At 70.5% G+C, this 227,204-nt stretch carries 207 protein-coding genes, 1 tRNA gene, 4 pseudogenes and 1 riboswitch (1 of these 213 running past the window's edge); of the genes and pseudogenes, 114 read left to right on the top strand and 98 right to left on the bottom strand.

Going from position 1 to position 227,204, the window contains the following annotated elements; genetic code table 11:
* Positions 1–1,517, top strand: partial view of a catalase/peroxidase HPI gene (katG, locus tag ABD366_RS22670; RefSeq protein ID WP_324771187.1) — the 3' portion only. 703 nt of this gene lie to the left of the window's left edge; 1,517 of the gene's 2,220 nt are visible here — the last part of the coding sequence; its start codon lies beyond the left edge, outside the window; the stop codon is at positions 1,515–1,517.
* A gap of 116 nt (positions 1,518–1,633) precedes the next feature.
* On the opposite strand, the gene ABD366_RS22665 is transcribed toward katG, so the two are convergent.
* On the bottom strand, positions 1,634–2,035 hold the full coding sequence (locus ABD366_RS22665) for a CBS domain-containing protein (RefSeq protein ID WP_324771188.1): 402 nt from the start codon (positions 2,033–2,035) through the stop codon (positions 1,634–1,636).
* Between the two features lie 152 nt (positions 2,036–2,187).
* Positions 2,188–2,985 (bottom strand): histidinol-phosphatase, encoded by a 798-nt coding sequence (gene hisN / locus ABD366_RS22660; protein WP_324771189.1) that lies wholly within the window; start codon positions 2,983–2,985, stop codon positions 2,188–2,190.
* 176 nt (positions 2,986–3,161) lie between these two features.
* Between hisN and ABD366_RS22655 the strand changes: the two genes are divergently transcribed.
* On the top strand, positions 3,162–3,758 hold the full coding sequence (locus ABD366_RS22655; protein ID WP_324771190.1) for a TetR/AcrR family transcriptional regulator: 597 nt from the start codon (positions 3,162–3,164) through the stop codon (positions 3,756–3,758).
* A gap of 79 nt (positions 3,759–3,837) precedes the next feature.
* Here the strand turns inward: ABD366_RS22655 and ABD366_RS22650 are convergent, their stop codons facing one another.
* From ABD366_RS22650 to ABD366_RS22635, 4 genes and pseudogenes are all read right to left on the bottom strand, one after another.
* Positions 3,838–4,161, bottom strand: coding sequence for a DMT family transporter (locus tag ABD366_RS22650; protein ID WP_324771191.1), 324 nt, complete (start codon positions 4,159–4,161; stop codon positions 3,838–3,840).
* Between the two features lie 107 nt (positions 4,162–4,268).
* Complete coding sequence (gene rsgA / locus ABD366_RS22645; protein WP_324771192.1) at positions 4,269–5,279, bottom strand: ribosome small subunit-dependent GTPase A; 1,011 nt, start codon at positions 5,277–5,279, stop codon at positions 4,269–4,271.
* A gap of 91 nt (positions 5,280–5,370) precedes the next feature.
* Positions 5,371–6,681 (bottom strand): annotated as a pseudogene (gene aroA / locus ABD366_RS22640) (3-phosphoshikimate 1-carboxyvinyltransferase); the annotation flags it as partial.
* Positions 6,682–6,717: 36 nt separating this feature from the next.
* On the bottom strand, positions 6,718–7,419 hold the full coding sequence (locus tag ABD366_RS22635; protein ID WP_324771193.1) for a M50 family metallopeptidase: 702 nt from the start codon (positions 7,417–7,419) through the stop codon (positions 6,718–6,720).
* A 104-nt stretch (positions 7,420–7,523) separates the two neighbouring features.
* Here ABD366_RS22635 and ABD366_RS22630 point away from each other — a divergent pair, with 104 nt between their 5' ends.
* From ABD366_RS22630 to ABD366_RS22585, 10 genes are all read left to right on the top strand, one after another.
* A complete protein-coding gene (locus ABD366_RS22630) occupies positions 7,524–8,339 on the top strand; it encodes an SOS response-associated peptidase (protein WP_324771194.1) in 816 nt (271 codons plus the stop codon).
* Between the two features lie 256 nt (positions 8,340–8,595).
* Positions 8,596–9,225, top strand: a complete 630-nt coding sequence (locus ABD366_RS22625) for an alpha/beta hydrolase family protein (protein ID WP_324771195.1) — start codon at positions 8,596–8,598, stop codon at positions 9,223–9,225.
* A 241-nt stretch (positions 9,226–9,466) separates the two neighbouring features.
* Positions 9,467–10,132: an RNA polymerase sigma factor SigR gene (gene sigR / locus ABD366_RS22620; protein ID WP_324771196.1), complete on the top strand. Its 666-nt coding sequence runs from the start codon at positions 9,467–9,469 to the stop codon at positions 10,130–10,132.
* Positions 10,129–10,419: a mycothiol system anti-sigma-R factor gene (gene rsrA, locus ABD366_RS22615; RefSeq protein ID WP_324771197.1), complete on the top strand. Its 291-nt coding sequence runs from the start codon at positions 10,129–10,131 to the stop codon at positions 10,417–10,419. The genes sigR and rsrA overlap by 4 nt, the downstream gene beginning before the upstream one ends.
* 188 nt (positions 10,420–10,607) lie before the next feature.
* Positions 10,608–11,939, top strand: coding sequence for an HD-GYP domain-containing protein (locus ABD366_RS22610; protein ID WP_344442341.1), 1,332 nt, complete (start codon positions 10,608–10,610; stop codon positions 11,937–11,939).
* A 65-nt stretch (positions 11,940–12,004) separates the two neighbouring features.
* Positions 12,005–13,237 (top strand): HD-GYP domain-containing protein, encoded by a 1,233-nt coding sequence (locus tag ABD366_RS22605; protein WP_411293891.1) that lies wholly within the window; start codon positions 12,005–12,007, stop codon positions 13,235–13,237.
* A gap of 96 nt (positions 13,238–13,333) precedes the next feature.
* Positions 13,334–14,314, top strand: coding sequence for a tetratricopeptide repeat protein (locus ABD366_RS22600; RefSeq protein ID WP_324776174.1), 981 nt, complete (start codon positions 13,334–13,336; stop codon positions 14,312–14,314).
* Positions 14,315–14,478: 164 nt separating this feature from the next.
* Complete coding sequence (def, locus tag ABD366_RS22595; RefSeq protein WP_324776172.1) at positions 14,479–15,129, top strand: peptide deformylase; 651 nt, start codon at positions 14,479–14,481, stop codon at positions 15,127–15,129.
* A gap of 300 nt (positions 15,130–15,429) precedes the next feature.
* Entirely contained in the window at positions 15,430–16,515 is a 1,086-nt protein-coding gene (locus ABD366_RS22590; protein ID WP_411293890.1) for a terpene synthase family protein, read from the top strand.
* Positions 16,512–17,882 (top strand): bifunctional albaflavenone monooxygenase/terpene synthase, encoded by a 1,371-nt coding sequence (locus tag ABD366_RS22585; protein WP_324776168.1) that lies wholly within the window; start codon positions 16,512–16,514, stop codon positions 17,880–17,882. Before ABD366_RS22590 ends, ABD366_RS22585 begins: the two co-directional genes overlap by 4 nt.
* Here the strand turns inward: ABD366_RS22585 and ABD366_RS22580 are convergent.
* Entirely contained in the window at positions 17,879–18,841 is a 963-nt protein-coding gene (locus tag ABD366_RS22580) for a GlxA family transcriptional regulator (protein WP_324776166.1), read from the bottom strand. The genes ABD366_RS22585 and ABD366_RS22580 overlap by 4 nt on opposite strands.
* Before the next feature lie 94 nt (positions 18,842–18,935).
* Between ABD366_RS22580 and ABD366_RS22575 the strand changes: the two genes are divergently transcribed.
* A complete protein-coding gene (locus tag ABD366_RS22575; protein WP_324776164.1) occupies positions 18,936–19,109 on the top strand; it encodes a hypothetical protein in 174 nt (57 codons plus the stop codon).
* A gap of 15 nt (positions 19,110–19,124) precedes the next feature.
* Here ABD366_RS22575 and ABD366_RS22570 read toward each other — a convergent pair whose 3' ends face one another.
* From ABD366_RS22570 to ABD366_RS22550, 5 genes are all read right to left on the bottom strand, one after another.
* Positions 19,125–20,162 (bottom strand): ribonucleotide-diphosphate reductase subunit beta, encoded by a 1,038-nt coding sequence (locus ABD366_RS22570; protein WP_324776162.1) that lies wholly within the window; start codon positions 20,160–20,162, stop codon positions 19,125–19,127.
* Complete coding sequence (locus tag ABD366_RS22565; RefSeq protein WP_324776160.1) at positions 20,162–22,573, bottom strand: ribonucleoside-diphosphate reductase subunit alpha; 2,412 nt, start codon at positions 22,571–22,573, stop codon at positions 20,162–20,164. The genes ABD366_RS22570 and ABD366_RS22565 overlap by 1 nt, the downstream gene beginning before the upstream one ends.
* Before the next feature lie 123 nt (positions 22,574–22,696).
* Positions 22,697–22,824: riboswitch (cobalamin riboswitch) on the bottom strand.
* Between the two features lie 124 nt (positions 22,825–22,948).
* Positions 22,949–24,574: a monocarboxylate uptake permease MctP gene (mctP, locus tag ABD366_RS22560; protein WP_324776157.1), complete on the bottom strand. Its 1,626-nt coding sequence runs from the start codon at positions 24,572–24,574 to the stop codon at positions 22,949–22,951.
* Positions 24,571–24,876 (bottom strand): DUF3311 domain-containing protein, encoded by a 306-nt coding sequence (locus tag ABD366_RS22555; RefSeq protein ID WP_324776155.1) that lies wholly within the window; start codon positions 24,874–24,876, stop codon positions 24,571–24,573. The genes mctP and ABD366_RS22555 overlap by 4 nt, the downstream gene beginning before the upstream one ends.
* A gap of 206 nt (positions 24,877–25,082) precedes the next feature.
* The gene (locus ABD366_RS22550; RefSeq protein ID WP_324776153.1) at positions 25,083–25,847 is read right to left on the bottom strand and encodes a GntR family transcriptional regulator; all 765 of its coding nucleotides are present in this window, start codon (positions 25,845–25,847) and stop codon (positions 25,083–25,085) included.
* A 385-nt stretch (positions 25,848–26,232) separates the two neighbouring features.
* Here ABD366_RS22550 and ABD366_RS22545 point away from each other — a divergent pair, with 385 nt between their 5' ends.
* The 4 genes from ABD366_RS22545 to ABD366_RS22530 all read left to right on the top strand — a co-directional run bounded on the left by ABD366_RS22545 (position 26,233) and on the right by ABD366_RS22530 (position 31,128).
* The gene (locus ABD366_RS22545) at positions 26,233–27,513 is read left to right on the top strand and encodes an extracellular solute-binding protein (protein ID WP_324776151.1); all 1,281 of its coding nucleotides are present in this window, start codon (positions 26,233–26,235) and stop codon (positions 27,511–27,513) included.
* 176 nt (positions 27,514–27,689) lie between these two features.
* Positions 27,690–28,682 (top strand): carbohydrate ABC transporter permease, encoded by a 993-nt coding sequence (locus tag ABD366_RS22540; protein WP_324776149.1) that lies wholly within the window; start codon positions 27,690–27,692, stop codon positions 28,680–28,682.
* A 29-nt stretch (positions 28,683–28,711) separates the two neighbouring features.
* Positions 28,712–29,572, top strand: coding sequence for a carbohydrate ABC transporter permease (locus ABD366_RS22535; RefSeq protein ID WP_324776182.1), 861 nt, complete (start codon positions 28,712–28,714; stop codon positions 29,570–29,572).
* Between the two features lie 8 nt (positions 29,573–29,580).
* Complete coding sequence (locus tag ABD366_RS22530; protein ID WP_324776147.1) at positions 29,581–31,128, top strand: glycoside hydrolase family 3 protein; 1,548 nt, start codon at positions 29,581–29,583, stop codon at positions 31,126–31,128.
* A 245-nt stretch (positions 31,129–31,373) separates the two neighbouring features.
* Here the strand turns inward: ABD366_RS22530 and nagB are convergent, their stop codons facing one another.
* Entirely contained in the window at positions 31,374–32,159 is a 786-nt protein-coding gene (nagB, locus tag ABD366_RS22525; protein WP_324776145.1) for a glucosamine-6-phosphate deaminase, read from the bottom strand.
* Positions 32,160–32,453: 294 nt separating this feature from the next.
* Positions 32,454–33,206, bottom strand: a complete 753-nt coding sequence (locus tag ABD366_RS22520; protein WP_324776143.1) for an SDR family oxidoreductase — start codon at positions 33,204–33,206, stop codon at positions 32,454–32,456.
* A gap of 108 nt (positions 33,207–33,314) precedes the next feature.
* Between ABD366_RS22520 and ABD366_RS22515 the strand changes: the two genes are divergently transcribed.
* Together ABD366_RS22515 and ABD366_RS22510 are read left to right on the top strand one after the other, a co-directional pair.
* Complete coding sequence (locus ABD366_RS22515; protein WP_324776141.1) at positions 33,315–33,938, top strand: TetR/AcrR family transcriptional regulator; 624 nt, start codon at positions 33,315–33,317, stop codon at positions 33,936–33,938.
* A gap of 332 nt (positions 33,939–34,270) precedes the next feature.
* The gene (locus ABD366_RS22510; RefSeq protein ID WP_324776180.1) at positions 34,271–35,737 is read left to right on the top strand and encodes a PAS domain-containing sensor histidine kinase; all 1,467 of its coding nucleotides are present in this window, start codon (positions 34,271–34,273) and stop codon (positions 35,735–35,737) included.
* 213 nt (positions 35,738–35,950) lie between these two features.
* Here the strand turns inward: ABD366_RS22510 and ABD366_RS22505 are convergent, their stop codons facing one another.
* Both ABD366_RS22505 and ABD366_RS22500 read right to left on the bottom strand, forming a co-directional pair.
* Positions 35,951–36,208, bottom strand: coding sequence for a WhiB family transcriptional regulator (locus tag ABD366_RS22505; protein ID WP_016639615.1), 258 nt, complete (start codon positions 36,206–36,208; stop codon positions 35,951–35,953).
* 319 nt (positions 36,209–36,527) lie between these two features.
* Complete coding sequence (locus tag ABD366_RS22500; protein WP_324776133.1) at positions 36,528–37,496, bottom strand: diacylglycerol/lipid kinase family protein; 969 nt, start codon at positions 37,494–37,496, stop codon at positions 36,528–36,530.
* A 126-nt stretch (positions 37,497–37,622) separates the two neighbouring features.
* Between ABD366_RS22500 and ABD366_RS22495 the strand changes: the two genes are divergently transcribed.
* A complete protein-coding gene (locus ABD366_RS22495) occupies positions 37,623–38,075 on the top strand; it encodes a hypothetical protein (protein WP_324776131.1) in 453 nt (150 codons plus the stop codon).
* Between the two features lie 90 nt (positions 38,076–38,165).
* Here ABD366_RS22495 and ABD366_RS22490 read toward each other — a convergent pair whose 3' ends face one another.
* From ABD366_RS22490 to ABD366_RS22480, 3 genes are all read right to left on the bottom strand, one after another.
* Positions 38,166–39,191 (bottom strand): RNA polymerase sigma factor SigF, encoded by a 1,026-nt coding sequence (locus ABD366_RS22490; protein WP_324776129.1) that lies wholly within the window; start codon positions 39,189–39,191, stop codon positions 38,166–38,168.
* Positions 39,188–39,601 (bottom strand): ATP-binding protein, encoded by a 414-nt coding sequence (locus ABD366_RS22485; protein ID WP_324776127.1) that lies wholly within the window; start codon positions 39,599–39,601, stop codon positions 39,188–39,190. The genes ABD366_RS22490 and ABD366_RS22485 overlap by 4 nt, the downstream gene beginning before the upstream one ends.
* Before the next feature lie 263 nt (positions 39,602–39,864).
* Positions 39,865–40,125: a UBP-type zinc finger domain-containing protein gene (locus ABD366_RS22480; RefSeq protein ID WP_324776125.1), complete on the bottom strand. Its 261-nt coding sequence runs from the start codon at positions 40,123–40,125 to the stop codon at positions 39,865–39,867.
* Positions 40,126–40,175: 50 nt separating this feature from the next.
* Here ABD366_RS22480 and ABD366_RS22475 point away from each other — a divergent pair, with 50 nt between their 5' ends.
* On the top strand, positions 40,176–41,774 hold the full coding sequence (locus ABD366_RS22475; RefSeq protein WP_324776123.1) for a Na+/H+ antiporter: 1,599 nt from the start codon (positions 40,176–40,178) through the stop codon (positions 41,772–41,774).
* Here the strand turns inward: ABD366_RS22475 and ABD366_RS22470 are convergent.
* From ABD366_RS22470 to ABD366_RS22460, 3 genes are all read right to left on the bottom strand, one after another.
* Positions 41,753–42,694, bottom strand: a complete 942-nt coding sequence (locus tag ABD366_RS22470) for a 1-aminocyclopropane-1-carboxylate deaminase/D-cysteine desulfhydrase (protein WP_411293888.1) — start codon at positions 42,692–42,694, stop codon at positions 41,753–41,755. The genes ABD366_RS22475 and ABD366_RS22470 overlap by 22 nt on opposite strands.
* Positions 42,695–42,784: 90 nt before the next feature.
* On the bottom strand, positions 42,785–43,375 hold the full coding sequence (locus ABD366_RS22465; protein WP_324776119.1) for an N-acetylmuramoyl-L-alanine amidase: 591 nt from the start codon (positions 43,373–43,375) through the stop codon (positions 42,785–42,787).
* A 141-nt stretch (positions 43,376–43,516) separates the two neighbouring features.
* A complete protein-coding gene (locus ABD366_RS22460) occupies positions 43,517–43,750 on the bottom strand; it encodes a hypothetical protein (RefSeq protein ID WP_324776178.1) in 234 nt (77 codons plus the stop codon).
* 186 nt (positions 43,751–43,936) lie between these two features.
* Between ABD366_RS22460 and ABD366_RS22455 the strand changes: the two genes are divergently transcribed.
* The 3 genes from ABD366_RS22455 to ABD366_RS22445 all read left to right on the top strand — a co-directional run bounded on the left by ABD366_RS22455 (position 43,937) and on the right by ABD366_RS22445 (position 47,924).
* Positions 43,937–45,343 carry a family 2B encapsulin nanocompartment shell protein gene (locus tag ABD366_RS22455; RefSeq protein ID WP_324776116.1) on the top strand — a complete coding sequence of 469 codons (1,407 nt, stop codon included), beginning with the start codon at positions 43,937–43,939 and terminating at the stop codon, positions 45,341–45,343.
* A gap of 346 nt (positions 45,344–45,689) precedes the next feature.
* On the top strand, positions 45,690–46,775 hold the full coding sequence (locus ABD366_RS22450) for a family 2 encapsulin nanocompartment cargo protein polyprenyl transferase (RefSeq protein ID WP_411293889.1): 1,086 nt from the start codon (positions 45,690–45,692) through the stop codon (positions 46,773–46,775).
* A 522-nt stretch (positions 46,776–47,297) separates the two neighbouring features.
* Positions 47,298–47,924, top strand: coding sequence for a GNAT family N-acetyltransferase (locus ABD366_RS22445; RefSeq protein ID WP_324771129.1), 627 nt, complete (start codon positions 47,298–47,300; stop codon positions 47,922–47,924).
* A gap of 217 nt (positions 47,925–48,141) precedes the next feature.
* Here ABD366_RS22445 and ABD366_RS22440 read toward each other — a convergent pair whose 3' ends face one another.
* Positions 48,142–48,732, bottom strand: a complete 591-nt coding sequence (locus ABD366_RS22440) for a TetR/AcrR family transcriptional regulator (RefSeq protein ID WP_324771130.1) — start codon at positions 48,730–48,732, stop codon at positions 48,142–48,144.
* A 310-nt stretch (positions 48,733–49,042) separates the two neighbouring features.
* Here ABD366_RS22440 and ABD366_RS22435 point away from each other — a divergent pair, with 310 nt between their 5' ends.
* The 6 genes and pseudogenes from ABD366_RS22435 to ABD366_RS22410 all read left to right on the top strand — a co-directional run bounded on the left by ABD366_RS22435 (position 49,043) and on the right by ABD366_RS22410 (position 52,731).
* Positions 49,043–49,630: a dihydrofolate reductase family protein gene (locus ABD366_RS22435; RefSeq protein ID WP_324772388.1), complete on the top strand. Its 588-nt coding sequence runs from the start codon at positions 49,043–49,045 to the stop codon at positions 49,628–49,630.
* A 136-nt stretch (positions 49,631–49,766) separates the two neighbouring features.
* On the top strand, positions 49,767–50,069 hold the full coding sequence (locus ABD366_RS22430) for a DUF6596 domain-containing protein (protein WP_425576969.1): 303 nt from the start codon (positions 49,767–49,769) through the stop codon (positions 50,067–50,069).
* Positions 50,070–50,073: 4 nt separating this feature from the next.
* A pseudogene (locus ABD366_RS22425) lies at positions 50,074–50,403 on the top strand (DUF952 domain-containing protein); the annotation flags it as partial.
* Between the two features lie 24 nt (positions 50,404–50,427).
* Positions 50,428–50,976, top strand: coding sequence for a sugar O-acetyltransferase (locus ABD366_RS22420; RefSeq protein ID WP_324772431.1), 549 nt, complete (start codon positions 50,428–50,430; stop codon positions 50,974–50,976).
* 35 nt (positions 50,977–51,011) lie between these two features.
* A complete protein-coding gene (locus tag ABD366_RS22415; protein WP_324772389.1) occupies positions 51,012–51,899 on the top strand; it encodes a hypothetical protein in 888 nt (295 codons plus the stop codon).
* A 43-nt stretch (positions 51,900–51,942) separates the two neighbouring features.
* Positions 51,943–52,731 (top strand): ATP-grasp domain-containing protein, encoded by a 789-nt coding sequence (locus ABD366_RS22410; RefSeq protein ID WP_324772390.1) that lies wholly within the window; start codon positions 51,943–51,945, stop codon positions 52,729–52,731.
* 127 nt (positions 52,732–52,858) lie between these two features.
* Here ABD366_RS22410 and sodN read toward each other — a convergent pair whose 3' ends face one another.
* Complete coding sequence (gene sodN, locus ABD366_RS22405; protein ID WP_324772391.1) at positions 52,859–53,254, bottom strand: superoxide dismutase, Ni; 396 nt, start codon at positions 53,252–53,254, stop codon at positions 52,859–52,861.
* A 158-nt stretch (positions 53,255–53,412) separates the two neighbouring features.
* Between sodN and sodX the strand changes: the two genes are divergently transcribed.
* Complete coding sequence (sodX, locus tag ABD366_RS22400; RefSeq protein ID WP_324772392.1) at positions 53,413–53,865, top strand: nickel-type superoxide dismutase maturation protease; 453 nt, start codon at positions 53,413–53,415, stop codon at positions 53,863–53,865.
* Here the strand turns inward: sodX and ABD366_RS22395 are convergent.
* Entirely contained in the window at positions 53,760–54,398 is a 639-nt protein-coding gene (locus ABD366_RS22395; protein ID WP_324772393.1) for a CGNR zinc finger domain-containing protein, read from the bottom strand. The two genes, sodX and ABD366_RS22395, sit on opposite strands and share 106 nt — an antisense overlap.
* Before the next feature lie 92 nt (positions 54,399–54,490).
* On the opposite strand from ABD366_RS22395, the gene ABD366_RS22390 reads away from it, so the two are divergent.
* Positions 54,491–55,264 (top strand): class I SAM-dependent methyltransferase, encoded by a 774-nt coding sequence (locus ABD366_RS22390; protein ID WP_324772394.1) that lies wholly within the window; start codon positions 54,491–54,493, stop codon positions 55,262–55,264.
* A 224-nt stretch (positions 55,265–55,488) separates the two neighbouring features.
* Here the strand turns inward: ABD366_RS22390 and ABD366_RS22385 are convergent, their stop codons facing one another.
* From ABD366_RS22385 to ABD366_RS22375, 3 genes are read right to left on the bottom strand one after another with little or no spacing between them, the layout of a single operon-like run.
* Positions 55,489–56,241: an amino acid ABC transporter ATP-binding protein gene (locus ABD366_RS22385; protein ID WP_324772432.1), complete on the bottom strand. Its 753-nt coding sequence runs from the start codon at positions 56,239–56,241 to the stop codon at positions 55,489–55,491.
* 18 nt (positions 56,242–56,259) lie between these two features.
* Entirely contained in the window at positions 56,260–57,228 is a 969-nt protein-coding gene (locus ABD366_RS22380; protein ID WP_324772395.1) for an amino acid ABC transporter permease, read from the bottom strand.
* 23 nt (positions 57,229–57,251) lie between these two features.
* Positions 57,252–58,181, bottom strand: coding sequence for an ABC transporter substrate-binding protein (locus ABD366_RS22375; RefSeq protein ID WP_324772396.1), 930 nt, complete (start codon positions 58,179–58,181; stop codon positions 57,252–57,254).
* Positions 58,182–58,746: 565 nt separating this feature from the next.
* Here ABD366_RS22375 and ABD366_RS22370 point away from each other — a divergent pair.
* From ABD366_RS22370 to ABD366_RS22355, 4 genes are all read left to right on the top strand, one after another.
* Entirely contained in the window at positions 58,747–59,961 is a 1,215-nt protein-coding gene (locus ABD366_RS22370; protein ID WP_324772397.1) for an NAD(P)-dependent malic enzyme, read from the top strand.
* 261 nt (positions 59,962–60,222) lie between these two features.
* Positions 60,223–61,185, top strand: a complete 963-nt coding sequence (locus ABD366_RS22365) for a zinc-binding dehydrogenase (RefSeq protein WP_324772398.1) — start codon at positions 60,223–60,225, stop codon at positions 61,183–61,185.
* Between the two features lie 168 nt (positions 61,186–61,353).
* Positions 61,354–61,563: a helix-turn-helix domain-containing protein gene (locus ABD366_RS22360; RefSeq protein ID WP_207827323.1), complete on the top strand. Its 210-nt coding sequence runs from the start codon at positions 61,354–61,356 to the stop codon at positions 61,561–61,563.
* The gene (locus ABD366_RS22355; RefSeq protein WP_324772433.1) at positions 61,563–62,120 is read left to right on the top strand and encodes a Clp protease N-terminal domain-containing protein; all 558 of its coding nucleotides are present in this window, start codon (positions 61,563–61,565) and stop codon (positions 62,118–62,120) included. Before ABD366_RS22360 ends, ABD366_RS22355 begins: the two co-directional genes overlap by 1 nt.
* A 224-nt stretch (positions 62,121–62,344) precedes the next feature.
* Here the strand turns inward: ABD366_RS22355 and ABD366_RS22350 are convergent, their stop codons facing one another.
* Positions 62,345–63,403 carry a PadR family transcriptional regulator gene (locus tag ABD366_RS22350; RefSeq protein ID WP_324772399.1) on the bottom strand — a complete coding sequence of 353 codons (1,059 nt, stop codon included), beginning with the start codon at positions 63,401–63,403 and terminating at the stop codon, positions 62,345–62,347.
* Position 63,404: 1 nt separating this feature from the next.
* A complete protein-coding gene (locus tag ABD366_RS22345) occupies positions 63,405–64,484 on the bottom strand; it encodes a DUF4097 family beta strand repeat-containing protein (RefSeq protein WP_324772400.1) in 1,080 nt (359 codons plus the stop codon).
* Between the two features lie 138 nt (positions 64,485–64,622).
* Here ABD366_RS22345 and ABD366_RS22340 point away from each other — a divergent pair, with 138 nt between their 5' ends.
* Complete coding sequence (locus ABD366_RS22340; RefSeq protein ID WP_324772401.1) at positions 64,623–65,447, top strand: hypothetical protein; 825 nt, start codon at positions 64,623–64,625, stop codon at positions 65,445–65,447.
* Positions 65,448–65,482: 35 nt separating this feature from the next.
* On the opposite strand, the gene ABD366_RS22335 is transcribed toward ABD366_RS22340, so the two are convergent.
* Positions 65,483–65,668: a DUF6104 family protein gene (locus tag ABD366_RS22335; RefSeq protein ID WP_018102711.1), complete on the bottom strand. Its 186-nt coding sequence runs from the start codon at positions 65,666–65,668 to the stop codon at positions 65,483–65,485.
* 198 nt (positions 65,669–65,866) lie between these two features.
* On the opposite strand from ABD366_RS22335, the gene ABD366_RS22330 reads away from it, so the two are divergent.
* From ABD366_RS22330 to ABD366_RS22315, 4 genes are all read left to right on the top strand, one after another.
* Positions 65,867–67,036 (top strand): low temperature requirement protein A, encoded by a 1,170-nt coding sequence (locus ABD366_RS22330; protein WP_324772402.1) that lies wholly within the window; start codon positions 65,867–65,869, stop codon positions 67,034–67,036.
* 182 nt (positions 67,037–67,218) lie between these two features.
* Positions 67,219–68,406: an MFS transporter gene (locus tag ABD366_RS22325; protein ID WP_324772403.1), complete on the top strand. Its 1,188-nt coding sequence runs from the start codon at positions 67,219–67,221 to the stop codon at positions 68,404–68,406.
* A 58-nt stretch (positions 68,407–68,464) separates the two neighbouring features.
* Positions 68,465–68,842: a nuclear transport factor 2 family protein gene (locus ABD366_RS22320; RefSeq protein ID WP_324772404.1), complete on the top strand. Its 378-nt coding sequence runs from the start codon at positions 68,465–68,467 to the stop codon at positions 68,840–68,842.
* 102 nt (positions 68,843–68,944) lie between these two features.
* Positions 68,945–70,576 (top strand): FAD-binding oxidoreductase, encoded by a 1,632-nt coding sequence (locus ABD366_RS22315; protein ID WP_324772405.1) that lies wholly within the window; start codon positions 68,945–68,947, stop codon positions 70,574–70,576.
* Between the two features lie 64 nt (positions 70,577–70,640).
* On the opposite strand, the gene ABD366_RS22310 is transcribed toward ABD366_RS22315, so the two are convergent.
* Genes ABD366_RS22310 through ABD366_RS22285 form a run of 6 tightly spaced genes read right to left on the bottom strand, consistent with a single transcriptional unit; the run spans position 70,641 to position 75,222 of the window.
* Positions 70,641–71,489 carry an SDR family NAD(P)-dependent oxidoreductase gene (locus tag ABD366_RS22310; protein WP_324772406.1) on the bottom strand — a complete coding sequence of 283 codons (849 nt, stop codon included), beginning with the start codon at positions 71,487–71,489 and terminating at the stop codon, positions 70,641–70,643.
* A 37-nt stretch (positions 71,490–71,526) separates the two neighbouring features.
* Positions 71,527–71,970 (bottom strand): VOC family protein, encoded by a 444-nt coding sequence (locus ABD366_RS22305; RefSeq protein ID WP_324772407.1) that lies wholly within the window; start codon positions 71,968–71,970, stop codon positions 71,527–71,529.
* A gap of 5 nt (positions 71,971–71,975) precedes the next feature.
* A complete protein-coding gene (locus ABD366_RS22300; RefSeq protein WP_324772408.1) occupies positions 71,976–72,347 on the bottom strand; it encodes a nuclear transport factor 2 family protein in 372 nt (123 codons plus the stop codon).
* Positions 72,348–72,382: 35 nt separating this feature from the next.
* Positions 72,383–73,186 (bottom strand): ester cyclase, encoded by an 804-nt coding sequence (locus ABD366_RS22295; protein ID WP_324772409.1) that lies wholly within the window; start codon positions 73,184–73,186, stop codon positions 72,383–72,385.
* Positions 73,173–74,771 carry a GMC family oxidoreductase gene (locus ABD366_RS22290; RefSeq protein ID WP_324772410.1) on the bottom strand — a complete coding sequence of 533 codons (1,599 nt, stop codon included), beginning with the start codon at positions 74,769–74,771 and terminating at the stop codon, positions 73,173–73,175. The genes ABD366_RS22295 and ABD366_RS22290 overlap by 14 nt, the downstream gene beginning before the upstream one ends.
* Positions 74,772–74,799: 28 nt before the next feature.
* Entirely contained in the window at positions 74,800–75,222 is a 423-nt protein-coding gene (locus ABD366_RS22285; RefSeq protein WP_324772411.1) for a nuclear transport factor 2 family protein, read from the bottom strand.
* 289 nt (positions 75,223–75,511) lie between these two features.
* Between ABD366_RS22285 and ABD366_RS22280 the strand changes: the two genes are divergently transcribed.
* From ABD366_RS22280 to ABD366_RS22250, 7 genes are all read left to right on the top strand, one after another.
* On the top strand, positions 75,512–76,351 hold the full coding sequence (locus ABD366_RS22280; protein WP_324772412.1) for a type 1 glutamine amidotransferase domain-containing protein: 840 nt from the start codon (positions 75,512–75,514) through the stop codon (positions 76,349–76,351).
* Between the two features lie 41 nt (positions 76,352–76,392).
* Positions 76,393–78,072 (top strand): thiamine pyrophosphate-binding protein, encoded by a 1,680-nt coding sequence (locus ABD366_RS22275; RefSeq protein WP_324772413.1) that lies wholly within the window; start codon positions 76,393–76,395, stop codon positions 78,070–78,072.
* Between the two features lie 2 nt (positions 78,073–78,074).
* The gene (locus ABD366_RS22270; RefSeq protein ID WP_324772414.1) at positions 78,075–78,692 is read left to right on the top strand and encodes a DJ-1/PfpI family protein; all 618 of its coding nucleotides are present in this window, start codon (positions 78,075–78,077) and stop codon (positions 78,690–78,692) included.
* On the top strand, positions 78,689–80,713 hold the full coding sequence (locus ABD366_RS22265) for an alpha-1,4-glucan--maltose-1-phosphate maltosyltransferase (RefSeq protein ID WP_324772415.1): 2,025 nt from the start codon (positions 78,689–78,691) through the stop codon (positions 80,711–80,713). The genes ABD366_RS22270 and ABD366_RS22265 overlap by 4 nt, the downstream gene beginning before the upstream one ends.
* Positions 80,710–82,137, top strand: a complete 1,428-nt coding sequence (locus tag ABD366_RS22260; RefSeq protein WP_324772416.1) for a maltokinase N-terminal cap-like domain-containing protein — start codon at positions 80,710–80,712, stop codon at positions 82,135–82,137. The genes ABD366_RS22265 and ABD366_RS22260 overlap by 4 nt, the downstream gene beginning before the upstream one ends.
* A gap of 71 nt (positions 82,138–82,208) precedes the next feature.
* Positions 82,209–84,425: a 1,4-alpha-glucan branching protein GlgB gene (glgB, locus tag ABD366_RS22255; protein ID WP_324772417.1), complete on the top strand. Its 2,217-nt coding sequence runs from the start codon at positions 82,209–82,211 to the stop codon at positions 84,423–84,425.
* Entirely contained in the window at positions 84,418–85,773 is a 1,356-nt protein-coding gene (locus ABD366_RS22250) for a phosphohexomutase domain-containing protein (RefSeq protein ID WP_324772418.1), read from the top strand. The genes glgB and ABD366_RS22250 overlap by 8 nt, the downstream gene beginning before the upstream one ends.
* Here the strand turns inward: ABD366_RS22250 and ABD366_RS22245 are convergent.
* Positions 85,761–87,113: a helix-turn-helix domain-containing protein gene (locus ABD366_RS22245; protein WP_324772419.1), complete on the bottom strand. Its 1,353-nt coding sequence runs from the start codon at positions 87,111–87,113 to the stop codon at positions 85,761–85,763. The two genes, ABD366_RS22250 and ABD366_RS22245, sit on opposite strands and share 13 nt — an antisense overlap.
* 344 nt (positions 87,114–87,457) lie before the next feature.
* On the opposite strand from ABD366_RS22245, the gene glgA reads away from it, so the two are divergent.
* Entirely contained in the window at positions 87,458–88,678 is a 1,221-nt protein-coding gene (gene glgA / locus ABD366_RS22240) for a glycogen synthase (RefSeq protein WP_324772420.1), read from the top strand.
* A 7-nt stretch (positions 88,679–88,685) separates the two neighbouring features.
* Here the strand turns inward: glgA and ABD366_RS22235 are convergent, their stop codons facing one another.
* Genes ABD366_RS22235 through ABD366_RS22225 form a run of 3 tightly spaced genes read right to left on the bottom strand, consistent with a single transcriptional unit; the run spans position 88,686 to position 92,622 of the window.
* A complete protein-coding gene (locus ABD366_RS22235; protein WP_324772421.1) occupies positions 88,686–90,809 on the bottom strand; it encodes an ABC transporter ATP-binding protein in 2,124 nt (707 codons plus the stop codon).
* Entirely contained in the window at positions 90,806–91,645 is an 840-nt protein-coding gene (locus tag ABD366_RS22230) for an ABC transporter permease (protein ID WP_324772422.1), read from the bottom strand. The genes ABD366_RS22235 and ABD366_RS22230 overlap by 4 nt, the downstream gene beginning before the upstream one ends.
* Complete coding sequence (locus ABD366_RS22225) at positions 91,642–92,622, bottom strand: ABC transporter permease (protein WP_324772423.1); 981 nt, start codon at positions 92,620–92,622, stop codon at positions 91,642–91,644. Before ABD366_RS22225 ends, ABD366_RS22230 begins: the two co-directional genes overlap by 4 nt.
* A gap of 121 nt (positions 92,623–92,743) precedes the next feature.
* Between ABD366_RS22225 and ABD366_RS22220 the strand changes: the two genes are divergently transcribed.
* Complete coding sequence (locus tag ABD366_RS22220; protein WP_324772424.1) at positions 92,744–94,450, top strand: ABC transporter family substrate-binding protein; 1,707 nt, start codon at positions 92,744–92,746, stop codon at positions 94,448–94,450.
* Positions 94,451–94,506: 56 nt separating this feature from the next.
* Here the strand turns inward: ABD366_RS22220 and ABD366_RS22215 are convergent, their stop codons facing one another.
* From ABD366_RS22215 to ABD366_RS22175, 9 genes are all read right to left on the bottom strand, one after another.
* Positions 94,507–95,706, bottom strand: a complete 1,200-nt coding sequence (locus tag ABD366_RS22215) for an IS701 family transposase (RefSeq protein ID WP_425576968.1) — start codon at positions 95,704–95,706, stop codon at positions 94,507–94,509.
* A gap of 43 nt (positions 95,707–95,749) precedes the next feature.
* Positions 95,750–97,909 carry an AGE family epimerase/isomerase gene (locus ABD366_RS22210; RefSeq protein WP_324772426.1) on the bottom strand — a complete coding sequence of 720 codons (2,160 nt, stop codon included), beginning with the start codon at positions 97,907–97,909 and terminating at the stop codon, positions 95,750–95,752.
* Complete coding sequence (glgX, locus tag ABD366_RS22205; RefSeq protein ID WP_324772427.1) at positions 97,906–100,005, bottom strand: glycogen debranching protein GlgX; 2,100 nt, start codon at positions 100,003–100,005, stop codon at positions 97,906–97,908. The genes ABD366_RS22210 and glgX overlap by 4 nt, the downstream gene beginning before the upstream one ends.
* The gene (locus ABD366_RS22200; RefSeq protein ID WP_324772428.1) at positions 100,002–100,715 is read right to left on the bottom strand and encodes an SDR family oxidoreductase; all 714 of its coding nucleotides are present in this window, start codon (positions 100,713–100,715) and stop codon (positions 100,002–100,004) included. The genes glgX and ABD366_RS22200 overlap by 4 nt, the downstream gene beginning before the upstream one ends.
* A 28-nt stretch (positions 100,716–100,743) precedes the next feature.
* Positions 100,744–102,084 carry an NDP-sugar synthase gene (locus ABD366_RS22195; RefSeq protein ID WP_324772429.1) on the bottom strand — a complete coding sequence of 447 codons (1,341 nt, stop codon included), beginning with the start codon at positions 102,082–102,084 and terminating at the stop codon, positions 100,744–100,746.
* Between the two features lie 205 nt (positions 102,085–102,289).
* Positions 102,290–106,093: a multifunctional oxoglutarate decarboxylase/oxoglutarate dehydrogenase thiamine pyrophosphate-binding subunit/dihydrolipoyllysine-residue succinyltransferase subunit gene (locus ABD366_RS22190; protein WP_344442318.1), complete on the bottom strand. Its 3,804-nt coding sequence runs from the start codon at positions 106,091–106,093 to the stop codon at positions 102,290–102,292.
* 240 nt (positions 106,094–106,333) lie between these two features.
* Positions 106,334–107,476, bottom strand: coding sequence for a sensor histidine kinase (locus ABD366_RS22185; RefSeq protein ID WP_324766400.1), 1,143 nt, complete (start codon positions 107,474–107,476; stop codon positions 106,334–106,336).
* Complete coding sequence (locus ABD366_RS22180) at positions 107,473–108,213, bottom strand: response regulator transcription factor (RefSeq protein ID WP_324766399.1); 741 nt, start codon at positions 108,211–108,213, stop codon at positions 107,473–107,475. The genes ABD366_RS22185 and ABD366_RS22180 overlap by 4 nt, the downstream gene beginning before the upstream one ends.
* Before the next feature lie 94 nt (positions 108,214–108,307).
* Positions 108,308–108,994, bottom strand: coding sequence for a spermidine synthase family protein (locus ABD366_RS22175; protein ID WP_324766398.1), 687 nt, complete (start codon positions 108,992–108,994; stop codon positions 108,308–108,310).
* A 197-nt stretch (positions 108,995–109,191) separates the two neighbouring features.
* Between ABD366_RS22175 and ABD366_RS22170 the strand changes: the two genes are divergently transcribed.
* Positions 109,192–109,980 (top strand): rhomboid-like protein, encoded by a 789-nt coding sequence (locus ABD366_RS22170; protein WP_411293618.1) that lies wholly within the window; start codon positions 109,192–109,194, stop codon positions 109,978–109,980.
* Positions 109,981–110,146: 166 nt separating this feature from the next.
* Here ABD366_RS22170 and ABD366_RS22165 read toward each other — a convergent pair whose 3' ends face one another.
* A complete protein-coding gene (locus ABD366_RS22165; protein WP_324766397.1) occupies positions 110,147–110,806 on the bottom strand; it encodes a GNAT family N-acetyltransferase in 660 nt (219 codons plus the stop codon).
* A 190-nt stretch (positions 110,807–110,996) separates the two neighbouring features.
* Between ABD366_RS22165 and lon the strand changes: the two genes are divergently transcribed.
* Positions 110,997–113,414, top strand: coding sequence for an endopeptidase La (gene lon, locus ABD366_RS22160; RefSeq protein ID WP_324766396.1), 2,418 nt, complete (start codon positions 110,997–110,999; stop codon positions 113,412–113,414).
* A gap of 191 nt (positions 113,415–113,605) precedes the next feature.
* Here lon and ABD366_RS22155 read toward each other — a convergent pair whose 3' ends face one another.
* A complete protein-coding gene (locus ABD366_RS22155; RefSeq protein ID WP_324766395.1) occupies positions 113,606–114,427 on the bottom strand; it encodes a lysozyme in 822 nt (273 codons plus the stop codon).
* Between the two features lie 294 nt (positions 114,428–114,721).
* Between ABD366_RS22155 and ABD366_RS22150 the strand changes: the two genes are divergently transcribed.
* Positions 114,722–115,222, top strand: coding sequence for a MarR family winged helix-turn-helix transcriptional regulator (locus tag ABD366_RS22150; protein WP_411293621.1), 501 nt, complete (start codon positions 114,722–114,724; stop codon positions 115,220–115,222).
* A gap of 62 nt (positions 115,223–115,284) precedes the next feature.
* Here the strand turns inward: ABD366_RS22150 and ABD366_RS22145 are convergent, their stop codons facing one another.
* Positions 115,285–116,073, bottom strand: coding sequence for a protein phosphatase 2C domain-containing protein (locus tag ABD366_RS22145; RefSeq protein ID WP_324766393.1), 789 nt, complete (start codon positions 116,071–116,073; stop codon positions 115,285–115,287).
* Between the two features lie 686 nt (positions 116,074–116,759).
* Here ABD366_RS22145 and ABD366_RS22140 point away from each other — a divergent pair.
* From ABD366_RS22140 to ABD366_RS22120, 5 genes are read left to right on the top strand one after another with little or no spacing between them, the layout of a single operon-like run.
* Entirely contained in the window at positions 116,760–119,555 is a 2,796-nt protein-coding gene (locus ABD366_RS22140) for a nitrate- and nitrite sensing domain-containing protein (protein WP_411293617.1), read from the top strand.
* A complete protein-coding gene (locus ABD366_RS22135; protein WP_324766391.1) occupies positions 119,552–120,043 on the top strand; it encodes a roadblock/LC7 domain-containing protein in 492 nt (163 codons plus the stop codon). The genes ABD366_RS22140 and ABD366_RS22135 overlap by 4 nt, the downstream gene beginning before the upstream one ends.
* Positions 120,040–120,444 (top strand): DUF742 domain-containing protein, encoded by a 405-nt coding sequence (locus ABD366_RS22130; protein ID WP_324766390.1) that lies wholly within the window; start codon positions 120,040–120,042, stop codon positions 120,442–120,444. Before ABD366_RS22135 ends, ABD366_RS22130 begins: the two co-directional genes overlap by 4 nt.
* The gene (locus tag ABD366_RS22125; RefSeq protein WP_324766389.1) at positions 120,425–121,054 is read left to right on the top strand and encodes a GTP-binding protein; all 630 of its coding nucleotides are present in this window, start codon (positions 120,425–120,427) and stop codon (positions 121,052–121,054) included. Before ABD366_RS22130 ends, ABD366_RS22125 begins: the two co-directional genes overlap by 20 nt.
* Positions 121,055–121,096: 42 nt before the next feature.
* Positions 121,097–122,347, top strand: coding sequence for a styrene monooxygenase/indole monooxygenase family protein (locus ABD366_RS22120; RefSeq protein WP_324766388.1), 1,251 nt, complete (start codon positions 121,097–121,099; stop codon positions 122,345–122,347).
* Here ABD366_RS22120 and ABD366_RS22115 read toward each other — a convergent pair.
* From ABD366_RS22115 to ABD366_RS22095, 5 genes are all read right to left on the bottom strand, one after another.
* Positions 122,344–123,516, bottom strand: coding sequence for a C40 family peptidase (locus ABD366_RS22115; RefSeq protein WP_344442312.1), 1,173 nt, complete (start codon positions 123,514–123,516; stop codon positions 122,344–122,346). The two genes, ABD366_RS22120 and ABD366_RS22115, sit on opposite strands and share 4 nt — an antisense overlap.
* Before the next feature lie 136 nt (positions 123,517–123,652).
* On the bottom strand, positions 123,653–123,925 hold the full coding sequence (locus tag ABD366_RS22110; protein WP_324766386.1) for a hypothetical protein: 273 nt from the start codon (positions 123,923–123,925) through the stop codon (positions 123,653–123,655).
* A gap of 47 nt (positions 123,926–123,972) precedes the next feature.
* Entirely contained in the window at positions 123,973–124,305 is a 333-nt protein-coding gene (locus tag ABD366_RS22105; RefSeq protein WP_324766385.1) for a hypothetical protein, read from the bottom strand.
* Positions 124,306–124,342: 37 nt separating this feature from the next.
* Complete coding sequence (locus tag ABD366_RS22100; protein WP_324766384.1) at positions 124,343–125,068, bottom strand: TetR/AcrR family transcriptional regulator; 726 nt, start codon at positions 125,066–125,068, stop codon at positions 124,343–124,345.
* 33 nt (positions 125,069–125,101) lie between these two features.
* Positions 125,102–126,040 carry an AurF N-oxygenase family protein gene (locus ABD366_RS22095; protein ID WP_324766383.1) on the bottom strand — a complete coding sequence of 313 codons (939 nt, stop codon included), beginning with the start codon at positions 126,038–126,040 and terminating at the stop codon, positions 125,102–125,104.
* A 156-nt stretch (positions 126,041–126,196) separates the two neighbouring features.
* Here ABD366_RS22095 and ABD366_RS22090 point away from each other — a divergent pair, with 156 nt between their 5' ends.
* A complete protein-coding gene (locus ABD366_RS22090; protein ID WP_324766382.1) occupies positions 126,197–127,303 on the top strand; it encodes a ferritin-like domain-containing protein in 1,107 nt (368 codons plus the stop codon).
* 39 nt (positions 127,304–127,342) lie between these two features.
* Here ABD366_RS22090 and ABD366_RS22085 read toward each other — a convergent pair whose 3' ends face one another.
* From ABD366_RS22085 to ABD366_RS22055, 7 genes are all read right to left on the bottom strand, one after another.
* Positions 127,343–128,815 (bottom strand): penicillin-binding transpeptidase domain-containing protein, encoded by a 1,473-nt coding sequence (locus tag ABD366_RS22085; protein ID WP_324766381.1) that lies wholly within the window; start codon positions 128,813–128,815, stop codon positions 127,343–127,345.
* On the bottom strand, positions 128,812–130,218 hold the full coding sequence (locus ABD366_RS22080; RefSeq protein WP_324766380.1) for an FtsW/RodA/SpoVE family cell cycle protein: 1,407 nt from the start codon (positions 130,216–130,218) through the stop codon (positions 128,812–128,814). The genes ABD366_RS22085 and ABD366_RS22080 overlap by 4 nt, the downstream gene beginning before the upstream one ends.
* A gap of 40 nt (positions 130,219–130,258) precedes the next feature.
* Positions 130,259–130,621, bottom strand: a complete 363-nt coding sequence (locus tag ABD366_RS22075) for an SH3 domain-containing protein (RefSeq protein ID WP_324766379.1) — start codon at positions 130,619–130,621, stop codon at positions 130,259–130,261.
* Positions 130,622–130,780: 159 nt separating this feature from the next.
* Positions 130,781–132,046, bottom strand: a complete 1,266-nt coding sequence (locus ABD366_RS22070; RefSeq protein WP_324766378.1) for an ATP-binding protein — start codon at positions 132,044–132,046, stop codon at positions 130,781–130,783.
* Positions 132,043–132,807, bottom strand: coding sequence for a hypothetical protein (locus ABD366_RS22065; protein ID WP_324766377.1), 765 nt, complete (start codon positions 132,805–132,807; stop codon positions 132,043–132,045). Before ABD366_RS22065 ends, ABD366_RS22070 begins: the two co-directional genes overlap by 4 nt.
* 154 nt (positions 132,808–132,961) lie before the next feature.
* On the bottom strand, positions 132,962–133,282 hold the full coding sequence (locus ABD366_RS22060) for a hypothetical protein (RefSeq protein ID WP_324766376.1): 321 nt from the start codon (positions 133,280–133,282) through the stop codon (positions 132,962–132,964).
* 168 nt (positions 133,283–133,450) lie between these two features.
* Positions 133,451–133,588 carry a hypothetical protein gene (locus tag ABD366_RS22055; RefSeq protein ID WP_344442308.1) on the bottom strand — a complete coding sequence of 46 codons (138 nt, stop codon included), beginning with the start codon at positions 133,586–133,588 and terminating at the stop codon, positions 133,451–133,453.
* A 19-nt stretch (positions 133,589–133,607) separates the two neighbouring features.
* Between ABD366_RS22055 and ABD366_RS22050 the strand changes: the two genes are divergently transcribed.
* Complete coding sequence (locus tag ABD366_RS22050) at positions 133,608–134,411, top strand: NERD domain-containing protein (protein WP_324766374.1); 804 nt, start codon at positions 133,608–133,610, stop codon at positions 134,409–134,411.
* A gap of 80 nt (positions 134,412–134,491) precedes the next feature.
* On the opposite strand, the gene ligD is transcribed toward ABD366_RS22050, so the two are convergent.
* On the bottom strand, positions 134,492–135,394 hold the full coding sequence (ligD, locus tag ABD366_RS22045) for a non-homologous end-joining DNA ligase (protein WP_324766373.1): 903 nt from the start codon (positions 135,392–135,394) through the stop codon (positions 134,492–134,494).
* An 84-nt stretch (positions 135,395–135,478) separates the two neighbouring features.
* On the opposite strand from ligD, the gene ku reads away from it, so the two are divergent.
* The gene (ku, locus tag ABD366_RS22040; RefSeq protein WP_324766372.1) at positions 135,479–136,564 is read left to right on the top strand and encodes a non-homologous end joining protein Ku; all 1,086 of its coding nucleotides are present in this window, start codon (positions 135,479–135,481) and stop codon (positions 136,562–136,564) included.
* 101 nt (positions 136,565–136,665) lie between these two features.
* Here the strand turns inward: ku and ABD366_RS22035 are convergent, their stop codons facing one another.
* Complete coding sequence (locus tag ABD366_RS22035; protein ID WP_324766371.1) at positions 136,666–137,823, bottom strand: acyltransferase family protein; 1,158 nt, start codon at positions 137,821–137,823, stop codon at positions 136,666–136,668.
* A gap of 208 nt (positions 137,824–138,031) precedes the next feature.
* Here ABD366_RS22035 and ABD366_RS22030 point away from each other — a divergent pair.
* The 3 genes and pseudogenes from ABD366_RS22030 to ABD366_RS22020 all read left to right on the top strand — a co-directional run.
* Positions 138,032–138,463: pseudogene (locus tag ABD366_RS22030) on the top strand (BlaI/MecI/CopY family transcriptional regulator); the annotation flags it as partial.
* Between the two features lie 174 nt (positions 138,464–138,637).
* The gene (locus ABD366_RS22025) at positions 138,638–139,570 is read left to right on the top strand and encodes a M56 family metallopeptidase (protein WP_324766370.1); all 933 of its coding nucleotides are present in this window, start codon (positions 138,638–138,640) and stop codon (positions 139,568–139,570) included.
* A 67-nt stretch (positions 139,571–139,637) separates the two neighbouring features.
* Positions 139,638–140,558 carry a nuclease-related domain-containing protein gene (locus tag ABD366_RS22020; protein ID WP_324766369.1) on the top strand — a complete coding sequence of 307 codons (921 nt, stop codon included), beginning with the start codon at positions 139,638–139,640 and terminating at the stop codon, positions 140,556–140,558.
* A 194-nt stretch (positions 140,559–140,752) separates the two neighbouring features.
* On the opposite strand, the gene ABD366_RS22015 is transcribed toward ABD366_RS22020, so the two are convergent.
* Positions 140,753–140,824 (bottom strand) — tRNA-Arg (locus tag ABD366_RS22015).
* Between the two features lie 193 nt (positions 140,825–141,017).
* Between ABD366_RS22015 and ABD366_RS43495 the strand changes: the two genes are divergently transcribed.
* The 25 genes from ABD366_RS43495 (at position 141,018) to ABD366_RS21890 (ending at position 167,570) form a co-directional block, all read left to right on the top strand.
* Complete coding sequence (locus tag ABD366_RS43495; protein ID WP_411293616.1) at positions 141,018–141,638, top strand: response regulator; 621 nt, start codon at positions 141,018–141,020, stop codon at positions 141,636–141,638.
* Positions 141,639–141,832: 194 nt separating this feature from the next.
* A complete protein-coding gene (nrtL, locus tag ABD366_RS22005) occupies positions 141,833–142,981 on the top strand; it encodes an ArgS-related anticodon-binding protein NrtL (RefSeq protein ID WP_324766368.1) in 1,149 nt (382 codons plus the stop codon).
* A 58-nt stretch (positions 142,982–143,039) separates the two neighbouring features.
* Positions 143,040–144,431, top strand: coding sequence for a diaminopimelate decarboxylase (gene lysA / locus ABD366_RS22000; protein ID WP_324766367.1), 1,392 nt, complete (start codon positions 143,040–143,042; stop codon positions 144,429–144,431).
* 160 nt (positions 144,432–144,591) lie between these two features.
* Positions 144,592–145,884 (top strand): homoserine dehydrogenase, encoded by a 1,293-nt coding sequence (locus ABD366_RS21995; RefSeq protein ID WP_324766366.1) that lies wholly within the window; start codon positions 144,592–144,594, stop codon positions 145,882–145,884.
* A 14-nt stretch (positions 145,885–145,898) separates the two neighbouring features.
* A complete protein-coding gene (gene thrC / locus ABD366_RS21990) occupies positions 145,899–146,957 on the top strand; it encodes a threonine synthase (protein WP_324766407.1) in 1,059 nt (352 codons plus the stop codon).
* Between the two features lie 376 nt (positions 146,958–147,333).
* Positions 147,334–148,260 (top strand): homoserine kinase, encoded by a 927-nt coding sequence (gene thrB, locus ABD366_RS21985; RefSeq protein WP_324766365.1) that lies wholly within the window; start codon positions 147,334–147,336, stop codon positions 148,258–148,260.
* Positions 148,261–148,663: 403 nt separating this feature from the next.
* A complete protein-coding gene (gene rho / locus ABD366_RS21980) occupies positions 148,664–150,781 on the top strand; it encodes a transcription termination factor Rho (RefSeq protein ID WP_324766364.1) in 2,118 nt (705 codons plus the stop codon).
* Between the two features lie 310 nt (positions 150,782–151,091).
* The gene (locus tag ABD366_RS21975) at positions 151,092–152,192 is read left to right on the top strand and encodes an LCP family protein (RefSeq protein WP_324766363.1); all 1,101 of its coding nucleotides are present in this window, start codon (positions 151,092–151,094) and stop codon (positions 152,190–152,192) included.
* A gap of 168 nt (positions 152,193–152,360) precedes the next feature.
* A complete protein-coding gene (rpmE, locus tag ABD366_RS21970) occupies positions 152,361–152,582 on the top strand; it encodes a 50S ribosomal protein L31 (RefSeq protein WP_081219441.1) in 222 nt (73 codons plus the stop codon).
* A 119-nt stretch (positions 152,583–152,701) separates the two neighbouring features.
* Positions 152,702–153,778, top strand: a complete 1,077-nt coding sequence (gene prfA / locus ABD366_RS21965) for a peptide chain release factor 1 (RefSeq protein WP_324766362.1) — start codon at positions 152,702–152,704, stop codon at positions 153,776–153,778.
* Positions 153,779–153,806: 28 nt separating this feature from the next.
* Entirely contained in the window at positions 153,807–154,652 is an 846-nt protein-coding gene (gene prmC / locus ABD366_RS21960; protein WP_324766361.1) for a peptide chain release factor N(5)-glutamine methyltransferase, read from the top strand.
* A 47-nt stretch (positions 154,653–154,699) separates the two neighbouring features.
* Complete coding sequence (locus ABD366_RS21955) at positions 154,700–155,347, top strand: L-threonylcarbamoyladenylate synthase (protein WP_324766360.1); 648 nt, start codon at positions 154,700–154,702, stop codon at positions 155,345–155,347.
* Positions 155,344–156,009 (top strand): arsenate reductase/protein-tyrosine-phosphatase family protein, encoded by a 666-nt coding sequence (locus ABD366_RS21950; protein ID WP_411293615.1) that lies wholly within the window; start codon positions 155,344–155,346, stop codon positions 156,007–156,009. The genes ABD366_RS21955 and ABD366_RS21950 overlap by 4 nt, the downstream gene beginning before the upstream one ends.
* 150 nt (positions 156,010–156,159) lie before the next feature.
* On the top strand, positions 156,160–157,404 hold the full coding sequence (locus tag ABD366_RS21945) for a serine hydroxymethyltransferase (protein ID WP_324766359.1): 1,245 nt from the start codon (positions 156,160–156,162) through the stop codon (positions 157,402–157,404).
* Between the two features lie 157 nt (positions 157,405–157,561).
* Positions 157,562–158,908 (top strand): MraY family glycosyltransferase, encoded by a 1,347-nt coding sequence (locus ABD366_RS21940; protein ID WP_324766358.1) that lies wholly within the window; start codon positions 157,562–157,564, stop codon positions 158,906–158,908.
* Between the two features lie 261 nt (positions 158,909–159,169).
* Positions 159,170–159,607, top strand: a complete 438-nt coding sequence (locus tag ABD366_RS21935) for a Cg1360 family ATP-synthase-associated protein (protein WP_324766357.1) — start codon at positions 159,170–159,172, stop codon at positions 159,605–159,607.
* Positions 159,608–159,832: 225 nt separating this feature from the next.
* The gene (gene atpB / locus ABD366_RS21930; RefSeq protein ID WP_324766356.1) at positions 159,833–160,654 is read left to right on the top strand and encodes a F0F1 ATP synthase subunit A; all 822 of its coding nucleotides are present in this window, start codon (positions 159,833–159,835) and stop codon (positions 160,652–160,654) included.
* A 77-nt stretch (positions 160,655–160,731) separates the two neighbouring features.
* The gene (gene atpE / locus ABD366_RS21925) at positions 160,732–160,983 is read left to right on the top strand and encodes an ATP synthase F0 subunit C (RefSeq protein WP_324766355.1); all 252 of its coding nucleotides are present in this window, start codon (positions 160,732–160,734) and stop codon (positions 160,981–160,983) included.
* Between the two features lie 40 nt (positions 160,984–161,023).
* Complete coding sequence (locus ABD366_RS21920; RefSeq protein WP_324766354.1) at positions 161,024–161,578, top strand: F0F1 ATP synthase subunit B; 555 nt, start codon at positions 161,024–161,026, stop codon at positions 161,576–161,578.
* On the top strand, positions 161,575–162,396 hold the full coding sequence (locus tag ABD366_RS21915) for a F0F1 ATP synthase subunit delta (RefSeq protein ID WP_324766353.1): 822 nt from the start codon (positions 161,575–161,577) through the stop codon (positions 162,394–162,396). Before ABD366_RS21920 ends, ABD366_RS21915 begins: the two co-directional genes overlap by 4 nt.
* 115 nt (positions 162,397–162,511) lie before the next feature.
* The gene (gene atpA / locus ABD366_RS21910; protein ID WP_324766352.1) at positions 162,512–164,104 is read left to right on the top strand and encodes a F0F1 ATP synthase subunit alpha; all 1,593 of its coding nucleotides are present in this window, start codon (positions 162,512–162,514) and stop codon (positions 164,102–164,104) included.
* Positions 164,105–164,124: 20 nt separating this feature from the next.
* On the top strand, positions 164,125–165,045 hold the full coding sequence (locus tag ABD366_RS21905) for a F0F1 ATP synthase subunit gamma (protein WP_324766351.1): 921 nt from the start codon (positions 164,125–164,127) through the stop codon (positions 165,043–165,045).
* Complete coding sequence (atpD, locus tag ABD366_RS21900) at positions 165,045–166,481, top strand: F0F1 ATP synthase subunit beta (RefSeq protein ID WP_324766350.1); 1,437 nt, start codon at positions 165,045–165,047, stop codon at positions 166,479–166,481. Before ABD366_RS21905 ends, atpD begins: the two co-directional genes overlap by 1 nt.
* A 109-nt stretch (positions 166,482–166,590) precedes the next feature.
* A complete protein-coding gene (locus ABD366_RS21895; protein ID WP_324766349.1) occupies positions 166,591–166,965 on the top strand; it encodes a F0F1 ATP synthase subunit epsilon in 375 nt (124 codons plus the stop codon).
* 149 nt (positions 166,966–167,114) lie between these two features.
* On the top strand, positions 167,115–167,570 hold the full coding sequence (locus ABD366_RS21890; RefSeq protein ID WP_324766348.1) for a DUF2550 domain-containing protein: 456 nt from the start codon (positions 167,115–167,117) through the stop codon (positions 167,568–167,570).
* 130 nt (positions 167,571–167,700) lie between these two features.
* Here the strand turns inward: ABD366_RS21890 and ABD366_RS21885 are convergent, their stop codons facing one another.
* The 3 genes from ABD366_RS21885 to ABD366_RS21875 form a co-directional block, all read right to left on the bottom strand.
* Positions 167,701–169,563 (bottom strand): glycoside hydrolase family 18 chitinase, encoded by a 1,863-nt coding sequence (locus ABD366_RS21885; RefSeq protein WP_324766347.1) that lies wholly within the window; start codon positions 169,561–169,563, stop codon positions 167,701–167,703.
* A 203-nt stretch (positions 169,564–169,766) separates the two neighbouring features.
* Positions 169,767–170,411 carry a response regulator transcription factor gene (locus tag ABD366_RS21880; protein ID WP_324766346.1) on the bottom strand — a complete coding sequence of 215 codons (645 nt, stop codon included), beginning with the start codon at positions 170,409–170,411 and terminating at the stop codon, positions 169,767–169,769.
* On the bottom strand, positions 170,408–171,616 hold the full coding sequence (locus tag ABD366_RS21875; protein ID WP_324766344.1) for a sensor histidine kinase: 1,209 nt from the start codon (positions 171,614–171,616) through the stop codon (positions 170,408–170,410). The genes ABD366_RS21880 and ABD366_RS21875 overlap by 4 nt, the downstream gene beginning before the upstream one ends.
* Before the next feature lie 182 nt (positions 171,617–171,798).
* On the opposite strand from ABD366_RS21875, the gene ABD366_RS21870 reads away from it, so the two are divergent.
* The gene (locus ABD366_RS21870; RefSeq protein WP_324766343.1) at positions 171,799–172,350 is read left to right on the top strand and encodes a hypothetical protein; all 552 of its coding nucleotides are present in this window, start codon (positions 171,799–171,801) and stop codon (positions 172,348–172,350) included.
* Here ABD366_RS21870 and ABD366_RS21865 read toward each other — a convergent pair.
* The 3 genes from ABD366_RS21865 to ABD366_RS21855 all read right to left on the bottom strand — a co-directional run bounded on the left by ABD366_RS21865 (position 172,347) and on the right by ABD366_RS21855 (position 174,530).
* The gene (locus tag ABD366_RS21865; protein ID WP_324766342.1) at positions 172,347–172,919 is read right to left on the bottom strand and encodes a cob(I)yrinic acid a,c-diamide adenosyltransferase; all 573 of its coding nucleotides are present in this window, start codon (positions 172,917–172,919) and stop codon (positions 172,347–172,349) included. The genes ABD366_RS21870 and ABD366_RS21865 overlap by 4 nt on opposite strands.
* A 67-nt stretch (positions 172,920–172,986) precedes the next feature.
* Positions 172,987–173,742 (bottom strand): ABC transporter permease, encoded by a 756-nt coding sequence (locus ABD366_RS21860; RefSeq protein WP_324766405.1) that lies wholly within the window; start codon positions 173,740–173,742, stop codon positions 172,987–172,989.
* Between the two features lie 5 nt (positions 173,743–173,747).
* On the bottom strand, positions 173,748–174,530 hold the full coding sequence (locus ABD366_RS21855) for an ABC transporter ATP-binding protein (protein ID WP_324766341.1): 783 nt from the start codon (positions 174,528–174,530) through the stop codon (positions 173,748–173,750).
* Between the two features lie 82 nt (positions 174,531–174,612).
* Between ABD366_RS21855 and ABD366_RS21850 the strand changes: the two genes are divergently transcribed.
* The 4 genes from ABD366_RS21850 (at position 174,613) to ABD366_RS21835 (ending at position 179,598) form a co-directional block, all read left to right on the top strand.
* The gene (locus tag ABD366_RS21850) at positions 174,613–175,251 is read left to right on the top strand and encodes a TetR/AcrR family transcriptional regulator (RefSeq protein ID WP_324766340.1); all 639 of its coding nucleotides are present in this window, start codon (positions 174,613–174,615) and stop codon (positions 175,249–175,251) included.
* Positions 175,252–175,410: 159 nt separating this feature from the next.
* Positions 175,411–176,262, top strand: coding sequence for a 3-hydroxyacyl-CoA dehydrogenase family protein (locus ABD366_RS21845; RefSeq protein WP_324766339.1), 852 nt, complete (start codon positions 175,411–175,413; stop codon positions 176,260–176,262).
* A gap of 168 nt (positions 176,263–176,430) precedes the next feature.
* A complete protein-coding gene (locus ABD366_RS21840; RefSeq protein WP_324766338.1) occupies positions 176,431–176,754 on the top strand; it encodes an STAS domain-containing protein in 324 nt (107 codons plus the stop codon).
* Positions 176,755–177,012: 258 nt separating this feature from the next.
* Positions 177,013–179,598: an ATP-binding protein gene (locus ABD366_RS21835; RefSeq protein WP_324766337.1), complete on the top strand. Its 2,586-nt coding sequence runs from the start codon at positions 177,013–177,015 to the stop codon at positions 179,596–179,598.
* Positions 179,599–179,793: 195 nt separating this feature from the next.
* Here ABD366_RS21835 and nucS read toward each other — a convergent pair whose 3' ends face one another.
* Positions 179,794–180,465, bottom strand: a complete 672-nt coding sequence (nucS, locus tag ABD366_RS21830; protein ID WP_324766336.1) for an endonuclease NucS — start codon at positions 180,463–180,465, stop codon at positions 179,794–179,796.
* 295 nt (positions 180,466–180,760) lie between these two features.
* On the opposite strand from nucS, the gene ABD366_RS21825 reads away from it, so the two are divergent.
* Positions 180,761–181,153 carry an SCO5389 family protein gene (locus tag ABD366_RS21825; protein ID WP_324766335.1) on the top strand — a complete coding sequence of 131 codons (393 nt, stop codon included), beginning with the start codon at positions 180,761–180,763 and terminating at the stop codon, positions 181,151–181,153.
* A gap of 106 nt (positions 181,154–181,259) precedes the next feature.
* Here ABD366_RS21825 and ABD366_RS21820 read toward each other — a convergent pair whose 3' ends face one another.
* Positions 181,260–182,294: an LLM class flavin-dependent oxidoreductase gene (locus ABD366_RS21820; RefSeq protein WP_324766334.1), complete on the bottom strand. Its 1,035-nt coding sequence runs from the start codon at positions 182,292–182,294 to the stop codon at positions 181,260–181,262.
* A 215-nt stretch (positions 182,295–182,509) separates the two neighbouring features.
* On the opposite strand from ABD366_RS21820, the gene ABD366_RS21815 reads away from it, so the two are divergent.
* Positions 182,510–182,839 carry an ATP/GTP-binding protein gene (locus tag ABD366_RS21815; RefSeq protein ID WP_324766333.1) on the top strand — a complete coding sequence of 110 codons (330 nt, stop codon included), beginning with the start codon at positions 182,510–182,512 and terminating at the stop codon, positions 182,837–182,839.
* Positions 182,840–182,890: 51 nt separating this feature from the next.
* On the opposite strand, the gene ABD366_RS21810 is transcribed toward ABD366_RS21815, so the two are convergent.
* The 7 genes and pseudogenes from ABD366_RS21810 to mce form a co-directional block, all read right to left on the bottom strand.
* A complete protein-coding gene (locus ABD366_RS21810) occupies positions 182,891–183,685 on the bottom strand; it encodes an ABC transporter permease (RefSeq protein ID WP_411293620.1) in 795 nt (264 codons plus the stop codon).
* Positions 183,665–184,887 (bottom strand): annotated as a pseudogene (locus ABD366_RS21805) (ATP-binding cassette domain-containing protein); the annotation flags it as partial. The gene ABD366_RS21810 and the pseudogene ABD366_RS21805, both read right to left, overlap by 21 nt.
* Before the next feature lie 144 nt (positions 184,888–185,031).
* Positions 185,032–185,802, bottom strand: coding sequence for an ABC transporter permease (locus ABD366_RS21800; protein WP_324766330.1), 771 nt, complete (start codon positions 185,800–185,802; stop codon positions 185,032–185,034).
* A gap of 1 nt (position 185,803) precedes the next feature.
* On the bottom strand, positions 185,804–186,769 hold the full coding sequence (locus tag ABD366_RS21795) for an ABC transporter ATP-binding protein (protein WP_324766329.1): 966 nt from the start codon (positions 186,767–186,769) through the stop codon (positions 185,804–185,806).
* A gap of 133 nt (positions 186,770–186,902) precedes the next feature.
* A complete protein-coding gene (locus ABD366_RS21790; protein ID WP_324766328.1) occupies positions 186,903–187,838 on the bottom strand; it encodes a coiled-coil domain-containing protein in 936 nt (311 codons plus the stop codon).
* 183 nt (positions 187,839–188,021) lie between these two features.
* Entirely contained in the window at positions 188,022–192,008 is a 3,987-nt protein-coding gene (gene scy, locus ABD366_RS21785) for a polarized growth protein Scy (protein ID WP_324766327.1), read from the bottom strand.
* Positions 192,009–192,249: 241 nt separating this feature from the next.
* Positions 192,250–192,690, bottom strand: a complete 441-nt coding sequence (gene mce, locus ABD366_RS21780; RefSeq protein WP_324766326.1) for a methylmalonyl-CoA epimerase — start codon at positions 192,688–192,690, stop codon at positions 192,250–192,252.
* Positions 192,691–192,828: 138 nt separating this feature from the next.
* Here mce and ABD366_RS21775 point away from each other — a divergent pair, with 138 nt between their 5' ends.
* The 3 genes from ABD366_RS21775 to ABD366_RS21765 all read left to right on the top strand — a co-directional run bounded on the left by ABD366_RS21775 (position 192,829) and on the right by ABD366_RS21765 (position 196,441).
* Positions 192,829–194,031 (top strand): acetyl-CoA C-acetyltransferase, encoded by a 1,203-nt coding sequence (locus ABD366_RS21775; protein WP_324766325.1) that lies wholly within the window; start codon positions 192,829–192,831, stop codon positions 194,029–194,031.
* Positions 194,032–194,071: 40 nt separating this feature from the next.
* A complete protein-coding gene (gene meaB, locus ABD366_RS21770; RefSeq protein ID WP_324766324.1) occupies positions 194,072–195,028 on the top strand; it encodes a methylmalonyl Co-A mutase-associated GTPase MeaB in 957 nt (318 codons plus the stop codon).
* A gap of 138 nt (positions 195,029–195,166) precedes the next feature.
* Positions 195,167–196,441 carry an MFS transporter gene (locus ABD366_RS21765; RefSeq protein ID WP_324766323.1) on the top strand — a complete coding sequence of 425 codons (1,275 nt, stop codon included), beginning with the start codon at positions 195,167–195,169 and terminating at the stop codon, positions 196,439–196,441.
* Here ABD366_RS21765 and ABD366_RS21760 read toward each other — a convergent pair.
* On the bottom strand, positions 196,399–197,043 hold the full coding sequence (locus tag ABD366_RS21760; RefSeq protein WP_324766322.1) for a PepSY domain-containing protein: 645 nt from the start codon (positions 197,041–197,043) through the stop codon (positions 196,399–196,401). The genes ABD366_RS21765 and ABD366_RS21760 overlap by 43 nt on opposite strands.
* 136 nt (positions 197,044–197,179) lie before the next feature.
* On the opposite strand from ABD366_RS21760, the gene ABD366_RS21755 reads away from it, so the two are divergent.
* Together ABD366_RS21755 and ABD366_RS21750 are read left to right on the top strand one after the other, a co-directional pair.
* A complete protein-coding gene (locus ABD366_RS21755) occupies positions 197,180–197,905 on the top strand; it encodes a response regulator transcription factor (protein WP_411293614.1) in 726 nt (241 codons plus the stop codon).
* Entirely contained in the window at positions 197,902–199,308 is a 1,407-nt protein-coding gene (locus ABD366_RS21750; RefSeq protein WP_324766320.1) for a sensor histidine kinase, read from the top strand. The genes ABD366_RS21755 and ABD366_RS21750 overlap by 4 nt, the downstream gene beginning before the upstream one ends.
* 76 nt (positions 199,309–199,384) lie before the next feature.
* Here ABD366_RS21750 and ABD366_RS21745 read toward each other — a convergent pair whose 3' ends face one another.
* The 4 genes from ABD366_RS21745 to ABD366_RS21730 form a co-directional block, all read right to left on the bottom strand.
* Positions 199,385–199,861 (bottom strand): MarR family winged helix-turn-helix transcriptional regulator, encoded by a 477-nt coding sequence (locus ABD366_RS21745; protein ID WP_324766319.1) that lies wholly within the window; start codon positions 199,859–199,861, stop codon positions 199,385–199,387.
* Positions 199,862–199,989: 128 nt separating this feature from the next.
* Positions 199,990–200,739, bottom strand: a complete 750-nt coding sequence (locus ABD366_RS21740) for an AIM24 family protein (protein ID WP_324766404.1) — start codon at positions 200,737–200,739, stop codon at positions 199,990–199,992.
* Between the two features lie 23 nt (positions 200,740–200,762).
* Entirely contained in the window at positions 200,763–201,431 is a 669-nt protein-coding gene (locus tag ABD366_RS21735) for an AIM24 family protein (RefSeq protein ID WP_411293613.1), read from the bottom strand.
* Complete coding sequence (locus tag ABD366_RS21730) at positions 201,424–202,062, bottom strand: AIM24 family protein (protein ID WP_324766317.1); 639 nt, start codon at positions 202,060–202,062, stop codon at positions 201,424–201,426. Before ABD366_RS21730 ends, ABD366_RS21735 begins: the two co-directional genes overlap by 8 nt.
* A gap of 187 nt (positions 202,063–202,249) precedes the next feature.
* On the opposite strand from ABD366_RS21730, the gene ABD366_RS21725 reads away from it, so the two are divergent.
* The 6 genes from ABD366_RS21725 (at position 202,250) to ABD366_RS21700 (ending at position 206,039) form a co-directional block, all read left to right on the top strand.
* Positions 202,250–202,603: a DUF3817 domain-containing protein gene (locus ABD366_RS21725; RefSeq protein ID WP_324766316.1), complete on the top strand. Its 354-nt coding sequence runs from the start codon at positions 202,250–202,252 to the stop codon at positions 202,601–202,603.
* Positions 202,600–202,896 (top strand): MTH1187 family thiamine-binding protein, encoded by a 297-nt coding sequence (locus tag ABD366_RS21720; protein ID WP_324766315.1) that lies wholly within the window; start codon positions 202,600–202,602, stop codon positions 202,894–202,896. Before ABD366_RS21725 ends, ABD366_RS21720 begins: the two co-directional genes overlap by 4 nt.
* Positions 202,897–202,976: 80 nt before the next feature.
* Positions 202,977–203,486 carry a MarR family winged helix-turn-helix transcriptional regulator gene (locus ABD366_RS21715; protein WP_324766314.1) on the top strand — a complete coding sequence of 170 codons (510 nt, stop codon included), beginning with the start codon at positions 202,977–202,979 and terminating at the stop codon, positions 203,484–203,486.
* Between the two features lie 67 nt (positions 203,487–203,553).
* Positions 203,554–203,892 (top strand): DUF3817 domain-containing protein, encoded by a 339-nt coding sequence (locus ABD366_RS21710; protein WP_324766313.1) that lies wholly within the window; start codon positions 203,554–203,556, stop codon positions 203,890–203,892.
* Positions 203,893–203,979: 87 nt separating this feature from the next.
* Complete coding sequence (gene icmA, locus ABD366_RS21705; protein ID WP_324766403.1) at positions 203,980–205,680, top strand: coenzyme B12-dependent isobutyryl-CoA mutase large subunit; 1,701 nt, start codon at positions 203,980–203,982, stop codon at positions 205,678–205,680.
* A 155-nt stretch (positions 205,681–205,835) separates the two neighbouring features.
* Positions 205,836–206,039 (top strand): hypothetical protein, encoded by a 204-nt coding sequence (locus ABD366_RS21700; protein ID WP_344442291.1) that lies wholly within the window; start codon positions 205,836–205,838, stop codon positions 206,037–206,039.
* Between the two features lie 52 nt (positions 206,040–206,091).
* Here ABD366_RS21700 and ABD366_RS21695 read toward each other — a convergent pair whose 3' ends face one another.
* Positions 206,092–206,718 carry a TetR/AcrR family transcriptional regulator gene (locus ABD366_RS21695; RefSeq protein ID WP_324766311.1) on the bottom strand — a complete coding sequence of 209 codons (627 nt, stop codon included), beginning with the start codon at positions 206,716–206,718 and terminating at the stop codon, positions 206,092–206,094.
* Positions 206,719–207,047: 329 nt separating this feature from the next.
* On the opposite strand from ABD366_RS21695, the gene ABD366_RS21690 reads away from it, so the two are divergent.
* The 4 genes from ABD366_RS21690 to ABD366_RS21675 all read left to right on the top strand — a co-directional run bounded on the left by ABD366_RS21690 (position 207,048) and on the right by ABD366_RS21675 (position 211,329).
* Positions 207,048–208,028: a tetratricopeptide repeat protein gene (locus ABD366_RS21690; protein WP_324766310.1), complete on the top strand. Its 981-nt coding sequence runs from the start codon at positions 207,048–207,050 to the stop codon at positions 208,026–208,028.
* A 643-nt stretch (positions 208,029–208,671) separates the two neighbouring features.
* Positions 208,672–209,301: a DUF6230 family protein gene (locus tag ABD366_RS21685; protein WP_324766309.1), complete on the top strand. Its 630-nt coding sequence runs from the start codon at positions 208,672–208,674 to the stop codon at positions 209,299–209,301.
* A 146-nt stretch (positions 209,302–209,447) separates the two neighbouring features.
* Entirely contained in the window at positions 209,448–210,008 is a 561-nt protein-coding gene (locus ABD366_RS21680; protein WP_324766308.1) for a DUF6114 domain-containing protein, read from the top strand.
* Positions 210,009–210,102: 94 nt separating this feature from the next.
* Positions 210,103–211,329, top strand: a complete 1,227-nt coding sequence (locus ABD366_RS21675; protein ID WP_324766307.1) for a hypothetical protein — start codon at positions 210,103–210,105, stop codon at positions 211,327–211,329.
* Positions 211,330–211,467: 138 nt separating this feature from the next.
* Here ABD366_RS21675 and pyk read toward each other — a convergent pair whose 3' ends face one another.
* From pyk to pta, 3 genes are all read right to left on the bottom strand, one after another.
* Positions 211,468–212,898 (bottom strand): pyruvate kinase, encoded by a 1,431-nt coding sequence (gene pyk, locus ABD366_RS21670; RefSeq protein ID WP_324766306.1) that lies wholly within the window; start codon positions 212,896–212,898, stop codon positions 211,468–211,470.
* Between the two features lie 74 nt (positions 212,899–212,972).
* Positions 212,973–214,196, bottom strand: a complete 1,224-nt coding sequence (locus tag ABD366_RS21665; protein ID WP_324766305.1) for an acetate kinase — start codon at positions 214,194–214,196, stop codon at positions 212,973–212,975.
* A 32-nt stretch (positions 214,197–214,228) separates the two neighbouring features.
* Positions 214,229–216,304: a phosphate acetyltransferase gene (gene pta, locus ABD366_RS21660; RefSeq protein WP_324766304.1), complete on the bottom strand. Its 2,076-nt coding sequence runs from the start codon at positions 216,302–216,304 to the stop codon at positions 214,229–214,231.
* A 267-nt stretch (positions 216,305–216,571) separates the two neighbouring features.
* On the opposite strand from pta, the gene ABD366_RS21655 reads away from it, so the two are divergent.
* Complete coding sequence (locus tag ABD366_RS21655) at positions 216,572–217,597, top strand: 6-phosphofructokinase (protein ID WP_324766303.1); 1,026 nt, start codon at positions 216,572–216,574, stop codon at positions 217,595–217,597.
* 125 nt (positions 217,598–217,722) lie between these two features.
* On the opposite strand, the gene ABD366_RS21650 is transcribed toward ABD366_RS21655, so the two are convergent.
* From ABD366_RS21650 to ABD366_RS21635, 4 genes are all read right to left on the bottom strand, one after another.
* The gene (locus tag ABD366_RS21650) at positions 217,723–218,343 is read right to left on the bottom strand and encodes a helix-turn-helix domain-containing protein (protein WP_411293619.1); all 621 of its coding nucleotides are present in this window, start codon (positions 218,341–218,343) and stop codon (positions 217,723–217,725) included.
* 201 nt (positions 218,344–218,544) lie between these two features.
* Complete coding sequence (locus ABD366_RS21645) at positions 218,545–219,372, bottom strand: carbohydrate ABC transporter permease (protein WP_324766301.1); 828 nt, start codon at positions 219,370–219,372, stop codon at positions 218,545–218,547.
* On the bottom strand, positions 219,373–220,179 hold the full coding sequence (locus ABD366_RS21640; protein ID WP_324766402.1) for a carbohydrate ABC transporter permease: 807 nt from the start codon (positions 220,177–220,179) through the stop codon (positions 219,373–219,375).
* 96 nt (positions 220,180–220,275) lie between these two features.
* The gene (locus ABD366_RS21635) at positions 220,276–221,643 is read right to left on the bottom strand and encodes an extracellular solute-binding protein (protein ID WP_324766300.1); all 1,368 of its coding nucleotides are present in this window, start codon (positions 221,641–221,643) and stop codon (positions 220,276–220,278) included.
* A gap of 214 nt (positions 221,644–221,857) precedes the next feature.
* On the opposite strand from ABD366_RS21635, the gene ABD366_RS21630 reads away from it, so the two are divergent.
* Complete coding sequence (locus ABD366_RS21630) at positions 221,858–222,901, top strand: YncE family protein (protein ID WP_324766299.1); 1,044 nt, start codon at positions 221,858–221,860, stop codon at positions 222,899–222,901.
* A gap of 10 nt (positions 222,902–222,911) precedes the next feature.
* Here ABD366_RS21630 and ABD366_RS21625 read toward each other — a convergent pair whose 3' ends face one another.
* Together ABD366_RS21625 and ABD366_RS21620 are read right to left on the bottom strand one after the other, a co-directional pair.
* A complete protein-coding gene (locus ABD366_RS21625) occupies positions 222,912–223,589 on the bottom strand; it encodes a response regulator (protein WP_324766298.1) in 678 nt (225 codons plus the stop codon).
* Complete coding sequence (locus ABD366_RS21620) at positions 223,586–225,247, bottom strand: sensor histidine kinase (RefSeq protein WP_324766297.1); 1,662 nt, start codon at positions 225,245–225,247, stop codon at positions 223,586–223,588. Before ABD366_RS21620 ends, ABD366_RS21625 begins: the two co-directional genes overlap by 4 nt.
* A gap of 214 nt (positions 225,248–225,461) precedes the next feature.
* On the opposite strand from ABD366_RS21620, the gene ABD366_RS21615 reads away from it, so the two are divergent.
* Complete coding sequence (locus ABD366_RS21615) at positions 225,462–226,841, top strand: cation:dicarboxylate symporter family transporter (protein ID WP_324766296.1); 1,380 nt, start codon at positions 225,462–225,464, stop codon at positions 226,839–226,841.
* The last annotated feature ends 363 nt before the right edge of the window (positions 226,842–227,204 follow it).

The raw sequence follows: 227,204 nt of genomic DNA, 5'->3' as shown, positions 1-227,204 counted from the left end.
CCGAGGGTCCGAACGGGAACCCGGACCCGATCGCCGCGGCCCGCGACATCCGTGAGACGTTCCGCCGCATGGCGATGAACGACGAGGAGACCGTCGCGCTCATCGCCGGTGGTCACACCTTCGGCAAGACCCACGGCAACGGTCCGGCGGACGCCGTCGGGCCCGACCCCGAGGCCGCCCCGATCGAGGCGCAGGGCCTGGGCTGGGCGAACAGCCACGGCACCGGCAAGGGCGGCGACGCCATCACCAGTGGTCTGGAGGTCACCTGGACCAGCACCCCGACCCAGTGGGGCAACGAGTTCTTCGACAACCTCTTCGGCTACGAGTGGGAGCTCACCCAGAGCCCCGCCGGCGCCAACCAGTGGGTCGCGAAGGACGCCGAGGCGACCATCCCGCTGGCGCACGACGCGTCGCAGAAGCAGCTCCCCACGATGCTGACGACCGACCTGTCGCTGCGCTTCGATCCGATCTACGAGCCGATCTCGCGCCGCTTCCACGAGAACCCGCAGGAGTTCGCGGACGCCTTCGCCCGTGCCTGGTACAAGCTGACGCACCGTGACATGGGTCCGGTCGTCCGCTACCTCGGCCCCGAGGTCCCCGCCGAGGAGCTGCTCTGGCAGGACCCGCTGCCGGCGCGCACCGGTGGGGTCATCGACGCCGCGGACATCGCCGCCCTCAAGGAGCAGGTACTCGGCTCGGACCTGACGGTCGCGCAGCTGGTCTCCGCCGCCTGGGCCTCCGCCTCCTCCTTCCGTGGCAGCGACAAGCGCGGCGGTGCCAACGGCGCCCGCGTCCGCCTGGAGCCGCAGCGCAACTGGGAGGTCAACAACCCGGACGAGCTGGCGCAGGTGCTGCGGACGCTCGAAGGCATCCAGGAGACCTTCAACGCCAAGGGCGGCAAGCAGGTCTCGCTGGCCGACCTGATCGTGCTCGCGGGCTCCGCGGCCGTCGAGAAGGCGGCCAAGGACGGCGGCTTCGACATCGAGGTGCCGTTCTCGGTCGGCCGGGTCGACGCCACGCAGGAGCAGACGGACGTCGAGTCGTTCGCCGCGCTCGAGCCGGCCGCCGACGGCTTCCGCAACTACGTGGGCAAGGGCAACCGCCTCCCCGCCGAGTACCTGCTGCTCGACAAGGCGAACCTGCTGACGCTGAGCGCTCCCGAGCTGACCGTCCTCGTCGGCGGCCTGCGCGTCCTGGGCGCCAACACCGGCAAGTCGAAGCACGGCGTTCTCACCGAGCGGCCGGGCACGCTGAGCAACGACTACTACGTCAACCTGCTCGACATGGGTACGACGTGGAAGTCGACGTCCTCGGCGCAGGACGAGTTCGAGGGCCGCGACGCGAGCGGTGCGGTCAAGTGGACCGGCACCCGTGCCGACCTGGTCTTCGGTTCCAACTCCGAGCTGCGCGCGGTGGCCGAGGTCTACGCGAGCGACGACGCCAAGGAGAAGTTCGTCAAGGACTTCGTCGCGGCCTGGACCAAGGTCATGGACCTGGACCGGTTCGACCTGGTCTGACGCGCGCAGGACGCGTAGAACACGTAGGGCTCCAGAGCTCTAGGAGAGTTCTAGGAGAACTCTAGGAGGGCCGGTTCCCGCTGGGAGCCGGCCCTCCTCGGCATGTGCGGGCGCTTCTAGACCGTCAGGGTCGGCGCCGGCTGCCTCGCCGGTGTCCAGCAGCGGGTGATGTCGCGGACGGAGACGATGCCGACCGGTTCGCGGCCGTCGCACACGATGAGATGGCGGAAACCGCCGTGGGTCATCGCGTCCGCCGCCTTCTCCAGGGTCCAGGTCGGGGCGGCGAAGACGACGTCGGTGGTGGTGTGGGTACCGGCTGTCTCGTGGTCCGGATCCTGGTTCAGCGCGAGGGAGTTGAGGATGTCGCGCTCGGTCAGGATGCCGATGCCGCAGCCGTCGGGATCGAGGACGACGGCCGCTCCGACGCGGCGCGCCGACATCAGCCGGGCCGCTTGGCGCAGGGTGTGGGTGGGGCCGATGGTGAGGACCATCGTGCTCATGGCGTCACGGACGAGCATGGATGGAGCCACCTTCCTGTGTGGGCACCTGCGGAACCGACCCCGGTACGAGAAACGGTTCACAAGTTCACAAGTGGGGGAGCTCTCAGAGTTACAGGTATAGGGAGCGTCAACAAGAGGGCGCGGAGGGCGATTTCAGGGGCGCTCGAGGGTCAGCGGCTCGAGACGTAGCTCAGCAGATCGTCGTGGAGCAGGCCGTTCGACGCCGCCGCGTTGCCGCTGTGCGGGCCGGGGCGCCCGTCGAGGCCGGTGAACGTGCCGCCCGCCTCGGTCACCACGATCGCGGGCGCCGCCATGTCCCACAGCGACAATTCCGGCTCCGCGCACAGGTCGATCGAGCCCTCGGCGACCATCATGTAGGGCCAGAAATCGCCGTAGCCGCGCGTGCGCCACACCGCCCGGCTGAGCTCCAGGAACCCGTCGAGGCGGCCCCGCTCCTCCCAGCCCGTCAGCGAGGAGTACGCGAAGGAGGCGTCGGCGAGCCGGCCCACCTTGGACACGTGCAGCCTGGACGCCGAGGTCAGGCTGCGGCCCGTGAACGCGCCCGCCCCCTTCGCCGCCCACCAGCGCCGGCCGAGCGCGGGCGCGGAGACCACGCCGACGACCGGCTGGTAGCCGCCCTCGCCCGCCTCCATCAGCGAGATGAGCGTCGCCCAGACCGGGACGCCGCGCACGTAGTTCTTGGTGCCGTCGATCGGGTCGATGACCCAGCGGCGCGGGCCCGTGCCCTCGACGCCGTACTCCTCGCCCAGGACCGCGTCCCGCGGCCGCGCCCGCTGGAGATGACCACGGATCAGCTCCTCGGCCGACTTGTCGGCCTCGCTCACCGGCGTCATGTCCGGTTTGGTCTCCACCTTCAGGTCGAGAGCCTTGAACCGGTCCATCGTCGCGGCGTCGGCGGCGTCCGCGAGGACGTGGGCGAGGCGCAGATCATCGTGGTAGTCGGGCATGACTGCACAGTATCGATCGTGGTCGGTCCGAGGCCACACGCCCTCTCTCCGTACGGGGCGCACAGGGTCACTCACGGGGTCGCATACAGGGTCGCGCAAGGGCTATTGACAGGGGGGACGAGCCCGTCAACTCTGGCGAAACAAGCCGTACGGACACGGTGGCCCGGGAGGCGACGATGCCTGCAGCGCGGGAATCCCTACTGGACGCGGCCTACACGGCGCTGGCGCGGCGACCCTGGTCCGGGGTGCGGATGGTCGATGTGGCGGCGGTCGCCGGAGTCTCCCGGCAGACCCTCTACAACGAGTTCGGCAGCAAGGAAGGGCTGGCCCGCGCCTTGGTGCGGCGCGAGGCCGACGCCTATCTCGCGGGCGTCGACCGCGCCCTGAAGGAGGGCGGCCTCGACACGGTCGCCGAGTGGACCGTGGCGAGCGCGCGCCGCAATCCGCTGGTGCGGGCCGCGCTCACCGGCTGCTGGAGCGAGCGCCTGCCCTCGCCGACGCTGTCCGCCGTGCCGTCCTCGTCGGCCGTGCCCGCGCAGCGCCGCGCGGACGGACCGCTGCCCGCCCCCGCCGACCTCGTCGCCCTCGTACGCGACCGGTCCCTGGCCGCGCTGGGCGTGGCGGGCACCGCCAAGACGGAGGCGGAGGCCCTGGCCCGGGACTGCGAACTGGCCGTGCGGATCGCGCTGTCCTGCGTCATGGTGCCGCCGGGGGGTGGCGGCGGGGTCGGGCGGATGGTGCGGGAGGCCATCCGGGCCGGGCGTTCTGGCTGAGGGGGCCGAGGGGCCTGGGGGAGTGGGCCGGCGGACTGTCCGAGGACCGAAGGGCCTCGTGAAGGAGAAGTGCCGCGCGTCAGTGTGCCGAACCCGAGAGTTGCAGGCCGATGACGCCCGCCACCACCAGGCTGATCGAGACGATCTTGAGCGTCGACACCACGTCGCCCAGGAAGATCATTCCGTAGATCGCCGTGCCCGCCGCGCCGATGCCCGTCCACACCGCGTACGCCGGACCCACGTCCAGCTTCTTCAGGGACAGCGTCAGCAGACCGAAGCTGCCCAGCGCGAACGAGGCGAACGCGACCGTCGGCCAGAGCCGGGTGAAGCCGTGCGAGAGCTTCAGACAGACGGCGAAACCCGTCTCCAGCATTCCCGCGACGATGACCAGCAGCCACGCCATGTGATGAGCCTCCCGCGTTCCACTGATCTCGTACGGCTTCGATCTTGCGTCCGGCTTGGTGCGATTATGCCTTTACCGGTGTGCGGGGGCTGCAAACAAGACGGAGGTCAGTCGCCCTCGCGCCGCTCGCGCGTCGCGAGCAGACGGCGCAGCGAGTACAGGCGCGCCGGATCCGCATGACCTTCCGCAACCCACGCGTCCAGGGCGCACTCCGGCTCGTCGTGGCTGCACGCGCGCGGGCAGTTCTCCGTGCCGGGTTCCAGATCCGGGAACGCGTGGATGACCCGCGACGGATCCACATGGTGCAGGCCGAACGAACGTACGCCCGGAGTGTCGACCACCCAGCCCGCCTCGCCCGGCAGCGGCAGGGCCCGCGCCGACGTGGTGGTGTGCCGGCCGCGCCCCGTGACCGCGTTGACATGGCCCGTCGTACGCCGTTGGTCCTGCGCCACCAGCGCGTTCACCAGCGTCGTCTTGCCCACGCCCGAATGACCGACGAACGCCGTGATCTTGCCGTCGAGCTGCTCGCGCACCCGCGCCTGCGCCTCGCCGCTCTCCAGCTCCTGCCGGCTGGTCACGACGTACGGAATGTCCAGGTCCCCGTAGAGCTCGAGGAGTTTGTCCGGGCTTGCCAGGTCCGACTTCGTCAGCACCAGCAGCGGGGTGAGCCCGCCGTCGAACGCCGCCACCAGACAGCGGTCGATCATGCGCGGGCGCGGCTCGGGATCGGCCAGGGCCGTGACGATCGCGAGCTGGTCCGCATTGGCGACGACCACCCGCTCGTAGGGGTCGTCGTCGTCCGCCGTGCGGCGCAGGAGCGAGGAGCGCGGCTCGATGCGGACGATCCGCGCGAGCGTGTCCTTCTTCCCGGACAGATCACCGACCACGGCCACCTGGTCGCCGACGACCGCCGCCTTGCGGCCCAGCTCACGGGCCTTCATCGCATGGATCGGACGGTCGTCGATGAGGACCGTCAGACGGCCCCGGTCGACCGTGAGGACCATGCCCTCCGCCGCGTCCTCGTGCTTCGGCCGGATGTTCGTCCGCGGCCTGTTCCCCTTGCGGTTGGGGCGCTGGCGGATGTCGTCCTCGTCGGTGTGCTTGCCGTAGCGGCGCATCGGTCTACGTTCCCTACGGCCTGTCGGTCCGGTCGGTCTTGGCGGGCTTGCCGGGACCGTCGGTCACGTCGGTTCCGTCGGTTCCGTCGGTTCCGAGCATCGCGGTCCACATGTCCGGGAAGTCCGGGAGCGTCTTCGCCGTCGTCCCCACGTTCTCGATCTGTACGCCCTCCACCGCCAGGCCGATGATCGCGCCCGCCGTCGCCATCCGGTGGTCGTCGTACGTGTGGAAGACCCCGCCGTGCAGAGCGCGCGGGCGGATGTGGAGGCCGTCGGCCGTCTCCGTCACGTCACCGCCCAGCTCGTTGATCTCCTTCGTCAGCGCGGCCAGGCGGTCCGTCTCGTGCAGGCGCAGGTGCGCCACACCGCTGAGGGTGGAGGGGCCGTCGGCAAGCGCCGCCACGGCCGCGATGCCCGGCGTCAGTTCGCCGACCTCGCCGAGGTCCACGTCGATCCCGTGGATCGTTCCCGAACCGGTCAACGTCAGCCCCCGCTCGGTCAGTTCGCAGGTGCCGCCCATCTCCGTGAAGATCTCGCGCAGCGCGTCACCGGGCTGCGTCGTGTGCTCCGGCCAGTCGGGGATCGTCACCGTGCCGCCCGTGATCAGGGCCGCAGCCAGGAACGGCTGCGCGTTGGACAGGTCCGGCTCGATGACGATGTCCCGGCCGAGCAGCGCGCCCGGGGTGACCCGCCACACGTTGGCCTCGCCGCCCGACTCCGGGGTGTCCACCTGCGCGCCCACCGCCCGCAGCATGTCCACCGTCATCCGGATGTGCGGCATCGAGGGAAGGGAAGATCCTGTGTGACGGACCTCGACCCCCTGGTTGAAGCGCGGCGCCGAGAGGAGAAGCGCGCTGACGAACTGGGAGGACGACGACGCGTCGATCTCCACCGGGCCGCCGTCGAGCGCCCCGCCGCCGTGCACCGTCAGGGGCAGGGCACCACGGTTGTCGTCGTCGATCCGCGCGCCCAGCGTCCGCAGCGCGTCGATCACACCGTGCAGCGGCCGCTCGTACGAACGGGGGTCGCCGTCGAACCGGATCGGGCCGTCCGCGAGCGCCGCGACCGGCGGGAGGAAGCGCATGACCGTGCCCGCGTTGCCCACGTCCACCGTCGCCGGGCCCCGGAGGCCGGAAGGAATGACGCGCCACGCCTCGCCCGAACCGTCCGGGCCCACACCCTCCTCGATCCCGACGCCCATCGCCCGCAGCGCGCCCGCCATCAGCAGGGTGTCGCGCGAACGCAGGGGGCGGCGCAGCCAGCCCGGCTCCGCGGCCAGCGCGGCCAGGACCAGCGCCCGGTTGGTGACGGATTTGGACCCCGGCACCGAAACGGTCGCGTCGACGGCTCCGCTCGCGAGGGGGGCGGGCCAAAGGGCGGTGGGCGCGGGGTGCGTGGTCATGCCTTTACTTTAGTGGGCCCGCCCCGGGCCACCCGTTCACAGGCCGAGCAGCCAGCGGCCCCCGCCCAGCAATGAGCACAGTGAGACGGCGTGGAAGAAAAAGAGCCACATTCCCGCGGGGACGTGCGTGAGGCGTGAGAGCTGGTCCGCGTCCGAGTCGCCCGCGCCGCCCCTGCGGCGTTTGCCCTGTAGTTCGAACGCCGGGCGTACCCCGCCCAGGAGCAGGAACCAGACCACCGCGTACGCGAACGCTGCCTGGACCTGGGGGCCTGCCAGCCAGGAGACCAGGAGGAACGCGCCGCCGGTGATCACCACGGTGAGTACCCCGTACGCGTTTCTGATCATCACCAGCATCGCCACCAGCAGCGCCGTCGCCAGCCAGAGCAGCAGCGTGATGTGGCCGTTGCCGAGGAGCGCCGCCGCGCCCAGGCCCAGCAGCGGCGGGGCCGTGTAGCCCGCCGCCGCCGTCAGGATCATGCCCAGGCCCGTCGGTTTGCCCCGGCTCACCGTCAGGCCGCTGGTGTCCGAATGCAGCCGGATGCCGTCCAGCCTGCGGCCCATCAGCAGCGCGATCAGGCCGTGGCCGCCCTCGTGCGCGATCGTGATCGCGTTGCGGGAGAGTCTCCAGACGGCGTGCGGGACGATCGCCGCCAGTGCGACCACGCCTGTGGCGATCACCACCCATTGGTCTGGGTCTGGCTGAGTGCCGAAGAGTCGGTCCCAGAGGCTGGCGTCCATGTGTGCGGGTGCTCCCGGTCGGTGGTCGGTGGGTGGGGGCGGGCGTGGTGGTGTGTGGCTCGGACAGTGGTGGTTTTGGTTTGCGCTCTGGCACTGTGGCACGTATGTGCGGACGGTATGCAGCGAGTCGTGGGCCCGAGGATCTCGCAGGAATCTTTGAGATCGAGAAGTGGGAGCCGGAGGAGGCCTATGAGTCCGACTTCAACGTGGCCCCCACCAAGGAGGTCTACGCCGTACTCGACCGCCCCGTGAAAGACGCCGGGGATCCGCGTCCGGTTCGCCAGCTGCGCAAGCTGAAGTGGGGGCTGGTGCCGTCCTGGGCCAAGACGCCCGAGGGGGCGGCCCGGATGATCAACGCGCGGGCCGAGACCGTGCACGAGAAGCCGTCGTACCGGCGGGCCTTCGCCGCCCGGCGCTGCATTGTGCCTGCCGACGGCTATTACGAGTGGGTGACCGGGGCCGGGGAGCGGGAGCTGGAGGTCGAGGGGAAGAAGAAGCGGCCGCGCAAGCAGCCGTACTTCGTCACGCCGGCGGACGGGGGTGTCTTCGCCATGGCCGGGCTGTACGAGTTCTGGCGTGATCGGACTCTGCCGGACGACCACCCGCAAGGCTGGTGGGTGACCTGCTCGGTCATCACCACGGAGGCGGAGGTCGCTCCGCTCGGGGTCGCGCCCGAGGGTGGGCCCCGGTCGCTCGCCGATATCCATCCCCGGATGCCGCTCATGCTCACCCCGGACCGGTGGGATGCCTGGCTCGATCCCGGTCGTACGGAGGTCGACGACGTGCGGGCGCTGTTGAGTGCGCCGCCGGAAGGGCTGATGCGGGCCTATCCCGTGTCCACTGCCGTCAGCAATGTACGTAACAACGGGCCTGAGCTGCTGAAGGAGCTCGATGGGCCTGAGGATGTCACCTTGTTCTGACGTTGGTTGCTGACGTCACGTTCTACTGACGTTGCGTGGGTTGGGCGGGGCCGGGTCGGTGTACCTCCTCGGCCGGTTCGGTCGCCACGCCTGTTGTCCGCCGTTGGCGAGTGGGCCGGGACTGGGTTCCTGCGGAGTCCTGCGGGGGCACACCGACCCGTCCCCGCCCGTCCGTCTCGTACGCGTCTGCACGCCGGTGTCGCTGCTCCGGGCGTCCGTCGTGCGCGGCTTTCGGGTTGTGGTGCAGCATGATCGCGTGAATGTCATCGTGCCTACCGAACATGGCGATGCCCGCATTACTTGGTACCCCGCCGACGCCGGCCGGATGGTTCTCGCCGTCAGCCACGGTGCGGGCGGTGGTGTCGAAGCCCGCGATCTGCAGGCCCTCGCCCGGGTCCTGCCCAGCCATGGGGTTACCGTCGCCCTCGTCGAACAGCCGTGGCGCGTTGCCGGGAAGAAAGTGGCGCCGGCGCCGAAGACCCTGGACTCGGGGTGGCGTGGCGTCTGGCCCGCGTTGAGCGCTCCCGGGCTGCCCGTTGTCGCCGGAGGGCGGAGCGCCGGGGCCCGCGTCGCCTGTCGGACCGGTGCCGAGCTGGGGGCCGTGGGTGTGCTCGCCCTCAGTTTTCCGTTGCATCCGCCCGGCAAACCGGCGAAGTCCCGCCTCGATGAGCTGGTGGGGGCCGGGGTGCCGGTTCTGGTCGTGCAGGGTGGCAACGATCCGTTCGGGAAGCCGGGAGAGTTCCCTGATGACGGGGTCTTCGAGCTTGTCGAAGTGCCCTTTGCCGACCATGGGTTCGGTGTTCCCAAGCGGGCGGGAGTGGGGGAGCCGGAGACTCTTGCTGTCGTCACCGACGCCGTCGTCTCGTGGACTTCGTCACTCCGTTAGGGAGCGGGAATGTGGAGGGCGGGGCGGCTGTTGTCGCGTACGTCGGTGACACAGCATACGAGAGGAAGTCCGCCGCATGGGTTCGACCATCTGCCCGAGTCGCGCCACCACTCCTGAACTGGAGTGGAGCGTGCTGAGCGCGGCCAAGACCGCTCCTATTCGGGCGGCGGGCGGACCGGATCGTCGTCTATCCTCCGATTCGAGTGGGACCTCTCTGGGTCTCGCGACGTCGTTGGAGGAGGTGGGTCCGGTCACAGGGACCGACGCAGGGACCGAACACGGCCAGGCGGACGAGCGCCCGGAGAGCGCCGCGGAGCGCAGCGCGCGCTTCGAGCGGGACGCTCTGGAGTTCCTCGACCAGATGTACTCCGCCGCGCTGCGTATGACGCGCAATCCGGCGGACGCCGAGGACCTGGTGCAGGAGACGTATGCCAAGGCGTACGCGTCCTTCCACCAGTTCCGCGAGGGCACCAATCTCAAGGCGTGGCTGTACCGCATCCTGACGAACACCTTCATCAACTCGTACCGCAAGAAGCAGCGCGAGCCCCAGCGCAGCGCCGCCGAGGAGATCGAGGACTGGCAGCTCGCACGTGCCGAGTCGCACATGTCGACCGGTCTGCGCTCCGCCGAGTCGCAGGCTCTCGATCATCTGCCGGACTCGGACGTCAAGCGCGCGTTGCAGGCGATCCCCGAGGAATTCCGCATCGCGGTCTATCTCGCCGACGTAGAGGGCTTTGCGTACAAGGAGATCGCGGACATCATGGGAACACCCATCGGTACGGTGATGTCCCGGCTGCACAGGGGGCGTCGCCAGCTGCGCGGCATGCTCGAGGACTACGCCCGTGACCGCGGGCTCGTCCCGGCCGGCGCCGGAGAGTCGAACGAAGCGAAAGGCTCGGGCTCATGAGCTGCGGAGAGCCGCACGAGACGGACTGCAGTGAGGTCCTCGACCATCTCTATGAGTTTCTTGATCATGAGATGCCGGACTCCGACTGCACCAAGTTCGAGGTGCACTTCGAGGAGTGCTCCCCGTGCCTGGAGAAGTACGGCCTGGAGCAGGCCGTGAAGAAGCTGGTCAAGCGGTGCTGCGGGCAGGACGACGTGCCGACCGACCTGCGGGCCAAGGTCATGGGGCGGATCGATCTGATCCGCTCCGGACAGCCCACCCCGGATGAGGGCACGCCCCTCGCCTGAGAGCCCGCCTCTCGCGGGGAGCGGGTAACTGCCCTTGTGCGTCACCGAGTTCGTGCCGTTTCAAGGACTGTTCACCCGATCGTGCTAATCGGCGGGCCCGGGTCCCCGTAATCCCCGCGATGCCGCCCTGGCGGTGTGGATCGCGTCCTATTCTCCGTGAACTGAACGTCACGGGGAGGGAGTCGGGCATGCGGTCCGTTCCGCCGGTGGCCCGTGTCTACGTCCTCCTGGTGGTCGGCGGCGCCCTCGTCTGCGCCGCGCCTGCTGCCTTTTCGGACACCTCGTGGTCGGCCGTCGCGCTGCTCGCTTGCGTGTACGCGGGCTGCGAGCAGGCCGGCCGGTGCCGGCTCGTCGGCCGGCGCGCTCCGAAAGGCATGGGGACCTTCTTTCCCGTGCTCCTTGCAGGAGCGTTCCTGCTGCCGGCCCCGGCCGCCGCTCTCGTCGCCGTGCCCGGCGCCCTCCTCGCCCGTGTCGAACAGCGGCCCGCAGGGCTGCGCCGGTCGTGGCGGGCGGCCCAGCTCGCCCTCGGCATCTGGGCCGCCGCGCAGGCCTTCGGCGCGCTCGGCGGCTCGGGCGCCGTGTCCGGGGCCCGGCTCCCGTACGCGCTCGTGCCCGCTGCCGGCGCCGTGCTCGTCTTCTGTGTCGTACTCACCGTCCTCGACGGCGGCATCCTCGCCGCGGCCGAGCGCGTACCGCTGCGGGCCGCCTGGCGCGGGCTCTTCCTGCGGTCCCTTGCGCCGGTGGCCGTCCACGGGCTCGCGGGCCTTGTGATGGCGGTGCTGTGGGCGAGTCCGTACGGGCCCGTGGCCTCGCTGCTCGTGCTGTTGCCGATGTACATCTCCTGCTGGGTCTTCGCGCAGTACCAGCGCGAGCGGGCCGCCCACCAGGCGACCATCCGGGCCCTCGTCCAGGCCGTCGACATCAAGGACGGCTACACGCGCGGGCACAGCGAGCGGGTCGGGCAGGCGTCCATGATGATCGCCCGGGAGCTGGGGATGGCCGACGAGCGCGTGGAGGTCCTGCGGTTCGCCGGGATCCTGCACGACGTGGGCAAGCTCGGCGTGCCGACACGGTTGCTGAGGAAGGACGGGCCCCTCACGCCCGAGGAGCGGGAGATCATTCAGCTGCACCCCGAGTACGGGCACGAGATGGTCCGCGGCATCGGGTTCCTGGGGGAGGCGCGGGCCGCGATCCTTCATCACCATGAGCGGCTCGACGGGAGCGGGTATCCCTACGGGCTCGCGGGGGCGCAGATTCCGGAGTTCGCGCGGGTGGTCGCGGTGGCGGACGCGTTCGACGCCATGACCTCCACGCGTACGTACTCGCGGGCGCGGCCCGTCGCGGTGGCCCTCGCCGAGCTGGAGCGGTGCGCCGGATCGCAGTTCGACCCGGTGATGGTGCGGGCGCTGGTGCGGGTCCTGGGGCGGGACGGGTGGCATCCCGTGGTGACCGCCGACGAGGGCCGGGTTCCCGGTCCCCGACCGGGCAGTGTGGCCGTGCCAGGGGCGGCCTCCCGGTGACGGAGTGGGCGCCCCCCGGACCGGTGCCCGGCGCGGGCGGCTTCGCCCGCGCCGAACGCCTGCCTGTGGCGGTGGCGGCCGTCTACGTGACGGTCGGCTGCCTCACCTTGGTCGCCCTCGGCTCCACCGCGCGGGACGGGCTCGACGACCCCGGCGTCGCACTCGCCTTCGGACTGCTCGTCGTCGTCGGGGAACTGGCGCGACGGGGCGGGAGCGGCGACCGGGAGTCCGCGCCGCTGGGCTCCGCGGGAGCGCTGGCCTACGCGCTGCTCGGCGGGGACGCCGGGCAGCCCACGCAGCACGGTGCGCTTCAGGTCGTCGCGGTGGCCGTCGCGGGCACGCTCGTCGGCTGCGTCCCGCACGTGGCCCGTGCCAAGGGACCCTCGCCGGACCATGTGGCACGCCGCGTGCTGACCGTCGGCTTCGCCGCTGTCTGCTTCCAACCCCTGTACAACCGGGGCTTGTTGGAGAGATGGGTCGGCCACGGGGCCTACTACGCGCTCCTCGTCGCCGGGCTGCTCGCGCTCACCGCCCTGTGCGACGCCGTGCTCGCCGCCGCCATGGCGCACGCCCGCACCCGCTGGCCGTTCGGACCGCTGCTCCGTGACGAGCTGCGGGCGATGCTCGGCATCGGCTCCGCGGTCTGCGCGACGGGCGCCGTCATGGCGCTCGCCGTCGCCGTGGCCGGGCTGTGGGCGCTGCCCGTCATCAGTCTGCCGCTGCTCCTCACCCAACTGGCCTTCCGGCGCTACGCCGCCGTGCGGGCCACGTACCGGCAGACCATCGCCTCGCTGGCCCGGGCCACGGAGATCGCCGGGTACACCCCCCACGGGCACGCCCACCGGGTGGCCGCGCTGAGCCGGTCCATCGGGCGGGAGCTGGGGATCTCCGAGCCGGATCTGACCGTTCTGGAGTACGCGGCCCTGATGCACGACATCGGGCAGCTCTCCCTCCTCGACCCCGTCGCCCAGGGCGCCACGGCGGGCCTGCACACCGCCCAGCAGCGGCGCATCGCCCTGCTCGGCGGCGCCGTCGTACGGCAGACGGGCGTGGACGCCCAGGTCGCCGTGGTGGTGGAGCGGCAGGCCGATCCGTACCGTGAACAGCCGCTCGCCGCACGGATTGTGCGGACAGCGAACGCGTATGACGAGATGACCAGGGAAGAGGGCCCCCAGGGACCCCTGGCAGCCCTGGAACAGCTGCGTCTGGGCACAGGTCGCGACTACCAGCCCGAGGTCGTGGAGGCACTGGCCAGGGTGGTCGCGCACCCCGGTCTGAGCCTAGGGTCGGCTGGGTAACCCATGGGTAATGAGCGGGCGTCCGACCGTACGTGGTTGGATGCGAAGAAGAGGGTGTCCGGGGGCACGGGCCTCGAGTATCGGCAGGCGGGAATCGTGAGGATCTTCGGCAAGGGACGACACCGGCCCTCCGCCTCGTGGCGGCAGGCCACGGATCGCGCGTTCACGCTGATCGGAGACGGTCGCTACGAGGACGCGGGGGCGCTGCTCACCCGCGCCGCGGACCTGGAACCGTGGCTGTCGGAGTCCTGGTTCAACCTCGCCCTGCTGCACAAGTTCCGGCACGACTGGGAGCAGGCGCGCACCACCGGCCTGCGGGCCGTCGCGCTGCTCGAGCGGGAGAGCGGCGCCCCCGACTGGTGGAACGTGGGGATCGCCGCCACCGCCCTCCAGGACTGGCCGCTGGCCCGGCGGGCCTGGCAGGCGTACGGGCTGAAGGTGCCCGGTGGCGCCACCGCCGCGGGCGAGCCGACCGGCATGGACCTGGGGAGCGCCGCGGTGCGGCTGTCCCCGGAGGGCGAGGCCGAGGTCGTGTGGGGGCGCAGGCTCGACCCCGCGCGCATCGAGGTGCTGTCCATTCCGCTGCCCTCCTCCGGGCGGCGCTGGGGCGAGGTCGTGCTGCACGACGGTGTGCCCCACGGGGAGCGGACCATCGCGGCCGGGCACTCGTACCCGGTCTTCGACGAGATCGAGCTGTGGGCGCCGTCGCCGGTGCCGACCTGGGTGGTGCTCCTCGAGGCCGCCACGGAGTCCGACCGGGACGCCCTGGAGCGGCTCGCGGCCGACGCCGGGTTCGCGGCCGAGGACTGGTCGTCGTCGGTGCGGCTGCTGTGCCGGATGTGCTCGGAGTCGCGGATGCCGTCCGACGAGGGGGACGGCGAGCATCTCGATCCGCACGATCACAGTGAGCCGGGGCACCCCGGGCCGCTGGGGCACCGGACGGACGGGCAGCTGTGGGTGCCGGAGCGGGAGTGCGGGGTGGCTGCGCCGGCTTCGTTGGTTCGGGGGCTGCTGGATGGCTGGGTCGCCGACTCGCCCGATTCCCGGGACTGGCGGGATCTTGAAGAGGTTTGTTAGGCGCGTCGCCGGGTGCGGGTTTCGTTGTGGCTGGTCGCGCCCCGCGGCGGAGCCGCTGATGGACACAGCCCCGCGCCCCTGACGGGCGCTCCTGACAGGCGGCTGTCCCGCCCCCCGTACCCTGTAGGGGTTCTCCGTACATTCCAGGAAGGCTTACCTCGGTCATGGCCCAGCAGGACACCGATCAGCAGCGCGCGGGCGTGCTCCCCGTGGACGACGAGGGCTTCGTCATCGACACCGAGGACTGCGAGGCGCGCGAGGCGGCGTACCGGGAGCGGGGGACGTCGCGGCCGATCACCGTCGTCGGGAACCCCGTCCTGCACAAGGAGTGCAAGGACGTGACCGAGTTCGACGACGAGCTGGCCTCGCTCGTCGACGACATGTTCGCCAGCCAGCGCACCGCCGAGGGTGTCGGCCTCGCCGCCAACCAGATCGGCGTCGACCGCAAGGTCTTCGTCTACGACTGCCCGGATGACGACGGCGTGCGCCACACAGGCGTCGTCTGCAACCCGGTGCTGCGCGAGCTGCCCGCCGACCAGCGCCGCCTCGACGACTCCAACGAGGGCTGCCTGTCGGTGCCGACCGCGTACGCCGAGCTCGCGCGCCCCGACTACGCGGTGGTCACCGGGCAGGACGAGAAGGGCAACGCGATCACCGTGCGCGGCACCGGGTACTTCGCGCGCTGCCTCCAGCACGAGACCGACCACCTGTACGGCTACCTGTACATCGACCGCCTGTCGAAGCGGGAGCGGAAGAACGCCCTCAAGCAGATGGAGGAGGGCACTCCGCGCTACCCGGTGGTCTCCAACGACTGAGCCCTGCGGGGCAGTTGCGCGTCGAGCGGCGCCTGGTACGGATGTTTCCGGCCGGGCGCCGCTCTCGTCTGTTCCCGAGGTCGTCCCACGTAGCCCATGTGTGCGAACAGGACCGGCCGAACGCCACCCATATTCAGTCATGTAAGGGGACGATTCCGGCGACAGGGGGGAGTGAGGGGAGCAAATCCGTTCCCAGAACGGTCAGTTGTAGTGCTGAATAGAAAGCGCGGGGATACGCAACGGCGCGCGCCCGGCACTACGGGAGGCGTACGCCATCAGGCGGCAGAGAGGGGTTTGTACGTGCCTGCATATCCAAAGACAGCGGTCCCACCGGCGCTGGCGCTACCGGTGATCGAGGACGCGTTTCCTCGCAATCTGCACCCCTATTGGCCAAAGCTTCAGGAGGGAACGCGCTCCTGGCTGCTCGAAAAACGTCTGATGTCCGCAGACAAGGTGGAGAAATATGCCGACGGTCTGTGCTACACGGACTTGATGGCGGGCTATTACATTGGCGCGCCCAACGACGTGCTCGCCGCGATCTGTGACTACAGCGCGTGGTTCTTCGTCTGGGACGACCGCCACGACCGCGACGTGATCCACGGCAGGACGGCGAGCTGGCGGCGGCTCGCTGTCCAGCTCCACGCAGCCACAGAGGCCCCACATCTTCACCAGGACCACAAGGACCCCGTGGTCGCGGGCTTCGCGGAGAGCGTCGGCCGGCTCTACGGCTCGCTGAGCCGGACGTGGAACGCCCGGTTCGCCCGCCACTTCCACGTGGTGATCGACGCGTACGACCAGGAGTTCCACAACCGGATCGCCGGAACGGTGCCGTCCGTCGACGAGTACATAGCCCTGCGCAGAAATACGTTCGCGCACTGGATCTGGCTCGACCTGTTGGAACCGACGGCCCAGCATGAACTCCCCGCATGGGTGCGGAAGAACGAGGCATTCAAGCGGGCGGCGCTCGCCTGCCAGGATTTCGCCGCCTGGTACAACGATCTGTGTTCATTGCCCAAGGAACTCGCGGGCGATGAATTGCACAACCTCGGGATAAGCCTCATCAAGCATGAAGGGCTTTCTCTCCGGGAGGCGGTGGCGGAAGTCCGTCGGCGGGTCGAGGGGACCATCGAGGAATTCCTCGACGCGGAGGCGGAGGTGGAGCGGCTCGCCGTTGCTACGGAAAACATCGGCCCGCACGGAAAGGAACTCGCGGAGGCCCTCAGGTCGTGCGTGGGAAATATGCGGAACTGGTTCAGTTCCGTGTACTGGTTCCACCACGAGTCCGGGCGCTACGCGGTGGACAGCTGGGACGACCGGGCGACCCCGCCCTACATCAGCGACGACGAGACGACCGAGCACCAGGACCAGGTAGGTGAGTGCGCATGACCGTCGAATCCACCCTGCCGGCGCCGCCGGCACCCGGTGCGGATCCGGCGCGGCCGCCGCTCGCCCCCGGCGGCGCGCCGCTCCTCGGGCACGCCTGGAACCTGCTGCGCGACCCGCTCGGCTTCCTCACGCGGCTGCGGGACGGCGGCGACGTCGTCCGGCTGAAACTGGGCCCGAAGACGGCCTACGCGGTGTGCGACCCGGAGCTGGTGGCCACGCTGCTCAAGAGCCCGGACTTCCTGGTCGGAGGGCCGCTCTGGGAGACGATGGGCGTCCTGCTCGGCAAGGGCGTGGCGACCAGCAACGGGCCGCTGCACCGGCGTCAGCGCCGGGCCATCCAGCCCGCGTTCAGGATGGACAAGATCCACGAGTACGCGAAGGTGATGGAGGAGGAGGCGCGGGCGATGGCCGGGCGGTGGAGCGACGGGCAGACCGTCGACATCGCGGCCGAGGTGTTCCGCACGGCGACCCGCATCGTGGCCCGCTCCGTGCTCCAGGTCGAGTCCGTCGACGAGCGGGCCGACCGGCTGAGCGCGGCGCTGCACACCGTGTTCGAGGGCCTGTACCGGAGGATGATCCTTTCCTTCGGTCCGCTGTACCGGCTGCCGACACCGGCCAATAGGCGATTCGAGAGCGCACTGGCCGATTTGCATCGGCTGGTCGACGAGATCATCGCCGAGCGAAGGGCGTCGGGAAGCAATCCGGGCGACCTTCTCGCGGCATTGCTCGACGACCGCGACGAGAATGGTGAAACGGTCAACGAGCAGGAGGTGCACGACCAAGTCGTGTCCCTCGTCGTGGCCGGTGCCGAGAATGTCGCGAAGACCCTGACGTGGGTCTTCCAGCTTCTCGCCGAACACCCCGAGCAGGAAAGGCGGTTGTACGCGGAGGTTGAATCCGTGACGGAGGGTCGTCCGGTCGCTTTCGGGGACGTTGGGAAACTCGCATATATGCGGAATCTGCTCACCGAGTCGATGCGGATCCGGCCCGCTGTCTGGATATTGACGCGGCTTGCCGTCGTCGACACGACTCTCGGCGGGTACCGCATTCCGGCCGGGTCCGACATCGTCTACAGCCCGCTGGCCATGCAGCGCGACCCGCGCGCGTTCACCGACCATCTGGCGTTCGACCCCGACCGCTGGCTGCCGGAGCGGGCCGCGGACGTCACGCCCGCGGCGCACGCGCCGTTCAGCGTCGGCAACCGCAAGTGCCCGGGCGACCACTTCAGCATGGCCGAACTGGCCCTGATTTTGGGCACGGTGGTGTCCCGGTGGCGGCTGGTGCCGACCGCGGAGACAGACGGCTCCGCCCGCATCGGGATCACGCTCCAGCCCCGGCGGGCCCTGCTGCGGGTGGAAGGCCGCTAGCTCGCAAGGCGCACCCGGAAGGTCCTTCTGAAGGCGTTGGGCGTCGTGCCCAGCGCCTTCATGAACTGGTGCCGCATCGCCGCCGCGTTGCCGAACCCGGCGCGGTAGGCGATCGCGTCCACCGTCTCGTCCGTACGCTCCAGCAGCTCCTGCGCGAACAGCACCCGCTGACGCAGCAGCCAGCGGTACGGCGTCGTGCCCGTCTCCTGCTGGAAGCGGCGCGCGAAGGTGCGCGGCGACATATGGGCCCGCGCCGAGAGCTCCTCCACGGTCACCGGCGCGTCCAGGTTCCGCTCCATCCAGGCCAGCACCTCGCCGACGGTGTCGCAGCGCGTCGCCGGCAGCGGACGCTCCACGTACTGGGCCTGGCCGCCGTCGCGGTGCGGCGGCACGACCATGCGGCGGGCTATCGCGTTGGCCACCTCGGAGCCGTGCTCGGTGCGCACGATGTGCAGGCACGCGTCGATGCCCGCCGCCGTGCCCGCGGAGGTGATGACCGGGCCCTCGTCGACGTACAGGACGTCGGGGTCGACCCGGGTGCGCGGATACAGGACGGAGAGCTCGCGCGCGTACCGCCAGTGGACCGCGCAGCGGCGGCCGTCGAGCAGTCCGGCCTCGCCGAGCACGAACACGCCCGCGCACAGGCTGAGCACGCGCGCCCCCCGGTCGACCGCCCGCCGCAGCGCGTCGAGCAGTTCCGGCGGGTACTGGTCGAACCGCCGGCCCGCCGAGGGGATCGCGATCAGGTCGGCCTCTTCGAGGCGTTCCAGACCGTACGGGGTGGAGACGGTCATGCCGGGCACATGCGTGGTGAGCGAGGGCCCCTCCGTGGAGGCGACCGCGAAGTCGTACACCGGGAGCCCCGCGTCGCTGCGGTCGAGGCCGAACACCTCGCAGACAACCCCGAGTTCGAAGGGATGCACACCGTCGAGCAGGACTGCGGCCACGTTCTTCAGCATGTCTGCCAGTGTGCCGCAGACCTGGCAGTAATTCGAGGGTCAGTGACAGGACTGCCACTGCCGTGGGGGGCCGGGTGGCGGGAGAGTGGAGGACATGAACACAGCGATGAACTTCCTCACCGTCCTCTTCGTCTTCCTCCTCCTCGCCGCCCCTTCCGTGTACGGGGCTCTCCACGACCGGCGGATCGACCGGCAGATCCGCCGGGCACGGCAGGCGCAGGACGCCGAACTCCACACCCACCGCGCCGAGTTCGCCAAGGTTGCCTGAAAGGCCCGAGGACGCCTAGAAGTCCTCGTCGAAGCCGACCGAACCCTCGACCGCCACCTGGTAAGCCGAGGGCCGGCGCTCGAAGAAGTTGGTCAGCTCCTGGACCCCCTGCAACTCCATGAACGAGAAGGGGTTCTCGGAGCCGTAGACGGGCGCGAAGCCGAGCCGCTGCAAGCGCTGGTCGGCGACGCACTCCAGGTACTGCCGCATCGAGTCGGTGTTCATGCCCGGCAGCCCCTCCCCGCACAGGTCGCGCCCGAACTGCAGCTCGGCCTCGACAGCCTCCCGCAGCATGTCGGTGACCTGCTGCTCCAGCGCGTCGTCGAAGAGTTCCGGCTCCTCCTTGCGCACCGTGTCGACCACGTCGAAGGCGAAGCTCATGTGCATCGTCTCGTCACGGAACACCCAGTTGGTGCCGGTGGCCAGGCCGTGCAGCAGGCCCCGCGAGCGGAACCAGTAGACGTAGGCGAAGGCACCGTAGAAGAACAGGCCCTCGATGCACGCTGCGAAGCAGATCAGGTTGAGCAGGAAGCGGCGGCGGTCCGCCTGGGTCTCGAGGCGGTCGAGCTTCTCGACCCCCTCTGTTCCATCAAATGCAGCCATCCACTTGAAGCAGAACTCGGCCTTCTCGCGGATGGACGCGATGTTCTCGACCGCCGCGAACGCCGCAGTCCGGTCCTCCGGGTCGGGGAGGTAGGTGTCGAGCAGCGTCAGATAGAACTGGACGTGCACGGCCTCCTCGAACAACTGGCGCGAGAGGTACAGGCGCGCCTCGGGGGAGTTGATGTGCTTGTAGAGCGTGAGCACGAGGTTGTTCGAGACGATCGAGTCGCCGGTCGCGAAGAACGCGACCAGCCGGCCGATCATGTGCTGCTCACCCGGCGACAGCTTCGCGAGGTCGGCGACGTCCGAGTGGAGGTCGACCTCCTCGACGGTCCAGGTGTTCTTGATGGCGTCGCGGTAGCGCTCGTAGAAGTCCGGGTAGCGCATGGGGCGCAGGGTCAGTTCGAAGCCCGGGTCGAGCAGGTTCTTCTGACGGTCTTCGGCAGTCATTACTGGCAGGCCTCGCAGGACTCGGGGTTTTCCAGGGAGCAGGCGACCGCGTCGGTCTCGGGCACGGTCTGTACGGGGACGGTGGCGCGGCCCGCGGCGCGGGCGATGCGCGTCGCGGGGCGCGAGCGCAGGTAGTACGTCGTCTTCAGCCCGGACTTCCAGGCGTACGCGTACATCGAGGAGAGCTTGCCGATGGTCGGCGTCTCCAGGAACAGGTTGAGGGACTGGGCCTGGTCGAGGAACGGGGTGCGGGCCGCCGCCATGTCGATGAGGCCGCGCTGCGGGAGCTCCCACGCCGTGCGGTACAGGGCGCGGACCTCCTCGGGCACCCAGGTGAAGCCCTGCACCGAGCCGTTGGACTCGCGCAGCGCCTCCCGGGTCTGCGCGTCCCAGACGCCGAGCCGCTTCAACTCGTCGACCAGGTACGCGTTGACCTGGAGGAACTCGCCGGACAGCGTCTCGCGCTTGAAGAGGTTGGAGACCTGCGGCTCGATGCACTCGTAGACGCCCGCGATCGAGGCGATCGTCGCGGTCGGCGCGATGGCGAGGAGCAGCGAGTTGCGCATGCCGACGGTGGCGATACGTTCCCGCAGCGCGGCCCACCGCTCCGGCCAGGTCACCTGGGCGTCGGGGTAGTGGTCGGGGTGCAGGACGCCGCGGGCGGTGCGGGTCTTCTCCCAGGCGGGCAGGGGGCCGATGGGGGTCCCCCCTGCACCGGAGCTTGTCGAAGGCGCTTGGGGGCGTTCGGCGAGGTCGGCGGAGGCCTCGTACGCGGCGAGCATGATGCGCTCCTGGATCCGCGTGGAGAGGACCTTGGCCTCGGGGGAGTCGAAGGGCAGCCGCAGCTTGAAGAAGACGTCCTGCAAACCCATCGCGCCGAGGCCGACCGGGCGCCAGCGGGCGTTGGAGCGGCCCGCCTGCTCGGTCGGGTAGAAGTTGATGTCGACGACGCGGTCGAGGAAGGTGACGGCGGTGCGGACGGTCTCGTCGAGCCGCTCCCAGTCGAGCTCGCCGTCGGCCACGAACGCGCCGAGGTTCACCGAGCCGAGGTTGCAGACGGCCGTCTCGCCGTCGTCCGTGACCTCCAGGATCTCGGTGCACAGGTTCGAGGAGTGGACGGTGTGGCCGGGCTCCGCGGTCTGGTTGGCGGTGCGGTTGGCGGCGTCCTTGAAGGTCATCCAGCCGTTGCCGGTCTGCGCGAGGGTGCGCATCATGCGGCCGTACAGATCCCGGGCGGGGATGGTATTCTGCGCCTTCCCCTCGGCCTCCGCCCTGCGGTACGCGTCCTCGAACTCCGCGCCGTACAGGTCGACGAGCTCGGGCACGTCCGCCGGGGAGAACAGCGACCAGTCGGCGCCCTCGGCGACCCGGCGCATGAACTCGTCGGGGATCCAGTGCGCGAGGTTGAGGTTGTGGGTGCGGCGCGCGTCCTCGCCGGTGTTGTCGCGCAGCTCCAGGAACTCCTCGATGTCGGAGTGCCACGTCTCCAGGTAGACGGCGGCCGCGCCCTTGCGGCGTCCGCCCTGGTTCACGGCGGCGACCGACGCGTCGAGGGTCTTCAGGAACGGCACGATGCCGTTGGAGTGCCCGTTCGTGCCGCGGATCAGCGAACCGCGGCTGCGGATGCGGGAGTACGAGAGTCCGATGCCGCCGGCGTGCTTGGAGAGGCGGGCCACCTGGTGGTAGCGGTCGTAGATCGAGTCGAGCTCGTCCAGCGGGGAGTCGAGCAGGTAGCAGCTCGACATCTGGGGGTGCCGGGTGCCGGAGTTGAAGAGGGTGGGGGAGGAGGGCAGGTAGTCCAGGCGGCTCATCAGGCCGTAGAGGGCCGCCACTTCGTCCAGGGCGCGGACGGATTCGTCCTCGGCCAGGCCCGCCGCGACGCGCAGCATGAAGTGCTGCGGGGTCTCGATGACGTGCCGGGTGATCGGGTGGCGCAGCAGGTAGCGGCTGTGCAGGGTGCGCAGGCCGAAGTAGCCGAACCGGTCGTCGGCCGCGGTGTCGATGAGCGCGTCGAGCCGTGCCGCGTGGACGCGGACGAACTCGGCGGTGCGGTCGGCGATCAGGCCCTCGCGGTGGCCGACGGCGACGGAGCCGGTGAAGGAGGTCACGCCCTGCGAGGCGGCCTCGGCGGCGATGGAGAGCGTGAGGAGGCGGGCGGCGAGCCGCGAGTAGACGGGGTCCTCGGAGATCAGCCCGGCCGCGGCCTCGGTGGCGAGTTCGCGCAGCTCGGCCGTGTCGGCGCGGGCGCTGCGGCCGCGCAGGGCGGCGGCGGCGACCCGGCCGGGGTCGGTGCCGGGGAGATCGGCGGTCAGCTCGGTCAGGGTGCGCAGCAGCGCAGTGCCCGGAGCGTCGTCCGGTGCGGCGGAGACCGGTGCGGCCGGGGCTGTTTCGGCGGGCGGCGCGATGGTCACGTGGGGGCTCTCCCTCGCTCGGCTCGAGACCTGCGGGGGAGGAGTGGCTCGGGCACGCGCGAAGGGGCGCCGTCGTCACCGGCCCATTCCGCGAGGCCCGGACGTCTCTCCGTCCGGGCCGGGCGGCTCGGACGGGCTGAGGCAGGTCGTCGGACTCACGTGGGCGCCTTTATGTACGCGTACGTTCACCGTTGCGGGACAGTTCCGGATTTGCACCGGATTCCCCTGCGGCTGCAGCGAGAGCGAGCATACATGTTGTGCCGGGTGTTCGTGGCAGGCCCATATCTTGTGTCGACCGGGTCCGGGGGAAAGATCCCACGCACAAAGGGACGGGCCCCTCCACAGGGAGGGGCCCGTCCTTCGATGCGGGGGTGTCTAGTGCCCGGAGTCCGCTCCGACGACGGGCAGGTCCTGCTGGACGCCCTTGTCGCCCGCGTCCGCGGTGTAGTCCTCGGGCGCCGTCTCGTCGACGCCGTCCGGAGCCTTCACGGCCTTCAGGACGAAGGTCAGGACCACGGTCACGACCACGTTCATGACGAACGCCGTCAGACCGATGTAGCCGATCTCCCCGATGCCGGGAATCTCCTTCGAGGAACCGCCGAAGTGCTTCTGCGTCGGCGACGCCACCCCGTACGCGGCGAGCGTGCCGTAGACCATGCCGACAGCCCAGCCGGCGAGCAGCGCCCAGCGGTGGAACCAGCGCGTGAACAGGCCGCCCACCAGGGCCGGCATGGTCTGCAGGATCCAGATGCCGCCGAGCAGCTGGAAGTTGATGGCGACGGTCTTGTCCATGGTCAGGACGAAGGCGAGAGCGCCGACCTTCACGAGCAGCGACACGAGCTTGGAGACCTTGGTCTCCTGCGCCGGGGTCGCGTCGGGCTTGATGAAGTCCTTGTAGATGTTGCGCGTGAAGAGGTTCGCCGCGGCGATGGACATGATCGCCGCCGGGACCAGCGCGCCGATGCCGATGGCGGCGAAGGCGACACCCGTGAACCAGTCGGGGAACATGTCCTCGAAGAGCTGCGGGATCGCCAGCTGGCCGTTCTGCACCTTGATCCCGGCCGCGATCGCCATGAACCCGAGCAGCGCGAGCAGGCCCAGCATGAGCGAGTAGAGCGGCAGGATCGTGGTGTTGCGGCGGATCACGTTGCGGCTCTTGGACGACAGGGTCGCCGTGATCGAGTGCGGGTACATGAACAGCGCGAGGGCCGAGCCGAGCGCGAGTGTCGCGTACGTCCAGTGGCCCGCCTCACCGGGGGCGAGCGCCCCGACGGGTTTGCCGGTCGCCGGATTGAGCTTCTCGAACTTCTCGCCCGCCGCGGCGAAGATGTCGTCGAAGCCGCCCAGCTTGATCGGGATGTAGATGATCGCGACCAGGATGACGAGGTAGATCAGGCCGTCCTTGACGAACGCGATCAGCGCCGGGGCCCGCAGACCCGAGGAGTACGTGTACGCCGCGAGCACGCCGAACGCGATGAGGAGCGGCAGGTCCTTGATGAACCAGTTCGTGTTCTCGCCGCCGCCGACGCCCATCACGTCGAGCACCGCCTGGATGCCGACGAGCTGCAGTGCGATGTACGGCATCGTGGCGAGGATGCCGGTGATCGCGACGGCCAGTGAGAGGCCCTTGGAGCCGAAGCGTCCGCGCACGAAGTCCGACGTGGTCACGTACCCGTGCTTGTGCGAGACCGACCACAGGCGCGGCAGGAACGTGAAGATCAGCGGGTACACCAGGATCGTGTAGGGCACGGCGAAGAAGCCGGACGCGCCCGCCGCGTAGATCGCCGCGGGGACGGCGACGAAGGTGTACGCCGTGTAGAGGTCGCCGCCGAGCAGGAACCAGGTGATCCAGGTGCCGAACGAGCGTCCGCCCAGGCCCCATTCGTCGAGCGACTCGTTCTCGGACCGGCGCCAGCGCGCGGCGAGGAAGCCCATGACCGTGACGGCCAGGAAGAAGAAGATGAAGACGGTGAGCGCGACACCGTTGACGCCGCCGTTCATCGCTGACCCTCCGGAGCCTGGGTGGACGCGGAGGCCGACGCCTTGCGGCCGCGCTGGTCACGCTGCCACAGCTTGTACGCGATCATCGTGAGCCCGGTCGAGATGATGACCCAGAGCATCTGGTACCAGTAGAAGAACGGGATGCCGATGAAGGTCGGGTCGATCTTGGAATAGGAGCTGACCCAGAGCATCGCCACGAACGGCGCGACCAGGCACAGCCCGATGACGACGCGGACCGGTGTCACCACCGGTCTCCCCACTTCTTGCGCGCCTGTTGGCGCGCCCTTTGGCGCATCGGACATTTCGGGCTCCGTCCCCTCGCTGGTCCCACTTATCTCACGTTTAACGTGCGTGAAATTTAGGCGAGAGTCTTGATCTATGGAACCCCTGTCCGGATAACGGACGAGCTTCTTCCGCTACGGCCGCGCGGACGCCCTCGGTCGGTGGCTGTGCGGACGCCCCAGGCGGTGGCTGTGCGGACGCCTCGGTCGGTGGCTGCGCGGGCGCCTCAGTCGAGCGGGCGCTTGAGCCGCGCCACGAACTTGTACCGGTCGCCCCGGTACACCGAACGCACCCACTCCACCGGCTGGGCCGAGCCGTCGATCGAGTGACGGGAGAGCATCAGCATCGGCAGGCCCACGTCGGTACCGAGCAGGCCGGCCTCGCGCGGTGTGGCCAGTGACGTCTCGATGGTCTCCTCGGCCTCGGCGAGGTGCACGTCGTAGACCTCGGCAAGGGCCGTATAGAGGGACGTGTACTTGACGAGCGACCTGCGCAGGGCGGGAAAACGCTTGGCCGAGAGGTGTGTGGTCTCGATGGCCATGGGTTCGCCGCTGGCCAGGCGCAGCCGCTCGATGCGCAGTACGCGTCCGCCGGCGGAGATGTCGAGCAGTCCGGCGAGCGTGTCGTCCGCGGTGACGTACCCGATGTCGAGCAGCTGCGAGGTCGGCTCCAGGCCCTGCGCCCGCATGTCCTCGGTATAAGAGGTGAGTTGCAGCGCCTGCGACACCTTGGGCTTGGCGACGAAGGTGCCCTTGCCCTGGATGCGCTCCAGGCGGCCCTCGACGACCAGCTCCTGGAGCGCCTGGCGGACGGTGGTGCGCGAGGTGTCGAACTCGGCGGCGAGCGTGCGCTCCGGCGGCACCGGCGTGCCCGGCGGCAGGGTCTCCGTCATGTCGAGCAGGTGCTTCTTGAGGCGGTAGTACTTGGGCACGCGTGCGGTACGGACGGGCGCCCCGCTCTCGTTCTCCGCACTGCTGACGTCGGTGCTCATGCTCCGCCTTCCCGGCTTCGGTGCCGATGCGACCGGCGTCCCCGTCGGCCACGGCTCACATCGTGGCACGGCTCGCTCCGGGGGACTCCCCGCACGCTCCGTGATCCCTCCTTATACCGCCCGTGGCCCGTCTGGTCTAGTCCACGCACCGGATGATGGGAGCGGTCCCGCGAACGCCTCAACACCCTTGTCCCGGCGGGTGGGTGTCGTTCCGATAACGGACGCACAGTCCTTTCTCGGCCACCCTTGACACCTCTATTGGTCTGGGCCAAGCTCCCGGTACTGGTCTACACCATTCACGACCAGGTCCCAGCCCCACAGGTCGTACTCGTCTCAAGTCACCGCGGTGGGCAGGGGGGTTGCTGGCATCCCTGAGGAGGGTGGCGTGAAGCGCAAGCTCATAGCGGCTATCGGTATCGCGGGCATGATGTTCTCGGTCGCGGCGTGCGGCGACAGTGACGACAAGTCCGGCAACGCGGGGGCGGATGCCAAGGAGCTGACCGTCTGGCTGACGGTCGACGCCCAGAACAACTGGCCGGAGCTGGTCAAGGCCGCGGACGCCGCGGTCACCAAGAAGCACCCTGGTATCAAGATCAACCACGAGTACTACGGCTGGCCGGACAAGCCCGCCAAGCTCGACGCCGTGCTCGCCACCGACAAGGTGCCGGACGTGGTCGAGATGGGCAACTCCGAGATGCTCAGCTACATGGTCAAGGGCGCCCTGGCCCCCGTCGACCCGTCGAAGTTCGAGAACTCCGACCAGTGGCTCGACGGCCTCAAGACCTCGGTCACGTACGAGGGCAAGACCTACGGCGTGCCGTACTACGCCGGTGGCCGCATCGCGACCTGGCGCAAGGACATCGCGACCGCGTCCGGGGTCAAGACGACGCCGAAGACGTACAAGGAGCTCACCGGCGACCTGGACAAGATCCAGAAGAAGCAGGGCGACAAGTTCAACGCCTGGTTCCAGCCGACGCGCGACTGGTACGCGGCCATGTCCTTCGTCTACGACGCCGGCGGCTCCATCGCCAAGGAGGAGGGCGGCTCGTGGAAGTCCAACCTCTCCTCGCCCGAGTCCCAGAAGGGCCTCACCGAGTTCAAGAACGTCATCGACAAGTACATGCACGGTGACAAGACCAAGGACGAGTCCGACCGCTACATCGTCTATGGCCAGGGCAAGTCGAACATGATCTTCGGCGCGGCCTGGGAGGGTGCGACCTCCGCCGCCCCGGAGAACGACAAGACCGGCAAGCTCAAGGACAACCTCGAGAACTTCGTCATGCCGGGTCCGTCCGGCAAGGCCATGCCCGTCTTCCTCGGCGGCTCCGACCTCGCCATCCCGGTGAAGTCCGACGCGCAGGCCGTCAGCGCCGAGTGGATCAACGCCTTCACCGGCGCCAAGGGCCAGAAGGGCCTGATGGCCAAGGGCAACCTGCCGAACAACAAGACGGACCTCGCGACGATGAAGGCGGACCCCAAGACGGAGGTCCCCGCCACCGCCGCCGAGTCCAACTGGTTCGTCCCGATGGCCCCGGGCTGGGGTCAGGTCGAGAAGGCCCAGGTCCTGCAGACCATGCTGCAGGAGATCGGCACCGGCAAGAAGTCGGTCGCGGACGCCGCGAAGGCAGCGGACGCCAAGATCGACAAGGTCATCAACAACAAGTGACCTGAGCGCGGGACCCCGCCCCCTGGGGCAGGGTCCCGCCGCCCGTTCGGCTTTGCCGCCTCGCTTGCTGCTCTGCCGTGCTGCTTTGGCCTGTTGCTTCGGCCCGTTGCTTTGCCTTGTTGCTTGCTTTGCCTTGTTGCTTTGCACAACCTGAGGGACCGCTGAGGAGTGCGCGGATGAGTGCCGCTGACACGACGACCGCCAAGACGCCGCCAACGCGGCCGGCCCCGTCGTCAGGAGGGGGAGGCGTGCCCCCCGTGAAGACACGCGACAAGAAGAGTGGCTCGGCCGCGACGCCCTGGGCGCTGCTCGCGCCCTGTCTGCTGATCCTCGTCCTGGTCCTCGGCTACCCGCTGGTCAGACTGGTCACGCTCTCCTTCCAGAAGTTCGGGCAGGCCCAGCTGTGGGGCTTCCAGGACGCGGAGTCGGTCGGCTTCGACAACTTCTCGGCGATCCTCGGCGACAGCCAGTTCTGGCAGGTCGTCGCCCGCACCATCGTCTTCGCCGCCGGCGCGGTGATCTTCACGATGGTCATCGGCATGCTGATCGCGCTGCTGCTGCAGAAGGTCTCCGGCTGGGTCAAGATGCTCATCAACATCGCCCTGGTGGCGACGTGGGGCATGCCCATCATCGTGGCGACCACCGTCTTCAAGTGGTTGTTCGACTCCGACTACGGCGTCTTCAACGCGCTGCTCAGCAAGCTCCCCGGCGTCGAGATGGTCGGCCACAACTGGTTCGCCAGCGGCCCCCAGGGCCTCGCCGTGATCATGCTCCTGGTGATCTGGGGCGCGGTGCCGTTCGTCGTCATCACGCTCAGCGCGGGCCTGACCCAGGTGCCCAAGGAGCTGGAGGAGGCCGCCCGCCTCGACGGCTCCGGTGCCTGGAAGGTCTTCCGCTACGTCACCCTGCCGATCCTCAAGCCCATCATCGTGATGCTCGCGACGCTCTCGGTGATCTGGGACATGGGCGTCTTCCCGCAGGTGTTCGTCATGCGCAACGGCCACCCCGAGGACGAGTTCCAGCTGCTCACCACCTACTCGTACGACCGTGCGTTCCAGGTCAACGACTACAGCCAGGGCTCGGCCATCGCGCTGCTCACGGTGCTTCTGCTCCTGGGCGTCGTCGCCGTCTACATGCGCCAGATGCTCAAGATCGGAGAGGTCGAGTGAGCGCCCCCGCCACCACCGCCCCCGCCAAGGTGCCCGCCGCACCCGTCGCTCCGGCCGCGCCCGCGCGGCGGCGCCGGAAGTCCAAGGCCGGCTGGAACATCGTCGGTCTGCTCGTCTTCCTGATCGCCGGCTTCCCCGTCTACTGGATGGTGAACACGGCGTTCAAGCCCGCCAAGGACGCCATCGACCCCGATCCGAGCCTCTTCCCGACCGGGTTCACCCTCGACAACTTCCGGCGTGCGCTGCACATCGCGGACTTCTGGGGCCCGGTCGGCCGCAGCCTCCTCGTCTCGCTGGTCGTCGTCGTGATCGGCATCGCCGTCGGGATGCTGGCGGCGCTCGCGATCTCCCGGTTCGCCTTCCGCGGCCGCAAGGTCGTCATCGTCGCCATCCTCGCCGTGCAGATGGTGCCGCTCGTCGCCATGATCATCCCGGTCTTCCTGCTCCTGAACGACCTCGGTCAGTACGACAAGCTCACCGGCCTGATCATCACGTACCTGACCTTCATCCTCCCCTTCACGGTGTGGACGCTGCGCGGCTTCATCGTCAACATCCCGAAGGAACTGGAGGAGGCCGCCCAGGTCGACGGCTGCACCCGCACCGGCGCCTTCATCCGCGTCGTCTTCCCGCTCCTCGCCCCCGGCATGGTCGCCACCTCGGTCTACGGCTTCATCCAGGCCTGGAACGAGTACCTGTACGCCCTCATGCTGATGAGCCAGAAGCACCAGACGGCCACCGTCTGGCTCGCCAACTTCACGACCAAGCACGGCACCGAGTACGCCCCGATGATGGCGGGCTCGACGATGATGGCCGTGCCGATCGTCATCCTCTTCCTCTTCGTCCAGCGCAAGATGGCCGCGGGTCTGACCGCCGGCGCCGTGAAGGGATAACGCCTCCGATGACCACTGTCACCAGCGGCACCGACACGCTCACCCGTGACGCGCTCGCCGTCCTCCAGCCCGGCTTCGCCGGCACCACCGCGCCGGACTGGGTGCTGCGCCGCCTCGGCGAGGGCCTCGCCTCGGTCGGCCTGTTCGGCCGCAACATCCAGACCCCCGACCAAGTCGCCGCCCTGACCGCTCAGTTGAAGGCGGAACGCGACGACCTCCTCGTCGCCATCGACGAGGAGAGCGGCGACGTCACCCGCCTCGAGGTCCGTACGGGCTCCTCGTTCCCCGGCAACCACGCGCTCGGCGCGGTCGACGACGTGGAACTCACCAAGGGCGTCGCCTTCGCCCTCGGCCGCCGCCTCGCCGAGTGCGGCGTCAACCTCAACTGGGCGCCGTCCGCCGACGTCAACGCCAACCCCGACAACCCCGTCATCGGCGTCCGCTCCTTCGGCGCCGACACCGCGCTCGTCGCCCGGCACACGGCCGCCTACGTGGAAGGCATGCAGGCCGCCGGTGTCGCCGCCTGCACCAAGCACTTCCCCGGCCACGGCGACACCGGGGTCGACTCGCACCACGACATGCCGCTCATCGACGTCGACCTCGATGTGCTGCACGCCCGCGACCTCGCCCCGTTCCGCGCCGCGATCGCGGCCGGCAGCCGCGCCGTGATGAGCGCCCACATCCTGGTCCCGGCCCTCGACCCGGACCGTCCTGCGACCCTGTCCCGCCGCATCCTCACGGGCCTGCTCCGCGAGGAACTCGGCTACGACGGCCTCATCGTCACCGACGGCATCGAGATGCAGGCCATCTCCTCGGCCTACGGCATCGAGCGCGGCAGCGTCCTCGCCATCGCCGCCGGGGCCGACGCCATCTGCGTGGGCGGCGGGCTCAACGACGAGGGAACCGTCACCCGGCTGCGGGACGCCCTGGTCGCCGCAGTCCGCTCCGGCGAACTCCCCGAGGAACGCCTCGCGGACGCCGCCGCCCGAGTCCGCGCCCTGGCGACGTGGACCGCGTCGTCAGGCACGGATGCGACGGGCACGGGCGCGGGGTCAGGCACGGGTACGGGGTTGGCGGGCGCGCCGGGGGGCGCGTCCGCGGGCACGGGCGGTGTTGAGATCGGGCTGGTCGCGGCCCGTCGGGCGCTCAAGGTCACCCGTGGCGAGTACGCCCCGCCGGTGAACGGGCCCGTGCACGTCGCGGCCTTCTCCCCGGTCGCCAACATCGCGGTCGGCGACGAGACCCCCTGGGGCGTCGCCGCCGAACTCGAACGCCTCCTGCCCGGCACCACCACCGGCTCCTACTCGGGCCCCGACGCGGGCGCCGCCGCACTCGCCGCCGCAGGCGAACACCGGATCGTGGCCGTGGTCCGCGACGAACACCGCCACGCCTGGATGTCCGGAGCCCTGGACACCCTCCTCGCCGCACGCCCGGACACGGTCGTCGTCGAGATGGGCGTACCGGGAGCCCCGCCGCGCGGCGCGCTGCACATCGCGACGCACGGTGCGGCACGGGTGTGCGGGATCGCGGCCGCGGAGGTCATCGTCGCGGAGTAGCTGGTGGCTTGAGGCGTGCGTGCGGCATGCGTGAGGCATGCGTGAGGCATGAGTAAAGGTGCCGGCCGGCCCGGGTGGGGCGGCCGGCACCTTTGCGTGCTGTGGGTGGTGCCGGTCGGCCAGGTGGCCGGCACCTTTGCGTGCTCTGTGGTGGTGCACGGCCGGCCCGGGTGGGGCGGCCGGCACGTAACGTGCTCTGGGTGGTGCGCCGCCGGCAGTGCGGCGCTCCGTTCCGAGCGATGGGTCTACAGGCCCTGCCACTCCGGCTTGTTGGCGTACGTGTGCCGGAAGTAGTCCGCGAGCTTCAGCTTGGACGCGGCGGCCTCGTCCACGACGATCGTCGCGTGCGGGTGCAGTTGCAGCGCCGACGCCGGCACGACCGAGGCGATCGGCCCCTCGACGGTCGCCGCCACGGCGTCCGCCTTGCCCTCACCCGTGGCGAGCAGCACCAGGTGCCGGGCCTCCAGGATCGTGCCGATGCCCTGCGTGATGACGTGTCGCGGCACCTGGCTCAGGTCACCGTCGAAGAACCGCGCGTTGTCCGTGATCGTCTGTTCGGTCAGCGTCTTGATCCGGGTGCGCGAGGCGATCGACGAGCACGGCTCGTTGAACCCGATGTGCCCGTCCGTCCCGATCCCGAGCAGCTGCAGGTCGACCCCGCCCGCCTCGGTCAACGCCTTGTCGTACGCCTCGCACGCCGCCTGCACGTCCTCGGCGCTGCCGTCCGGGCCCATGAACGAAGCCTCGTCCAGTCCGAGCGGCTCCACGACCTCGCGCAGCACCGTCGCCCGATAGGACTCGGGGTGCCCGGTCGGCAGCCCCACGTACTCGTCGAGCTGAGCGATACGGGCCTTCGCCGCGTCGACCTCACCGGCGCGCACTTTGGCCGACAGCGCCTGGTAGATGGGCAGCGGGGTCGAGCCGGTGGCCACGCCGAGCAACGCGTCGGGCTTGCGCCGCAGCAGCTGGGCCATGGCCTCGGCGATCAGCTCGCCACCTGCCTTGGCGTCCGGAACGATCACAACTTCCACGCTGGGCCTGCCGTTCTGGTCAGAGGAGACTGAAGGAACATGTGGTATAGACCAATCTAGCAGAGCAGGCCCCGGCCGGGCAGGCCCTCCACCGCCCCCATCACGTCCATGCTCGGCGCTGTGGCGGGTCACGGCATGTTGTGAGGCGGGTGGGTGAGATGGGGCGGGGGTGAGGTGGAGCGGGGGTGAGGTGGAGCGGGGAGCGGTGCGGGAGGGGTATGGGAGTGGCCCGACGGCCCGGGGGTCGGGGTCTGGGATCGCCGGAGTCGAGTCGACGGTCTCCGGGGTGGCGCGTCAGAGCAGTGAGCCGCCCGTCGCGTCCAGCCACTGGCCTGTCACCCACCGCCCGTCCGGCGACGCGAGGAACGCCACCACGTCGGCTATCTCCGCCGTAGTCCCCACCTTTCCCAGGACCGAGAGCGCGGCCGCACCCGCCCACGCCTCGTCGCTCGCGCGGAGCCACTCCGCGTTCACGTCCGTGTCGACGATGCCCGGGGCCACCGTGTTCGCTGTGATGCCGCGCGGTCCGAGCACCTTGGCCAGGTACTGGGTCAGCACATCGAGCGCCCCCTTCGTCATCGCGTACGGCATGAGGTCGGGCAGCATCGTCGTGCGCGCGGCCCCGGAGGAGATGTTGATGATGCGGCCGCCGTCGCGCAGCCTCGGAGCCGCGAGCTGCGCGAGGAAGAACGGTGACTTGGCGTTGACCGTGAAGAGGCGGTCGAACTCCGCTTCCTCGATGTCCGCGAAGGCGCTCGACGTACCGATACCCGCGTTGTTCACCAGGATGTCCACGCCGTCCGCCTGCGCATCGAACTTCTCCCACAGCTCCTGCGCCGCCCCCGGCGAGCCGAGCTCCGCCCCGATGGCGAACGCCGAGCCGCCCGCCGCCTCGATCGCGGTCACCGTCTCCTTCGCGGCCGCGTGGTTCGCCCCGTAATGCACGGCGATCCGCGCGCCGTCCCGGCCCAGCCGCTCGGCGATACCCCGTCCGATACCCCGGCTCGCGCCCGTGACCAGTGCTGTCCTGCCCGTGAGTGCGCCCATGGTGATGCCCCTTCGATCGGTGACGGTCAAATCTGTAGCGGTCGTTATGAAAATGACCGTAGCGCACCCTCGTCCCACTTTTCTAGTGCGCGCTATAGAATTCACCCCATGGCGACCAAGCAGCGTGGGCGGCCCCGTTCCTTCGACCGGGAGACCGCCCTGGAAAAGGCCATGCGGGCCTTCTGGGAGAACGGGTACGAGGGGACGTCGGTCTCGGAGCTGACCCGCGAGATGGGTATCGGCGCCCCCAGCCTGTACGCGGCCTTCGGCGACAAGCGCTCGCTGTTCGAGGAGGTCGTGCGGGTCTACGGCACCACGCACGGCGCGGGGCCGGCCCGCGCTCTCACCGAGGAGCCGACCGCCCGCGGCGCCGTCGAGAGGCTGCTGCGAGAGGCGGCCGACGAGTTCACCGACCCCGGCCACCCGCACGGCTGCCTCGTGATCCACGCCGCGACGAACTGCACGACACCCGAGGTCGAGCAGGCCCTGCGCGATCAGCGCGGCGCCAGTCTCACCGCCATCGAGGACCGGCTGCGACAGGGAATGGCCACGCAAGAGCTGCCGGAGGGTACGGACGCCGCGGCGCTCGCACGCTTCGTGGGCGCCGTCTTCCAAGGCATGTCGCAGCAGTCGCGCGACGGCGCGAGCAGGGGTGAACTGGAGGCGATCGCCGACCTTGCGATGGCTGCCTGGCCCGCGAGTGAACCGGCGGCATCCGGCCACCGTGCATGATGTGAGGGCCGCCGTCGTGAGGCCCGGGACTCGGAGGAAGAGACGACAACAAACCTGTGTCGACGCATAGACATGGGAGAATGGTCTAGTCCACAATGCGTAATGAAGACCTCCGCCCTCCCCGCACAGGAGGACGGACAGAGGAACCGCGCTCTCTGCCCTGACTGCGACGGCTCCTCGATCGGCAGCCGGGAACCGCACACCTGGACGCCGATGCACCTGAAGGGCTGCGGTGCCAGGGAAAGGGTCGAGGGTCCCTCCCCCCGGCGCCGCGGCCCGTCGGTCTTTTCGGGACCCCGCCGACCGGCGGGTACGCTCGGCCCGTGCCCTCCATGAACGATCTCGTACGCCAGCACACCGCTCTCGGTGACTCCGACCTCGAGTGGCTCCACCTGCTGGTCTCGGAGTGGCAGTTGCTCTCCGACCTCTCTTTCGCCGACCTCGTCCTGTGGGTCCCCACCCGCGACGGCACGCGCTATGTCTCCGTCGCACAGATGCGTCCGAACACCGGTCCGACGTCCTATCAGGACGACATGGTGGGGCATCTGGTGCCGCGCGGCCGCCGCCCCATGCTGGACGCCGCGCTCGACGAGGGGCGCATCGTGCGCGAGGGCGACCCCGAGTGGCGGGAGGAGGTCCCGGTGCGGGTCGAGTCCATCCCCGTACGCCGGGAGGGCCGGGTCCTCGGTGTCATCGCGCGCAACACGAACCTGCTGACTGTCCGTACGCCGTCCCGCCTGGAGCTGACCTATCTGCAGTCGGCGTCAGACCTGGCACAGATGATCGCGGCCGGCTCGTTCCCGTTCCCGGGGCAGCAGGTGGACATGGATGCCTCCCCGCGCGTGGGGGACGGGCTGATCCGGCTCGACGCCGACGGAGTCGTCCAGTACGCGTCACCGAACGCACTGTCTGCGTATCACCGGTTGGGCTTCTCCGCCGATCTGGTCGGACACCACCTGGGCAAGACCACGGCCGAACTCGCGCCGTCGCGCGGGCCGGTGGACGAGGCGCTCGCCAAGGTGGCCAGCGGGTGGGCGCCGCGGGAGTTCGAGATCGAGGGCGAGGAGGGGTCGATCCAACTGCGCGCGATCCCGCTCAAGCCCAAGGGCGTACGGATCGGATCTCTGGTCCTCCTGCGGGACGTCACCGAACTGCGGCGTCGTGAGCGGGAATTGATCACCAAGGACGCGACCATCCGGGAGATCCATCACCGGGTGAAGAACAATCTGCAGACCGTGGCCGCGCTGCTCCGTCTTCAGGCCCGGCGCATCGAGTCGGACCGGGGGCGCGAGGCGCTCGAGGAAGCGGTCCGGCGCGTCGGCTCCATCGCCATCGTGCATGAGACGCTCTCTCAGAATCTGGACGAGCGCGTGGAGTTCGACGAGATCGCCGACCGCGTGCTCGCCATGGTCGCGGAGATCTCCCCGGGCCAGGTGACGGGCCGGCGCACCGGCCGCTTCGGGATCCTGGACGCCGAGGTGGCGACCCCGCTGTCGATGGTTCTGACCGAGGTGCTGCAGAACGCGCTGGAACACGGTTACCGGCAGGGCGACACCGGCACGGTCGAGGTCTCCGCCGTACGTGGCGGTACCAGCAAGGACGCTCGGCTGCTGATCACCGTCCAGGACGACGGCGTCGGCCTGCCCGAGAACTTCGACCCGAAGCGGGCCGGCAATCTGGGGCTGCAGATCGTACGCACTTTGGTGGAGGGCGAGTTGGGTGGAACGTTCGACATGGTGCCCGCACCCGAGCGCGGTACGCAGGTCGTCCTCGACATCCCGGTGCGCTCTACCAAGTAGCCACCCTTACACGTACGTAGACGCCGCGCGACGCACAACAGCAGTGAGCCCCGGACCGTTGAACGGTTCGGGGCTCACTGCTCGCGTTGCTCGGGTCATGTCCCGGGCTGAGCCTGGGGGAGCATCGGGGGTACTGCGCGCTGCGGCTCGGGGGCGGGGGGATGCGTACTCGCTGTACGCGCCGCCGGGCTCAGGCTCGAACGGGGTGGGGGATCAGGCGGAGGCCTGACGGGCCCGGTTGCGAGCGGCGCGGCGCTTCATCGCGCGGCGCTCGTCCTCGCTGAGGCCACCCCAGACGCCGGAGTCCTGGCCGGACTCGAGCGCCCACTGCAGGCACTGCTCCATGACGGGGCAGCGACGGCAGACGGCCTTGGCTTCCTCGATCTGCAGCAGCGCAGGACCAGTGTTGCCGATGGGGAAGAAGAGCTCGGGGTCTTCTTCGCGGCAAACGGCGTTGTGACGCCAGTCCATGGCTGCTACCTCTCCTTGGTATTACATGCGGGTTGCTTGTGAATGTGAACGCTTTCACGAATCCCTCAACAAGTGAAGGGACGAACGTCACATCTGCGACGGGTGTCCGTTGCTTTGAGGAGGGGATTCGGGCTCTCTGTGGGGCCGATGTTGCGGGCCGTCCCGAGCGCCATGAAGAGATTCGCAAACCTCGGCGGCGGATACAACCCCTTCTGGAAAGTTTTTTTTGATTCCTCGGTGTCGGCTAGGTCACAGCCGTACTTCCATGGGGTGGATCCTGGCCCAAACGTTCGAGATAAAGGACTTTGGGCCCTTCTACTCACACAATCACACGCAGTGCACGGCGTACGCCTGTGAACGTCACGCTCGTGCGCAGTCCCAGGTGGTCGCCGTCCATCTGAAGGGGCAAGGGCGCCTTCGAATGCAAGGTGAAGTCGGTGAGGTCATGGAGCGTAACTGCGTTCTTACCGTGCGGTCCGCGCTCGGGCGACGAGGTCAGCAACTGGGTGCCGTAGCGGGCCACCGCGGGAGTCGACAGTTTCTTGAGTCCGAGCACGTCAAGGCCGGTGTCGAAGGATGCCTGAGGCGTCGGATAGAGCGGGCGATTGCCCAGGAAGGACCACGGCGAGGTGTTGCTCACTATGGAGACGACCAGATCCGTGACCGGAGCCTCGCCCGGCCGTTCGAGCGTGATCGTGCCGTGCCGGCGGTCGGGTTCGCCGAGAAATTGACGGACGACCTGTCGCACGTACAGGGCATGCGTCGAACGCTTGCCCCTTTCTCTCTGCTGTTCCACTCTGCCGACCACGCCCGCGTCGAAGCCGAGCCCCGAGCTGAACGTGAACCAGCGGGACGGAACCGCCTCGTCCTCCGTGCCCGCCGTGCCCTCGGCGAGGCCCAGGCCCACCGTGCGCTCGCGGCCCTCGCGCAGGGCGTCCAGGAGCTGCCCGGTGGCCTCCACGGGCTCGTTCGGCAGGCCGAGGGCGCGGGCGAAGACGTTCGTGGAGCCGCCGGGGACCACGGCCAGGCCCGGCAGGCGGTCGAGGTCGGGGCCGTGGTGCAGCAGGCCGTTCACGACCTCGTTGACCGTGCCGTCGCCGCCGAGGGCGACCACCAGCTCGATGTCCTTGCTCTCCGCGGCCTGCCGCCCCAGGTCGCGGGCGTGGCCGCGGTACTCCGTGGTGACGGCCTCGAGCTTCATCTCACTCGCCAGCGCGTGGATCAGAACATCGCGCGTGCGCGCACTGGTGGTGGTTGCCGCTGGATTGACCACAAGAAGTGCACGCATGCGATGCAGGGTACCTAGCCCCCTTGATCGGGCCCAGACCGAGGTAGGCGTCGGGTAAGGACGGAGCGGGCCTCGGCCCCGGATGCGCCTTGCCGGGTCGCGAGGTCCGGGCGCTACGCTGCAAAGGTGACCTCAGAGCAGAATCCCGCCCCCGAGACCTCCGAAGAAGACGGCCCGCGCCCCGGCCGGCTGACCGCCGCGGCGGCCCTGGCCGGACTCGAAGGAGCCGCGCTCGTCGTGGGCGGCATCTCCATGCTCGTCGCCGGGATCGCGGGGAACCCCGACAACCCGGAGCAGGCCATCACCGGCGGTGTGACCCTCATCGTGCTCGCTCTGCTGCCCCTGCTGGCAGCGCGCGGACTGCTGGCCCGCAAGGGCTGGAGCCGCGGCCCCGCGATCATCACGCAGATCATGGCGCTGCCGGTCGCCTACACGCTGCTGCAGGCCGACAGCATGGCCATCCCCGGCGGGATCGCGCTCGCCGCGGTGGCGATCGCCGCGCTGGTGCTGCTGGTCAACCCCGCGACCACGCGCGCGCTGGGCATCCGGGGGCCGGGGAGCGCACCGCAGTCCAAGTAGGCGCGAAAAGCAACAAGAAGGCGCCCGGTGCGGTGAACGCACCGGGCGTCTTCTCATGCGTACGCCTTCACAGGCATACGTCCGCGCAGGTCACTCCTCGACCAGGAGCTTCTCCCGCAGCTGGGCCAGGGTGCGGGCGAGCAGACGCGAGACGTGCATCTGGGAGATGCCCACCTCCTGGGCGATCTGCGACTGCGTCATGTTCCCGAAGAAGCGCAGCAGCAGGATGCGCTTCTCGCGCGGCGGCAGATCCTCCAGGAGCGGCTTGAGGGACTCGCGGTACTCGACGCCCTCCAGCGCCTCGTCCTCGGCCCCCAGGGTGTCGGCGACCGCCGGGGACTCGTCGTCCGTGTCCGGGACGTCCAGGGACAGCGTGGAGTACGCGTTGGCCGACTCCAGGCCCTCCAGGACCTCCTCCTCGGAGATGGCCAGCTTCTCGGCCAGCTCGTGGACCGTGGGGGAGCGGCCGTGCAGCTGGGACAGCTCGGCCGTCGCCGTCGTCAGAGCCAGACGCAGCTCCTGGAGGCGACGCGGTACGCGCACCGCCCAGCCCTTGTCGCGGAAGTGCCGCTTGATCTCGCCGACGACCGTCGGGGTCGCGTACGTGGAGAACTCCACACCGCGCTCCGGGTCGAAACGATCCACCGATTTGATCAGGCCGATCGTCGCGACCTGGGTGAGGTCGTCCAACGGCTCCCCGCGGTTGCGGAACCGGCGCGCCAGGTGCTCTACCAGCGGCAGATGCATGCGCACGAGCTGGTTGCGCATCTCCGCGTACTCCCGGCTGCCGTCCGGCAGGGTGCGCAGCTCGATGAACATCGCCCGTGCACCGCTGCGATCCCGCGGGTCGTGCCGGCCCTGCCGCTCACCGTGTCGCTCGTGGTCGCTCATCAATCCCGCCCGTCGCGCGTCCGATCCGCCAGGCCGCCCGCGAAGCTCGGTCCCGGAAGTCGGCGCTGCCTGCTGTGGCGCGTCGGCCGCCGGGTCCTGCGGGTGCGGCCGGGCCTGCTGCTCGGGAATGCCCGCGGTCACCCGCCGCACCCCCGCCGTGCTGTCGGCCGGGAGATCCCGGGTGCCGCGCTTGTCATCCCGCACCGGACCGTCCCCGTTCCTCACGCCGGGCCGGGGCCCGCGCCGCGCTTCTTGTAGAGGCTGATCGAGACGGTGTTGTCATCGGCCACCGAGGAGTCGACCTGGCCCGCGAGGGCCGACAGCACAGTCCAGGCAAAGGTGTCGCGCTCCGGGGCCCGGCCGTCGGTGGTCGGCGCGGAGACCGTCACCTCCAGAGAGTCGTCGACGAGTCGGAACACGCAGCTGAGCACGGAGCCGGCGACGGCCTGCTGGAGCAGGATCGCGCAGGCCTCGTCGACCGCGATGCGCAGGTCCTCGATCTCGTCGAGGGTGAAGTCCAAACGCGCTGCCAGACCGGCCGTGGCCGTCCGCAGCACTGACAGGTAGGCACCCGCAGCCGGCAGCCGGACTTCCACGAAGTCCTGATTCCCGGGCTCGCCTGCGATCTGGGACACCCTCACCTCCAAGGTGGTACAAGCACTTTCGGGCTCCGGAGGTCCTCCCCCGGGCGATGCGCCACATATATCTGCGGTGACGCTACCGCGCGCCTGACTTTCCTGTCCCGGGGACCCCCGGCCCAGTGCTGTCACTCATAGTAAGCCTACGGGTACGGACAGTGGCTAGGGGGTGTGCGCTCCCAATTGGAAAGAACGGGCGCCGGGATGACGTACCCAGGCGTCCGCCGGTCGAACCCCGACACGGGTGCGGATCGTCCGCATCACACCAGAGTCGTGTCCACAAAGCACCAGCGCCAGCTCTCACCAGGCTCGAAGGTGCGCATCACTGGATGGCCGGTCGCCTTGTGGTGCTCCGTCGCGTGCTTGTAGGGCGAGGAGTCGCAGCAGCCGACGTGGCCGCAGGACAGACACAGCCGTAGTTGCACAGGGTGACTGCCGACGGCCAGACACTCCAGACAGGTCTCGCTGAGCGGAGCGGGCTCGGGGTGCGGCAGCGCGTCGACGTGCGGGCACTCGTTCATGATGGCCAGGTTACGACGGGCGGCGCGAGAAGGACGGCGGTAGGCGAGGCATGGACGTATTGCCACTGGTGGGGTTGATCGCGGCGAGCGCCGCGGTGGCGGGGGCGGCCCGTAGGACGCCGGTGCCGGCGCCACTGCTTCTGGTCGCGGTCGGCCTTGCGGCCTCCTATGTGCCGTGGATCCCGCAGTACGCGCTCGATCCGCATGTCGTGCTGCCGCTGATCCTCCCGCCGCTGTTGCACACGGCCGCGCTGGAGAGCTCCTATCTCGATCTGCGGGCCAACATCCGGCCCGTCGCCCTGTTGTCGGTGGGCTATGTCCTGTTCGCCACGGTGGCGGTGGGCTGGCTCGCGTACGAACTGATCCCGGATCTGCCGCTCACCGCCGCGCTCGTCCTGGGTGCGGTGATCGCCCCGCCGGACGCGGTGGCCGCGACCGCGATCGCGCGCCGGGTGGGGCTGCCGTCGAGGATCACCACGATCCTGCAGGGCGAGTCCCTGGTGAACGACGCGACCGCCATCACCGCCTACAAGGTGGCGCTCGCCGCCGCTGTGGGCGAGGGGGCGAGCTGGGCCGGCGGCATCGAGGAGTTCCTGGTGGCGGCCGTCGGCGGGGTCGGAGTGGGGCTGTTGCTGATGGTGCCGCTGCACTGGCTGCGCAAGCACCTCACCGAGGCCATCCTGCAGAACACACTTTCCCTGTTGATCCCCTTCGTCGCGTACGCGGCCGCGGAACAGGTGGGCGCCTCCGGGGTCCTCGCCGTCGTGACCGTGGCCCTGTATCTGGGGCACCGGTCCTGGCAGGTCGACTTCGAGACGCGGCTCCAGGAGGCCGCGGTGTGGAAGGTCGTCTCGTTCATCCTCGAGTCATCGGTGTTCGCGCTCATCGGTCTGCAACTGCGTGTCGTCCTGGAGGACCTCGGCGAGTACAGCGTGGCGCAGGCCGTCTGGTACGCGGTCGCGGTGTTCTTCCTTGTGGTCGTGATCCGCTTCGTGTGGTCGTATCCCGCCACCTACTTGCCGCTGTGCCTCTCGTCGCGCATCAGAGAGCGGGAGGGCGACACCGACTGGAAACGGCCGCTGGTCGTGGGCTGGGCGGGGATGCGCGGGGTGGTGTCGCTTGCCATCGCGTTCTCCATCCCGCTCGTCACGGAGAACGGCGACCCGTTCCCGGCGCGCAACCTGGTGCTCTTCCTGACCTTCACCACCGTCATCGGCACGCTCGTCGTGCAGGGACTCAGCCTGCCGCCGCTGATCAAGGCCCTGAAACTGCCGGGCCGCGACGTACAGGCCGAGACGCTCGCCGAGGCGCAGGCGCAGAACGTCGCCTCCAGCGCCGCGGAGGAACGCGTGGACACCTTGATGCAGGATCAGCGCAACTGCCTGCCTCAGCCGCTCCAGGACCGCCTGCACACCGTTCTGGAGCGGCGCCGCAACTCCGTCTGGGAGCGGCTCGGCCAGCCCAACCCCGTGACCGGGGAGTCCGCCGACGACACGTACCGCAGGCTCGCCCGTGAGGCGATCGCGGCCGAACGTGAGGTCTTCGTACGGATGCGGGACGAGCGGCGGATCGACGACGAGATGATGCGCACCCTGCTGCGCAAACTGGACCTGGAGGAGGCCGCCGCCTACCGGGAGGTCGACGACTGAGCGTCTTCGAAGGGCGCCCCCGAGATCACGGCCGCCAGGGTCGTGTCGGGGGCGAAAGCGCCCGCCTCCGTAAGGGCGACCAGCGCGTACAGCATCTTGGCCACATAGAGGCGCTCCACCGGGAGGCCGTGGCGCTGCTCGAAGTCGTCGGCGAACGCGGCCAGTTCCGCGGGCACGCGCGCGTAGCCGCCGAAATGAAAGCGTTCCTCGACCCGCCAGTCGCCGCGAGGGCCGCCGAATGCCTCCTCCTGGAGGGCACGGACGTCGGCCGTCAGGAAGTCGCCCTTGAGGACGGAGACGCCGATGGCGCGCTGGCCGGGGGAGAGGCCCGCGGCGAGGCCTGCGAGGGTGCCGCCCGTGCCGCAGGCGAGTCCCACGACGTCGGCGTGGTCCTGAAGTTCACGGCCGAGCTCCGCGCAGCCCCGGACCGCCAGAGCGTTGCTGCCGCCTTCCGGGACGACGAACGAGTCAGCGGCGCTGGCGGCGTCGAGGAGCGCGGCCAGGACCGCAGGGTCGCCCTTCTCCCGGTATGTCGATCTGTCGATGAAGTGCAGCCGCATGCCGTCGGCGGTGCAGCGGGTCAAGGACGGATTGAGCGGGCGGTCGGCGAGTTCGTGACCGCGGACGATTCCGAGCGTGGGTACACCCAGGAGACGGCCGGCAGCGGCGGTGGCCCTCAGGTGGTTCGAGTAGGCGCCGCCGAACGTGACGAGAGCGCGGCCCTGTGCCGCCGCGAGGTTCGGGGCGAGTTTGCGCCACTTGTTGCCGATCAGATCCGGGTGGATCAGATCGTCCCGCTTGAGCAGCAGTCGCACGCCGTGGCGCGCAAAGCGGTCGTCGTCCACATCGGCGAGGGGCGACGGCAACCGGGGGCGCAGGGCGGCGGTGGACGAGCGGGACACCCGGCCATTGTCAGACATGTGTCCGGGTGCCCGTCGCCGCACGCGCCGCGTGTGTGACGCGGTGCCTTGCTCGAGGCGCCTCACTCGAGGTGCCTTACCTGAGGTGCCTTACTTGAGCCGGTCGCGGATGCGCCCCCGCATCGACGCCATCGTGAAGCCCTTCGGATCGATTTTTCCGGGCTGCCACTCCAGGTGGCCGATGACCGAGCGCTCCGTCCATCCGTAGTGACGGCAGATAGCCGCTGCCGCCTTCTCGATGGCCTCCAGCTGAGCCGCGGGCCACGGGTCCTCTCCGTCGCCCAGGTTCTCGCACTCGAAGCCGTAGAAGTGACGATTGCCGTCGCTGTTCGCTTCGTTGTCGTGCGGCAGTGCCTTCTCCGCGATCACGGCGCGCAGTACGTCGTCATCGCCGAGCCCCGCATGGTTCGCCCGCCCGTAGCCGACGAGGTGGACGCGGCCGTCCTTCGTGATGACGCCGTGGCAGAGCGGGCCGGGCAGGTCAGGGTGGCCGTCCCGGCAGATGCGGACCGTACGCTCGCTGCCCGAGGTGACAGTGTGATGGATCATCACACCGTGCATCGAGCCCCAAGCGCCCTTGTGGTTGCGGTTGTGGTGCTGCCAGTCGCCGACTTCGACGACTGTCAGCCCCTCGTTCTTGAGAGCGGCGAGAAAACTGCTGGCGGACATGGGTGGGGCCATGACCGGCTCCTCACGGGCGCGACGGCCGCCCGTCGCGCACCGTCTCGTACCGCTGCTTTTACCCGAACTATTGGGCCTGAACTAGCCGTTCGCAATCCGTGCAGCTGTTCCAGGTATCGGTCAGCGGCGCTCGCACGGCTCTCAGCTGCGCAGGAACCCGTCCCCGTTCGTCGCGATGTGTGCTTCGAGCGCCTGCAACGCCTGCTGCGTGGCGTCCGCGCTGCCGGTGCCCCTGCGCTCCTCGTAGTAGGCCGCGCCCAGCCTCTTCAGCAGATCGCCGCCTGCGCGCTGCGCCTGTACGTCGTCCAGCTTCTGCTTGCCCTGCGTCAGGCCGCGCTGCGCCTGCTCCTTGGCACGGTCCAGGAAGCCCGCCATGGTCGTCTCCTCCATCTGCTGCCGGTCGTTTCCCGATCAACGCCTGCCGGGAACGCCGAGTTCCGAAAAACGCGACCAATGCCCCGTCCGGACGAGATCCATTCCCGCTCATTTGTGTAATGGCGCGAACACGGACAGTGCTGAAAGTCTTGCCCCGCAGGTCGGTCCGTGATCAGGAGGAAATCCATGTCGGTAGGCGAAGAGGTCCGCACGGAGCAGGCGGAGGCGCAGAAGAGCCTCGGCACATCTGCCGCGCGGAATCTGGCCACCACCAGCAAGTCCGTGCCGCAGATGCAGGAGATCAGCTCCCGCTGGCTGCTGCGCGCGCTGCCCTGGGTGGACGTGCAGGGCGGTACGTACCGGGTGAACCGGCGACTGAGCTACTCGGTCGGAGACGGGCGGGTCACGTTCGTCAAGACCGGGGACCAGGTCCGGGTCATCCCCGCGGAGCTGGGGGAACTGCCGACACTGCGGGGCTTCGAGGACCCCGACGTCCTGGGCGAGCTGGCCCAGCGGTGCACGCAGCGGGAGTTCGCGGCCGGCGAGGTGCTCGCCTCGTTCGGCAGCCAGGCGGACGAGGCGTTCCTGCTCGCGCACGGCCGCGTGGAGAAGATCGGGACGGGACCGTACGGCGACGACGCGGTGCTCGGCGTCCTGGCCGACGGCGCGTACTTCGGCGACCAGGCCCTGCTCGGTCCGGACAACATCTGGGACTACACGGCCCGCGCGGTCACCGCGTGCACCGTGCTCACCCTGCCGCGCCGCGACCTGGAACAGATCGCTGAGCGGTCCGAGGCGCTGAACGCCCACCTTCAGCAAATGCGTTCGGTCCCGACGCAGCGGGCCAACAACTACGGCGAGAAGGAGATCGACCTTTCCGCGGGCCATGTGGGCGAGGCCGTGCTCCCGGGCACGTTCGTCGACTACGAGTCGGCGCCGCGCGAGTACGAACTGAGCGTCGCGCAGACCGTGCTGCGGATCCACTCGCGTGTGGCCGACCTCTACAACCAGCCGATGAACCAGACGGAGCATCAGCTCCGCCTCACGGTCGAAGCGCTGAAAGAGCGACAAGAGTACGAGCTCGTCAACAACGCGGAGTTCGGACTGCTCAACAACTGCGAGTACGACCAGCGGCTGCAACCGCACGCCGGTGCGCCGACCCCCGACGACATGGACGAGCTGCTCAGCAGGCGGCGCGGTTCCAAGCTGTTCCTGGCGCATCCGAAAGCGATCGCCGCGTTCGGCCGTGAGTGCAACAAGCGGGGGCTGGTCCCCGAGAGCATCGACGTCGGCGGGCACCGCATCCCGACCTGGCGCGGTGTACCGATCTACCCGTGCGGCAAGATTCCGGTATCGGAAGCGCGGACCACCTCCATCATCTGCATGCGTACAGGGGAGGAGGAGCAGGGCGTCATCGGTCTGCGGCAGACCGGCCTCCCGGACGAGATCGAGCCGAGCCTGTCCGTGCGGTTCATGGGCATCAGCGAGCAGGCGATCATCTCGTATCTGGTGACCACCTACTACTCGGCGGCGGTCCTGGTGCCGGACGCGGTCGGGGTCCTGGAGGACGTCGAGATCGGCCGGTGGCAGTGACGTCCCGTTCCCGGCATGTCGTGTCCCCGCCCGGAAGGGCGGGTACACCGAGGGGGTACGCGCCCAGCGACAGCGGACCCGCCACCGTCCGCGCCCTCTCCGGGGTGAGTCAATGACGCAGACGACGGAGACGCGAGTGGCAGGAGAGCCTGCCGAGTCGAACACGGTGCGAGGGGAGGCCGTACGGGAAGCCGGGGGGCGGCCGGGCGGGGCCCTCCGGGACGGGCGGGAGACGCAGGGCGGGGGAGAGACGCAAGACGGGCAGGGGCTGCGTGCCGGTCGGCCGTCGGTGGCGGGCGGGCAGGGGGTGCTCGCCGGTCAAGAGCCCGTGCTGGGCAGGCAAGGGGTGGCCCCGGGTGGGCAAGGAGTGGACGCCGGCCGCGCGGTGGCTCCGGGCGGGCATGAGGGGCAGGAAGCAGAAGAAATTCTGGCGCGGGCCAGGACATCGGTCGACCCCGAACTGCGCCGGGCCGTCGAGGCACTGCCGACACCCATCCGCCGTGTCGCCCTGTACCACTTCGGCTGGGAGCACGCGGACGGCACACCCGCGGTGGGGGACGCGGGAAAGGCCGTGCGGCCCGCACTCGTCCTCGCCGCGGCGCGGGCCCTCGGGGGGCGGACCGAGGATGCCGTACGGGCGGCGGCGGCCGTGGAGTTGACGCACAACTTCACCTTGTTGCACGACGACGTGATGGACCGGGACACCACGCGCAGGCACCGGCCGACCGCATGGACTGTGTTCGGCAACGCGGACGCGATATTGGTGGGGGACGCGCTGCACGCCCAGGCTCAGCGTCTGCTTGCGGAGGATCCGCACCCGGCGGCTCCGGCCGCGGTGGCCCGCCTCGCCCAGTGTGTCGTGGAGTTGTGCGCCGGCCAGTCCACGGACGTGGCTTTGGAGGGGCGTGACCCGGGGGAGGTGTCGCTGGACGAGACCTTGACCATGGCGGAGGCGAAGACGGGGGCGCTGCTCGGTTGCGCGTGTGCGATCGGGGGGTTGTTCGCGGGGGCGGACGAGGAGGAGGTCGCGGCGCTCGACGCGTTCGGGCGGGCGGCTGGGCTGGCCTTCCAGCTCATCGACGACGTGATCGGTATCTGGGGCGACCCCGCCCGCACCGGCAAGCCGGCCGGCGCGGATCTGGCCGTCCGCAAGAAGTCCCTGCCGGTCGTCGCGGCGCTTGCCTCCGGCGGCCCGGCGGCCGCGGAACTGGCTGCGTTGTACGGGCCGCCTGGCCAGGAGGAAGAGGGCGCGGCCGAACTGGAGGCGATTGCGCTGGCCGTCGAGCGGGCCGGGGGGCGCGACTGGGCGCAGGCGCAGGCCGCGTACGAGATGGCGCGGGCGCTGCATGAGTTGGCGCGGGCGGTACCGGTGCCGGAGAGGGCGGGCGGGCTGCTGTCCTTGGCGGAGTTCGTGACGCGGCGCGGGTATTGAGGGGGCGCGATGACGGTGTGACGGTGTGACGGTGTGACGGTGTGGCGGTGGGCCCGGGGGCGGGGAGGGGTTTGGTGAGCCCGAGGGGTGGGTGCGGAATGAGGGTGGCGGTTGCCTTGGAGGGGTGACGGACCCGGGGCCCTGGGGGAAGGGGGCCGGGGCCGAGGGTTGTCCGCCGGTCTCATGCCGGGTCGGGTCGTTCGGGCCGGTAGGGCAAGCTGCCCCGGCGGCCCGGCGGCCCGGCGGCCCGGCGGCCCGGCGGCCTGGCATCCCGGCGACCTGGCGGCCTGGCATCCCGGCGACCTGGCGGCCTGGCATCCCGGCGACCTGGCGGCCTGGCATCCCGGCGACCTGGCTGAGCGGGGTGAGTCGACTGGGCGCGGGGCTCGGTGGCGCCCGGAGTTGCCACGCGAGGGCCGTATCCGTGTGGTCGAGTGATCGTTTAGGCTGCCAACGACCGGTCAGGGCGGGCCGGTTGGGTCGGCTTTGTCGGCCGGGACGGGTGAGTCAAGGGGATCCAGGGTGGGTGTGGGGATTCGGCGGGCGCAGGCGAGCGACCGGGACTTCGTCGTGGGGCTGCTCGATGAGGCGTTCATGGACGATCCGGTCAGCGGCTGGGTGTTTCCCGGCGAGGAGCACCGGCGGGCGCGGCATGCGGGCCTGATGGGGGCGTTCACCGATGTGACGCTTGCCGAGGGGTACATAGACCTCGCGGAGGACGGTTCGGCGGTCGCGTTGTGGATGGATGTGCCTGATGTGCCTGATGCCGCCCACGTGCCGGATGAGTCCCAGGACGAGGCTGAGGCTGACGGGCCCGCTCAGGTGCGGGCTGCTGTCGACCCCGACAATGAACGGGTCGAGCAGATAGCCCGGTTGACGGAAGCCGCGCACCCGGTGGGCCGCGCGCATGTCTACCTGTGGATGATCGGCGTGCGGCCGAGCCGACAGGGCGAGGGGCTGGGGAGCGCGCTGATGGCACCGGTTCTGGAGCGTTGCGACCGCGAGGGGCTGCCCGCCTATCTGGAGGCGAGCAACGCCCGCAGTCGTGCCCTGTACGAGCGGCTCGGTTTCGTCTTCACCGGCACGGCGGTCGACCTGCCGGACGGGCCGTCCCTGTGGCCGATGTGGCGTGAGCCGCAAGCCGTCTGACTTCGGACGCGGCCCCTACGCCGCCTACGCCGCCTCAGGTCCGATCCGCTGTGCTTCCGGCCCGCCCCGTGACGCCTCAGACCTGATTCGTTACACCTCCGGCCCGCTCCGCGCCGCATCAGGTCCGATCCGCTGTGCCTCCGGCCCGCCCCGTGACGCCGCCCGCCCGCCCCGCGTCGCCTCCCGCCCGATCCCCCACGCCTCTCGCCCGACCTCCCTACCCCTCCGGCACGATCCGTTGCACCAGGCGCTCGATCACGCCGTCCGGCACGTTCACGCCGGGGATCGCGCCGTCCAGCATCCCCGGCATCGTGAGTTGCTCCAGGATGAGGCCGAGCATGCCGAGGTAGAGCAGGGTGATCTCCTCGGCGCCGCCGGGAAGCTCCGATTCGGTGTTGAAGGCGATGCCGAAGTCGAGGTCGCCGCGTAGCGACTTCCTGAGGGAGGCGCTCAGTTCGGGGCGGCGCGTCGCTTCCAGGCGCATCTCCATCATCGCGAGGAACCCGGTGCGGTCGGCGAGGACGCGGCCCATCAGGTCGTGCATGAACGCGACGACGAGGTTGCGGTCCCGGGGCCGTTTCAGGAGTTCCTCGACGACGTTCGGGTCGGGGGCGAGGCGCTCGTGGAGCCAGGAGTCGATCTGGCGGAGCAGGTCGTCGCGGTTGGCGAAGTAGTTGGAGGACGTGCCGGTGGGGACGGCCGCCGCCGTGTCCACCGCGCGGAAGGTCAGGCCGCGTGCGCCCTCGGCCGCGAGTACCTCGACCGCCGCGTCCACGAGGGCGGCTCGGCGTTCCGGGTTCCTCACCATGCCACCGACTCCGTTCGCTCCGACCCCGTTTGTGTCGACCCCATCACCCGTGACCCCACTTCATTTTCCTGTACCTACCGGTTCCTGTACCTACCGGTTCCTGTACCTACCGGTTCCTGTACCTACCGGTTCCTGTACCTACCGGTTCCTGTACCTACCGGTTCCTGTACCTACCGGTTCCTGTACCTACCGGCTTCAAAAGGCTTGCAACCACTACAACTGAAGCACTATAACTGAAGTGGTTCGGGGTGGGGTGAGGGGTTTGAAGGCTCCCACCCGTGCCCCATGTCCTCAACGAAAAGAGACCAGCTTGCGCAAGCTCACGTACTTCGTCGCCGTGTCCATCGACGGCTTCATCGGGGACGAGTCCGGCGACGGGATGATGTTCATGCCCTTCGTCGACGAAGAGTTCCGGGGGTTCCTCATGGAGGAGTACCCGGAGACCATTGCCGTGGAGGGGCGCAGGATGCTCGGCCTCGACGGGATCGCGAACAAGAAGTACGACACGGTGATCCAGGGGCGCCGCAGCTATCAGGTCGGTATCGACGCCGGTGTCCTCAGCCCGTACGGGCATATGCGCGAGTACGTCGCGACGCGCACCCTCGACGAATCCCCGCACCCGAACGTGGAGCTGATCCACGACGACGTGGTCGCCAAGGTGCGGGAGCTCAAGGCCGAGGACGGTGCGCTGGGCATCTGGTTGTGCGGCGGGGCGCAGCTGGCCGGGCTGCTCGCGGACGAGGTCGACGACCTCGTGATCAAGACGTACCCGGTGACCTTCGGTGGCGGGATGCCGATGTTCGCGGGCCGGAAGTACGACCTGGCCGAGTTCGAGCTGGCGGAGAACCGCACCTTTGGGAACGGCGTGATCGTCCGCCGGTACAGCAGGAAGCGGTAGCAACGCGCCGCCAGACTGGAAGTCCGCGGAGAAACGGCGTGCGCGGGATACGGCGTGCGCGGCGAAAGGCGTGCGGGCGGTGTCGAGAGCGCGCCGGCCGTTCCGACGTCTCAGGTGAAGCCGCTCGTAGCGCGAAATCACGGGGCTGCTCGCGTTGATGCCGCTCACCGCCGCGCGCCGCGCGGACCGCACCGACGGCGACGGTGAACTGGGCAGGCTCGACGAACAGGACCGGGCGCGTCTCCTTGAGCTCGCCGGGGACCGGGACGCGGCCCGCGCGCCTACCAAAAGGCCGCCGCCGGCACGCTCAGCCGCCCGGAACAGCGGTACTTGCGAGTCCGCGCGTCCCGGCTCGTGCCATGAGCCGGCCATGGCGGGGCGCGAGCCGGGGCCGGGTGCGTCCCGGTTCACGCCCCCTCCTGGCCGGCTCATACATTGAGCGCATGACGATCGAACTGCTGCACATCACCGAGCGCGCCCTGTGGGAGAGCGCCCGGGCCACGGGTACGTACACGATGTCGACCCGGGGCAAGACCCTCCAGGACGTCGGGTTCATCCACTGCTCGTTCCCGCACCAGCTGCGCGGTGTCGCCGAGTCGCTGTACGGGACCGAGCCGGCTCCCGGCGAGCTGGTGGTCCTGGTCGTCGACCGCGGGCGGCTCGACGTGCCGGTCCGCGTGGAGCCGGGGGAGCCCGGCGGGGCCGAGTTCCCGCACGTGTACGGGCCGTTGCCGGTCGGCGCGGTGACCGAGGTACGGGACTGGCCGCGCCCTGAGACCCGTAGCCAGAAGGAGCGCATGCTCGCCGGTGACCTCTACATCGCCGACGACCCCGACCTGACGGCCGACGCGCTGCGCGGTGCCGAACTGGCCGAGCGTTACAACGCGAGCAGCGTCACCGACCTGCCCGCGCGCGGCGCCCTGCTGCGGGAGTTGCTGGGCGAGGTCGGCGAGGACGTCGTGGTGCGGCCGCCGCTCTCCGTCGACTACGGGCGGTACATCAGCGTCGGCGCGCGGACGTTCGTCAACTGCGGGGCCGTGATGCTGGACGTGGCGCCCATCCGGATCGGCGAGGACGTGCAGATCGGCCCGAACGTCCAGTTGCTCACCCCCACGCACCCGGTCGAGCCCGAGCCGCGGCGCGCCAAGTGGGAGGCGGCGAAGCCCATCACGATCGGCGACAACGTGTGGCTGGGCGGCGGGGCCATCGTCTGCCCCGGCGTCACGATCGGCGCGAACACGGTGGTCGGCGCGGGCGCCGTCGTCACCCGCGACCTGCCGCCGGACGTGGTCGCGGTGGGCAACCCGGCGCGCGTCGTGCGGAAGATCGGGGCGGGCGCGGAGTGAGACGCCGGGGGGTGGTGTGTGTCGTCGCCGCAGTGATGGCGATCGGACTTGTCGGGGGAGACGGGGGAGACGGGGGTTACGGCGGGCACGCGAAGGTCTGGGCGGACGGGACGCCGGTCGTGTGGTCGGACGACGAGATGCCCGAACTGCCGTTGGCGAGTTATGAGTTCGACGGCGCCGATGAGAAGGCGTACGACCGGCTGGAGTCCGCGACGCAGCTGCTCACCCAGCGCTGCATGGTCCGGCACGGCTTCGCCGACTTCCCGCGGGACCCGAAGTACCCCGGTATGGCCGTCTCTTTCACGTCCACGATGGTCGCCGTGGGTACGGGCCCGGTCGGCTCCTACGATCTGGGGAACGCGCGGCGCTGGGGATACGGCTGGAACCCGGCGAAGAAGATCGCCCCGCGCGAGCCCGCCGGGCGCCGGATGACGGCCGAGGAGTCCGCCGTCTACTACGGCGACCGGGACGGCGAGCGCAGCGGCTGCTACGGACAGGCGTATCAGCGGCTGGAGCGCGGGATCCGGGACCGCGAACGTATGTGGACGTACGTCTCCGAGCGCGAAGAGGCCGTCCGTAAGCAGGCCGAGCGGGATCCGCGGGTGCGCCGCGCCTTCAAGGTGTGGGCGGACTGTGTGGCCGACAAGGGGTTCGAGCGGTACGCCGATCCGAGGAAATCCTTCACGGACAAGACGTGGGGGCGCGGCCAGGACGGCAACACCGAGCGGTCGGAGCGGGAACGGGGCACGGCCGTCGCCGACATCGAGTGCAAGCGCGCACACAACACGGGCGGCGTGTGGTGGTCGGTGGCGGAACGCCTCCAGCGGCGCGAACTCAGCGCTCACGCGGCCGAGTTCGCGTCGGTGCGCAAGGACCGCGACCGGTTGCTCGCCGCCGCGCGCGCGGTACTGGAGACGGACTGAGGCGGGACGGGCCCGCCAACCGCCGCGTGCTTCCATAGCGGCCATGACCCGCAGCTTCCTCGCCGTCACCCCGCACGCCACCCCCACCCGTGAACTGCTCGCGGACGCCGCGCGGCGGCGGGGTATGGCCGTCGAGGAACTCTCGGCACAGGGCGGGGCCGCGTCGCTGCGAGGGCGCGACGGCGGTCACTACTACGGCGGCCCGGCCTTCGCGGCGTACGTCGTCGACGACTTGGCCGTGTCTCTGCTGGAGCCGACGGACGGCTGGCTGACCGAGCTGCCCCGCACCTTCACCGGCCGCACGGTCACCGCCGCCACGCTGGCCGAGGCCCGCGCCCTGACCGGCCCCGCCTTCGTGAAACCGCCGACCGACAAGTCCTTCCCGGCCGCGGTGTACCCCGATGGACGCGCGCTCCCGGACGAGGTGGTACTGCCGCCGGGGACGACGGTTCAGATCGCCGATGTGGTCACCTGGACCGCGGAATTCCGTCTGTTCGTCCTGGACGGTGAGGTCCGTACGGGCTCGCAGTACGCGACCTACGGCAGGCTCGACGCCCGCCCCCTCGCCGGCCACCGTTACGAGGCGGGCGCCCTGGATTTCGCGGCGTGGCTGCTGGCGGCACAGGGGGAGTCGCTGCCCAGCGGGGTGGTGCTCGACATCGGGCTCATCGGTGAGCGGTGGGCGGTCGTCGAGGCGAACATGGCTTGGTTCAGTACCTGTTACGCGGCTGATCCGGCCGCCGCTCTCGACGTCGTGCTGCGCTCGGCGGGGCCCGCGGGCCGGGTCTCCGAACGGGACCGGCCCTTTCGCCGGCGGACCCGGAGCGGGTGAGCCGGCCGCCGCTTCCACGCCGAAGGGGCCCGGCCGAGTTCGTCGGTCGGGCCCCTTCGGGTGGTCCGGGGCCTGCGAGGGTGCACCGCTCGCCGGTCGCCGGAACCAGGGTTCAAGCAAGCCTGGATCAGGCCTTCTTGGTCTCCCAGAAGATCTTGTCGATCTGGGCGATGTAGTCCAGCGCCTTCTGGCCCGTGGCCGGGTCGGTCGAGCCCTTGGCGGCCGAGAGGGCCTTCAGGGTGTCGTTGACCAGCTGGTGCAGCTCCGGGTACTTCTCGAAGTGCGGGGGCTTGAAGTAGTCGCTCCACAGCACCGAGACGTGGTGCTTCGCGAGCTCGGCGCGCTGCTCCTTGATGACCGTGGCGCGAGCCTGGAAGTGCGCGTCGTCGTTGCCGGCCATCTTCTCCTGGACGGCCTTGACCGACTCGGCCTCGATGCGGGCCTGGGCCGGGTCGTACACGCCGCAGGGGAGGTCGCAGTGGGCACTGGCCTTCACCTTGGGGGCGAACAGGCGGGAAAGCATGTTGCTGTCCTTCCTCGTGATCGTCTTCTCGGATGCGACATTACTCCGTGCAGCACGGGTTTTCTCGGGTGCCCCCGGGGGCTTAGGCCAAAAGTCCAGGGCGACACTGGGACTGGTGGAGGATGGGACCGGCGGATGGAAACCGGGAGGGTCGGCTGATGCCCGAGGCGATCGAGGAAGTGCGCGGGACTAAGGTGCCGTTTCAGATCATCGAGGTGGACGGCCCGTCGATGGTGCCCACGCTGTACCACGGCGACTGGATGCTGGTGCAGCACGGCGCCCGGGTACGGCCCGGAGACGTGGTCGTGCTGCGCCACCCCTTCCAGCAGGATCTGCTCGTCGTCAAGCGGATCGCCGAGCGGCGCGAGGGCGGCTGGTGGGTGCTGGGGGACAACCCCGGAGCCGGCGGCGACAGCACCGTGTACGGGGTCGTGCCGGACGAGTTGGTGCTCGCCAAGGTCCGCGGGCGGCTGCGGCGCCGCAAGCCGTGGACCCAGGGCGAGGGTCAGCGGTCGGTGACGGCCGTGCTGTCCTGGGCGTTCGGCGCCGTGCGCCCCGTACTGTCGGGTCGGTCGGGCCGCTCCGCCTCCAAGCGCTTCCGGGCGCGGTAGGCGGCGACATTGGCGCGGGTCGCGCACCGGTCCGAGCAGTAGCGCCGGGAGCGGTTCGTGGACGTGTCCAGGAACGCGTTGCGGCACGGGGCCGCCTCGCACAGGCCGAGACGCTCCACGCCGTACTCGGTCAGGTGGAAGGCGAGCCCCATCGCCGCGATGGCGGCATAACCGGCCGTCGCGTTGGACGGATGGTCGGCCAGGTGCATGTGCCACAGCGGGCGGCCGTCGTCGTCGCGGTGGTTGTGGCCGGAGATCTGCGGGCTCACCGGGAACTCCAGCAGCAGTGAGTTCAGCAGATTCACCGCGAGCGTCTCGTCGCCGCCGGCGGCCGCCTCGAACACCGCGCGCAGCCGGACCCGGACGCTCCTGAAGCGGGTCAGGTCGGCGTCCGCCGCCCTGCGCGCCGCCTCCTGGTTGCTGCCGAAGAGGCCGCGTACGGCATCCACGGAGGTCAGGCTGTCCTTGCCGCGGCCCGGCTCCTCGGTGTTGACGAGGCGGACGGCATAGTCCGAGTAATAGGCCAATTCCACTTGTAGTCCTTACCGGGGCGGTCTATCGTCATGGTCGAGTGAGGTAATGCTCGCTTCGGCTTTCAGGGTATTACGCATACGGGAGGGCTTTCATGACCGAGACCGCCACCGGTACCGGCCACACCGCCGACTGGCGAGCCTGGCAGAGCAGCTGGGACCGGCAGCAGGAGTGGTACATGCCCGACCGCGAGGAGCGGTTCCGGGTCATGCTCGACATGGTCGAGGCGTGCGTGGGCCGCGCGCCCCGCGTGCTCGACCTCGCCTGCGGCACCGGCAGCATCACCGACCGGCTGCTCACGCGCTTCCCGGAGGCCACCAGCGTCGGCGTCGACCTGGACCCGGCCCTGCTCGCCATCGCGCGCGGCACCTTCGACGGCGACGAGCGGGTCAGCTTCGTGACGGCCGACCTCAAGGACCCGCAGTGGACGCGGGCGCTGCCGCACGACTCGTACGACGCCGTGCTCACCGCCACCGCACTGCACTGGCTGCACTCCGGCCCTCTCGCGACGCTCTACGGGCAGCTCGCCGGCCTCGTCCGTGACGGCGGCGTCTTCATGAACGCGGATCACATGATCGACGGCACGACGCCGCGGATCAATGCCGCGGAGCGGGCGCTGCGCCATGCGGGGATGGACTCGGCGAAGGCGGGCGGGGCGCTCGACTGGGCCGAATGGTGGGCGCTGGCCGCCAAGGACCCTGTCCTGGCCGGGCCGACGGCTGAGCGGTTCGAGATCTACGGGGAGCACGCCGACGGGGACATGCCGTCGGTGGCCTGGCATGCGGAGGCGCTGCGCGGGGCGGGGTTCGGGGAGGCTCGGGCCGTTTGGAGGTCGCCCTCCGATGCGGTTGTTCTTGCTTTGAAGTGACGTTCCCGGGGGCCGGGTTGCGGTTCGTCGCGGGCTGCCGGCCGGTGGGGGCTTCTCGCGCAGTTCCCCGCGCCCCTATGGGGCTGGGGCGAAGCCGCATGCTCCAGGGGCGCGGGGAACTGCGCGATCAGCCACGACGAGACCCGCACCTGCCCACCAAGCCGGAAAAGGGGCGTCCGGGGTCAGAACCCCGGGCGCCCCTTTTCCCCGCCGGTCCGGAAGGGTCAGAGCACCTTCGACAGGAACGACTGCGTCCGCTCGTGCTGAGGGTTGGTCAGCACATCCCGGGGCAGCCCCGCTTCGACCACCACGCCCTCGTCCATGAAGACGAGGCTGTCGCCGACCTCCCGCGCGAAGCCCATCTCGTGTGTCACGACGACCATCGTCATGCCGGACTCGGCGAGGTCACGCATGACGTCGAGGACGTCACCGACCAGCTCCGGGTCGAGCGCCGACGTCGGCTCGTCGAACAGCATCAGCTTCGGGTCCATCGCCAGCGCGCGGGCGATCGCCACGCGCTGCTGCTGGCCGCCGGAGAGCTGCGAGGGGTAGTTCTTCGCCCGGTCGGCGAGGCCCACGCGCTCGAGGAGCTGCCCGGCCCGCTCCCGGGCCTGGGCCCTGGAGACGCCCTTGACCTGGACCGGAGCCTCCATGACGTTCTCGAGCGCCGTCATGTGCGGGAAGAGGTTGAAGCGCTGGAACACCATGCCGATGTCCCGCCGCTGCACCGCGACTTCCTTGTCCTTGAGCTCGTGCAGCTTGTCGCCCTGCTGCCGGTAGCCGACCAGCTCGCCGTCGACGTAGAGCCGACCGGCGTTGATCTTCTCCAGGTGGTTGATGCAGCGCAGGAACGTCGACTTGCCGGAGCCCGACGGGCCGATGAGGCAGAAGACCTCGGCCTGCTTGACCTCCAGGTCGATACCCCTGAGGACCTCGACGCTGCCGAAGGACTTGTGGACGCCTTCGGCCTTGACCATTGCCGTCGTCATCAGGTCTTACCTCGTTCCCATCAGGCGCGGACCGCGGCCCAGGTTCGCCTTGATCCGCTGCCACGGGGTCGGTGGCAGGTTCCGCACGGAGCCCTTGGCGTAGTAGCGCTCGATGTAGAACTGCACCACGCTGAAGACGCTGGTCAGGACCAGGTACCAGATCGCGGCGACGAAGAACATCTCCATCACGTTGAGCTGCTGCGAGGAGATCTGCCGGCCCACGTACGTCACCTCGGTGAAGGTGATCGCGGAGGCGAGCGACGAGGTCTTGAGCATGTTGATGAACTCGTTGCCGGTCGGCGGCACGATCACGCGCATGGCCTGCGGCAGCACGATCCGGCTCATCGTCTTGGTCGAACTCATGCCGAGCGCGTGCGCGGCCTCGGTCTGTCCCTCGTCGACGGACTGGATGCCCGCACGGACGATCTCCGCCATGTAGGCGCCCTCGTTCAGCGCGAGGCCCAGCAGCGCCGCCATGAACGGGGTCATGACCTCGGTCATCTCGTTCTTGTAGATCGGCCCCAGGTTGAGCACGGGGAAGATCAGCGCGAGGTTGTACCAGATCAGCAACTGGAGGAAGACCGGCGTACCGCGGAACACCCAGATGTAGAGGTTGGCGAAGGCCGACGTCACCGGGTTCTTGGAGAGCCGCATCACGGCGAGCACGACACCCAGGATCACGCCGATGACCATCGACAGGAGCGTCACCCACAGGGTGTTCCAGACACCCTTGAGAATGCGTTCCTTGAACAGGTACTCGGGGACGTCGCCCCACTCCACCTTGGCGTTGGCGAAGGCCATACCGAGCATGACCAGCAGGGCGACCACCACGACGGCGCTGACCCAGCGCCACGGGTGGCGGACCGGGACGGCCTCGATGGCCGCGGGCGGCAGCGAGGCCGAGGCCGAGGTCTTGGTGAGATCGGCCCCGGCCGGCGGAGTATCGGCCGGGCCGTTGGACTTCTTGTCGGTCACGGGAGAACTTTCCGCTCGGGGTCTTACTCGGAGCCGCCGTTGAGGACGGGCTTGTCGACCGCGCCCTGCTCGACGTTCCACTTCTTCAGGACCTTGCCGTACTCGCCGTTGGCGATGATGGCGTCCAGGGCCTTCGAGACCGCCTCGCGCAGCTCGGTGTTCTCCTTGGTGACGGCGATGCCGTACGGACCCTCGTCGACCTGGTCACCGGTGACCTCGAAGTCCTTGCCGCCGCCGGAGGTCTTCGCGTTGTACGCCGCGACCGGGAAGTCGTTGAGGTCGGCGACCGCGCGGCCCTGCTTCACCTGGAGCAGCGCCTCGGGGTCGGTGTCGTAGGTGAGGGTCTTGATCTTCTTGCCGGCCGGGCACTTGGCGTCGGCGGACTTGGCCACGCCGGCGGAGACCGTGCCGCGCTGGAAGGCGATGGTCTTGCCGCACAGGTCGGCGGCGGACTTGATGCCCTCGGGGTTGCCCTTCTTGACCAGGATGGAGACACCGGCGCTGAAGTAGTCGACGAAGTCGACCTTGGCCTGGCGCTCCTTCGTGTCGCTCATCGCCGACATGATCAGGTCGTAGCGACCGCTGTCGAGCGACGGGATCAGGTTGTCGAAGGTGCCGTTCTCGAACTTGAAGTCGACGCCCAGCTCCTTGCCGAGAGCGGTCGCGAGGTCGATGTCGACACCGGTGGGCGTGCCGTCCTGGTCGAACTCCATCGGCGCGTAGGCGATGTCCGAGCCGACCTTGATGACGCCCGCGTCCTTGATCTTCGCCGGCAGCTTGTACTTCGAGGCCGACGCGCTCGAATCCTTCGTGGAGTCACCGCTCCCGGACTTGTCGGTCTGGTCACCGCAGCCGGTCAGCAGCAGGGTGCCGGCGACCGCGATCGCGCCGACCGCGGCTATCCGGGACTTCGCGGAGTTCGCGGTCGTGCGACGGGTGGTGCTTGCGGTCATGGTTGGGTCCTCCGGCGGGATGGGTGGAGTTGCCGAGTCGGTCGCCTTGGCACACACCTTCGGGTGTCACGACCTTGTGTGATGACGGCATCTTGCCATTCGGACGGGGCGCATCTGGGGCTCGGCGATGTCAAAATCGGATAACGGGTGCGCCAAGACCACCAACATGGCGGCCCATCACGGTGCATGGGGCCGCAGTATCTGCTGACCCGCCGCCCGGCGGCGGAAGATTCTCCGGCGAACTGTCCGCTGTCTCACCATTCGGGCCGACTTCCCTCCCGTCGCGAGCGCGCGTTGTCGACTTGTCCAGATATTCGGCTATGAGTCATGTCACCGGGCTGTGATCGATCACGTATGGGCTCGTCCCCGGTGTGGTCCGTCGGGTAAGAAGGTTCTTTACACCCCTCATCCGGGGCTCAGGGCGCGCGTGCGGCGCGCCCGTCGTGTACGCACCTGTGCAGCGGTTCCCGAACGGGGACCGACCGGTGCGTACGCGGTGCCCGCCCGCTCCTCAACCAGGAGCGGACACCCTCAACTGATGTTCAAGACTTAAGGGGTAAGACAAGTGGCAGCGGAGATCGTCAATCCTCGCAGCGACAGCAGTACCGGCAACGAAGGCACTGACGAGCCCTTCGATCCGGCCTTCGCGCTGCACCGCGGCGGCAAGATGGCCGTGCAGGCCACCGTGCCGATCCGCGACAAGGACGACCTGTCCCTGGCGTACACGCCCGGCGTCGCGAAAGTGTGCAGCGCGATCGCCGAGGACCCGGAACTCGTCCACGACTACACGTGGAAGTCGAGCGTCGTCGCCGTCGTCACCGACGGCACGGCCGTCCTCGGGCTCGGGGACATCGGCCCCGAGGCGTCCCTCCCGGTGATGGAGGGCAAGGCCATCCTGTTCAAGCAGTTCGGTGGCGTGGACGCGGTGCCGATCGCGCTCGCGACGACCGACGTGGACGAGATCGTCGACACCGTCGTGCGGCTCGCCCCGTCCTTCGGCGGCGTCAACCTGGAGGACATCTCGGCGCCGCGCTGCTTCGAGATCGAGCGACGCCTCCAGGAGCGGCTCGACATCCCGGTCTTCCACGACGACCAGCACGGCACGGCCGTGGTGACGCTCGCCGCGCTCAAGAACGCGGTCCGGCTCAGCGGGCGCACGCTCGGTGAGCTGCGCGCGGTGATCTCCGGCGCCGGCGCCGCGGGCGTGGCGATCGCGAAGTTCCTGCTCGAGGCGGGCCTCGGCGACGTCGCGGTCACCGACCGCAAGGGCATCGTCAGCCGGGACCGCGAGGACCTCACGGCGGTCAAGCGCGAGCTGGCGGAGATCACGAACAAGGCGGGCCTGTCCGGTTCGCTGGAGGACGCGCTCGCCGGCGCCGACGTCTACATCGGTGTCTCCGGCGGTACGGTCCCCGAGCCCGCGGTCGCCTCGATGGCGCCGGGTTCCTTCGTCTTCGCGATGGCGAACCCGAACCCCGAGGTGCACCCCGACGTCGCCCACAAGTACGCGGCCGTCGTCGCGACCGGGCGCTCGGACTTCCCGAACCAGATCAACAACGTGCTGGCGTTCCCCGGGATCTTCGCGGGCGCGCTCCAGGTGCGGGCCTCGCGGATCACCGAGACGATGAAGATCGCCGCCGCGGAGGCGCTGGCCGCTGTGGTGGGCGACGATCTGTCCGCCGAGTACGTCATTCCGTCCCCGTTCGACGAGCGGGTCGCGCCTGCGGTGACGGCGGCCGTGGCCGCTGCGGCGCGGGCGGAGGGTGTCGCTCGCCGGTAGCGGCTTCCGCCCGGGGCGGGTGTCGGTCGGTAGCGGCGTCCGTCGGGTCGGGTGTCGGTCGGTAGCGGCGTCCGTCGGGTCGGGTGTCGGTCGGCAGCGGCGTCCGCCGGGTCTCCCGTGTTGCTGGTGAGTCGTTCGGTGGAGTCGTTCGGTGGTGGAGGCCCCGCTTGAGGCGGGGCCTTTTCCTCTTTCGCGCCAGGGGATGTGTGTCACAGCCGTGGCTGGTTCCCCGCTCCCGCCGTGACGCCTATCGTCAAGGTCATGTTCGCTGCCTACGCCGCCCGCATCGACCGTGATCAGCCGCTGAACGGCCTGGAGTTGGGGGAGCGGCCCGCCCCCGAGAACCGGCCCGGCTGGACCACCGTGAACGTCAAGGCCGCCTCCCTCAACCACCATGACCTGTGGTCCCTGCGCGGGGTCGGGCTCGGCGAGGAGGCGCTGCCCATGATCCTGGGCTGCGACGCCGCCGGCATCGACAGCGAGGGCAACGAGGTCGTGCTGCACTCCGTCATCGGCCAGACCGGTTACGGCGTCGGGCCGCGCGAGGGGCGCTCCATCCTCACCGAGAAGTACCAGGGCACCTTCGCCGAGCAGGTCACGGTGCCCGAGTGGAACGTGCTGCCCAAGCCGAAGGAGCTCTCCTTCGAGGAGGCCGCGTGCCTGCCCACCGCGTGGCTGACCGCGTACCGGATGCTCTTCACCAACGCGGGCGTGCGGCCCGGGGACTCCGTGCTCGTGCAGGGTGCGGGCGGTGGTGTCGCCACGGCCGCGATCGCGCTCGGCAAGGCGGCCGGGCTGCGCGTCTTCGCCACCAGCCGCGACGAGGCCAAGCGCAAGCGGGCCCTGGAGCTGGGCGCCGTCGAGGCCGTGGAATCCGGGGCGCGGCTGCCGCAGCGGGTGGACGCCGTGATCGAGACGGTGGGCGCGGCCACGTGGTCCCACTCGGTCAAGTCCCTGAAGCCGGGCGGCACCCTGGTGATCTCCGGCGCGACCAGTGGCCCCAGCCCGAAGTCCGCCGAGCTGAACCGCATCTTCTTCCTGGAGCTGAAGGTCGTCGGCTCGACCATGGGTTCCAAGGACGAGCTGGAGGATCTGCTGTCCTTCTGCGCCGCGACCGGGGTACGGCCCGTCATCGACGAGGTGCTGCCGCTGGACCGGGCCCGGGAAGGGTTCCAGAAGATGGCCGGTGGTGAGCTGTTCGGGAAGGTCGTGCTCAGCGTCTGACCGACGGGGTGCGGGTGAGGGGAAAAGGGGCGCCTTGGCGCCCCTTTTTTGTGCCCGCCGCCCGCAGCCGGACGGCCGAGTTCAACGGTTGAGTCCGCCCGCTGCCCGCTGCCCGCCGTTGCGTCAACCGCGGTTGACATGGGACTCATGTCAACTTACATTGACGCCATGACCGAGGCAACGGATCTCGCCGAGCAGGCGGGCGCCCGCGACCCGCGCGTCGGGTTGCGGGCGGTCGCCGCGCTGCGGCGGCTGCTCGAGCAACTGGAAGCGGTACAGGTGCGCAGTGCGCGCAATCAGGGCTGGTCGTGGCAGGAGATCGCGGCCGAGCTGGGAGTCAGCCGACAGGCCGTGCACAAGAAGTACGGGAGGCGATGATGTTCGAGCGGTTCACCCAAGGGGCCCGGGATGTGGTCAAGGGCGCCGTCGTCCACGCGGAGCGCGAGCGCGCCCCGCACGTCGACGAGGGGCATCTGCTCCTCGCGGTCCTCGATGCCCGTGGCACCCGGGGCTCCTTCGCGCTGGGCGCGCTCGGTGTGGACGCGGAGGAGAAACGGGCGTCGATCGGCGAGGCCCTGCTCGTGGCGCGACGCCGGGCGGGGCTGTCCCAGGCGGACGCGGAGGCTCTCGCGGGGCTCGGTATCGACGTCGACGAGATCGTGGCCCGGGTCGAGGAGAGCCACGGTGTGGGCGCGCTGAGCGGGGGCCGCCGGCTCGGCGGGCGGCGGCCCTTCGCCAAGGAGGCCAAGGGAGTTCTGGAGTCGTCCCTGCGGATGGCACTGGCCCACCACGACCGCGCCATCGGCGACGAACACCTCCTCCTCGCCCTCGCCGCCCGCCCCGGAATCCCCTCGGAGACGCTCGCCGAACACGGGGTGACCGTACCGGCGGTGGAGCGGGTGCTGTACGGGGGTGACGAGGCGGCGGCGAGCTGACGCCTAGGCGGTTGATGGCCGACCAGCCAACCAGCCGCCCAGCCGCCCAGCCGCCCAGCCGCCCAGCCGCCCAGCCGACTGGGCGGGTGCCGGGTGCCGGGTGCCGACCGGCCGGGTGCCGACCGGCCGGGTGTCGACCGGCCGGGTGTCGACCGGCCGCATGTCGGGCCCGGGGTGGGCCCGGGGTGGGGCCGGTTCGGAGCGGCACCCGGGGGCGCGCCGCGTTACTTCTTCGGTGTGCGCAAAGCCGTCGTGATGTGTACCGCCGCTTCCGCCAAGTGGCGGCGGGCCGTGCTGAGTTGGTCGGGGGAGACGCCGTGGTCGCGGGCCGTGTCGCGGATGTCGTCGCGGAACCGGTCCAGGAGGCGGTCCAGGTCGCGGGCCGGGTCGCCGGTGGTGTCCTCCGTGGCCCACGCCGGGCTGTACTCGGCGGAGACCGAGTCCGACGCCGGGCGGTACTCCGGCTCCGGCGGGGCCGGGCGCTCCTTCGCCGGGCCGGAGCCGAAGTCCTTGCCGAACGTCTTGCCGAACTCGCCGAACTCCTTCGCCAGCTCGGACAGACCCTCGCGCACGCCCGTCGGCCAGTCACCCCGCGTGAAGTGATCCTGTACCTGGTCCTGGACCCGCTTGGCCATCCGCTGCAACTCGTCCTGCGCCTGCGCCCGCACCTTGTCCTGCGTCTCCTTGGCCTGGCGGCGCGCCCGCTGCGCCTCTTCGCGGGCCCGGCGGCTCTCGTCCTTCGCCCGCCGTGCCTGCTCCTTCCACTCCTGTTTGGCGCGGCGCAGCTCCTCCTTGGCGGTGCGCCAGGACTCGTTGTCCGTGAGGTCGGTGAGATCCGCGAGGCCCGCGAGGTTTCTGAGGTCCCCGAGGTCAGGCCCGGATCCGGTCCGGGCGCCGTGGGCCTGGCCGGTGGCCGCACGCACCTCGCGGCGCAGATCGCCCGCCGCGCCGCGCACGTCGTCCCGGATCTCGGCGGCCAGCTCGGCCACCGATTCGCGGATCTCCAGCTCCAGGTCGGCCAGCTCGCCGCTGCGGTCGGCCAGCTCGGCCCGGCCCGCGTCGGTGATCGCGTACACCTTGCGGCCGCCCTCGGTCGTGTGGGTGACGAGTCCCTCGGACTCCAGCTTGGCCAGCCGCGGGTAGACGGTGCCGGCCGAGGGCGCGTAGAGCCCCTGGAAGCGCTCCTCCAAAAGGCGGATGACCTCGTACCCGTGGCGCGGCGCCTCGTCGAGCAGCTTCAGGAGGTAGAGGCGCAGACGGCCGTGGGCGAAGACGGGGGCCATGTCAGAGCACCTTCTTGTCGGCGGGGGAGTCAGCGGGAGAGGCCACGGGGTCGGTGGCGGCCGGGGAAGCGTCGTCGGGGTCCGGCCCGGTGTCGGCCGCGGCCTCGGTGCCGGGCGGCGCAGTGTCGGCCGGAGCTTCCGCTCGAGGTGGCGGGGTGTCGTTAGCGGTTTCGGTGCCGGGCGGCGCAGTGTCGGCCGGAGCTTCCGCTCGAGGTGGCGGGGTGTCGTTAGCGGTTTCGGTTCCGGACGGCGGCGTGTCGGCCGGGTCGTCGTCCTCGCCCGGTGGCCTGCGCAGCAGGGCGATCGAGCCCGAGACCGTGGTCGCCTTCAGGGCGCCGGTGCCCGCACCGAGACGGCCGGTGATCTTGTGCGCGCCCCATTGGCCGGAGACCCGCAGGCCGTCGAAGGCGTTGGACACCGCGCCGCTCGCCGTGTTCGCCTCGACCTCCGTGTCCGCCGGGTGCGGGATGCGGATGGCTATTTCGCCGGAGACGCTCGTCAGTTTCACGTCCGTGGGCCCCGCCGGGTCCAGGTCCACGATCATCGAGCCGCTCACGGTGTCCGCCTTGACGAACGAGCCCGAGCCCTCGACGACGGTCAGATCGCCCGAGACCGAGTTGAACCTGAGGTCGCCGGTGACCGCCTGGGCCTCGACGCTGCCGGAGACCGTGCTGGTGCGCACCGGGCCGGTGACCCCGACGAGGGCGGTGTCACCGGTGACGCCCTTCACCTCCGTCTGCCCGTCGATGCCGGAGACGACGGCGCCCGCGCCGACCACGCCGAGCTCGACCCGGGTCCCGCTCGGCACCGCGAGCGAGACGACCGCGCTGCGGTGCCAGCCCTTGCGGTCGAGCCACTTGAGGAAGCCCTTCCAGGGCAGGTCGTCATAGGCGACGGCGAGCGTGCCGCCCTCCTGCGTGACACGCAGCGGTGGCCCCTCGATCCGGGAGACCTCCAGACGGGCGGAACCTTCGTCCGTACCCACCACGTTCACCGTTCCGTTGACGATGCGTACGTGCAGGGCCGTCACCGGCTCGTCGAAGGCGAGCTTCTGCGGCTCCGCGACGGACCACTCGGGCATGGTGCGACCTCCTCCGGAGCGAACGCGCCATATCGCGTCCTCTCCTCAACACGATATATCGTGGATACGGGAAGTCAAGACCGTCTGTGCGGTGCTCATTTGTGGTCCAAGTCGGGCGAATTGCCCTAGCGTGGGGTCATGCCGTCCCCTCAACCCGCCGGAGCGCTGCTGCTCTGCCGCGCCGAGCCCGCCGTCGTCGGCCCCGCCGCCCAGCTGCTGCACGAGCGGATGCTGCTCGTCCGGGCCGGCGACGAGTGGAGCGTCCTCGTCCCGGAGGGCAAGCCATGGCTGGCCGCGGCGGACGGCGGCGGCGAACCTGTCGACCGGGTCCTCGGCGGCTGGGCCGGAGCGCTCGCCGTCGGCGCGCCCTGGCCGGTGCTGGCCCTGTGGTGGGACGCCGACCGCAGCGGCTTCACGCTCGCCTCGGGGTTCCGTCGCCCCGTCGGCTACGAGTGGCTGGCGAACGGCACCCCGGTCGGCGAGGACGAGGCCATGCGCACCTTCGCCGTCCGCCTCGGCCTCGACCCGGTGCACGACATGCAGTCCCTCTCGGTGCTGACCACGCCCGGCACCGAGGCCGACGCCCGGGCCCGCCTGCGCGGTCTGCTCGCGGTCCTCGCCCGCGCCGGACTCACCCTGCCCCCGGGACTGGCCCCCGGTGAACCGGCCGACCGGCTGCGCGAGAGCGCCCGGGCCCAGGACGGCGCCGAGACGGTCGAGTGGCAGGGCTGGCGGGACGCCGTCCACGCCGAACTCGACGTCGTGGAGACCACCAGGGTCGGCCCCTGGATGCGCGGTCCCAAGGGGCGCTGTCTGGCCGCCGCCCAGCTGGCGGCCGGGGTGCCGCTCACGCTGCACGGCGTCCGGCGGCGCAGCGGCGGCTGGCTCACGGCAGGCGCGCTGCTGCTCGTGCACGGCGCGCTCGGACTCGCGTACGACAGGATGCGCGCGGCCCGCGACTGACCCGCCCGCCCGGAGGATTCGGGCTCGGGCAGGACCTACTCGTCCTCGTCCTCGTCGTCGTCGAGCCGCGCCAGCCACGTGGCCAGGCGCTCCACCGGCACCTCGAAGTCCGGGTTCAGATCCACGAACGTGCGGAGCTGCTCGGCGAGCCACTCGAAGGTGACCTCCTCCTCGCCACGCCGCTTCTCCAGCTCTTCGATGCCGCGGTCGGTGAAGTACAACTCTCGCTCCTGGTGCGTACGGGACTGGCCCTCTCATCGTAGGCCGCCCGCGCGGGGGCCGAGTTGGTACAGCCAGGCCCCCGACTTCCTGGAATGTCCCATGTGTCGCCTCGCGCCGGGCCGCCGCACGCCCGCTACCGCCCACAGTCGGGCACCGATGACCGACCGATGAGGACCGAGCGGAAGGCTGGTGCGGCGGTGGCCGAAGTCACGGTACGAACGCGCCCGGAGGTACGCGACCGGGCGACCTGGACGGAGATCTTCTACGACCTGGTGCTCGCCTTCGGGGTCGCGCAGATCGCGCACGTGCTCGCCGGGCACGCGGGCTGGCACTCCCTGGGAGCCTGTCTGCTCGTCCTCGTCCCCCTGTGGTGGGCCTGGGTGGATGTCGTCATGGCCATGAACGCCGTACGCGAGACCAGCGCACAGCGCGTCTTCTTGTTGCTCGCGGGTCTCGCCACCTACGGAATGGGGGTCGCGGCACCGCACGCCCTGGAGTCGCGGACGGAAGCGCTCCTGTATGCGGGGTGTTACCTGGCGTTACGCCTGCTCATCGGCGAGGCCATACGCCGCGAGTGCGCCGTCTACACCATCCACCCCTACCGAGCCGGCCTCGCCTTCGCGCTCGCGCTGTTCGGCTGCGCGGTGCTGCCCGACGCCTGGCGGCCGGCGTTCTGGGTGCTCGCCGTCGTCGCCGAGCTCCTCGCCCCACTCGTTCTGAGCGGGCACCTCAGGCAGCTCGCCTTCGGCGTCAACCATCTGCCGGAACGATTCGGCATGTTCGTGATCATCGCTCTGGGGGAGAACGTCCTCACCGTCGGCGCGGGCCTCGCCGGGACCGAGCCCGGCACCCTCGAACTGCTCGCGGTCGCGCTCGCCTTCCTCATCGGCTGCGCCCTGTGGTGGCTGTACTTCCACCTCGTCGCCTCCGCCGTGGCGCACGCGCTGCGCACCCACCCGACGCCCGCGGTAGTGGTGCGCGACGTGCTCAGCTACGGCCATCTCGTCCTGGTGTCCGGCCTGCTGCTGGTCTCCGTGGGCGCCGATCTCATCGTGCGGGAACCGATGGCCGCGCCGCCCTCGTTCGCCGCGGCGCTGCTGCCCGCCGGAGCCGCGCTGTTCATGCTGACCTTCTGCTACACGCGCCGCAGGATGTTCGGCGCGGCCTCCGCGACCCGGTTCGGCGGCGGCATCGCCCTGGCCGCGCTCGCCGCGCTGGCACCCCGGCTGCCGGGACTCGCCACGCTGGTGGCGGCCGGCGCGATCCTCGCCGCCGTCAACGGCGCCGAGTACTGGCTCATCGCCCACGGACGCCAGGTCCCGCTGATCTTTCACACGGACAACGTCCCTGCAAGCAAACCCAGTTGACGTAGTACCGACCTCGACCTGAGGGAATGCCGCGCCTGCGCGGACACGGCCCGGGCCCCCGCGCCCCGCACACCTAGCGTTCTTTCGTACCCGCCTTCTCGCACGTACTCACGCACTCACGTTCTCGTGCGTACTCACTTCCTCGTACCCACCACTTCGGCATGAATCAAGGAGGTGCCGCCATGCCGTCTCGCGGCACGATGCCGGCTCTGCTCGCCTTGTCCCTGGGGTACTTCAGCCTGGGGACGATCTCGCTGGCGGTCGTCGGCCTCAACGGCCCCATCGGGGACGACCTGCATGTCGCGCCCGCGCGTGTGGGGCTCCTCGTCACTGTCTTCGCCCTCACGTTCGCCGTCTTCGCGCCGGCCGCCCCGATCCTGCTGCGCCGGTGGAACCGCAAGCGCGTCCTGCTGCTCGGCATCGGACTGCTCACCGTCGGTGCGGCGCTCAGCGCCGTGGCCCCCAACTACGGCTTCCTGACCGCGACCCGCGTCCTCGGCGCGATCGGCGCGGCCGTCTTCGGACCCGGCTCCTCGGCCGCGGGCTCGCTGATCGTGCCGCCCGAGCGCAGGCAGCGTGCCCTCGCCGTCGTCTTCGCGGGGATGACCGCGGCGGCGGTGCTCGGTGTGCCGCTCGCCTCGTTCCTCGGCGGCAGCCTCGGCTGGCGTCCCGCGCTCCTCGGCGTCGCGGCCCTGTCGGCCATCGCCTGTGTCCTCGTCGCCGTCTACGTCCCCGAGATCCCGGCCGGTGAACCGCCGACCGTCCAGGCCTACCGCAACGCGCTGCGCACGCCGGCGGCCCTGTCGACCGTGTCGACGACGCTGCTGTTCATGTCGGCGCAGTTCACCGTCTACGGCATCGCAGGCGCGTATCTGAAGGACCGTTTCGACGCGTCGTCCGGGCTGATCTCCGCGACACTGCTCGCCTTCGGCGTCATCGGCGTCGCGGGCAACGCCCTGTCGCCGCGCATCGCCGAGAAGATCGGCGGCGCGCGCACCATCACCGTCTCGGTGGTCGGGCTCGCGTCCGGGTTCGCGCTGCTGCTCGTCGCGCCGCACTCGACGCCCGGGCTCGCCGTCTTCGCGTACTGGGCGTTCTTCAGCCAGATGTACCAGGCGCCCCAACAGGCCCGGCTCGTCGATCTGGTGCCGACCCAGCCCGGAATGATCCTCGCCATGAACGCCGCCGCGCTCTACCTCGGTATGAGCCTCGGCAGCTTCGTCGGCAGCTCGTTCCTGCCGGGCATCGGCGCGGGGCCCATCCCGGCGATCGCCCTCGGCATCCTCGTCCTCGCCGCGCTCGCGCACGCCGCGTCGGCGCGCAAGGTCGGCGTCGTCCCCGAGGTCCCCGAGCCGGCCCGCACCGTATGACCTTCCGCACCGCATGACCCCCGTACCACCCACCACACAGCGAAATTCAGGAGAAACCATGTCCCAGCACCACCACGTGCAGCTTGTGCGCGACTACCTCGAGAACGTCTGGAACGAGGGCCAGACCGACCGGGCCGACGAGTACCTCGCCGCCAACCTCATCCAGCACAACCCGAACCTGCCCGACGGGCGCGCCCCGCTGGTCGAATTCATCGACGGCTTCCGCAAGCAGCTGCCCGAGGCCCGCTTCGAGATCCGCCGGGTCGCGAGCGACGACGGCCTGGTGTTCGTGCACTCCCGGTTCCGGCCCACGCCCGACGCCCGCGGCACCGTCGTCGTCGACGTGTTCCGCATCGACGACGGCCGTATCGCCGAGCACTGGGACGTCCGCGAGGACGTTCCCGAGTCCACCGTGAGCGGCCACGAAGTCGTCTGAACCGCCCGCACGCACACCGCTCCACCCGCTGCCGCCCCGGCCCCCTGGGGCGGCAGCGCCATTTCGTGAAGACGGAAAGAGACAGAAGGAAGGGAAGACACCATGGCCCCAGTGACCCGCCGGGGATTCCTCGGCGCGGCAGGTGCCGTAGCCGCCGCGACCACCGCCACCGCCGCGACCACCGCCACCACCGCGACCACCCTCGCCGCGGGCGGCACGGCGCGCGCCGCCGACGCGTCCGGCACGGTCGTCGACACGGTCACCGTGACCCCCGACGACCCCCGCTATCTCGATCTGACGGCCCGCGGCTACAACGCCAGGTTCGCCGCGAGACCCGACGCGATACGGCTGGTGCACAGCACGGCGCAGGTCGTGTCCGCGGTCCGGGACGCCGTGAGCGCGGGCAAGCGCATTGCCGTGCGCGGTGGCGGGCACTGCCTGGACGGGCTGGTCGACGACCCGGCCGTGCGGGTGCTCATCGACCTGTCCGAGATGGACTCCGTCACGTACGACAGCGCGCGCCGCGCCTTCTGTGTCGAGGCCGGTGCCACGCTCGGGCACGTCTACCGCACCCTCTACCTGGAGTGGGGCGTGTCCGTACCGGGCGGCACCTGTCCCACGGTCGGTGTCGGCGGTCATGTCAGCGGCGGCGGCTACGGCGCGATGTGCCGCCAGCACGGCACGATCGTCGATCATCTCTACGCCGTGGAGGTCGTCGTGGCCGACGCCTCCGGGACCGTACGGTCGATCGTGGCCACCCGGGAGGCCGGCGACCCGCACCGCGACCTGTGGTGGGCCCACACCGGCGGCGGAGGAGGCAACTTCGGGGTCGTCACGCGTTACTGGTTCCGCTCGCCCGGCGCCACCGGCAGCACGCCCTCCGCCCTGCTGCCCAAGCCGCCCGCGACCCTCCTCAAGACCACCGTCAGCTGGAAGTGGGCGGACCTCACCGAGGCCGCGTTCGCCCGGATCGTGCGCAATCACGGCGTCTGGCACGAGGCCAACAGCGAGGCCGGTACCCCGTACGCGAGCCTGCACAGCGTGCTCATCCTGAACAACTACGCGCAGGGCAGCATCGTCCTCAACGTCCAGCTGGACGGCACCCTCGCCGACGCCGACGACCTCATGAACAGGTACGTGGCCGCTGTCACGGACGGGGTCGGCGTCGCCCACGCCACCGCCACCAGCCGCTGGCCCTGGCTGAAGACGACCTTGAAGGACCCCTACGACACCGGCGCGTTCAACCGCACCAAGTCCAAGGGGGCCTATCTGCGCGAGCGCTGGTCCGACGCGCGCACGGCCGTGCTGTGGCGCGCCCTCTCCGACCGCGCCTACGACGGGCACGCCGGGATACTCCTCTACTCGTACGGTGGCCGGGTCGGCGCCGTCGCTCCCGCCGACACGGCGCTGGCGCAGCGGGACTCGATCCTCAAGGCCAACTTCACGACCTACTGGTCCGACCCGGCGCAGGACGAGCGGCACCTGGCGCGGATGAGGGCGCTCTACCAGGACCTCTACGGCGACACCGGGGGCGTTCCGCTGCCGGACGGGCCCGACGACGGGTCGTACATCAACTACCCGGACACGGACCTGACCGACACCGCGTACAACACCTCGGGTGTCGCCTGGCAGACGCTCTACTACAAGGGCAACTATCCGCGGCTGCAGCAGGTCAAGGCCGCCTACGACCCGAAGAACGTCTTCCGGCACGCCTTGTCGGTCACCGCGGCCTGAACCCGCACGCGGGCATGAAGGAGCCGCGCCCCCTCGGGGGCGCGGCTCCTTGGTGTGCCTGGCTTCAGCCGAGGGCCGGGAACGACACCCCCGTCAGCGACTCGCTCAGCTCCCGCAGCCGGGCCCGCGCCGCCGGGTCGTACGCCTGGGCGCCGGCCCGGGCGCGGCTGTCGCGGTTGAAGTACTCGCCGCTGACCTGCGCGAGCGCGGGGTCGGTGACGAGGCGGGCGGTGTGCCGCATGCCCTCCTCGACCGTGCTCTGCGGGCTGAAGAGGTTCACCACCATCTTGGTCGGCATGTACGACGCCGGGTGCAGGGCGTTGACCGTGACCCCGGTGCCCGCCAGTTGCTCGGCCAGGTCCACCGTGAGGCTGATCTGGGCCAGTTTGGCCTGGCAGTACGCCTGTACGCCGTCCCAGCCGCGCTCCAGCATCACGTCGTCGAAGTCGATCGGGGCCTGCCCCGCCGAGCTGACGTTGACGATCCGCGCGGGTGCCGAGCGCACCAGGAGAGGGGCGAGGCGGCAGCTCAGCACGTACGCCGCCAAGTAGTCGACCTGGAAGGTGAGTTCGAGGCCGTCCTGGCTCTCCTGGCGGGCCAGCTCGACGCCGATGCCGGCGTTGTTGACGAGCACGTCGAGCCGGTCGTGCGTGTCGAGCACGCGGCCGGCCAGCTCGCCGATGTCCTTCAGGGAGGAGAAGTCGGCCAGCTCGTAGCTGAAGCGGTCCGCGCCGGTCCGCTCGCGCAGCTCTCGCAGCAGGTCCTGGCCCTTGCGGGGGTTGCGGCCGTGCAGGATCAGCGTGGCGCCCTGCGCGGCCAGTTCATGGGCGAGCGCGCGGCCGAGGCCGTCGGTCGCGCCGGTGATGAGGACGGTCTGTTCGCTGACAGGGGGAACAGAGGAAGGAGGGGTCATCGGCGTTCGGGTTCTTTCTGGTGAGTGGCGTTCGCGCTCACGCGTACTGCCGCAGTTCTTCGGGGGTCTGGTCGGTGAAGCCCTGGCTGACCTCGACGACGATGCCGTCCGGATCGGACACCCAGACCGTCCTCCAGCCGGGGATGAACGTGTCGAAGCCCAACGGGCCCAGCAGGACGTCCAGTTCGCCATTGGCCGCGGTGAGGAACGCGTCCACGTCGTCGACCTGGAAAGCGAGGTGACGGGCCGCGCCCGGGTTCTCCGGACCGTCCTTGGCCGTGGCGAAGGCGGGCTCCGCGTCGGTGGGGAAGAGCTCGAGGTAGACCGGGCCGCTCTTCAGGAACACCACCCGGGTCCCGTCGGCCTCGACGACGCGGGCGCGCTCGAAGCCGAACCAGCGGCGGTAGAACTCCTCGGTCGCCGCCTGGTCGCGGCAGTTGAGGCCGACATGGGCCCAGCGGGCCTCCACGGGTGCGGACATGGGCCTCACGCTCCGGTGACGGGGGCGAAGGGCACCGTGTCGTGCACGTTCGTCATGTAGACGATCCGGCCGTCGCCGATCCGGAAGTAGTTGCACACGTCCGCCTCGACCGACTCGCCCTTCGGGGTGCGGGCGGAGATGTGCGAGACGACGGCGGCGTGGTCGCCGTCGACGACGATGTGCACCGGGACGTTGGAGAAGGACGCGTACATCTGCGGGAAGCCCTTCATCATGTCCCGCAGGGTCTCGCGGCCCTCCACATGGCCGGCGAGCTGCTCGTCCATCGTCTGGTCGACGGCGAACAGATCGCACCAGGGGTCCCAGTCGCCGGAGTTGGCGAGCCGGTAGTACGTGTCGACGATCTCGCGGGTGTTCATCGCAGCTCCCTCTTCGCGGGGTGGTGGTGGTCGGTTTACGGCAGCGGTACGTCGAGCTGGCGCATCAGGCCCGCCGTGTCGGCCTGCACCCAGCGCTCGACGACCTTGGCGTCCTCCAGGCGGTAGACCTCCAGGCTGGTCCAGGAGACCTCGCGGCCGTCCGGCTCCTGGCCGAAGAACGGGGCGATGTGCTTGCCGCGGAAGGTGATGTGCATGATCACCTTGTCCGGGGCGGCCGGGTACAGCGCGTCGAGGCCCACGGTGAAGTCCAGGGCGTCGTGCGCCGCCTTGATGATCACCTTCAGCTCGTCGAGGCTCGCCACGTCCCACGCCGGGTTGTTGTCCCGGAACGTGGGGCCGAACAGCTCGTCGAGGTCGTCGTAGCGGCGCTCGTTCACGGCGTCGCTGACCGCCTGAACGGTCGCCAGGTTCGCCGCGTCGGTGGAGACCTGCTCGCGCAGGCCGAGCAGGTCGTCCTGGGCCCAGCGCTCGACGAGCCGGCCGTCCTCGGCGCGCCAGATCTCGGTGGTGCTCCACTCGACCGCGCGGCCGGTGGCCGGGTAGCCGAACGCGGCGCCCCCGTGGGTGCCGGTCAGCTTCACCCGGGTGACGACCTTGTCGTCGCCGACGGCGAGCGCCTCCTCCAGCTCCCCCTTCAGGTTCCACGTCGCGTGCGCGTCGCGCAGCGCGGCGAGATAGTCGTCGAGGCCCTTGATGTCGAAGCCGGGGTGGTGGTCGACGAAGTCCTGGCCGATGATGCCGGCCACCGTCGCGTGGTCCGCGGCGTTGAACGCGTCGAGGAAGCGGCGGTACAGCTCGGTCGGTTCAGCGTTCGGCATGGTGGTTCCCCTCGGTCCGTCGGTGCTGTCGGTGTGGGTGGGAAGCAGAGTTCTCGACGAGCTCGGCCGCGCGCTCGCCGATCATGACGCTGGGCGCGTTGGTGTTGCCGGCGACGATCGTCGGCATCACCGAGGCGTCGGCGACGCGCAGCCCGTCGATGCCGTGCACCCGCAGCTCGTGGTCGGTGACCGCGTCCGCGCCGGTGCCCATGCGGCAGGTGCCGGCCGGGTGCCACAGGGTGGTGGCGCGCGCGGCGACGTACGCGCGCAGTTCGTCGGGGCGCGAGATCCCGGCGCCGGGGCCGAGCTCCTCGCCGCGCAGCCGGTCGAAGGCCGGCGCGTTGGCCAGCTCCCGGGCCAGGAGCACCCCGTGGACCAGGACGTCCACGTCGGCCGCCGACGTCAGATAGCCCGCCCGCACGACCGCGGGAGCGGTCGGGTCGGTGCTGCGCAGCCGGAGGCGGCCCCGGCTCTCGGGCAGCAGCGCGATCGGCGCGAACGTGAAGCCGGGGCCCTCCCACTGCGCGGCGGGCGCGTCCGGCGGGAGGAACTTGACCGGCCCGAACGTGAACTGCAGATCCGGCGCCCCGTCCCGTTTCAGGGCGTGGGTGAACAGGCCCGCCTCGGACAGCAGCGCCCCTTCGGGATGCTCCTCGCGGGACTGGTAGCACACCGGCACGAACAGGTGGTCCTGCAGATTGCCGCCGACGCCGGGCAGGTCCTGGACCACGTGGATGCCGTGGGCCCGCAAGTGCGCGGCCGGGCCGATCCCGGAGAGCATGAGCAGCTTCGGCGACTCGAAGGCGCCCGCGCTGACCACGACCTCCCGGTCCGCTCCGGCCCGCACGAGCTGCCCGTCGTGCGTGTACTCGACGCCGGTGACGCGGGTGCCGTCCAGGAGCAGCCGGGTGGCGTGCGCGCCCGTGCGCACCGTCAGGTTGGGGCGGCCGAGCGCCGGGCGCAGATAGGCCGTCGCCGTCGAGGCGCGGGTGCCTTCGTCGGTGCGGGTGGTCTGGTAAAGAAAGCCGTAGCCGTCCTGGTGCTCGCCGTTGTAGTCGTCGCCGGGCGCCTCGAAGCCGAGCTGTCCGGCGGCGGCCACGAACGCCTTCGCCAGGGGCGACGGGTCGGTGTGGTCGCGGACCCGCACCGGGCCGCCCTTGCCGCGCAGGGCGTCGCCGCCGCGGTCGTAGTCCTCCGCGCGGCGGAACGCGGGCAGGACGTCCTCGTACCCCCAGCCGGGGTTGCCCGCCTCCGCCCAGCCGTCGTAGTCGTGGCGGCTGCCGCGCACCCACATCAGGGCGTTGACGGAGCTGCAGCCGCCCGCCACCTTGCCGCGGGCCACGGGGATCCGGCGGCCGTCGAGCGCCGGCTCGGGCTCGGTGGCGTACCCCCAGTCGATCGTGGGGCTCCACTCGCTGGTCAGCAGGGCGAGGACGGCGGCGCCGTCGGTGCGGTGGATCTCCGGCCGGTCGTCCCAGCCGCCCGCCTCCAGGAGCAGCACCCGCACGTCCGGGTCCTCGCTCAGCCGGCTCGCCACGGCGCAGCCCGCGCTGCCTGCGCCGACCACGATGTACTCGTACGACATGGGCACCTCCCGCATCGGTGACGGCTGTTCAGGCCGGGTCGAGGTCGCCGACGCGGTAGGTGCGGATGCGCAGCGTGCCGTCGGCGGGGTCGCGGACCAGCTGCCAGCTCTGCTCGATGCGCAGGGCCGAGACTTGGCCGTCGGGGAGGTTCTTCGCCGTCCACACGACGGTCACCTCGATGTCGACGAGCCCGTCGTGCTCGTCCGTGCGCAGCTTCTCCACGATGTGGCTCTGCGGCCCGAAGCTCTCGCCCACGACCTTGTACCAGTCGCGGAAGTCCGCGTGGCCGCGCAGGGTGCGCTCGGGGAAGATCATCTCCAGTCCGTCGTCCACGACGTGGGCGAGCAGCTCCTCCACCGGCTCGTGGCTGCTGAGGATGGAGTACCAGTGCTGGACGAACGTGGCGGCGTCCTGGCCGGGCGCCGTGCGCGGACTCTGGGCGGTCGTCATGGCTAAGTCCCTCTCGCTGAAGGTGGCCGGGCCCTAGGGCCTGTCGTGCGGCTTCGATTCCGCCACGGGGGCCCGTCCGGCGGCGCGGCCCGGGGGCCGGAGAGCCGCATTGCGTGAGGTCGGGTGCCGGGCTTGCCGAGATGGGCGGGCGATATGCCGTAGTACGAGCGCCCACTTGGGGATGTGGCACCGCCCCCGCGGCCGAATCCGGTGGGCCCCCGCCTCCGGCCCGTAGACATGTCTCCGACCGGTCCCACCAGGCACGAGTCGTACGAGAGGACCACCTTCCATGAGCAAGCGCATCCTCGTCGTCCTGTCCGAATACGGTTACTGGGGCGAGGAGTTGATCGGCCCGCTGGAGACCTTCGACAGGGCCGGCTATCACGTCACCTTCGCGACCCCGACCGGCAAGCGCCCGGTGGCGCTGCCGCCGAGCATGGATCCCGACTACGTCGACCCGCCGCTCGGCCGTTCCGTCACCACGCCCGAGATGGCCGCCAAGGTCCGCGCCGTCGACAGCTCCGCCCGCCTCGACGGGCCGCTCGACCTGTCGTCGTGGCTGCCCGACCGGCCCTACCGCTCCAAGCCGTACTTCCTGCGCGACTGGGAGGCGTACAACACGCGCCTGGAGCAGATCCGCGAGCAGATCGCCGGGCGCTACGACGCCCTCCTCATCGTCGGCGGCTCGGGCCCGATCGTCGACCTCGCGAACAACTGGCGGGTGCACGACCTGATCCTCGCCTTCTACGCCCTCGACCGGCCGATCGCCGCCGAGTGCTACGGCGTCGCGCCGCTCGCCTTCGCCCGTGACCAGGAGGACCGCGTGTCCATCATCCGCGGCAAGCACGTCACCGGGCACTGCATCGAGTACGACTACAAGGACGGCACCGGCTTCATGGGCACCGACTTCGTGATCGGCCCGCCGCCCTACCCGCTGGAGTACATCCTGCGCGACGCGACCGCGCCCGGCGGCGCCTTCCACGGCAACTTCGGCAAGGAGACGTCGGTCATCGTCGACTACCCGTTCATCACCGGCCGCTCCACCCCGGACTCGTACCTGACGGGCCAGAAGCTCGTCGAGGTCCTGGAGCACGACCTGCGTCAGTGGGGCTTCGTCCCCGGCAACTAAGCGCATTCGGCGAGCAGTCACGTAGGAGAGGTGGACGCATCATGGTCAGCAGGCCCGCGCGGGTCGCGATCCTCGAACAACTGCGGGCCGACGGGGTCCGGTACATGTTCGGCAACCCCGGCACGGTCGAGCAGGGCTTCCTCGACGAATTGCGCAACTTCCCGGACATCGAGTACATCCTCGCGCTCCAGGAATCCTCCGTCGTCGGCATGGCCGACGGCCACGCGCGGGCCACCCGCTCCCCGGCCGTGCTGCAACTGCACACCGGGGTCGGCGTCGGCAACGCGGTCGGCATGCTCTACCAGGCCAAGCGCGGCCACGCCCCGCTGGTGGCGATCGCCGGCGAGGCGGGCCTGCGCTACGACGCCATGGAAGCCCAGATGGCGGTCGACCTGGTCGCCATGGGCGAGCCCGTCACCAAGTGGGCGACGCGCGTGGTCGACCCCGAGTCGACGCTGCGGGTGCTGCGCCGCGCCTTCAAGGTGGCGGCGACCCCGCCGTACGGGCCCGTGCTCGTCGTGCTCCCCGCCGACGTGATGGACCGGGACACCACCGAGCCGGCCGTGCCCACCTCGTACGTGGACTTCGCGGCCACCCCCGACCCGGACGTGCTCGACCGGGCCGCGACACTGCTCGCGGCCGCCGAGCGGCCCCTGATCATCGCGGGCGACGGCGTGCACTTCGCCGGCGCCCAGGAGGAGCTCGGCCGGCTCGCCCAGACCTGGGGCGCGGAGGTGTGGGGCGCCGACTGGGCCGAGGTCAACCTGTCGGTCGAACACCCCGCCTATGCAGGCCAGTTGGGGCACATGTTCGGCGACAGCAGCCGGAGGATCACCGGCGCCGCGGACGCCGTCCTGATCGTCGGGACGTACGCGCTGCCCGAGGTCTATCCGGCGCTCGACGGGGTCTTCGCCGACGGCGCCCCCGTCGTCCACATCGACCTCGACACCGACGCCATCGCCAAGAACTTCCCCGTGGACGTCGGTATCGCCGCCGATCCGCGGCGCGCCCTCGCCGGGCTCGCACCCGCCCTCGAACGGCGGATGAGCCCGGAGGGCCGGGCGCGGGCCGCCGAGCGGTTCCGGCAGCGTTCGGTGAAGCGGGCGTACGAGATCGAGGCGGCCCGCCGGCAGGACGAGGCCGCGCTCGACCCCGACGCCCTGCCGACGACCGCCTTCCTCCAGGAGCTGGCCCGCCGGCTCCCCGAGGACGCGGTGGTCTTCGACGAGGCGCTCACCACGTCGCCCGACGTGACGCGGCACCTGCCGCCGACCCGCCCCGGGCACTGGTTCCAGACCCGCGGCGGCTCCCTCGGCATCGGCATCCCCGGCGCCCTGGGCGCCCAACTGGCCCGCCCTGACCAGACGGTGGTGGCCTTCACCGGCGACGGCGGCTCCATGTACACCGTCCAGGCGCTGTGGACGGCGGCCCGCTACGACATCGGCGCCAAGTTCGTCATCTGCAACAACAGCAGCTACAAGCTCCTCGAACTCAACATCGAGGAGTACTGGAAGAGCGTCGAGGTCGCCGCGCACACCCAGCCCGAGATCTTCGACCTGTCCCGCCCGGCCATCGACTTCGTGGCGCTCGCGGGCTCCCTCGGCGTCCCGGCCGTCCGGGTGGAGAAGCCCGGCCAGGCGAAGGCGGCGGTGGAACGGGCCCTCGCCACCCCGGGCCCCTTCCTGATCGACCTGGTCACCGGGCACGGAAGGGAGGAGTAGCCGTGCGGCTCACCGGACACAAGATCGCGGTCCTGATGGAGAGCGACTTCTACGAACCCGAGATCCTCTACTACCAGCACCGCTTCCCCGAGGAGGGCGCGGAGGTCCACTTCCTGTCCCGGATGTGGGGCAAGGACGAGATCACCTTCCACGGGCACGAGCACCGGATGCCGTTCGTCGTCCGGGAGTCCTTCGAGGACGTCGACGAGTTCGCGCTCAAGGAGTTCTCCGCCGTCATCGTGCCCTCCGGCATGGTCTCCGACCGGCTGCGCTACACCGAGGACCCGGCCGAACTCCCGCCCGCCGCCCGCTTCCTGCGGCGCGCGTTCCAGGACCCGGCCATCGTCAAGGGCATCATCTGCCACGGCATGTGGCTGACGGCGCCGCTGCCGGCCCTGGTCGCCGGGCGCCGCGCGGTCGTCCACAACAACCTGCTCGGCGACCTGCGCAACATGGGCGGCGAGTACGTCGACGAGGACGTCGTCGTCCACGACGACCTGGTCACCGCGCGCACCGGCGGGCACTGCCATCTCTTCGCCCGCACGATCATCGACCTGCTCGCGGAGCGCGAACGGCCGGCCGTCGGCGGGCGCCGGGCCGCCCTGGGAGGTGCCCGATGACCGCCGTCATGCACCCGGGGGCCCGGGTCCCCGTCAGCGACCGCATACCGATCCGCGACGTCACACCCCGGGTGGGCGGCGGCGCCGTACCGGTCAAGGCCGTCGTGGGGGAGACCCTCGTGATCGGCGCCACCGTCTTCCGCGAGGGCGCGGGGGAGATCGGCGTCAACCTCGTCCTGCGGGACCCGTCGGGCGGGCCGGGCCCCTGGACCCCGATGACCCTCGTCGACCCGGACGCCGACCGGTGGGAAGCCACGATCGTGGCCGGCGAGGCGGGCCGGTGGACGTACAGCGTCGAGGCGTGGGCCGACCCCGTCGGCACCTGGCGCCACGACGCCCAGCTGAAGATCCCCGCCGGGGTCGACGTCGGGCTGACGCTCGCCGAGGGCGCGCTGCTGTACGAGCGGGCCGCCTTCGGGATCCCGGACACAGACCGCCAGGAGGCGGTGCGCGCGGTGGCACGGGCGCTGCACGACGATGCGAGCCCCGTCCCCCGGCGGCTCGCCGCGACCGCCACCCCCGAGGTGGTCGCCGCGCTGCGGCGCCATCCACTGCGCGAACTGGTCACCGCCTCCTGGCCACTGCCCCTCCTCGTCGAGCGGCGCCGGGCCCTCGTCGGCGCCTGGTACGAGATGTTCCCGCGCTCGGAGGGCGCGGAGCCCGGCGCCGACGGGCCGCCCATCAGCGGCACCTTCGTGACGGCGGCGCGACGGCTCCCGGCGATCGCCGCGATGGGCTTCGACGTGGTGTACCTGCCGCCGGTCCACCCCATCGGGCGCACCCACCGCAAGGGCCCGGACAACGCGCTCGACGCCGGCCCCGACGACGTGGGCTCGCCGTGGGCGATCGGCTCCGCGGAGGGCGGGCACGACGCCGTCCACCCGGACCTCGGCACCCTCGACGACTTCCGCCGGTTCGTCGAACGCGCCGAGGAGCTGGGCCTGGAGGTCGCGCTCGACTTCGCGTTGCAGTGCTCGCCGGACCACCCGTGGCTGACCGAACACCCCGACTGGTTCACGCAGCGTGCGGACGGCTCCGTGGCGCCCGCCGAGAACCCGCCGAAGAAGTACGAGGACATCCATCCCCTCGCCTTCGAGCGGGACTTCGACGGCCTGGTCGCCGAAAGCGTGCGGCTGCTGCGCTTCTGGATGGCGCGGGGAGTGCGGATCTTCCGCGTCGACAACCCGCACACCAAGCCCGTCGGCTTCTGGAAGCGGGTCATCGCCGAGATCAACGGCCGCGACCCCGACGTCGTCTTCCTCGCCGAGGCGTTCACCCGGCGCGCCATGGTGCACGCCCTCGCGCAGGCCGGCTTCCAGCAGTCGTACACGTACTTCACCTGGAAGAACGAGAAGGCGGAACTGTCCGAGTACGCGGCCGAACTCGCTCACGACAGCGCCGACTTCCTCCGTCCGAACCTCTTCGTGAACACCCCCGACATCCTGCACGCCTACCTCCAGGACGGCGGCCGCCCCGCCTTCGAGACCCGCGCCGTGCTCGCCGCGACGCTCGCCCCGTCCTGGGGCATGTACGCGGGTTACGAACTGTGCGAGAACGAGGTTCTGGAGCCGGGCACCGAGGACTACAAGGCCTCCGAGAAGTACGAGCTGCGACCGCGCGACTGGGCCGCCGCCGAGGCCGGGGGCCGCTCGCTCGCCCCGCTGCTCACCCGCCTCAACCACCTCAGACGCGCCCACCCCGCCCTCCAGGAGCTGCGCAACCTCCGGCTCCACGACACTTCTCACCCACAGGTCCTCGCCTACAGCAAGCAGGTGGCGCTGCCGGACGGCTCCACGGACACCGTCCTCGCCGTCGTCAACCTCGACCCGCACCACCCGGCCGAGGCCGTCGTCACCATCGACCTGGCCGCACTCGGCCTGCCCGACGACGGTTCGCTGAAGGTGCGCGATGAACTCACCGGCGAGGTCCACCCCTGGCAGCACGAGACCTACGTACGCCTGGAGCCCGGCCGCGCACCGGCCCACCTCCTGGTCCCCGTGCCGGCAGCGGTGGCGCCATGACGACGGTCGCCACCGCGGAGACCGGGCAGCAGCGGCAGCTGCTCGCCCCGCTGCTGCCGCTGCTGGAACCCTGGCTGCTCACCCGCCGCTGGTACGCCGGCGGGGCCGGGCCCGCCGAGAGCCTCACCCCGGTCGTCGCGCACGTCGTACGCGGCGAGGCACCCGCCCTCCTCCACACGGTGCTGCGCACCGGCGACGGACTCCTCTACCAGTTCCTCCTCGGCCTGCGCCCCGAGCTGCCCGAGCGGCTCGCGGGCGCGGCCATCGCCCGGGTCCCGCACGGGCGCTGGCAGGGATGGACGCTCTACGAGGCCACGGAGGACGCCGCGCTGATGGGCGTGCTGCTGCGGCATCTCGCCGCCGGGGCGGCCGCCGGGCCGCGGGTGGAGCGGCTCTCCCGGATCCCGCTGCCGGTGGGCCTGGTGCCCCGGCCGCTCGGCGTCGACCAGAGCAACAGCGCCGTCGTCTACGGCGACCGGCTGCTGCTCAAGCTGTACCGGCGCCCCGAACCGGGACCGCATCTGGAGGCCGAGACGCTGCGCGCCCTCACCGAGGCCCGCTGCGCCCGCACGCCCCGGCTGCACGCCACACTGCTCGACGACACCCAGGGCCTGGTGCTCGGGCTCGTGGAGGACTTCCTGCCGGTCGCGCGGGACGGCTGGCAGGAAGCCGTGCGCCAGGTCACCGACTGCGTCGACGGCACCTGCCCCACCGTCCCGGCGACCGGCGGCTTCACCGCGCGCGCCCGCACCCTCGGCACGGCCGTCGCCGAGGTGCACACCGCGCTCGCCGACGCCTTCCCGCGCACCGCGCTCACCCCGGACGACGTCGCGCGGGACGCGGCCCTGATGGCACAGCGCCTGAAACTGGCGGTGGAGGAGGTGCCCGCACTCGCCCGCTACCGCACCCGGATCGCCGCGCTCCACGACGACTACGCGCGGGCCGGCTCGCGCGGCTGCCCCGGCTTCGTGCAGCGCGTCCACGGCGATCTCCACCTGGGCCAGGCGCTGCCCACCGAGGACGGCTGGCACCTGATCGACTTCGAGGGCGAACCGGCCCGCCCCGCGTTCGAACGCGCCCTGGCGCAACCTGTGTTGAAGGACGTGGCGGGCATGCTCCGCTCCTTCGACTACGCGGCCCAGGCCGGCCTTCGCCGCCTCGCCGAACGCCATCCGGACGACGGACCGGCCGCCCGAGTGCGCCGCGCCCGCCGCGCCCACGCCTGGGCCGTGCGCAACCGGTGCGCCTTCATGGCCGGCTACAGCGACGCGGGCGGCACCGATCCGCACTGCCATCCGGTGCCGCTGAGGGCCTTCGAGGCGGACAAGGCGGTCTACGAGGCGGTGTACGAGTCCCGGCACCGCCCGGACTGGCTGCCCATCCCACTGGCCGCGGTGCACCGCCTTGCCGGGGCCGCCCGCTGAGGTCTCGGGGCGCCGTCCCGGACCCCGCTCCTCGATCACCGGAGGAGCTCGATGATGAGAGGTGCTCCGTCGTGCCGTTGCACTCCAACCCCGACCTGGACCGGATCCTGGCCGGAGCCCACCACGACCCGCACGGCTACCTCGGCGCCCACCCTGCCGCCGAGGGGGCCACGGTCGTGCGCGCCCTGAGGCCACTGGCGCGCGGCGTCACCGCGGTCCGCGCGACGGGCGAGCGCGCCGTACTCGCCCACGAGCGGGACGGACTGTTCACCGGCGTCCTCCCCGGCACGGGCCCGTACCGGTACCTCGTCACGTACGACGACGGCACCCAACAGGCCGACGACGACGGGTACCGCTTTCCGCCGACGCTCGGCGAGATCGACCTGCACCTGATCTCCGAGGGCCGCCACGAACTGCTGTGGCGGGTCCTCGGCTCCCATGAGCGCACCCTCGACGGCGTCACCGGCACCTCCTTCGCGGTGTGGGCGCCGAACGCCCAAGGGGTGCGCGTCATGGGCGACTTCAACGCCTGGAACGGTGCCGGGCACCCCATGCGCAGCCTCGGTTCCAGCGGTGTGTGGGAGCTGTTCGTGCCGGGTGTCGGCGCGGGCACGCGCTACAAGTACGAGATCCACACCCGCGACGGCCGCCTCCTGCAGAAAGCCGACCCGCTGGCCCGCGCCACCGAGATCCCGCCCGCCACCGCCTCCGTCGTGCACACCTCCGCGTACGCGTGGGGCGACGCCGCCTGGATGGCGAGCCGCGGCGGCGACGCCTGCCGGCGGTCCCCGATGTCCGTGTACGAGGTCCATCTCCCCTCCTGGCGCCCGGGATCCACCTACCGGCAGCTCGCGGAGGACCTGCCCAAGTACGTCACCGACCTCGGCTTCACCCACGTGGAGCTGATGCCGGTGATGGAGCATCCGTTCGGCGGCTCCTGGGGATACCAGGTCACGGGCTTCTACGCGCCCACGTCCCGGATGGGCGGCCCGGACGATCTGCGGCACCTGATCGACGCGCTGCACGCCGCCGGCATCGGCGTCATCCTCGACTGGGTCCCCGCGCACTTCCCCGAGGACGACTTCGCCCTCGCCCGCTTCGACGGCGAACCGCTCTACGAGCCGTCCGACCCGCGCCGCGCCCACCACCCGGACTGGGGCACCCTCGAGTTCGACCACGGCCGGCGCGAGGTGCGGAACTTCCTCGTGGCGAACGCCGTGTACTGGTGCACCGAGTTCCATGCGGACGCGCTGCGCGTGGACGCCGTCGCCTCCCTGCTCTACCTCGACTACTCGCGCCCGGACGGGAACTGGAGCCCCAACGAGCACGGCGGGCACGAGAACCTGGACGCCGTCGCCTTCCTCCAGGAACTGACCGACACGGTGCGGCGGGCCGCGCCCGGCGCCCTGACCATCGCCGAGGAGTCCACGGCCTGGCCGGGCGTCACCCGGCCCACGTACGAGGTCGGCCCGGACGGCTTCGGCGGGCTCGGCTTCGACCTCAAGTGGAACCTGGGCTGGATGCACGACACGCTCGGCTACCTCGCCCACGACCCGGTGCACCGGGCCTGGCACCACCACGAGATCACCTTCTCGATGGTGTACGCCCACAGCGAGCACTACCTCCTGCCGCTCTCCCACGACGAGGTCACCCACGGCAAGGGCGCGCTGGTGGCCAAGACACCGGGGGACTGGTGGCAGCGGCGGGCGAACCTGCGGGCGCTGCTCGCCTTCATGTGGGCACACCCCGGCAAGCAACTGCTGTTCATGGGGCAGGAGTTCGGGCAGGGCGCCGAGTTCGACCACGACGGCGGGCCGCAGTGGTGGGTCCTCGACGACAGCTGGCCCGCGGCCGCCGACCATCGCGGCATCCGCTCCCTGGTCCGGGATCTCAACGCCCGCTACCGGGCCACCCCCGCCCTGTGGGAACTCGACTCGGACCCGGCCGGCTTCGCCTGGATCGACGCCTCGCACGCCGAGGCCAACGTGCTCTCCTTCGTCCGCCACGACGCGCGGGGCCGCCCCCTCGTCGTGGTCTGCAACTTCTCGCCCGTCGTCCGCACCGGGTACCGCGTCGGCCTGCCCGACGCCGCCGCGTGGAGGGAGGTGCTGAACACGGACGCCGCCCGATACGGCGGCAGCGACGTGACCGGCAGCGGGACGATCCGTCCCGAGCCCGCCCCCCGGCACGGGCGCGCGCAGAGCGCCGCCCTCACCCTGCCGCCGCTCGCGGTGGTGTGGCTGACGCCCGATACCGATGACGGGGGAAGGGACGATCTCGATGGCTGAACCGCAGGCCGACCTGTACGACCGCATCGTCTGCGCGTACGACATCCGCGGCCGCTTCCGCGAGGAGCTCGATCCGGGCCTCGCCTACCGGGTCGGCGCCGCCTTCACGGAGCTCACCGGCGCGGGCGCGGTCGCCGTCGCCCACGACATGCGGTCGTCCTCGCCGTGCCTGGCCGACGCGCTCGCCCAGGGCGTCCTCGACCAGGGCGCCGACGTCGTCGACGCGGGCCTCGGCTCTACCGACTACCTGCACTACGTCTCCGGCCGCTTCGACGTCCCGGGCGTGATGGTCACGGCGGGCCGCGCCCCGGCCGCGTACAACGGGTTCCGGCTGTGCCGCGCGGGCGCCGTCGACGTCGGCGAGGGCACCGGCCTCGAACTGCTGCGGCGCAGGCTGCGCGAGCCGCGGCCCGCGCTGACCGACCGTCCGGGATCGATCCGGCCGACGCGCGTCCTGAGCGGTTACGCGCGGCACCTGCGCTCCCTCGTCGACCTGACCGCGATCCGCCCCCTCAAGATCGTCGTGGACGCGGGCAACGGCATGGCGGGCCTGACCGCCCCGCTGGTCCTGGAGCATCCGTCGATCGAACTGGTGCCGCTCCACTTCGAGCTCGACGGCACGTTCCCGCACCGCGGTCCCGAGCTGGCGGACCCGGGGCAGCTCCAGGACCGGGTCCGGGAGACGGGAGCCGATCTGGGCCTGGCCTTCGACGGCGACGGGGACCGCTGCCTGGCCGTCGACGAGAGAGGCCGCGTGGTGCCGCCCGCCGCCGTGATCGCGCTGGTCGCGGGGCGCGAACTGGCCCGCCGCCCGGGCGCCGCCGTCGTGCACGACCTGGTCACCTCCACCTCGGCGATCGAGGCGATCAAGGAGGCCGGCGGCATTCCCGTACGCTCCCGCGTCGGCCCCGCGGCGATCAAGGCGCTGATGGCCGAGCAGGACGCGGCCTTCGGCGGTGCGCACTGCGGCCGCTACTACTTCCGTGACTTCTGGTACGCCGACACCGGCATGCTGGCCGCCCTGCACCTGCTGGCCGAACTCGGCGGATCACGCCAGGAGTTGTCGGACCTCGTCGCCCGGCACGACCGGCATGCCTCGTCGGGCGTCTTCGACGTCCCCGTCCCGGACCCGGCCGCGGCCCTGCAACGGGTGGTCCGCCACTTCACGGCGCACGGCGCCGAGCTCGACCATCTCGACGGGGTGAGCGGAGAGCTGGCCGACGGGGCGTGGTTAAACGTACGGGTGCCGTCGGCCGCCCCCGTGGTCCGGGTGAACGTGGAGGCGGCGACGGTCGCGGCGATGGGGCGGCTGCGGGACCGGGTGGTGGGGGGTGGTCAGCGCGGATGATCGGTGAGGACGGGGTCGGGGGCGCGGGTCGGAGCCATGCCGAGGGCCGACAGGGCCATGTCGTAGGACTTGAGGGCCTCGTCCTGCTTGCCGTGCCGGCGCCAGAGGTCGCCGATGCGGCGCCAGGTCTCCGCGCTCTCGCGCGAGGGCGGAATGCGGTGCAGCTGCCGGGCCGCCGCATCGAGGTGCTGTCGGGCGTCGACGGGCAGATCGCGCAGGAGCGCGATGTCGGCGAGAGAGGCCAGCGCGTCGGCCGACAGGACCCGGCCCTCCGAGCCGAGCAGGCCGAGCGCCCGCTCGGCGTGCGACGCGGCCGCGTCCAGATGGCCGAGCGACTGCTCGGCCTTGGCCAGGTAGAGCTCGCAACGGGAGAGTTCGTCGGCGTTGCCCACCTCGGCCAGCTCCTCCTGGGCGGCCGTCAGCAACTGGAGGGCCTCCTCGGAGCGCGGCGGGGCCACGTCGAGGAGCAGGATGCCGTAGTTCATCCTGAGGATCGCGATGTGGCGGGCGTTGTCGCCCTCGGCCATCATCGCGAGGGCCCGCTCGGTCAGGGCGATCGCCTCGGGCAGCATCCCCCGGGAACTGGCGACGAGTCCGGCGTTCCAGTACACGGCTCCCCGTGCGGCGTGTGAGCCCTGCTCGTCGGCGGCCCGCAGCAGCCGTTCACCGAGCAACTGGGCACGCGTCAGATCACCCCGGACGGAGTAGGAGCCCATCAGGGTGACGCCCAGCTGCACGTGGTCCACGGTCGTCTCGAGACCGAGTTCGTCCAGTCGTGCCACCGCTCGTTCGCCGATGTCGACACTGAGTGCGACGTCGCCGGCGTTGCGATAGCAGCGGCACAGGGCGATCGCGATGTGGCACCAGTCCTCCGAACCGACGGCGATGCCCTGCTCGCGATGCAGTTCGTCGAGCAGGGAGATGGCGGCCTCGAGACGATCCGTCTTCTCCAGCGCCGTGGCCTGGCCGATGCGGGCGCGCCGGATCATGGCGGCATCGAGGTCCGAGCGGGCCGACAGGAGCTCACTGAAGGCCTGCAGCGCCTCGCCGTTGTCGCCGTTGCGCAGGGCCATCTCGGCGAAGGCCAGCTTGAGCCGGGCCTCTTCCGCGCGCTGCTCCTCCCTGCCGGTCAGCAGGTAGTCGGGGGAGGTGCCCAGCTTCTCGGCGATGCCGGCGAGAACCGCCGGCGACGGCGCGCGCTTGCCCGACTCGATCAGCGAGATGTAGCTCGTCGACGCCTCGGCGGAGGCCAGGTCCTGCTGCTTGAGCCCGCGTGCTGCCCGCAGGGCCCGGACGCGTCCCCCGAGGCCGCCGATCCGCTCCGCCTTGTTGTGATCCATGAGACCCCTTTCGGAGTGCATGACAGGGTGCGTGACAACTCAAAGTTACCAGCATGACCGCTCGTCGCCTATGGGAAGCGGAACTCTCCTTCCTCTGCGAGGAGCCGCGGACGTTCATAACTGGCCACTGTCTTTTGCCGAACTATTGCTTGACTCAATTAGTCATACGAACTTGACTGGCCAAGTCAATTTGCCGAGCAGATGCGACAGTTGGGGGGTTCCGATGAAGAGGGCCACAGGGGTGCTCTTCTTGATCCTTTTACTGATAGGGGGGGCGGTTCTGGCGCTCGACTTCGAGTCGACGGGAACAGGGAAGCACGATCAGATCAGCAGGGGGGCCACTGGTGGACAGTGCTGCTGACCGCGGGACGCGGTCTCGCACGGACCTCCTCACCCGCGAATACCCGCCGGAGATCTACGGCGGCGCGGGGGTCCATGTCACCGAGCTGACCCGCAGCCTGCGGCGGCTCACGGACGTACGCGTGAGATGCCTGGGCGAGCCCAGGCAGGAGAAGAACGTCACCGCCTACCTGCCCGACCCCGCACTCGCCGACGTGGACGCTGCGCTGGGGTTCCTCGGGGCGGACCTGGCGATGGCACGTGACTGTGCGGGCGCGGGAGTCGTGCACAGCCACACCTGGTACGCCAACATGGCCGGCCACCTCGCCCGGGAACTGCACGGGGCGGCCCACGTCATGACGATGCACAGCCTGGAACCACTGCGTCCTTGGAAGGCCGAGCAGCTGGGGGGCGGCTATGCGCTGTCGAGCTGGATGGAGCGCACGGCCATCGCCTCCGCGGACCGGATCGTCGCCGTGTCTGCGGCGATGCGGGAGGACGTCCTGCGGGTCTATCCGCAGGTGGCGCCGGAACGGGTGCGGGTGATCCACAACGGCATCGACCCCGATGTCTACCGCCCCGACCCCGAGGCGGAGGCGCTGCGCCGCTTCGGTATCGACCCCGACCGGCCGTACGTGCTCTTCGTCGGCCGCGTCACCCGGCAGAAAGGGCTGCCGCACCTGCTGCGCGCGGCGTTCGCCCTGCCGCCCGGCGCCCAGCTCGTGCTCTGCTGCGGGCAGCCGGACACGCCGGAGATCGCCGCCGAGGTGGCGGCGCTCGTCGAGGAACTGCGCACCGTGCGGGAGGGAGTGTTCCGTATCGACGGGATGCTGGACACTCCGACCGTACGTCAACTGCTCACGCACGCGGCCGTGTTCGTGTGCCCCTCGGTGTACGAGCCGATGGGCATCGTGAACCTGGAGGCCATGGCCTGCGCCAGGCCGGTCGTCGCCTCGGCCGTCGGGGGCATCCCCGAGGTCGTCGCCGACGGTCTGACGGGCACGCTGGTGCCGTTCGAGGCGGGTGGCGACGCCTCGGGCGAGCCGGCCGACCCCGAGCGGTTCGCCCGCGACCTCGCCGCAGCCATCGGTGAGTTGCTCGACGCACCCGAGCGTGCCGCGAAGATGGGCGCGGCCGGCCGGGAGCGGGCGGTGAGCGACTTCTCGTGGGACCGCGCGGCCGAGCGCACCATGGAGGTCTACGAGGCCGCCATGTCCCTGCGGTGAGCGCACGTCAGTGAGCAGAGGGATGCCCCTTCGAGGTCTCGCGGCCTCGGAGGGGCGTCTCCGTGTCCGCGTACGGGAAGTGGCAGAGCACATCCTTCTCGGCGGGCGGCACCTCTCTGTCGCACAACAGCCGCTCGGATGAGCCCAGTTGACGGTAGACCGGGCAGTGGGACCGGAACGCGCACCCGGCCCCCGGGCCGACACCGGCGAGCGGCGGCAGCGGTTCGGGGACGCGGCGGGCCGCCCCGGGCTCCGGCAGGAGCACCGACGACAGCAGCGTGCGGGTGTACGGGTGCCGGGGCCGGCCGAGGACGGCGTCGACCGTGCCGGACTCCACGGTGCGGCCCGCGTGCATCACCACCACCCGCCGGGCGATCTGCCGCACGACGGGCAGATCGTGCGACACCACGAGACAGGCGGGACCCTCGGGCCGGGACGTCAGGCGGCGCAGCAGGTCCAGGATCCCCGCTTGCAGGGACACGTCGAGCGCGGAGACCGGCTCGTCGAGCAGCAGCAGATCGGGCCGTACGGCCAGCGCCCGGGCCAGGGCGATGCGCTGGAGCTGGCCGCCGGAGAACGCGTGCGGGTGCCGGTCGGCGGCGCCCGGCTCCAGCTCCACCTGGGCCAGCAGCTCCGGCAGGCGCGCGGCGATCTCGGCGCGGGGCGTGCGCTGTGCCTCCAGGGGTTCGGCGAGGATCGCGCCGACCGTCATCCGCGGGTCCAGGCTCGCCGCCGGATGCTGCGGCACGAACCCGATGCGGCCGCGCAGGTGCCGGATGTCGGCGCGGGTGAGGGCGGCCGTGTCGTGGCCGAGCACCTCGATCCGGCCCGCTTCCGGCGCGGTGAGGGCGAGGACGCGGGCGAGGGTCGTCGACTTGCCGGCGCCGGACTCGCCGACCAGCGCGACGGTTTCGCTCCGCCGGACGGTCAGGTGGGCGTCCCGCACCGCGACGTGCCTCCGGCGGTTGGGCGGGTACGTGGCTCTCAGGGCTGTGATGCGGAGGGCTGTCGCTGTCGTGGGGGTCTTCGTGGTGCGCGGCGGGGGCGGGGGTGAGGTGGGGAACAGGTTCGTCGTGGTGGCCGGGGGGTGCCGGCAGGCCGCTTCGTGCGGGGCTGGGGTGTCTTGCCCATTCGCCGTGGGCGGTGTGCTGCGCAAGGGCGGGTTCAGGTTGTCTGTGGCCGGTCGCGCAGTTCCCCGCGCCCCTGAGGTGCGCACTTCGTGCGACAGCTCAGGGGTCCGTTCGGTGCACGCGTGCGTTCTGCTCGGGCAGCGGGGGGCGAAGGCGCAGCCCGGTGGTACGGCGTCCAGGGCCGGGGACGTGCCCGGGATCCGGGTCAGGGGGTGGGCGTGGTCCAGGCGTGGGGAAGCCGCCAGCAGGCCCGCCGTGTACGGCATGCGGGGGGCCGCGAACACGGCGTCCGTCGGGCCCGTCTCGACTATGCGGCCCGCGTACATCACCGCCACCCGGTCCGTCGCGTGGGCCACCACGCCCAGGTCGTGCGTGACCAGGAGCAGCGCCGCGTCCGCCGCCGCCCGGGCGCGCTCCAAGGCGGCCAGGACCTGGGTGCGTACGGTCACGTCCAGGGCGCTGGTCGGCTCGTCGGCGACGATCACGTCGGGGCGGTTGGCCGTGGCCATGGCGATCATCGCGCGCTGGAGCAGGCCGCCGGAGAGCTGGTGGGGGTAGGCGCGGGCCACGCGCCCGGGATCCGGGACGCCGGTCTCCGCGAGCAGGTCGCGGGCCCGGGCGCGGGCCGGCTGCCGTGCCATGCCCCGGTGGTGGATGCGCAACGCCTCGGCCAGTTGGTCGCCGATCCGGTGGACCGGGGTGAACGCCGCCAGGGGATCCTGGAAGACCATCGCGATGCGGTTGCCGCGCAGCCGGGCCAGGTCGCGCACCGGCAGGCCGGTCAGCTCCGTGCCGGACAGCCGGACGGAGCCGGACACCGTGGCGCCGCGCGGCGGGAGGCCGAGCAGGGCCAGGGCCGTGAGCGTCTTGCCCGCGCCGGACTCACCGACCAGGCCGAGCACCTCGCCACGGCGCAGCGTCAGGTCCACACCGCGGACGGCCGGACGGCGGGGGCCGAACTCCACCCGCAGGTCGCGGACCTGAAGCACCGTGTCGCTCACGCGTGCACCTCCGCGGCCACCGGGTCGAGCCGGCCGCGCAGTGTCTCGCCGACCAGGTTCACGGCGAGGACGAAGCAGAGCAGCATGCCGGTCGGGAAGAAGAACATCCACGGATAGGTCAGGGCCACGTTCGTGCTGTCCGCGATGAGCGTGCCCAGGGACACGTCGGGCGGCTGCACCCCGAACCCGAAGTACGACAGGCTCGTCTCGCCGATCACGGCCGCCGCCACGGAGATCGTCGCGTGCGCGATGAGGAACGGGGCCAGGTGCGGCAGGAGATGGCGGCGGACGATACGCAGCGGCCGCACGCCCATGGTGCGGGCCGCCGCCACGTACGGGCGCTCGCGCAGGGACAGGGCCGTGGCGCGCACCGCCCGGGCCGTCACCATCCAGCCGAGCGCGGCCAGCAGACCCGCGTACGCCGGCCAGCCCGCGTCCCGCAGCGACGGCGCGACGACGACGAGCACCAGGAAGCCGGGCGCCACCAGGAGCAGATCGACGAGGAACGTCAGCGCACGGTCCGTCCACCCGCCGAAGAAGCCCGCGCAGGTCCCGACGAGCGCGGCGCACACCGTGCCCGCGACCGCGACGAACAGGCCGATCAGGAGCGACTTCTGCAGCCCGCGCGCCGTCTGCGCGAACACGTCCTGGCCGATCCGGTTGGTGCCGAACCAGTGCCGCCCGTCCGGCGGCGCGCTCAACGCCGTGTAGTCGATGTCGGCGGCGGACCACGAGGACACGTACGGGCCGGCGAACGCGTACAGGAACAGCAGCGTCAGCAGCGCGAGGCCGAGCAGCGCGGCCGGTGACCGCGACAGGGACCGCAGCGCCGTCATCCGCGCACCCGGGGGTCGAGGGCGAACAGCAGGGCGTCCGCCACCAGGCCCGCGAGGATCACGGCGGCGGCCGCGAACAGGCTGACCGCCACCACCGAGTTGACGTCGCCCTTCTGCGCGGCCTCCAGGAACCAGCTGCCCATGCCCGGCCAGCCGAAGATCTGTTCCGCGAAGACCGAGCCGGTGAACACCGCCAGGAAACCGAACGAGAAAAACGTTGTCATCGGTACGAGAGAGACCCGCAGCCCGTGCCGCAGCAGCGCGCGGCCCGGCGTCAGACCCTTGGCCTGGGCCGTCCGTAGATGGTCCGCGTTCAGGACGTCGAGCGTCGCGGCGCGCTGGTAGCGGCTGTAGGAAGCGATCGAGCCGAGCGCCACCGTGGCGGTCGGCAGCGCCAAGTGGGACGCCCTGTCGCCGAGTTGCGCGAAGAAGCCGCCCCCGCGGCCGGGTGTGGACTCGCCCGCGTAGCGGATCACGGTGTGCCCGACCCCGTGGTTGAAGGAGAGCGCGCCGTCCTTGAGGAGCAGGGCGAGGACGAACGTCGGCACCGACAGGATGAGGAAGGAGAGCACGGTCATCGCCCGGTCCGGCAGCCGGCCCCGGCGCACCGCGGCCCACACCCCGGCCAGCACCCCGATCCCCGCGCCGGTGACCGTGCCGACGGACAGCAGCCGCACCGACACCCCCACCCGGCGCCCGAACTCCGCGTTCACCGACGTCCCGTCGAGCGTGCGCCCCAGATCACCGTGGAGGGCCCGCCACGCCCAGTGCCCGAACCGGGCGAGCACCGGGCGGTGGCCGTCGAGCCCGAGCGCGGCGAGTTCGTGATCGACGGCCGAGGCGGGCGGCCGGGGGGTGCGGTTCTCGAAGTAGGCCCGCGGGTCGAGCGCCTTGGAGGCGACCACGTACGCGAACAGGGCCGAGACGAGGAGGAGGAGCACGACGCGGGCCACGTGCCGGAGCGTGAGGCCGGGCATGTGCCTCCTCGCTGAGTGCGCGGCAGGTGACGTTCACGAGACTGATACGAGCCGATGCTACGTTCAACTCCGTTCTTTCACACATTAGTTCACTTCCGTGACGTCATAGGGGGAGGGTCACGTGCGGGGATCACGGCGACCGGGGGGCCTGCGCGGACTCGGCTACGGCGCGGCGGTGTGTGCGCTGGCGCTCCTCGCGGGATGCACCGGCGCCGCCGGCACGGCCTCGCACCACCGGCTCTCGGCGGTCCCCGGGTTCGGTGCCCAGGACATCGACGCCGCCCCCGCCGGCCGGCTCCGCGACGGCGGCACCCTCACGCTCCCCCTCGCCGCCTGGAGCCCTCAGCTCAACTACGGCCACGTCGACGGCGGCACCGATGACGTCTGGCAGATCGCGAGCCTGGCCGAGCCCATGCTCTTCGCCCGCGATCCCAGGGGCGTCCCGCGTCCGGACCCGGACTACCTCGTCTCCGCCGAGGTCACCGACACCTCACCGCAGACCGTCACCTACCGGCTCAACCCGAAGGCCCGCTGGTCGGACGGCACCCCGCTCGGCGTCGCGGACTTCGCGGCCCAGTGGAAGGCGCTCGGTCGCGGCGACGACCGCTACCGCGTCGGCGACCCCGCGGGCTACGACCGCATCGCCGACGTCCGCCGGGGCGCGGGCGCGCATGAGGTGAAGGTCGTCTTCCGCGCCCCCTACGCCGACTGGCAGCGGCTGTTCACGCCGCTCTACCCGGCCGCGGCGACCGCGACCCCGGACCAGTTCGACAAGGGCTGGGTCGACAAGGTCCCGGTCGGCGCGGGACCGTACCGGATCTCCTCCGTGAACAGCACCACGCAGACCGTGACCGCCGTGCGCGACCCCCACTGGTGGGGGGACCGGCCCCGCCTCGACAAGATCGTGCTGCGTGCCCTGCTGCCCGACGCCGCGCTGCAGGCCTACCGCAACGGCGAGCTCGACGCCGTCAACGCCGCGAACACCGAGGACTACGCCCAGCTGAAGGACGCCGAGGGCAGCGAGATCCGGACCGGGTCCGCCTGGGACGAGGTGCACGTCGCACTGAACGGCGCCGGCGGGCCGCTGAGCAGCCTGGACGTCCGGCGCGCCGTCCAACAGGCGGTGAATCGCGAGGCGTTGGCGGACGTCGCCGAGAAAGGGCTGCCCGTCGGCGTCCCGCTGCTCGGCAACCACATCTTCATGACCAACCAGCCCGGATACGCCGACCACTCCGTCCCCTACGGCAGCTACGACCCGGACGAGGCGCGCCGGCTGCTCGACAAGGCGGGCTGGCGGGCCCGGGGCGACGGCGAACCGCGTACCAGGAACGGCCAGGAGCTGAAGCTGCGCTTCGTCATCAGCTCCGCCACCAACCGGCTCGGCCTCGATCTGTCCCAGCTGATCCAGGAGATGCTGCGGCAGGTCGGCATCGAGGTCGACATCGTGAAGGTGCCCGCGAACGACTACGGCTCGCAGTACCTCAACCAGGGCAACTTCGACCTGGCCATCTTCCGCTTCGTCGGGATGACCTACCCGGGCTCGCTCGTCTCCGTCTACCAACAGCCCTCGGGCAGAAACTCGTTCCTGAACTACGGCCGGATCGGCGACGCGACCGTCGACCGGCTGCTGCGCGAGGCCCAGGGCACCCTCGACCAGCGGCGTGCCACCGCCCTCTACAACCGGGCCGACGCCGAGATCTGGCGTATCGGCCACGACATCGAGCTGTACCAGCGCCCGCAGATGATGGCCGTACGCAAGGACCTCGCCAACTACGGCATCCCCGGCCTCGGTGACCTCGACTGGACGAAGGTCGGCTGGAAGAGCTGAGGGCCTGTGACCGACGCCTGCCCGGTCCGGGGGAGCGGACCGGGCAGGCGTGTCGGTCAGACGGTGGCGCCGCTGAGCACCCTCTCCTCGCGCGGGACCGCGCTGCGCAGGGCGTCGAAGCCGAGCGCCGCCGACGCCAGGGTGACGTGGTGATGCCAGCCGCGGAACGAGCGGCCCTCGAAGTCACCGAGCCCGAAGTCCTCGTGCAGTCGCCGAAGCCCCTCACCGGCGGACGAGCGCAGCCGCGCCAGCGGGAGCGCGTCGGCGATCCGGCGGGCCGGCAGATTCGTCAGCCAGTACGCCCGCGGCTCGGGCCGGCCGAACGGCCAGTCCGTGACGAGGTGCCGGGGGCTCGTCCGGTGTGCCTGGCGCACCTGCGGCGCTGTGCCCGCCGCCCGGCACAGCAGCGCCGGCGTGGACAGGAACTGCGACCGGTGCTGCCGCTCGGTCACCGGGTCGTACCAGCCGACCGGGGTCCGCTCACCCCGCCGCGCCACATGCGCGGCGAGGTCGGCGACCGTGCCGCGCACCGCGGGCAGTGCCGAGTGCGGGCGGGGCATGGTGACGGCGGTGCGCGGCGACACCTGCACGAGGTAGCCGTGGCCCCGCGCTTCCAGGCCGTGAAGCAGCGGCTCGGTCTCGGCCTCGTGGCGCCAGTCCGCGAGCACCGGACGCGGTTCGAGCAGCCACTCCTCCGTCATCTCGTCCAGCGCCTGGAGCACGTACTGCCAGCGCGGCCGGGACTGCTCGTCCTCGGGCACATGGGCGCCCTCGCGCAGCTGCTCGTCGTGGTCCCAGCGCGGTGGAAGGAGCAGCCGCCAGTTGACCGGGACGCCACCGCCGGAACCGACCAGGGAAACCGCGCAGGCGAGCTGGCAGTTGACGGTGCGCTCCTGGGACGGCGCGTACTGGCGGGCCACGCCCACCGAGCGGTCGCCGTTCTTGGCGAAGACGACCTCGTCCACCGACCAGGCCTCGATGTCGAAGGCGTCCGTCATCCTGACGGCCGTGCGGCGCCGCACGGGGCCGCAGTCCCACGGGCTCTGGTGGATGAACTGCTGGAGCTGCTGCACGGCCCGCCGCCCGAGCACGTACTCGGAGATCCGGGTCGGCGTCTTACGACCCGGCACGCCGATCAGCCCGCGTAAGTAGACCTCGCCCCACCGCCGCTGGTCGGAGCGGGCCAGCTCGCGGAACAGGTCCTGGCAGTACGCGGAGAAGGAGAGTTCGCTGGAGAGGGTCGTCAGGCTGGACACGGTGCCCCCGGGAAGGTGTGGGACGGGCGACTGGAGCAGGGGTTCAGTCATGCGCGCACGCGTCCCCGCCCTCCAGGAGGAAGGCATCGGTGGCGAGCAGCGCGTCCGCGACGTCGGGCAGCGCGCAGCCGACGATGACGAAGTCGACGTCGAGCCCGGCCTTGGTGCGCTGGAAGAGGAGTTCGTTGATCGCGGGCCGGCCCATCGCGGTGACCTCGCACAGATGGAACTCCACGCGCAGCGGCTCGGCCGCCATCACCTCGGACAGCACGCGCCGGAACTTCTCCAGCTCGGTGGTGTCGATGACGCCGTCGCAGCGGACGTGCGCGGTGCCGCCGTCGAACTCCGTGCGCATCCGCAGCCGCAGCTGGGCGGGCTCCAGCTCGACGCGTACCCGCACCGGTTCGTCGCCCTCCGGCAGCCGTACGGTCAGCTCCTTCGGCTCGAAGTGGTGGTACGGACGCCCCTCGACCCACACCCGGGTCAGCTCCACCGAACCGGCGGGGAGCAGATCGGGCGCGACCCGCAGCGTGCGGTCGGGCAGGTCGTCCGGGCGCGGCCGGAAGTGCAGGGTCAGGGCGTCGTTGCTGATGAGCAGGCCGGTGTAGACGGCGGCCAGGTAGCACAGTTCGAGCGCGTGGTAGCCGGCCATGGCGTGGCTGCCCTTGAGCCGCTCGGTGCCGAGCAGATACGGGATGCCGTTGGCCAGCACGTTGAAGTAGACGCCGCCGTCGTCGTAGTCGAGGAAGAAGGCGTTGTAGAACGAGGCGGCTTCACGCGCGAGCCGCAGCTGCTCCGGATCGCTCGTGGTGCCCGCGAGGATCAGATAGGCGAGGATCGCCTGCTCCTGCTGCCACCAGGCCTTGCGGTCGTGCCACACCATCCGGTGCAGCCCGCTGTCCGGGTCGGCGGTGCGCTCCACCACGTCGTACCAGCCACCGCGCAGCTGGTCGCTGCCGACGGCGGGCATGATCTCGCTGATCCGCTCGGCCAGCGCACCGTACTCGTCCTTGTCCACCATGGACTTGATGCGGGTCAGGTTCCAGGCGATCTTCAGGTTGTGCCCGACGACGGCCCGGTCCTGCTGCCAGCCCCAGGTGCGGTCGGGGGTCCAGTCCGTGTGGAACCGCTCCTGGACGAAGGGCGAGCCGGGCTCGTCGGGGAAGCGCTGGACGACGGTGTCCGCGGTCTCCTCCAGGAGCCGCGCGAAGTCTTCGCGGCCGGTCGCCAGATAGGCGTTGATCAGATACGCGGGCGCGTGGTCGCCCACCGAGTTCCAGTTCTTGCGTGACCGGTTGGGGCCGAGCGCGTCCGCCTTCGGGTCGAGTGTGATCGGGTCCAGGTGCGAGAAGAACCCGCCGTGCTCGGGGTCCCTGAAGTACTGCTCGAACAGGGCGACCGTACGGTCGATGTCGTCCAGGATCCGCGGGTCGCCGGTGATCCGGTACGTCTGGGTGGGGCCGGCCAGCGCGTATATCTGCTCGTACATCGGGATCGCGTCGAAGTCGTCGCCGAACTCCGAGGCGAGCACCTTGCGCTGCCCGGTCGGGGTGACATCGATGCCGTGGTACCAGTAGACGATCCCGTCCTGGTCGTCGGCGACGCGCATGTGCTCGCGCAGATACTCGGTGCCCGACTCGGCGGCCTGGAGGAACCGGTCCTCGCCGGTCAGCAGGTACGCCGTCGACAGGCCGTAGACGAGCCGCGAGATGGTGTCGGTCTCCTGGCGCACGTCGGCGCCGTCGAAGTCGGGGAGGTGCGTGCCGTGCAGGGTCAGCTGGGTGCGGAAGTTCTGCCAGTCGTACTTGCCGTCGGGGAAGTGCCCGCGCAGATAGAAGTCGGCGACCGCGGCGGCCTGCTGCACCCACCAGGCCGGGTGCTCGAAGACGTAGGAACCGCGGTGCTCCTCGGGGAAGGTGATCTCCTTCGCCTCGAACCGCTCGCCGTCCTGCCAGGCGTAGCAGATGCCGTACACGAACAGATAGCGGCCCTCGGCGAGCATGTCGAGGGTGGCGGCCGTGGTGTCGCGGTAGGGGTCGCCGAGGTTGCGGACGATGCGCGAGGAGACGTTCCTCGGCAGGTGGACGGTGAACTCCCGGTCGTCGGAGGTGCGCAGGCCGAAGCGGCGCTGCGTGGGACTGAAGTAGGTGACGTAGCCCGCGAGGGTGTCGGAGAACGTGCGGCGTTCGGCGGAGACGCTCATCGGGGGTTGCCCTTCGATTCAGGCAGGGCCGCGAGCAGCACGACGCTGCGGCCGTGGGCGTGGAAGGTGTGGTGGTCTATCAGCTCTTCCTGTCCGGCGGGGAGGAGGTCGTAAGGCCCCGCGTGCGCGGTGTCGAGGACGCGGTGCCAGCGGTGTCCGCGGATGTGCGGCAGCTCGAAGTCGAGGCCCAGGTGGTACATGTTGAGGATCAGATGCAGGTCGGGATCGCCGTCGAACCCGCCGAGCGTGCAGGCCAGGACGCGCGCGTTGGTGTCCTCCCAGCCGGGCTGCTCCAGACGCGTGCCGTGCCAGGTCACGTCGGGCAGCTGCCGTTCGTTGAGGCGCCCGGAGAAGAAGTGGGGCGCGCGGAAAGTGCGGTAGCGGCGGCGCAGTCCGATCAGTCGTCTGGTGAAGGAGAAGGTCTCCTGTTCCTTGTCGGCCTGGTCCCAGTCGAGCCAGGACACCGGGTTGTCCTGGCAGTACGCGTTGTTGTTGCCTCCCTGGCTGTTGCGGAACTCGTCGCCGGCGAGCAGCATCGGCACGCCCCTGCTGAGCATCAGGACGGACAGCAGGTTCTTGATCTGGCGCACGCGAAGGCGTTCGACCTCGGGGTCGTCGGTGGGCCCCTCGACGCCGCAGTTCCAGCTGAAGTTCTGCTCGGCGCCGTCGGCGTCCGCCTCACCGTTGGCGTAGTTGTGCTTGTGGTCGTAGCTCACCAGGTCGTTGAGGGTGAAGCCGTCGTGGCAGGTGATGAAGTTGATGCTGTTGGTGGGCAGCTCCTTCTGCGGCCCGAACAGGTCCTCGGAGCCGCCGAACCGCTTGGCGAGGTCGCCGACCGTTCCGGCGTCGCCGCGCACGAACCGGCGTACGTCGTCACGGAACGGGCCGTTCCACTGGGCCCAGCGCTTCCCCGGGAACCGGCCGACCTGGTAGAGGCCGCCGCCGTCCCACGGCTCGGCGATGATCTTCGTCTCGGCGAGCACCTTGGACAGCTCGATCGCCCACAGGACCGGCGGCACCGCCATCTCGTAGCCCTGGTCGCCGCGCGAGAGCTCGGAGGCCAGGTCGAAGCGGAAGCCGTCGATGTGGTGCTCGGTGACCCAGTACTCCAGGGACTCGACGATGAACTTGGCGACGAAGGGGTGGTTGGCGTTGACCGCGTTGCCGCAGCCGGTGAAGTCCATGTAGTGGCTGCGGTCCTGCGGCCACAGGTGGTAGTACGCCTCGTTGGCCTGGCCGCGGAAGCTGATCGTCGGGCCGAACTCGTTGCCCTCGCTGGTGTGGTTGAAGACGACGTCGAGGATCACCTCGATGCCGGCCCGGTGGAACGCCTTCACCATGTCCCTGAACTCGGCGATGTGCGTGTTCAGATGCGGCGAGGTGCAGAAGCCGGTGTGCGGCGCGAAGAAGCCGTAGGGGTCGTAGCCCCAGTAGTTGCGCAGCCGCTCGCCGTCCGGGCCCGTGCGCAGCACCTGTGTCTCGTCGAAGTCGAAGACGGGCAGCAACTCGACCGCGGTGATGCCCAGTTCCACCAGGTGCGGGATCTTCTCGATCACCGCGGAGAAGGTGCCGGGGCTCGCGGTGCGCGCCGTCGGTGACGCCGTGGCACCCCGCACGTGCATCTCATAGATGACCGTGTCCTCCATGGGCGTGCGCAGCGGGCGGTCGCCCTCCCAGTCGTAGTCGTCGAGGTCGACGACCAGGCTGCGCATGCACGTCTCCACGTTGTCGGCGCCGCCGAGAGCGAGGGTGCGGTTCCAGCGCGAGTTGATGTTGGCCCGGGCGTACGGGTCGAGCAGCACCTTGCGGTGGTCGAACCGGGACCCCGACTTACCGGTGTCGCGCGGCCCGTCCATCCGGTAGGCGTAGACCTGGCCCGCCCCGACGCCGTCCACATGGCAGTGCCAGAAGTGGAAGCTGCGGTGCCGGTCCGGGTCGAGCCGGATGGTGCGCGAGGGCTGCGGGTCGTCACAGCGGTCGAAGAGCAGCAGGTCGACGCGGGTGGCGTGCTCCGAGAAGACGGAGAAGTTGACGCCGCCGTCGACGACGGTGGAACCCAGCGGCTGTGGACGCCCCGCGGAGATCTCCTGGCTCATGCGACGACCTGTTCCGCGAAGGGTTCATCGGCCCGGAGCCCGGCGAAGAGCTGTTCCCAGTCGCCCGGCGGGCTGCCCGCGCCGCCCCGCATCTCGAAGGTCAGGCCCTGGGCGGACGGGCAGTACAGCGCCTGCACACAGGCCTCGGCGACGTCCTGGAGGGCGACGTAACCGTCCCTGCGGTCACCCTGTTCCAGATGGACCTGGCCGCTGTCGGCGAGTTCGGTGCGGTCGGTGAGCCAGCCGGGGCGGATGACGGTGTAGGGCAGTCCGGAGGCGCGCACCGCGTTCTCCCCGGCCAGGCGCCAGTCCAGCATCCGGCCGTACGCGTTCATCGGGTGGTCCCTGCGCGTCACATGCCGCTGGCTGACCAGGATGAACTGGGCGGGGCCGAACTCGCCGCGGCGCAGCGCGTCGAGCGTGTTGACGACGCCGCCGTGCAGGGTGCTGCGGGGACTGTCGGGGCCGGTGGTGTCGGTGCCCGGCTCCACCGTGTAGACGACCGCGGAGCAGCCTTGCAGCGGGCTGCGCAGCGACTCGGGTTCGCGGACGTCGCCGAGGAAGAACTGGGCGCGGGGCGGGAGGTGGTACTCGGCGCGCCGGGCGCTGCGGCCGACGACGCGCACCGACTCACCGCGGTCGAGGAGCTTGCGGGTGACGAGCCGGCCGACCCGGCCGGTACCGCCGATCACGGCGATCGAAGTGTTCACGGGAAGTCTCCTGGTGAGAGGGACCGGATCAGACCCATTGCAAGATGTCGTCGGAGCTGGTGAGTTGGGTGCCGCTGGGCACGCCGGAGACGGTCGGGACACGCAGCCGCGGATAGACGCTGACGCCCGACAGACGGGTCCCCGACCACAGGCGGGCACCGTCGCCCACCGCGGACAGGGCCTCCAGGCGGACCGGGGAGCGCACGTCGGAGTGGACCTGGACCATGGGCCCGACGTAGGAGTCGCTGATCTGCGCATACGGTCCGATGACCGCGGAGTCGCCGAGCACGCTGCCCTCGACCTGCACCCCTTCGTGCAGATCGACGCCGTCACCGACGTCCGTGGCGCGCAGCCGCACCCCGGTGCCGATCTCCACGTGCCGGCCGATACGGACGCCGGGGCCGATGACGACACTGCCTTCGGCGATCTTCTGGGCGAGAGTGGTGCCGGTGATGTGGTCCTTGGAGCGCAGGCTGGTCTCGTGGATCCAGTAGCGCGGATCCTCGCTGAGCGGTTTGCCGAGCGCCTGGTCCAGCTGCGGGTACAGGCCGCCGAGCGCGTCGCCGAGGGTGCCGAGGTAGTCGCGGATGTTGCCGAGGTCGCCGAGGCGCGCGATGGGGTCGACGGCCACCGGGTGGCCGAGCCCGACGAGCCGCGGCAACAGGTCGTTGCCCCAGTCGAGGCGCTGCTGGGCGAGGCGGATGAGTTCGGGGGTGCGTGCGGCGAGCCGCAGACGGGCGCAGTCGATGAGGTACATCCCCGCGTTGGTGGCCAGGGTACGCGGTCCGTGCGGCTGGGTGATCTCGGGGAACTCCCGCTCGATGACCGAGAGTTTGGGCTTCTCCAGGAAGCCGCAGACGAGCTGGTCCGTGGTCGTGCGCATGACGCCGTACTTGCCGGCGATCTCTTCCGGAGCCCGCGGCACGGCGGCCACGGTGACCACCGCGTCGGCATCCCGCTGCGCGGCGAGGAGCCGGTCCAGCGAGAACTCGAACAGCGAGTCGACGGGCAGGACGAGCGCGGTACCGGTCAGGTTCCACTGTTCGAGGTTGTGCAGGGTGGCCGCGCCCGAGCCCACGTTGTACGGGTCGAAGCGGGCCCGTGAGTAGTCGATCTGCACTCCGTAGCGCTCGCCGTGGCCGAGCACCAGTTTGATCTGGCTCCGGTTCTCCACGCCCTGAGCCACCACGTAGAAGCGACGGATGCCTTGGTCACGGCAGGCCTCGACGATCCACTCGATGAGAGGTCTGCCGGCGAACGGGATGAGCGCCTTGCTGCGGATGTAGTCGGCGGACTGCAGAGTGATGGGCTTCGCCCTCTCCCCCCGGCCGCCGGCCAGGATGATGCCGACCGTGCTGTCGTACCCCATCGCTGTCCTGCCTTCCAGGCCGACTTGTCGATGAATGTGATTCAACAAGCTTTGTCATGTGAAGTCAAGTGACTTGTAAAGCTTGCAGGTCACCGGCGCTGGAGGGGTGTCATACGGGAACGCGAAAGGGCCGGGCCCCGAGTCCTTGAAGGACTCGGGGCCCGGCCCCGACCGCTGTGCTCGGTACGAGACTTGGAGGCGAGGCTTACGCCTCGAACACCTCACGCACCAGCTGCTCCTGCTCGGCCTGGTGGCGCTTGGCGGAGCCGACCGCCGGGGACGAGCCGTGCGGGCGCGAGATGCGCCGCAGCCGCTCGGCACCCGGGAGGCCGGCGCCGACCGCCAGGTCCAGGTGGTCGATCAGGTTGAGCGCGATGAACGGCCACGGGCCCTGGTTCGCCGGCTCCTCCTGCGCCCACAGGTACTTCTCGGCGTTCGGGTACTTGGCGATCTCGGCCTGGAGCTCGGCACCCGGCAGCGGGTACAGGCGCTCGACGCGGATGATCGCGGTGTCGGTGACGCCGCTCTTCTTCCGCTCGGCCTCGAGGTCGTAGTACAGCTTGCCCGCCACGAAGACGACCTTGCGGACCGCGTTCGCGTCCACCGAGTCGTCGCCGATGACCGGACGGAAGCCGCCCGACGTGAACTCCTCCACCTTCGACGCGGCGGCCTTGAGGCGCAGCATCGACTTCGGGGTGAAGACCACCAGCGGCTTGTGGTGCGGGTTGTGCACCTGCCACCGCAGGAGGTGGAAGTAGTTCGACGGCAGCGTCGGCATGGCGACCGTCATGTTGTTCTGCGCGCAGAGCTGGAGGAAGCGCTCGATACGGGCCGAGGAGTGGTCCGGGCCCTGGCCCTCGTAGCCGTGCGGCAGGAGCAGGGTGACGCCGGACGTCTGGCCCCACTTCTGCTCGGCGGCCGAGATGTACTCGTCGACGATCGTCTGCGCGCCGTTGACGAAATCGCCGAACTGGGCTTCCCACAGCACGAGCGACTCGGGACGCGCGAGCGAGTAGCCGTACTCGAAGCCCATGACCGCGTACTCGGAGAGCAGCGAGTCGTAGACGTTGTAACGGGCCTGCTCGGGCGACAGGTAGAGCAGCGGCGTGTAGTCCTCGCCGGTCTCCCGGTCGATGAGGACCGCGTGGCGCTGGCCGAAGGTGCCGCGGCGCGAGTCCTGGCCGGACAGGCGCACCGGGGTGCCCTCCAGGAGGAGGGAGCCGACGGCGAGGGTCTCGCCCATGCCCCAGTCGATCGTCCCGTCCTCGATCATCGCGGCGCGGCGCTGCAGCTGCGGCAGCAGACGCGGGTGCACCGTGACGTTGTCCGGGATGTTGACCTGGGACTCGGCGATGCGCTTGACGACCTCCTGGGAGATCGCCGTCTGCACGGCCACCGGGAACTCGGGCTGCGGCTCCGGCAGCTGGGCGTCGCCCGGCTGCGCCACGGCCTCGCGGACCTCGGTGAAGACCTTCTCCAGCTGGCCCTGGAAGTCCTGCAGCGCCTGCTCGGCCTCTTCGAGGGTGATGTCGCCGCGACCGATGAGGGACTCGGTGTAGAGCTTGCGCACCGAGCGCTTCTTGTCGATCAGGTCGTACATCAGCGGCTGCGTGAACGCCGGGTTGTCCGACTCGTTGTGACCGCGGCGGCGGTAGCAGATGAGGTCGATCACGACGTCCTTGTTGAACGCCTGACGGAACTCGAAGGCCAGACGCGCGACGCGGACGACGGCCTCGGGGTCGTCGCCGTTCACGTGGAAGATCGGCGCCTCGATCATGCGGGCCACGTCGGTGGCGTACATGGAGGAGCGCGACGACTCCGGGGCGGCGGTGAAGCCGACCTGGTTGTTGATGACGATGTGGACCGTGCCGCCCGTGCGGTAGCCGCGCAGCTGCGACATGTTGAGCGTCTCGGCGACCACACCCTGGCCCGCGAAGGCCGCGTCACCGTGCAGGGCGACGGGCAGGACCGTGAAGTCCGTGCCGCCCTTGTTGATGATGTCCTGCTTGGCGCGGACGATGCCCTCGATGACCGGGTCGACCGTCTCCAGGTGGGAGGGGTTCGCGGCCAGCGAGACGTTGATCTGCTCGCCGTCCAGACCGGTGAAGGTGCCCTGGGCGCCCAGGTGGTACTTCACGTCGCCGGAGCCGTGCATCGACTTCGGGTCGAGGTTGCCCTCGAACTCGCGGAAGATCTGCGCGTACGACTTGCCGACGATGTTGGCCAGCACGTTCAGGCGGCCACGGTGGGCCATGCCGATGACGACCTCGTCGAGGCGGGCCTCGGCGGCGGAGTCGATGACCGCGTCGAGCAGCGGGATGACGGACTCGCCGCCCTCCAGGGAGAAGCGCTTCTGGCCGACGTACTTCGTCTGCAGGAAGGTCTCGAACGCCTCCGCCGAGTTCAGCCGGCGCAGGATGCGCAGCTGCTCCTCGCGCTCCGGCTTGGAGTGCGAGCGCTCGATGCGGTCCTGGATCCACTTGCGCTGCTTCGGGTCCTGGATGTGCATGAACTCGACGCCGGTGGTGCGGCAGTACGAGTCGCGCAGGACACCGAGGATGTCGCGCAGCTTCATCATCGACTTGCCGGCGAAACCGCCGACGGCGAACTCGCGCTCCAGGTCCCAGAGCGTCAGCCCGTGCTCGGTGATGTCCAGGTCGGGGTGCTTGCGCTGCTTGTACTCCAGCGGGTCGGTGTCGGCCATGACGTGGCCGCGGACCCGGTAGGAGTGGATCAGCTCGAAGACCCGCGCGGCCTTGGTGACGTCGTCGTCGTGGCTGGCGTCGATGTCCTTGAACCAGCGGACCGGCTCGTAGGGGATGCGCAGGGCCTTGAAGATCTCGTCGTAGAACTCGTTCTCACCGAGGAGGAGGTTCGCGACGATACGCAGGAACTCGCCGGAGGCGGCGCCCTGGATGACCCGGTGGTCGTAGGTCGACGTGAGCGTCATGACCTTCGAGATGCCGAGCTTGTTGAGGGTGTCCTGGCTCGTGCCCTGGAACTCGGCCGGGTAGTCCATCGAGCCGACGCCCATGATGACCGACTGTCCGGGCATCAGACGCGGCACGGAGTGGACGGTGCCGAGGCCGCCGGGGTTGGTCAGGGAGACCGTGACGCCGGTGAAGTCGTCCATGCCGAGCTTGCCGTCACGCGCGCGGCGGACGATGTCCTCGTAGGCCTGCCAGAACTCGAAGAAGTTCAGCGTCTCGGCCTTCTTGATGCCCGCGACGACCAGCTGACGGTCGCCGTTGGGCTTCACGAGGTCGATGGCGAGGCCGAAGTTGATGTGCTCCGGCTTGACCAGGGTCGGCTTGCCGTCCTTCTGCGCGAAGGAGTAGTTCATCGACGGCATGGCCTTGATGGCCTGCACCATCGCGTACCCGATGAGGTGCGTGAAGGAGATCTTCCCGCCGCGGGCGCGCTTGAGGTGGTTGTTGATGACGATGCGGTTGTCGAACAGCAGCTTCACCGGGACGGCGCGCACGGAGGTGGCCGTGGGGACCTCGATGGACGCGTTCATGTTCTTCGCGACGGCGGCGGCGGGACCGCGCAGCGTCACGAGCTCGGGGCCGGCGGGGGCCTCGGTCGTCACTGGTTCAGCCTTCTTCGGAGCGGGGGCGGCGGGGGCGGGCTTCGCGGCGGCGGGACCCGACGGTGCAGGCTGCGCGGGAGCCGGGGCGGCCTGTGCGGGAGCCGCGGCGGGCTTCGCGGGGGCGGCCGGGGCCGGTGCGGCGGGTGCCTGCGCGGCGGGAGCCGGCTGGGCCGGGGCCGCGGGCTTCTGGGCCGGCGCCGCGGTCGGCGCAGCCCCCGCGGCTGCGGCACCTGGCTTGTAGTCGGCGAAGAAGTCCCACCAGGCTCGGTCGACCGAATTCGGGTCCTGGAGGTACTGCTGATAGATCTCGTCGACGAGCCACTCATTGGGACCGAAGGCAGCGGCAGGGTTTTTACCCTGGCCGGCTTGGTCGGTCTCGGTCGAGATGCTCGAGTTACTGGGGGACTGTGGCGACACGGCGGTAACCGCCCTCTTCCGCTTCTCACAAGGTGATGGACAGCGGGAATAAAGGCTACGCCTCCATGAGCGAGACGTGCAGACCGGGCCGGTGATCCGTCGTGTAAGTCACATCGGACGTCGGGTTTCGGGCCGTGAAATGGCGGGAAACAACCGGGGTTTCGGTACGTTCGGACGCGCACCCGGCACATCCGGGCACGCGTGGACGCGGCTTGACCTCCGCCTGACCGAAACCCTACGTCAACTTTGCGTTCGCGGCTCTCCCGGAAGAGTGACCTTGATGCGGCAGCCACGCTCCGATTCGGCCACGCCTATCCGCCCGCCGTGCAGGTCCACGGCCCAGCGTGCGATGGCGAGGCCGAGGCCCGTGCCGCCGTCACCCTTGCCGTTGGCCGACTGTCCGGCGTTGCCCCGGTTGAAACGCTCGAAGACCCGGTGCCACTCCGACTGCGGGATGCCGGGCCCCTCGTCGAGCACCTCGAGGACCAGGGACTCGGGGGAGGGGCCCCGCCGGGCCCGTACGGTGACGCGGCCGTGCGCCGGCGAGTGCTTCACCGCGTTGTCGATGAGATTCGCCACGACCTGGTGGATGCGCTCCGGGTCGGCGTGCGCCGTCAGCTCGGGCGGCGAGACGTCCAGGTGGAGATGGACGTCGGTACGCGTATGGGTGCCCGAGCCGGAGGCGATGCCGGCGCGCTGGGACACCGCCATGTTCGCCTCCTTGAGCACGCCCGACAGATACGGCCAGACCTCGAAGCGGCGGGCCTTGAGGGGGACCACGCCGTTGTCCAGGCGGGACAGGTCGAGGAGGGTCTCGACGAGCCGGCCGAGCCGCTCCGTCTGCTTCAGCGCGGTGCGCATCGTCTCGGGGTCGGCCGACATGACGCCGTCCACGACGTTCTCCAGGACCGCGCGAAGGCCCGCGATCGGGGTGCGCAGCTCGTGCGAGACGTTGGCGACCAGCTCCTTGCGCTGCTGGTCCTGGGCCGCCAGCTCGTCGGCCATGCGGTTGATCGTGACCGCGAGATCACCGAGCTCGTCGCGGCGGCCCGCACCCCGGACCCGGCGCGTGTAGTCGCCGTTGGAGATGGAGCGGGCCACCGTGTTCATCTCGTCGAGCGGCGCGGTGAGGCTGTGCGCCACGAACTGAGTGATCAGCAGCGTCGCGATGATCGAGAACACGGTGATGAAGCGCAGCTCCGTCGCCGTGTACATCGCCACCATGAGCAGGCCCGTGGTGATGAAGACGGAGACGACGACGAGCGTGCCGAGCTTCGCCTTGATCGAGAAGGGGCGCAGGCCGCCCGTCGCCCAGAGCGGGCTGAGGGGATGCGGCCGGTGGGAGCGGCCGTGCGGTGCCCGGTCCCCGCTGCCAGTGCTCATGACGGGTTCGGCGTCTCCAGTGCGTAGCCCACACCGTGCACGGTGCGGATCCGCTCGGCGCCGATCTTCCGGCGCAGGGCCTTGATGTGGCTGTCGACGGTGCGGGTGCCCGAGGCGTCCGCCCAGTCCCACACCTCGGCGAGCAGCTGCTCACGGGAGAGGACCGCGCGGGGGGTGTTCGCCAGGCACACCAGAAGGTCGAACTCGGTGGGCGTCAGGTGGACGTCCTCGCTGCGGACCCGCACGCGGCGCTGCGCGTGGTCGATCTCCAGCTCGCCGAGGCGCAGGATGCCGCTGCGGGGGGTCGCCGCGGCGAGTGCCGCCCGCTCGACCCTGCGCAGCAGCACGTGGACCCGCGCCGCCAGTTCCCGCATGGAGAACGGCTTGGTCATGTAGTCGTCGGCGCCGACGCCGAGCCCGACGAGCATGTCCGTCTCGTCGTCGCGTGCCGTCAGCATCATGACCGGGACCGGTCGTGCCGCCTGCACCCGGCGGCAGACCTCGAGCCCGTCGAATCCGGGCAGCATGATGTCGAGGATCAGCAGGTCGGGCTGCCATGCCTCGGCCGTGTCGACCGCCGCCGGTCCGTCCTGTGCGGTTTGCACGAGGAATCCCTCGGCCCGCAGCCGGGCGGCGATGGCGTCCACGATCGTGGGGTCGTCCTCGACGACCAGCACCCGTCGCTGGGCACCCGGGGTCGCCGTGCTGCCGTTGTGGGAGGTGTGTGTCTGCTCCATCGCCCCGCCCCTGAATGCGCGCCGTCCTGACGCGCTTGACGCTTGAATGATCTGGGTTTCGGACGTCAGCGTACGGGGAGTTACCGCCGGTCGGCTACGCGGCCCGTACTGCGAGGTGCACCACGTCGGGTACGCCTCGGACAACGGGGATCTCTTCGGTGCGGACCGCCCGGAATCCGGCATTCCGCAAGGTTCCTTCGAAATTTGCGGAGGGCTGTGCGGACCAGACGGCCAGTACCCCGCCGGGGTTGAGGCGGGCCTGGCAGGCGGCGAGGCCCGCGGGTGAGTAGAGGCCCTCGTTGTCCTCGGTGACGGTCCAGTCCGGGCCGTTGTCGATGTCGAGGCAGAGGGCGTCGTACGTGACGGACGCCTCGTGCAGGTGGCGGACCAGATCGGCCTCGATGATCTCGGTGCGGGCGTCGGCGACGGCCTCGGCGGAGAGGGGGCGCAGCGGCCCGTCGAGGTGCCAGTCGATGATGGCGGGTTCCCGCTCGATGACCGTGATGCGGCCCCAGTTGGGGTCCGCCGCGGCGTGGGCCAGGGAGAATCCGACGCCCAGACCGCCGATGAGGAGGCTCGGCCCGGACCGGGTGGGCGGGAGCGCGGCCAGCGCCGCGTCGATCAGGAGCCGCTCCGAGCGGCCGTCGGACGTGTCCATCAGGAACGTGCCGTTGGCGATGATCTGCAGCAGAGCGCCGTGGCGGCGCAGGACGACCTCGCCGAAGGGGCCGGTACGGCGGTCCAGGACGGTGGGCATTTCCGTGACAAAGCTGTCGGGCATGTGGTCATTCTGGTGGGCCGGAGCGGTGGGTTCGAGGCGGACGCCGTCGACGTCCGGGAGGTTGCTGTGAAACTGGTCACATGTGGCGCCTGTCATGGACAGTGGCGGCGGCCGGACCGAAATCTGGGATAGATCTTCAGGGACGGAACTGGGCGAAAGGGAGCTGTGCGAAAGGGTTGCTGCACGGGGAGGCAGGCGTGACGGCCGACGTCGAGACGGTGCCCGCACCTGGGGTCCGGCGTCCGGAGACCGACGTCGAGACGGTGCCCGCACCCGAGGTCCGGCGCCCGGCGGCCGGCATCCCGGCGCAGCCGAGCCCCCCGCCCCTGGAGACCGGGCCACGCCCGCGCCCGAGGCGTGCGCGGCTGCGGCGGCTGCTGCCCACGCCGACCGGGACCCCTTTCACCTTCGCGTACGCCGTCGTCCTCGCCGGCACCTCGCTGTTCATGGAGTTCGCGGACCCGGACACGGTCTCCGCGGCGCTCCGGGCGTCCAGCACCGACGTCACGCACCTGGCGCACTCGCCGGTGCTCGTGCTCGGGGCCAGCGCGCTGTGGATCGCGGGCGGCGTCATGTCCCCGCTCGTGGTCGCGTTCGTGGTCGTGCTGACCGCTCTGGAGCGGCGCACGGGCGGGCTGCGCACCGCCGGTGTCTTCCTGCTCGGCCATGTCCTGGCGACCCTGGCCACCGAGATCCCCGTGGGCCTGTCGGTGATGGCCGGCCACCTTCCCCAGAGCTCGCTGCACCGCCTCGACTACGGCATCAGCTTCGGCGTCGCCGCCAGCATCGGGGCGCTGGCCGGGCTGCTCACCCCATGGCCGCGGTGGCTGGTGCTCGGCGGCTTCGCGGCGATGCTGATCGAGGACCTGGTCGCGTTCACCGACCCGATGACGAACTGGGGGCATCTGCTGGCGCTGGCCGTCGGCGTCGGGACCTGGCCCCTGCTGCGCCGCAGGGTGCCTGGCCGGTCCGCTCGCCGTGGGTAATGCCCCGGTGGGGCGGGTGCGGCACCGTCGTGGCTGGTCGCGCAGTTCCCCGCGCCCCTGAAAGGCGCACTGCGTGCGCCCTCATGGGGCTGCGGCGGAGCCGCATGCTCCAGGGGCGCGGCTAACTGCGCGACCAGCCCCCACCGGCCCGCAGCCGCATGACCCCTCAGCCCACCGCCCCAAGGTGCTTCGCGTTGGTCAGCGGCGCCACGACGTGCCAGCCCACCGCCTCATAGAGCAGGCGGCCCTCAGGGGTGCAGGCGAGGACGGCCCGGGTGGCGCCCTGAGCCGCGGCGGCCGCGTGCAGGGCGGCCATGACCACCCTGCCGAGGCCCCGGCGGCGGTGGCGTAAGGACGTCTCGATCTGGTCGACGACCGCGCTCGCGCCGGTCGGGGCGACCTGGCCGCGCGCGGCGAACGCCCCGTCCGCGTCGGTGACGAGGGCCCGGACGACGCCGCCGCGGCTCCAGGTGCGCAGCCGGTAGCCCGGGGGGACGGCCGGTCCGGCGGTGGGCACCAGGGCCGTCGCCATCAGGAAGTCGCCCGAGCCGTACGGCTGCCACGCGGGGCCGAGCCACGGCAGGACGCGCTCGGGCTCGGCGAAGACCTTGAGGTGGAAGGCGCGGGCGCGCGTCGACTCGGCGGCCTTGCGGACGTCGTCCTCGCGCACCCCGTCGTTGACGGCGCCGAGGACGTGCCGCCCCGGCTGCTCCGGCAGGCCCACATGGACCGTGTACCCCCAGGGTTCGACGAGCGGGGGAGCCGCCCCGCGCGACACGACCCAGCCGTCCACCCAGTCGCGTACGAGATCGGCGTCGCCTGCCATGAACACACCCCCGGTGGGAGAGAGACCCGATAGGGCCCCCGTAATAGTCACTGGCGCTGTTCGCACCTTACGGGGGTCCATTTCTGCTGGGACAGGTGCGATCGCTGAGAGCGAACACGTGGCTGGGAACATTCGGAGGCGCTCGAGCATTGAGTCGACATAGCTCAACTTGACTGCCGAAGGGGAGATCATGGCTTCGACGTCCACACCGCTCACCCTGCCCGTGCTGCCGCTCGACGACGAGGTCGTGCTGCCCGGCATGGTGGTGCCCCTGGACCTGAACGACACGGACGTCCGCGCCGCGGTGGAGGCCGCCCAGGCCGCCGCCCGATCCAGTGGGGACAGCAAGCCGAAGGTGCTGCTTGTTCCGCGCATCGACGGCACGTACGCGAACACCGGTGTGCTCGGCACCGTCGAGCAGGTCGGCCGCCTCGCCGACGGTGACCCCGGCGCCCTGATCCGCGGCCGCGGCCGCGTGCGGATCGGCGCGGGCACCACCGGACCCGGCGCCGCCCTCTGGGTGGAGGGACTGACCGTCGCGGAGGAGGTGCCCGAGCCCCTGCCCGGCGCCGTCACCGAGCTGGTCAAGGAGTACAAGGCGCTCGCCACCAACTGGCTGAAGAAGCGCGGCGCCTGGCAGGTCGTGGACCGCGTCCAGCAGATCGACGACGTGTCCGTCCTCGCCGACAACTCCGGATACTCGCCCTTCCTCACCACCGACCAGAAGATCGAACTCCTGGAGACCGCCGACCCGGTCGCCCGCCTCAAGCTCGCCACCGAGCAGCTGCGCGAGCACCTCGCCGAGCAGGACGTCGCCGAGTCGATCGCCAAGGACGTACAGGAAGGCGTCGACAAGCAGCAGCGCGAGTTCCTGCTGCGGCGCCAGCTCGACGCGGTCCGCAAGGAACTGCGCGACCTGAACGGCGAGGCGGAGGGCGAGGAGTCGGACGACTACCGCGCCCGCGTCGAGGCCGCCGACCTGCCAGAGAAGGTCCGCGAGGCCGCGCTCAAGGAGGTCGAGAAGCTGGAGCGGTCCAGCGACCAGTCCCCCGAGGGCTCCTGGATCCGCACCTGGCTCGACACCGTCCTCGAACTGCCGTGGACCGAGCGGACCGAGGACGAGTACGACATCAAGGGCGCCCAGGAGATCCTCGACGCCGAGCACGCGGGCCTGGAGGACGTGAAGGAGCGCATCACCGAGTACCTGGCCGTGCGCAAGCGGCGCTCCGAGCGCGGGCTCGGCGTCGTCGGCGGCCGTCGCGGCGGCGCCGTGCTCGCCCTCGTCGGCCCGCCCGGCGTCGGCAAGACCTCGCTCGGCGAGTCCGTGGCGCACGCGATGGGCCGCAAGTTCGTCCGCGTCGCCCTCGGCGGCGTCCGCGACGAGGCCGAGATCCGCGGCCACCGCCGTACGTACGTGGGTGCCCTGCCGGGCCGCATCGTGCGGGCGATCAAGGAAGCCGGGTCGATGAACCCGGTGGTCCTGCTCGACGAGATCGACAAGGTCGGCTCCGACTTCCGCGGCGACCCCGCCGCGGCCCTGCTCGAAGTCCTCGACCCGGCGCAGAACCACACGTTCCGCGACCACTACCTGGAGGTCGAACTCGACCTCAGCGATGTGGTGTTCCTCGCGACCGCGAACGTCCTCGAAGCCATTCCCGAGGCACTGCTCGACCGTATGGAACTGGTGCGGCTCGACGGCTACACCGAGGACGAGAAGGTCGTCATCGCCCGCGACCACCTGCTCCCGCGCCAGCTGGAGCGGGCCGGTCTGGAGAAGGACGAGGTCACGCTCGACGAGAGCGCGCTGCGCAAGCTCGCGGGGGAGTACACCCGGGAAGCCGGTGTCCGTAACCTGGAGCGCTCTGTCGGCCGGCTGCTGCGCAAGGTGGCCGCGCAGCACGAACTGGGCGAGCGTGAGCTGCCGTTCACGGTGACCGACGCCGAGCTGCGGTCGCTCATCGGGCGGCCGCACCACGTGCCCGAGTCCGCGCAGGACCCGGCCGAGCGGCGCACGGCGGTGCCGGGTGTCGCGACGGGGCTCGCCGTGACCGGCGCCGGGGGTGACGTGCTCTACGTGGAGGCGTCCCTCGCCGACCCGGAGACGGGCGCGGCCGGACTGACCCTCACCGGTCAGCTCGGCGACGTCATGAAGGAGTCGGCGCAGATCGCGCTCTCCTTCCTGCGCTCGCACGGCGCGGAGCTGGAGCTGCCCGTCGCCGATCTGAAGGAGCGCGGCGTGCACATCCACTTCCCGGCCGGGGCCGTGCCCAAGGACGGGCCGAGCGCGGGCGTCACCATGACGACCGCCCTTGCCTCGCTGCTGAGTGGGCGTCTGGTCCGGACGGATGTGGCGATGACCGGGGAGGTTTCGCTGACCGGGCGGGTGCTGCCCATCGGGGGCGTGAAGCAGAAGCTGCTCGCCGCGCATCGGGCCGGGATCACTACGGTGATCATCCCGAAGCGGAACGAGGCGGATCTGGATGATGTGCCGGCCGAGGTGCTGGAGAAGCTGGATGTGCATCCGGTGACGGATGTGCGGCAGGTGCTTGAGCTGGCGCTTGCGCCCGCTTCTGCCCCGGCGGATCTGGAGGTTCCGGTCGCGGCGTGACGGGTGTGGCCGGATAGTGCAGGCCCGGGTTCTCTAGGGAGCCCGGGCCTGCGCGTACCGTCACGGGGCACTGCCCCGGACCCCGGTCCTCAATCGCCGGACGGGCTTGTTTTGACCGGACGGGCTTGTTTTGACCGGACGGGCTTGTTTTGACCGGACGGGCTTGGTTTGGCCGGACAGGCTTGGTTGGGTCAGCCGTTGGCCAGTGCCTGGACTCGGTCCAGGGCGCCGTTGAATTTGTTGTGGTCGCCGACCGTCGGACCGCTCGACGTGTACTGCCAGATCGTCTGGACGCCCCAGCCGGCCGGCAGGGTGCCCACGGTGGAGGCGTAGCGGGCGATCCACAGCGGGTTGGTGGAGCCGAACGCGGCGGAGTTGCCCGTGCACTGGGTCCACCAGCTCGTCGCCGTGTAGATCACGGCGTCGCGGCCGGTGCGCGCCTTGTACTGGTTCACGAAGTCCCGGATCCACGTGACCATCCCGGCCGCCGTCTTGCCGTAGCAGGCGGCGCCGTACGGGTTCCACTCGATGTCGAGCACGCCGGGCAGCGTCCGGCCGTCCCTCGACCAGCCGCCCCCGTGGTCCACGAAGTAGTTGGCCTGCGTGGCGCCGTTCGTCGTGTCGGGGGTCGCGAAGTGGTAGGCGCCGCGGATCATGCCCACGTTGTACGAGCCGTTGTACTGCTGCGCGAAGTACGGGTTCGTGTAGTACGTGCCCTCCGTGGCCTTGGCGTAGGCCCACTTCACGCCGCTGCTCCAGAGGGTCGACCAGGCCACGTTGCCCTGGTGGCTGCTGACGTCGACCCCCTCGGTCTGGGTGACCCTGCCGACCGGGCCCTGGCCGGTGTCGCCGTCGTGCGCGGCCACGCCCATGCCCATACGGGCTTCGCCCCGGGCGGGGACGTCGGCGGCCTGCGCGGCGCTCGGCAGGGTGAACAGGAGGGAGAGGGCGGCGAGCAGGGCGCCGGCGGCGACGCTTCTACGCTTGGGGGTTCCGGGTCTGTGCACGGGCATTGCATGCCTCCATGAAGGCCGTGGGGGACCAGCGCGGCGCTGATCGGGGACCTGTGCCGGGTGTGCGACCTGTCGACATGTCTCTCCGGCGGCACGGCCGGCCGGATTGATAGCGAGCTGGAATGGACATGCCATGCATGACGCTACGCATGTAGACCGGCGGGTGGGAAGAGGGACCGGATGCTGCCGTTGGTCTACTCCTGCGAAATACTGACGGAGCTGCGGTAATGGCGGCAATTGGCGAAAACTTTCAGAACCGGGAAACCCGGGGAAACTCTGGCCATGGGTGCTGACGTGCACGAAGACGGGAACGGCGAGCGGCAGAGCGCCGAACGGGACACGAATTCCGCGCCCGCGCCGACTGGTGTGGACCACGAATTCCTCGCCCTGGAGCGGGAGTTGACGGTATTCCTGCGCCGGGCCCGGGCCTCCTCGGGCGAGATGGCCCGTGAGGTCCATCCGGACCTGGAGCCGGCCGCGTACGGGCTGCTCGTGCGCCTGGAGGAGTGCGGGGCGCAGCGGGCCACCGAACTCGCCGCGTACATCGGGGTCGGCAAGGCCACGATGAGCCGCCAGCTGCGCGCCCTGGAGGACCTCGGCTTCGTCGCCCGTGAACCCGACCCGGCCGACGGCCGCGCCTGGCTCATCTCCCTCACCGAGCGCGGCCGGGCCGACTTCGGGCAGGTGCGGGAGGCGCGGCGCATGAGGTACGTGCGACAGCTCGCGGGGTGGGACCGGGTGGAGGTGGCGGAACTGGCGCGGCTGCTGCACCAGTTGAACGCCGGGGCGGAGTAGATGTTCATCAGCCCCGCCTTGCGGACGAGAGGCAGCGGGGTACGGGGCGGAGCCCCGTGACGCTAGAACTCCGCGTACACCAGCGTCGCGTCGTCGTGGGTTTTGCCGTGTCGCAGATACGTACGGGCCTGCGCATCCGCGTCCTCCAGCGCGCGGACCCGCGCCACCACCGCCTCCGCGCCCTCCTTGCGTATGAGGGCGAACAGTTCGGCCCAGTCGCCCTCGTGGAACTTCTCCACCCAGCGCGTCACTCCGTCGGTCAGCGCGGCCAGTGCCCGGACCTGAGTGCGGGGGAGGGTGCCGGTCACGGCGCGGGTCGCCACCGTGGGGTCGGCGGCCGCGGTGAAGAAGCCGCCCTCCTTGTTGCGTACCGTCGCGTCGGCCACCTCGTCCGAGACCAGGGAGGCGCGCGGGACCCGGTCGAGGCGGTCGTCGAGCAGCACCGACACCGCGCCGTCCGGGGCCTCGACGAGCAGCGCCGAGTCGGACAGCACCAGATGCTCGACCCGCTCCGCGTCCCAGCGGGCCAGGACGACGGTTGCCTGTGGCGTGCGCGGGTGAGAAAGGTCACAGGTCGGGCGGTGGGCGTCGGCGGTGCGGGTGATGGCCGCCGCGAGGATGGAACGCAACGTCATATCCCGGCGTGAAGCGGACAGTTCGGCCAGGGCCGAGCCGAGCCGGGCGGTGAACCACGGGACGGAGTGCAGGCAGCCGTCCTCGGTGGGCGGGGGTGTGACACCGTCCAGAACGACCAGCGATCCGCCCTGTCCGCAGGCCGGAACCGAGATCGACGCGTAGTCCTCGTTCGGGCGGTCGGGGGCGCCGGGTTCGGTGGTCAGTTCGATGCGCATTCGGCCAGTCTGCCTGAGGTCTGCACGGGAGTGGCCGATCTGTGCGGGTTGGCCTGTACCGGCAGGTGGGGCGCCTGTTTTGGGGCGGAATGATCAACTCCGTTGAGGCGTGGCGGGGCATCTTGCCAAAGCCTGTGAAAGACGTCCAACCGGCGCACTGTGGGCGCGTCGGCGCCGGGTCCGGGGAACTTGCTCCCCAACTCCCCCTCGATGTTCACTCCTTCGGGTGGCGGGCAAGGTGATGTGCGCCCCCTGCTCACCGGCACTGGAATGGTCAGGAGCCATGCCAGAGGAGCGCGTGGGTTGACGGTCCGTCACCTGCGCCCATGGGTAGGACGAGTCAGGAATGCGAGCACCAGGTGCGGAACACCTCCGGCGGTAACGGGGCCAGTGGGACGGGTGGGCCGGATGGTGCGGGTGGCTTGGAATCGGCGGCATTGAACCCGGCGGACGCGGGCAGCCCCGGCCCCGACTCCACCGACCCCGTCACCGGGAACACCCCGCAGCCCCCCTCACCTGGCACCACCCCGAAACCTGGCACCACCCCGAAACCTGGCACCACCCCGAAGCCGGCCTCCGTCGAAAGCACCCCGAAGCCTGCGCCCACCTCGGCCGCCGGCGCGCCGCAGCCGGCTCCCGCCCCCGCAGGGAAGGGCAAGCGGGCCCGGGTGCGGAGCCGGTTGATCGTGGCTGTCGCCGTGGTGGCCGCGGCCATCGTGGGGGCCGGGGCGCCGACCATCGTGGCCGCCTCCGGGCGGGTGGGGGAGTCCCAGGGGCTCGTCGACGACGCCGAGCGGACCCAGCAGGCCCTCGCGCTGTCGCACGCGCTGGCCGACGAGCGCGACGAGGTCAGCGCCTTCATCGCCGCGGGACGCCCCAAGGGGCAGGGCCTCAGCGAGGAGCGCAGCGCCCGCGTCGACCGGCAGGTGGACGAACTGCGCGTCGACGCGACCGGGTCCCTGCGGCGCACCGTCGACGATGTCGCCGCCGTCCGCCGCGCCGCCCTCACTGGCAAGGGCTCCGCCCTGGAGGCGCACACCTCGTACTCCAAGGCCATCACGGAACTGCACCGGCTCGCCGAGGAGCTGGCCGACGCGATGCCGCCCCGCGCGGGGTCCGGCGCACACGCCCTCGCCGACCTCGACCGCGCCGTCGACCAGGCCTCCGCCGCCCGCGGCCTGCTGCTCGCCGCGTACGCCGTGCCGGAGCCGACGGACACCACGACCGTCATCGACCCCGTCACGGGGTTGCCCAAGACCGTCGCGAGCGAGGACTCCGCCGAGAGCAAGCGGCGTGACGAGCTGAGCGCCGCCGCCCAGCAGGCCCGCGTCCGCGAACAGGCCGCGCTCGACGACTTCCGCGACTCCGCCCCGGCCGCGTCCGTGACCGCCTACGACTCCACCGTCACCGGGCCAGACGTCACGAAGGCCGACAAGTACCTGACCCGGCTGACCGACGCCCCGACCCTGTCCGAGGACGAGCTGGCCTACGACGCGAAGAGCGTCGACGCCGCACTGACCTCCCGGATCGACGCGATGCGGGGCGCCGAGTCCGCGCTCGGCGACCAGCGCGTCAAGAGCCTGGAGGCGCTGCGCGACGACGACGTCGACGGCCTCGAACTCCGTATCGCGCTGGTCGGCGTCTGCCTCCTCGCGGCCGTCGGCGTCGCCATGGGCACGGCCCGCTCGCTGACCCGCCCGCTCGCCGTGCTCCGCATCGGATCCGCCCGGATCGCCGAAGCCCCGGCCACCGAGGAACCCGTCAAGTTCACCGGGCGCAACGACGAGTTCGCCCAGGTCATCCGCTCGGTCAACGCCCTGCACGCCCACGCCGTCGCCCTCCACGAGCGGCAGGGCACCCTGGAGTCCGACCGCAAGCACCTCATCGGCGAGCGGCAGCGCATGGCCGACGACCGCGACGCCCTGCGCGCCGAACTCGCCGATGCGAGCGAGCAGTTGGAACGCGTGCGGAACTCGATCCACAGCACGTTCGTCAACCTCGCCCTGCGCACCCTCGGACTCGTCGAGCGACAGCTCGGGGTCATCGAGGGCCTGGAGGACCGCGAGCAGGACCCCGAGCGGCTCGCCACGCTCTTCAAGCTCGACCACTTCGCGACCGTCATGCGGCGCCACAGCGAGAACCTGCTCGTCCTCGCCGGAGCCGAGCACGGCCAGCAGCACGCCGGTTCGGTGCCGCTCGTCGACGTCCTGCGCGCCGCCGTCTCGGAGATCGAGCGCTACGAGCGCGTCCGGATCGCCGCGCTGCCGCCGCACGCCCACATCGCCGGGTTCGCCGCCGACGACCTCAGCCACCTCGTGGCCGAACTCCTGGAGAACGCCACGTCGTTCTCGCCGCCCGACGCCGCCGTCGAGGTCTCCGCCTGGCTCCTGGAGAACGGCGAGGTCATGCTCTCCGTCCAGGACGAGGGCATCGGCATGGCCGAGGACCGGATGCGGGAGCTGAACGGCCGGCTGTCCGCCTTCTCCGCCGAGCAGAGCCACGACCCGGAGGACGAGGACGGGCTCGGGCTCGGTCTGTACGTCGTCGCGCGGCTCGCCGCTCGGCACGGCGTGCGGGTCCGCATGCGCGAGCAGAAGCAGGGCGGTGTCGCGGCCGTCGTCGTGCTGCCCACCGCGCTGCTCGCCGCCGCACCCGCCGTGGCGGCGCCGCCGCCCGTGCCGGTGCCGGGCGGTGCCCCCGCCGTGCATCTGCCGGGCTCCGAGGCCGAGGCCAACTCCAACATCCTGGACGGCCGCTCCACGGACCAGCCCCTCACACCGGCCCAGGACCCGGCACCCGCCCCGGACCCGGACGCCCCGGACCCGCTCATCGCCGCAGCCGAACAAGCCGTCCGCGAGGCAGAGGCAGAGGCAGAGGCAGATGCGCAGGCGCAGGCCGAGGCCGAGGCGCGACCAGAGGCAGAGGCAGAGGCAGAGCCCAGGACGGAGGCCGAGTCCGAGACCACCATGGAGCTCGTCGCCCCGCCGCGGCCCGACGACTCCGGCCCCGGCCCACACGAGCACACCCCGGACGAGAGCCCCGCGGAGCCCACCGCCCCGCAGGACCCCGCCGAGCCCACGGCCGCGCAGGACCCCGTCGAGCCCACCGCCGCGCAGAATCCGGCGGAGCAGACCGCCGCGCAGAACCCGGCGGAGCAGACCGCCGCGCAGGACCCCGCGGAGCCCACCGCCGAGGTGCCCGCGCAGCGCTCCCCGCAGTGGGAGCGTGTCACCGACAAGGGCCTGCCCAAGCGCACCCCGAGGGTGACCGCGCCCGCCGCCGCCCCGAAGCCGCGCACCGGCGCCGTCGACGCGGACGCGCTGCGCCGCAGGCTCGGCGGCTTCCACACCGGCGCCCAGCAGGGCCGGCGCGCCGTGGAGGCGGAGATCGAGGACGCGGCGCCCGCGACCCGGACCGGGACCGGGACCCAGGAACGTATCGGAGAAGCCAAGGGGGACTCAGCCGAGGAGGCAAGCAGTTGACTGCGCCCACCCCTGCACTCAACAACCCCGCGCTCAGCAGCGAAGCACGCAATCTGCACTGGCTGCTGACCAATCTCGTAGAGGAGGTACCAGGGCTCCTCTCCGTCGCGGTCGTCTCGTCCGACGGACTGCTCCTGCTCTCCTCCGACCCCGGGAGGAACACCGAGACCCCCGTCGACCGCAGCGGCGGGCCCAAGGGCTCCAGCGCCGACCTGGCCACCATCGTGTCCGGCGTCGGCAGCCTCACCATCGGCGCCGCCAAGCTCATGGACGGCGGCGGCGTCAAGCAGACCATGGTCGCGATGGAAGAGGGCAGTGTCTTCATCATGTCCATCAGCGACGGTTCCCTGCTCGGCGTGCACGCCACCCCCGACTGCGACATGAGCGTCGTCGCGTACCACATGGCGCTCTTCGTCGGCCGGGCCGGGCACGTCCTGACGCCCGAACTCCGCAGCGAACTGCGCCAGTCGATGGAGAGCGCCCGGTGACCAGTCCCAAACTCCCCGTACGAGGCGGCGACAGGAAACCCGCCCGCGTACGCCCCTACTCCCTGACCGGCGGCCGCACCCGCTTCGGGCACGTCCTGCTCGTCGAGACGTTCATCGCGAGCACGGCCGCCATCGAGGGCCCCGACGAGCGCCTCGAAATAGGGAAGGGAACGCTCGCCGGCGTCATGCCGGAAATGCGTGCCATCGTCGAGCTGTGCCGCCGGATGCGCACGGTCGCCGAGATCGCCGCGCTCCTGAAGATGCCCCTGGGTGTGGTCCGCGTCCTGCTGAGCGACCTCGCCGACCAGGGAAAGATCCGCGTGTACGGAACCGGCCACGGCCCGGGCCAGCCGGACCGCGCGCTCCTGGAAAGGGTGCTGAGTGGACTCCGCCGTCTCTGACCTCCTCGCCGGACTTCCCGGCGAGGAGGAGCAGCTGCAGGCCTGGCAGACGGACACCACCCGGGCCCCCGTCGCCACGAAGATCGTGGTGGCGGGAGGCTTCGGCGTCGGCAAGACGACCCTGGTCACCGCCGTCTCGGAGATCGAGCCCCTCCAGACGGAGGCGCTGATGACCCGGGCGAGCGAGGGGACCGACGACCTCACCGCGACGCCGGACAAGACGACCACGACGGTCGCCATGGACTACGGCCGTCTCACGCTCGACGACGACCTGGTCCTGTACCTGTTCGGCACTCCGGGCCAGCAGCGGTTCTGGTTCATGTGGGACGACCTGGTGCGCGGCGCGATCGGCGCCGTCGTCCTCGCCGACACCCGCCGGCTGCCGGACTGCTTCCCCGCCCTCGACTACTTCGAGAGCTGCGGACTGCCGTACATCGTGGCCGTCAACCAATTCGACGGATCCGAGGAGTACGAGGCGGCCGACGTGCGCGAGGCCCTGACGGTGCCGCCGCACGTACCCGTGCTGATCATGGACGCGCGCCGCCGGATATCGGCGATCGAGACGCTGCTCGCCCTGGTCGGCCACGCCCTGGACGTCACGCCCGAATAACTCCGATGATCCGTAAGCCAGTCACCAGTTAGAGGCAGCCGTATGTCGCGGAAGATACTCGTCGTCGGAGCCGGTCAGTCCGGTCTCCAGTTGGCCCTGGGGCTCCAGTCCCACGGCTACGAGGTCACCCTGATGTCCAACCGCACCGCCGACGAGGTCCGCTCCGGGCGGGTCATGTCGACGCAGTGCATGTTCCACACCGCGCTCCAGCACGAGCGCGACCTCCAGCTCAACTTCTGGGAGTCGCAGGCCCCGAAGATCGAGGGCCTCGGCGTCTCCGTCGCCGCCCCCGGCTCCTTCGACCCCGGCCCCTCGCAGCGCGCCATCGACTGGGTCGGCAAGCTCGACGGTTTCGCCCAGTCCGTCGACCAGCGCGTGAAGATGGCCGGCTGGATGGAGACGTTCGCCCAGCGCGGCGGCCAGCTCGTCATCCACGGCGCGGCCGTCTCCGACCTGGACTACTTCGCGCGTACGTACGACCTCGTGCTGGTCTCCGCGGGCAAGGGCGAACTCGTGTCGATGTTCGGCCGCGACGCCTCCCGCTCCCCGTACAGCGAGCCGCAGCGCGCCCTCGCCGTCGCCTACGTGCACGGCCTCGCCGTCCGCCCCGAGCACCCGGACTTCGACGCGGTCCGCTGCAACCTCGTGCCCGGGGTCGGCGAGCTCTTCATCATGCCGACGCTGACGACGTCCGGCCGCGCGGACATCCTCTTCTGGGAGGGCGTCCCCGGCGGCCCGCTCGACGCGTTCAAGGGCGTCAAGGACCCCTCCGAGCACCTGGCGCTGACACTGGAGCTGATGGAGAAGTTCGTGCCCTGGGAGTACGCGCGCGCCACGAAGGTCGAGCTGACCGACGCCAACGGCACGCTGGCCGGCCGCTACGCCCCCGCCGTCCGCAACCCCATCGGCCGGCTGCCCGGCGGTGGCGCCGTCCTCGGCGTCGCGGACGTGGTCGTCGCCAACGACCCGATCACCGGGCAGGGCTCCAACTCGGCCTCCAAGTGCGCGGCCTCCTACCTCGCCTCCATCGTCGAGCACGGCGACAAGCCGTTCGACGAGGAGTGGATGCGCACGGCGTTCGACCGGTACTGGGACACCGCGCAGCACGTCACGAAGTGGACGAACGCGATGCTCGGCCCGCCGCCGGAGCACGTCCTCGACCTGATCGGCGCGGCCGGCCGGCTCCAGCCGGCCGCCGACCGCTTCGCGAACGGGTTCAACGACCCGGCCGACTTCGAGAACTTCTTCTACGAGCCCGAGAAGACGTCCGCGTACCTGGCCTCGATCAGCTAGTCCCCGGCCTCCTGCGCCGGGTCGTCGTAGCCCGCGTCGCCGCCCGACATGGCGCCGCGCGGCAGCGAGGGCGGCCGGTATCCGGTCATGGGCTTGGCCCCCGGATCCGGCCGCACCGCTCCGAGCAGCGGGTTCGCGGCGATCGGCGACACCTTCACCCGCGCCCCGGGCCGCGGCGCCTGCACCACCTTGCCGTTGCCGAGGTACAGCGCGACATGGGTGGCCTTGGGGAAGTACACGACGAGGTCGCCCGGCCGCAGCCGGGACAGCGGCACCCGCGGCAGCGTGGCCCACTGTTGCTGCGACGTCCGCGGGATCTTCCGCCCCGCATGCGCCCACGCCTGCGAGGTGAGCCCGGAGCAGTCGAAGGAGCCCGGTCCCTCCGCGCCCCACTCGTAGGGCTTGCCGATCTGCCGCACGGCGTACGCGAGCGCGGCGCCGCCCGCCTTCGACGGTGCCCGGGCGGCCGAACCGAGCGCCCCCGACGTGACGAGAGCCCGCTGCGCGTCGGCCGCCCCGGCGTCCTCCAGGCGGGCCAGGTCGGCGAGCTGGTCGGACGAGAGCGACGCGAGCAGCTCCTCGACCTCCTTCAGCCGCCCCCGTACGGTGTCCCGTTCCTTCTTCCGCTGCGCCGTGAGCCGCAGCTGCCGGTCGAGCGTGGCCCGGGCCTCGGTGGCGAGCCCGTCGGCCTTCTTCTCGTCGCCGGTCAGCCGGTCGACGGTGGCCTGCTGGTCACGGGCGGCCCGCTGGACCACGTGCCCCTGGTCCAGGGCATGCTGCGGATCACGGGCCAGGAGCAGCCGTACGTAGGGGGAGATCTGGCTGCGCCCCTGGTACTGCGCCCGCGCGAGGCGGCCCGCCGCCATCCGGCTGCCGTAGAGCGTGCCGCGCGCCGCGGCGAGCTTCCCGGCGAGGGACTCGGCCTCCTCGCGGCGCTCCCCGAGCTCCTCCTCCGTCGCGTTGTACGTCTCGGTGGCCTCCTCGGCCTCCTGGTACAGCGTCTGAAGCTCCGTCAGCAGCCCGGCGACGGACTGCCCGCCTCCCGGCCCCGACCCCGGCCCCGACCCCGGCCCCGACCCCGGCTCCGGGGCCGCGCCCGCCGTGCCCGGCGCCGCCACCGCCCCGGCGACGGCCGCCGCACACACCCATCGCACCAGCCTGCCTGACACCTCATCACCTCCGGTGCGGGCCGGCCTCCGCGTCCCGCACCGTGAACATGAACAGACAGACATCCCGCTGACGCGGCGGACTGCTCGGTTCGGCCCAACCCCGCCACTCCTGCGGTGGGCACCCGGCGAGCCTCCGTCACGCGTCGCGTTTCTTCGACCACGGCCACTTGACGCTCCGCTCGACCTTCCCGTCGGGCACGAACGCGTACCGCCACTTCTGCACGAGCCGCACGGCCTTCCCGTCGGGTACGGGCTCACGCACGTACACCAGCACGGTGTCGGGCCCGCCACCCGCGTCCGGCACGGGCACCTTGTACACCTTGGGCGGATTGCCGGTGGCCGTCACCAGAACAGGCAGCGACCGCCCGTCGAGGGGCCCGCCGACAAAGGGAATGTCTTCGCTCTTCACGGCGTGATTGTCGCGCACAGGCCGCACCGGCCGCCCCAGGCGCCGGATCAGCCGTCCAGGCGGGCGGCCCGCTCCCTGAGCTCCTCCGCGTGAGTGTCCCAGTCGGGGCCGAAGGAGAGCAGGTCGGCCGCCGCCTCCCGCAGAAGCTCCGCGTCGTCGGGGCGCTGGAGGCAGGCCAGCCGGAAGGCGAGGTTGCGGGCCCAGACCGGCATGGCCATCCAGTCCTCGGCCACCGCGCCGCGCAGCGCCGGAAGGATCTCCTCGGGAGTGGCGAACGTGATCTGCTCGATGAAGTCCCGAACGGGCTCGGGAACGCGCGGGCCGTCCTCCCGCCCGGTCGAAGCGATCAGGTCCCGCACCGGCTGTGTCAGGTCAGGCATGATCCGTTTTCGTCGTGTTCCGTCGCCCCGCCGTACGTCACAGCAGATGCGCCGCGTCGCTCACCACCGGCAGCACCCGCCGTGCCAGTGCGCCCACCGGGCCCTCGGGGGTCTCCAGGGAGAGGGCGCGGCGGACGACCTGGGCCGTCTCGGGGTCGCGGCCCGCCGTCGCCGTGAGTACGGCCATGAACTGGTCGACGAGGCCGTCGCGCAGCTCGTCCAGCGGGGGCTGCTTGTCCTCGTCGAGCCAGATGAGGGAGGCCGCCTCCACCGCCGTGATCCACATGCGGACCGTCATCCGCAGCCGCGGGCCCGGCGCGGAGACGGACAGATGGCTGAGGATGTGCTCGGCGGCGGCCCGCCGGACCCCGTCCACGATCGCCGTCGTCCGGGAGGTCTCCACGACGCTGCCGCCCTGGAGCAGCGCCGCGAAACCCATGTCGTGCTGGTCGACGAAGGCGAGATAGCGGTCGAGCGCGCGGGCGAGGCGGGTCGTCAGGGAGCCCGCGGCCGGCTCGGCGAAGCACTGTTCCAGCACGTCGGCGGCGGAGCGGAGCGCGGCCTCGTACAACTGCTGCTTGCCGCCCGGGAAGTAGCGGTAGACGAGCGGCCGGGAGACGCCCGCGGCCTCGGCCACGTCGTCGAGCGAGACCTCCTCGGGGGCCCGGTGCGCGAACAGGGACAGTGCCGATTCGAGCAGCTGCGCCCGCCGCTCCTCGACGCTGAGCCGTTTGTAGGCGGGCGTGCCGGTTGCCGACGTCATGGCGCGAGCGTATCCGTCCCCCCGCCGTCCGCGTCAGGCCAGAAGGCCCGAGGACTTCCACAGCTGCCGGCCCACACCCCGCAGCACGCCGATGTCCTCCAGGAAGTCCGTGAGCCGCTTCGCGCCGGTCTGCATGATCTCCCGGCGGTGGCCGCTCGCCCTGACCTGGGCGACGGCCACCCTCTTGTCGAGCCCGACGTTCGTGTAGACCTCGGGGTTGATGAAGGCCTCCGAGAAGACACGGGCGAACTCGCCCGAGGTGAGGCGGGTGAACTCCCGCGACCAGCGCGGCGCCGTCACCATCTGACGCCGCAACTCCTCGCGCGCGTAACGGACATGACGCGCCTCCTCGACCACGTGGATGCGGGTCACCCCGCGGACGAGGGTCTGGACGCGCTCGTCCGGGAAGGTGAGCCGCTGCATCCAGTCGAGGATCTCCTCGCCGAGCAGCGTCGCCGTGAACGAACCGGGCGTGGTCGAGATGGTCTTGAAGAGGCGGCCCAGGGCGTGGTGGACGGGCGCCACCGGGTAGTGCGGGGTCTCACCGCGCGTGATGAGCCGCGCGAACATCTTGGAGTGCCGGCACTCGTCCTCGATCTCGGTGAGGGCGTACCGGACGTGCGCGCTCGTGGCCGCCTTGTCGTACACGTGCCGCACGAGCAGCTGCATCAGGATCAGTTCGAACCAGATGCCGAGCGAGGCGAGCGCCGCCGCCTCGTGCCGGGACAGGTCGATCCGCTGCTCCTCGCTCATGCGCCGCCACAACGGGGTGTCGTACAGCGAGACCAGCTCCGGCGGCCAGAACCACTTGCCGTCCTCGAACGGGGCGTCCCAGTCCAGCTCCTTGTCCGGGTCGAAGGAGTGCTTGGCGGAGGAGTCGAGCAGCCGCTCGGCCACCTGCTCCCGGTCCTTGAGCAGACCGAGCGCGTCACGCAGCCCTTCCAGCGCGTCGGCTTCCGACATGGTCGTCATCGCTGACTCCCCATCCTTGTAGTTCGGACCTGTGGTTCGGAATTACCAGCAGTCACACGGGTGCCTCCCACTTATGAGACTGCCTGTCAGTAAGGGCGTCAATCCCTTGCGCACCACTTGTTGACCCCGCGTCTACTACCGTGTGAGCCTGCCGGTATGTCGACGCATGAGCTGTACACCAGGGCCCCCAGCGAGCCCAACTGGCAGATACCGTCGGCCAGTTCGGCTCGCTTCAGCTGGGATTACGACGACGGGCGCGACCGCCTGCTCGCCCTCTACCAAAAGGGCAAGGACAAGCAGTGGGACGGCGCCAAACGCATCGACTGGGAGCTGGAGGTCGATCCCTACGACCCCCTGGGCACCCCGGACGAGGCGATGTCCCTGTACGGCACGCCCCACTGGGCGAAGATGACGGAGAAGGACAAGGGCGAACTGCGCAAGCACTACGCATCCTGGCAGTTCAGCCAGTTCCTGCACGGGGAGCAGGGCGCGATGGTGTGCGCGGCGCGCATCGTCGAGTCCGTCCCCGACCTCGACGCCAAGCTGTACTCGGCGACCCAGACCATGGACGAGGCGCGGCACGCCGAGATCTACGGCCGCTTCCTCCACGAGAAGATCGGGATGCTCTACCCGATCAACGACAACCTCCAGGCCCTGCTCGGCGACACGCTCAGCGACTCCCGCTGGGACATGCCCTACCTCGGCATGCAGGTCCTCATCGAGGGTCTCGCGCTCGCCGCGTTCGGCATGATCCGCGACACCACCGACAAACCGCTGCCCAAGCAGATCCTCGCCTACGTGATGCAGGACGAGGCCCGCCATGTCGCCTTCGGGCGGATGGCGCTGCGCGACTACTACAAGCAGCTCAGCGACGCCGAACTGCGCGAACGCGAGGAGTTCGTCATCGAGGGCTGCTACCTGATGCGCGACCGGCTGCGCGGCGTCGAGGTGCTGGAGGACTTCGGCATCCCGAAGGCGCAGGCCGACGAGTACACGGAGCAGTCCGAATTCCTCGCGCTGTTCCGGCAGTTGCTGTTCTCGCGGATCGTGCCCTGCGTCAAGGACATCGGCCTGTGGGGCCCGCGGCTCCAGCAGGCCTACGTCGACATGGGCGTCTTCGAGATGGGCAACTCCAACCTCGACGCGCTGATGAACCAGGACGAGGAGATCGCCGAGAAGCTCGACGCCGAACGCTTCGCGGCGGAGGAGCACGAGCGGGTCGCGGAGGTGGAGGCCGCCATCAGAGCGGGCGCGGAGGACTGACCGTCCGGCTCTGCACGGCGTATCCGGCGTGCGGCGCGTTCACCGGTCGGAGGAGTCGAGCACGGCCCGCATCACCGACCGGGCGATCGGCGCCGCGCTGCCGCCGCCGCTGATGTCCGCCCGGTTCGCCGCCGCGTCCTCCACCACCACGGCGACCGCCACCTGCGGTGAGGACGCGGTGCGGGCCTGGGCGTAGGAGAGGAACCAGGCGTACGGGACGCCCTCGTTGTTCACGCCGTTCTGCGCGGTGCCGGTCTTGCCGCCCACCGTCGCCCCGGAGATCCGCGCGTTCGTGCCCGTGCCCCGCTCCACGACGTCGACCATCATCCGCTGCAACGCGGTCGCCGTGTACGGCGACATGGCCTGCTTGTACGTCCTGCTGCCGGTGGTGGCGACCGTGGAGCCGTCGGCGGCCGACGTCCGCTCCACCAGATACGGGGACATCAGCGTCCCGCCGTTGGCCACGGCCGCCGCGACCATCGCCATCTGCAACGGCGTGGCGGCGGTGTCGTACTGGCCGATGGAGGAGAGCGCGAGCTGCGACTGGTTCATGTCGGTGTCGAAGTTGGACTTGGCGGCGGTCATCGGGATCCTGAGGCCGCTGTCGTTGAAGCCGAACTTCTCCGCCGTCCTCACCATGCCGGAGAGGCCCACCCGCACCCCGAGGTCGGCGAAGACGGTGTTGCAGGAGACCCGCAGCGCGTACTCCAGGCTCGCGTTCTCGCAGGCGTCGGACGAGGACTCGTTGGTCAGCCGGGTCGTCGTGCCCGGCAGCGTGTACGGGGAGGGGGTGTCGGTCTTCGCGCCGGTGCCGTCGACGACCTCGTTCTCCAGCGCGGCCGCGGCCGTGACCACCTTGAACGTCGAACCAGGCGGATACGTCTGCCGGATCGCCCGGTTGAGCATCGGCCGGTCGGGATCCGCGGTCAGCTTCGACCACGCGTCGGTCGCTGCCCGTCCGGTGCCCGCGATGTCGCCCGGGTCGTAGGACGGCGTGGAGACCAGCGCCAGGATCTTCCCGCTCGACGGCTCGACCGCCGCGACCGCGCCCTTCCGCCCGCCGAGCCCCGTGTACGCGGCCTGCTGCGCCGCCGGGTCGAGGGTGGTCTCGGCGCGCCCGCCGGGCTCCTGGGAGCGGGAGATCTCGTTCCAGAAGGGGATCGTGGCGAGCATCGGGTCGGTACCGGAGAGGACGTCGTCCTCGGCGCTCTCGACGAACGTCGTGCCGTACGTCTGCGAGGCGTATCCGGTGACGGGGGAGTAGAGCGGGCCGTTCTTGTACGTGCGCTCGTAGCGCAGGGACTGCCCGGTGTCCTTCGACCCGGTGACGGTCCTGCCCCGCACGAGGATCTCGCCGCGCGGCTGGCCGTACCGCTGGATCGTGGCGCGGCGGTTGGCCGCGTTGTCGTCGAGGGAGCCGGCCTCGAAGACCTGCACGCGGGCCGCGTTGAGCAGCAGCGCGACCAGCAGCAGCAGGCAGAAGGCCGAGGCGCGGCGGATGTACTTGGTCACGAGGCGGCCTCCGCCGCGGCCGGGGTCTGCGCGGGGGCCTCGGGCGGCAGCGAGCCGCGGGCCCGGTCGCTGACCCGGACGAGGATCGCGACGATGACCCAGTTGGTGACGAGGGACGAGCCGCCCTGCGCGAGGAACGGCATGGCCATACCGGTCAGCGGGATGAGCCCCATCACGCCGCCCGCGATGACGAACACCTGGAGGGCCACGATCGAGGCGAGCCCGATGGACAGCAGCCGGCCGAAGGGATCGCGCAGCGCGAGGCCCGCCCGGTAACCCCGCTCCACGAGCAGGGCGTAGAGCAGGAAGACCGCGGTCAGTCCGACCAGGCCGAGCTCCTCGCCCGCCGTCGCCAGGATGAAGTCGGACTTGGCGGCGAACCCGATGAGGATCGAGTGGCCGAGACCGAGCCCGGTGCCGAGCATCCCGCCGGCCGCGAACGCGAAGAGGGACTGGGCGAGTTGTGTGGCTCCGTCGCCCGCGTCGATGGAGGCGAAGGGGTGCAGCCAGTCCTCGACGCGGCTGTGCACATGGGGCTCGAACGACGCGACGACGAACGCGCCGGCCGCGGCCAGCACCAGACCGATCGCGATCCAGCTCCCGCGGCCCGTGGCCACATACAGCATCACGATGAACAGGCCGAAGAAGAGCAGCGAGGTGCCGAGGTCGGTCTCCAGGACCAGGACGCCGACGCTGATCAGCCAGATCGCGAGGATCGGCGCGAAGACCCGCATCGTCGGCAGCTGGAGCTTCCAGAGTTTCCTGCCGGTGTACTTCAGAGCGGTGCGGTTGGCCGCGAGATAGCTGGCGAAGAAGACCGCGAGCAGGATCTTGGCGAACTCGCCGGGCTGGATGGAGAACCCGCCGATCCTGATCCAGATCCGGGCGCCGTTCACCGCTGGGAAGAAGATCGGCAGGATCATCAGGATCAGGGCCGCGACGACACTGAGGTACGCGTACCGCTGGAGCACCCGGTGATCGCGCAGGAACAGGACGAACACGATGAACAGGCCCACGCCGAGCGTCGACCAGACCAGCTGCGTGGGGGCCGCCTCGTCGCTCGGGGTCTCCAGGTCGAGGCGGTAGATCAGGACCAGACCGAGGCCGTTGAGCAGCACCGCGATGGGCAGCAGCAGCGGGTCCGCGTACGGGGCGCGGAAGCGGACGGCGACGTGGGCGAGGAGCGCCAGCACGCCGAGCCCGGCACCGTACCCGGCGGCGTCGGGCGGCACCGCGTCGTTCTTGGCGAGCCCGACGTGGCAGTACCCGTAGACGCTGAGCAGCACGGCCAGGAGGATCAGCGCGAGCTCGGTCCCCCGGCGCCGCGGGACACGTACGGCGGGTACGGACGGCGGCGCCTTCTCGCCCGCCTGCTTTCCCGCCGCGCCCGTGGAACCGGTCATGGCGGGAACGTAGCAAGCCCGTCCGCGATATCCGGTTATGTCAGCACCAGCGGGGCGCGGCGCCGATGTTGTCGATGTACTTCGCCGCACCCCAGGCCCAGGTGCCGTCGGTGAGCTGGTACCAGAGGCGGTTGCCGCCCACGGCCTGGCCGCTCGTCTTGCAGAAGATGTGGACGATCGCGCGGTACGGCTCCGTGCGGATGACGCGGCTGCCGCGGGTCGGGGAGTCGCGCAGCAGCAGCCCCGACTTGGCGGTGACGCGGCCCTTGTAGACCCGCGGACGGTTGTCGGCGCCGCCCGTCGCGTCGTCGGAGAGGGCGAGGGCGGGGGACGCGGTGGCGGCGAGCGCCGCGAGGGCGACGACGGCCGCGCCGAGGCGGGCGGTGACAGTCCGTGCGATCACAGGAGGCTCCTGGGCGAAGGTGGCCCCTGACCAGGGCCTTTCCCCCACCTAATGCGCCGGACGGGGGATGCGCACGGCGACGGACGCCGCCAGGGTGACCGGACCCTGCTCTGCGCATGCAGAGGTGGGTTCGCTCCGAGGGGCGGTTCCCCTCAACGCTCAGAGGGCCGGGTCCTCGTAGGGGAGTGTCAGCGTGGCCAGGGCGCCACCGTCCGGGGCGTTCGCGAAGCGCAGCCGCGCGCCCAGGATCTCGGCCTGCCCGAGCGCGATGGTCAGGCCGAGCCCGTGCCCCCGCGCCCCGCCCTCCGTACGGAACCGCTGCGGCCCGTGCTCCACCAGATAGTCCGGGTAACCGTCGCCGTGGTCCCGCACCGTGATCACCGGCCCGTCGACCGTGAGCTCGACGGGCGGACGGCCGTGCCCGTGCGCGTTGGCCACGAGGTTGCCGAGAACGCGCTCCAGGCGGCGCCGGTCCGTCACCACGCACACATCCCGGACGACGACGACGGTGGTCGCGGCGCCGGTGCCGGACGCCCGGAGCACCCGCTCGGCCACCGGCCCCAGCCAGGTGTCGTCCAGTTCCACGCGCTCGCTGCGCGCGTCGAGGCGGGAGATCTCCAGGAGGTCCTCGGTGAGCGTGCGCAGCGCGGCGACCCGGTCGCGCACCAGCTCCGTCGGCCGGCCCGGCGGCAGCAGCTCCGCCGCGGCGTGCAGACCGGTCAGCGGCGTCCGCAGCTCATGGGCGACGTCGGCGGTGAAGCGCTGCTCGGTGAGGATCCGGCCCTGCAAGGACGACGCCATGCTGTCGAGCGCGCCGGCCACGGCGGCGACCTCGTCCTGGTGGCGGCCCGGGTCCCCGGTCCGGGGATCGTCGACCCGGGCGTCGAGCGCGCCCGCGCTGATCCTGCGGGCCACCCGGGCCGTCGTGTGCAGCCGCCGCGTCACCCGGGTCACCGCGAACGCGCCGACCAGCAGCGTCGCCCCGATGGCCAGCGCCGACGAGCCGAGGATCGCCTGGTCGAGGCCGTCGATGGTGCGGGCCCCCTGCGAGTAGTCGATCCGCACCGCGAGCGCCTTGCCGCCCGCCGCCGGGCCCGCCGCCCACATCGTGGGGCGCTGGTCATGGCTGCCGACCATCGTGCCGCGCTCCCCGCTCACCGCGAGGGCGCGCAGCGAGGCGGGCAGCTCCGGCGGATCGAGGGAGGCGCCGGGGCCGAGCCGCCCGCCGGCCCGGAACGCCTCGGCCGCCTCGTCGAGCCGGGACAGCGCCCGCTCGCGGGCCTCGCGCACGGTCTGATCGGTGACGGAGACGTGGACGAGGATGCCGAGCAGCGCGGCGAGCGCACAGCAGATCACCGCGAGGAACGCGGCGGCCTTCCACGTCAGCGACGCGGTCCAGGCGGGCAGCCGCGGCCGGCGCCTCACGAGCCGCTCGTCGGCGACGGTGCGGCCGCGGCCGACGGGGACGCGGAAGGGGCGGCGGGAGAGGCCGAGGGCGGGGGCGTCGGGTCCTCGGACGGCGTCTCCGGGACGGGGGTCGTCGGCGGCCCGGTGCGCACGATCTCGTCGCGCGTCGGCAGCATCGCCCGCTGATGACTGTCGTACGACCACGAGGTCCGGTACTCGTAACCGGACAGGTCGGCGACCGCTCGCACCACCAGGCTGCGATCGGCAAGCTGGACGCTGATGACGGCGTCCTCGTCGTCCATGATCTGGGTCAGCTTGCCGTCCGCGTACATGTAGACGCGCACCACGAGCTGCCCCTTCGGCGCCCGTACGCCGACGACCATGTCCGCCTTGCCGTTGCCCGTCAGGTCCGCGTAGTAGGTGTGCAGCACCGGGCAGCCGGGCCCTTTCGGCCCCGGGTCGCCGCAGTCGGGCAGGCCCTTCTCGACCTCTTCGTACGTGTCCGGGTCGGCAGCGGCCTGGGCGCGGATCACGGCCACCGGGTTCACCTTGCGCAGATCACCGTCCGGTACCGCGACACCCTTGACCACCTGGGTCTCGCCCGCGCCGTAGTCGTCGGCGGGCGCGGACGCGGGGGTCATCGACGGCCACAGATGCCGCGGGCCCACCGCGGTCGGGGTCGGGCCCGCGCCTTCGAGCCCGCCGCTGTCCCCGCAGCCCGCGAGGAGCAGGGCGGCCAGCCCCGCGAGGACCGGAAGACCGAGGCGCCTGGGCGTCACTGCACTCCTGCCTGCCGGCCGATCTGCCACGAAGATCACGTTCGCGCGCTCCGCACACCCTGTTTCGCGCTACGGACACCTTGCTACGGACACCTTGCTACGGACACCTTATGGGGAGGGAAGTCCTTTTTATCGACCGGGCGGCGCTGCGGGCTCAGCCGTCGGCGCGGCCCCGGCGGACCGTGGAGTACACGAGCCCCGCGGCACCGGCGGCGGCCATCGCGCCGCCCGCCACCAGGAAGTACGGGTTGGCCGAGATGTCGTCCGAGGCGGCCCGGGTCGCCGGGCGCTCCTGGGGAACGGGCTCCGCGCCCGTCTCGGCCGCCGTCGACACTGTGGCGTGGATCGCGGCGTGGGCGGGTTCCTGGGCGTGGGCGGGGGCGTGAGCGTCCGCGAACGCGGCGGTCGGGACCAGCACCGCGCCGCCGAGAGCGGCGGTGATCACGGCGCTGCGGAGGAGGGCGGGGCGGCGCATGGCGGGTCCGATCGCTGGGGGCGTGTGTCGCGGGCTGTCTGTCTCGGGCCGTGTGGCCACGGGCCGCGTGTCTCGAACGGTGTGTCCCGGGCTGTGTGCCGCAGGCCGTGTGTCTCGGGCTCTGTCTCCCGGGTCCCGGGCCGACCCCCTCACCGTAGGAGCCGGGCATCACGGCAACTCGGCGGCTGTGTAACAGCGGGCCGTCGCTCTGCGCCCGATGCGGTGAACGCCGCCCCTCGCGACGCCGCCGGACAGCATGCCGGGCATGCGGGCCTTCTTGCCCTGCGGCGGGCTTGCTGCTCCCATGGTCAGGGGGTGATGGGCCATGAGCGGACTGCGCGTCGTACCGACCTGGCGGCACGGTCAGGAGCGGCTCTACGTCTACGGGGAGGACGGCAGAAACGTCGCCTGGTACGACCGGGAGGCGGGCCGGGTCAACCTGCTGTCGGAGTCGCGCAGGGAGGCGGTGCTCGCCGTGCTGGCCCCGTTCATCGTCGGGCACGTGGCCGTCGGCCCCCCGCCGGTGCCCACGCCCGCCGAGCTGGCCAGGCTCAGCCTCCACCCGGACGACGACCTCGCGCCGAACCGCCCCGGCGAGGCCCTCGTGATCTCCCTCGACCGGGACCCGGCCCCGCAGCGCAGGCTGCGCACCGATCCGCGGCGCCGGGCGCTCGCCGCGCAGCAGCTGGTCGGCGAGGCGCTCGACGGGCTCGAAGGGGCGGGCTGGCGGACCCTGCACTCGGTGCCGCTGCCGGGCGGCTCCCGCGTCCACCATCTGCTGATCGGGCCCGGCGGCCTGTTCGCGCTGCACGTCCTGCCGGCGCACCGGCAGCGGGTACGGGTGAGCGACCCGATGGTCACGGCCGGGCGGCGCGAGCCTCAGCCGCTGCTGCGCCGGGTGCGGGCCGACGCGTCGCGGGCCTCGTTCGCGCTGACGGCGGAGGTCCGGGCCGGTCTGGTCCTGGTGGAACCGTCCGCACTGGACGTCCAGGCCCCGCCGAGGGGCGTACGCCTGCTGACGGACACAGAGCTGCCCGGCCTGGCCCGGACCGGGGGCCTGCTGAAGCCGGCGGATGTGGAGGCGCTGCATGCGATGGCGCGGGACCGGGGGACGTGGGTCCGGGTCTGACGGGCCGCACCCTGCGGCAGCGCTTCACGGACTCGGCGGGGGCTCGCCCCGCACGTCGATGTGGCACGGAGAGCCGGGTCTCACGACGGCCCCGCCGGCAGCCGCCCGGCCCCGCCCGGGTCGGTCAGCGGGCCGAGCAGATCCCCGTGCCGCTCCAGCCGTGGGGCGATGTCATCGGCCAGGAACACCAGGTCGCCGGCGTCGCCCCGGTCCCGGCAGGCCTCGACCTCGTCCCAGGTCACCGGCGTCGACACGGTCGGCCGGGCGCGGGCCCGCAGCGTGTACGGGGCGGCCGTCGTCTTCGCGGCGGAGTTCTGGCTGTGGTCGACGAACACCTTGCCGGGGCGCAGATTGCGCGCCATCCGGTGCACCACCAGGTGCGGAAGGGCGGCTTCGGCCTCCTGCGCGAGCGACTTCGCGTAGGCGCCGGCCCGCTCCGACGGAACCGGGACGAGGGGGATCAGTAGGTGCAGGCCCTTGGAGCCGGACGTCTTCGCGTAGGAGCTGAACCCGTCGGCCGCCAGGCGTTCACGCAGCCACAACGCCACCTCGCAGCACTGCACGATGTCGGCCGGCGCCCCGGGATCGAGGTCGAGGACGAGCCGGTCGGCCCGCGCGGGCGCGTCGGCCTGCCACTGCGGGGTGTGGAACTCCGTGACGAGGTTCGCCGCCCACATGAGGGTGGCCAGGTCCTGGACGAGGATCTGCCGCGAGACGCCGTCGGAGCGGGGAACCTCGGCCGTCTTCACCCAGGCGGGTGTCCGCGGCGGCACGTTCTTGGCGAAGAAGAGCTGCCCGTCGGGCCCGTCCGGGAACCGGAGGAAGGAGATCGGGCGGTTGCGGAGCTGGGGGAGCAGGGCGCTCGCCGTCGTCGCGTAATAGTGCAGCAGCTCGCCCTTGGTGAAACCGGTGGCCGGGTACAGCACCTTCTCCAGATTGCTGAGCGGCAGCCGCCGCCCCTCCACTTCTGTGATGGGCGTCATACCGTAATACTCTGACATTCCGCATCAAAGCGGGGCACAAGCCAGCCACCAAGCGGCCGCACGGTACGGAACGGGAGGCCCCTAGTGCGCTCCATCTGGAACGGCGCCATCTCCTTCGGCCTGGTCAGCATCCCGGTCAAGCTGATCAACGCCACCGAGAACCACGCGATCTCCTTCCGCCAGGTCCACCTCGAGGACGGCGGGCGCATCCGCTACCGCAAGGTGTGCGAGCTGGAGGACAAGGAAGTCGAGTCCGCCGAGATCGGCAAGGGGTACGAGGACGCCGACGGGTCGGTCATCCCGATCACCGAGGAGGACCTCGCGGCGCTGCCCACGCACACGGCGAAGACGATCGAGATCCTCGCGTTCGTCCCGGCGGACCGCGTCGACCCGCTCCAGATGGACACGGCGTACTACCTCTCGGCCAACGGAGTGCACGCGACCAAGCCGTACACGTTGCTGCGCGAAGCACTGAAGCAGAGCCGGAAGGTGGCCATCGCCAAGTTCGCCCTGCGCGGCCGAGAGCGACTCGGAATGCTGCGCGTCGTCGACGATGTCCTGGCCATGCACGGGCTGCTGTGGCCGGACGAGATCCGCGCCCCGCAGGACGTGGCACCCGACACGCACGTCACCGTGCGCGACGCCGAACTCGACCTGGCCGACGCCCTGATGGACACGCTCGGCGAGGTCGACATGGACTCCCTGCACGACGACTACCGGGCCGCTGTGGAGGAGATGATCGCGGCGAAGACCTCCGGCGAGGGGGTGACGGAGACGCCGACGGCGCCGGAGGGCGGGGGCGGCAAGGTCCTCGACCTCATGGCGGCACTGGAGAACAGTGTGCGGGCGGCGAAGGGGGCGAAGGCCGGTTCCGACTCCGGCGGAGCCGCTGGTGCCGCGGACGGGGAGGTCGCCGAGGTGACCCATCTCGCGGGGCGGACACGCAAGAAGGCGGCGCCGAAGAAGAAGACGGCACCGGCCGCGAAGAAGCCGGCTGCGGCGAAGGGTGGATCGGGTGGATCGGGTGGTTCGGTGAAAAAGACCGATGCCGCAGCCGCTACGAAGAAGAAGTCGGCGACGGCGGCAACTGCGAAGAAGAAGTCGACGAAGTCGACGGCGAGCAAGTCCCCGGCCAAGAAAACGTCGGCCCGGAAGAAAGCACCGGCCTGAGGCGGAGACGGATGCGGAGACGAATGCCGGGGATACGGAAGCGGAGGCGCTCGGAGGCGCGCGGTGTGCGCCCCCAAGCCCCGCCGACGTGAGCGTGAGCCTTACCGCCGCCGCCGTGCCACCTCGGCCGCGTCCCGCCTGAACGCCCATTCCATCTTCGGCTCCATCACGAACCGGAACGCCCGTTGTACCGGCGGAGTGCACAGCACGGTGATCACGGAAGCGGCGATCAGCGTCACCGCCACCTCGCCGAGCGGCGTGTGCATCCAGTGCGTGTCGTACCAGTCCCAGAACCGGGACCCCTTGGCCAGGAAACCGTGCAGCAGATAGCCGTACAGCGTGCCGGCACCGAGCGCGGTGACCCAGAGCTTGCGCCCCGGCACCCAGGCGAAGAAGCAGGCGACGAGCAGCACCGAACAGCCGAACATCGCCAGCGTCATCACGACGCCGCTCCAGCCGGGCGCCGCCAGCTCCTGGGCGCTGTCACGCCGGTAGAACCAGGCGGCGTTCATCCGCGGCGCCGCCCAGTACGCGAACAGCAGCGCGGACGCGAACACCGGCACCGCGAGAAGGCGGGCCTCGCGCCGCCGCACCAGCCGGAAGTGCTCCGGCTTGAGGCACAGGCCGAGCACGAAGAAGGGGAGGAACTGCAGGACGCGCTGCAGATCGAGGTCGTCACCGATGTCGGGGGAGACCGACGCGAGCACCGCGATGGCGAGCGCCACCGGCAGCGGCCAGCGGATCACCTTCCACAGCGGGGTGCTCAGCCGCCACACGAACAGCGCGATCAGGAACCAGGTCAGGTACCACGGGTCGAGCAGGCTGAACGGGTAGTCGGGATCGTCCCCGGCCGTCCGCTTGAACAGCGTGTACGCCACCTCGAAGACCACGTACGGCACGGCCACACCGGTGACCAGCCGCTTCAGCCGCCCCGGGCTGGCATCGAAGCTGCGCGAGAAGTAGCCGGAGATCACGATGAACGCCGGCATGTGGAACGCGTACACGGTCATGTACAGGGCGGACGCGGCCCGGCTGTCACCGCGCAGCGGCTCCCAGGCGTGCCCCATCGCGACCAGCACGATCGCCAGGTACTTGGCGTTGTCGAAGAAGGCGTCGCGCGCCTTGCCCGGCTTGGCCCCGGTCGCCGCGGCAGGGGTTGCGGCAGTGTGCGAGGCGGTGCGTGTGGATGAGGGTGAAATGTCGGCGCGCTGTGGGGGCAGAGGTGCCCGTGAGGCCGCCAGCCGTACCGGTTCGCTCACGATCCCTCCCGCGTGGAACCCCGACTCCCGAATTCACGTCTTCTCAGGTTTGCGGGATTCAAGTGGCTGCGAGACATCCCACGCACCGTAGTCACCCATTGAGGCACGCGTAAACCTGTGCTGGTCATGGGTGGTGGCTGTCACACCCCGCCGGGCGGTCGAGTCGGACATCGGACACGAAGTCGGGCGCCCAGGCGTTGTCACTACGATGGTGCACGGCGCGGGAGGCGCAGAAGGAGGGCGAAAAAAAGGGGGCGACGTGGGGAACCAGGACGAGAGCGGACGCAGGCGCGGACAGGGCGAACTGGAGGGCCAGGTGCTCGCGGTCCTGTGCGAGGCACCGGATCCGGTGACGGCGGGCTGGGTGCGCGAGCGCCTGGGCGGCACGCTCGCCTACACGACCGTGATCACGATCCTCACCCGCCTCCAGGCGAAGGGCGCCGTCACCCGCGAGCGCGTCGGCCGCTCCTTCACCTGGACCGCCGCGTCCGACGAGGCCGGCCTCGCCGCCCACCGGATGCGCCGCGTCCTGGACGGCGAGAACGACCGTGCCGCGGTCCTGGCCAGCTTCGTATCGAGCCTGTCCGCCCACGACGAGCAGTTCCTGCGCGAGCTGTTGGCCGCGGACGAGGCGGCCGGTCCGGACGGAACCGGCGAAGCGAACAAGACAGCCGGAGCCCCGGACACGCGCGAGGCCGTCCAAGTCGAGCACGAGGTGCATGACGCGCACGAGGCCGTACAAGACGCGCACGAGGTCGTACAAGACGCGCACGATGTACACGAGGCCGCGCGAGACTCCGAGGCCCGCTGACCCATGGGCGTAGCCGTCTTCCTCCCCCTGGTCCTCCCGCTGACCGCCTGGCCGGTCGCCCGGCTCGCGGAACGGCACCTCCACCCGCGCGCCGCGACCCTGCTGCTCACGGCCGTGGCTGTCGTCCTGGGCCTGTGCAGCACGCTGTGCCTGGGCCTGCTCGCGATCGTCGGCACGGCCCAACTCCCCGGCAACCCACTGCCGGACGGCTGGGCCGACCCCGAGGTACGGGCCGCGGTCCCGCACGACGAGGTCGTCGGAAAGATGGCGGTCGGCGCGCTGGTCGCGGTCCTCGTCTCCGGCACCGGGCTCCTGCTGCACCACCGCAGAACTGGACGGCGAACGGCCCACGCCCTGGCCGGACTTCCGCCCCACCGCCGCATCGCGATCCTCCCCGACCCGGCCCCGTACGCCCATACGCTCCCGGACGGCCGCATCGTCGTCTCCACCGGCATGCTGGCGGGCCTCAACTCTCCTGAACGCAGGGCCCTGTTCGCGCACGAACGAGCCCACCAGGCGGCCGGCCACCACCGCCACCTCCTGCTGACCGGCCTCGCGGCCCGCGCCAACCCGTTCCTGCGCCCCCTGCACACCTGCGTGACCTACACGGTGGAACGCTGGGCCGACGAGGAAGCGGCCCGCGCCGTCGGCGACCGCCGCCTCACGGCCCGAGCGGTCGGCAAGGCGGCCCTCCTGACCCCGCGCGCACCGCTCCCCGCCCTACCGGGCCTCCCCTTCGCCACACCGGGCCCGGTCCCCCGCAGGGTGGCCGCCCTACTGGCCCCGCCCCCAACCCCCCGAACCTGGCCCCCACTCTGGACAGCAGCGGGCGCAGCATCCTGGGCAGCCCTGGCAGGCACAGCGATCTCCGCCACAGCCTCGGCCAACTCAGCCCTGACCCTGATCCAAATCCTCCACGCGGCGACTCCGCTGTAGCTCGCCACGTCGCGTCGTGCGCTTTGCCGGCTTCGCGGTCTTGTGGCCTCGCGCTCCTGCTGTTGCGATGGCGCCATCGCAACAGCAGGAGCATGAGGGGGGCCTCGTGGAGCTGAGGGTCACGCGCTGGAAGCGGTACGGGCACGATCGCCTGTACGCGAACCTGTTCGACGGCACCGCGGTCGGCTGGGCGGACGTCAGGACGGGACAGATCACGGTCTTGCGCGCCGAGCATCATGACGACGTGACCGCCGTGCTGACACAGCATCTGCAAAACAACGCCGGCCCGGTCCCGCCCGACAGCACACCTGAGACGCAGGCACGTCCGCTATTGCCGCCTCTGCCGCCTCTGCCGCCTCTGCCACCACTGACGCCGGCCGACGACCTGGCGGCCAATCCTCCGGGCAAGTCCCTGAGTGATCGCCTTGCCAGATCCGGCCCGCGGCTGATGGAGCGAGTCATCTCACGGCTCCTGAGACGGCCGACGGAGTGGGACTCATGGCGAAAGGGGCTGGCGGGGGAGCGGCGCGTGGGGCCCGAGCTGAACCGCCTGACACGCCAGGGTTGGCGGGTCCTGCACTCCATCCCCCTGGCCAACAACGTGGACATCGATCACTTGCTGATCGGGCCCGGCGGGGTGTTCAGCATCAACACGAAGCACCACCACGGGAAGGCCGTATGGGTCGGCGACGATGCCGTGAGAGTCGACCACGGGAAACCGGCCCCCTACGCACGCAAGAGCCGCGCGGAGGCCAAGCGAGTGGGCAGGGTGCTCGAGCGCTACTGCACCTTCCCTGTACCGGTGGAGCCGGTGCTCGTCTTCGTCGGCGTCACTGAGCTGAAGGTGGTCGCCACACAGCTCAGCGTGCGGGTGTACCAGGAACGCCAAGTAGCGGCGCTGGCTCCACTCTCAAGAGTGCTGACGGCCGAGCAGGTCGAAGAGGTGTACAACGTGGCTCGCCATCGGCAGGCCTGGAGCCAGGCTTGAGCCGATGTGCGCCTCCACGAGGAGCCCCGCCGTTTCTTGGTCCCGACCTGCGGCGATGCGCCAAGATCCCGTCCACGCCTCGTCCACAGACACCGACATACGGTCGCTCCGGGCGGCATACGGCTGCACATACGCAAAGACCCCGTCCTCAGCGTTTGCGCTGGTGGCGGGGTCTTTAGGCACCTTGTAAAGGGTGCCCCCGGCAGGATTCGAACCTGCGCACACGGCTCCGGAGGCCGTTGCTCTATCCCCTGAGCTACGGGGGCGTCCGCCGCTTGGTGTGCGGCGACGGGTAGAACCCTACCAGCTCGATCGGGGTCCTCATGAACAGGTATTTAGGGGCGGGGGAGGGCCGCGTGGAGGGGGTCGGAGGGGTGCGGGGCGGGCTCAGTTCCCCTGTACGGGGTGGAAGTGGGGAAAACCCGGACGCGGTGGTGGGTGCCGACCTACTCTCGAGTTGTGCCAGGCGCGTCAGGCCGGGTCCTCGTTGTGGACGACAACAAGGTCATCCGGCAATTGATCAGGGTCAACCTCGAGCTGGAGGGCTTCGAGGTCGTGACCGCGGCCGATGGTGCCGAATGTCTGGACGTGGTGCATCAGGTGCGGCCCGATGTCATCACGCTGGACGTGGTCATGCCGCGGCTCGACGGTCTGCGGACCGCCGCGCGGTTGCGCGGGGACGCGCGGACCAGCGGCCTGCCCATCGTCGTCGTCAGCGCATGCACCCAGTACGAGGTGGAGAGCGGGCTCGAAGTCGGCGTCGACGCCTTCCTTGCCAAGCCCTTCGAGCCCAATGAACTCGTGCGCGTCGTACGGCAGTTGCGTGAGCGCGGGCGTGCGGTGCCGTCTTCGCCGGCAGCAACGACAACCGGAACGACAACAGCAACATCAGCGGGAGTGACCGGCGCGGGAGCCGGGGAGCATCGCCCGGACAGTGGCAGTGCCGCGCATGCGGGCGGAGCCGCCGACGCCGCCGGAACAGTCAGCGCCGTCGGTGACCCCCGGCGCGATACCTCCGCCCAGTCCGCCGACGAGCCCAAGCACATCGGCAGCATCGCGGACGTCTCAGCAGATGTCTGAGCGGACGTCTGAGCAGATATCTGAGCGGGCGCGCGACCAGCCCCGCTCCGGACGACACAGGCACGGCCCCGCCACCCCGCCGCCCTACCAAGGGGCCCCCACAAGCAGCCCCGCGCCGACCACTCCGTCCGCATCCCGGACCATCCGCCAAATCAACTCGCCTACCCACCCCCCTCCTCCCCTACGCTTGACCCGTGACCCCCGCAGAGCTCTCCCACACCGTGCTGCGCGCCGTGCGCCGTGCGGTCGATGACGGGGAGCTCGATCCGGGTGCGGCCGACCCCGGTGCCGCCCGCGTCGTCGTCGAGCGGCCGAGGCCCGGCGGGCACGGGGACTACGCCACCAACGTCGCGCTGCAGCTCAGCAGGGACGCCGGGCGGCCCCCGCGGCAGGTCGCCGAGATTCTCAAGGCCTACCTACGTGACTCGGACGGCATCGCCGACGTGGCCGTCACCGGGCCCGGCTTCCTCAACTTCAGTTTGCGGGACTCCGCCGCCCCCGCACTCGTCGCACGCATCCTGCGGTGCGGCCCCCGATACGGGTACGCCGACAGCCCCAGCGAGCGGCCCGAGGAGCCCGAGCACCTCAGCCAGCCCGTACAGCCCGTACAGCCCGTACAGCCCGTACAGCCCGTCCAGCTCCACGCCCCGCACGAGATCCGCGCCGTCGTCGTCATGGACGCCACCGCCCGCATCCTGCGCTCACAAGGCGCCCTCGTGAGGACCAGCTGCGAAGCCCCGCCCCGGCCGGAGTGGACCCACATCCTCGGCGTCGAGATCGATGTCATCGGCACCCCGGACGACGCCGGCACCCTCCCCACGAACGTCCGCCCCGCCCCCACCACCCCCGACCCCCTCTCACTCGGCCGCGACGCCGCCCGCTGGGCCCTGCTCCACCCCGCCTCGCACGACCGCCCGCGCCCGAGCGAGGGGCACCTCGCCCAGCGCGAGAGCAACCCCCTCTTCCGCGTCCGCTACGCCCACGCCCGCGCCTGCGCCCTCCGCCGCAACGCCGCCGACCTGGGCTTCGCCGCCGAACCCAGCGGCATAGGCGCGCGAGAAGGATCGGGGCACCCGCTCAACCTCCTCGCCCTCCTCGCCGACCACCCCCGTATCCTCCGGACCGCCGCCCACCACCGCGCCCCCGACCGGCTGGCCCGGCACCTCGTCGACGTGGCGGACGCTTTCCTCACCGACACGCAGGTGTATGCCGGCGCCCTGCCCAAGGGTGAGGAGAAACCCTCGGCCGCCCACCGCGCCCGGCTCGCACTCGCCGAAGCCGCCGGGACGGTGCTGGCCGGTGGCCTGACCCTGCTCGGTATCGACGCCCCCGCATACATGTAGAGAACGCCCCCGCACACCTGTAGACCTGTAGAGAAGACGAAGAGAGCGCCACGCAGTCATGAGCCGTTCCGCACACCCCGCCGGTCCCCGCCACGCCGATGTCCTGCCCGAGGGGCACTACACCGCCCCGGCCGCCGACCTGAACGTTCTGGACCCGAAGGTGTGGGCGCAGACCGTGGCACGTACCGCCGACGGCGGCGTACAGGTCGGAGGGATCGAAGTCGCCCGCCTCGCGGAGGAGTTCGGCACCCCGGCGTACTTCCTCGACGAGGACGACTTCCGCGCCCGGTGCGCCGCCTGGCGGGACGCCTTCGGGTCCGAAGCCGATGTGTTCTACGCGGGCAAGGCGTTCCTGTCCCGGGCCGTCGTGCGGTGGCTGCACGAGGAAGGGCTCAACCTCGACGTGTGCAGCGGTGGCGAGCTGGCCACCGCTCTCTCCGCCGGGATGCCCGCCGAGCGCATCGCCTTCCACGGCAACAACAAGACCGAGGACGAGATCCGGCGCGCCGTCGAGGCCGGCGTCGGGCGGATCGTCCTCGATTCGTTCCAGGAGATCGTCCGCGTCGCGCACATCGCCGACAGCCTCGGCAAGCGGCAGCGCGTGCAGATCCGGGTGACCGTCGGTGTCGAGGCCCACACCCATGAGTTCATCGCCACCGCGCATGAAGACCAGAAGTTCGGGATCGCGCTCGCCGGAGGTCAGGCCGCCGAGGCCGTGCGGCGGGCCCTGAAGCTCGACGGGCTCGAGCTCATCGGGATCCACAGCCACATCGGGTCGCAGATCTTCGACATGGCGGGCTTCGAGGTCGCCGCCCGGCGCGTCGTCGGGCTGCTCGCCGAGGTGCGGGACGAGCACGGCGTCGAGCTGCCGGAGATCGACCTCGGCGGCGGCCTCGGTATCGCGTACACCAGCGACGACGACCCCCGCGAGCCGCAGGAGATCGCCAAGGCGCTCAGCGAGATCGTGACGAGGGAGTGCGAGGCGGCGTCCCTGCGGACCCCCCGGATCTCCGTCGAGCCGGGGCGCGCCATCGTCGGCCCGACCGCCTTCACGCTCTACACGGTCGGCACGGTCAAGCCGCTGGAGGGACTGCGTACGTACGTGTCCGTCGACGGCGGGATGTCCGACAACATCAGGACCGCTCTGTACGACGCCGAGTACACGGTCGCCCTCGTGTCCCGCCGCTCCGACGCCGAGCCCCTGCTGGTCCGCGTCGTCGGCAAGCACTGCGAGAGCGGCGACATCGTCGTGAAGGACGCCTTCCTGCCCGCCGACATCGCGCCGGGCGACCTCATCGCCGTCCCCGCCACCGGCGCGTACTGCCGCTCCATGGCCAGCAACTACAACCACGCGCTCCGCCCGCCCGTCGTCGCCGTGCGCGACGGGGAGGCCCGGGTGATCGTCCGGCGCGAGACGGAGGAAGATCTCCTGCGCCTCGATGTCGGGTGATGAAATATCTGTCTCACCTGCCGGACCGGGGACAGAAAGACCGGTCCGGTGGGTGAGACTGGATCCACCGTAGAAAACCGTATAAGACAGCGGCGGTAACAGCCGCGGCGGAAGCTGCTGCAGAAGCAGTAAAGAGAAGTAGTAGAGGAAACGAGGTCGGATGATGCGTACGCGTCCGCTGAAGGTGGCGCTGCTGGGCTGTGGGGTCGTCGGCTCCGAGGTGGCGCGCATCATGACGACGCACGCCGCCGACCTCACCGCCCGCATCGGCGCTCCCGTGGAGCTCGCGGGGGTGGCCGTACGGCGCCCCTCCAAGGTGCGGGAAGGGATCGACCCCGCCCTCGTCACCACCGACGCCACCGCCCTGGTCAAACGGGGCGACATCGACGTGGTGATCGAAGTCATCGGAGGGATCGAGCCCGCGCGCACCCTCATCATCACCGCCATCGAGCACGGTGCCTCGGTCGTCTCGGCCAACAAGGCGCTGCTCGCCCAGGACGGCGCGGCCCTGCACGCGACCGCCGCCGAGCACGGCCGCGATCTGTACTACGAAGCCGCCGTCGCCGGTGCCATCCCGCTGATCCGGCCCCTGCGCGAGTCCCTCGCGGGGGACAAGGTCAATCGCGTCCTCGGCATCGTGAACGGGACGACCAACTTCATCCTCGACGCCATGGACACCACCGGCGCCGGCTATCAGGAAGCCCTCGACGAGGCCACGGCCCTCGGGTACGCCGAAGCCGACCCGACCGCCGACGTCGAGGGGTTCGACGCCGCCGCCAAGGCCGCGATCCTTGCCGGGATCGCCTTCCACACGCGCGTACGCCTCGACGACGTGTACCGCGAGGGCATGACCGAGGTGACCGCCGCCGACTTCGCGTCCGCGAAGGAGATGGGCTGCACCATCAAGCTGCTCGCCATCTGTGAGCGGGCCGTGGACGGTGGTTCCGTTACTGCTCGCGTGCACCCCGCGATGATTCCGCTCGACCACCCTCTCGCCTCCGTGCGCGGCGCCTACAACGCCGTGTTCGTCGAGGCCGAGGCCGCCGGGCAACTGATGTTCTACGGGCCCGGTGCCGGCGGTTCGCCGACCGCGTCCGCCGTACTCGGCGACCTCGTCGCCGTCTGCCGCAACCGCCTCAACGGCGCGACGGGACCCGGCGACTCCGCGTACACGCAACTGCCCGTCTCACCCATGGGCGACTCCGTGACGCGGTACCACATCAGCCTCGACGTGGCCGACAAGCCAGGCGTGCTCGCGCAGGTGGCAACGGTCTTCGCCGAGCACGGCGTCTCCATCGACACCGTCCGGCAGTCGGGGAAGGACGGCGAGGCATCTCTTGTCGTCGTCACCCATCGCGCGGCGGACGCGGCCCTCACCGGGACCGTGGACGCGCTGCGTCAGCTCGACACCGTGCGCGGTGTCGCCAGCATCATGCGTGTTGAAGGGGAGTAGCAGCGATGACCGGAATGACCCACCAGTGGCGCGGCATCATCGAGGAGTACCGGGACCGGCTCCCGGTGACCGGCACCACGCCGGTCGTGTCGCTGCGCGAGGGCGGCACGCCGCTCGTGCCCGCGCAGGTCCTCTCCGAGCGCACGGGCTGCGAGGTCCACCTGAAGGTGGAGGGCGCCAACCCCACCGGCTCCTTCAAGGACCGCGGCATGACCATGGCCATCACCAAGGCCAAGGAGGAAGGCGCGCAGGCCGTCATCTGCGCGTCCACGGGCAACACGTCGGCGTCCGCCGCGGCCTACGCCGTGCGCGCCGGCATGGTCTGCGCCGTCCTCGTGCCCCGCGGCAAGATCGCGCTCGGCAAGATGGGCCAGGCGCTCGTCTACGGCTCGAAGATCCTCCAGGTCGACGGCAACTTCGACGACTGCCTCAACCTGGCCCGCAGCCTCTCCGAGAACTACCCGGTGGCGCTGGTCAACTCGGTCAACCCGTTCCGTATCGAGGGCCAGAAGACCGCCTCGTTCGAGATCGTGGACGCCCTCGGCGACGCGCCCGACATCCACGTCCTGCCGGTCGGCAACGCGGGCAACATCACGGCCTACTGGAAGGGCTACAAGGAGTACGCCGCCGACTCGGTGTCGACGCGTACGCCTCGCATGTGGGGCTTCCAGGCTTCCGGTTCCGCTCCCATCGTGCGCGGCGAGATCGTCAAGGATCCCTCGACGATCGCTACTGCGATTCGCATCGGGAACCCGGCGTCGTGGAACTACGCGCTCGCCGCACGCGACGAGTCCGGCGGCTTCATCGACGAGGTGACGGACCGTGAGATCCTGCGCGCCTACAAGCTGTTGGCGTCCCAGGAGGGTGTCTTCGTCGAGCCGGCGTCCGCCGCGTCCGTCGCCGGTCTGCTGAAGGCCGCGGAGCAGGGCAAGGTCGACCCGGGCCAGCGCATCGTCTGCACCGTCACGGGCAACGGCCTGAAGGACCCCGACTGGGCCGTCTCCGGTGCTCCGCAGCCGGTCACCGTGCCGGTCGACGCGGTCGCGGCGGCGTCGCGGCTCGGTCTCGCCTGAGTCCTGAGGCCGTCCGGACGCAGTGCTGACGGCTCGTCAACCGGACGCATGAGCACCGGGGGTGCACAGGGGGCTTACGACACGCATCGTGCGCCTCCTGTGCGCCCTATGTCGCCACAGAACCTTCCTTCGATAGGCTGTACCGAACCCGCCCACCGCATATGCAGCGGTGCCGCCGCCGTTCTGTCGTTTTCCGGCGAATTTCCGCCGTGGTTCCGTCGATCGCGGCCCGGGTGTCGACGTACGCACCACAAGACATCGGAAGTCTCGGAAGTTCTCGAACACCTCGACCGTCGTACATCTCGCAGATCTCGTCAGTCCGTCAGTCTTCGGAAGTTCCCGAAACATCCCGCAGCTCAAGGAGAGTCATCGAGCGATGGCCGGTCCCGCGTTCCGCGCCGCCGCCGTCAGGGTGCGCGTTCCCGCCACCAGCGCAAATCTCGGCCCGGGCTTCGACGCCCTGGGCCTCTCGCTGGGGCTCTATGACGACGTCGTCGTCAGGGTCGCCGACTCCGGGCTGAACATCGACATCGCGGGCGAGGGCTCCGAGACCCTGCCGCGCGACGAGTCGCATCTGCTCGTACGTTCCCTGCGCACCGCCTTCGACCTGCTCGGCGGGCAGCCGCGCGGCCTCGAGATCGTCTGTGCCAACCGCATCCCGCACGGCCGCGGCCTCGGCTCCTCCTCCGCCGCCATCGTCGCGGCGGTCGTCGCCGCGCGCGCCGTGACCATAGGCGGCGACGCCCGGCTCGACGACGCGGCACTGCTCGAACTCGCCACCGAGATCGAGGGCCACCCCGACAATGTGGCCCCCTGCCTGCTCGGCGGCTTCACCATCGCCTGGATGGAATCGGGCGCGGGCCGGGCGATCCGCCTCGACGCCGCGCCTTCCGTCGTCCCGGTGGTCTTCGTACCGGCCAAGCCGGTCCTCACCGAGATGGCACGAGGACTTCTGCCGCGCACCGTCCCGCACGTGGACGCCGCGGCCAACGCGGGCCGGGCGGCCCTGCTCGTCGAGGCCCTGACCAGGCGCCCCGAGCTGCTGCTTCCGGCCACCGAGGACCGTCTGCACCAGGAGTACCGGGCGCCGGCCATGCCGGAGAGCGCCGCACTGGTGGAGCGGCTGCGGGCCGACGGGGTGCCCGCGATGATTTCCGGGGCGGGCCCGACGGTCATCGCCCTGGTGGAGGACGGAGCGGCCGACAAGGTCGCCCGGCTGGCCGGAGAGGGGTGGGCGGCCAACCGGCTGGCCCTCGACGCCGGCGGAGCGAGCGTGCTGCCGCTCAGCTCCTCCCCCGATTGATCAAAACGAACGGTTGCCGGATTACGAGAGGGGGAATGTTTGTTGGATCCGGTAGTGTTAACCTCAAGTCTGCACCCGACCCCACCATGGCGAGGTGCTGTGTGTCCCCGTCCGGGACAACCATTCTTCCGGGAGCCTCCCCAGCATTTCCGTACAGCGTTCTTCTATGCCGGGACGCGGTACTGAAAGTCGGCGAGCATGCTCCGGAACCGGTGTGACCGAGCCGCGTGACACAGAAATTGAGTGCACCCGCGGAATCGCGAATCGCCGTCACCAATGAATTCTTCCGCCTCATCGGCGGACAACCGCCCCGGCACGGTCCGTACAGGCAGGACCACCGCCGGACAGCACGACCGGTCGCCGAGCCAGACAGGCCGACGCCCGCTCCAGGGAAGGACCCTTCGTGAGCGACACCACCGATCTGATGGGCGTGACTGCCGACAGCTCTGCTGCCGCGCCCGCCGCGTCCGCAGGGGATGCTTCCGCTGCGCCTGCCACCGGTGCTTCGGGCTCCCGGCGGCGCCGCGGTACCGGCCTTGACGGCATGGTGCTGGCCGAGTTGCAGCAGGTCGCATCGGGCCTCGGCATCAGGGGCACCGCGCGGATGCGCAAGAGCCAGCTGATCGAGGTCATCAAGGAGGCGCAGTCGGGTGGCAGCGCCCCCGCGAAGAGCGCCGACGCCGCCGAGACGAAGCCGAAGCGCCGGGCCACCTCGAAGGCCCGTACCGGCGATGAGCCCGCGGCCGACGCCGCGCAGGCCAAGGCGGACGCCAAGACGGAGAAGGCCGACGCGGCCGACAGCGGCTCGGCCAAGGCGAAGAAGGCCGCCGCCCAGCAGCAGATCGACATCCCCGGCCAGGGCGCCGGGGACGAGCAGCCTGCCGGTGAGCGCCGTCGTCGCCGTGCCACCTCGGAGGCGGGCAGCCCCGAGACCGTCACGGCCGAGGCCTCGAACACGAAGGCCGAGCCCAAGCAGGACAAGCAGGACGGCGCCGAGAACAAGGGCGACGGCGGCCAGGACAACAGCAACGACGGCCGTCGTGACCGCCGCGACCGCCGTGACCGCGGCGAGCGGGGCGACCGCGGTGAGCGGGGCGACCGTGGCGGCCGTGACCGCGACCGCCGCAACAAGGGCGACGAGCAGGGCGGCCAGGGCGGCCAGGGCGGTCAGGGCAACAAGGACCGGCAGCAGCAGGGCGGCGGCCGGCAGGACCGCGACCGTGACCGTGACCGTGACCGTGACCGCAACAACGGTCCGCAGGACGACGACGATTTCGAGGGTGGCCGTCGCGGCCGCCGGGGCCGTTACCGTGACCGTCGTGGCCGTCGTGGCCGCGACGAGCAGGGCTTCGGCAACGAGCCGCAGGTCTCCGAGGACGACGTCCTGATCCCCGTCGCGGGCATCCTCGACATCCTCGACAACTACGCCTTCATCCGTACGTCGGGCTACCTCCCCGGTCCCAACGACGTCTACGTCTCCCTCGCCCAGGTCCGCAAGAACGGCCTGCGCAAGGGTGACCACGTCACCGGTGCGGTCCGCCAGCCCAAGGACGGCGAGCGCCGCGAGAAGTTCAACGCGCTCGTGCGCCTGGACTCGGCGAACGGCATGGCGGCCGAATCCGGCCGCGGACGCCCCGAGTTCAACAAGCTGACGCCGCTCTACCCGCAGGACCGGCTCCGTCTGGAGACCGACCCGGGTGTGCTGACGACCCGCATCATCGACCTCGTCGCGCCGATCGGTAAGGGCCAGCGCGGTCTGATCGTGGCCCCGCCGAAGACCGGCAAGACCATGATCATGCAGGCGATCGCCAACGCGATCACGCACAACAACCCCGAGTGCCACCTGATGGTCGTCCTGGTCGACGAGCGTCCGGAAGAGGTCACCGACATGCAGCGGTCGGTCAAGGGCGAGGTCATCTCCTCGACCTTCGACCGTCCGGCCGAGGACCACACGACGGTCGCCGAGCTCGCCATCGAGCGTGCCAAGCGCCTCGTCGAGCTGGGCCACGACGTCGTCGTGCTGCTCGACTCCATCACGCGTCTGGGCCGTGCGTACAACCTGGCGGCCCCGGCCTCCGGGCGCATCCTGTCCGGTGGTGTCGACTCGACCGCGCTGTACCCGCCGAAGCGCTTCTTCGGTGCCGCGCGCAACATCGAGGACGGCGGCTCGCTGACGATCCTGGCCACCGCGCTGGTCGACACCGGCTCGCGCATGGACGAGGTCATCTTCGAGGAGTTCAAGGGCACCGGCAACGCCGAGCTCAAGCTCGACCGCAAGCTCGCCGACAAGCGCATCTTCCCCGCGGTGGACGTCGACGCGTCCGGTACCCGTAAGGAAGAGATCCTGCTCGGCAGCGACGAGCTCGCGATCACCTGGAAGCTGCGCCGTGTGCTGCACGCGCTCGACCAGCAGCAGGCGATCGAGCTGCTCCTCGACAAGATGAAGCAGACGAAGTCGAACGCGGAGTTCCTGCTCCAGATCCAGAAGACGACGCCGACGCCGGGCAACGGCAACGACTGACGCCTCGCTTCCGCAAGGGCTGGGCCCCACCGCCACCGCGGTGGGGCCCAGCCCTTTTGCGTGTCCGTTGAACGGGCAAGCGGTCCGCGGAGACCTTCGCCACAGGCATGGGCATACGCGGCCCCGGTGAAGCATGCGGCCCAGGAGGACAAAGCAGCAGGTGGGGGAGGTGGGGACGCTGAGGCACATCACACTGTGTGAGGCCTTTGTCCCGCTGCGGACACAGAACGCTGTGCAACCCTTCATGGCGGTCCGCCGTCACACCGAGTGAAGAGCGAAGCGGACCGAAGGAAGACAGAGCGAGGAGCACATGCCCGACAGTGACAGCAAGCCCGGGCGCCGGCGCGCCAAGGGCCGCCGCCGCAAGCCGCGCTCCGGGCGGGGCAAGGCGCTGCGCGTCGTGGCGTGGAGCGCGGCCGGCGTCGTCGTCCTCGGCGGCACCGGCGTCGGGTACGTGTACTTCCACCTCAACGGCAACATCAAGAGCGTCGACATCAACCAGGCCCTCGGCACCGACCGGCCCGAGAACGTCGACAACGGTTCGCAGGACATCCTGGTGCTCGGCTCCGACAGCCGCGCCGGCAGCAACAAGAAGGCCGGCGGCGGCACCGACGACGGCAGCGCCCGCTCGGACACCGCGATGGTCGTCCACATCTACAAGGGCCACAAAAAGGCGAGCATCGTCTCCATACCCCGGGACACCCTCATAGAGCGGCCGTCCTGCACCGACAAGGACGGCACCGAGCACCCGGCGCAGAGCGAGGCCATGTTCAACTCCGCCTACTCCACGGGCGGCGCGGCCTGCGCGGTCAAGACCGTGGAGTCGATCAGCGGCATCCGCATGGACCACTACGTCGAGGTCGACTTCAGCGGTTTCCAGGACCTGATCGACGACCTGGGCGGCGTCAAGGTCACCACCAGCAAGGCCATCGACGACCCCGACAGCCACCTGGAGCTCGACGCCGGCACCCACCAGCTCGACGGCGAGCAGGCCCTCGGCCTCGTACGGACCCGGCACGGTGTCGGTGACGGCAGCGACCTGGGCCGCATCCAGCTCCAGCAGGCGTTCATGAAGGCCCTGATGGACCAGATCAAGCACGTCGGCGTCTTCAGCAACCCCAAGAAGCTGTACGACCTCGCGGACACCGCCACGAAGTCCGTGACCACCGACTCCGACCTGGCGTCCGTCAAGGACCTGTCCTCGTTCGCGAACGGGATCAAGGGCATCGGCTCCAGCGACATGAACATGGTGACGCTGCCGGTGCAGTACGACACCGCCGACGCCAACCGCGTCCTCGTCGACGAGACCAAGGCCGACCAGGTCTGGAAGGCCATCAAGGCCGACAGGGCCGTCCCGAAGTCGGCCGGCAAGGGCACCGCCACCGGAAGCGCGGACGGCGTCGTCCAGTAACCCGGAAAGCAGCCCCGAAGCGGCCCGGAAGGCCCCTGGGAATAGATCCGGACCTACCCCCGTTTTGGGAGATACGAACAGTCCTGGCAGACTGGTACGTCGGCTCCGGTTCACGCTTCCGCAATCCGCGTCAGCGACCCGGCGCCCTCCCGAACCTAGGAGACACCCTTGAAGCGCGACATTCACCCCGAGTACGTCGAGACCCAGGTCAGCTGCACCTGTGGCGCGTCGTTCACCACTCGTAGCACCATCGACTCCGGCACCATCCGTGCCGAGGTCTGCTCCGAGTGCCACCCGTTCTACACGGGCAAGCAGAAGATCCTCGACACCGGTGGCCGTGTGGCCCGCTTCGAGGCCCGCTTCGGCAAGGCTGCCGCTGCCAACAAGTAGCGAGGCTTCAGCGCCGGTCTCCGGTGCCCCGATCGCAGGGGCACCGGGACCGGCGCTTTGCGGTGCAGCCCCCTTGTGTCTGGCATGACACAGCCACCCCGTACACGCAGGAGCCGGAGATGTTCGAGGCCGTCGAGGACCTCATCGGCGAGCACGCCGATCTGGAAAAGAGGCTCGCGGACCCGTCGGTCCACGCCGACCAGGCCAACGCGCGCAAGCTGAACAAGCGCTACGCAGAGCTCACCCCGATCGTCGCGACGTACCGCTCCTGGAAGCAGACCGGCGACGACATCGAGACCGCACGCGAACTGGGCGCCGACGACCCGGACTTCGCGGCCGAGGTCAAGGAGCTCGAGAAGCAACGCGAGGAGATCACCGAGAAGCTGCGCCTTCTCCTGGTGCCCCGCGACCCGTCCGACGACAAGGACGTCATTCTCGAGGTCAAGGCCGGCGCCGGCGGTGACGAGTCCGCGCTGTTCGCCGGTGACCTGCTGCGCATGTATCTGCGGTACGCCGAGCGCGTCGGCTGGAAGACCGAGATCATCGACGCCACCGAGTCCGAGCTGGGCGGCTACAAGGACGTCCAGGTCGCCGTGAAGACCAAGGGCGGCAACGGCGCGACCGAGCCCGGCCAGGGCGTCTGGGCCCGCCTGAAGTACGAGGGCGGCGTGCACCGTGTGCAGCGCGTCCCGGCGACCGAGTCCCAGGGCCGCATCCACACCTCCGCGGCCGGTGTCCTGGTCACGCCCGAGGCCGAGGAGGTCGACGTCGAGATCAACATGAACGATCTGCGCATCGACGTCTACCGCTCCTCCGGGCCCGGCGGCCAGTCCGTCAACACGACCGACTCCGCGGTGCGCATCACGCACCTCCCCACCGGCGTCGTGGCCTCCTGCCAGAACGAGAAGAGCCAGCTGCAGAACAAGGAGCAGGCGATGCGTATTCTGCGCTCCAGGCTCCTTGCCGCGGCGCAGGAGGAGGCGGAGCGCGAGGCCGCCGACGCCCGCCGCAGCCAGGTCCGCACCGTCGACCGGTCCGAGAAGATCCGTACGTACAACTATCCGGAGAACCGGATCTCCGACCACCGCGTCGGCTTCAAGGCGTACAACTTGGACCAGGTGCTCGACGGTGAACTCGACCCCGTGATCCAGGCGTGCGTCGACGCGGACTCGGCAGCCAAGCTCGCCGCCGCATAAATCTCGTAGATCAGCTCGGAGGACCAGCGTGAACCTGCTGCTCGCGGAAGTGGCCCAGGCCACCCGGCGGCTGGCCGACGCCGGCGTGCCCTCGCCGCGCAACGACGCGGAGGAGCTCGCCGCCTTCGTGCACGGCGTGAAGCGGGGCGAGCTGCACTCCGTCAAGGACACGGACTTCGACGCCCGGTACTGGGAGGTGACCGCGCGCCGCGAGGCGCGCGAACCGCTCCAGCACATCACCGGGCGGGCGTACTTCCGCTACCTGGAGCTCCAGGTCGGGCCCGGTGTCTTCGTGCCGCGCCCGGAGACCGAGTCGGTCGTCGGCTGGGCCATAGACGCCGTACGCGCCATGGACGTCGTCGAGCCGCTCATCGTCGATCTGTGCACCGGCTCCGGCGCCATCGCGCTCGCGCTCGCCCAGGAGGTCCCGCGCTCGCGCGTACACGCCGTGGAGCTGTCCGAGGACGCCCTGCGGTGGACGCGCAAGAACGTCGAGGGGTCCAGGGTCGACCTGCGCCAGGGAGACGCCCTGGCGGCCTTCCCCGACCTCGACGGCCAGTTCGACCTCGTCGTCTCCAACCCGCCGTACATCCCGCTCACCGAGTGGGAGTACGTCGCTCCAGAGGCCCGTGACTACGACCCGGACATGGCGCTGTTCTCCGGCGAGGACGGCCTCGACCTGATCCGGGGCATCGAGCGCACCGCCCACCGGCTCCTGCGTCCCGGCGGTGTCGTCGTCATCGAGCACGCGGACACGCAGGGCGGCCTGGTGCCGTGGATCTTCACCGAGGAGCGGGGCTGGGCGGATGCCGCCGACCACCCCGACCTCAACAACCGGCCGCGGTTCGCGACCGCCCGCAAGGCGATGCCGTGACCATCGACCACCCTTCCGTACAGGCACTTGAGCAGGAGGCCCGCTAAATGGCACGGCGTTACGACACCAATGACGCGACCGACCGCGCAACCGGTCTGCGTGAAGCCGCGTCCGCCGTGCGCCGCGGCGAGCTCGTCGTGCTGCCCACCGACACCGTCTACGGTGTCGGCGCCGACGCGTTCACCGCCGAGGCGGTCGGTGACCTCCTGGAGGCCAAGGGCCGCGGCCGCAACATGCCGAGCCCCGTCCTCATCGGCTCCCCGAACACCCTGCACGGCCTCGTCACGGACTTCTCCGAGATGGCCTGGGAGCTCGTCGACGCGTTCTGGCCCGGCGCCCTGACGATCGTCGCCAAGCACCAGCCGTCCCTCCAGTGGGACCTGGGGGAAACCCGCGGCACCGTCGCCGTCCGGATGCCGCTGCACCCGGTCGCCATCGAACTGCTCAACGAGGTCGGGCCCATGGCCGTGTCCTCCGCGAACCTCACCGGCCACCGCGCCCCCGAGGACTGCGACGCCGCCCAGGAGATGCTCGGCGACTCCGTCTCCGTCTACCTCGACGGCGGCCCCACCCCCGGCATCGTCCCCTCGTCGATCGTCGACGTCACCGGCAAGGTCCCGGTGCTGCTGCGCGCCGGTGCGCTCACCGCCGACGAGCTGCGCAAGGTCGTACCCGACCTCGAGGTGGCGAATTGACAGCCCCTGAGACGGGGCGTGGCATAGGCACCGATTACGGGGCGCTCTCGCTCCCCGGCGACTCCTTCCGCATCCTCCACGTCAGCACCGGCAACGTGTGCCGCTCGCCGATCACCGAGCGGCTGACCCGGCACGCCCTCGCGGACCGCCTCGGCGACCCGCTGGCCGGCGGGCTCATCGTGGAGAGCGCGGGCACCTGGGGCCACGAGGGTGCCCCGATGGAGGCCAACGCGGAGCAGGTCCTGGCCGACTTCGGCGCGGACGCCTCCGGCTTCGTCGGCCGCGAGCTCCTGGACGACCACGTCATAAGAGCGGACCTCGTGCTGACGGCGACCCGCGACCACCGCGCCCAGGTCATCTCCATGGGCCACAGCGCGGGCCTGCGCACGTTCACCCTGAAAGAGTTCACGCGGCTCGTGCAGGCCATAGACCCCGCGACCCTCCCTGACCCCCTCGACAGCACTGCCGGCGGCGTGGTGGGCCGCGCACGGTCCCTGGTGCGGGCCGCGGCGGCGCTGCGTGGGTGGCTGCTCGCTCCGAGCGTCGAGGCGGACGAGGTCTACGACCCGTACGGCGCCCCGCTCCCGTTCTTCCGCTCAGTGGGCGGCGAGATCAACGAGGCCCTCTCCCCAGTGGTCCGAGCCCTGACAGGCGTCAAGTAACCCACGCCGCTCAAGCTCCTCCGGAGACCCCCTTTAGCCCCTCCGGAGACCCTTCTTAAGCCCCTCCGGCGATTGAGGAGCGGGGTTCCGGGGCGGAGCCCCGTGGCAGCAACCCAAGCGCCCCGAGCCTTCCGGACCTACATTGAGAAGATGCCGGCCACGACAGAACCCGCACCCCTAGCGGAGCTGACGCGTCAGGACCCCGAACTGGCCGACCTGATCGCCGGCGAGGCAACCCGTCAGGCCCACTCCCTCCAGCTGATCGCCGCCGAGAACTTCACCTCCCCCGCGGTCCTGGAAGCCCTCGGCTCCCCCCTCGCCAACAAGTACGCCGAGGGCTACCCCGGCGCCCGCCACCACGGCGGCTGCGAACTCGTCGACATGGCCGAACGCATCGCCATCGACCGGGCGAAAGCCCTCTTCGGCGCCGAGCACGTCAACGTACAGGCGCACTCCGGCTCCTCCGCCGTCCTCGCCGCCTACGCGGTCCTGCTGCGCCCCGGCGACACCGTCCTCGCGATGGGCCTGCCGTCCGGCGGCCATCTGACGCACGGCTCACCGGCCAACTTCTCCGGCCGCTGGTTCGACTTCGTGCCCTACGGGGTGGACCCCGAGAGCGGGCTCATCGACTACGACCAGGTCCGCGCCGTCGCCCGCGCCCACCGCCCCAAGGCCATCGTGTGCGGCTCGATCTCCTACCCCCGGCACATCGACTACGCGGCCTTCCGCGCCATCGCCGACGACGTGGGCGCGTACCTCATCGCGGACGCCGCGCACCCCATCGGGCTCGTCGCCGGGGGAGCGGCCCCGAACCCGGTCCCGTACGCCGACATCGTCTGTGCCACCACGCACAAGGTGCTGCGCGGCCCGCGCGGCGGCATGCTGCTGTGCCGCGCCGAGCTCGCGGACCGGGTGGACCGGGCCGTCTTCCCGTTCACGCAGGGCGGTGCACAGATGCACACGATCGCAGCGAAGGCCGTCGCGTTCGGCGAGGCGGCGCAACCGGCCTTCTCCGGGTACGCGCACCAGGTCGTCGCCAACGCCCGGACGCTCGCCGGGGCGCTGGCCGAGGAGGGTTTCGCCGTCACCACGGGCGGCACCGACACCCACCTCGTCACCGTCGACCCGGCGCCGCTCGGCGTACTGAGCCAGTCGGCCCGCGGCCGTCTGGCCTCCTCCGGAATGGTCCTGGACATCTGCGCACTGCCCCACGGAGACGGCCGCGGCCTGCGCCTGGGCACCGCCGCCATCACCACGCAGGGCATGAGAGAGGCGGAGACGGCCCGTATCGCGGCGCTCCTCTCCGGAGTCGTACGAGGCGATCTCGACCCGCGTACGACCCGCGAGGAGGTCCGCGAACTGGCGGTCAGATTCCCCCCGTACGCCGTCGGATAGCGGGTATGCGGCCCTCCGGGACACCCTTGGTACGGCGCCGCGACAAGACCGGACAGTCACTCGTGCAACCATCGTCGCTACCCGGAAGTCTCCATCGCCAAGCACGCGAAGCTAGGGTGTGGGGCTGAGATGGCCAGCGATACCTGTGGGGAAGCCCGTGCGTGAATACCTGCTGACGCTCTGCATCACGGCCGCGGTGACCTATCTGCTCACAGGCCCGGTGCGGAAGTTCGCGATTGTGGCCGGCGCGATGCCGGAGATCCGTGCACGGGACGTGCACCGTGAACCCACCCCGCGGCTCGGCGGTATCGCCATGTTCTTCGGCCTGTGCGCGGGCCTCCTGGTCGCCGACCACCTCACCAACCTGGACAAGGTCTTCGACTCGTCCAACGAGCCGCGGGCGCTGCTCTCCGGAGCCGCGCTGATCTGGCTGATCGGTGTCCTCGACGACAAGTTCGAGATCGACGCGCTGATCAAGCTGGGCGGCCAGATGATCGCCGCGGGCGTCATGGTCATGCAGGGTCTGACGATCCTGTGGCTGCCGATCCCGGGTGTGGGCACGGTCGGCCTGACCCAGTGGCAGGGCACGCTCCTGACGGTGGCCCTCGTGGTCATCACCATCAACGCGGTGAACTTCGTCGACGGCCTGGACGGTCTCGCGGCGGGCATGGTGTGCATCGCCGCGGCCGCGTTCTTCCTGTACGCGTACCGCATCTGGTACGGCTACGGCATCGAGGCGGCCGCCCCGGCGACGCTCTTCGCGGCGATCCTGATGGGCATGTGCCTGGGCTTCCTGCCGCACAACATGCATCCGGCCCGGATCTTCATGGGCGACTCGGGATCGATGCTGATCGGGCTCGTGCTGGCGGCCGGCGCCATCTCCATGACCGGGCAGATCGACCCGGACGCGCTCAAGCTGAACCTCGGCGGCAGCACGCGGGACACCACGCACGCGATGCTCCCGGTCTTCATCCCGCTGGTGATGCCGCTGACGATCATCGCGATCCCGTTCGCGGACCTCGTCCTCGCGATCGTGCGCCGCACCTGGAACGGGCAGTCGCCGTTCGCCGCCGACCGCGGCCACCTCCACCACCGGCTCCTGGAGATCGGCCACTCCCACAGCCGCGCGGTCCTGATCATGTATTTCTGGTCGGCGCTCATCGCTTTCGGCGCGGTCGCCTACTCGGTCCACTCCGCATCCGGAATGTGGGTCGTGCTCACCATCGTCGCGCTCAGCTTCGTCGGCCTCGTACTGCTGTTGCTGCCGCGCTTCACCCCGCACGCGCCGCGCTGGGCCCAGCACTTGGTGCCGCCGCGCTACCGGCGCCGGGCCGCCGCAGACGCGAGCGGCGACCCCCACGAGACTCCTGAGGCTGCCGAGGCGCAGGGGACGCCCGAGGACGAGCCGGAGCGGACGCCGCTGCCGGCGGGCGTCAACGGAGCGACAGCGATCGGCGCCCGTTCGCGGTTCACGGATCGGCGTAAGGCCGGAACGTCGCGCTGACGTGGCGCCCGAAATGGCTGCAATACCAGACAAGTTGCCCCGGCGGGTGCACAGACGCGCAGGTTCCCTCTCACGTGTGACGGTTGGCACACCTTCTAGGTAAAGACCGCATCAAATAGTTTGTGATACCGTTCACGAAACCCGGGGATAGAGCCGAAAGACCGTAGTGCGACGGTCCCTTGGCCCGAAGTTCTCTCTCGGCCCCGGACTACGCTCGTCCATGACGACACCCTGCCCCCATCAATAAGCGGAGCTGCCGCCATGCCGTCCAACGACGCACGGACCCTTCTCAAAACTGCCGTACCCACAGCTGCTGCCGGCGTGATCACCATCGTGGTCAGCGCTGCGGTCGCGGGCGGCAAGGGGGCCCTCGGCGCGCTCGTCGGGACGCTGGTGGCGATCTTCTTCATGGGGCTCGGACTCGTGGTCCTCGAGCGCACCGCCAAGTCACTTCCGCACCTGTTCCAGATGATGGGCCTGATGCTCTACGCGGCCCAGTTGCTGCTCATGGTCATCTTCATGGCGCTCTTCAAGGACACGACGCTGTTCAACCCGAGGGCTTTCGCGATCGCCCTCGTCGTCTCGACCCTCGCGTGGATCGCAGCGCAGACGCGCGCCCACATGAAGGCCAAGATCCTCTACGTCGATCCCGACTCACAGAAGGGCGACAAGCCCGAGAAGACGGGACCGAAGTCGTGAAGCGTAGGGGCGGGATAAGTGGGGGTTCACGACCCTGCTATCGTCCGGTGCCAACTGCGGCATCGCGGGCGCGGGCATCTGAGCTGACGCCTGCTGTAGCGCGAGGCTCGATGCCCGACTGCCGCCCCCACATCCGAAACACCAGTCCCGTGCCGAACCGCGGCCGCGCGCCGCGCCGACACAACGAGGTTGCCGTACCTATGCGCCACGCTGAAGGAGCCCGCGGTGAGTGCTGACCCGACGCAGGTGCTCGCCTTCGAGACCGACTGCCACCTTTTTGATGGGTGTGGCTTCCCGGCTCCCGGCCTGCACTCGTTCCTGTTCGAGCCCCTCTGGGGCGACGCGGACAGCAACGTGTACTTCAACAAGACGATGCTCCTGGCGCTGCTCGGCTCGGTTGTCATCATCGGCTTCTTCTGGGCCGCCTTCGCCAAGCCGAAGATGATCCCGGGCAAGCTGCAGATGGTCGCGGAGGCCGGTTACGACTTCGTCCGTCGCGGCATCGTCTACGAGACGATGGGCAAGCGCGAGGGCGAGAAGTACGTGCCCTTCATGGTCTCGCTCTTCTTCTTCGTGTGGATGATGAACCTCTGGTCGATCATCCCCATCGCTCAATTCCCGGTGACCGCGATCATCGCGTACCCGGCGGCCATCGCGCTCATCGTGTACGTGATGTGGGTGGCCCTCACCTTCAAGCGCCACGGTTTCGTCGGCGCCTTCAAGAACTTCACGGGTTACGACAAGTCGCTCGGTGCGGTGCTGCCCCTGTCGATGACGATCGAGTTCTTCTCGAACCTCCTCGTCCGGCCGTTCACGCACACCGTGCGACTCTTCGCGAACATGTTCGCGGGTCACACCCTGCTGCTGCTCTTCACGATCGCCAGCTGGTACATGCTCAACGGCATCGGCATCGCGTACTCGGCCGTCTCGTTCGTGATGGTCCTCGTGATGACCGCCTTCGAGCTGTTCATCCAGGCCGTGCAGGCCTACGTGTTCGTGCTTCTGGCGTGCAGCTACCTCCAGGGCGCAATGGCCGAAGGCCACTGAGTCCGTACCTGCACCACATTCCATAGACATCCGGTGGCCAACCCCCACCGGTACTTGAAAGAGAAGGAAGAACCGGCATGTCCGCTCTCGCGCAGACCCTCGCCGCTGGCGTCGAAATCAAGGGCAACCTCGGCTCGATCGGTTACGGCCTCGCGGCCATCGGCCCGGGCGTCGGCGTCGGCATCATCTTCGGTAACGGCACCCAGGCGCTCGCCCGTCAGCCCGAGGCTGCCGGCCTGATCCGCTCCAACCAGATTCTCGGCTTCGCCTTCTGTGAGGCGCTCGCCCTGATCGGTCTGGTCATGCCGTTCGTCTACCCGACCTCCTGACCACGCCGTCGGACTGCCCCTTTCGACGAAAGGCATTGAAATGAGCCCCCTGGTTCAGCTGGCGGCTGAAGAGGCTGAGAACCCTCTGATCCCGCCGATCCCAGAGCTCGTGATCGGCTTTATCGCCTTCGTCATCGTCTTCGGTTTCCTCGCCAAGAAGCTCATCCCGAACATCAACAAGGTTCTGGAAGAGCGCCGCGAGGCCATCGAAGGCGGTATCGAGAAGGCCGAGGCCGCTCAGACCGAGGCCCAGAGCGTGCTCGAGCAGTACAAGGCTCAGCTCGCCGAAGCCCGGCACGAGGCCGCGCGGCTGCGCCAGGAGGCGCAGGAGCAGGGCGCCACGCTCATCGCTGAGATGCGCGCGGAAGGCCAGCGGCAGCGTGAGGAGATCATCGCCGCCGGTCACGCCCAGATCGAGGCCGACCGCAAGGCCGCCGCTCAGGCGCTGCGTCAGGACGTCGGCCAGCTGGCCACCGACCTGGCCGGCAAGCTGGTCGGCGAGTCCCTCGAGGACCACGCCCGGCAGTCGCGCACGATCGACCGCTTCCTCGATGGTCTCGACGAGACCGCGACGAAGGCAGAGGCTGCTCGATGACCGTCCACGGAGCGAGCCGCGAGGCTCTCGTCGCCGCGCGTGAGCGCCTGGACGCGCTGACCGACTCCACGTCGGTCGACGCCGAGGCGCTCGCCGGCGACCTGGCCGCGGTCACCGCGCTGCTTCACCGCGAGGTGTCGCTGCGACGGGTCCTGACCGACCCGGCGCAGGCCGGCGACGCGAAGGCCGAGCTCGCGGGCCGGCTGCTCGGCGGCCAGGTCAGCGGCGAGGCCGTCGACCTGGTGGCCGGTCTGGTCCGCTCCCGGTGGTCGTCCTCGCGTGACCTGGTCGACTCCCTGGAGGAGCTGGCCAGTATCGCGGACCTGACCGCGGCGCAGAAGAGCGGCGCCCTCGACGACGTCGAGGACGAGCTGTTCCGGTTCGAGCGGATCGTCGGCTCCAACGCCGCCCTCCGCTCGGCGCTCACCGACCGCACCGCGTCGGCCTCGGCCCGCGGCACGCTGGTCAAGGAGCTTCTCGGCGGCCGGGCCCGGCCCACCACCGAGCGGCTCGTCGAGCGTCTTGTGACCGCGCCCCGGGGACGTAGCCTGGAAGCGGGACTCGAGTCCCTCGCCAAGCTCGCCGCCGACCGACGGGAACGCATGGTGGCGGTCGTCACCACGGCGGTCCCGCTGAGCGACCAGCAGAAGCAGCGCCTGGGCCAGTCCCTGGCGAAGCTCTACGGCCGTCAGATGCACCTCAACCTCGACGTGGACCCCTCGGTCCTCGGCGGGATCAAGGTGCAGGTGGGCGACGAGGTCATCAACGGCTCCATCGCGGACCGCATCGAGGACGCCAGCCGCCGCATGGCCGGCTGACACCTCAACCACGTACTACCTACGGCCCTAGTTGGGCCGTGCAGAGGATTCCTGGGGGCTGACCCCAGACCCCCCAAGAACACTTCGGGCCCAACAAGGAGAGCAGGGAACCCAGATGGCGGAGCTCACGATCCGGCCGGAGGAGATCCGGGACGCGCTGGAGAACTTTGTCCAGGCGTACAAGCCGGACGCGGCCTCGCGCGAGGAGGTCGGTACGGTCACCGTGGCCGGCGACGGCATTGCCAAGGTGGAGGGTCTTCCCTCGGCCATGGCGAACGAGCTGCTGAAGTTCGAGGACGGCACCCTGGGTCTCGCCCTCAACCTCGAGGAGCGCGAGATCGGCGCTGTCGTCCTCGGCGAGTTCAGCGGCATCGAGGAGGGCCAGCCGGTGCAGCGCACCGGTGAGGTGCTCTCGGTCGCCGTCGGCGAGGGCTACCTGGGTCGCGTCGTCGACCCGCTCGGCAACCCGATCGACGGCCTCGGCGACATCGAGACGTCCGGCCGCCGCGCCCTCGAGCTGCAGGCCCCCACGGTCATGGACCGCAAGTCGGTGCACGAGCCGATGGAGACCGGCTACAAGGCCGTCGACGCGATGACCCCGATCGGCCGTGGCCAGCGTCAGCTGGTCATCGGTGACCGCCAGACCGGCAAGACCGCCCTGGCCGTCGACACGATCATCAACCAGCGTGACAACTGGCGCACCGGCGACCCGAAGAAGCAGGTCCGCTGCGTCTACGTCGCCATCGGTCAGAAGGGCTCCACCATCGCCTCCGTGCGCGGTGCCCTCGAAGAGGCCGGCGCGCTGGAGTACACGACCATCGTCGCCGCCCCGGCGTCCGACCCGGCCGGCTTCAAGTACCTGGCGCCGTACACCGGTTCGGCCATCGGCCAGCAGTGGATGTACGAGGGCAAGCACGTCCTCATCATCTTCGACGACCTCTCGAAGCAGGCCGACGCCTACCGCGCCGTGTCCCTGCTCCTTCGCCGTCCGCCGGGGCGCGAGGCCTACCCGGGTGACGTCTTCTACCTGCACTCGCGTCTGCTCGAGCGCTGCGCGAAGCTCTCGGACGAGCTCGGTGCCGGTTCGATGACGGGTCTGCCGATCGTCGAGACGAAGGCGAACGACGTGTCGGCGTTCATCCCGACCAACGTCATCTCCATCACCGACGGCCAGTGCTTCCTGGAGTCCGACCTCTTCAACGCCGGTCAGCGCCCCGCGCTGAACGTCGGTATCTCGGTCTCCCGTGTGGGTGGTTCCGCCCAGCACAAGGCGATGAAGCAGGTCTCCGGCCGACTCCGTCTGGACCTGGCCCAGTACCGCGAGCTGGAGGCGTTCGCCGCCTTCGGTTCCGACCTGGACGCCGCGTCGAAGTCGCAGCTCGAGCGTGGTCAGCGACTGGTCGAGCTGCTCAAGCAGGCTCAGTACCAGCCGATGCCGACCGAGGACCAGGTCGTCTCCGTGTGGGCCGGTACCACCGGCAAGATGGACGACGTGCCGGTCGCCGACGTGCGCCGCTTCGAGAAGGAGCTCCTGGAGCACCTGCACCGCAAGGAGCAGGGCCTCATGACCTCCATCAAGGAGGGCGGCAAGATGTCGGACGACACGCTCACCGCCATCGCGGACGCCATCGCGGAGTTCAAGAAGCAGTTCGAGACCTCGGACGGGAAGCTTCTCGGCGAGGACGCTCCGGCCGCCGCCGGTAAGTGACGACGGAAGGGACCTGACTCATGGGAGCCCAGCTCCGGGTCTACAAGCGTCGCATCCGATCCGTCACCGCGACCAAGAAGATCACCAAGGCGATGGAGATGATCGCCGCCTCGCGTGTCGTCAAGGCGCAGCGCAAGGTGGCGGCCTCCACGCCGTACGCGACCGAGCTCACGCGCGCGGTCACGGCGGTCGGCACTGGTTCGAACACCAAGCACCCGCTGACCACCGAGGCGGAGACGCCGATCCGTTCCGCGGTCCTGCTCCTCACGAGCGACCGCGGTCTGGCCGGCGCCTTCAACTCGAACGCGATCAAGGCTGCGGAGCAGCTGACGGAGCGGCTCCGGGCCGAGGGCAAGGAGGTCGACACGTACATCGTCGGCCGCCGTGGTCTGGCTCACTACAACTTCCGCGAGCGCAAGGTCGTGGAGTCGTGGTCGGGCTTCACCGACGAGCCCTCGTACGCGGACGCCAAGACGGTGGCGGCCCCGCTGATCGAGGCCATCGAGAAGGACACGGCCGAGGGCGGCGTGGATGAACTCCACATCGTCTACACCGAGTTCGTCTCGATGATGACGCAGACGGCGGTCGACGGCCGCCTGCTGCCGCTCAGCCTCGAGGAGGTGGCGGAGGAGACGGCGCCCAAGGGCGACGAGATCCTTCCGCTGTACGACTTCGAGCCGTCGGCGGAGGACGTCCTGGACGCCCTTCTGCCGCGCTACGTCGAGAGCCGTATCTACAACGCGATGCTTCAGTCGGCTGCCTCCAAGCACGCCGCCACGCGGCGCGCGATGAAGTCGGCGACCGACAACGCGGGAGACCTGATCAACACGCTCTCCCGACTTGCCAACGCGGCCCGCCAGGCCGAAATCACCCAGGAAATCAGCGAGATCGTCGGTGGCGCCAGCGCACTGGCCGACGCGAACGCGGGGAGTGACAAGTAATGACGACCACTGTTGAGACCGCGACGGCCACGGGCCGCGTCGCCCGGGTCATCGGCCCGGTCGTCGACGTGGAGTTCCCCGTCGACGCGATGCCGGACATCTACAACGCGCTTCACGTCGAGGTGGCCGACCCGGCCAAGGACGGCGAGAAGAAGACCCTGACGCTCGAGGTCGCCCAGCACCTCGGTGACGGCCTGGTCCGCGCCATCTCCATGCAGCCCACCGACGGCCTGGTCCGCCAGGCCGCGGTGACCGACACGGGTGCCTCCATCACCGTGCCCGTCGGCGACTTCACCAAGGGCAAGGTGTTCAACACCCTCGGCGAGGTCCTGAACGTCGACGAGCAGTACACCGGTGAGCGCTGGGGCATCCACCGCAAGGCGCCGAACTTCGACGAGCTCGAGTCGAAGACCGAGATGTTCGAGACCGGCGTCAAGGTCATCGACCTTCTCACCCCGTACGTCAAGGGTGGAAAGATCGGCCTGTTCGGCGGTGCCGGCGTCGGCAAGACGGTGCTCATCCAGGAGATGATCTACCGCGTCGCCAACAACCACGACGGTGTCTCCGTGTTCGCCGGTGTCGGCGAGCGCACGCGTGAGGGCAACGACCTCATCGAGGAGATGGCGGAGTCCGGCGTCATCGACAAGACCGCGTTGGTCTTCGGTCAGATGGACGAGCCGCCGGGCACCCGCCTGCGCGTGGCCCTCGCGGGTCTGACCATGGCGGAGTACTTCCGCGATGTGCAGAAGCAGGACGTGCTGTTCTTCATCGACAACATCTTCCGCTTCACGCAGGCCGGTTCGGAGGTGTCGACCCTTCTCGGTCGTATGCCGTCCGCCGTGGGTTACCAGCCGAACCTGGCCGATGAGATGGGTCTCCTCCAGGAGCGCATCACGTCGACCCGTGGTCACTCGATCACGTCCATGCAGGCCATCTACGTGCCCGCGGACGACCTGACCGACCCGGCCCCGGCCACCACGTTCGCCCACCTCGACGCGACGACGGTGCTCTCCCGTCCGATCTCGGAGAAGGGCATCTACCCGGCCGTGGACCCGCTGGACTCCACGTCCCGCATCCTGGACCCCCGCTACATCGCGGCGGACCACTACAACACCGCCATGCGCGTCAAGACGGTGCTGCAGAAGTACAAGGACCTCCAGGACATCATCGCGATCCTCGGTATCGACGAGCTCGGCGAGGAGGACAAGCTCACTGTCCACCGGGCCCGTCGCGTGGAGCGCTTCCTGTCCCAGAACACCCACGTCGCCAAGCAGTTCACCGGCGTCGACGGGTCGGACGTGCCGCTGGACGAGTCGATCACGGCCTTCAACGCGATCATCGACGGCGATTACGACCACTTCCCGGAGCAGGCGTTCTTCCTCTGCGGTGGCATTGAGGACCTCAAGGCCAACGCCAAGGAGCTCGGCGTCTCCTGACCCCGAGCAACGCAGGAGGGCCGGGTCGGTCCCGGCCCTCCCGCAACGCCCACTAGACTTTGACCCAACACCCGGCAGCAACGCCGGGTGGTGACCCGAGGAGCCCACCTTGGCTGCTGAGCTGCACGTCGAGCTCGTCGCCGCGGACCGCAGTGTCTGGTCCGGCGAGGCCACCCTGGTCGTCGCGCGTACCACGTCCGGCGACATCGGCGTCATGCCCGGTCACCAGCCGCTGCTCGGTGTGCTGGAGTCGGGCCCGGTGACCATCCGTACGAGCGAGGGGGGAACGGTCGTGGCAGCTGTCCACGGCGGTTTCATCTCGTTCGCCGACAACAAGCTGTCGCTGCTGGCCGAGATCGCCGAGCTGTCGGACGAGATCGATGTCCAGCGTGCGGAGCGGGAGCTCGAGCGCGCGAAGGCGGAGGGCGATGCCTCTGCCGAGCGTCGCGCGGACGTCCGACTGCGTGCGGTGGCGGCCCGCTGATCCCAGCGAGCCCGTAGACGCGACTCAGCCGCGGCCCAGGCCGGAGATACCCTCTCCGGACCGGGTCGCGGCTGAGGCGATCTACAAGTGTTTTTGCTTTTCCGTTATCTGGCGTTTGGATCTGTCGAGAAGCGAGGAGGTCGGTGCAGATGGTCCTCGTTCTCGTGCTGTGCGTAGTCGCGGTCGTCGTACTCGTACTGCTGGGGCTCTTTGTCTTCGGGCTGCGGCGACGGCTGATCCAGCGTTCCGGGGGCACGTTCGACTGTTCGCTGCGGTGGGACGCGCCCGGACCCGATGCCGAGGACACCTCCGGCAAGGGCTGGGGTTATGGCATCGCCCGCTACAACGGTGACCGGATCGAGTGGTTCCGCGTCTTCTCCTACGCGCCACGCCCGAAGCGCATCCTCGAACGCGCGGCCATCGAGGTCACCGGCCGGCGCGCTCCGGAGGGCGAGGAGGAACTGGCTCTCTTGTCGGACGCCATCGTCCTCGCGTGTACGCACCGGGGGACCCGACTGGAACTGGCGATGAGCGAGGACGCGCTGACGGGTTTCCTGGCGTGGCTGGAGGCGGCACCTCCCGGCCAGCGAGTGAACGTGGCGTAGTTGTTTTTCAGCCTCTCCGGCGATTGAGGAGCGGGGTCCGGGGCGGAGCCCCGTGGCGGGGGCATGAAGAAGCCGAGCAGGTGGGGGGCGTTCCCACCGGCCCGGCTTCAGTCTTGAGGGGACCCGGGGCCTACTTCAGCCCGGAGTCGATCGCCCCGACCAGCTCACCGTTGGACGTGTCGCCCGAGAACTCCCAGAAGAACGCGCCGCCCAACCCCTGCGACTTCGCCCAGCTCATCTTCGACCCGATGGTCGCCGGGGTGTCGTAGGACCACCAGTCAGAGCCGCAGTGCGCATACGCCGTACCGGCGACCGTCCCGTTCGCGGGGCACTTCGTCTTCAGGACCTTGTAGTCCTCGATGCCCTGCTCGTACGTACCGGCCGCCGGCCCCGTAGCCGTACCGCCCGGCTCCTTCTGCGTGACGCCGGTCCAGCCGCGCCCGTAGAAGCCGATGCCGAGCAGCAGCTTGGCCGAGGGAACGCCCTGGGCCTTGAGCTTGGAGATGGCGTCCGCGGAGGTGAAGCCCTGCTGCGGGATGCCGGAGTACGAGGTGAGCGGGGAGTGCGGGGCGGTCGGACCCTGCGCCGCCCACGCGCCGAAGAAGTCGTAGGTCATGACGTTGTACCAGTCGAGGGACTGGGCCGCGCCCGCGTAGTCGGTCTTCTCGATCTTGCCGCCCGCCGAGCCGTCGGCGGTGATCGCGGCGGTCACCAGGTTGTTCGTGCCGAACTTGGCGCGCAGGGCCGAGGTGAGCCCCTTCAGCGCGGCAGGACCGGAGGTGTCGCAGGTCAGACCGCAGGCGTTCGGGTACTCCCAGTCGATGTCGATGCCGTCGAAGACATCGGCCCAGCGCGGGTCCTCGACCAGGTTGTAGCAGGACTCGGCGAACGCGGCCGGGTTCTTCGCGGCCTCACCGAAGCCGCCGGACCAGGTCCAGCCGCCGAAGGACCACAGGATCTTGAGGTTCGGGTGCTTGGCCTTCAGCTGGCGGAGCTGGTTGAAGGCGCCGCGCAGCGGCTGGTCCCAGGTGTCGGCCTGGCCGGAGACGGAGTTGGCGGCGGTGTAGGCCATGTCCGTGTCGGCGTAGGAGTCGCCCATGGTGCACTTGCCGCCCTGGACGTTGCCGAAGGCGTAGTTGATGTGCGTGATCTTCGCGGCCGAACCGGAGGTCTCCAGGTTCTTCGGGTAGTACTGGCGGCCGTAGACGCCCCAGTCCGTGAAGTAGCCGAGCTTGACCTTGTCACCGGTGCCGGGCTCGCCCGGGTCGGTGCCGCCGCCGGTGGTGTGGACCTTCACGGAGCCGGAGACCGGGCCCGTCTGGTCGGCCGTGTCGCGCGCCTGGATTGTGTACGAGTAGTCGGTGCCGGCGGTGAGTCCGGTGTTCGTGTACGTGGTGCCGGTCACCGTGGCTATCTTGGCGCCGTCGCGCAGGACGTCGTAGTTCTTGACGCCCTTGTCGTCGGTGGCGGCCGACCAGGAGAGCTTGACCGAGGTGTCGGTGATGGCGGAGGCGGTCGGGGTGCCGGGCGCGGAGGGGGCCGCGTCGCCGGGCACGTCGCCGCCGTCGCAGGAGGCGCCGTTGATCTTGCAGCCGGTGGGGGCGCCGGTGCCGGAGCCGTTGAACCCGAAGGAGATCGAGGCGCCGGGGGCGAGGGACCCGTTCCAGGAGAGATTCTTGCCGGTCCAGTGGTTGCCGGAGCTGGTGACGGTGGCGTCCCAGGCGGAGGTCACCTTAGTGCCGGTGGGGTAGTCCCACTCGACCGCCCAGGAACTCAGGGCCGTGGTGCCGGAGTTCTTGATGGTCCACTTGCCCTCGAAGCCGCTGCCCCAGTCCTGGGTCTTGGCGTACGTGGCCGTGACCGCGCTGGCCTCGGCGGCGGCGTGGGACGGGGTGGCGAGACCGACCAGGGCGGCCGCGGGCAGCAGCAGCGTGGTCAGCGCCGCGGTGGTTCTGTGCCGCAGTCTTCGTCGGGGTACGTCACTTGAGCGCATGGAGAGCTCCTCGGGTGGTCCTGGGTTCGCTGACGGGGGACGGAACCCTGCGACGCCCGTGAGCACCGGAGTGGGGGGTGTGCTCACCGCAGTGCGGCGAGAATAGAAAGGTCTGGACCATCGGTCAAGGTCTAAACCAATTACCGCTTTCGGCCGGCCCTCTCGGCGGCGCCCTGCTCGCTACAGTCGCGGCGCCTCGCTCGCTACAGGTCCAACTCCTGTGCCAGCACCGCCGCCTGCACCCGGCTGCGCAGCTCCAGCTTCCCCAGCAGGCGGCTGACGTGCGTCTTCACGGTGGCCTCCGCCATGTCGAGCCGGGCCGCGATCTCCGCATTGGACAGCCCCTCGCCGAGGCGGCCGAGCACTTCCCGCTCGCGCCGCGTCAGCGTCGCCAACTGCGGGGGAACGGAACGGGGTTGCGCACGATCGGCGCCCGCCGCGAACTCGGCGATCAGCCGGCGCGTCACGGCGGGCGCGATCAGCCCCTCGCCGCGCGCGACCGTCCGTACGCCCTCGATCAGATCCTTCGCGTCGGTGTTCTTGAGGAGGAACCCGGACGCCCCGGCCCGCAGCGCGCCGAAGACGTACTCGTCGAGATCGAACGTGGTCAGGACGAGCACGTCCGCGAGCCCCTCGCCGACCACCGCGCGGGTCGCCGAAACACCGTCGAGGCGCGGCATCTGCACGTCCATGAGCACCAGATCGGGCCGGAGTTCACGGGCCCGGGCCACCGCCTGCTCACCGTCCTCGGCCTCACCGACGACCTCGATGTCGGGGGCGCTGTTCAGGATGAGGACGAGCCCGGCCCGTACGGCGGACTGGTCCTCGGCGACGAGCACGCGGATCACGCGGGTTCTCCTTCGGGGGCGGGGATTTCCAGAGGCAGGGTGGCCAGTACCCGCCAGACCTTGCCACTCGCGACACCGTCCTGACCGTCGGGGGCCGCTTCCGGGCCGGCCTCGAACGTGCCGCCGAGCAGCGCCGTGCGCTCGCGCATGCCGACCAGTCCGGCGCCCGAACCGGGTGCGCGCGGCCCGTCCCGGTCACCGTAGGGGCTGGTCACGCACACCTCGATGCGCTCGCCCGTGCACGCGACCGCGACGGTGACGCGGCCCGTAGAGGCGTGCTTGAGCGCGTTCGTGAGGGACTCCTGGACGATGCGGTACGCCGCGAGTTCGACGGGAGCGGGCAGGCCGCTCGTCGGGCCGGACAGGGTGAGGGCGACGTCGAGCCCGTTCGTACGGGCCTGCCGCACCAGCGCGCCCAGGCCGTCCAGCGTGGGCGCGGCGACCGGCTCGGTGTCGCCGCTGGAGTCCCGCAGAATGCCGATCAGGCGGCGCATCTCGGCCAGCCCGTCGACACTGTTCTCGCGGATCGTCTCCAGGGCGGTACGGGTCGTGGCCGGCTCGTCGATGGAGAGCGCGGCCGTGGAGTGGATGGCGATGGCGGAGAGGTGGTTCGCCACCATGTCGTGCAGCTCGCGGGCCATCCGCGCGCGCTCCGCCACGACCGCTTGTGCCCGGTCCATCTCGGCGAGCAGCGCGGTCTGTTCGGCTCGCAGCCGCTCCTCGGCGGCCCGGTCCCGGTGGTTGCGGACCAGTACGCCCGTCGCCGCGGGGCCGAACGCGACGAGCCCGGTCGCCACGCCCACCAGGACCGCCTCCGGCTCGCGCCACCAGGCCAGGAAGCCGAGCGTGGCGGCCACGGTGACCAGGCCGGTGGAGACGGGCAGGCGGCGGGCCATGGCCGGGGTGCCGTAGAGGGCGGCGGCGTACATCAGGTCCGTGAACATCAGGACCGTCGCCAGGCTGCCCTGGGTGAGCTGGTCCGCGACCAGGACGAGCGTGCCCGCCACCACGGCGAACTGCGGTCGTGTGCGGCGCAGCAGCTCCAGGGCGGACATCAGGACGAGCGGGATCAGCAGCCACGATCCGTCGAACAGCCGCCCGGGGTTCATGCCGAGCCCGATGCCCCACAGCGCGAGACCGCCGAGCAGACCCACCACGGCGATCCGGACGTCGTCGCGGTGCGGGCGGGGCGGCAGCAGGTGCATGACTCCATCCAACACGTCCGCCGGGGGCCGGGCATGGTGCCGGAGAAGGAAGGCGGGCGGACGGCGGCTACATCGAAGGATGCAGCCGCTACATCGAAGGATGCAGCCGCACTTCGTCACTGCCGACGACGATCACGGCGCCCGCGGCGGCGACGCTGGAGGCAGACGGAGAGGGGTCCACCGTGATCGTCACGCTGATCATCATCTGCGAGGCCGGCTTCTGGGTGCTGCTGGCCGCCGGCCTCGCCCTGCGCTACTGGGCGAAGATGCCACGGGCGGGCATCGCGGTGCTGCTGTGCGAGCCGCTTCTCGAAGTGCTCCTGCTCGTCGTCACCGCCGTCGACCTCAAGAACGGCGCCGAGCCCGACTGGAAGCACGGACTGGCCGCGGTCTACATCGGCTGCACCGTCGCGCTCGGCCACTCCACGATCAAGTGGGTCGACGTCCGGGTCGCCCACCGCTTCGCGGGCGGCCCGCCGCCGTCGGCCCCCAAGTACGGGACACCGCGCGCGGTCCACGAATGGGTCCTCGCCGGGCGCTGGATCCTCGCCGCGCTCATCGCCATGGGGCTGTTGCAGGGTGCCATCTGGTACGTCGGCGGGGACGGGGCGACCGGTTCGCTGGAGGCGTGGCAGCAGAAGATGCTGGTCGTGATCGCCATCAACGTGATCATCGCGCTGAGCTACACGCTGTTCCCGAAGAAGGCCCCGTCCGCACCGCACATCAAGGGCTAGCGCTCACCGCCCGGCACCCACAGCACATCCCCGACCTCCTTGTTCGCCGTCCGCGCCAGGATGAACAGGAGGTCGGAGAGGCGGTTGAGGTAGGTCGCCGTCAGCGGGTTCATCGTCTCGCCGTGCACTTCGAGCGCCGCCCACGTGGAGCGCTCGGCCCGCCGCACCACTGTGCACGCCTGGTGCAGCAGCGCCGCCCCGGGTGTGCCGGCGGGCAGGATGAAGGAGCGCAGCTTCTCCAGCTCCGCGTTGTAGCGGTCGCAGTCCGCCTCCAGCTTGTCGACGTAGAACTGCTCGACGCGCAGCGGCGGGTACTCGGGGTTCTCCACGACGGGCGTCGACAGATCGGCGCCGACGTCGAAGAGGTCGTTCTGGACGCGCGTGAGCACCTTGACGACCTCCTCGTCCAGGCCGCCGAGCGCGATGGCGGTGCCGATCACCGCGTTGGCCTCGTTGGCGTCCGCGTACGCCGAGATCCGCAGATCCGTCTTGGCGGTGCGGCTCATGTCGCCGAGGGCCGTGGTGCCCTTGTCTCCGGTACGGGTGTAGATGCGCGTCAGATTGACCATGCGGCCAGCCTAGTTATGCCCACCCGTCTCCCGCCGCCACCCTTGTACGAAGCCCTACGGGCTGCCCCTATGATCCGGCCCCGCGGAAGGCACGTGTGCCCACCGTCACCGCGAGTGCGGCGAACGCGACCGCGGCCAGCGACCCGTACAGCATGTGCTCCGTCGCGTACCGGCCGATGTACGCGTCCCGCATCGCGTCCACCAGATAGCGCACCGGCATCACGTGCGAGAGCGCGTCCAGCCAGCCGGGCGCGAGCGCCATCGGCAGCATCAGCCCGGACAGCAGCATCGACGGCATGGTGACCGCGTTGACGACGGGCCCGAACTCCTGCGGCGTACGGACCTTGAAGGCGAGCGCGTACGACAGCGACGCGAGTGAGAGCGTCAGGAGCGCCACGAAGCCGAAGCCGATCAGCACGCCGGCGAGCGGCGCCCGCAGCCCCATCACCAGCGCGGCGAGGACCAGCAGGACCGCCTGGAACAGGAACAGGGCGGTGTCCCGCAGCACCCGGCCCAGCAGCAGTGCGAGGCGGCTGACCGGGGTGACGCACATCCGCTCCACGACGCCGCTGTTCTTCTCCAGGATGATCCCGAAACCGCTGAACGCGGCGCCGAACAGTCCGAGCTGGAGCAGCAGCCCGGGCACCAGGACCTGCCAGGAGCTGCCCGCCGCGCTCAGCGGCAGACCGGTCAGGAGCGGCCCGAAGAACAGCAGGTACAGCAGCGGCATCAGGATGCCGAACAGCATCTGGAACCGGGAGGAGAGGGTCTGCCGGGCGTACCGCCCGAAGATCAGGAACGTGTCCGAGGCAAGGGTCCTCATCGTGCTCACACCGCCACCGGGGTCGTGTCCACGGGCGCGGGTCCGCGTCCGGTGATCGCCAGGAAGGTGTCCTGGAGGCTCGCGTCGGCCGAGCCTCCGTACGCGCGCTTGAGGGCGCCCGGCGTGCCCTCGGCCGCGACGACGCCCTGGTCCACCACGACGATCCGGTCCGCGAGCGCGTCGGCCTCGTCGAGGTAGTGCGTGGTCAGGAAGACGGTCGTGCCGTACGCGTCGCGCAGCCTGCGTACCAGCGCCCACAGATCGGCGCGGCTGCCCGGGTCGAGCCCGGTCGTCGGCTCGTCGAGGAAGAGGACCGCCGGGCGGTGCGTGAGCCCCAGGGCGATGTCGAGCCGCCGCCGCTGCCCGCCGGAGAGCGCGGCCGTCCTGCGGCCCAGGAGCCCGGCGAGGCCGAGGTCCGCCGCCAACTCCTCGGCGCGCGCCATGGCCTGAGGCTTCGTCAGGCGGTACAGGCGGCCCTGCGTGACCAGCTCCTCGCGTACGGAGATGTTCGGGTCGACGCCGCCGGACTGGGCCACGTAGCCGACCACGCGCCGCACGCCGGCCGGGTCGGTCGCCAGGTCGCGGCCCGCGACGGTGGCCGCGCCACCGGTCGGCGGCAGCAGGGTCGTGAGCATCCGCAGGGTCGTGGTCTTGCCCGCGCCGTTCGGGCCGAGGAAACCGAGGATCTCGCCCGGGTCGACGCGCAGGTCGATGCCGCGGACGGCTTCCACCGGGCCCTGTTTCGTCTGGAAGGTCCGGGCGAGCCCGGACGCGCTGATGACTGGCATACGGGCCAGAAAAACAGAGTCACTTAAATTTTGCAACGCCCCCAAAATTTCAGCGAGGCCAGTGAATCGCTAGGATCGAGCCATGGCAGAAGGGCTCAGGGAGCGGAAGAAGCGGCAGACCAGGCAGTACATCTCGGACGTGGCGACCGGGCTCTTCCTGGCGCGGGGCTTCGACGAGGTGACCGTCGCGGAGATCGCGGACGCCGCGGACGTCTCCGTGAACACCGTCTACAACTACTTCCCGGCCAAGGAGGACCTGTTCCTCGACCGCTCCAGGGGCGTCGTCGACCGGATGTCCCGCTGGGTGCGCGGCCGCACCGCCGGTGAGTCCGCGGCCGTCGCCGTCCTGCGGGAGCTGCGCGAGGAGATCGAGGCGGTCTCCCCACGCGTCGGCCTGATGGCCGGCTACAGCGACTTCATGCGCGTCGTCCAGGCCGCCCCGGCCCTGCGCTCGCGCCTGTGGGCCATCCAGCAGGAGGTCCACGACAACCTCACCGAGACGCTCCGCGAGGAGACCGGCGCAGCCGACGACGACCCGCTGCCCGACCTGATCGCCGGTCAGATCGGCTGGGCTCACCAGACCGTCATGGCGACCATCGGACGGCACATGCTCGCGGGCGGCGACCCGGCCGAGGTCTCCCGCCAGATGCTCCACGTCCTCGACGACATCGAGGAACTCCTGAGCGAGAAGGTGCTCAACTACGCCGTGCGCGACGCCTGATGACCGCAGCCGGGTCCGGACCGGTGTGATGTCCGTCATTCGAGACGTGACGCGCATCTCTAAGCGGTCACACGGCCCCTCACGGACGCTAGGGTCCGCAAAAGAGCAACGTGAACAGTGGTCGCACGGTATGCGAGAACGCGGTAAGGGGAGTCGCACGTGGCAGGGAAGCTCGCCGTCATCGGAGCCGGTCTCATGGGGTCCGGCATCGCTCAGGTCTCGGCCCAGGCGGGCTGGGACGTCGTCCTGCGCGACGTCACCGACGAAGCCCTCACCCGCGGCACCGACGGCATAAAGGCGTCGTACGACCGGTTCGTGAGCAAGGGCAAAATGGACGCCGAGGCTGCTCAGTCGGCGCTCGCCCGCATCACCACGACCACCGAGCTCGAAGCGGTCGCCGACGCCGACATCGTCGTCGAGGCCGTCTTCGAGAAGCTCGAGGTCAAGCACGAGATCTTCCGGGCGCTCGACAAGATCGTGCGCGCCGACACCGTGCTCGCCTCGAACACCTCAGCCATCCCGATCACCAAGATCGCGGCGGTCACCGAGCACCCCGAGCGCGTCGTCGGGGCGCACTTCTTCTCGCCGGTCCCGATGATGCAGCTCTGCGAACTCGTGCGCGGCTACAAGACGAGCGACGAAACCCTCGCCACCACGCGGGAGTTCGCCGAATCCGTCGGCAAGACCTGCATCGTCGTCAACCGCGACGTGGCCGGCTTCGTGACCACCCGTCTCATCTCCGCCCTCGTCGTCGAGGCCGCGAAGCTCTACGAGTCGGGCGTCGCCACCGCCGAGGACATCGACACCGCCTGCAAGCTCGGCTTCGGTCATGCGATGGGACCGCTGGCCACCGCCGACCTCACGGGCGTCGACATCCTGCTGCACGCGACCGGCAACATCTACACCGAGTCCCAGGACGAGAAGTTCGCGCCGCCGGAACTGATGCGCCGGATGGTTGACGCCGGTGACATCGGGCGCAAGAGCGGGCAGGGCTTCTACAAGCACGCGTGACGCACACCTGACGCGATGTCACCCGTCGGGGTGAATTCGGTATCGGTTCGCTCACAGACGGCAACTTCTGGCCCGTCCGGCCAGTCAGTTGCAGTGACATACCCAGATCACCTGGATCACATGACCAACTGAGTACCCGAGTACTTCTGCCTTTCACGGGGAGCGCATATGCACATCAGGGGCGACCACGCCGAGCTGGTCGTCGGGGGCCGCCTCGACGTCCGCAGCGCGGCGGACGCCCGTACGGTCCTGCACACCGCCGTCGACGACGGCCTCGGCGACCTCGTGCTCGACCTGTCCGAACTCGACTCCTGGGACGCGACGGGACTCGGCGTCATCATGGGCGCCCACCGCCGCGCCGGCCGCTGCGGACGCCGCCTCGTGCTGCGCGACGTGCCGCCCCAGATGCAGCGCCTGCTGGTCGCGACCCGGCTGCACCGGATCCTCGCCATCGAGGGCGGCATCGGCGTCGAGTCGCTGCCCCGGGTCTGACCGATCCCGCTCCCGCAGAGCAGGACCCGGGGGATGAACGGGTCATTCCTGTGGGAAGCACGCCCAATTCTCACGAGACTGTGACGTCTCGGGCGGCGCGGGACCCCGAGTGTTCGTAGATACTGACCGAAGGTCTAGGGTTCGGTCGCCCGCGGAATGAACGAACCCGCTACGCGGGCACCGGACCAGAAGCGACAGCGCAGTGTGCACAGGCCGGGAGGGGCAAGGGGCGCACCACGCTTTTGGGGGGCTTTGACCATGGACCCGATGAACCGGGGACCGGAAGATTTCAGCCAGGACCGGCGCGACGACCTGTCCGCGAGCGGCGGCCGCCGGCGCCCGCCGCGTGACCCGTCCCCGAGCACTCCGCCTCGTTCGGGCAGGGGAGACGCCATCACGCCCGACTTCGGCCAGCCGGCACCCGCGCTCGCACGCACCGTGCAGCTCGTCTCCGGCGACTACCTGCTGACCGTCAATCCGGTGGACGGCAGCGAGATCGAACCCTGCCCGCCGAACGAACGCCCCGGCAGGCCCGTCAAGTACGACGCCACGGAGCGCGCCGAGCTCGCGCGCGCCGCCCGGCCGCCGCTGCCGCCCGGCCCCGCACTGCCCCGGCTGCCGCTCCTGGAGCGCCAGGAGGAGCGCGAGCGGCTCGTCAGGCTCCTCGCGCGCGGCCGCTCCGTCCGGCTCACCGGACCGTCAGGGGCCGGGCGCACCGCGCTGCTCGACCAGATCGCCGAGGACTGCCTCGACATCGCGCCCGACGGCGTCGTCCGCCTGTCCGGGCACCGGCGCACGGCCGGCGACCTCCTGTACGACCTGTTCGGCGCCGTCTACAACGCGCCGCTGCACCGCCCCGACCGCGCCCTGCTCCTGGAACTGGTCAACGAGATCGGCGCCGTCGTCGTCCTCGACGACCTCGAGTTCGGCGGCGCCGCGCTCGACGAACTCCTCGAAGCGACGCCCGAGTGCGCCTTCCTGCTGGCGACGACGCCCGAGACCGCCGCGCCGTCCGCCGACTCGCACGTGGAAGAGGTCTTCCTCGGCGGACTCGGCCGCGGCAGCAGCCTGGAGCTCCTCGAGCGCGCCGTCGGCCGCGTCCTCACCGACGACGAGGCGCAGTGGGCCGGCGACCTCTGGTTCGAGTCCGAGGGCCTGCCCCTGCGGTTCGCCCAGGCAGGCGCCCTGCTGCGGCAGCGCGACGTGCTCCGGGCCGGCCCGGGCGTCTTCGACGCCTTCGGCCACTACGAGGGATCCGACGCCGCACCCGCCGACGCACCCTTCGACGCGTTCGACGCCGAGGACGGCCACGACGTACCACTGCCCTCGCTCGCCGACGGAGCCGCGCCCGCGGCCCTGCTCGCGTCCCGGCTCAGCGAGTCGGCCCGCGCCACCCTGCGGTTCGCCGTAGCGCTCGGCGGCGAGCTCCCGCACCAGGCGCATCTGCCGGCGCTCGTCGGGGACACGCACGCCGACGCGGCCCTCGCCGAGCTGGCCTCCTGCGCGCTCGTCACCGCGGTCGGCAGCCGCTACCGCCTCGCGTCCGGGGTGCAGGTGCAGCTGGAGGCCGCCGGCTACGCCGACGACGCCGTGGAGCACGCCCGCACCGCCGCCCGGCACTACGCCTGGTGGGCCGGGCACCCGTCCGTCGGGCCCGAGCGGGTCGCCGCCGAGGCCGACGCGGTCCTCGCCGCGCTCACCGTCCTCGTACCGGTGACGACACCGCCCGCGGAGGACGAGACCAGCGCCTCCGTGGAGCTGGCCCGCGCCGCCGCGCCCGCGTTCGCCGCCGGGCTCGCCTGGAGCGCCTGGGAGCGCGCCCTGCGCTCCGGCCAGGAGGCGGCGCGACTGGCCGGCGACGTTTCCGAAGAAGCCTATTTCCACCACGAGTTGGGGATACTGGCGCTCCTCGGCGGCCACCTCGACCGGGCCCGCGCCGAGCTGGAGGCCTCCATCGGCCTGCGCGGCGCCCTCGCCGACAAGCGGGGCACGATCGCCGGCCGCCGGGCCCTCGCGCTCGTCGCGGACCGCTCGGGCGGCGCACTGCCCGGCGGGCGTACGGCCGCCGGTGAGGAAGTCCCGGACGCGATGTACGAGGAGTCGGCGTCGCCGCCCGGTGGCGTACCGGCCGCGTACGCGCCGCCCGGACCGCCGCGCGAGCCGGACACCGAGGTGACGACCCGGCAGCCGCCCGTGTCCGCCCCGACGGTCGTCGGCGGCAGGGCGCCCACACGCAAGTCGGTCGTCAAGGGGACCCGGCGCAACCTGGTCGCGGCCGGGGCCGGCGCGCTGCTCGTGGCCGTGCTCGGCACGGTCGTGACGCTCGGCGCCACGTCCAGCAACGAGGAGCCGTCGTCCGACAAGGTGGGCACGAACCCGTCGGCGACGGCGGGGGAGAGCAGCGGGGGGCTGGGCGCCGACAAGGCCGAGCAGGGCGGTGGCAGCAGCAGCGGCGGCGGCGAGTCGACGCCGGGGCCGACCGATCCGGGCGAGGACGGGATCCCGGGCACGGCGGACGATCCGGCGCCGTCGACTCCGTCCAGCGGCAAGCCGTCGTCCACCCCGAGCGGTTCGAAGACGCCGGACGACCCGACGAAGACACCGAGCAAGACGCCCTCGAGGCCCACGACCAAGCCTCCGACGACCAAGCCGCCCACCACCAAGCCGCCGACGTCCTCCGAGCCGCCGGAGACCTCGGAGCCGCCGGAGACGTCCGAGCCGCCCGAGACGCCGCCGGAGTCGACCCCGGACACCTCGGACTCGGCGAGCAGCCCGATGAGCAGCGCGCCGGTCTCCCCGAGCGGGAGCGGGAGCGGGCCGTCCGGCAGCAGCCCCGTGGTGTAGAGCCCCGTCAGGGGCGCGGGGAACTGCGCGAGCAACCCAAGAAAAGCCGCAGTCGCGTCTGCTCGGTCGATGAGCAGACGCGACTGCGGCATTTCTGTGGCTGAGCCCGCCCACGCGGCACACGCGGCCCACGCGGCACACGCAGCACACGCGGCGGAGCCGCATATCGACACAGCCCCGCGCCCCCTGGCGGGGTCAGAACAGGCGGAGCTTGTCGTCCTCGATGCCGCGCATGGCGTTGTAGTCCAGGACCGTGCAGCCGATGCCCCGGTCCGTCGCGAGGACGCGCGCCTGCGGCTTGATCTCCTGGGCGGCGAAGACACCGCGGACCGGCGCGAGATGCGGGTCGCGGTTCAACAGCTCCAGATAGCGCGTCAGTTGCTCCACACCGTCGATCTCACCGCGGCGCTTGATCTCCACGGCGACGGTCTGCCCCTCGGCGTCCCGGCAGAGGATGTCGACCGGCCCGATCGCCGTCATGTACTCGCGGCGGATCAGCGTGTAGCCCTCGCCGAGCGTGTCGATACGGTCGGCGAGCAGCTCCTGGAGGTGCGCTTCCACACCGTCCTTGATGAGACCCGGGTCGACGCCCAGCTCGTGCGAGGAGTCGTGCAGGATCTCCTCCATCGTGATGATGAGCTTCTCGCCCGCCTTGTTGATGACGGTCCACGTGCCGGCCTCGTCCCCGGTCCCCTCTTTCAGGGTGCACGGGGGCGACATCCAGTTGAGGGGCTTGTAGGCACGGTCGTCCGCGTGGATGGAGACGCTGCCGTCCGCCTTCACGAGGATCAGGCGCGGGGCGAGGGGCAGATGGGCGGTGAGCCTGCCCGCGTAATCCACGGAGCAGCGGGCGATGACAAGACGCATGGTCGGCAACGCTACTCGACGCCCACCGGTCCGCGCGATTCGCCCGCCGCTCTGCCCCCACCGCACCACTCGCGCCCCTGTGGTGCGTCCCATATCTTCCGGAACTCACCCGTTCGTTATTGGCCGGTTGTGTGCGAACCGAGCGCTTCACGCCCTGTTGCCGTCCCGCCGCGATGCTTACCGTAGATGCAGGAGGTCGCGGCTCGTGCACGCTGCGTGTTCGCAGAGTCGTACACCGCGGGCTCCTGGACTGTCCGTCAACCCCCGCTTCCTTGGGGGTGCGAGAGGAGAACCCATGTCGCTCGACGTCTCACCGGCACTGTTGGAACAGGCCGAGCGAGGCGAGGTCGACGAAGCGGAATTCGTCGACTGCGTCCGGACCTCCCTGCCCTACGCGTGGGAGATGGTCAGCTCCCTGGTGGCCCAGCTGAAGGTCGACGGCGGAGAGTTCGCCGACAACCAGACGCCGCCGCCGGACGAGCAGGCACGTGGGCAGCTGCTGCGTGCGCTCGCGAGTGACGCGATACGCGGCGCGCTGCAGCGGCACTTCGGTGTACGGCTGGCGTTCCAGAACTGCCACCGGGTCGCGGTGTTCCCGCAGGACCCGGCGGTGGACGAGACGCTGGCCCGCTTCACCTCGGTCCGTAATCAGCTGCTCAACCAGTCACCGGAATTCCGTGACTGCTGACGGCTGAACCGGAATGCCTGTCGTCCCGTACGCGGGAGGTGCATCAGTACGGGACGGCAGGCATCGCGGGTGGTGGCCTCGGTGGACCCGGCGGACCCGGTGAAGATCAGCCGAGTTGGGGCAGTACCTCGGTACCGAGCCGCCGCACGTTCTCCTCGGTCGTCGCGAGATCGCCGGAGCCCTCGACGAGGAGGGCGAAACGCGTGATGCCGGTCCGCTCGGAGGTGGCGGCGAGCCGGTCCGCGCACAACCGCGGCGTGCCGACCGGGTGCAGACCGCACAGCAGCTCCGTGTACGCGACCGGGTCCCGCATCGCCCGCGCGCGTCCGTCCACCGTCACATGGGCGTCCAGGCCCTGCTTCAGCCAGCCGGGCATCGCCTTCAGGAGTGCCTCTCTGGCCTCCGAGCGCCCGTCACCGATCTGGGCGACACCGGCGGAGACATGCGGCGCCGTGACCAGTGCGTCGGACGGCCGGCCGGCCTCGCGCGCGCAGCGCTGCCAGAGCGCGACCATCTGAGCCTTCTCCTCGTCGCCGATGTGCATGCCGAGGAGCATCGGCAGGCCCCGCTCCGCGGCGAGCCGCACGCTCTTGGGCGACGTACAGGCGACGACGACCTCGGGGCCCGCCGGATCCGTCTCACCGATCGCCTCCGCGGGGCGCGGCACGACCGGCACCTCGCGGAACGGGAACCGGTCGCCCTCGCCCGCCACCCGGGACTCGCGCAGCCAGCGCAGCAGCAGGTCGAGGGAGTCGGGAAAACCCTGCTCGTACGCCTCGATCCCCGCGCCGAAGACCTCCAGGTCCACCCAGGGCCCGCCGCGCCCCACGCCCAGCGAGAACCGCCCGCCCGAGGTGAGGTGCAGCAGCGCCGCCTGCTCGCCCAGGGCCACCGGATGCGCCGTCGGCAGCACGCTCACCGCCGTGCCGACCCGCAGGGTGCGGGTACGGCCGAGCAGCAGCGCGGCCAGTGTGATCGCCGACGGGCACGTCCCGTACGGCACGAAGTGGTGCTCGGCGAGCCACACCGAGTCCAGGCCCGCCTCCTCGGCGACCTCGGCCGACCGCACCGCCCGGTGCAGCGCCTCCCCCTGGCCCTGACCCGGAAACTGGGCCGCCAGTACAAACGTTCCTACGCGCATCGCACTTCTGCCTTTCTTGGCGCCGACGCGGGCACTCCCCCTGAAGGCATTAACGGCTGACAAGTGCCAAGGGCACGGCTCGGCATGCAGATTGACAGATTTTCCGGAGAACCTTGACAGGGTGGGGGAGCGCGGTGCCAGGCGTGTACCCCGGCCCCCTCGGCGTACGCTGGACGGGAATCCCCACCCCGTACACACAGCCCGTGAGGTGAGCCGTGTCCCCGCGTCGCAACCGTCCCAAGGTGGGCGGACCGTCCGCAGACAGCAGCGAGGGCGAGGGGCGGCGCTATGGCGGGTTCCAGTCCACCGAGGACTGGCAGGGCGAGGAGTGGTGCGTGCGCCATGTGGCGGGCGCGAGCGCGGCCGGAAAGACGTACCGCTGCCCGGGCTGCGACCAGGAGATCGCCTCCGGGGTCGCGCACGTCGTGGCCTGGCCGCAGTACGGGGGAGTGGACGACCGGCGGCACTGGCACAAGGCGTGCTGGAACGCGAAGGACCGCCGCACCACGAAGGTGCAGCGGTCCCGGAGCGCGCCGCGGTACTGACGCCGCTTGTACGTGCGGTCGACGCCGCTTGTACGTTGCGGTCGACGCCGCTTACACGTCGCGGTTGTTGAGTGTGAGGAACGCGCCGCCGAGCGCCACCGCCGCGATCACGCCCATGATCCACAGCGGGTCCCAGCCGGACGGGCCCGAGGCGCCGGCCACCGAGGTGTCGTAGAGCACGGCGAGCTGGCTGGGGATCGAGTACTCGAACAGGGCCTGCTGGAGGTCCTTGAGCGACTCCGAGAACATGAACAGCGCGAGCACCAGCGGCAGCAGCACGACACCGATCATGATGGTGATGGCGCCCGCCGAGTGCCGTACCAGCGTGCCGACGCCGAGCCCGACCAGGCCGAGCAGCGCGACGAACAGGCCGACGCCGACGGTCGCCTTGAACCACGCGGACCCGCCGGGCGAATCGACGCCGAGGATGCCCACCTGCAGCACGGCCACGAGCGCCGCCAGCACGGTGGTCAGCACGAAGACCAGCGCGAAGAAGACGATGGCCTTGGCGGCGAGCACCCGGCTGCGGCTGGAGCAGGCCGTCATCGTCGTACGGATCATGCCGGTGCCGTACTCCGACGCGATGGTCAGGACGCCGAGGGTGATCACGCAGATCGTGCCGAGGAGCACGCCGAAGAAGCCAAAGCTCAGTGCCTCGTCCGGGCTCAGCTCCGTGGTGTCGGCGGAGGCGACGACCGCCGCCGAGGCCAGCCCGATGCCGAGCATCAGCAGGATCATCACGCCGAGCGTCCACATCGTGGAGCGCACGGAACGGATCTTCGTCCACTCGGAGGCGAGCGCGTCGCCCAGGTGCGCCCGGCGCATGGGGATCGGCGAGGTGTACATGCCCGGGGCCGCTTGCCACCCGGGTGTCGCCGGAGGCTGCTGGGGAGCGGCGTAGGGCGTGGGCGGCGTGCTCATCGGGCGTCCTTGTCCATGGTCGGGGCGGCGGCGGCGGGCGGCTGCGGCGCGGGAGCGGCCGCGTACGGGTTCTGGACCGGTGCCTGCGCGGGCGCTGCCTGGGGTGGCGGCGGGGCGTACCAGCCCGGCTGGCCCTGCCCGGCCACCGGCAGCTGCTGCGGCGGCAGCATGCCCGGCGGTATCGGCTGCTGGAAGCCGGCCAGCTGGTCGGTGGTCGAGCGGTAGTCGACGGCGCCCTGCGTCATCCGCATGTACGCCTCCTCCAGCGAGGCCTGGTGCGGGGAGAGCTCCCACAGGCGGACGTCAGCCCCGTGCGCCAGGTCGCTGATGCGCGCCAGCGGCAGGCCCGTGACGCGCAGCCCGCCGTCCTGCTCGGGCAGCACCTGACCGCCGGCCTCGGTCAGCGCGGCGGTCAGCTTCTCGCGCTGCTGCGGCTCGGAATCGGGCGTGCGGACCCGGGCGAAGTCGGCCGAGTTGTGCGAGATGAAGTCCTTGACGCTCATGTCGGAGAGCAGCTGCCCGCGCCCGATGACGATCAGGTGCTCGGCGGTGAGCGCCATCTCGCTCATGAGGTGCGAGGAGACGAAGACGGTGCGGCCCTCGGCGGCGAGCGACTTCATCAGGTTCCTGACCCAGAGGATGCCCTCCGGGTCCAGGCCGTTGACCGGCTCGTCGAAGAGCAGCACCTGCGGGTCGCCCAGCAGCGCGGCCGCGATGCCGAGGCGCTGGCCCATACCGAGCGAGAAGCCGTTCGAACGCCGCTTGGCGACGTCCTGGAGGCCGACGACCCCGAGCACCTCGTCGACGCGGCGGGCCGGGATACCGGCCAGCTGGGCCAGGCACAGCAGGTGGTTGCGGGCGGCCCGGCCGCCGTGCATCGCCTTGGCGTCCAGCAGGGCGCCGACCTGGCGCGGCGCGTTCGGCAGCTTGCTGTACGGGTGGCCGCCGATGGTCACATGTCCGCCGGTCGGCTGGTCGAGGCCGAGGATCATGCGCATCGTGGTCGATTTGCCCGAACCGTTCGGTCCGAGGAAGCCGGTGACGGTTCCCGGTCGTACCTGGAAGGAAAGGTTGTACACGGCCGTCTTGGCGCCGTAGCGCTTCGTCAGGCCGACTGCCTCGATCATTCTCCGCACCCATCGGAAGGTTCTGAAAGGTTCAGGACGTCGGGGCACACGCCCCCGTAAGGGTTAGGAGGATATCCGGGCGCTGACGGTTCCGGCCAAGAGTGGGTAAAGGGTTCAGGGACCCGGCGGCTGTCTCCTGAGGCGCTACGCGTCGCGCTTCTTCAGCAGCGCATATCCGACCAGCAAGGCCACCACGACCCACACCAGCAGGATCACGAGACCGCCGTAGGGGCCGTACGGGGCGTCGTCGTTCGGCGGTGTCACCACCTGCATGATCTTCGCGCCCGCCTGGTCGGGGAAGTACTGGGCCACTTTCTTCGTCGCCGAGACGTTGCCGAGGATCGGGGAGACCAGGAAGAGGAACGGCATGAGGATGCCGAGCGAGAGCATGGGCGAGCGCAGGATCGACGCGACGCCCATGGCGAACACCGCCATCAGCGTCATGTAGACGGCGGCGCCGATCACCGCGCGCAGCACGTTCGGGGAGCCGAGGTCCGTGCTGTGGTTGCCGAGCATCGCCTGGCCGAGGAAGAACGCCGCGAAGCTGGTGATCAGGGCGACGGCGAGCGCGAGCAGCGCGGCGACCGCGACCTTGGAGAAGAGGAACGTGGCGCGCTGCGGGACCGCGGCAAGGGAGGTGCGGATCATGCCCGTGCTGTACTCGCTGCCCACCACCAGGACCCCGAAGACCACGAGGGCCAGCTGGCCGAGCGTGAGGCCGGAGAAGGCGGTGAAGGTCGGGTCGAAGGTCAGCTTGTCCTCGGTGGAGAGGTTCTTGAACTCGTTCTTCGACAGGGCGCTGATCAGCATGCCGAGACCGACGGAGACGATGACGGCGAGGCTGAGCGTGAGCGCCGTCGAGTTCACCGACTTGATCTTGGTCCACTCGGAGCGGAGGACCTGGGCCGCGGCCATCTCAGGCCCCCTTCCTGTTGGTGTCCCACTGGCTGGTGTCCCACTGGGGCGCGGCGGTGGCCTCCGAGTGCGCGTGGTATTCCACCGACTCCGCGGTCAGCTGCATGAACGCCTCTTCGAGCGAGGCCTGCTGGGGGCTGAGTTCGTGCAGGACCAGCTGGTGGCGGCCGGCCAGTTCGCCGAGCTCCTCGGAGGAGTGGCCGTCGACCTCGAGCGTGCCGTTTCCGGCCTCGACGACCGTGATGCCGGCCTCGTGCAGCACGTCCAGCAGGCGTTCACGCTCGGGCGAGCGCAGTCGTACGTAACTGCGCGAGTTCTCCCGGATGAAGTCGGCCATGGAGGTGTCGGCGAGGAGGCGGCCCTGGCCGATGACGACCAGATGGTCGGCGGTGAGCGCCATCTCGCTCATGAGGTGCGAGGAGACGAAGACCGTACGGCCGGCGCTCGCGAGGGACTTCATCAGGTTGCGGATCCAGTGGATGCCCTCGGGGTCCAGCCCGTTCACCGGCTCGTCGAACATCAGGATCTTCGGGTCGCCGAGGAGCGCGCCCGCGATGCCCAGGCGCTGGCCCATGCCGAGCGAGAAGCCCTTGGCCTTCTTCTTGGCGACCGCCGTCAGGCCGACCGTGTCCAGGACCTCGTCGACCCGGCTCCGGGCGATCCCGTTGGACTGCGCCAGGCACAGGAGGTGGTTGTACGCGCTACGACCGCCGTGCATCGCCTTCGCGTCCAGGAGCGCGCCGATGTACTTGAGGGGGTTCCTCAGCTGCGCGTAGTGCTTGCCGTCGATGCGGACCGTGCCGGCGGACGGGTTGTCCAGGCCGAGCATCATCCGCATCGTGGTCGACTTGCCCGCGCCGTTCGGTCCCAGAAAACCCGTCACGATGCCGGGCCTTACAGAGAAGGTCAGGTTGTTGACGGCCGTCTTCTCGCCGTACCGCTTGGTCAGCCCCTCGAGCTCGATCATGCGGACACGGTAGAACGGCGATAAGCCCCCTGCCAACTAATCCGATGCAGGGGGCTTACAGTGCGCCCCGACAGGGGCGCGGGGAACTGCGCGACCAGCCACAACGGCCGCGCAGCCGCCCCACGGCCTCGAACTAGCGGGACTGCTGTGCCGGAACCCCGCGCGAGATCGGCTCGTCCTCGGCCGGCGCACCGGCGGCGGCGACAGCCGCACCCGTGAGCGTGGCCAGCATTTCGCGCACGTTCGTCAGCTGGGCGTTGATCGAGTCGCGACGGTTCGTCAGCGCCGCGAGCTCGCGCTCCGATTCGCTGCGGATACGGTCCGCCTTGGCGTTGGCGTCCGCCACGATGTCCTCGGCCTGGCGCTGGGCCGTCTCCACCGTCTGGCGGGCGCGGCGCTCGGCGTCGGTACGCAGCTTCTCGGCCTCCAGGCGCAGCTGCTCGGCCCGGTGCTCGATCTCCGCGAGACGCTTCTCGGCCTTGGCCTGACGGGACGCCAGGTCACGCTCCGACTGCTCGCGGCGCTTGGCCAGGTTCGTCTCGAAGTCGGCGGCGGCCTGGGCGGCCTTGGCGCGGGTCTCCTCGAAGAGGGCGTCCGCCTCCTCGCGCTTCTGCTGCGCGTCCTTCTGCGCCTCGGAGCGCAGCTGGGTCGCCTCGCCCTTGGCCTTCTCGACGATCCGGACGCCCTCGTCCTCGGCCTTGGACTTGCGCTCGGCGGCGAACGACTCCGCGTCGTTGCGCACCTGCTGGGCCGCGGACTCGGCGAGCTCACGGTGCTGCTCGGCGGCCCGGCGGGCCTCCTCGCGCAGGTCCTTCGCCTCCTCCTCGGCGAGGCGGAGGATCTTCTCGACGCGCGCGCCCAGGCCGGCGTACGACGGCTCCGCGTCGTTCACCTGCGCCTGTGCGTTCTGCGTCTCGAGGTGGAGTTCCTCGATGCGCTTTTCCAGAGCAGTGATTCGGGCCAGAGCGCTGTCACGGTCGGAGACGAGCTTCGAGATGCGTTCGTCCACCTGAGCGCGGTCGTACCCACGCCGCACAAGCTCGAAGCCGTAGGGGGAAGTGTCGCTCATGGGGTTCCTGTCGAATGAGACCGGTGAGGTGATAGAGGGAATCCTAGGGGTCGAAGCGGCGTGTCATCGAGCAGATGCCCGTTTGATCTGGAGAATGACACTCCTTTTGAGTGGCGTAGGGCCGGAATACTTGCCAGATACAGGGTCGAAGGTCCGTGCGAAGCATGACTGTTGACCTCCTGGCTAGCTTTCGGACCCCTTGCCACCCGATCGTGTGGACCCTGCCGCGGCGCCCGCCTTGACGCCACTGTCCTTGCCCCCGTTGCCGGACGGCGTCTCGAAGGATTCCAACGCTTCCAGTACGTCCTGGACACGGGAGATCTCGGCATTGATGTCCGAGCGGCGCCGGACCAGGACGTCGAGCTCGCGCCGGCCCTTGTCGATCATGGCAGTGGACTCCGCCTCGGCGTCCGCCTTGATCTTCTCCGCCTCGCGCGACAGGTCGGCCTTCTTCTGCTCGGCCTCCTTGAGCAGCCCCTCGGCCTTCTTCACCGCGGCGATACGGACCTTGCCGGCCTCCGAATTGGCGTCGTTCAGCAGGTCCTTGGCCTTGGCCTGCGCCTCGGCGAGCTGCTCCTCCGCGGCCTTGACCAGGGCGTCGCACCGCTCGCCCGCGTTCTTCATGGCCTCCGCCGACTCGCGCCTGGCCCGCTCGTGCAGCTCCTCGATCTCGGTCGTGATGCGGTCGCGCAGCTCCTCGGCGCGCTCCCTGATCTGCGTCGCGTCCCGGCGGGCGCCGACGAGCAGTTCGTCCGCGTCCGTACGGGCCTTCTCCACCCGCGCGTTGCCCTCGACCGTGCCCTCGGAGATCAGGCGGTCGGCCTCCTTGCGGGCCGCGCCGACCATCATGTCGGCCTGCGCCTCGGCGTCCGCGGTCGCCTTCTGCGCCGCCTCCTGCGCCTCGCGCAGCAGCTTGTCGGCCTCCACGGTGGACTCCGTGATGAGCGTGTCGACCTGCTCCGCGGCCTCCGTACGCCGCTTGTTGGCGTCCTTGCGCGCCTCGTCCAGGGTGCGCTCGGACTCCTCGCGCGCGGCCGTCGTCAGACGCTCGGCCTCCGCCGCCGCGTCCGCCTTGACCCGCTCGGCGTCGCTGCGGATCCGCTCGGCGTGCTGCTGCGCGGAGCCGACCGTCTCGGCGGCCTCGGCGCGCAGCCGCTCCGCGTCGCCGGTCGCGTCCGAGATCAGCTTCTCGGCCTGCGCGACGGACTCGGCCCGCAGCCGCTCGGTCTCGGTACGCGTCTCCTCGGCCAACTGCTCGGCGGCGGCCGTAGATTCGGCCCGCAGCCGCTCGGCCTCGGTCGTCGCGGTCGCGACCAGCTCCTCGGCCTTCGCGGTCGACTCGGCGCGGACGCGCTCCGCCTCCGCGTTCGTCTCCGTCGTCAGGCGCTCGGCCTCGGCCGCGGCCTCGGTGATCAGGGAGTCGACCTGCGCGGCGGCGTCGGACCGGATCCGGTTCGCGTCCTCGCGGGCCTCCGCCCGCGTCCGGGAAGCGTCCTGGTCGGCGGAGGTACGCAGGTCCGACACCTCGGTGCGAACCCGCTGGGCGTGCTCGGACGCCTCCGTGCGCAGCCGCTCCGACTCGGCGATGGCCTCCGAGACGGTGCGCTCCGCGAGGGACTTGGCGGCCTCCGACTCGGCGTTCGCCTCGCCGCGGACCCGGTTGGCGTCCTCGGTGGCGCGCTCGCGCTCCGCGTAGGCGTCGGCGCGGACCCGGTCGGCCTCCTCCTGCGCCTCCTGCTTCGTGCGCTCCGCCGCGTGCTCGGCGGCGCTGCGCAGCCCGGCGATCTCCTCCTGGGCCTGCTCCTGGAGACCGGCCACGGAGTCGCGGACCTGCTGCGCGGTCTGCTCGGCGGCCGACACCATCTCGGTCGCCCGGCGGTCCGCCTCCTCGACGAGCCGCACGGCCTCGGCCTGCGCCTCCTCGACGCGGGCACGGGCCACCGCGAGGAGCTCCTCGCTCTGCTCGCGGGCCCGCTCGCGCTCCTGGTCGGCCTCCTGGCGCGCGCTGCCGAGCGTCTCCTCGGCCTCGCGGCGCCGACGGCCCGCCTCCTCCTGCGCGGCGGCCAGCGTCTCCGCGGCCTCCGTGGCGATGCGCTCCGCCGCGTTCTGCGCCTCGGAACGCATGCGGTCGGCGGACTCCTGCGCCTCCGTCTTGAGCCGCTCGGCCTCGGTGGCCGCGTCGGAGCGCAGCCGCACCGCGACGTTCTCCGCCTCGGCACGGGTCGTCGAGGCGTCCGCCGCGGCCTCCGTGCGCAGCCGCTCGGCCTCCGTCTCGGCCTGCGCCTGCAAGGTCCGTACGCGCTCGGCCGCCTCGGTCCGCAGGCGCTCGCTCTCGTCGGCGGCTTCCTTGCGCAGCCGCTCGGCCTCGGCGCGCGCGTCGGCCAGCGCCGTCTCGGCCGCGGTCAGGCGCTCCTCGGCCTCCGTGTGCAGCCGGGTCAGCTCGCCGGCCGCCTCGTCCTGGCGGGCGCTTATGGCGCGCTCGGTCTCGTCCTTCAGCTCCTGCGCGGCGCGCTCGGCCTCGGACTTCGTGGCCTCCGCCTGCTCCTCGGCCTCGGTGCGGTACCGCTCGGCCTCCGCGCGCGTGCGCTCCAGCGTCTCCTCGGCCTGCTTGCGCAGCGACGTGGCCCGCTCGATGGCCTCGGTGCGCACCCGCTCGCTCTCGGCGGTCGCAGCGGCCCGCAGCTCGTCGCCGTCCGCGCGCGCCTTGGCCAGCAGATCCTCGGCGGTCTTGGCCGACTCCTCGATCTGCTGGACGGCCTCGCGGCGGGCCTCGGCCCGGATCCGCTCGCCCTCCTCGACGGCCTCGGCGCGCAGCTGCTCGGCCTCGCCGCGCAGCCGCCGTGCCTCCTCCTGGAGCTCGACGGTCTTGGCGCGGTACTCCTTGGTGTCGTCCTTCGCCGTGCCCTTGAGCTGCTCGGCGATGTCGTGCGCCTCGGCGCGCAGCCGGTCCGCGGCCGCCTCGGCCTCGGCCCGGATCCGCTCGGCCTCCTCGGTGGCGGCCTTCGTCGTCGACTTCGCTTCCTCGGACGCCTTGTTGAGCACGTCCTCGGCGGTTCTGGCGGCCTTCGCGAGCTCGCCCGCGGTCTCCTCGGCCGTGGCCGTACGGGCCTTCTCCTTGGCCTCCGCGATCAGCTGCTCGGCCTCTGCGCGGGCGGTGGCGACGATCTGCTCGGCCTCGGACCGGGTGGCCTCGGCCTCCTTGGTGGCCTCGCCGACGAGGCGCGCCACCTGCTCCTTGGCCGTACGCGTGCGCTGCTCGTTGGTCGACTCGGCGCTCGCGAGCTGCTTGGCCGCGGCGTCCTTGGCCTCGCTCAGGACCTTCTCGGCCTCGGCGCGGGCCTCGCGCAGCGCGGTGTCGGCCTCGCTGATGCGCTGCTCGGCGGCGCGGCTCAGCTCGGTGGCCTGACGGCGGGCGGCCTCCGACTCGGCGGTCGTCGAGGACCGCAGCTGCTCGGCGTGGTCGGTGGCCTCCTGGGCCTGCGTCGACGCCGCGTTCAGCAGCCGCTCGGCGTCCTGGCGGGCGCGGGCCAGGATCGCCTGCGCCTGGGCGCTCGCGTTCTCCGCCTCGTCGCTCAGCCTGCGGCGGGCCTCCGCGGCGACCCGCTCGGCCTCCGCGCGGGCGGCGGCCAGCGCCTGGTCCGCCTCGGAGCGCGACTCGTCGAGGAGGCGGCGGGCCTGCTGCTCGGTGCGGGCCCGCAGCTGCTCGGCCCACTGCACGTTCTCGTTGACGTGGTTCTCGACCGTGCGGCGGCGCTCGGCCAGCTCCTGATCGAGCTGCTGGCGCCGGCTGACCGCCTCGGAGTGCAACTCCGACTGGAGCCGCGACTGCTGCTCCGCGTGCTCCTGGAGGATGCGCTGCGTCTGCGCCCGGGCCTCGCGCAGCTCGCGCTCGGCGTCCGCGCGCAGCTGCTCGGCCTGGATCTGGGCATTGCGGAGCAGCTGCTCGGCCTGATAGCCGATGTCCGCCCCGTCATAGGCAGGCCGGGTCGCGAGGCTGCGCCGCGCCTCGTGCAGCTTGGCGCGCAGCACCTCCACCTGGTATCCCAGGTCCTCGGCGTGCTGGACGGCCTTCTCCCGCTCGGTCTTCAGCCGGTCCATCTCGGCTTCGAACCGCGAGAGATGGTCGGTCTCAGCCGGCTTGTGGCCGTCCTGGCTCTCGTAGCCCCGCACTGCGCGGTCCCATCCGTCCCCTGGTCGCAAGTTCTTCTTACGAGCCCCGTCCGTCCGCCGAACGGGGGCTCCCGGGGAATGGTGTCAGATCGAGAACGGCGGCGCCCCGGGCTTGCTTGTGAGCAGCCCGACAGCTCCGACCCTCGTCCCCCGATACCCGGACCCCGGCCCACGGCTGCCCCGTCGTCCCGCTTGCACGCGACAGCCGCCCCTTAACCCTACCGGCCCAAGTATGTGGAGGTCAGTGCTCCGCCGTCTCCTGCGGTGCGGCGGTGACGAGTTCGGTCAGTACACCGTGGCAGTCCTTGGGGTGCAGGAACGTGATGCGGGACCCCATCGACCCCCGTCGCGGCTCGTCGTACAGGACGCGTACGCCCTTGTCCCTGATGCCTGCCGCGTCCGCGTCGACGTCCGCGGTGCCGAACGCGATGTGATGCACCCCCTCACCATTCTTGGCCAGCCATTTGCCCACCGCGGAGTCCTCGCGGGTGGGTTCGAGCAGCTGGAGGTAGGAGGCGCCCCCGTCGCTCGTCTCATTGATCTTGAGCATGGCCTCGCGTACGCCCTGCTCCTCGTTGACCTCGGTGTGGAACACCTCGAAGCCGTACGTGGCCCGGTAGAACTCGACGGTCGCGTCGAGGTCGTGACAGGCGATCCCGATGTGGTCGATTCGCGTCAGCATTCTGTAAGTGCAGCGCGGTCCGCGGTGGTTACGCAACGTGCGCGCGATCACACTTGTCGGGCGATGACGTGCGGCGTACCGCTCAGTACATTCGGGTAAACCCTCGTTCACTCCTCCTCCCTCAAGGGGCCGTGCCTCATGTCTGGAACGACCGGTACCACCTCAGTGATCGTCGCGGGCGCGCGAACGCCCATGGGCCGTCTCCTCGGCTCGCTCAAGTCCTTCTCCGGGGCCGATCTCGGAGGATTCGCGATCAAGGCCGCCCTCGACCGTGCGGGTATCGGTGGCGACCAGGTGCAGTACGTGATCATGGGTCAGGTGCTGCAGGCCGGGGCAGGGCAGATCCCGGCACGCCAGGCCGCCGTCAAGGCGGGCATCCCGATGAACGTCCCGGCGCTCACGATCAACAAGGTGTGCCTGTCGGGCCTCGACGCGATCGCGCTCGCCGACCAGCTCATCCGCGCGGGCGAGTTCGACGTCGTGGTCGCCGGCGGCCAGGAGTCCATGACGAACGCGCCGCACCTGCTCCCGAAGTCCCGCGAGGGCTACAAGTACGGCGCCGTCGAGATGCTCGACGCGATGGCGCACGACGGGCTGACGGACTCCTTCGAGAACATCCCCATGGGCGCCTCGACGGAGAAGCACAACACCCGCCTCGGCATCGCGCGCCCCGAGCAGGACGAGGTCGCCGCCCTCTCCCACCAGCGGGCCGCCGCCGCGCAGAAGAACGGCGTGTACGAGGCCGAGATCACGCCCGTCGAGATCCCGCAGCGCAAGGGCGACCCGGTCCTGTTCAGCAAGGACGAGGGCATCCGCGCCGAGACGACGGCGGAGTCCCTCGGCAAGCTGCGCCCCGCCTTCGCCAAGGACGGCACGATCACCGCCGGCACGTCGTCGCAGATCTCGGACGGCGCCGCCGCCGTGGTCGTGATGAGCAAGGCCAAGGCGCAGGAGCTGGGCCTGGAGTGGATCGCCGAGATCGGCGCGCACGGGAACGTGGCGGGCCCGGACAACTCGCTGCAGTCCCAGCCGTCGAACGCGATCCGGCACGCCCTGAAGAAGGAGGGCCTGGAGGTCGCGGATCTTGACCTGATCGAGATCAACGAGGCGTTCGCGGCCGTCGCGGTGCAGTCGATGAAGGACCTCGGCGTCTCCTCGGAAAAGGTGAACGTCAACGGCGGCGCGATCGCGCTCGGTCACCCGATCGGCATGTCCGGCGCGCGCATCGTGCTGCACCTCGCCCTCGAGCTGAAGCGGCGCGGCGGCGGTGTCGGCGCGGCCGCCCTGTGCGGCGGCGGCGGCCAGGGCGACGCGCTCGTCGTGCGCGTGCCCAAGGCGTAACCGTTTTTTGTCTGTACGGGCTTGAGTGAACGGAGCTGTGATGCAGGACGTCCCCACGCTGGTCGCCCAGGCGAGAGAGGGCAGGCCGCGTGCCGTGGCCCGGCTGATCTCCCTGGTGGAGGGGGCGTCCCCGCAGCTGCGTGAAGTCATGGCCGCACTCGCGCCGCTGACCGGGAACGCATACGTGGTCGGGCTCACCGGCTCGCCCGGCGTCGGCAAGTCCACATCGACGTCGGCGCTGGTCAGCGCGTACCGGCGGGTCGGCAAGCGGGTCGGCGTACTGGCCGTCGACCCGTCCTCGCCGTTCAGCGGCGGCGCGCTCCTCGGCGACCGGGTGCGGATGTCGGACCACGCCTCCGACCCCGGCGTCTACATCCGCTCGATGGCCACCCGCGGCCACCTCGGCGGCCTCGCGTGGGCCGCGCCCCAGGCGATCCGCGTCCTGGACGCGGCCGGCTGCGACGTCGTCCTGGTCGAGACCGTGGGCGTCGGCCAGTCCGAGGTGGAGATCGCCTCCCAGGCCGATACGAGCGTCGTGCTCCTCGCCCCCGGAATGGGTGACGGGATCCAGGCCGCCAAGGCCGGAATCCTGGAGATCGGCGACGTCTACGTGGTCAACAAGGCCGACCGGGACGGCGCCGACGCCACCGCCCGCGAGTTGAACCACATGCTCGGCCTCGGCGAGGCACGGGCCCCCGGCGACTGGCGCCCGCCGATCGTGAAGACCGTCGCGGCGCGCGGCGAGGGCATCGACGAGGTCGTCGAGGCGCTGGAGAAGCACCGCGCGTGGACGGAGGAGCGCGGCGTGCTGGCCGAGCGCCGGGCCGCCCGCGCCGCCCGTGAGGTCGAGACGATCGCGGTGACCGCGCTGCGCGAGCGGATCGGCGACCTGTCCGGCGACCGCCGGCTCGGGGCACTGGCCGAGCGGATCGTGGCCGGCGAGCTCGATCCGTACCGGGCCGCGGACGAGCTGGTCGAGGGCCTCACCGGGAACTGAGCGCCACTGATTCCTTCTGTGGCCTTCTGTTGCTCCTGAGCCCCTGCTACATTGCCCGGCATGACCTTCCTCCGTGCATAGAACTCCGGTGCGTAGACGCCCCGTTGAGTTCTCACGCATGCCCGGAGGAGATCCATCATGTACGCCGCTGTACTGCGGACCCCGTATGCCCTGCGCACCTTCGGCTCCGCCCTTGTCGGGCGACTGTCGTACGGGACCGTCTCCCTCTCCCTGATGCTCGCGGTCAAGGCCGCCACCGGCTCCTACGCCGTCGCGGGCACCGTCATGGCGGTGTTCGGCGCCGCCAGCGTCTTCCTGTCACCGTTGCGCGCCCGGTTCATCGACCGGTACGGGCCGCGCCGCGCGCTGACCCCGATGGCCCTCGGGTACGCCGCCCTGCTCGGCGTGCTCGCCGCCGTGACCTGGCGGCCAGGGGCGCCCGGCTGGTTGCTCGTCGCACTGGCCCTGTGCGCGGGGGCCGCGACGCCGCCGCTCGGCCCGGCGATGCGTACGGTGTGGTCCCAACTCCTGCCCGACCGGCGGCTGTTGCAGCGCGCCTACAGTCTCGACGGAGTCGCGGAGGAGCTGCTGTTCGTCTCCGGGCCGCTGATCGTGGGCGTGCTCGTGCTGTTCGCGCCCGCCGCGTTCGGTGTCGCCCTGAGCGCCGGGCTCGTCGCCGTGGGGACCCTGGTGTTCGTGGCCTCGCCGATGGTGGGGGCGGTGGCTCCCGCGGGCCGGCAGTGCCAGGAGCGGGCGCGGGTCGTGGGCCGGATCGCGCGGCCCGTCATCGCGACGCTCGGGGTCGGCCTCGCGCTCGGCGCGGCCGATCTGCTCGTGCTGGCCTTCGCCGAGGACCGCGGGCGGGCCGACGCGGCCGCCTGGGTCCTCGCGGCCCTCTCCGCGGGCAGCGCCGTGGGCGGACTCGTCAACGGCGCCGTCGACTGGCGCCTCCCCGCCCGCACCCGGCTGACCCTGCTGACGTTCGGACTCGCGGCGGCCCTGGGCGCCGCGGCTCTCGCCCCCGGCCTGCTCACCCTCGCGGCGGCGGCGGCCTGCGTCGGCCTCTTCGTCGCGCCCGCCCTGACAACCGCCTACCTCATCGCGGACGACGCGGTGGACCCGGGCCTGCGCACACAGGCGGGCGCCTGGGTCAACACGGCGGTCAACGCGGGCAGTTCGGGCGGCACGGCGGGCATGGGCCTCCTGGTGAGCCACGCCCCGCTGCCCCTGTGCTTCGCGGCAGCGGCGACGGCCCCGCTACTGGCGGGCCTGGCCGCGGCATTTCGGGCCGGGCAAAAACCAGCCCCTCCGGCGCTTGAGGAGCGGGGCCCGGGGCAGAGCCCCGTGACCCGCACTCCGGTCGGTGAGCCTCAGTCGTCGTCGCCGTCGTCACCCTCGTCATCAGCCGAGTGATCCACGGTCACAGACCCCGACCGGAGGTCGACCCGCCAGTCCTGCTGCTTACCGTTGGAAGAGGTCGTCTCGACCTCCCACGCCTTGACGACCCCGTCGTCATCCGCGTCGACGGAGGTCACAACCCCCTTGTCCGCAGCGGCCCGGGCCGCATCCTGAGCTGAGGTCGAAGCCCCCTTCAACGCGGAAGCGACACGCGCCGCGTCGCCGTCGTCATCGTCGTCCTTCTCCACGTGCGAGCTCAGCACCTTGCCCGTACCGGGGTCGACATCGACGTGGTGCCAGGTGTTGCCGCCGCCGATGACGTCGACCTCCCAGACCAGGCGGCCGTCGTCGGAGTCGAGATCGGCGCCCGCCGCGGTACCGGACGTGTGCTTCAGCGCGGCGGCGATCGCGTCCTCGGCCTTGATCTTGGCGCCCTTCGCCTCGTCGGCGTTCTCCTGCGCGTCGCTGACGCCGTCGTCCTCGACCCGCACGCTCGACTGCGAGGCGGCCTTCGAGGAGCCCGACGGGCCGTCGTCGGCGACGGCCACCGTGGTGGCGGCCCCGCCCAGCAGGGCGACGGCGGCGATGGCGGAGAGGGCGGTGGTACGGCGCTTCATGAGGATCTCCCGATCGTCGTCCGGAGTCGCGCTCCGGTCGTGTTCTTGCGACGGGAACCAATCTGCCCGAGCGATCCTGAAGCCCCGCTGAAGAAGCCTGAAGAAGACTTCAGGTTCGACCTGCCACCCTTTCCACATGCGCCCACCCGTCTCCCACCACCACCCTGCCCGAGGCGCTGCGCGCCGCCCCTCTCGATTCTTGATCGTCGAGGACGAAAAGCGGCTAGCCGTGTCGCTGGCCAAGGGCCTCACCGCCGAGGGCTACGCCGTCGACGTGGTCCACGACGGCCTGGAGGGACTGCACCGGGCGAGCGAGGGCTCGTACGACCTGGTCATCCTCGACATCATGCTGCCCGGCATGAACGGCTACCGGGTCTGCGCCGCCCTGCGCGCCGCCGGCGACGACGTGCCGATCCTGATGCTCACCGCGAAGGACGGCGAGTACGACGAGGCGGAAGGGCTCGACACGGGCGCCGACGACTACCTGACGAAGCCCTTCTCCTACGTCGTCCTCGTCGCCCGCGTGAAGGCGCTGCTGCGGCGCCGGGGCAGCGCGGGCAGCGCCTCGCCCGTGCACACCGTCGGGCCGTACGAGGTGGACACCGCGGCGCGCCGCGTCACCCACGCCGAGAGCGGTGAGATCGCGCTGACGGCGAAGGAGTTCTCCGTCCTGGAGCAGCTCGTGCTGCGCGCCGGGGAGGTCGTGTCCAAGGGGGACATCCTGGAACACGTGTGGGACTTCGCGTACGAGGGCGATCCGAACATCGTCGAGGTGTACATCAGCGCCCTGCGCCGCAAACTCGACGCGTCCCTCATCCGGACCGTGCGCGGAGCCGGCTACCGACTGGAGGCCCCCAGGTGAGGCGGGTCTTCGGCTCCGTAAGAGCGCGTGCGGCGCTGGCCGCCACCCTCGTCGTCGCGGTCGCACTCGTCGCGGCCGGCACCGCCGTGCTGCTCGCCCTGCGCGGCAACCTCACCGAACAGGCGGACAGCGCCGCCGACTCGGGCGCGCGCCGCGTCGCCACCTCCCTGGCCACCGGGACCGCGCCCGACGCCCTGGACCTGGACGACGAGGACGAGCCGGTGCAGGTCGTCGACGAGAACGGGAGGCTGGTGGCCGCCTCCGAGGACCTGCGGCAGATCAGCGGGACCGGCACGAGCGCGGTGCAACCGGTCCGGGCGACGGCCGACGACGACGCGGACGACGGCGAGGACAGCGGCGGTCGGGGCAAGGTCTCCGACTCCACGGAGCACAGCGACGGCAGCGCGACCATCGACGACGACAGCGCCGACTACCGGTTCGCCGCGCTCGTGGTGGAGGACACCGCGTACGGCGAGCTGACCGTGTACGCGGGCAGCCCCCGCGCGGCCGAACAGAGCGCCGTATCCACGGCGTTGACGTCCATGCTGATCGGCTTCCCGCTGCTGCTCGTGGTCGTCGGCGGGGTCACCTGGCTGGTGACGCGGCGCGCGCTGCGGCCCGTCGAGGGCATCCGCGCCGAGATGGCCGCCGTCACCGCCTCCCAGGACCTGGCGCGCCGGGTACCGGAGCCGGACACCCACGACGAGGTGGCGCGGCTCGCGCGGACGACGAACGAGACCCTCGCCGCCCTGGAGACGTCCGTCGAGCGGCAGCGCCGCTTCGTCGCGGACGCCTCGCACGAGCTGCGCAGCCCGATCGCGAGTCTGCGCACCCAGCTCGAAGTCGGCGCGGCGCACCCGGAGTTGCTCGACGTCGAGGGCGCGGTCGAGGACACCGTGAGGCTCCAGGAGCTGGCAGCCGATCTGCTGCTGCTCGCCCGTCTCGACGCGGGGGAGAAACCCGGCGGCGCCGAGGTCGATCTGGCCGCGCTGGTCCGCGAGGAGCTCTCGCAGCGGACCGGTGACCGGCATCCGGTCACGGTGGAGAGCGGGGGAGGCGCCCGGGTGAGCGGCTCCCGGGGCCAGTTGGCGCGGGTGCTCGGCAATCTGGTCGACAACGCGCAGCGGCACGCCCGTACCGGGGTACGGGTCGCGGTGGCTGTCGAAGGAGGCCGGGTGCTCCTGCGGGTCGCCGACGACGGGGACGGCGTACCGGAGAGCGAGCGGGAGCGGATCTTCGAGCGGTTCGTACGGCTCGACGACGCACGCTCCCGGGACGGCGGCGGGGCCGGCCTGGGCCTCGCCATCGCCCGGGATGTGGCCGAGCGGCACGGCGGCACGCTGACGGTGCGCACCGCGTCCGCCGGCGGAGCCCTTTTCGAACTCGGGCTGCCCGTGAACTAGTTGGGGAAAACTGTTCGGAAACGGTGGGGTACGGGGGAAGTCGGCGATCCTCCGTGACCCACGGGATTCGCAGGTGTCACGGTTTGCCGCGCTGCGAACGCAGGTGGTCGGCGATGGGTGTGAGCGCCTTGCTGAGGTTGCCCAGGTCCTCCGGCGGGACGAGGTCGACGAAGTGCTGCCGCACGGACGCCACATGGTGCGGGGCGACCTTCTGCATGGTCTCCAGGCCGAAGTCGGTGAGCACGGTGTAGAGGCCGCGCCGGTCCGACTCGCAGTTCTCGCGGCGCACCAGGCCCGCGTTCTCCATGCGGGTGATCTGGTGCGAGAGCCGGCTCTTGGACTGCAGGGTCGCCGCAGCCAGGTCGCTCATCCGCATCCGGAGTTCCTCGGCCTCGGAGAGGTTCACCAGGATCTCGTAGTCGTTCATCGTCAGGCCGAAGGGCTGGAGATCCTTCTCCAGCTGGTAGTTCAGCAGTCTGTTGACCTCCAGGTGGGTGCGCCAGGCGCACTGTTCCTCATCGGTCAGCCACTGCGGGGCCAGTTCGGTCTCCATGAAATCGATTCTACCTAAGAAGTTGAAAGGCGAACGAATGTGGGGGCTGTGACGCCTCACACCCCAGTGTTCCGCGATCCGCACAGAAAGGGGTCACGCGTTCGACGTCACACTCCGCAGACTACCGCTCACAGCCCGAAGCGACGCTGGAGGTCTCCGAGCTGTCCGGGAAGACGCGGTGCGGGTGGCTGACCCGCGCCCGCACCGGTCCCGCCGCCCGGAACGCCCGCCTGGTGAGGCACGTCACCCGTCAGCGGCTCCGGCATCAGCGCCTCGCTGGACTGGAGCAGCACCGTCCCCGCGCCCACGAACTCGAACTGGTGCTCCTCCCCGGAGACCCCGCCGACGCCCGTCATCGCACGTAGACCGCCGATCACGCCGGTCAGGTACCCGTGGTCGTAGTGATGGCACGGCGACGGGCAGTCGGCCCAGCCGACGAGCGCCTGTGGATCTACGCGGACGGGCGGCTCCATGAAGACGACCGGCCCGTTCGAGGCGGCGACGAATTTGCCGGTGCCAATGAGTGTCAGGAAGCCCGGCACAATCGATTGCTTGAGCGCGAGAGTTGGCTGAAAAGCGAGCAGATTGCCCGCGCGGATGGTCAGATTGCCGTCATCCAGGTCGTACGAGTTCACGTCGAAGGCCCGGTCCGCGAGGAGCATCTTTCCGCTGCCCTCCGCCACCACCCAGTCGCTCGCGTGCAGCGGCGAGTGGAACGAGGTGCGCACGAGCCGGTCGAGCCGGCCGTGACCGATGCCGTTGAACTCCATCCGCCCGTAATAGGCGATCATCTTGCCCTTCTGCAGGAACCACTGACTGCTCTTGAGTTCCACACAGAAGGTGTACGCGTTGACGTTGTCGTCGACGGGCAACGTCATGGGGTCGAAGACGACAGGGCCGCTCACAGCTTCTCCTCCGAGGCCTGGACGTACACCGCGCCGCTCCCGCTGAGCTCCAGCTGGAACGCCTCGCCGCTGCCGCGGCCCACCATGTCCCGCCAGCCGAGCGCCGTGGACAGCTTGTTGCGTACGTCCCCGTGGTGGGCGACGTACGCCTGCGGGTCGACGTGCACGGACCGCCCGGGGGTGATCGGCACCTCGATGACACCGCCGTGCGCCATCACGGCCACGGACCCGTGCCCCTTGAGCGTCGTCGTGAACAGCCCCTGCCCGGTGACCTGACCGCGGACCATGCCCATGACGCCGCCCTGCGCGCCCATGAACATCGTGCCCTGCTGCAATGTCCCCTCGAAGGCGAGCAGCCGGTCCGCCTCCACGTACAACGTGTCGCCGGACAACGTGATCACCTGTACGTGGTGCCCGCCGTGCCCGAACAGCACGGTCCCGCTGCCCTCGACGGTCATCAGCGGTGTCGCCTCGTTGGCCACCCGCCGCCCGAGCATGGACATCACGCCGCCCTGCCCGCCCTGCACGTTGGGAGTGAAGGAGACGTCCCCCTTGTACGCGAGCATCGCGCCGCGCTGGCTGTAGAGGCGCTGTCCGGGCAGGACGGTCACCTCGACCATCCTGGAATTGATCTCACGGAAGTTCGCAGGCGGCATCTCACACATCTCCCGCGATCGTGTTGCGCTCACTGGGCTGTACATAGACGAGTCCGTCGCCCTCGAACCGGATCTGGAACGCCTCGCCGCCGCCTTCCCCCAGAAACGTACGGAAGGTGACACCCGACTGGAACGTCTGACGCAGGTTCCCCTGGTGCGCGACGTACGCGCCCGGGTCGACGGTCAGCGGGTAGTCGCGGCTGACCCGGAGCACCACCGCGGGGCCGTCGCTCATGAGCGCGGCCTGCCCGTGCCCCTCGACGGTCGTGGTGAACAGCCCGTTGCCCTGCGAGGCGCCGCGCATACCGGTGAAGGAGGTCCCCGTCCGCAGACCCGCGTCCGTGCACAGCAGATTGCTCGACTCCACGTAGAGCTTGTCGCCGCGCAGCTCCACCAGATTGATCTCGCTGGCCCGGTCGGCGAACCAGCAGGTGCCCTGCCCCTTCACCTCCATCACGACCATCTGTTCGCCGGTGATGCGGCGCGTCACCATGCCGCGTATCCCCTCACCACCGCCGCTCAGCTTCTTGAACGCCATCCGGCCGTCGTACGCGACCATCGAGCCGTTCTTCGCCTTGACGCTGTCGCCTGTCATGTCGACGGCGAGCATCTTGCTGCCCTGGAGCCGGAACGTTGCCACGGATCGAAGGTAACCGGCCCGGGGAGCCCGCCGACAGGCCCCGCCCGCGACGGTGCCACAATGAGAAACGCTTGTGCGTCCGTTCACAAGATCAACGCTGCGGTGACGCATGCGACGACGCACGCGAGCGACGCACGCAGCACTGCCCGCAACACCGCCCGCCCGCCGCTTCTGACGAAGGTGCCCCGTGGACATCAAGACCGCCTCCGCCCTCCGACGCCTCCGCCTAGTCTCCGCGCCCGAGGCCGTCTCCTTCCTCCTGCTGCTCGTCTGCTCGGTGCTGAAGCGGACGACCGACTTCAACGCGGTGCCCGTGATGGGCGCGGTGCACGGCATCCTCTTCGTGCTCTACGTCATCTTCTGGCTGGACGCCTGGAACCGCGCGAAGTGGAAGTTCGGCCGGGCCGCCCTCTACTTCGTCCTCTCGGTCCTGCCCACCGGCGGCTTCTTCGCCGAGCGCAAGCTCAAGCGCGAGGCCGAGAGCGCCGTCGACGCGGCCATCGCCGCCCGCGCCCGCCAGGAAGGGATCGTGAACGCGTGATCGTCGCCTTCTCCGTGACCCCGCTCGGGGTCGGCGAGGACGTGGGGGAGTACGTGGCCGACGCGGTCCGCGTGGTCCGCGACTCCGGGCTGCCGAACCGCACCGACGCGATGTTCACCTCCGTAGAAGGTGAATGGGACGAGGTCATGGACGTCGTCAAGCGCGCCGTGGCGGCCGTCGAAGCGCGGGCGCCTCGGGTCTCGCTGGTCCTGAAGGCGGACATCAGGCCCGGCGTCACCGACGGTCTGACGTCGAAGCCGGCGACCGTGGAGCGGCACCTCGCCGAGGGCTGAGACAGGCTCTCGGCGGGGGCAACCGGCCAAAGAACGAGACGGGGCTGACCAGCATGTGACCGGCCGGTAAGGTCGGGTGCGTGCCGAAGCCGCTCAGTCTTGCCTTCGATCCGATCGCCCGCGCCGACGAACTCTGGAAGCAGCGCTGGGGGTCCGTGCCCTCCATGGGCGCGATCACCTCGATCATGCGCGCGCACCAGATCCTGCTCGGCGAGGTCGACTCCGTCGTCAAGCCCTACGGACTGACCTTCGCGCGCTACGAGGCACTGGTGCTGCTCACCTTTTCCAAGGAGGGTGAGCTGCCCATGTCGAAGATCGGCGAGCGGCTCATGGTGCACCCGACGTCCGTGACGAACACCGTCGACCGGCTGGTGAAGTCGGGCCTCGTCGACAAGCGCCCCAACCCCAACGACGGCCGCGGCACGCTGGCCACCATCACGGACAAGGGCCGCGAGGTCGTCGAGTCGGCGACCCGCGACCTGATGGCGATGGACTTCGGCCTCGGGGTCTACGACGCCGAGGAGTGCGGCGAGATCTTCGCGATGCTGCGGCCGCTGCGGGTGGCGGCGCACGACTTCGACGAGGAGTGAGGCAGCGGGTTCCGTCTGGCCCGGGCCCGGCTGAAGATCGCGCAAAACGGGCGGTTACGCTCGTCCCATGAAGAAGAGCGTGCTGACCCGCTACCGGATCATGGCCTACGTGACCGGTGTGCTCCTGGTCCTCCTGTGTCTCGGCATGATCGCCAAGTACGCGCTCGGCATGGACGGGGCCGCGGACGTCACGCGCGTCATCGCCATCGCGCACGGCTGGCTGTACGTCCTCTACCTGGTGTTCGCCTTCGACCTCGGGTCCAAGGCGAAGTGGCCGGTCGGCAAGCAGCTCTGGGTCCTCATCGCGGGCACCATCCCGACCGCCGCGTTCTTCGTGGAGCGCAAGATCTCCGCGGAGCTGGACGCCAAGGTCGCCGACGACGACGCGAAGCTCGCCAAGGCATAACCCCCACCGCTCGCACCCGCACGAGGTGTGAGCGGTTGCCCATCGACATTTACTAGGACGTCCTAGTAAATTGGTGGCATGGGAAGCATGGACGCTGACGCCATCGCGGAGGGCCGCCGCCGCTGGCAGGCCCGGTACGACTCCGCCCGCAAGCGGGACGCCGACTTCACCACGCTCTCGGGTGACCCGGTCGAGCCGGTCTACGGGCCCCGGCCCGGGGACACGTACGAGGGCTTCGAGCGGATCGGCTGGCCGGGCGAGTACCCGTTCACGCGCGGCCTCCATCCGACCGGCTACCGGGGCCGCACCTGGACCATCCGCCAGTTCGCGGGGTTCGGCAACGCCGAGCAGACCAACGAGCGCTACAAGATGATCCTGGCCGCGGGCGGCGGCGGGCTCTCCGTCGCCTTCGACATGCCGACGCTCATGGGCCGCGACTCCGACGACCCGCGCTCGCTCGGCGAGGTCGGGCACTGCGGCGTCGCCATCGACTCGGCCGCGGACATGGAGGTCCTGTTCCAGGACATCCCGCTCGGGGATGTCACCACATCGATGACGATCAGCGGCCCGGCCGTCCCCGTCTTCTGCATGTACCTGGTCGCGGCGGAGCGGCAGGGCGTCGACCCGGCGGTCCTCAACGGCACGCTCCAGACCGACATCTTCAAGGAGTACATCGCGCAGAAGGAGTGGCTCTTCCAGCCCGAGCCGCATCTGCGCCTGATCGGCGACCTGATGGAGCACTGCGCCGAGTCCATCCCGGCGTACAAGCCGCTGTCGGTCTCCGGCTACCACATCCGCGAGGCGGGCTCCACGGCCGCGCAGGAGCTGGCGTACACGCTGGCCGACGGCTTCGGGTACGTCGAACTCGGCCTGACCCGCGGCCTCGACGTGGACGTCTTCGCGCCCGGGCTCAGCTTCTTCTTCGACGCGCACCTCGACTTCTTCGAGGAGATCGCCAAGTTCCGTGCGGCGCGGCGGATCTGGGCCCGCTGGATGCGCGACGTGTACGGGGCGCGGAGCGACAAGGCGCAGTGGCTGCGCTTCCATACCCAGACCGCCGGCGTCTCCCTGACGGCCCAGCAGCCCTACAACAACGTCGTACGGACCGCCGTCGAGGCACTCGCCGCTGTGCTCGGCGGCACCAACTCCCTGCACACGAACGCCCTCGACGAGACGCTCGCGCTGCCGAGCGAGCAGGCCGCGGAGATCGCGCTGCGCACGCAGCAGGTGCTGATGGAGGAGACGGGCGTCGCGAACGTCGCGGACCCGCTGGGCGGTGCCTGGTATGTGGAGCAGCTCACGGACCGGATCGAGGCCGACGCCGAGAAGATCTTCGACCAGATCAAGGAGCGCGGGCTGCGGGCCCACCCCGACGGGCAGCACCCCATCGGCCCGATCACCTCCGGGATCCTGCGCGGGATCGAGGACGGCTGGTTCACCGGCGAGATCGCCGAGTCCGCGTTCCAGTACCAGAAGTCCCTGGAGAAGGGCGACAAGCGGGTCGTGGGCGTCAACGTCCACCACGGCTCCGTCACCGGCGACCTGGAGATCCTGCGGGTCAGCCACGAGGTGGAGCGCGATCAGGTCCGCGCCCTGGCCGACCGCAAGGCGTCCCGCGACGACGCGGCGGTCCGCTCCGCGCTCGACACGATGCTCGCCGCGGCCCGGGACGGCTCCAACATGATCGGCCCGATGCTCGACGCGGTCCGTGCGGAGGCGACGCTGGGGGAGATCTGCGGGGTGCTTCGCGAGGAGTGGGGGGTTTATACGGAGCCGGCGGGGTTCTGAGACCTACCGGGCCGCGGACGCAGGGTTTTTGGGGGCGCGGGGAGCCGCGTGAGCAACCACGACGATGTCGCCTTCGGTATCGCGACCGCCCCGGGGTACGGCCCGTCATCAGCGGGGCCGACGCCACCTCCTTGACGACGGTGGCGGAAAACCTGGTGGATTGTGCGCAGAGTTGCGCGCCCGACCTGGCGTTCCGTCTCCTGCTCAGCACCCTGCACGGCAGCTGGCTGTCTGAGCCGTACGGGGCCTTCCGCCTCAGTGCTGACCAGTACGGCAGGCTGGAACGCCTCGGTTCCGCGTTCCGCTACGGCGAGTTCGTGGTGAGCGACTACAAGTACCTCGTCGCCGAGGGGGAGTAGGGGCAGCGGCACACGCGGTGTGGTCCGGGAGTCGCCCGGGCCGCACCGCGTTTCAGTGCGACGCCGCCGCCAACCCCCCCAGCAACAACGCCGTGAACCTGCGGACCCACTCCGCGTCCACCGGCTCCGCGCTCACCAGCGTCCGGTGGACCACCGCGCCCGCCGCCACGTCGAAGATCAGGTCGGCCGTGGCCGCGGCGGTGTGGGGGTCGGAGGAGGCGGGGAGTTCGCCGCGGAGTTCGGCGCGGGCGCGGCCCTCCAGGACGAGACGTTTCTGCCGGTCCACGATCGAGGTCCGGATGCGTTCGCGCAGGGGCTCGTCCCGGGTGGACTCGGCGACCACGGCCATCAGCGCCGTCTTCGTCTCCGGGCGGTCCAGGATCGCCGCGAACTGGAGGACCACGCCCTCGATGTCGGCGGCCAGGGAACCTTTGTCGGGGAGTTCGAGTTCATCGAAGAGGACGGCGACCGCGTCGACCACGAGCTCGTTCTTGCCCGCCCACCGTCGGTACAGCGTCGTCTTGGCGACACCCGCCCGCGTCGCCACATCGCCCAGCGTCAGCTTCGACCAGCCGAGATCCACCAGCGCCGCCCGCGTGGCATCGAGGATCGCCTCGTCCGCCGCGGCGGACCGCGGTCGGCCGAGTCGTCCTGGTGAGGGCGGCATGCGGCGCTGCATGGACGCGACCATACCGGCCAGTAGGCTGCCTGGCGCGCGTGAGGCAGATCACCATGGGGTGCCCTCCGGTGCCGCCCCGGGGACAGTTACGCTACGACTCGTAGCGAAAGCTCATCTCGTACGGCCGACTCGGTTCTGCACCCCGGGCGGTCACGACGAGCGGCAACCACAGGTGCCGGGTGGGGACCCGGTACCGACGCCACGGGTGCCGGGTGGGGACCCGGCACTTGAGTATCAGGCCGAGTCCGCTCCGTACGCCTCGCAATCCGGCGGGAGGCGACGGAGAGGACCCGGCCCACAACTGTCCGCGGAAGGGGGAGACTGTACGCATGCAGCCACGGAACATGTCCATGAGCGGAGTCGTCGATCTCGCCGCGGTGAAGGCGGCCCAGGAAGCCAAGGCGAAGGCGGAGCAGGCGCGCGCCGAAGCGGCCCGGCAGGGTGGCGGGTCCGCCGCCGTGTCGCCGTCGAGCCTGGTCATCGACGTCAATGAGGCGGACTTCGAGCGCGACGTACTGCAGCGCTCCACCGAAGTGCCCGTCGTCATCGACTTCTGGGCCGAGTGGTGCGAGCCCTGCAAGCAGCTGAGCCCGCTGCTCGAGCGCCTCGCAGGCGAGTACAGCGGCCGCTTCGTGCTCGCCAAGATCGACGTAGACGCCAACCAGATGCTGATGCAGCAGTTCGGGGTTCAGGGGATCCCCGCTGTGTTCGCCGTAGTCGCCGGGCAGGCGCTGCCCCTCTTCCAGGGCGCGGCTCCCGAGGCCCAGATCCGCGGCACCCTCGATCAGCTGATCCAGGTCGCCGAGGAGCGCTTCGGGCTCACCGGCATCGTCGTCGACGGGAACGCGGGGGATGCGGAGGGCGCCGCACCGGTCGTGGAGGCTCCGGCCGGTCCCTACGACGCGCTCCTCGAAGCGGCCGTCCGCGCTCTTGACGCGGGCGACCTGGCCGGTGCCGTCCAGGCGTACAAGAACGTGCTCTCCGACGATCCCGGCAACAGCGAGGCCAAGCTCGGCCTCGGCCAGGCCGAACTGCTCCAGCGCGTGCAGGGCGTCGACCCGCAGGCGGTCCGCAGGGACGCCGCAGAGAAGCCGGGTGACGTGGCCGCGCAGATCGCCGCCGCCGACCTGGACCTGGTCGGAGGCCATGTCGAGGACGCCTTCGGCCGACTGGTCGACGCCGTGGCCCGCTCGGCCGGCGACGACCGGACCGCGGCGCGCGTCCGGCTGCTGGAACTGTTCGAGATCGTCGGCGCCGACGACCCGCGTGTGACCACCGCGCGTACGGCTCTGGCCCGGGTTCTGTTCTAGGCCGGTAGTGACCTGTTCCTAAACGCCGCGGCATGTGATGCCAAGGTGAAAATTCTGTCCCCAGGGACACACAGCGGCCACGCTTTACCAAAACTTGGTAAACGTGGCCGCTGTTACTTGGAGTAAGTCGGGGGCAGGCATCCGTCCGGTTCTGTACCGGAATAAACCATCTTGGCGATGGCCATGGCGGCACCCTGCGTCGCCGTTCGATGTCGGGCGGTCGTTGTTCGGTTATCCGTCCGTTACCCGTGAGTAACGAACCCCCTTGTGCGAGCGCCGGGAATGCACCACGATCGGGCACGCTCGGTCCACTCCTCACCGTCCGACAGCCACTCGGGCAGCGAGGGTCTTGGGTCCCCACCGGGCAGGCCGGCGGTGAAGCCTTGGGGAGCGCCGTCGGTCTGGGACAGGGGGGTCTCGGCCATTTTCCGGCTGAGCCTGTCCAGCAGGTTGCGCGTGATGGTTCAGGTGCGACCAGTGGTTGTCGCTCGGGGGTGATCGCCGGTGATCAAGGTGCGAATGTGCGCCTCCGATGCAGGCGCTCTCCTTCCCGAGGACGTAGCACTTCTCCCATCCCTGCCCGGCTGAGCCGCTGCATTGGGCAGTCAGGGCCGGAGATGTACGTCCGAGAAGGAGGAAAGTCATGAAGTCCGTGACTCGTGGTGGAACCAGATGGAAGCGGTTCGCCGTAGTCATGGTGCCGAGCGTCGCGGCTACAGCCGCGATAGGTGTCGCCCTCTCGCAGGGCGCGCTTGCGGCATCGTTCAGTGTGTCGGGTCAGTCGTTCAAGGTGCATGTCGACAAGCTCGACGCCCACGGCATGGTCCAGTACGGCGCCATCGACGCTGAGAAGAACGGGACCCCTCACCCGGTCTCCGTCTCGGCGTTCAAGAAGGCCAAGCTCACCAACATGTGCCAGTCCGTGGTGACGAAGATCCCGGGCCTCGGTGACATCACGCTGGTGCTGAAGGCCGGTGGCGGCGGTAAGCCGGCGGTTGCCGACAACATCTACATCGATGTCGCGCAGCTCGACGCGGATGCCACGTTCAAGGACATCAACATCGGTGTCGCCGCCGGGTCCTCCAGCAAGGGCCCCGGCATGAAGGGCGGCAAGGAGCAGGCCGACCCGAACGGGTTCGCCCAAGAGGCGGACCGCGCCATCCTGACCGACGTCGACCAGACGGCCTGGGCGACGAGCGCCGGCACGTTCAAGCTCAACGGGCTGAACATGAGCCTGCACAAGGGCAGCGGCAAGGGCATCGAGTGCTACTAGGCCTCACCGCCTAGCGATATCCCTCGCCACATCACGCCTCACGGAAGGGCGCGGGGGCATGGTCCGCATCATCTGGCCGAGGCCCCCGTGCCCGTACCGCACACATCACCACCGAACAAAACGCCAGTCCTGAGGAGCTGTACGACATGAGCGCCGAAGCGCAAGCAGGGGTGGGCGACAGGTTCGGCCACGCACGCCGGACGTTCCGCACTTGGCGCGGCCAACGTCCCTTCTGGGCAGGTCTGCTGACCCTGCTCGGCGGCATCCCGATCATGTACTTCCCGTACGCGAACCTCACGCTCGGCACGATGACGATCCGGATGGCCACCACGGCCGGCGCCGGGTCGTTGATCATCGGTGCCCTGCTTGTCGTGCTCGGCATCACGATGTGGTTCCAGTACCAGTCCCGCATCTTCGCGGGCGTCGCGGCGATCCTGCTCGCCCTGGTCTCCCTTGTCGTCTCCAACTTCGGCGGATTCGTCATCGGCTTCCTGCTGGCCCTGATCGGCGGCGCCCTGGCCATCTCCTGGGCCGAGGCCAAGCCGCAGGACAAGGGCGCGACGGTGGACGCCGGCGACGCCCGGCCCGAGGACGCGGCGGCCGTGCCGCCCGTCACGGGGGCCACCTACCGGGTCGCGGGCGCAAACCACGACGAGTCAGGGACGAGCCCGGACAACGGGACGAACGGGAGGCACCGTGCCGGCTGACGAGGTGCACCACGAGGACTCCGCGGGGGAGTCCCGTGCGAGAACCGGGCCGCGGCATGCAGCACCGAGGAAGCATCTTTTCACCAGGTTGCACATGCCCGCGGGCAAGGCGATAGCCATCGCGGCCATGCCCACGGCCGTACTGATGGGGATCGGGCTGACGCCGACGCTGGCGTTGGCCGAGGACAACCCGACCAAGTTCTCGGTGGACGACTACAAGGCGTGCGCCGACGCGGTGCAGGCCGAGCGGGACGCCAAGTCCGGCAAGACCGCCACCGACGACAAGGCCGACGACAAGGACAAGGACAAGGCTCAGGAGTCCCCGTCCGCGTCCGAGTCCACGGACAAGGACGCCGGCAAGGACACCGACAAGGGCGAGGACACGAAGGACGAGGCCACCCCCTCGCCCTCGGCCTCCGCCAGTGGCGGCTCCGGCTCCAGCGCCGACGAGGAGAGCAAGGACGGCAAGGCGGCTCAGGACACCGCCACCCCGTCCCCCTCCGCGTCCGAGACCAAGAACCCGCTCGACCCCCTGGGGCTCGGCGACGCGCTCAAGGACCTGTTCGCGCCGAAGGACAAGGAGACGGCCGGCCCGACTCCCAGCCCGTCGGCATCGGCCTCGGAGTCCGGTTCCGAGGACGGTTCGAAGGACGGCTCCAAGGACCTCGGCGACGCGGTCAAGGACACCGTCGACGGAGTCGGCGACACGGTCAAGGACACGACCGACAAGGCCGGCGACGCGGTCAAGGACACGACGGACGGCCTCGACAAGGCCGCCGAGGACGCCAAGAAGAAGGCGGAGGAGGCGGCGACCCCGTCCCCGAGCGCCAGTGGTGTCCCGGACAACTGCCCGGTGGCCACCGACGCCGAGGGTGACAACGAGAACACCCCGGTCCAGCTGCCCGACAAGCCGTGGCAGCTGGAGGCCAGCTCCCTCACGCTCAAGGGCGCGGACTACCAGGGCATCGTCAACGTCAAGATGGCCGACGGCTCCACCAAGCGCGTCATGAAGTACGTCATCTCCAACGGGACGGACATCGGGGATCTGCACCAGATCGCCCCCGGCCCGAACGGCAAGTCGTTCCACATCCGCTCGGACAAGGGCTCCACGTCCACCATCCGGGACGGGAAGACCACCATGTACACGGAGGAGCTCTCGGGCAATCTGCTCGGGCTCATCCCCATGACGTTCAACGCGGACAACCCGCCGCCGATCAACCTGCCGATCCTGTACTTCACCAATGTGAAGGTCACGCAGGCGGCGCAGTTCGGCGGGACCCTGCACGTGCCCGGTCTGACGTCCACGATCGAGGACAGCTGACCGAACCGGTCCCTACCGGTCCCCCCAAGGGGGAAAAGACCCATCCGGGAGCCGCAAGAAACGCCGAGGGCGCCCCCTGTCTCGTACAGGGGGCGCCCTCGGCGCGTGTTCCTGGAGCCCGCGGGCCCCGGGGGGCCGTCAGTCGCGGCCGCCGTTGCCCAGGTGGTGCACCCGGACCATGTTGGTGGTGCCGGGGACGCCGGGGGGCGAACCGGCGGTGATGACGACCGTGTCGCCGTCGTTGAAGCGGTTCAGCTTGACCATCTCGGTGTCGACCAGCTCGACCATGGCGTCCGTGGTGTCCACGTGCGGCACGACGTAGGACTCGACGCCCCAGCTCAGCGAGAGCTGGTTGCGGGTGTTCTCGTCCGTGGTGAAGGCCAGGATCGGCTGGGCCGCGCGGTAGCGGGACAGACGGCGGGCCGTGTCACCGGACTGCGTGAAGGCGACCAGCGCCTCGCCACCCAGGAAGTCGGCGATCTCGGCGGCGGCACGGGCCACCGCACCGCCCTGCGTACGCGGCTTCTTGCCGGGCACGAGCGGCTGCAGCCCCTTGGAGAGCAGCTCCTCCTCGGCCGCCTTGACGATCTTCGACATCGTCTTGACGGTCTCGATCGGGTACGCGCCCACGGACGACTCGGCGGACAGCATGACCGCGTCGGCACCGTCCAGGATCGCGTTGGCGACGTCGGACGCCTCGGCGCGCGTGGGGCGCGAGTTGGTGATCATCGACTCCATCATCTGGGTCGCGACGATCACCGGCTTGGCGTTGCGGCGGCACATCTCCACGAGGCGCTTCTGCACCATCGGGACCTTCTCGAGCGGGTACTCGACGGCGAGGTCGCCACGGGCGACCATGACGGCGTCGAAGGCCGCGACGACGCCCTCCATGTTGGCGACGGCCTGCGGCTTCTCCACCTTGGCGATGACGGGGACCCGGCGGCCCTCCTCGTCCATCACCTTGTGGACGTCCTTGACGTCACCGGCGTCGCGCACGAAGGACAGGGCGACCATGTCGCAGCCCATCTTCAGGGCGAAGCGCAGGTCCTCGATGTCCTTCTCGGACAGGGCCGGCACGTTGACGGCCGCGCCGGGCAGGTTGATGCCCTTGTGGTCGGAGATGACGCCGCCCTCGACGACGATCGTCTTGACCCGCGGCCCTTCCACCTCGACCACACGCAGCTCGACGTTGCCGTCGTTGATCAGGATCTGGTCGCCCTTGGAGACGTCGCCGGGCAGCCCCTTGTAGGTGGTGCCGCAGATCGACTTGTCACCGGGCACGTCCTCGGTGGTGATGGTGAACTCGTCACCGCGCACCAGCTCGACGGGGCCTTCGGCGAAGGTCTCCAGACGGATCTTCGGGCCCTGGAGGTCGGCGAGGACGCCCACGGCGCGGCCGGTCTTCGTGGCGGCGGCCCGCACCCGGTCGTAACGACCCTGGTGCTCGGCGTGCGAGCCGTGGCTGAAGTTGAAGCGGGCCACGTTCATACCGGCTTCGATCAGCGAGACGAGCTGCTCTTCGGAGTCGACGGCGGGGCCCAGCGTGCAGACGATTTTGGAACGGCGCATGGGGGCGATCCTATCGGTTTGTTTCGCTACGGAATATTCCGTCTGGTGGAAACTACAAATGGGCGGGTGTGCGCTCAGGCGTTGCGGTTCTCCGGCGGAGCGACCAGGGCGTAGGTCTGCTGGGCGATCTCCAGCTCCTCGTCCGTCGGCACCACGGCGACCGCCACCCGGGCGTACTCGGGCGAGACGATCCGGGCCTCGTCGGAACGTACGGAATTGAGTTCGCCGTCGACCGCGAGCCCCAGCTCCTCGAGGCCCGCGACCGCAGCCTCCCGCACCGGCGCCGAGTTCTCGCCGACCCCGGCGGTGAACACGATCGCGTCCACCCGGCCGAGCACCGCGTAGTACGCACCGATGTACTTCTTCAGACGGTGGATGTAGATGTCGAAGGCGAGCCGCGCCTCCTGCTCGCCCTCGTCGACGCGGCGGCGGATCTCCCGCATGTCGTTGTCGCCGCACAGACCGATGAGGCCGCTCTTCTTGTTGAGCAGGACGTCGATCTCGTCCGCGGTCATGTTCCCCACCCGCATCAGGTGGAAGATGACGGCCGGATCGACGTCTCCTGAACGGGTACCCATCACCAGGCCCTCAAGCGGCGTGAGGCCCATCGATGTGTCGACGCAGATCCCGCCGCGCACCGCGGAGGCCGAGGCGCCGTTGCCCAGGTGCAGGACGATGACGTTGACGTCCTCGGGCTCCTTGCCGAGCAGCTGCGCCGTCCTGCGCGACACGTACGCGTGCGACGTGCCGTGGAAGCCGTAGCGCCGGATGCGGTGCTCGTCGGCGGTCTTGATGTCGATCGCGTACCGCGCCGCCGACTCCGGCATCGTCGTGTGGAACGCCGTGTCGAAGACCGCGACCTGCGGCAGGTCCGGGCGCAGCGCCATCGCGGTCCGGATGCCCGTCAGGTTCGCCGGGTTGTGCAGCGGCGCCACCGGGATGAGCCGCTCCACCTCCTTGAGCACCGCGTCGTCGATCACGGTCGGCTCGGTGAAGAACTTGCCGCCGTGCACCACGCGGTGGCCGATCGCGGCCAGCTCGGGGGAGTCGATGCCGAGCCCGTCCCGCGCCAGCTCGTCGGCGACGGCCTTGAGCGCCTCCTCGTGGTCGGCGATCGGCTGCTCCCGCTCCCGCGCCTCACCGCCGCCGGTCAGCGGCGTGTGCTTGAGGCGCGAGGTCTCCTCGCCGATGCGCTCGACGAGGCCCGCGGCGAGCCGGCTGCTGTCGCTCATGTCGAGCAGCTGGTACTTCACCGACGAGGAGCCGGAGTTGAGGACGAGGACTCGGGTCGCAGTCACGGAAAGGGTGCCTTTTCGTCGGGTACGAGGGTTCAGTTGGCCGGCGTCTGGGCCTGGATCGCCGTGATGGCGACGGTGTTCACGATGTCCTGCACGAGCGCGCCGCGGGACAGGTCGTTGACCGGCTTGCGCAGCCCCTGGAGGACCGGGCCGACGGCGATCGCGCCGGCCGAGCGCTGCACGGCCTTGTACGTGTTGTTGCCGGTGTTGAGGTCCGGGAAGATCAGCACGCTGGCCTGGCCCGCGACCTCGGAGCCCGGCAGCTTGGTGGCCGCGACACTCGGCTCGACCGCGGCGTCGTACTGGATCGGCCCCTCGATCCTCAGGTCGCCGCGCCGCTCGCGGACCAGCTCGGTGGCCTCGCGCACCTTGTCGACGTCGGCGCCGGAGCCGGAGGTCCCGGTCGAGTACGACAGCATCGCGATGCGCGGGTCGACGCCGAACTGGTCGGCGGTGCCCGCGGACTGCATGGCGATGTCGGCGAGCTGGCGGGCGTCCGGGTCCGGGTTCACGGCGCAGTCGCCGTAGACGAGGACCTTGTCGGCCAGGCACATGAAGAAGACGGAAGAGACGATCGCGGCGTCCGGCTTGGTCTTGATGATCTCGAAGGCGGGCCGGATGGTGGCGGCCGTGGAGTGCACGGAGCCGGAGACCATGCCGTCGGCGAGGCCCTCCTGGACCATCAGGGTGCCGAAGTAGTTCACGTCCGCGACCACGTCGTGCGCCAGCTCCACGGTGACGCCCTTGTGGGCGCGCAGCTCCGCGTACGCGGCGGCGAACCGGTCCCGCAGCTCGGAGGCGTGCGGGTCGATCAGCTCGGCGTCCGCGAGGTCGACGCCCAGGTCCGCGGCCTTCTTGCGGATCTGCTCGACCGGGCCCAGCAGGGTCAGATCGCAGACGCCGCGGCGCAGCAGGACGTCGGCGGCGCGCAGCACCCGCTCCTCGGTGCCCTCGGGCAGCACGACGCGCCGCTTGTCCGAGCGGGCCCGCTCCAGGAGCTTGTGCTCGAACATCATCGGCGTGACGCGGTCCGTGGCGGGCGCCTGGATGGTCCTGAGCAGCCCGGCCGTGTCGACGTACCGCTCGAAGAGGCCGAGGGCCGTCTCCGCCTTGCGGGGCGTCGCGGCGTTCAACTTGCCCTCCAGGGCGAAGAGTTCGGCCGCCGTGGGGAACGAGCCGCCGGAGACCGCGACCACCGGGGTGCCGGGCGCGAGCCGGTCGGCGAGCTTGAGGATCTCCTCGCCGGGCCGCTCGTTCAGGGTGAGCAGGACGCCCGCGATGGGCGGGGTGCCGGCGCTGTGCGCGGCGAGCGAGCCGACCACCAGGTCCGCGCGGTCGCCGGGGGTGACGACCATGCAGCCCGGGGTCAGGGCGTTCAGGAAGTTCGGCAGCATGGCGCCGCCGAAGACGAAGTCCAGGGCGTCCCGGGCCAGGCCCGCGCCGTCGCCGAGCAGCACTGTGCCGCCGAGCGCGTGGGTGATCTGCGAGACGGTCGGCGCGGAGAGCGCGGGCTCGTCGGGCAGGACGAAGGTCGGCACCGGCAGATGCGCCGCGAGCTTCTCGTGGATCGCGTCGCGGTCCTCGGCGGCGACCCGGTTGACGATCATCGCCAGGACGTCGCAGCCCAGGCCCTCGTAGGCCCGGTAGGCGTTGCGGGCCTCGGCGCGCACCGACTCGGCGGTCTGCTTCCTTCCGCCGACGACCGGCAGCACGGACGCGCCGAACTCGTTCGCGAGGCGGGCATTGAGCGCCAGCTCGTCGGGGAGCTGGGTGTCGGCGTAGTCGGTGCCGAGCACGAGGACGACGTCGTAGTCGCGGGCAACCGCGTGGAACCGGTCGACCAGGCGTGAGAGCAGCTCGTCGGTGCCCTGCTCGGCCTGGATCGTGGAAGCCTCGCCGTAGTCGAGGCCGTACACGCTCGCCGGGTCCTGGGACAGCCGATAGCGCGCCCGCAGCAGATCGAAGAGCCGGTCGGGGCCGTCGTGGACGAGCGGGCGGAAGACGCCCACCCGGTCGACCTGGCGGGTCAGGAGCTCCATGACTCCCAGCTCGACGACCTGGCGGCCGTCGCCCCGGTCGATCCCGGTCACGTACACGCTCCGCGTCACGCGTGCTCTCCGTCTCCGTCGAGGCCCAAAAAAATGGCCGTAATGAAAGCCGTGCCCTCTTGACAATACCTCTGGCGGTGGCTAGGACGCCCGCCGGACAAAGGTCCTGTACAGCGGGGTACGGGTGCCCCTGTACAGCGGGGTTCGGGTGCCCCTGCACAGCATGCCGAAGCGCCCCCCGTGACGTGTGCGAACGCAGCGGCTCCCGGAGCGTGGAAGAATCGCAGTGGCTCACACGTACCGGCAGCGAGCAGGAGACACAGCACGATGCGTATCGGAGTTCTGACCGCAGGCGGCGACTGCCCTGGACTGAACGCAGTGATCCGGTCGGTCGTGCACCGAGCCGTCACGCACTACGGCGACGAGGTGATCGGCTTCGAGGACGGCTACGCGGGCCTGCTCGACGGCCGCGCCCGGCCCCTCGATCTCAACGCGGTGAGCGGCATACTCGCCCGTGGCGGCACCATCCTCGGCTCGTCCCGTCTGGAGCGCGACAAGTTCCGCGCGGCCTGCGAGGACGTCAAGCAGCTCGCCGAGGCGGGCGGTTTCGACGTCCTCATCCCGATCGGCGGCGAGGGCACGCTCACCGCGGCCCGGATGCTCTCCGACGCGGGTCTGCCCGTCGTCGGCGTTCCGAAGACGATCGACAACGACATCTCCTCGACCGACCGCACCTTCGGCTTCGACACCGCCGTCGGCGTCGCCACCGAGGCGATGGACCGCCTCAAGACGACCGCCGAGTCCCACCAGCGCGTGATGGTCGTCGAGGTCATGGGCCGGCACGCGGGCTGGATCGCCCTGGAGTCCGGGATGGCCGGCGGCGCCCACGGCATCTGCCTGCCCGAGCGGCCCTTCGACCCGGCGGACCTGGTCAAGATGGTCGAGGAGCGGTTCGCCCGCGGCAAGAAGTTCGCCGTCATCTGCGTCGCCGAGGGCGCGCACCCCGCCGAGGGCAGCATGGACTACGGCAAGGGCGCGATCGACCAGTTCGGCCACGAGCGCTTCCAGGGCATCGGCACCGCTCTCGCCTACGAGCTGGAGTCCCGGCTCGGCAAGGAGGCGCGGCCCGTCATCCTCGGCCACGTGCAGCGCGGTGGTACGCCGACCGCGTACGACCGGGTGCTGGCCACGCGGTTCGGCTGGCATGCGGTGGAGGCCGCGCACCGGGGGGAGTTCGGGAAGATGACGGCGTTGCGGGGTACTGACATCTCCATGGTGCCGCTCGCTGACGCGGTGACCGAGCTGAAGACGGTCCCCAAGGACCGGATGGACGAGGCGGAGTCGGTCTTCTAGGCGCGGAGTCCCGTCTGCGGGGTGCGGTTCGTCTTCTGGGTGCGGCGTGCGTCGTGGCTGGTCGCGCAGTTCCCCGCGCCCCTGAAGTGCGCACTTCGTGCGGCCCCTCAGGGACGCGCCGCCCATCACGGGTTGCGGATCCTCGACCAGAACTCGTCCAGGATGCGGTCCAGGAAGTCGCGGCCCGCGTCACCGGACTCCGCCGACGTGCCGCCGCCCCAGCTCAGCGTCGCCGCCATCAGCGCCTGGTACTCCAGGTGCATCTCGTGCAGGACGTCCTCCGCCTCGCGCCGCTGCACCGGTACGAGCCGCGTCAGCGGCCGCACGTACGCCTGCCAGCGTGTGGTCGCCGCGCTGCGCAGCAGTTCCGTCAGCGGTGCGTCCCGGCCGGTCACCGTCGAGAACGCGCGCGGTGTGAGCCGCAGCGTCCCGGCGAGCGCGCTCGACTGGCGGTCGTTGCCCCGCCACTCGCCGGTCTCCTCCATGCGCAGATACGCGTGGATCTCGACGCCGGCCTCCCGGGCCACGTCCTCCGGCGCGAGCCCGAGCGCCAGCCGGTGCTCGCGCAGCGTGCGGGGCGCGCCGATCAGTTCGCCCGGGGAGCACCACAACGCCCCCGCGAGAGCGGTGAGTTCGCTCGCCATCGGCGCCGCTTCACCGCGCTCCCAGGCGATGATCGTCTCCGGGGTTATGTGCGCGAGTCCGTACGACGCACGCATGCCGTACGCGACATGGCCCGGGGCCATTCCGAGCGCCTCACGGAGGCGACGGGCGGCGGGGGCGTTGAACGGAGGGGTGGGCTGCTGAGACGCGGCGGTGTGCTGCACGGGCACAAAGTAGGGGGGAACGGCCCGCTTGGCTACGGTGCGTTCGTCTTGCGTCACATGTCGTAGGAACGTACAGGTGGGAAAGGCGTCCGGAAGGCGTCGGACGGCGTCCGAAAGGCGTCAGCCCTTGACGGCGCCGCCGAGCGCGAAGCCCCCGCCGAAGCGGCGTGAGACCAGTACGTAGAGCAGGATCACCGGCGTCGAGTAGATGATCGAGAACGCCGCGAGCTGGCCGTAGACGACTGTGCCGCGGTTGCCGAAGAAGTCGTTGATGCTGACCGACGCCGGCATCTGGTCGGGGGAGAGCAGCAGCATGAACGGGACGAAGAAGTTGCCCCACATCATGGCGAAGCAGAACACCGTGACGACGGCGACGCCCGGGCCCATCAGTGGCAGCACGATCCGCACCAGTGACTGGAAGGTGCTCGCGCCGTCCGTCCACGCCGCTTCCTCCAGCTCCTTGGGCACGCCGTCCATGAAGTTCTTCATCAGCCAGATGGCGAACGGGAGTTGGGAGGCGGTGAAGAAGTAGATGGTGCCCGCCATGGTGTCGATCAAATTCACCTGCACGAACAGCGCGTACACCGGGACCATGATCGCCGTGATCGGCAGACAGGTCGCGAAGAGGATCGTCGCCAGGTACGGGTTGTTCAGGCGCGAGCGGTAGCGGGAGAGCGGATACGCGGCGAGGGCCGCGCAGACGACCGTGAGGGCCGTCGCCCCGCCGCACAGGATCAGGCTGTTCAGGAGCGGCGTGAAGGTGATGTCCGGTTTCAGGACCGCGTCGAAGTTGTCGAGCGTGGCGTGCGCCGGGAACTTCACCTTCAGGTTCGCGTCGGCGTCCAGGGAGGACAGGACCACCCAGGCCAGCGGCAGCGCGAAGGCGAGGGCGACGAGGGTCAGGGTCGCGTCGGCGGTGAGCCGGGTTCGGGTGCGGCGGCGGGTCACTCATGCCTCCGAGCGCAGCAGGCGCATGTAGACCAGCGAGAACAGGGAGCCGACCAGGAGGAGCAGCAGTGCGACCGCCGTGCCGTAGCCGATCATGCTCTTCTGGAAGGCCTGCTCGTACATGAACAGGGGGAGGGTCTGGCTGTGGTTGCCGGGGCCGCCCCGGGTCATCACCCAGATCAGGCCGAAGACGGACAGCGTCTGGAGCGTGTTGAGCATCAGGTTCGTGCCGATGGAGCGGCGGATCATCGGCAGCGTGACGTGCCAGAGGCGCTGCCAGGCGTTGGCGCCGTCGACCTCGGCGGCCTCCGTGACCTCTTTCGGGATCTCGGAGAACGCCGCCGAGTAGACGAGCATCGAGAAGGCCGTGCCGCGCCACATGTTCGCGAACGACACCGCGAGGATCGGCAGCGTGAACAGCCAGTTCTGGCCGGGCAGATGGAGCCAGTCGAGGATCGCGTTCAGGGTGCCCTCGCGGCGGAAGAACGCGTAGAGGAGGAACCCGGCGACGACCTCCGGCAGCACCCACGCGGTGACGACCACGGCGCCGGTGACCGTGCGCACCGGTTTCGAGGCGCGCTGCATGAGCGCCGCGAGGGCCATGCCCAGGGTGTTCTGGCCGACGATCGACGACAGGAACGTGAAGACGAGCGTGAGCCGGACGGCGTTGAGGAAGGCGTCGTCCCGGAACGCGGCCGTGAAGTTGTCGAAGCCGACGAAGGACGACCCCGCCTGGCCGGTGAGCTGGAGATCGGTGAACGCGATGTAGGCGCAGTAGGCGATCGGTCCCGCCAGGAAGAGGACCATGATGATCGTGGCCGGTGCGATGGGCAGGGCGCGCAGTGCGGTACGGCGGCGGGTCACGTGACGGTGGTCCCCTTCCAGTTCTCGACTCCTGCCGGATCAGGGCTTGTTGACCACCTTGCCGTCGGCTGCCGTCTTCACCTGCTCGTCGTAGGTGGAGGCCGCCTCGTCCACCGAGGAGTCCCCGGTCGTCACCGACTCCATCGCCTCCTGGATCGCCGTGGAGACCTTCGGGTACGCGGGGTAGGCCGGGCGGTAGTGCGTCGTGGCGACCAGGTCCGTGAAGAACTTGATGCCGGGCTGCGCCTTCACGTACGCCGGGTCCGCGGCGACGTCCTTGCGCACCGAGATGCCGGAGTTGGCGATGTACCAGCGCTGCGCGTTGGCCTTGGTCTGCATCGTCTTGATGAAGTCGAACGCGAGGTCGGGGTTGCCCGCCTTGGCCGGGACGGCCCAGGTCCAGCCGCCGGACATGCTGACCTTGCCGGGTGCCTGGCCGTTCTGCGTCGGCATGTGGGCGAGCCCCAGCTTCTGTGACCACTCGGGCCATTCGTGGCCGCTGCCCTTGATCCAGTCCTGCGGCAGCCAGGAGCCGTCGAGGTTGATGCCGAGCTTGCCCTTGGGCAGCATCTCGCCGCGTACGCGGGTCGCCCAGTTCGGGTCGAGGGCGTCGGAGACGTCGGGGCCGAGCTTCTCCTCGAAGACGGTCTCCACGAACGAGAGGCTGTCCTTGAAGGACTTCGAGCCCGCGATCCACTTGTTCGACGAGGTGTCGTAGAGCGGATCGGCGCCGCCGCCGTCCGTCCCGTACAGCAGCATCTCGAAGCCCTGCATGGTCGCGGCCTCACCGTTGGGCTTGCCGGTGTAGACGTTGAGCGGGATCGCGTCGGGGACCTTCTTCTTGATGGTGCGGGCCGCGTCGAGGACCTCGGCCCAGTTCTTCGGCTGCCACGGCGTCGTGATGCCGGCCTTCTCGAAGATGCCCTTGTCGTACCAGAGGCCGCGGGTGTCGGTGCCGTCCGGGACGCCGTACGTCTTGCCGTCCTGGGCCTTCGCCGCCGTCTTCGCCGTGTCGATGAACTGGTCCCACTGCGACCACTTGTCGAGGTACTGGTCGAGGGGCTTCAGATAACCGCTGGTGATGTCCGAGTTGATGAGGAACGTGTCCTCGTAGACCAGGTCGGGTGCTGTCTTGGGGGAGCGCAGCATCTGCTGGAGCTTGGTGTAGTACTCGGAGTCCGGGGCCTTGATGGGGACGAGTTCGACCTTCTTGCCCGGGTGGGCCTTCTCGAACTGCTTCTTCATCGCGGCCAGATAGGTGTCCATGACCTTGATCTGGTTGTCCGTGGACTGCTTGAACGAGACCTTGATCGTGTTCGCGTCGCTGCCGGAGCCGCCGCCGCAGGCGGTGAGCGTTCCGGCGGCCAGCAGGGCGGTGGCGACGAGGAGAGGGGCGGTGGGGCGCACAGGCACGACCTCCTACGGAGCTCACGGGCATCGTTGCCGCGCGGGGCTGCCCGGAAACGTACGGGCCGGTCCGGACCAAGGTCAATGGGTGTGCAGCGTCCCCCGTGGTGGCGGTGGGACCCCTGAGACGGAGTAGAAAGTTAGGTAAGGCTAAGCTAACTTACTCCTCGGGTGGTTTCGCAACGCCCCCGCCTCAGAAGGAGATTGACGCCGCATGCCTCGCATCACGCCCAGGATCCGCCGTTCCGCCGCTGTCGTGGTGGCCCTCGTCGCAGGCGCGTCGGTGGCCCCCGCCGCTGTCGCCTCCCCCGGCGGTACCGGAGCCGCCCCTGTCTCCGCGCCCGTCACCAAAGGCCTCTACCAGTCGGCGTACTCGGAGCGGAACCACGTCCTGTGGACCGCGTCGGCCGTGGGCCGCCCCCCGGTGACCGCCTCCGCGCTGAGCAAGGTCGACCCGAAGACGCTGAAGGTGCTCGCGACCTACACCCCGCCGGTCACCGACGCGGACACCGGCGCCCTCGAGGCGGTCTACGGCATCGCGGTCGACGACGAGCACAACACGGTCTGGGTCACCAACACCCGCGACAACAGCGTCGCCGTCTACAGCCAGCGCGACGGCGCGCACCTCGCGACCCTGCCGAACGTCGCCCACGCGCGCGAGATCGCCGTCGACGAGAAGCACAACACGGTGTGGGCGAGCGGCTTCGGCGACGGCAGCCTCGTCGCCTTCGACAGCCGTACGTACAAGGAGAAGAAGCGCGTCACCGTCGAAGGCGCGGGCCCGACCGGCGTAGCCGTCGACGAGCGCACCGGCACGGTCTACGCCGCCGACCTCACCAACGACCAGCTCATCGTGGTGAACCGCAGGTCCACGACGCCGAAGCTCATCCCGACCGGCGACGGCCCCATCTCCGTCGCCCTATCCAAGAACGGCCGCACCGCCTACACGGCCGACAACACCGCCGGCACCGTCTCCGTCGTCGACCTCGACAAGGGCATCGTCAGCAAGTCCGTGCCCACCGGCGCGGGACCGCTCTCCGTCGCCGCCGACGACCGCTCCGGAGCCGTCGTCGCCGTCAACCGCACGGACGCCACCGCCACCGTCGTCGACCCGCGCAAGGGCACCGTCGTCAGGACGGTCACCACCGGCGCCAACCCCAACCACGTCGAGATCGCGGCCGGCACCGCCTACGTCGTCGACAAGTCCGGCACGGGCCCGGCGGCCGAGGACCTGCTCACCCGCTTCCGGGTCCGCTGAATCCGGGGCGTCACTTCCACGTGTAGATCAGCTCGGGCCTGCCGACCTGTCCGTACTGCGGGCTGCGCTCGGCCAGGCCCGCGTCCACCAGATGCTCCAGGTAGCGGCGCGCGGTGATGCGCGAGATGCCCACCGACCCGGCGGCCGACGTCGCCGTCATGCCGTCGGGCGCGGACTCGCGCAGCGCCTGCGTGACCCGCTCCAGGGTGGGCGCGCTCAACCCCTTGGGCAGGGCGGCCGGCGCGGGGGAGCGCAGGTTGGCCAGGGCCCGGTCGACCTCGTCCTGCCCGGTCGCCTCCCCGCTCGACGTGCGGTACTCGGCGTAGCGCGCGAGCCGGTCGCGCAGCGTGGCGAACGTGAACGGCTTCAGCACGTACTGCACGACACCCAGCGAGACACCCTCCCGGACGACCGCCAGGTCGCGGGCCGACGTGACCGCGATGACGTCCGCGTGATGCCCGGCCGCCCGCAGCGACCTGGCCAGCGCGAGACCGTGCCCGTCGGGCAGATGCAGGTCGAGCAGGATCAGGTCGACGGGCGCCCGGTCCAGGGCACGGCGGGCCTCGGCCGCGGTGTGCGCCTTCGCCACGGTGACGAACCCGGCCACCCGGTTGACATAGAGGGCATGGGCGTCGGCGGCGACAGGATCGTCCTCCACCACCAGGACTCTGATCCGCGGGTCCGTCATGGTGTTCCGTCCTGAGAGGTCGTCGCGGTACCTGTCCTCACGGCCGAGAGTGAGGTCGTGGTCGTACCCGTCCCCAGCGGCAGCAGCGCCGTGAACGCGGCCCCGCCCTCCGCCGGGCGGGCCAGCTCCAGTGTCCCCCCGTTCCGCCGCACCGCCTGCCGTACGAGAGCCAGGCCGAGGCCGCGACCGCCCGGCCCCGCCGGCTTCGTCGACCAGCCGCGCTCGAACACCGCGTCCGAGTGTTCGGGATCCACCCCGGGCCCGGTGTCCGTGACCCGCAGCAGCAGGGCATCCACCGTGGCGCGGGCGGTGACCGTGACCCGGGCGCGCGGGGAGCCCTGCGCCGCGTCCACCGCGTTGTCGATGAGATTGCCGAGCACGGTCACCAGATCGCGGGCGGCCAGCGCCTGCGGCAGCAGCCCGTCGTCGATCCGCGTATCGCCGGACACGACCAGCTCCACCCCGTGCTCGTTGGCCTGCGCCGCCTTGCCGAGCAGCAGTGCGGCAAGGACGGGCTCGCTCACCGCGCCCACGACCTGATCGGTCAGCGTCTGGGCCAGCTCCAGCTCCGCGGTGGCGAAGTCGACCGCCTCCTCGGCGCGGCCCAGCTCGATCAGCGACACCACCGTGTGCAGCCGGTTCGCCGCCTCATGGGCCTGCGACCTGAGCGCCTGCGTGAACCCGCGCTCCGAGTCCAGCTCGCCCATCACCGACTGGAGCTCGGTGTGATCGCGCAGGGTGACGACCGTGCCGCGCCGGTTCCCGCTGGCCACCGGCGACGTGTTCACGACCACCACCCGGTCGGCCGTCAGATGCACCTCGTCGACGCGCGGCTCGGCCGCCAGCAGCGCGCCGGTGAGCGGCGCGGGCAGCCCCAGCTCGGCGACGCCCCGGCCCATCGCGTCGTCCCCGACCCCGAGCAGCTCGCGGGCCCCGTCGTTGATGAGGGCCACCCGCCGCTGCCCGTCGAGCATCACCAGACCTTCGCGGACGGCGTGCAGCGCGGCCTGGTGGTAGGCGTGCATCCGGCTCAGCTCGGATGCGTTCATCCCGTGCGTGTGACGCCGCAGCCGCGCGTTGATGACATACGTGCCGATACCGCCGAGCACGAGCGCGGCGCCGGCCACCCCGGTCACGGCCAGCACCTGCCCGCGCGCCTGCGCGGTGATCTCGTCGATGGTGATCCCGGCGCTGACGAGCCCGACGACCCGGTGCCCGTCCCCGTAGACCGGCGTGACCACCCGCACCGAGGGCCCGAGCGTGCCCGTGTACGTCTCCGGGAACGTCCGGCCCTTCAGAGCGGGCCCGATGTGCCCCAGGAAGCGCTTGCCGATCTGCTTCTCGTCGGGGTGCGTCCAGCGGATGCCGGCCGGATCCATGATCGTCACGAAGTCCACGCCGGTGTGCCGCTGCACATCGAGCGCGTACGGCTGCAGCCGCTCCGACGGATCCCCGGACCCCTCGATCGCCGCACGCACCGAAGGCGAGTCGGCGACCGCGGTGGCCGCCGCCGTCGCCTGCCGCTGCGCCGCGTTCTGCGCCTGATTGCGGTCACTGATGTACGTGAACAGGGCGCATCCCGCGACCACGACCGCGACGAGGACGGCCTGCATCGCGAAGAGCTGGCCGGCCAGGCTGCGGGGGAGGGGGAAGCGCATGCCGCCAGTGTGCCCGGTCGTATAAGTGCGAACTAAATGAACGGAAGGGTGACGGTCCTCACGGCCTGGGAGATAGTCACCGGGATCCGCAGACCGTGAGCCGCACGGACTGTGCGTACACGAATCTTTCCGGAACCCCTGACGGACTCCTTCCGGAAGCCCTTCAGAAACGTTCCAACGTTCCAGTACGCCGACGTCGTCGTCAGGAGGAACCGTGGCCGAGACCGGGACCGCGACCAAGCCCCCCGCCGCAAAGCGGGACCGCACGCACTATCTCTACATCGCTGTCATCGTGGCCGTGTTGCTCGGCATCGCCGTCGGCTTCATCTGGCCGGACTTCGCCAAGGAGCTCAAGCCCATCGGCACGGGCTTCGTGAACCTGATCAAGATGATGATCTCGCCGATCATCTTCTGCACGATCGTGCTCGGCGTGGGTTCGGTCCGCAAGGCCGCGAAGATCGGCAAGGTCGGCGGCCTCGCCCTCGGCTACTTCATCGTCATGTCGATGGTCGCCCTGGCCATCGGCCTGCTGGTCGGCAACATCCTGCACCCCGGTGACGGCATGCACCTCACCGAGGCCACGAAGGAGGTCGGCCACACCGCGGCCAAGGACGCCGCGGAAGGCCCGGTCGACTTCATCCTGGGCGTCATCCCCCACACACTCGTCTCGGCGTTCACCGAGGGCGAGGTCCTGCAGACCCTCCTCGTGGCCCTCCTCGTCGGCTTCGCGCTCCAGGCCATGGGCCGCTCCGGCGAACCGGTCCTGCGCGGCGTCGAGCACATCCAGAAGCTGGTCTTCCGCGTCCTCGGCATGATCATGTGGGCCGCCCCGCTGGGCGCCTTCGGCGCGATGGCCGCCGTCATCGGCGAGACGGGCGTGGACGCGCTCAAGGCCCTCGCCACGATCATGGTCGGCTTCTACGTCACCTGCGCCCTGTTCGTGGGCATCGTGCTGGCGCTCATCCTGCGCTTCGCGGCCGGCTTCAACATCTTCACCCTGCTCAGGTACCTGGGCCGCGAGTTCCTGCTGATCCTGTCGACGTCGTCGTCCGAGTCGGCGCTGCCGCGCCTCATCGCGAAGATGGAGCACCTGGGCGTCAGCCGTCCGGTCGTCGGCATCACGGTGCCGACCGGCTACTCCTTCAACCTCGACGGCACGATGATCTACCTGACCATGGCGTCCCTGTTCATCGCGGACGCCATGGACCAGCCGATGAGCGTCGGCCAGCAGATCGGCCTGCTCCTCTTCATGATGATCGCCTCGAAGGGTGCGGCCGGTGTCTCCGGCTCCGGCATCGCGGTCCTCGCGAGCGGACTCCAGTCGCACAAGCCGGCTCTGGTCGACGGTGTCGGCCTCATCATCGGCATCGACCGCTTCATGAGCGAGGCCCGCGCGCTGACGAACTTCGCGGGCAACGCGGTGGCTACGTTGCTCATCGGGACGTGGACCGGAGAGGTCGACCGGGACCGGGTCCAGCGGGTGCTCGCCGGGGAGCTGCCGTTCGACGAGCGGACGCTGCTCGACTCGAGCGACGACGACTCCGAGGTGCCGACGCCGCGTGGCGGCGAGGCGAAGGAGCCCGTCAAGGTCTGAGTCACCTTGGGGAGCGGGGTCCGGCACACACGTGCCGGGCCCCGCTTTTGTACTACCGGCCCGGGTGGCGTAGGGTCCTTCGAGTTGCCCCGGAGCCGATGGTTCAGCACCGGGACGTCACCTCCGCCGCTGAAGCGGCAACCCAACACCAGCACGATCTCCCGTCCGGGATTGTTTTCGGCATGTCCATTCGGCGTGCCCGTTATCAATTCGTATTCGGGTTGCGAACGACCTGACCGATTCGATCCATCCGATCGATCCGATTAGGAACTGCCGCAGGGATCCGCTAATGTTCGGGACGTCGGAACGGCCCAACAGCCGGAAAGACACCCCCGGTTGACTGGGAATCAGGCCCGAAAGGAT

This window comes from Streptomyces kunmingensis, assembly GCF_039533535.1.
GTDB lineage: Bacteria > Actinomycetota > Actinomycetes > Streptomycetales > Streptomycetaceae > Streptomyces > Streptomyces kunmingensis.
This window is presented reverse-complemented; position numbering and strand designations above follow the sequence as displayed.

Bases quoted from the DNA above. Each gene is read 5' to 3' on its own strand.
- ABD366_RS22665 (WP_324771188.1), bottom strand. From the start codon at position 2,035: ATGCTCGTCCGTGACGCCATGAGCACGATGGTCCTCACCATCGGCCCC.
- hisN (WP_324771189.1), bottom strand. From the start codon at position 2,985: ATGCCCGACTACCACGATGATCTGCGCCTCGCCCACGTCCTCGCGGAC.
- ABD366_RS22655 (WP_324771190.1), top strand. From the start codon at position 3,162: ATGCCTGCAGCGCGGGAATCCCTACTGGACGCGGCCTACACGGCGCTG.
- ABD366_RS22650 (WP_324771191.1), bottom strand. From the start codon at position 4,161: ATGGCGTGGCTGCTGGTCATCGTCGCGGGAATGCTGGAGACGGGTTTC.
- rsgA (WP_324771192.1), bottom strand. From the start codon at position 5,279: ATGCGCCGCTACGGCAAGCACACCGACGAGGACGACATCCGCCAGCGC.
- ABD366_RS22635 (WP_324771193.1), bottom strand. From the start codon at position 7,419: ATGGACGCCAGCCTCTGGGACCGACTCTTCGGCACTCAGCCAGACCCA.
- ABD366_RS22630 (WP_324771194.1), top strand. From the start codon at position 7,524: ATGTGCGGACGGTATGCAGCGAGTCGTGGGCCCGAGGATCTCGCAGGA.
- rsrA (WP_324771197.1), top strand. From the start codon at position 10,129: ATGAGCTGCGGAGAGCCGCACGAGACGGACTGCAGTGAGGTCCTCGAC.
- ABD366_RS22610 (WP_344442341.1), top strand. From the start codon at position 10,608: ATGCGGTCCGTTCCGCCGGTGGCCCGTGTCTACGTCCTCCTGGTGGTC.
- def (WP_324776172.1), top strand. From the start codon at position 14,479: ATGGCCCAGCAGGACACCGATCAGCAGCGCGCGGGCGTGCTCCCCGTG.
- ABD366_RS22585 (WP_324776168.1), top strand. From the start codon at position 16,512: ATGACCGTCGAATCCACCCTGCCGGCGCCGCCGGCACCCGGTGCGGAT.
- ABD366_RS22580 (WP_324776166.1), bottom strand. From the start codon at position 18,841: ATGCTGAAGAACGTGGCCGCAGTCCTGCTCGACGGTGTGCATCCCTTC.
- ABD366_RS22575 (WP_324776164.1), top strand. From the start codon at position 18,936: ATGAACACAGCGATGAACTTCCTCACCGTCCTCTTCGTCTTCCTCCTC.
- ABD366_RS22570 (WP_324776162.1), bottom strand. From the start codon at position 20,162: ATGACTGCCGAAGACCGTCAGAAGAACCTGCTCGACCCGGGCTTCGAA.
- mctP (WP_324776157.1), bottom strand. From the start codon at position 24,574: ATGAACGGCGGCGTCAACGGTGTCGCGCTCACCGTCTTCATCTTCTTC.
- ABD366_RS22555 (WP_324776155.1), bottom strand. From the start codon at position 24,876: ATGTCCGATGCGCCAAAGGGCGCGCCAACAGGCGCGCAAGAAGTGGGG.
- ABD366_RS22550 (WP_324776153.1), bottom strand. From the start codon at position 25,847: ATGAGCACCGACGTCAGCAGTGCGGAGAACGAGAGCGGGGCGCCCGTC.
- ABD366_RS22540 (WP_324776149.1), top strand. From the start codon at position 27,690: ATGAGTGCCGCTGACACGACGACCGCCAAGACGCCGCCAACGCGGCCG.
- ABD366_RS22530 (WP_324776147.1), top strand. From the start codon at position 29,581: ATGACCACTGTCACCAGCGGCACCGACACGCTCACCCGTGACGCGCTC.
- ABD366_RS22520 (WP_324776143.1), bottom strand. From the start codon at position 33,206: ATGGGCGCACTCACGGGCAGGACAGCACTGGTCACGGGCGCGAGCCGG.
- ABD366_RS22515 (WP_324776141.1), top strand. From the start codon at position 33,315: ATGGCGACCAAGCAGCGTGGGCGGCCCCGTTCCTTCGACCGGGAGACC.
- ABD366_RS22510 (WP_324776180.1), top strand. From the start codon at position 34,271: ATGAACGATCTCGTACGCCAGCACACCGCTCTCGGTGACTCCGACCTC.
- ABD366_RS22505 (WP_016639615.1), bottom strand. From the start codon at position 36,208: ATGGACTGGCGTCACAACGCCGTTTGCCGCGAAGAAGACCCCGAGCTC.
- ABD366_RS22500 (WP_324776133.1), bottom strand. From the start codon at position 37,496: ATGCGTGCACTTCTTGTGGTCAATCCAGCGGCAACCACCACCAGTGCG.
- ABD366_RS22480 (WP_324776125.1), bottom strand. From the start codon at position 40,125: ATGAACGAGTGCCCGCACGTCGACGCGCTGCCGCACCCCGAGCCCGCT.
- ABD366_RS22475 (WP_324776123.1), top strand. From the start codon at position 40,176: ATGGACGTATTGCCACTGGTGGGGTTGATCGCGGCGAGCGCCGCGGTG.
- ABD366_RS22470 (WP_411293888.1), bottom strand. From the start codon at position 42,694: ATGTCTGACAATGGCCGGGTGTCCCGCTCGTCCACCGCCGCCCTGCGC.
- ABD366_RS22465 (WP_324776119.1), bottom strand. From the start codon at position 43,375: ATGGCCCCACCCATGTCCGCCAGCAGTTTTCTCGCCGCTCTCAAGAAC.
- ABD366_RS22460 (WP_324776178.1), bottom strand. From the start codon at position 43,750: ATGGCGGGCTTCCTGGACCGTGCCAAGGAGCAGGCGCAGCGCGGCCTG.
- ABD366_RS22455 (WP_324776116.1), top strand. From the start codon at position 43,937: ATGTCGGTAGGCGAAGAGGTCCGCACGGAGCAGGCGGAGGCGCAGAAG.
- ABD366_RS22440 (WP_324771130.1), bottom strand. From the start codon at position 48,732: ATGGTGAGGAACCCGGAACGCCGAGCCGCCCTCGTGGACGCGGCGGTC.
- ABD366_RS22420 (WP_324772431.1), top strand. From the start codon at position 50,428: ATGCTCGCCGGTGACCTCTACATCGCCGACGACCCCGACCTGACGGCC.
- ABD366_RS22415 (WP_324772389.1), top strand. From the start codon at position 51,012: ATGGCGATCGGACTTGTCGGGGGAGACGGGGGAGACGGGGGTTACGGC.
- ABD366_RS22410 (WP_324772390.1), top strand. From the start codon at position 51,943: ATGACCCGCAGCTTCCTCGCCGTCACCCCGCACGCCACCCCCACCCGT.
- sodN (WP_324772391.1), bottom strand. From the start codon at position 53,254: ATGCTTTCCCGCCTGTTCGCCCCCAAGGTGAAGGCCAGTGCCCACTGC.
- sodX (WP_324772392.1), top strand. From the start codon at position 53,413: ATGCCCGAGGCGATCGAGGAAGTGCGCGGGACTAAGGTGCCGTTTCAG.
- ABD366_RS22390 (WP_324772394.1), top strand. From the start codon at position 54,491: ATGACCGAGACCGCCACCGGTACCGGCCACACCGCCGACTGGCGAGCC.
- ABD366_RS22385 (WP_324772432.1), bottom strand. From the start codon at position 56,241: ATGGTCAAGGCCGAAGGCGTCCACAAGTCCTTCGGCAGCGTCGAGGTC.
- ABD366_RS22375 (WP_324772396.1), bottom strand. From the start codon at position 58,181: ATGACCGCAAGCACCACCCGTCGCACGACCGCGAACTCCGCGAAGTCC.
- ABD366_RS22365 (WP_324772398.1), top strand. From the start codon at position 60,223: ATGTTCGCTGCCTACGCCGCCCGCATCGACCGTGATCAGCCGCTGAAC.
- ABD366_RS22360 (WP_207827323.1), top strand. From the start codon at position 61,354: ATGACCGAGGCAACGGATCTCGCCGAGCAGGCGGGCGCCCGCGACCCG.
- ABD366_RS22355 (WP_324772433.1), top strand. From the start codon at position 61,563: ATGTTCGAGCGGTTCACCCAAGGGGCCCGGGATGTGGTCAAGGGCGCC.
- ABD366_RS22350 (WP_324772399.1), bottom strand. From the start codon at position 63,403: ATGGCCCCCGTCTTCGCCCACGGCCGTCTGCGCCTCTACCTCCTGAAG.
- ABD366_RS22345 (WP_324772400.1), bottom strand. From the start codon at position 64,484: ATGCCCGAGTGGTCCGTCGCGGAGCCGCAGAAGCTCGCCTTCGACGAG.
- ABD366_RS22340 (WP_324772401.1), top strand. From the start codon at position 64,623: ATGCCGTCCCCTCAACCCGCCGGAGCGCTGCTGCTCTGCCGCGCCGAG.
- ABD366_RS22325 (WP_324772403.1), top strand. From the start codon at position 67,219: ATGCCGTCTCGCGGCACGATGCCGGCTCTGCTCGCCTTGTCCCTGGGG.
- ABD366_RS22320 (WP_324772404.1), top strand. From the start codon at position 68,465: ATGTCCCAGCACCACCACGTGCAGCTTGTGCGCGACTACCTCGAGAAC.
- ABD366_RS22315 (WP_324772405.1), top strand. From the start codon at position 68,945: ATGGCCCCAGTGACCCGCCGGGGATTCCTCGGCGCGGCAGGTGCCGTA.
- ABD366_RS22310 (WP_324772406.1), bottom strand. From the start codon at position 71,489: ATGACCCCTCCTTCCTCTGTTCCCCCTGTCAGCGAACAGACCGTCCTC.
- ABD366_RS22305 (WP_324772407.1), bottom strand. From the start codon at position 71,970: ATGTCCGCACCCGTGGAGGCCCGCTGGGCCCATGTCGGCCTCAACTGC.
- ABD366_RS22300 (WP_324772408.1), bottom strand. From the start codon at position 72,347: ATGAACACCCGCGAGATCGTCGACACGTACTACCGGCTCGCCAACTCC.
- ABD366_RS22295 (WP_324772409.1), bottom strand. From the start codon at position 73,186: ATGCCGAACGCTGAACCGACCGAGCTGTACCGCCGCTTCCTCGACGCG.
- ABD366_RS22290 (WP_324772410.1), bottom strand. From the start codon at position 74,771: ATGTCGTACGAGTACATCGTGGTCGGCGCAGGCAGCGCGGGCTGCGCC.
- ABD366_RS22285 (WP_324772411.1), bottom strand. From the start codon at position 75,222: ATGACGACCGCCCAGAGTCCGCGCACGGCGCCCGGCCAGGACGCCGCC.
- ABD366_RS22280 (WP_324772412.1), top strand. From the start codon at position 75,512: ATGAGCAAGCGCATCCTCGTCGTCCTGTCCGAATACGGTTACTGGGGC.
- ABD366_RS22275 (WP_324772413.1), top strand. From the start codon at position 76,393: ATGGTCAGCAGGCCCGCGCGGGTCGCGATCCTCGAACAACTGCGGGCC.
- ABD366_RS22265 (WP_324772415.1), top strand. From the start codon at position 78,689: ATGACCGCCGTCATGCACCCGGGGGCCCGGGTCCCCGTCAGCGACCGC.
- ABD366_RS22260 (WP_324772416.1), top strand. From the start codon at position 80,710: ATGACGACGGTCGCCACCGCGGAGACCGGGCAGCAGCGGCAGCTGCTC.
- ABD366_RS22250 (WP_324772418.1), top strand. From the start codon at position 84,418: ATGGCTGAACCGCAGGCCGACCTGTACGACCGCATCGTCTGCGCGTAC.
- ABD366_RS22245 (WP_324772419.1), bottom strand. From the start codon at position 87,113: ATGGATCACAACAAGGCGGAGCGGATCGGCGGCCTCGGGGGACGCGTC.
- ABD366_RS22230 (WP_324772422.1), bottom strand. From the start codon at position 91,645: ATGACGGCGCTGCGGTCCCTGTCGCGGTCACCGGCCGCGCTGCTCGGC.
- ABD366_RS22225 (WP_324772423.1), bottom strand. From the start codon at position 92,622: ATGCCCGGCCTCACGCTCCGGCACGTGGCCCGCGTCGTGCTCCTCCTC.
- ABD366_RS22210 (WP_324772426.1), bottom strand. From the start codon at position 97,909: ATGAGCGTCTCCGCCGAACGCCGCACGTTCTCCGACACCCTCGCGGGC.
- glgX (WP_324772427.1), bottom strand. From the start codon at position 100,005: ATGAGCCAGGAGATCTCCGCGGGGCGTCCACAGCCGCTGGGTTCCACC.
- ABD366_RS22195 (WP_324772429.1), bottom strand. From the start codon at position 102,084: ATGGGGTACGACAGCACGGTCGGCATCATCCTGGCCGGCGGCCGGGGG.
- ABD366_RS22185 (WP_324766400.1), bottom strand. From the start codon at position 107,476: ATGAGCACTGGCAGCGGGGACCGGGCACCGCACGGCCGCTCCCACCGG.
- ABD366_RS22180 (WP_324766399.1), bottom strand. From the start codon at position 108,213: ATGGAGCAGACACACACCTCCCACAACGGCAGCACGGCGACCCCGGGT.
- ABD366_RS22175 (WP_324766398.1), bottom strand. From the start codon at position 108,994: ATGCCCGACAGCTTTGTCACGGAAATGCCCACCGTCCTGGACCGCCGT.
- ABD366_RS22165 (WP_324766397.1), bottom strand. From the start codon at position 110,806: ATGGCAGGCGACGCCGATCTCGTACGCGACTGGGTGGACGGCTGGGTC.
- lon (WP_324766396.1), top strand. From the start codon at position 110,997: ATGGCTTCGACGTCCACACCGCTCACCCTGCCCGTGCTGCCGCTCGAC.
- ABD366_RS22155 (WP_324766395.1), bottom strand. From the start codon at position 114,427: ATGCCCGTGCACAGACCCGGAACCCCCAAGCGTAGAAGCGTCGCCGCC.
- ABD366_RS22145 (WP_324766393.1), bottom strand. From the start codon at position 116,073: ATGCGCATCGAACTGACCACCGAACCCGGCGCCCCCGACCGCCCGAAC.
- ABD366_RS22120 (WP_324766388.1), top strand. From the start codon at position 121,097: ATGTCGCGGAAGATACTCGTCGTCGGAGCCGGTCAGTCCGGTCTCCAG.
- ABD366_RS22105 (WP_324766385.1), bottom strand. From the start codon at position 124,305: ATGCCTGACCTGACACAGCCGGTGCGGGACCTGATCGCTTCGACCGGG.
- ABD366_RS22100 (WP_324766384.1), bottom strand. From the start codon at position 125,068: ATGACGTCGGCAACCGGCACGCCCGCCTACAAACGGCTCAGCGTCGAG.
- ABD366_RS22095 (WP_324766383.1), bottom strand. From the start codon at position 126,040: ATGACGACCATGTCGGAAGCCGACGCGCTGGAAGGGCTGCGTGACGCG.
- ABD366_RS22090 (WP_324766382.1), top strand. From the start codon at position 126,197: ATGTCGACGCATGAGCTGTACACCAGGGCCCCCAGCGAGCCCAACTGG.
- ABD366_RS22080 (WP_324766380.1), bottom strand. From the start codon at position 130,218: ATGACCGGTTCCACGGGCGCGGCGGGAAAGCAGGCGGGCGAGAAGGCG.
- ABD366_RS22060 (WP_324766376.1), bottom strand. From the start codon at position 133,282: ATGCGCCGCCCCGCCCTCCTCCGCAGCGCCGTGATCACCGCCGCTCTC.
- ABD366_RS22055 (WP_344442308.1), bottom strand. From the start codon at position 133,588: ATGGGAGCAGCAAGCCCGCCGCAGGGCAAGAAGGCCCGCATGCCCGGC.
- ABD366_RS22050 (WP_324766374.1), top strand. From the start codon at position 133,608: ATGAGCGGACTGCGCGTCGTACCGACCTGGCGGCACGGTCAGGAGCGG.
- ligD (WP_324766373.1), bottom strand. From the start codon at position 135,394: ATGACGCCCATCACAGAAGTGGAGGGGCGGCGGCTGCCGCTCAGCAAT.
- ABD366_RS22025 (WP_324766370.1), top strand. From the start codon at position 138,638: ATGGGCGTAGCCGTCTTCCTCCCCCTGGTCCTCCCGCTGACCGCCTGG.
- ABD366_RS22020 (WP_324766369.1), top strand. From the start codon at position 139,638: ATGGCGCCATCGCAACAGCAGGAGCATGAGGGGGGCCTCGTGGAGCTG.
- lysA (WP_324766367.1), top strand. From the start codon at position 143,040: ATGAGCCGTTCCGCACACCCCGCCGGTCCCCGCCACGCCGATGTCCTG.
- ABD366_RS21995 (WP_324766366.1), top strand. From the start codon at position 144,592: ATGATGCGTACGCGTCCGCTGAAGGTGGCGCTGCTGGGCTGTGGGGTC.
- thrC (WP_324766407.1), top strand. From the start codon at position 145,899: ATGACCCACCAGTGGCGCGGCATCATCGAGGAGTACCGGGACCGGCTC.
- thrB (WP_324766365.1), top strand. From the start codon at position 147,334: ATGGCCGGTCCCGCGTTCCGCGCCGCCGCCGTCAGGGTGCGCGTTCCC.
- ABD366_RS21975 (WP_324766363.1), top strand. From the start codon at position 151,092: ATGCCCGACAGTGACAGCAAGCCCGGGCGCCGGCGCGCCAAGGGCCGC.
- prfA (WP_324766362.1), top strand. From the start codon at position 152,702: ATGTTCGAGGCCGTCGAGGACCTCATCGGCGAGCACGCCGATCTGGAA.
- ABD366_RS21955 (WP_324766360.1), top strand. From the start codon at position 154,700: ATGGCACGGCGTTACGACACCAATGACGCGACCGACCGCGCAACCGGT.
- ABD366_RS21945 (WP_324766359.1), top strand. From the start codon at position 156,160: ATGCCGGCCACGACAGAACCCGCACCCCTAGCGGAGCTGACGCGTCAG.
- ABD366_RS21935 (WP_324766357.1), top strand. From the start codon at position 159,170: ATGCCGTCCAACGACGCACGGACCCTTCTCAAAACTGCCGTACCCACA.
- atpE (WP_324766355.1), top strand. From the start codon at position 160,732: ATGTCCGCTCTCGCGCAGACCCTCGCCGCTGGCGTCGAAATCAAGGGC.
- ABD366_RS21920 (WP_324766354.1), top strand. From the start codon at position 161,024: ATGAGCCCCCTGGTTCAGCTGGCGGCTGAAGAGGCTGAGAACCCTCTG.
- ABD366_RS21915 (WP_324766353.1), top strand. From the start codon at position 161,575: ATGACCGTCCACGGAGCGAGCCGCGAGGCTCTCGTCGCCGCGCGTGAG.
- atpA (WP_324766352.1), top strand. From the start codon at position 162,512: ATGGCGGAGCTCACGATCCGGCCGGAGGAGATCCGGGACGCGCTGGAG.
- ABD366_RS21905 (WP_324766351.1), top strand. From the start codon at position 164,125: ATGGGAGCCCAGCTCCGGGTCTACAAGCGTCGCATCCGATCCGTCACC.
- atpD (WP_324766350.1), top strand. From the start codon at position 165,045: ATGACGACCACTGTTGAGACCGCGACGGCCACGGGCCGCGTCGCCCGG.
- ABD366_RS21890 (WP_324766348.1), top strand. From the start codon at position 167,115: ATGGTCCTCGTTCTCGTGCTGTGCGTAGTCGCGGTCGTCGTACTCGTA.
- ABD366_RS21885 (WP_324766347.1), bottom strand. From the start codon at position 169,563: ATGCGCTCAAGTGACGTACCCCGACGAAGACTGCGGCACAGAACCACC.
- ABD366_RS21875 (WP_324766344.1), bottom strand. From the start codon at position 171,616: ATGCACCTGCTGCCGCCCCGCCCGCACCGCGACGACGTCCGGATCGCC.
- ABD366_RS21865 (WP_324766342.1), bottom strand. From the start codon at position 172,919: ATGGTCAATCTGACGCGCATCTACACCCGTACCGGAGACAAGGGCACC.
- ABD366_RS21860 (WP_324766405.1), bottom strand. From the start codon at position 173,742: ATGAGGACCCTTGCCTCGGACACGTTCCTGATCTTCGGGCGGTACGCC.
- ABD366_RS21855 (WP_324766341.1), bottom strand. From the start codon at position 174,530: ATGCCAGTCATCAGCGCGTCCGGGCTCGCCCGGACCTTCCAGACGAAA.
- ABD366_RS21850 (WP_324766340.1), top strand. From the start codon at position 174,613: ATGGCAGAAGGGCTCAGGGAGCGGAAGAAGCGGCAGACCAGGCAGTAC.
- ABD366_RS21840 (WP_324766338.1), top strand. From the start codon at position 176,431: ATGCACATCAGGGGCGACCACGCCGAGCTGGTCGTCGGGGGCCGCCTC.
- ABD366_RS21835 (WP_324766337.1), top strand. From the start codon at position 177,013: ATGGACCCGATGAACCGGGGACCGGAAGATTTCAGCCAGGACCGGCGC.
- nucS (WP_324766336.1), bottom strand. From the start codon at position 180,465: ATGCGTCTTGTCATCGCCCGCTGCTCCGTGGATTACGCGGGCAGGCTC.
- ABD366_RS21825 (WP_324766335.1), top strand. From the start codon at position 180,761: ATGTCGCTCGACGTCTCACCGGCACTGTTGGAACAGGCCGAGCGAGGC.
- ABD366_RS21820 (WP_324766334.1), bottom strand. From the start codon at position 182,294: ATGCGCGTAGGAACGTTTGTACTGGCGGCCCAGTTTCCGGGTCAGGGC.
- ABD366_RS21810 (WP_411293620.1), bottom strand. From the start codon at position 183,685: ATGTACACCTCGCCGATCCCCATGCGCCGGGCGCACCTGGGCGACGCG.
- ABD366_RS21800 (WP_324766330.1), bottom strand. From the start codon at position 185,802: ATGGCCGCGGCCCAGGTCCTCCGCTCCGAGTGGACCAAGATCAAGTCG.
- ABD366_RS21795 (WP_324766329.1), bottom strand. From the start codon at position 186,769: ATGATCGAGCTCGAGGGGCTGACCAAGCGGTACGGCGAGAAGACGGCC.
- ABD366_RS21790 (WP_324766328.1), bottom strand. From the start codon at position 187,838: ATGAGCGACACTTCCCCCTACGGCTTCGAGCTTGTGCGGCGTGGGTAC.
- mce (WP_324766326.1), bottom strand. From the start codon at position 192,690: ATGCTGACGCGAATCGACCACATCGGGATCGCCTGTCACGACCTCGAC.
- ABD366_RS21775 (WP_324766325.1), top strand. From the start codon at position 192,829: ATGTCTGGAACGACCGGTACCACCTCAGTGATCGTCGCGGGCGCGCGA.
- meaB (WP_324766324.1), top strand. From the start codon at position 194,072: ATGCAGGACGTCCCCACGCTGGTCGCCCAGGCGAGAGAGGGCAGGCCG.
- ABD366_RS21765 (WP_324766323.1), top strand. From the start codon at position 195,167: ATGTACGCCGCTGTACTGCGGACCCCGTATGCCCTGCGCACCTTCGGC.
- ABD366_RS21760 (WP_324766322.1), bottom strand. From the start codon at position 197,043: ATGAAGCGCCGTACCACCGCCCTCTCCGCCATCGCCGCCGTCGCCCTG.
- ABD366_RS21755 (WP_411293614.1), top strand. From the start codon at position 197,180: ATGCGCCCACCCGTCTCCCACCACCACCCTGCCCGAGGCGCTGCGCGC.
- ABD366_RS21745 (WP_324766319.1), bottom strand. From the start codon at position 199,861: ATGGAGACCGAACTGGCCCCGCAGTGGCTGACCGATGAGGAACAGTGC.
- ABD366_RS21740 (WP_324766404.1), bottom strand. From the start codon at position 200,739: ATGACGTTGCCCGTCGACGACAACGTCAACGCGTACACCTTCTGTGTG.
- ABD366_RS21735 (WP_411293613.1), bottom strand. From the start codon at position 201,431: ATGTGTGAGATGCCGCCTGCGAACTTCCGTGAGATCAATTCCAGGATG.
- ABD366_RS21710 (WP_324766313.1), top strand. From the start codon at position 203,554: ATGAAGAAGAGCGTGCTGACCCGCTACCGGATCATGGCCTACGTGACC.
- icmA (WP_324766403.1), top strand. From the start codon at position 203,980: ATGGACGCTGACGCCATCGCGGAGGGCCGCCGCCGCTGGCAGGCCCGG.
- ABD366_RS21695 (WP_324766311.1), bottom strand. From the start codon at position 206,718: ATGCAGCGCCGCATGCCGCCCTCACCAGGACGACTCGGCCGACCGCGG.
- ABD366_RS21690 (WP_324766310.1), top strand. From the start codon at position 207,048: ATGCAGCCACGGAACATGTCCATGAGCGGAGTCGTCGATCTCGCCGCG.
- ABD366_RS21685 (WP_324766309.1), top strand. From the start codon at position 208,672: ATGAAGTCCGTGACTCGTGGTGGAACCAGATGGAAGCGGTTCGCCGTA.
- ABD366_RS21680 (WP_324766308.1), top strand. From the start codon at position 209,448: ATGAGCGCCGAAGCGCAAGCAGGGGTGGGCGACAGGTTCGGCCACGCA.
- ABD366_RS21675 (WP_324766307.1), top strand. From the start codon at position 210,103: ATGCCCGCGGGCAAGGCGATAGCCATCGCGGCCATGCCCACGGCCGTA.
- pyk (WP_324766306.1), bottom strand. From the start codon at position 212,898: ATGCGCCGTTCCAAAATCGTCTGCACGCTGGGCCCCGCCGTCGACTCC.
- ABD366_RS21655 (WP_324766303.1), top strand. From the start codon at position 216,572: ATGCGTATCGGAGTTCTGACCGCAGGCGGCGACTGCCCTGGACTGAAC.
- ABD366_RS21650 (WP_411293619.1), bottom strand. From the start codon at position 218,343: ATGGCCCCGGGCCATGTCGCGTACGGCATGCGTGCGTCGTACGGACTC.
- ABD366_RS21640 (WP_324766402.1), bottom strand. From the start codon at position 220,179: ATGGTCCTCTTCCTGGCGGGACCGATCGCCTACTGCGCCTACATCGCG.
- ABD366_RS21630 (WP_324766299.1), top strand. From the start codon at position 221,858: ATGCCTCGCATCACGCCCAGGATCCGCCGTTCCGCCGCTGTCGTGGTG.
- ABD366_RS21625 (WP_324766298.1), bottom strand. From the start codon at position 223,589: ATGACGGACCCGCGGATCAGAGTCCTGGTGGTGGAGGACGATCCTGTC.
- ABD366_RS21620 (WP_324766297.1), bottom strand. From the start codon at position 225,247: ATGCGCTTCCCCCTCCCCCGCAGCCTGGCCGGCCAGCTCTTCGCGATG.